Source organism: Pseudomonas sp. HK3 (assembly GCF_052920985.1).
On record NZ_JBREXD010000001.1, the window covers coordinates 2,025,001 to 2,255,686 of the forward strand.

General features: G+C 42.4%; 200 protein-coding genes, 3 tRNA genes, 4 pseudogenes, 2 CRISPR repeat arrays and 1 riboswitch (2 of these 210 running past the window's edge). Of the genes and pseudogenes, 123 read left to right on the forward strand and 84 right to left on the reverse strand.

The window, feature by feature from the left end; all coding sequences use genetic code 11:
• The 4 genes from ACU6U9_RS09475 to ACU6U9_RS09490 form a co-directional block, all read right to left on the reverse strand.
• Positions 1-1,046 carry the 5' portion of an OmpP1/FadL family transporter gene (locus ACU6U9_RS09475; protein WP_446734773.1) on the reverse strand. Its footprint begins 325 nt before the window's first position, so only the first 1,046 of its 1,371 coding nucleotides appear in the window; its start codon is at positions 1,044-1,046; its stop codon lies off the left edge, out of view.
• 298 nt (positions 1,047-1,344) lie between these two features.
• A complete protein-coding gene (gene cysN, locus ACU6U9_RS09480) occupies positions 1,345-2,988 on the reverse strand; it encodes a sulfate adenylyltransferase subunit CysN (protein ID WP_446734774.1) in 1,644 nt (547 codons plus the stop codon).
• Entirely contained in the window at positions 2,988-3,896 is a 909-nt protein-coding gene (cysD, locus tag ACU6U9_RS09485) for a sulfate adenylyltransferase subunit CysD (RefSeq protein WP_446734775.1), read from the reverse strand. The genes cysN and cysD overlap by 1 nt, the downstream gene beginning before the upstream one ends.
• A 156-nt stretch (positions 3,897-4,052) precedes the next feature.
• Entirely contained in the window at positions 4,053-4,418 is a 366-nt protein-coding gene (locus ACU6U9_RS09490) for a YhcB family protein (protein ID WP_446734776.1), read from the reverse strand.
• Between the two features lie 138 nt (positions 4,419-4,556).
• On the opposite strand from ACU6U9_RS09490, the gene ACU6U9_RS09495 reads away from it, so the two are divergent.
• Both ACU6U9_RS09495 and zapE read left to right on the forward strand, forming a co-directional pair.
• Positions 4,557-5,177 carry an alpha/beta hydrolase gene (locus tag ACU6U9_RS09495; protein ID WP_446734777.1) on the forward strand — a complete coding sequence of 207 codons (621 nt, stop codon included), beginning with the start codon at positions 4,557-4,559 and terminating at the stop codon, positions 5,175-5,177.
• Between the two features lie 108 nt (positions 5,178-5,285).
• A pseudogene (gene zapE, locus ACU6U9_RS09500) lies at positions 5,286-6,399 on the forward strand (cell division protein ZapE).
• Between the two features lie 110 nt (positions 6,400-6,509).
• On the opposite strand, the gene ACU6U9_RS09505 reads toward zapE, so the two are convergent.
• The 3 genes from ACU6U9_RS09505 to ACU6U9_RS09515 all read right to left on the reverse strand — a co-directional run bounded on the left by ACU6U9_RS09505 (position 6,510) and on the right by ACU6U9_RS09515 (position 8,963).
• Positions 6,510-7,337, reverse strand: a complete 828-nt coding sequence (locus ACU6U9_RS09505) for a DUF2971 domain-containing protein (RefSeq protein ID WP_446734778.1) — start codon at positions 7,335-7,337, stop codon at positions 6,510-6,512.
• Between the two features lie 491 nt (positions 7,338-7,828).
• Positions 7,829-7,963: a hypothetical protein gene (locus ACU6U9_RS09510; RefSeq protein ID WP_446734779.1), complete on the reverse strand. Its 135-nt coding sequence runs from the start codon at positions 7,961-7,963 to the stop codon at positions 7,829-7,831.
• A gap of 133 nt (positions 7,964-8,096) precedes the next feature.
• Positions 8,097-8,963 (reverse strand): inositol monophosphatase family protein, encoded by an 867-nt coding sequence (locus ACU6U9_RS09515; protein WP_446734780.1) that lies wholly within the window; start codon positions 8,961-8,963, stop codon positions 8,097-8,099.
• Between the two features lie 74 nt (positions 8,964-9,037).
• Between ACU6U9_RS09515 and ACU6U9_RS09520 the strand changes: the two genes are divergently transcribed.
• From ACU6U9_RS09520 to ACU6U9_RS09665, 30 genes and pseudogenes are all read left to right on the forward strand, one after another.
• Positions 9,038-9,799, forward strand: coding sequence for an RNA methyltransferase (locus ACU6U9_RS09520; protein WP_446734781.1), 762 nt, complete (start codon positions 9,038-9,040; stop codon positions 9,797-9,799).
• Positions 9,800-9,890: 91 nt separating this feature from the next.
• Positions 9,891-10,652, forward strand: a complete 762-nt coding sequence (gene cysE, locus ACU6U9_RS09525; protein WP_446734782.1) for a serine O-acetyltransferase — start codon at positions 9,891-9,893, stop codon at positions 10,650-10,652.
• Between the two features lie 124 nt (positions 10,653-10,776).
• Complete coding sequence (locus ACU6U9_RS09530) at positions 10,777-12,021, forward strand: glutathione S-transferase N-terminal domain-containing protein (protein ID WP_446734783.1); 1,245 nt, start codon at positions 10,777-10,779, stop codon at positions 12,019-12,021.
• Between the two features lie 21 nt (positions 12,022-12,042).
• A riboswitch (cobalamin riboswitch) is annotated at positions 12,043-12,260 on the forward strand.
• 270 nt (positions 12,261-12,530) lie between these two features.
• The gene (locus ACU6U9_RS09535) at positions 12,531-13,211 is read left to right on the forward strand and encodes an energy-coupling factor ABC transporter permease (RefSeq protein WP_446734784.1); all 681 of its coding nucleotides are present in this window, start codon (positions 12,531-12,533) and stop codon (positions 13,209-13,211) included.
• A gap of 11 nt (positions 13,212-13,222) precedes the next feature.
• Entirely contained in the window at positions 13,223-14,986 is a 1,764-nt protein-coding gene (locus ACU6U9_RS09540; protein WP_446734785.1) for an ATP-binding protein, read from the forward strand.
• Between the two features lie 21 nt (positions 14,987-15,007).
• Positions 15,008-15,607: a cob(I)yrinic acid a,c-diamide adenosyltransferase gene (gene cobO, locus ACU6U9_RS09545; protein WP_446734786.1), complete on the forward strand. Its 600-nt coding sequence runs from the start codon at positions 15,008-15,010 to the stop codon at positions 15,605-15,607.
• 8 nt (positions 15,608-15,615) lie between these two features.
• A complete protein-coding gene (locus ACU6U9_RS09550; protein ID WP_446734787.1) occupies positions 15,616-16,071 on the forward strand; it encodes a nucleotide-binding protein in 456 nt (151 codons plus the stop codon).
• Positions 15,989-17,005: a cobyrinate a,c-diamide synthase gene (locus ACU6U9_RS09555; RefSeq protein ID WP_446734788.1), complete on the forward strand. Its 1,017-nt coding sequence runs from the start codon at positions 15,989-15,991 to the stop codon at positions 17,003-17,005. Before ACU6U9_RS09550 ends, ACU6U9_RS09555 begins: the two co-directional genes overlap by 83 nt.
• Complete coding sequence (locus ACU6U9_RS09560) at positions 16,995-17,660, forward strand: urease accessory protein UreH domain-containing protein (protein WP_446734789.1); 666 nt, start codon at positions 16,995-16,997, stop codon at positions 17,658-17,660. Before ACU6U9_RS09555 ends, ACU6U9_RS09560 begins: the two co-directional genes overlap by 11 nt.
• Before the next feature lie 15 nt (positions 17,661-17,675).
• A pseudogene (locus ACU6U9_RS09565) lies at positions 17,676-18,831 on the forward strand (cobalt-precorrin-5B (C(1))-methyltransferase).
• The gene (locus tag ACU6U9_RS09570; RefSeq protein WP_446734790.1) at positions 18,824-19,594 is read left to right on the forward strand and encodes a precorrin-6A/cobalt-precorrin-6A reductase; all 771 of its coding nucleotides are present in this window, start codon (positions 18,824-18,826) and stop codon (positions 19,592-19,594) included. Before ACU6U9_RS09565 ends, ACU6U9_RS09570 begins: the two are co-directional and overlap by 8 nt.
• A gap of 66 nt (positions 19,595-19,660) precedes the next feature.
• Positions 19,661-20,701, forward strand: coding sequence for a sirohydrochlorin chelatase (locus ACU6U9_RS09575; protein ID WP_446734791.1), 1,041 nt, complete (start codon positions 19,661-19,663; stop codon positions 20,699-20,701).
• Between the two features lie 2 nt (positions 20,702-20,703).
• On the forward strand, positions 20,704-21,345 hold the full coding sequence (locus ACU6U9_RS09580; RefSeq protein ID WP_446734792.1) for a precorrin-8X methylmutase: 642 nt from the start codon (positions 20,704-20,706) through the stop codon (positions 21,343-21,345).
• A gap of 1 nt (position 21,346) precedes the next feature.
• Positions 21,347-22,612 (forward strand): precorrin-6y C5,15-methyltransferase (decarboxylating) subunit CbiE, encoded by a 1,266-nt coding sequence (gene cbiE, locus ACU6U9_RS09585; RefSeq protein WP_446734793.1) that lies wholly within the window; start codon positions 21,347-21,349, stop codon positions 22,610-22,612.
• The gene (gene cobI / locus ACU6U9_RS09590) at positions 22,605-23,339 is read left to right on the forward strand and encodes a precorrin-2 C(20)-methyltransferase (protein WP_446734794.1); all 735 of its coding nucleotides are present in this window, start codon (positions 22,605-22,607) and stop codon (positions 23,337-23,339) included. The genes cbiE and cobI overlap by 8 nt, the downstream gene beginning before the upstream one ends.
• The gene (locus ACU6U9_RS09595) at positions 23,336-24,115 is read left to right on the forward strand and encodes a cobalamin biosynthesis protein (protein WP_446734795.1); all 780 of its coding nucleotides are present in this window, start codon (positions 23,336-23,338) and stop codon (positions 24,113-24,115) included. Before cobI ends, ACU6U9_RS09595 begins: the two co-directional genes overlap by 4 nt.
• A 46-nt stretch (positions 24,116-24,161) precedes the next feature.
• Positions 24,162-24,986 (forward strand): precorrin-3B C(17)-methyltransferase, encoded by an 825-nt coding sequence (cobJ, locus tag ACU6U9_RS09600; RefSeq protein ID WP_446734796.1) that lies wholly within the window; start codon positions 24,162-24,164, stop codon positions 24,984-24,986.
• Positions 24,983-25,780 carry a precorrin-4 C(11)-methyltransferase gene (gene cobM, locus ACU6U9_RS09605; RefSeq protein ID WP_446734797.1) on the forward strand — a complete coding sequence of 266 codons (798 nt, stop codon included), beginning with the start codon at positions 24,983-24,985 and terminating at the stop codon, positions 25,778-25,780. Before cobJ ends, cobM begins: the two co-directional genes overlap by 4 nt.
• A 35-nt stretch (positions 25,781-25,815) precedes the next feature.
• A complete protein-coding gene (gene cobW, locus ACU6U9_RS09610; protein ID WP_446734798.1) occupies positions 25,816-26,952 on the forward strand; it encodes a cobalamin biosynthesis protein CobW in 1,137 nt (378 codons plus the stop codon).
• Positions 26,953-26,955: 3 nt separating this feature from the next.
• A pseudogene (cobN, locus tag ACU6U9_RS09615) lies at positions 26,956-30,895 on the forward strand (cobaltochelatase subunit CobN).
• A 240-nt stretch (positions 30,896-31,135) separates the two neighbouring features.
• Positions 31,136-31,621, forward strand: a complete 486-nt coding sequence (gene iscR / locus ACU6U9_RS09620) for a Fe-S cluster assembly transcriptional regulator IscR (protein WP_446734799.1) — start codon at positions 31,136-31,138, stop codon at positions 31,619-31,621.
• 41 nt (positions 31,622-31,662) lie between these two features.
• Positions 31,663-32,799 (forward strand): IscS subfamily cysteine desulfurase, encoded by a 1,137-nt coding sequence (locus ACU6U9_RS09625; protein ID WP_446734800.1) that lies wholly within the window; start codon positions 31,663-31,665, stop codon positions 32,797-32,799.
• Between the two features lie 22 nt (positions 32,800-32,821).
• On the forward strand, positions 32,822-34,267 hold the full coding sequence (sufB, locus tag ACU6U9_RS09630) for a Fe-S cluster assembly protein SufB (RefSeq protein ID WP_446734801.1): 1,446 nt from the start codon (positions 32,822-32,824) through the stop codon (positions 34,265-34,267).
• Positions 34,268-34,350: 83 nt separating this feature from the next.
• A complete protein-coding gene (sufC, locus tag ACU6U9_RS09635) occupies positions 34,351-35,100 on the forward strand; it encodes a Fe-S cluster assembly ATPase SufC (RefSeq protein WP_446734802.1) in 750 nt (249 codons plus the stop codon).
• 1 nt (position 35,101) lies between these two features.
• Positions 35,102-36,445, forward strand: a complete 1,344-nt coding sequence (gene sufD, locus ACU6U9_RS09640; protein WP_446734803.1) for a Fe-S cluster assembly protein SufD — start codon at positions 35,102-35,104, stop codon at positions 36,443-36,445.
• Positions 36,446-36,447: 2 nt separating this feature from the next.
• On the forward strand, positions 36,448-37,665 hold the full coding sequence (locus ACU6U9_RS09645) for an aminotransferase class V-fold PLP-dependent enzyme (RefSeq protein ID WP_446734804.1): 1,218 nt from the start codon (positions 36,448-36,450) through the stop codon (positions 37,663-37,665).
• 48 nt (positions 37,666-37,713) lie between these two features.
• A complete protein-coding gene (locus tag ACU6U9_RS09650; protein WP_446734805.1) occupies positions 37,714-38,073 on the forward strand; it encodes a HesB/IscA family protein in 360 nt (119 codons plus the stop codon).
• A 115-nt stretch (positions 38,074-38,188) separates the two neighbouring features.
• A complete protein-coding gene (gene sufT / locus ACU6U9_RS09655) occupies positions 38,189-38,722 on the forward strand; it encodes a putative Fe-S cluster assembly protein SufT (RefSeq protein ID WP_446734806.1) in 534 nt (177 codons plus the stop codon).
• Positions 38,723-39,027: 305 nt separating this feature from the next.
• The gene (locus ACU6U9_RS09660; protein ID WP_446734807.1) at positions 39,028-40,761 is read left to right on the forward strand and encodes an AMP-binding protein; all 1,734 of its coding nucleotides are present in this window, start codon (positions 39,028-39,030) and stop codon (positions 40,759-40,761) included.
• Between the two features lie 106 nt (positions 40,762-40,867).
• Positions 40,868-41,302, forward strand: a complete 435-nt coding sequence (locus tag ACU6U9_RS09665; protein ID WP_446734808.1) for a SufE family protein — start codon at positions 40,868-40,870, stop codon at positions 41,300-41,302.
• Here the strand turns inward: ACU6U9_RS09665 and ACU6U9_RS09670 are convergent.
• A complete protein-coding gene (locus ACU6U9_RS09670; RefSeq protein WP_446734809.1) occupies positions 41,290-43,131 on the reverse strand; it encodes a TonB-dependent receptor plug domain-containing protein in 1,842 nt (613 codons plus the stop codon). The genes ACU6U9_RS09665 and ACU6U9_RS09670 overlap by 13 nt on opposite strands.
• Before the next feature lie 356 nt (positions 43,132-43,487).
• Between ACU6U9_RS09670 and ndk the strand changes: the two genes are divergently transcribed.
• From ndk to ACU6U9_RS09715, 9 genes are all read left to right on the forward strand, one after another.
• Entirely contained in the window at positions 43,488-43,913 is a 426-nt protein-coding gene (gene ndk / locus ACU6U9_RS09675; protein WP_446734810.1) for a nucleoside-diphosphate kinase, read from the forward strand.
• A gap of 143 nt (positions 43,914-44,056) precedes the next feature.
• The gene (gene rlmN, locus ACU6U9_RS09680) at positions 44,057-45,184 is read left to right on the forward strand and encodes a 23S rRNA (adenine(2503)-C(2))-methyltransferase RlmN (protein ID WP_446734811.1); all 1,128 of its coding nucleotides are present in this window, start codon (positions 44,057-44,059) and stop codon (positions 45,182-45,184) included.
• A 14-nt stretch (positions 45,185-45,198) separates the two neighbouring features.
• Positions 45,199-45,975 carry a type IV pilus biogenesis/stability protein PilW gene (gene pilW, locus ACU6U9_RS09685; RefSeq protein ID WP_446734812.1) on the forward strand — a complete coding sequence of 259 codons (777 nt, stop codon included), beginning with the start codon at positions 45,199-45,201 and terminating at the stop codon, positions 45,973-45,975.
• Positions 45,976-45,989: 14 nt separating this feature from the next.
• Complete coding sequence (gene ispG / locus ACU6U9_RS09690; protein WP_446734813.1) at positions 45,990-47,108, forward strand: flavodoxin-dependent (E)-4-hydroxy-3-methylbut-2-enyl-diphosphate synthase; 1,119 nt, start codon at positions 45,990-45,992, stop codon at positions 47,106-47,108.
• Between the two features lie 37 nt (positions 47,109-47,145).
• Positions 47,146-48,426 carry a histidine--tRNA ligase gene (gene hisS, locus ACU6U9_RS09695; protein ID WP_446734814.1) on the forward strand — a complete coding sequence of 427 codons (1,281 nt, stop codon included), beginning with the start codon at positions 47,146-47,148 and terminating at the stop codon, positions 48,424-48,426.
• 105 nt (positions 48,427-48,531) lie between these two features.
• Entirely contained in the window at positions 48,532-49,176 is a 645-nt protein-coding gene (locus tag ACU6U9_RS09700) for a YfgM family protein (protein ID WP_446734815.1), read from the forward strand.
• Entirely contained in the window at positions 49,176-50,387 is a 1,212-nt protein-coding gene (gene bamB / locus ACU6U9_RS09705) for an outer membrane protein assembly factor BamB (protein WP_446734816.1), read from the forward strand. The genes ACU6U9_RS09700 and bamB overlap by 1 nt, the downstream gene beginning before the upstream one ends.
• 142 nt (positions 50,388-50,529) lie before the next feature.
• Positions 50,530-51,990 (forward strand): ribosome biogenesis GTPase Der, encoded by a 1,461-nt coding sequence (gene der, locus ACU6U9_RS09710; protein ID WP_446734817.1) that lies wholly within the window; start codon positions 50,530-50,532, stop codon positions 51,988-51,990.
• 66 nt (positions 51,991-52,056) lie between these two features.
• Entirely contained in the window at positions 52,057-52,455 is a 399-nt protein-coding gene (locus tag ACU6U9_RS09715; RefSeq protein WP_446734818.1) for a group II truncated hemoglobin, read from the forward strand.
• Positions 52,456-52,601: 146 nt separating this feature from the next.
• On the opposite strand, the gene ACU6U9_RS09720 is transcribed toward ACU6U9_RS09715, so the two are convergent.
• Both ACU6U9_RS09720 and ACU6U9_RS09725 read right to left on the reverse strand, forming a co-directional pair.
• Positions 52,602-53,396: an acyl-CoA thioesterase gene (locus ACU6U9_RS09720; protein ID WP_446734819.1), complete on the reverse strand. Its 795-nt coding sequence runs from the start codon at positions 53,394-53,396 to the stop codon at positions 52,602-52,604.
• Between the two features lie 14 nt (positions 53,397-53,410).
• On the reverse strand, positions 53,411-54,262 hold the full coding sequence (locus ACU6U9_RS09725) for an alpha/beta hydrolase family protein (protein WP_446734820.1): 852 nt from the start codon (positions 54,260-54,262) through the stop codon (positions 53,411-53,413).
• Between the two features lie 112 nt (positions 54,263-54,374).
• Between ACU6U9_RS09725 and ACU6U9_RS09730 the strand changes: the two genes are divergently transcribed.
• Positions 54,375-55,388 (forward strand): GlxA family transcriptional regulator, encoded by a 1,014-nt coding sequence (locus tag ACU6U9_RS09730; RefSeq protein WP_446734821.1) that lies wholly within the window; start codon positions 54,375-54,377, stop codon positions 55,386-55,388.
• Positions 55,389-55,611: 223 nt separating this feature from the next.
• Here the strand turns inward: ACU6U9_RS09730 and ACU6U9_RS09735 are convergent, their stop codons facing one another.
• Entirely contained in the window at positions 55,612-56,484 is an 873-nt protein-coding gene (locus ACU6U9_RS09735) for an AraC family transcriptional regulator (RefSeq protein WP_446734822.1), read from the reverse strand.
• Between the two features lie 156 nt (positions 56,485-56,640).
• On the opposite strand from ACU6U9_RS09735, the gene ACU6U9_RS09740 reads away from it, so the two are divergent.
• The 6 genes from ACU6U9_RS09740 (at position 56,641) to pgm (ending at position 62,961) form a co-directional block, all read left to right on the forward strand.
• A complete protein-coding gene (locus ACU6U9_RS09740) occupies positions 56,641-57,780 on the forward strand; it encodes an aminotransferase-like domain-containing protein (protein WP_446734823.1) in 1,140 nt (379 codons plus the stop codon).
• 20 nt (positions 57,781-57,800) lie between these two features.
• Positions 57,801-58,517: a LuxR C-terminal-related transcriptional regulator gene (locus ACU6U9_RS09745; RefSeq protein WP_446734824.1), complete on the forward strand. Its 717-nt coding sequence runs from the start codon at positions 57,801-57,803 to the stop codon at positions 58,515-58,517.
• A 121-nt stretch (positions 58,518-58,638) separates the two neighbouring features.
• On the forward strand, positions 58,639-59,385 hold the full coding sequence (locus ACU6U9_RS09750; RefSeq protein WP_446734825.1) for a Phenylacetic acid catabolic protein: 747 nt from the start codon (positions 58,639-58,641) through the stop codon (positions 59,383-59,385).
• Positions 59,386-59,452: 67 nt separating this feature from the next.
• The gene (locus ACU6U9_RS09755; protein WP_446734826.1) at positions 59,453-60,520 is read left to right on the forward strand and encodes a radical SAM protein; all 1,068 of its coding nucleotides are present in this window, start codon (positions 59,453-59,455) and stop codon (positions 60,518-60,520) included.
• Positions 60,521-60,587: 67 nt separating this feature from the next.
• Positions 60,588-61,100: a hypothetical protein gene (locus ACU6U9_RS09760; protein WP_446734827.1), complete on the forward strand. Its 513-nt coding sequence runs from the start codon at positions 60,588-60,590 to the stop codon at positions 61,098-61,100.
• Positions 61,101-61,314: 214 nt separating this feature from the next.
• Positions 61,315-62,961 (forward strand): phosphoglucomutase (alpha-D-glucose-1,6-bisphosphate-dependent), encoded by a 1,647-nt coding sequence (gene pgm, locus ACU6U9_RS09765; protein ID WP_446734828.1) that lies wholly within the window; start codon positions 61,315-61,317, stop codon positions 62,959-62,961.
• Between the two features lie 200 nt (positions 62,962-63,161).
• On the opposite strand, the gene ACU6U9_RS09770 is transcribed toward pgm, so the two are convergent.
• The 11 genes from ACU6U9_RS09770 to rpsU all read right to left on the reverse strand — a co-directional run bounded on the left by ACU6U9_RS09770 (position 63,162) and on the right by rpsU (position 75,771).
• Positions 63,162-63,704, reverse strand: a complete 543-nt coding sequence (locus tag ACU6U9_RS09770) for a ZrgA family zinc uptake protein (protein WP_446734829.1) — start codon at positions 63,702-63,704, stop codon at positions 63,162-63,164.
• A 23-nt stretch (positions 63,705-63,727) separates the two neighbouring features.
• Positions 63,728-64,423, reverse strand: a complete 696-nt coding sequence (locus ACU6U9_RS09775) for a DUF1826 domain-containing protein (protein WP_446734830.1) — start codon at positions 64,421-64,423, stop codon at positions 63,728-63,730.
• Positions 64,420-65,619: a zinc metallochaperone GTPase ZigA gene (gene zigA, locus ACU6U9_RS09780; RefSeq protein WP_446734831.1), complete on the reverse strand. Its 1,200-nt coding sequence runs from the start codon at positions 65,617-65,619 to the stop codon at positions 64,420-64,422. The genes ACU6U9_RS09775 and zigA overlap by 4 nt, the downstream gene beginning before the upstream one ends.
• An 851-nt stretch (positions 65,620-66,470) precedes the next feature.
• On the reverse strand, positions 66,471-68,468 hold the full coding sequence (locus ACU6U9_RS09785; protein ID WP_446734832.1) for a DUF4132 domain-containing protein: 1,998 nt from the start codon (positions 68,466-68,468) through the stop codon (positions 66,471-66,473).
• Positions 68,413-68,982 (reverse strand): hypothetical protein, encoded by a 570-nt coding sequence (locus ACU6U9_RS09790; protein WP_446734833.1) that lies wholly within the window; start codon positions 68,980-68,982, stop codon positions 68,413-68,415. Before ACU6U9_RS09790 ends, ACU6U9_RS09785 begins: the two co-directional genes overlap by 56 nt.
• Positions 68,983-69,156: 174 nt before the next feature.
• Positions 69,157-70,083: a HEAT repeat domain-containing protein gene (locus tag ACU6U9_RS09795; RefSeq protein WP_446734834.1), complete on the reverse strand. Its 927-nt coding sequence runs from the start codon at positions 70,081-70,083 to the stop codon at positions 69,157-69,159.
• Between the two features lie 617 nt (positions 70,084-70,700).
• Positions 70,701-70,777: transfer RNA gene (locus ACU6U9_RS09800), tRNA-Ile, on the reverse strand.
• A 132-nt stretch (positions 70,778-70,909) separates the two neighbouring features.
• Complete coding sequence (rpoD, locus tag ACU6U9_RS09805; protein WP_446734835.1) at positions 70,910-72,772, reverse strand: RNA polymerase sigma factor RpoD; 1,863 nt, start codon at positions 72,770-72,772, stop codon at positions 70,910-70,912.
• 120 nt (positions 72,773-72,892) lie between these two features.
• A complete protein-coding gene (gene dnaG, locus ACU6U9_RS09810; protein WP_446734836.1) occupies positions 72,893-74,863 on the reverse strand; it encodes a DNA primase in 1,971 nt (656 codons plus the stop codon).
• 213 nt (positions 74,864-75,076) lie between these two features.
• Positions 75,077-75,529: a GatB/YqeY domain-containing protein gene (locus ACU6U9_RS09815; protein WP_446734837.1), complete on the reverse strand. Its 453-nt coding sequence runs from the start codon at positions 75,527-75,529 to the stop codon at positions 75,077-75,079.
• A gap of 26 nt (positions 75,530-75,555) precedes the next feature.
• On the reverse strand, positions 75,556-75,771 hold the full coding sequence (gene rpsU, locus ACU6U9_RS09820) for a 30S ribosomal protein S21 (protein ID WP_446734838.1): 216 nt from the start codon (positions 75,769-75,771) through the stop codon (positions 75,556-75,558).
• A 266-nt stretch (positions 75,772-76,037) separates the two neighbouring features.
• Here rpsU and tsaD point away from each other — a divergent pair, with 266 nt between their 5' ends.
• The 3 genes from tsaD to folK all read left to right on the forward strand — a co-directional run bounded on the left by tsaD (position 76,038) and on the right by folK (position 78,047).
• Positions 76,038-77,063 (forward strand): tRNA (adenosine(37)-N6)-threonylcarbamoyltransferase complex transferase subunit TsaD, encoded by a 1,026-nt coding sequence (tsaD, locus tag ACU6U9_RS09825; protein WP_446734839.1) that lies wholly within the window; start codon positions 76,038-76,040, stop codon positions 77,061-77,063.
• A 133-nt stretch (positions 77,064-77,196) separates the two neighbouring features.
• Complete coding sequence (folB, locus tag ACU6U9_RS09830; RefSeq protein WP_446734840.1) at positions 77,197-77,550, forward strand: dihydroneopterin aldolase; 354 nt, start codon at positions 77,197-77,199, stop codon at positions 77,548-77,550.
• A gap of 14 nt (positions 77,551-77,564) precedes the next feature.
• Complete coding sequence (gene folK, locus ACU6U9_RS09835) at positions 77,565-78,047, forward strand: 2-amino-4-hydroxy-6-hydroxymethyldihydropteridine diphosphokinase (protein ID WP_446734841.1); 483 nt, start codon at positions 77,565-77,567, stop codon at positions 78,045-78,047.
• A gap of 114 nt (positions 78,048-78,161) precedes the next feature.
• On the opposite strand, the gene ACU6U9_RS09840 is transcribed toward folK, so the two are convergent.
• The 3 genes and pseudogenes from ACU6U9_RS09840 to traF all read right to left on the reverse strand — a co-directional run bounded on the left by ACU6U9_RS09840 (position 78,162) and on the right by traF (position 81,891).
• A complete protein-coding gene (locus ACU6U9_RS09840; protein ID WP_446734842.1) occupies positions 78,162-78,896 on the reverse strand; it encodes an SDR family oxidoreductase in 735 nt (244 codons plus the stop codon).
• Positions 78,893-80,126: pseudogene (locus ACU6U9_RS09845) on the reverse strand (multifunctional CCA addition/repair protein). The gene ACU6U9_RS09840 and the pseudogene ACU6U9_RS09845 overlap by 4 nt, the downstream one beginning before the upstream one ends.
• 157 nt (positions 80,127-80,283) lie before the next feature.
• Complete coding sequence (gene traF / locus ACU6U9_RS09850) at positions 80,284-81,891, reverse strand: conjugal transfer protein TraF (protein ID WP_446734843.1); 1,608 nt, start codon at positions 81,889-81,891, stop codon at positions 80,284-80,286.
• A 465-nt stretch (positions 81,892-82,356) separates the two neighbouring features.
• Between traF and ACU6U9_RS09855 the strand changes: the two genes are divergently transcribed.
• From ACU6U9_RS09855 to ACU6U9_RS09870, 4 genes are all read left to right on the forward strand, one after another.
• Positions 82,357-83,280, forward strand: coding sequence for a DMT family transporter (locus ACU6U9_RS09855; protein WP_446734844.1), 924 nt, complete (start codon positions 82,357-82,359; stop codon positions 83,278-83,280).
• Between the two features lie 86 nt (positions 83,281-83,366).
• Positions 83,367-83,996: an LPP20 family lipoprotein gene (locus ACU6U9_RS09860; RefSeq protein WP_446734845.1), complete on the forward strand. Its 630-nt coding sequence runs from the start codon at positions 83,367-83,369 to the stop codon at positions 83,994-83,996.
• Between the two features lie 27 nt (positions 83,997-84,023).
• Entirely contained in the window at positions 84,024-85,226 is a 1,203-nt protein-coding gene (locus ACU6U9_RS09865; protein WP_446734846.1) for a flagellar assembly protein T N-terminal domain-containing protein, read from the forward strand.
• Positions 85,227-85,350: 124 nt separating this feature from the next.
• A complete protein-coding gene (locus tag ACU6U9_RS09870) occupies positions 85,351-86,103 on the forward strand; it encodes an NAD-binding protein (RefSeq protein WP_446734847.1) in 753 nt (250 codons plus the stop codon).
• Between the two features lie 93 nt (positions 86,104-86,196).
• Here the strand turns inward: ACU6U9_RS09870 and ACU6U9_RS09875 are convergent, their stop codons facing one another.
• From ACU6U9_RS09875 to ACU6U9_RS09920, 10 genes are all read right to left on the reverse strand, one after another.
• Positions 86,197-87,738: a SpoVR family protein gene (locus tag ACU6U9_RS09875; protein ID WP_446734848.1), complete on the reverse strand. Its 1,542-nt coding sequence runs from the start codon at positions 87,736-87,738 to the stop codon at positions 86,197-86,199.
• The gene (locus ACU6U9_RS09880; RefSeq protein ID WP_446734849.1) at positions 87,735-89,027 is read right to left on the reverse strand and encodes a YeaH/YhbH family protein; all 1,293 of its coding nucleotides are present in this window, start codon (positions 89,025-89,027) and stop codon (positions 87,735-87,737) included. Before ACU6U9_RS09880 ends, ACU6U9_RS09875 begins: the two co-directional genes overlap by 4 nt.
• 14 nt (positions 89,028-89,041) lie before the next feature.
• The gene (locus ACU6U9_RS09885; protein ID WP_446734850.1) at positions 89,042-90,964 is read right to left on the reverse strand and encodes a PrkA family serine protein kinase; all 1,923 of its coding nucleotides are present in this window, start codon (positions 90,962-90,964) and stop codon (positions 89,042-89,044) included.
• 490 nt (positions 90,965-91,454) lie between these two features.
• On the reverse strand, positions 91,455-91,778 hold the full coding sequence (gene glpE, locus ACU6U9_RS09890; RefSeq protein ID WP_446735080.1) for a thiosulfate sulfurtransferase GlpE: 324 nt from the start codon (positions 91,776-91,778) through the stop codon (positions 91,455-91,457).
• Between the two features lie 15 nt (positions 91,779-91,793).
• Positions 91,794-92,597, reverse strand: coding sequence for a symmetrical bis(5'-nucleosyl)-tetraphosphatase (locus ACU6U9_RS09895; RefSeq protein WP_446734851.1), 804 nt, complete (start codon positions 92,595-92,597; stop codon positions 91,794-91,796).
• Positions 92,598-92,599: 2 nt separating this feature from the next.
• Complete coding sequence (apaG, locus tag ACU6U9_RS09900; RefSeq protein ID WP_446734852.1) at positions 92,600-92,971, reverse strand: Co2+/Mg2+ efflux protein ApaG; 372 nt, start codon at positions 92,969-92,971, stop codon at positions 92,600-92,602.
• Positions 92,964-93,776 carry a 16S rRNA (adenine(1518)-N(6)/adenine(1519)-N(6))-dimethyltransferase RsmA gene (gene rsmA, locus ACU6U9_RS09905; protein WP_446734853.1) on the reverse strand — a complete coding sequence of 271 codons (813 nt, stop codon included), beginning with the start codon at positions 93,774-93,776 and terminating at the stop codon, positions 92,964-92,966. Before rsmA ends, apaG begins: the two co-directional genes overlap by 8 nt.
• 1 nt (position 93,777) lies before the next feature.
• Positions 93,778-94,773: a 4-hydroxythreonine-4-phosphate dehydrogenase PdxA gene (gene pdxA, locus ACU6U9_RS09910; RefSeq protein ID WP_446734854.1), complete on the reverse strand. Its 996-nt coding sequence runs from the start codon at positions 94,771-94,773 to the stop codon at positions 93,778-93,780.
• Positions 94,763-95,992, reverse strand: a complete 1,230-nt coding sequence (locus ACU6U9_RS09915) for a peptidylprolyl isomerase (RefSeq protein WP_446734855.1) — start codon at positions 95,990-95,992, stop codon at positions 94,763-94,765. The genes pdxA and ACU6U9_RS09915 overlap by 11 nt, the downstream gene beginning before the upstream one ends.
• A 62-nt stretch (positions 95,993-96,054) precedes the next feature.
• The gene (locus tag ACU6U9_RS09920) at positions 96,055-98,469 is read right to left on the reverse strand and encodes an LPS-assembly protein LptD (protein WP_446734856.1); all 2,415 of its coding nucleotides are present in this window, start codon (positions 98,467-98,469) and stop codon (positions 96,055-96,057) included.
• 185 nt (positions 98,470-98,654) lie between these two features.
• Here ACU6U9_RS09920 and ACU6U9_RS09925 point away from each other — a divergent pair, with 185 nt between their 5' ends.
• From ACU6U9_RS09925 to djlA, 3 genes are read left to right on the forward strand one after another with little or no spacing between them, the layout of a single operon-like run.
• Complete coding sequence (locus ACU6U9_RS09925) at positions 98,655-99,665, forward strand: aminoglycoside phosphotransferase family protein (protein ID WP_446734857.1); 1,011 nt, start codon at positions 98,655-98,657, stop codon at positions 99,663-99,665.
• A gap of 6 nt (positions 99,666-99,671) precedes the next feature.
• Positions 99,672-100,376 carry an N-acetylmuramate alpha-1-phosphate uridylyltransferase MurU gene (murU, locus tag ACU6U9_RS09930; protein WP_446734858.1) on the forward strand — a complete coding sequence of 235 codons (705 nt, stop codon included), beginning with the start codon at positions 99,672-99,674 and terminating at the stop codon, positions 100,374-100,376.
• A complete protein-coding gene (djlA, locus tag ACU6U9_RS09935; RefSeq protein WP_446734859.1) occupies positions 100,369-101,169 on the forward strand; it encodes a co-chaperone DjlA in 801 nt (266 codons plus the stop codon). The genes murU and djlA overlap by 8 nt, the downstream gene beginning before the upstream one ends.
• A gap of 182 nt (positions 101,170-101,351) precedes the next feature.
• Here the strand turns inward: djlA and ACU6U9_RS09940 are convergent, their stop codons facing one another.
• Positions 101,352-102,062, reverse strand: a complete 711-nt coding sequence (locus ACU6U9_RS09940; RefSeq protein WP_446734860.1) for a lysophospholipid acyltransferase family protein — start codon at positions 102,060-102,062, stop codon at positions 101,352-101,354.
• Positions 102,063-102,328: 266 nt separating this feature from the next.
• Between ACU6U9_RS09940 and rpe the strand changes: the two genes are divergently transcribed.
• The 3 genes from rpe to ACU6U9_RS09955 all read left to right on the forward strand — a co-directional run bounded on the left by rpe (position 102,329) and on the right by ACU6U9_RS09955 (position 104,913).
• Positions 102,329-103,018 (forward strand): ribulose-phosphate 3-epimerase, encoded by a 690-nt coding sequence (gene rpe, locus ACU6U9_RS09945; protein WP_446734861.1) that lies wholly within the window; start codon positions 102,329-102,331, stop codon positions 103,016-103,018.
• A 61-nt stretch (positions 103,019-103,079) separates the two neighbouring features.
• Complete coding sequence (locus ACU6U9_RS09950; protein WP_446734862.1) at positions 103,080-103,751, forward strand: phosphoglycolate phosphatase; 672 nt, start codon at positions 103,080-103,082, stop codon at positions 103,749-103,751.
• A 55-nt stretch (positions 103,752-103,806) separates the two neighbouring features.
• Positions 103,807-104,913 carry a sigma-70 family RNA polymerase sigma factor gene (locus ACU6U9_RS09955; protein WP_446734863.1) on the forward strand — a complete coding sequence of 369 codons (1,107 nt, stop codon included), beginning with the start codon at positions 103,807-103,809 and terminating at the stop codon, positions 104,911-104,913.
• 67 nt (positions 104,914-104,980) lie between these two features.
• Here ACU6U9_RS09955 and ACU6U9_RS09960 read toward each other — a convergent pair whose 3' ends face one another.
• A complete protein-coding gene (locus tag ACU6U9_RS09960) occupies positions 104,981-106,750 on the reverse strand; it encodes an acyl-CoA dehydrogenase C-terminal domain-containing protein (protein ID WP_446734864.1) in 1,770 nt (589 codons plus the stop codon).
• 337 nt (positions 106,751-107,087) lie between these two features.
• On the opposite strand from ACU6U9_RS09960, the gene ACU6U9_RS09965 reads away from it, so the two are divergent.
• Positions 107,088-107,657, forward strand: coding sequence for a hypothetical protein (locus ACU6U9_RS09965; protein ID WP_446734865.1), 570 nt, complete (start codon positions 107,088-107,090; stop codon positions 107,655-107,657).
• The gene (locus ACU6U9_RS09970; protein WP_446734866.1) at positions 107,647-108,492 is read left to right on the forward strand and encodes a metallophosphoesterase family protein; all 846 of its coding nucleotides are present in this window, start codon (positions 107,647-107,649) and stop codon (positions 108,490-108,492) included. The genes ACU6U9_RS09965 and ACU6U9_RS09970 overlap by 11 nt, the downstream gene beginning before the upstream one ends.
• 68 nt (positions 108,493-108,560) lie before the next feature.
• Here ACU6U9_RS09970 and ACU6U9_RS09975 read toward each other — a convergent pair whose 3' ends face one another.
• Positions 108,561-110,960 (reverse strand): FecR family protein, encoded by a 2,400-nt coding sequence (locus tag ACU6U9_RS09975; protein ID WP_446734867.1) that lies wholly within the window; start codon positions 110,958-110,960, stop codon positions 108,561-108,563.
• A gap of 35 nt (positions 110,961-110,995) precedes the next feature.
• Positions 110,996-112,318 (reverse strand): hypothetical protein, encoded by a 1,323-nt coding sequence (locus ACU6U9_RS09980; protein ID WP_446734868.1) that lies wholly within the window; start codon positions 112,316-112,318, stop codon positions 110,996-110,998.
• Positions 112,319-112,504: 186 nt separating this feature from the next.
• On the opposite strand from ACU6U9_RS09980, the gene ACU6U9_RS09985 reads away from it, so the two are divergent.
• Positions 112,505-112,969 (forward strand): cyclic nucleotide-binding domain-containing protein, encoded by a 465-nt coding sequence (locus ACU6U9_RS09985; protein WP_446734869.1) that lies wholly within the window; start codon positions 112,505-112,507, stop codon positions 112,967-112,969.
• Positions 112,970-113,098: 129 nt separating this feature from the next.
• Positions 113,099-113,224, forward strand: a complete 126-nt coding sequence (ccoM, locus tag ACU6U9_RS09990) for a cytochrome c oxidase subunit CcoM (RefSeq protein ID WP_446734870.1) — start codon at positions 113,099-113,101, stop codon at positions 113,222-113,224.
• 160 nt (positions 113,225-113,384) lie between these two features.
• Here ccoM and ACU6U9_RS09995 read toward each other — a convergent pair whose 3' ends face one another.
• On the reverse strand, positions 113,385-114,566 hold the full coding sequence (locus ACU6U9_RS09995) for an NAD(P)/FAD-dependent oxidoreductase (RefSeq protein ID WP_446734871.1): 1,182 nt from the start codon (positions 114,564-114,566) through the stop codon (positions 113,385-113,387).
• A gap of 176 nt (positions 114,567-114,742) precedes the next feature.
• Between ACU6U9_RS09995 and ACU6U9_RS10000 the strand changes: the two genes are divergently transcribed.
• From ACU6U9_RS10000 to ACU6U9_RS10010, 3 genes are all read left to right on the forward strand, one after another.
• On the forward strand, positions 114,743-114,979 hold the full coding sequence (locus tag ACU6U9_RS10000) for a hypothetical protein (RefSeq protein ID WP_446734872.1): 237 nt from the start codon (positions 114,743-114,745) through the stop codon (positions 114,977-114,979).
• Between the two features lie 63 nt (positions 114,980-115,042).
• Positions 115,043-115,468 (forward strand): thioredoxin TrxC, encoded by a 426-nt coding sequence (trxC, locus tag ACU6U9_RS10005; RefSeq protein ID WP_446734873.1) that lies wholly within the window; start codon positions 115,043-115,045, stop codon positions 115,466-115,468.
• Positions 115,469-115,688: 220 nt separating this feature from the next.
• Positions 115,689-116,438 (forward strand): hypothetical protein, encoded by a 750-nt coding sequence (locus ACU6U9_RS10010; protein ID WP_446734874.1) that lies wholly within the window; start codon positions 115,689-115,691, stop codon positions 116,436-116,438.
• 38 nt (positions 116,439-116,476) lie between these two features.
• Here ACU6U9_RS10010 and ACU6U9_RS10015 read toward each other — a convergent pair whose 3' ends face one another.
• Both ACU6U9_RS10015 and ACU6U9_RS10020 read right to left on the reverse strand, forming a co-directional pair.
• Positions 116,477-117,172, reverse strand: coding sequence for an HNH endonuclease family protein (locus ACU6U9_RS10015; RefSeq protein ID WP_446734875.1), 696 nt, complete (start codon positions 117,170-117,172; stop codon positions 116,477-116,479).
• Positions 117,173-117,570: 398 nt separating this feature from the next.
• Positions 117,571-118,428 (reverse strand): WYL domain-containing protein, encoded by an 858-nt coding sequence (locus ACU6U9_RS10020; RefSeq protein ID WP_446734876.1) that lies wholly within the window; start codon positions 118,426-118,428, stop codon positions 117,571-117,573.
• Positions 118,429-118,563: 135 nt separating this feature from the next.
• Here ACU6U9_RS10020 and ACU6U9_RS10025 point away from each other — a divergent pair, with 135 nt between their 5' ends.
• From ACU6U9_RS10025 to cas6f, 7 genes are all read left to right on the forward strand, one after another.
• Entirely contained in the window at positions 118,564-118,740 is a 177-nt protein-coding gene (locus ACU6U9_RS10025) for a hypothetical protein (protein WP_446734877.1), read from the forward strand.
• Positions 118,741-118,867: 127 nt separating this feature from the next.
• Positions 118,868-119,824, forward strand: a complete 957-nt coding sequence (cas1f, locus tag ACU6U9_RS10030) for a type I-F CRISPR-associated endonuclease Cas1f (protein ID WP_446734878.1) — start codon at positions 118,868-118,870, stop codon at positions 119,822-119,824.
• A gap of 45 nt (positions 119,825-119,869) precedes the next feature.
• Positions 119,870-120,982, forward strand: coding sequence for a CRISPR-associated endonuclease Cas3'' (locus tag ACU6U9_RS10035; RefSeq protein WP_446734879.1), 1,113 nt, complete (start codon positions 119,870-119,872; stop codon positions 120,980-120,982).
• Entirely contained in the window at positions 120,954-122,804 is a 1,851-nt protein-coding gene (locus ACU6U9_RS10040) for a DEAD/DEAH box helicase (protein ID WP_446734880.1), read from the forward strand. The genes ACU6U9_RS10035 and ACU6U9_RS10040 overlap by 29 nt, the downstream gene beginning before the upstream one ends.
• Before the next feature lie 3 nt (positions 122,805-122,807).
• On the forward strand, positions 122,808-123,809 hold the full coding sequence (cas7fv, locus tag ACU6U9_RS10045; RefSeq protein WP_446734881.1) for a type I-Fv CRISPR-associated protein Cas7fv: 1,002 nt from the start codon (positions 122,808-122,810) through the stop codon (positions 123,807-123,809).
• Between the two features lies 1 nt (position 123,810).
• The gene (gene cas5fv / locus ACU6U9_RS10050; protein ID WP_446734882.1) at positions 123,811-125,082 is read left to right on the forward strand and encodes a type I-Fv CRISPR-associated protein Cas5fv; all 1,272 of its coding nucleotides are present in this window, start codon (positions 123,811-123,813) and stop codon (positions 125,080-125,082) included.
• 8 nt (positions 125,083-125,090) lie between these two features.
• Positions 125,091-125,642, forward strand: a complete 552-nt coding sequence (gene cas6f / locus ACU6U9_RS10055) for a type I-F CRISPR-associated endoribonuclease Cas6/Csy4 (RefSeq protein ID WP_446734883.1) — start codon at positions 125,091-125,093, stop codon at positions 125,640-125,642.
• A gap of 129 nt (positions 125,643-125,771) precedes the next feature.
• Positions 125,772-127,420: a CRISPR direct-repeat array (repeat unit 28 nt; unit sequence GTTCACTGCCGCACAGGCAGCTTAGAAA).
• 92 nt (positions 127,421-127,512) lie between these two features.
• Positions 127,513-128,983: a CRISPR direct-repeat array (repeat unit 28 nt; unit sequence GTTCACTGCCGCACAGGCAGCTTAGAAA).
• A 504-nt stretch (positions 128,984-129,487) separates the two neighbouring features.
• Here the strand turns inward: cas6f and ACU6U9_RS10060 are convergent.
• A tRNA-Met gene (locus ACU6U9_RS10060) sits at positions 129,488-129,564 on the reverse strand.
• A 362-nt stretch (positions 129,565-129,926) separates the two neighbouring features.
• On the opposite strand from ACU6U9_RS10060, the gene ACU6U9_RS10065 reads away from it, so the two are divergent.
• Positions 129,927-130,580: a Crp/Fnr family transcriptional regulator gene (locus tag ACU6U9_RS10065; RefSeq protein ID WP_446734884.1), complete on the forward strand. Its 654-nt coding sequence runs from the start codon at positions 129,927-129,929 to the stop codon at positions 130,578-130,580.
• On the opposite strand, the gene ACU6U9_RS10070 is transcribed toward ACU6U9_RS10065, so the two are convergent.
• The 4 genes from ACU6U9_RS10070 to ACU6U9_RS10085 all read right to left on the reverse strand — a co-directional run bounded on the left by ACU6U9_RS10070 (position 130,577) and on the right by ACU6U9_RS10085 (position 134,838).
• Positions 130,577-131,698, reverse strand: a complete 1,122-nt coding sequence (locus tag ACU6U9_RS10070; RefSeq protein ID WP_446734885.1) for a GGDEF domain-containing protein — start codon at positions 131,696-131,698, stop codon at positions 130,577-130,579. The two genes, ACU6U9_RS10065 and ACU6U9_RS10070, sit on opposite strands and share 4 nt — an antisense overlap.
• Before the next feature lie 118 nt (positions 131,699-131,816).
• Positions 131,817-132,374 carry a DUF1415 domain-containing protein gene (locus ACU6U9_RS10075; protein WP_446734886.1) on the reverse strand — a complete coding sequence of 186 codons (558 nt, stop codon included), beginning with the start codon at positions 132,372-132,374 and terminating at the stop codon, positions 131,817-131,819.
• A gap of 2 nt (positions 132,375-132,376) precedes the next feature.
• Complete coding sequence (locus ACU6U9_RS10080) at positions 132,377-133,258, reverse strand: LysR family transcriptional regulator (protein ID WP_446734887.1); 882 nt, start codon at positions 133,256-133,258, stop codon at positions 132,377-132,379.
• The gene (locus ACU6U9_RS10085; protein WP_446734888.1) at positions 133,255-134,838 is read right to left on the reverse strand and encodes a cation:proton antiporter domain-containing protein; all 1,584 of its coding nucleotides are present in this window, start codon (positions 134,836-134,838) and stop codon (positions 133,255-133,257) included. Before ACU6U9_RS10085 ends, ACU6U9_RS10080 begins: the two co-directional genes overlap by 4 nt.
• A gap of 144 nt (positions 134,839-134,982) precedes the next feature.
• Between ACU6U9_RS10085 and ACU6U9_RS10090 the strand changes: the two genes are divergently transcribed.
• On the forward strand, positions 134,983-135,753 hold the full coding sequence (locus ACU6U9_RS10090; RefSeq protein WP_446734889.1) for a ferredoxin--NADP reductase: 771 nt from the start codon (positions 134,983-134,985) through the stop codon (positions 135,751-135,753).
• A gap of 180 nt (positions 135,754-135,933) precedes the next feature.
• Positions 135,934-136,248 carry a hypothetical protein gene (locus tag ACU6U9_RS10095; RefSeq protein ID WP_446734890.1) on the forward strand — a complete coding sequence of 105 codons (315 nt, stop codon included), beginning with the start codon at positions 135,934-135,936 and terminating at the stop codon, positions 136,246-136,248.
• Here the strand turns inward: ACU6U9_RS10095 and ACU6U9_RS10100 are convergent.
• A complete protein-coding gene (locus tag ACU6U9_RS10100; protein WP_446734891.1) occupies positions 136,245-139,058 on the reverse strand; it encodes an EAL domain-containing protein in 2,814 nt (937 codons plus the stop codon). The two genes, ACU6U9_RS10095 and ACU6U9_RS10100, sit on opposite strands and share 4 nt — an antisense overlap.
• A gap of 170 nt (positions 139,059-139,228) precedes the next feature.
• Here ACU6U9_RS10100 and ACU6U9_RS10105 point away from each other — a divergent pair, with 170 nt between their 5' ends.
• Positions 139,229-141,256: an EAL domain-containing protein gene (locus ACU6U9_RS10105; RefSeq protein ID WP_446734892.1), complete on the forward strand. Its 2,028-nt coding sequence runs from the start codon at positions 139,229-139,231 to the stop codon at positions 141,254-141,256.
• A 1-nt stretch (position 141,257) separates the two neighbouring features.
• On the opposite strand, the gene ACU6U9_RS10110 is transcribed toward ACU6U9_RS10105, so the two are convergent.
• From ACU6U9_RS10110 to ACU6U9_RS10120, 3 genes are all read right to left on the reverse strand, one after another.
• Entirely contained in the window at positions 141,258-142,229 is a 972-nt protein-coding gene (locus tag ACU6U9_RS10110) for an NADPH:quinone oxidoreductase family protein (RefSeq protein WP_446734893.1), read from the reverse strand.
• A 105-nt stretch (positions 142,230-142,334) separates the two neighbouring features.
• Complete coding sequence (locus ACU6U9_RS10115) at positions 142,335-143,102, reverse strand: EAL domain-containing protein (RefSeq protein WP_446734894.1); 768 nt, start codon at positions 143,100-143,102, stop codon at positions 142,335-142,337.
• Positions 143,103-143,144: 42 nt separating this feature from the next.
• On the reverse strand, positions 143,145-146,228 hold the full coding sequence (locus ACU6U9_RS10120) for an ATP-binding protein (RefSeq protein WP_446734895.1): 3,084 nt from the start codon (positions 146,226-146,228) through the stop codon (positions 143,145-143,147).
• Between the two features lie 181 nt (positions 146,229-146,409).
• Here ACU6U9_RS10120 and ACU6U9_RS10125 point away from each other — a divergent pair, with 181 nt between their 5' ends.
• The gene (locus ACU6U9_RS10125) at positions 146,410-147,003 is read left to right on the forward strand and encodes a DNA-3-methyladenine glycosylase I (RefSeq protein WP_446735081.1); all 594 of its coding nucleotides are present in this window, start codon (positions 146,410-146,412) and stop codon (positions 147,001-147,003) included.
• Between the two features lie 81 nt (positions 147,004-147,084).
• On the opposite strand, the gene ACU6U9_RS10130 is transcribed toward ACU6U9_RS10125, so the two are convergent.
• From ACU6U9_RS10130 to ispE, 12 genes are all read right to left on the reverse strand, one after another.
• Complete coding sequence (locus tag ACU6U9_RS10130) at positions 147,085-147,519, reverse strand: methylated-DNA--[protein]-cysteine S-methyltransferase (RefSeq protein ID WP_446734896.1); 435 nt, start codon at positions 147,517-147,519, stop codon at positions 147,085-147,087.
• Between the two features lie 91 nt (positions 147,520-147,610).
• On the reverse strand, positions 147,611-147,880 hold the full coding sequence (locus tag ACU6U9_RS10135; protein ID WP_446734897.1) for a DNA alkylation repair protein: 270 nt from the start codon (positions 147,878-147,880) through the stop codon (positions 147,611-147,613).
• Between the two features lie 18 nt (positions 147,881-147,898).
• A complete protein-coding gene (locus ACU6U9_RS10140) occupies positions 147,899-149,107 on the reverse strand; it encodes an IS256 family transposase (protein ID WP_446733082.1) in 1,209 nt (402 codons plus the stop codon).
• 65 nt (positions 149,108-149,172) lie between these two features.
• Positions 149,173-149,685 (reverse strand): DNA alkylation repair protein, encoded by a 513-nt coding sequence (locus ACU6U9_RS10145; RefSeq protein WP_446734898.1) that lies wholly within the window; start codon positions 149,683-149,685, stop codon positions 149,173-149,175.
• A gap of 7 nt (positions 149,686-149,692) precedes the next feature.
• Positions 149,693-150,325, reverse strand: coding sequence for a GyrI-like domain-containing protein (locus tag ACU6U9_RS10150; protein WP_446734899.1), 633 nt, complete (start codon positions 150,323-150,325; stop codon positions 149,693-149,695).
• A 45-nt stretch (positions 150,326-150,370) separates the two neighbouring features.
• On the reverse strand, positions 150,371-151,189 hold the full coding sequence (locus ACU6U9_RS10155; RefSeq protein ID WP_446734900.1) for a MerR family transcriptional regulator: 819 nt from the start codon (positions 151,187-151,189) through the stop codon (positions 150,371-150,373).
• Between the two features lie 261 nt (positions 151,190-151,450).
• Entirely contained in the window at positions 151,451-152,545 is a 1,095-nt protein-coding gene (gene ychF / locus ACU6U9_RS10160) for a redox-regulated ATPase YchF (RefSeq protein WP_446734901.1), read from the reverse strand.
• Positions 152,546-152,747: 202 nt separating this feature from the next.
• Entirely contained in the window at positions 152,748-153,335 is a 588-nt protein-coding gene (gene pth / locus ACU6U9_RS10165; protein WP_446734902.1) for an aminoacyl-tRNA hydrolase, read from the reverse strand.
• Positions 153,336-153,357: 22 nt separating this feature from the next.
• Positions 153,358-153,993 carry a 50S ribosomal protein L25/general stress protein Ctc gene (locus ACU6U9_RS10170; RefSeq protein ID WP_446734903.1) on the reverse strand — a complete coding sequence of 212 codons (636 nt, stop codon included), beginning with the start codon at positions 153,991-153,993 and terminating at the stop codon, positions 153,358-153,360.
• A 103-nt stretch (positions 153,994-154,096) separates the two neighbouring features.
• Positions 154,097-155,041, reverse strand: coding sequence for a ribose-phosphate pyrophosphokinase (locus ACU6U9_RS10175; protein ID WP_446734904.1), 945 nt, complete (start codon positions 155,039-155,041; stop codon positions 154,097-154,099).
• A gap of 51 nt (positions 155,042-155,092) precedes the next feature.
• Positions 155,093-155,167, reverse strand: a tRNA-Gln gene (locus ACU6U9_RS10180).
• Positions 155,168-155,175: 8 nt separating this feature from the next.
• The gene (gene ispE, locus ACU6U9_RS10185; RefSeq protein WP_446734905.1) at positions 155,176-156,021 is read right to left on the reverse strand and encodes a 4-(cytidine 5'-diphospho)-2-C-methyl-D-erythritol kinase; all 846 of its coding nucleotides are present in this window, start codon (positions 156,019-156,021) and stop codon (positions 155,176-155,178) included.
• 228 nt (positions 156,022-156,249) lie between these two features.
• Here ispE and ACU6U9_RS10190 point away from each other — a divergent pair, with 228 nt between their 5' ends.
• Positions 156,250-163,914 carry an FG-GAP-like repeat-containing protein gene (locus ACU6U9_RS10190; protein ID WP_446734906.1) on the forward strand — a complete coding sequence of 2,555 codons (7,665 nt, stop codon included), beginning with the start codon at positions 156,250-156,252 and terminating at the stop codon, positions 163,912-163,914.
• Positions 163,915-163,916: 2 nt separating this feature from the next.
• Positions 163,917-164,192, forward strand: coding sequence for a hypothetical protein (locus ACU6U9_RS10195; protein ID WP_446734907.1), 276 nt, complete (start codon positions 163,917-163,919; stop codon positions 164,190-164,192).
• A 386-nt stretch (positions 164,193-164,578) separates the two neighbouring features.
• Here ACU6U9_RS10195 and ACU6U9_RS10200 read toward each other — a convergent pair whose 3' ends face one another.
• Complete coding sequence (locus tag ACU6U9_RS10200) at positions 164,579-164,890, reverse strand: hypothetical protein (protein ID WP_446734908.1); 312 nt, start codon at positions 164,888-164,890, stop codon at positions 164,579-164,581.
• A 7-nt stretch (positions 164,891-164,897) separates the two neighbouring features.
• A complete protein-coding gene (locus ACU6U9_RS10205; RefSeq protein WP_446734909.1) occupies positions 164,898-165,575 on the reverse strand; it encodes a transposase in 678 nt (225 codons plus the stop codon).
• Positions 165,576-166,195: 620 nt separating this feature from the next.
• On the opposite strand from ACU6U9_RS10205, the gene ACU6U9_RS10210 reads away from it, so the two are divergent.
• Positions 166,196-167,002 carry a phospholipase A2 gene (locus tag ACU6U9_RS10210; RefSeq protein WP_446734910.1) on the forward strand — a complete coding sequence of 269 codons (807 nt, stop codon included), beginning with the start codon at positions 166,196-166,198 and terminating at the stop codon, positions 167,000-167,002.
• 397 nt (positions 167,003-167,399) lie between these two features.
• Here ACU6U9_RS10210 and ACU6U9_RS10215 read toward each other — a convergent pair whose 3' ends face one another.
• On the reverse strand, positions 167,400-168,860 hold the full coding sequence (locus ACU6U9_RS10215) for a hypothetical protein (RefSeq protein ID WP_446734911.1): 1,461 nt from the start codon (positions 168,858-168,860) through the stop codon (positions 167,400-167,402).
• A gap of 159 nt (positions 168,861-169,019) precedes the next feature.
• Positions 169,020-169,613, reverse strand: coding sequence for a hypothetical protein (locus ACU6U9_RS10220; protein WP_446734912.1), 594 nt, complete (start codon positions 169,611-169,613; stop codon positions 169,020-169,022).
• 486 nt (positions 169,614-170,099) lie between these two features.
• Here ACU6U9_RS10220 and betI point away from each other — a divergent pair, with 486 nt between their 5' ends.
• The 6 genes from betI to choV all read left to right on the forward strand — a co-directional run bounded on the left by betI (position 170,100) and on the right by choV (position 177,014).
• Positions 170,100-170,708 carry a transcriptional regulator BetI gene (betI, locus tag ACU6U9_RS10225; RefSeq protein ID WP_446734913.1) on the forward strand — a complete coding sequence of 203 codons (609 nt, stop codon included), beginning with the start codon at positions 170,100-170,102 and terminating at the stop codon, positions 170,706-170,708.
• On the forward strand, positions 170,705-172,162 hold the full coding sequence (betB, locus tag ACU6U9_RS10230) for a betaine-aldehyde dehydrogenase (protein ID WP_446734914.1): 1,458 nt from the start codon (positions 170,705-170,707) through the stop codon (positions 172,160-172,162). The genes betI and betB overlap by 4 nt, the downstream gene beginning before the upstream one ends.
• Positions 172,163-172,172: 10 nt before the next feature.
• Entirely contained in the window at positions 172,173-173,852 is a 1,680-nt protein-coding gene (betA, locus tag ACU6U9_RS10235) for a choline dehydrogenase (protein ID WP_446734915.1), read from the forward strand.
• A gap of 102 nt (positions 173,853-173,954) precedes the next feature.
• A complete protein-coding gene (locus ACU6U9_RS10240; protein WP_446735082.1) occupies positions 173,955-174,851 on the forward strand; it encodes a choline ABC transporter substrate-binding protein in 897 nt (298 codons plus the stop codon).
• A gap of 161 nt (positions 174,852-175,012) precedes the next feature.
• Positions 175,013-175,843, forward strand: coding sequence for a choline ABC transporter permease subunit (gene choW, locus ACU6U9_RS10245; protein WP_446734916.1), 831 nt, complete (start codon positions 175,013-175,015; stop codon positions 175,841-175,843).
• 1 nt (position 175,844) lies between these two features.
• On the forward strand, positions 175,845-177,014 hold the full coding sequence (gene choV, locus ACU6U9_RS10250; protein WP_446734917.1) for a choline ABC transporter ATP-binding protein: 1,170 nt from the start codon (positions 175,845-175,847) through the stop codon (positions 177,012-177,014).
• 130 nt (positions 177,015-177,144) lie between these two features.
• Here choV and ACU6U9_RS10255 read toward each other — a convergent pair whose 3' ends face one another.
• The gene (locus ACU6U9_RS10255; RefSeq protein ID WP_446734918.1) at positions 177,145-178,671 is read right to left on the reverse strand and encodes a TonB family protein; all 1,527 of its coding nucleotides are present in this window, start codon (positions 178,669-178,671) and stop codon (positions 177,145-177,147) included.
• A 732-nt stretch (positions 178,672-179,403) separates the two neighbouring features.
• Here ACU6U9_RS10255 and ACU6U9_RS10260 point away from each other — a divergent pair.
• The 3 genes from ACU6U9_RS10260 to ACU6U9_RS10270 all read left to right on the forward strand — a co-directional run bounded on the left by ACU6U9_RS10260 (position 179,404) and on the right by ACU6U9_RS10270 (position 184,126).
• Positions 179,404-181,248, forward strand: a complete 1,845-nt coding sequence (locus ACU6U9_RS10260; protein ID WP_446734919.1) for a carotenoid oxygenase family protein — start codon at positions 179,404-179,406, stop codon at positions 181,246-181,248.
• A gap of 126 nt (positions 181,249-181,374) precedes the next feature.
• Positions 181,375-182,991 carry a D-arabinono-1,4-lactone oxidase gene (locus ACU6U9_RS10265; RefSeq protein ID WP_446734920.1) on the forward strand — a complete coding sequence of 539 codons (1,617 nt, stop codon included), beginning with the start codon at positions 181,375-181,377 and terminating at the stop codon, positions 182,989-182,991.
• A 91-nt stretch (positions 182,992-183,082) separates the two neighbouring features.
• On the forward strand, positions 183,083-184,126 hold the full coding sequence (locus tag ACU6U9_RS10270; RefSeq protein WP_446734921.1) for a hypothetical protein: 1,044 nt from the start codon (positions 183,083-183,085) through the stop codon (positions 184,124-184,126).
• A 100-nt stretch (positions 184,127-184,226) separates the two neighbouring features.
• On the opposite strand, the gene lolB is transcribed toward ACU6U9_RS10270, so the two are convergent.
• Genes lolB through ACU6U9_RS10285 form a run of 3 tightly spaced genes read right to left on the reverse strand, consistent with a single transcriptional unit; the run spans position 184,227 to position 186,456 of the window.
• Complete coding sequence (gene lolB, locus ACU6U9_RS10275) at positions 184,227-184,763, reverse strand: lipoprotein insertase outer membrane protein LolB (protein ID WP_446734922.1); 537 nt, start codon at positions 184,761-184,763, stop codon at positions 184,227-184,229.
• Entirely contained in the window at positions 184,764-184,922 is a 159-nt protein-coding gene (locus tag ACU6U9_RS10280; protein WP_446734923.1) for a hypothetical protein, read from the reverse strand.
• Positions 184,912-186,456: a tetratricopeptide repeat protein gene (locus tag ACU6U9_RS10285; protein ID WP_446734924.1), complete on the reverse strand. Its 1,545-nt coding sequence runs from the start codon at positions 186,454-186,456 to the stop codon at positions 184,912-184,914. The genes ACU6U9_RS10280 and ACU6U9_RS10285 overlap by 11 nt, the downstream gene beginning before the upstream one ends.
• A gap of 159 nt (positions 186,457-186,615) precedes the next feature.
• Here ACU6U9_RS10285 and hemA point away from each other — a divergent pair, with 159 nt between their 5' ends.
• The 3 genes from hemA to prmC all read left to right on the forward strand — a co-directional run bounded on the left by hemA (position 186,616) and on the right by prmC (position 190,005).
• Positions 186,616-187,893 (forward strand): glutamyl-tRNA reductase, encoded by a 1,278-nt coding sequence (hemA, locus tag ACU6U9_RS10290; protein ID WP_446734925.1) that lies wholly within the window; start codon positions 186,616-186,618, stop codon positions 187,891-187,893.
• A 178-nt stretch (positions 187,894-188,071) separates the two neighbouring features.
• On the forward strand, positions 188,072-189,160 hold the full coding sequence (gene prfA / locus ACU6U9_RS10295; RefSeq protein ID WP_446734926.1) for a peptide chain release factor 1: 1,089 nt from the start codon (positions 188,072-188,074) through the stop codon (positions 189,158-189,160).
• 17 nt (positions 189,161-189,177) lie between these two features.
• Positions 189,178-190,005, forward strand: coding sequence for a peptide chain release factor N(5)-glutamine methyltransferase (gene prmC, locus ACU6U9_RS10300; protein WP_446735083.1), 828 nt, complete (start codon positions 189,178-189,180; stop codon positions 190,003-190,005).
• Between the two features lie 3 nt (positions 190,006-190,008).
• Here the strand turns inward: prmC and ACU6U9_RS10305 are convergent, their stop codons facing one another.
• The gene (locus tag ACU6U9_RS10305) at positions 190,009-190,632 is read right to left on the reverse strand and encodes a hypothetical protein (protein WP_446734927.1); all 624 of its coding nucleotides are present in this window, start codon (positions 190,630-190,632) and stop codon (positions 190,009-190,011) included.
• Between the two features lie 507 nt (positions 190,633-191,139).
• Here ACU6U9_RS10305 and ACU6U9_RS10310 point away from each other — a divergent pair.
• Positions 191,140-193,380, forward strand: coding sequence for a DUF6351 family protein (locus tag ACU6U9_RS10310; RefSeq protein ID WP_446734928.1), 2,241 nt, complete (start codon positions 191,140-191,142; stop codon positions 193,378-193,380).
• 22 nt (positions 193,381-193,402) lie between these two features.
• Here the strand turns inward: ACU6U9_RS10310 and ACU6U9_RS10315 are convergent, their stop codons facing one another.
• The 3 genes from ACU6U9_RS10315 to ACU6U9_RS10325 all read right to left on the reverse strand — a co-directional run bounded on the left by ACU6U9_RS10315 (position 193,403) and on the right by ACU6U9_RS10325 (position 194,085).
• Positions 193,403-193,615 (reverse strand): DUF2970 domain-containing protein, encoded by a 213-nt coding sequence (locus ACU6U9_RS10315; protein WP_446734929.1) that lies wholly within the window; start codon positions 193,613-193,615, stop codon positions 193,403-193,405.
• 12 nt (positions 193,616-193,627) lie between these two features.
• The gene (locus tag ACU6U9_RS10320; RefSeq protein WP_446734930.1) at positions 193,628-193,807 is read right to left on the reverse strand and encodes a hypothetical protein; all 180 of its coding nucleotides are present in this window, start codon (positions 193,805-193,807) and stop codon (positions 193,628-193,630) included.
• Positions 193,808-193,941: 134 nt separating this feature from the next.
• Complete coding sequence (locus tag ACU6U9_RS10325; RefSeq protein WP_446734931.1) at positions 193,942-194,085, reverse strand: hypothetical protein; 144 nt, start codon at positions 194,083-194,085, stop codon at positions 193,942-193,944.
• Positions 194,086-194,308: 223 nt separating this feature from the next.
• On the opposite strand from ACU6U9_RS10325, the gene trpE reads away from it, so the two are divergent.
• From trpE to ACU6U9_RS10410, 17 genes are all read left to right on the forward strand, one after another.
• Complete coding sequence (gene trpE, locus ACU6U9_RS10330; RefSeq protein ID WP_446734932.1) at positions 194,309-195,793, forward strand: anthranilate synthase component I; 1,485 nt, start codon at positions 194,309-194,311, stop codon at positions 195,791-195,793.
• 3 nt (positions 195,794-195,796) lie between these two features.
• The gene (locus ACU6U9_RS10335) at positions 195,797-196,615 is read left to right on the forward strand and encodes an ion transporter (protein ID WP_446734933.1); all 819 of its coding nucleotides are present in this window, start codon (positions 195,797-195,799) and stop codon (positions 196,613-196,615) included.
• Positions 196,615-197,199, forward strand: coding sequence for an aminodeoxychorismate/anthranilate synthase component II (locus ACU6U9_RS10340; RefSeq protein ID WP_446734934.1), 585 nt, complete (start codon positions 196,615-196,617; stop codon positions 197,197-197,199). The genes ACU6U9_RS10335 and ACU6U9_RS10340 overlap by 1 nt, the downstream gene beginning before the upstream one ends.
• 190 nt (positions 197,200-197,389) lie before the next feature.
• Positions 197,390-197,671 (forward strand): BufA1 family periplasmic bufferin-type metallophore, encoded by a 282-nt coding sequence (locus ACU6U9_RS10345; RefSeq protein ID WP_446734935.1) that lies wholly within the window; start codon positions 197,390-197,392, stop codon positions 197,669-197,671.
• A 4-nt stretch (positions 197,672-197,675) separates the two neighbouring features.
• A complete protein-coding gene (bufB, locus tag ACU6U9_RS10350; protein ID WP_446734936.1) occupies positions 197,676-198,536 on the forward strand; it encodes an MNIO family bufferin maturase in 861 nt (286 codons plus the stop codon).
• On the forward strand, positions 198,536-199,327 hold the full coding sequence (locus ACU6U9_RS10355; protein ID WP_446734937.1) for an HvfC/BufC family peptide modification chaperone: 792 nt from the start codon (positions 198,536-198,538) through the stop codon (positions 199,325-199,327). The genes bufB and ACU6U9_RS10355 overlap by 1 nt, the downstream gene beginning before the upstream one ends.
• Positions 199,320-199,802: an RNA polymerase sigma factor gene (locus ACU6U9_RS10360; protein WP_446734938.1), complete on the forward strand. Its 483-nt coding sequence runs from the start codon at positions 199,320-199,322 to the stop codon at positions 199,800-199,802. The genes ACU6U9_RS10355 and ACU6U9_RS10360 overlap by 8 nt, the downstream gene beginning before the upstream one ends.
• 2 nt (positions 199,803-199,804) lie before the next feature.
• Entirely contained in the window at positions 199,805-200,437 is a 633-nt protein-coding gene (locus ACU6U9_RS10365; protein WP_446734939.1) for a hypothetical protein, read from the forward strand.
• 87 nt (positions 200,438-200,524) lie between these two features.
• A complete protein-coding gene (locus ACU6U9_RS10370; protein ID WP_446734940.1) occupies positions 200,525-201,598 on the forward strand; it encodes an endonuclease/exonuclease/phosphatase family protein in 1,074 nt (357 codons plus the stop codon).
• Positions 201,599-201,631: 33 nt separating this feature from the next.
• The gene (locus tag ACU6U9_RS10375; RefSeq protein ID WP_446734941.1) at positions 201,632-202,036 is read left to right on the forward strand and encodes a DUF1801 domain-containing protein; all 405 of its coding nucleotides are present in this window, start codon (positions 201,632-201,634) and stop codon (positions 202,034-202,036) included.
• Between the two features lie 42 nt (positions 202,037-202,078).
• The gene (locus ACU6U9_RS10380; protein ID WP_446734942.1) at positions 202,079-202,678 is read left to right on the forward strand and encodes a glutathione S-transferase family protein; all 600 of its coding nucleotides are present in this window, start codon (positions 202,079-202,081) and stop codon (positions 202,676-202,678) included.
• 2 nt (positions 202,679-202,680) lie between these two features.
• A complete protein-coding gene (locus ACU6U9_RS10385) occupies positions 202,681-202,980 on the forward strand; it encodes a TfoX/Sxy family protein (RefSeq protein ID WP_446734943.1) in 300 nt (99 codons plus the stop codon).
• 83 nt (positions 202,981-203,063) lie between these two features.
• Positions 203,064-204,338, forward strand: coding sequence for an ABC transporter substrate-binding protein (locus ACU6U9_RS10390; RefSeq protein WP_446734944.1), 1,275 nt, complete (start codon positions 203,064-203,066; stop codon positions 204,336-204,338).
• Between the two features lie 9 nt (positions 204,339-204,347).
• On the forward strand, positions 204,348-206,987 hold the full coding sequence (locus ACU6U9_RS10395; RefSeq protein WP_446734945.1) for an ATP-binding protein: 2,640 nt from the start codon (positions 204,348-204,350) through the stop codon (positions 206,985-206,987).
• 345 nt (positions 206,988-207,332) lie between these two features.
• Entirely contained in the window at positions 207,333-208,169 is an 837-nt protein-coding gene (locus ACU6U9_RS10400) for a formate/nitrite transporter family protein (RefSeq protein WP_446734946.1), read from the forward strand.
• A gap of 70 nt (positions 208,170-208,239) precedes the next feature.
• Positions 208,240-208,683 (forward strand): cyanase, encoded by a 444-nt coding sequence (gene cynS, locus ACU6U9_RS10405; protein ID WP_446734947.1) that lies wholly within the window; start codon positions 208,240-208,242, stop codon positions 208,681-208,683.
• Between the two features lie 54 nt (positions 208,684-208,737).
• Positions 208,738-210,468: a protein kinase domain-containing protein gene (locus ACU6U9_RS10410; RefSeq protein ID WP_446734948.1), complete on the forward strand. Its 1,731-nt coding sequence runs from the start codon at positions 208,738-208,740 to the stop codon at positions 210,466-210,468.
• Here ACU6U9_RS10410 and ACU6U9_RS10415 read toward each other — a convergent pair.
• Genes ACU6U9_RS10415 through ACU6U9_RS10425 form a run of 3 tightly spaced genes read right to left on the reverse strand, consistent with a single transcriptional unit; the run spans position 210,463 to position 215,059 of the window.
• Positions 210,463-210,798 carry a hypothetical protein gene (locus ACU6U9_RS10415; protein ID WP_446734949.1) on the reverse strand — a complete coding sequence of 112 codons (336 nt, stop codon included), beginning with the start codon at positions 210,796-210,798 and terminating at the stop codon, positions 210,463-210,465. The two genes, ACU6U9_RS10410 and ACU6U9_RS10415, sit on opposite strands and share 6 nt — an antisense overlap.
• 4 nt (positions 210,799-210,802) lie before the next feature.
• On the reverse strand, positions 210,803-213,916 hold the full coding sequence (locus ACU6U9_RS10420) for an efflux RND transporter permease subunit (protein WP_446734950.1): 3,114 nt from the start codon (positions 213,914-213,916) through the stop codon (positions 210,803-210,805).
• 6 nt (positions 213,917-213,922) lie between these two features.
• Positions 213,923-215,059 (reverse strand): efflux RND transporter periplasmic adaptor subunit, encoded by a 1,137-nt coding sequence (locus ACU6U9_RS10425; protein ID WP_446734951.1) that lies wholly within the window; start codon positions 215,057-215,059, stop codon positions 213,923-213,925.
• 185 nt (positions 215,060-215,244) lie between these two features.
• Between ACU6U9_RS10425 and ACU6U9_RS10430 the strand changes: the two genes are divergently transcribed.
• On the forward strand, positions 215,245-215,811 hold the full coding sequence (locus tag ACU6U9_RS10430) for a TetR/AcrR family transcriptional regulator (RefSeq protein WP_446734952.1): 567 nt from the start codon (positions 215,245-215,247) through the stop codon (positions 215,809-215,811).
• Positions 215,812-215,829: 18 nt separating this feature from the next.
• Here ACU6U9_RS10430 and ACU6U9_RS10435 read toward each other — a convergent pair whose 3' ends face one another.
• Positions 215,830-218,184 (reverse strand): winged helix-turn-helix domain-containing protein, encoded by a 2,355-nt coding sequence (locus tag ACU6U9_RS10435; protein ID WP_446734953.1) that lies wholly within the window; start codon positions 218,182-218,184, stop codon positions 215,830-215,832.
• Positions 218,185-218,435: 251 nt separating this feature from the next.
• Between ACU6U9_RS10435 and ACU6U9_RS10440 the strand changes: the two genes are divergently transcribed.
• From ACU6U9_RS10440 to ACU6U9_RS10450, 3 genes are all read left to right on the forward strand, one after another.
• Positions 218,436-219,128 (forward strand): cytochrome c biogenesis protein CcdA, encoded by a 693-nt coding sequence (locus ACU6U9_RS10440; protein WP_446734954.1) that lies wholly within the window; start codon positions 218,436-218,438, stop codon positions 219,126-219,128.
• 39 nt (positions 219,129-219,167) lie between these two features.
• On the forward strand, positions 219,168-219,716 hold the full coding sequence (locus tag ACU6U9_RS10445) for a TlpA family protein disulfide reductase (RefSeq protein WP_446734955.1): 549 nt from the start codon (positions 219,168-219,170) through the stop codon (positions 219,714-219,716).
• 70 nt (positions 219,717-219,786) lie between these two features.
• On the forward strand, positions 219,787-220,794 hold the full coding sequence (locus tag ACU6U9_RS10450; protein ID WP_446734956.1) for a peroxiredoxin family protein: 1,008 nt from the start codon (positions 219,787-219,789) through the stop codon (positions 220,792-220,794).
• Positions 220,795-220,874: 80 nt separating this feature from the next.
• Here ACU6U9_RS10450 and ACU6U9_RS10455 read toward each other — a convergent pair whose 3' ends face one another.
• On the reverse strand, positions 220,875-221,756 hold the full coding sequence (locus tag ACU6U9_RS10455) for a LysR family transcriptional regulator (RefSeq protein ID WP_446734957.1): 882 nt from the start codon (positions 221,754-221,756) through the stop codon (positions 220,875-220,877).
• A 130-nt stretch (positions 221,757-221,886) separates the two neighbouring features.
• Here ACU6U9_RS10455 and ACU6U9_RS10460 point away from each other — a divergent pair, with 130 nt between their 5' ends.
• Positions 221,887-222,558 (forward strand): type 1 glutamine amidotransferase domain-containing protein, encoded by a 672-nt coding sequence (locus tag ACU6U9_RS10460; RefSeq protein WP_446734958.1) that lies wholly within the window; start codon positions 221,887-221,889, stop codon positions 222,556-222,558.
• 226 nt (positions 222,559-222,784) lie between these two features.
• Here the strand turns inward: ACU6U9_RS10460 and ACU6U9_RS10465 are convergent, their stop codons facing one another.
• The 3 genes from ACU6U9_RS10465 to puuE all read right to left on the reverse strand — a co-directional run bounded on the left by ACU6U9_RS10465 (position 222,785) and on the right by puuE (position 226,036).
• Positions 222,785-224,131, reverse strand: a complete 1,347-nt coding sequence (locus ACU6U9_RS10465) for an IS1182 family transposase (RefSeq protein ID WP_446734535.1) — start codon at positions 224,129-224,131, stop codon at positions 222,785-222,787.
• A gap of 104 nt (positions 224,132-224,235) precedes the next feature.
• Entirely contained in the window at positions 224,236-225,057 is an 822-nt protein-coding gene (locus tag ACU6U9_RS10470) for a metal-dependent hydrolase (protein WP_446734959.1), read from the reverse strand.
• Positions 225,058-225,136: 79 nt separating this feature from the next.
• Positions 225,137-226,036 (reverse strand): allantoinase PuuE, encoded by a 900-nt coding sequence (puuE, locus tag ACU6U9_RS10475; RefSeq protein ID WP_446734960.1) that lies wholly within the window; start codon positions 226,034-226,036, stop codon positions 225,137-225,139.
• Positions 226,037-226,356: 320 nt separating this feature from the next.
• On the opposite strand from puuE, the gene trpD reads away from it, so the two are divergent.
• From trpD to ACU6U9_RS10500, 5 genes are all read left to right on the forward strand, one after another.
• Positions 226,357-227,394, forward strand: a complete 1,038-nt coding sequence (gene trpD, locus ACU6U9_RS10480) for an anthranilate phosphoribosyltransferase (RefSeq protein ID WP_446734961.1) — start codon at positions 226,357-226,359, stop codon at positions 227,392-227,394.
• Between the two features lie 27 nt (positions 227,395-227,421).
• A complete protein-coding gene (gene trpC, locus ACU6U9_RS10485) occupies positions 227,422-228,216 on the forward strand; it encodes an indole-3-glycerol phosphate synthase TrpC (protein WP_446734962.1) in 795 nt (264 codons plus the stop codon).
• Between the two features lie 95 nt (positions 228,217-228,311).
• Positions 228,312-229,007, forward strand: a complete 696-nt coding sequence (locus tag ACU6U9_RS10490) for a pseudouridine synthase (RefSeq protein ID WP_446734963.1) — start codon at positions 228,312-228,314, stop codon at positions 229,005-229,007.
• 134 nt (positions 229,008-229,141) lie between these two features.
• The gene (locus ACU6U9_RS10495; RefSeq protein ID WP_446734964.1) at positions 229,142-229,747 is read left to right on the forward strand and encodes a hypothetical protein; all 606 of its coding nucleotides are present in this window, start codon (positions 229,142-229,144) and stop codon (positions 229,745-229,747) included.
• A gap of 113 nt (positions 229,748-229,860) precedes the next feature.
• Positions 229,861-230,229, forward strand: a complete 369-nt coding sequence (locus tag ACU6U9_RS10500; RefSeq protein ID WP_446734965.1) for a DUF1304 domain-containing protein — start codon at positions 229,861-229,863, stop codon at positions 230,227-230,229.
• A 103-nt stretch (positions 230,230-230,332) separates the two neighbouring features.
• Here ACU6U9_RS10500 and ACU6U9_RS10505 read toward each other — a convergent pair whose 3' ends face one another.
• Positions 230,333-230,686 carry the 3' portion of a sirohydrochlorin chelatase gene (locus ACU6U9_RS10505; RefSeq protein WP_446734966.1) on the reverse strand. The gene runs 12 nt beyond the window's last position, so the window shows 354 of its 366 coding nt (coding positions 13-366); the start codon falls outside the window, past its right edge — the gene reads right to left on this strand; its stop codon occupies positions 230,333-230,335.

A 230,686-nucleotide genomic window follows, 5' to 3' on the forward strand; every position in this document is an offset into this window, starting at 1 on the left:
AATGTGTCATTAGAGAACATGCTTACTTCAGGGTCGATGAGGTCGGTTAGTAGTCCGCCGTTTAAGTCGTTAAGCGTTTTAAGCGTGCTGCCAGTACCCGCGACGATGGTGGCGTCATCACCATCAACGGTTAGGGTTTCTAGCTTGCCGTATTCACTCCAGCGAAGTTTAACGAACCCAAGGGTGTCTTGAGCGATGCCTGACTGTAAGCCTAGCTCTATGGACCTAGGCGTGAAGGTTTTGGCTTTACCCGATGTTGTAAAAGATAGCAGGCCGGGTACGCTGGCGCTTACCGTGCCAGTGGCGTCATAATCAATTTGGCTGTGATACAAAATTGAAGCACGTAATGCGATTTCAGGAATCTCATAGGCAAAGCCTGCGATGTAACCAAATTCGGAGCCGCCATCTAATTCAACGGTTAAGTTGTCATCTTTGCCGGTGGCTGTGGTAGAAGGTGTTAAATCTTCGTTGAAGGCACCACTTACTTTTTGTATTTTTGGGCCTGCAAATACTTTAATTATCCCGTTGCTTGTGGGCATTGAGTAGCTGCATGCGACAGTAAATGACTCACTTTCATATTTGGTATCAATCGGCGCGGTTTGGATCAGCATGCTGCTTGGATCACCCGTGGGATTGCCATCTTTGTCGATAGGTTGGCCACTGGCATTGGTGGATAAGTAGGCGAGGCTGTCATCTGTGTAAGAAACCTTGGCTGCAAAAGGCTGCTCAAACTGTGCGGCACATGTGACGTTTTTTGCTACCTGGTAACGAAAGCCAACTTGTGGGCGGATGAAGTCGTCGATGATCTCACCTGAGCCTACAATTTTAGGGCTGCTATCAACACCACTGGTTTCAGATCGTTTCACTTTGTCGATGCGGGCTTTCATTGGTACGGATGTTTGGCCGTAGCTTGTCGTGATGACACTGTTGTCACCATAGATAATATCAAAGCCACGACTTGAGTTATCAAAACCACCGGCCATTGAATGACTTGCTGCTAGAGTCGCTGCAGTTAACGTGCTTATCGTTATGATTGAATGCTTCATTTATAGGCTCCTTTTATTATTGTTTGCCTAGTTGGGTAGAGCTCATTACCTAGGTTGCATTTTAGGGTTTACCCTATTGGTCTTTTGTGGGACCTAATATTAATGGCATGGTGGTTTTATGTGAGCGTTGTCTGGGATCACTATTTTTATTCTGAGGCCAAGAATACCGACACTTAATCTAATGAAAAAGGGGTGAATTAGGACACAGAACGACCAATAGTGACAAGTAATTAAGAGTAGGGTGCCATTCATAAAAAAGCCTGCAGAAGCAGGCTTTTTTATTTAAGCGATAAAGGCGTTAAATGATGCCTTTATCTTGTATTTCGGCGATAGCCCCATCAATGCTTGTTTTATCTGCATCAATTACAAGGTCTGCCGAGCTGCTGGTTTCAAATGTGCATAATGCAATTAGGCCAGCTTGTTTCATAATACGAGCGGTGTCATCAGGGTTGTTTTCACCAAGATCGTCGCGGCTAACCAGAGCAGCTGCTTTACCCAGTGCAAATAGCTTACGATCTAGCGCGCCGGCTAAGACGTGCTTATTGGTACCCGTTAAGATAATCGAAGCTGGCTTCTGATCAAAACGGTCTGCTTTTTCTTGGCTGGTTACGGCCACTAATGCTTGGTCGGTGTTGCTGTCTGCGCTGCCTACGATCATGCCAGCACCAACGGTCACATTGGTTAAGCGATCAATAACAATGAAAGCACCGGTTGCTCGGTTTTTCTTGTAAGGGTCAAATGCAACGGCTTTGTTAAGTGTGACTTCACAAAGGCCAATTTCATTGAGCTTAAGTTCTTTGCTGTCATGCTTCTCTAGGGTGTTTACATCCACACGGTGATGAACTTTAGAGAACGTACCAGTGTTGGGTGTAGAGGCAAATTTTAAATCGTATTGCTTACCGATTTTCATGGCGTCTTCACTCATCCATACGATATCGGCATTAAGCTGTTTGCTGGCTTGCGGCTTATCGGCGGTTTTAACGATCATATCGCCACGGCTGATGTCGATTTCATCTTCAAGCGTGATGGTTACCGCTTGGTCAATGAAGGCTTCTTGCATGTTACCGTCATAATTAACGATGGATTTTACTTTAGAGGTTTTGCCTGATGGCAATGCTGTAATTTCATCACCAGGGCGAACGATACCAGAAGCAACCGTGCCACAGAATCCGCGGAAGTCTAAGTTCGGACGGTTTACATATTGCACAGGGAAACGGAAGTTCTCTAGGTTTCGGTCTGCGTTAATCTCAACGCCCTCTAGGATCTCCATAAGCGTACCACCCTTATACCAAGGGCTGCGAGTCGAGCGGTTAACAACGTTATCACCGTCTAGGGCAGAAAGCGGTACAAAGTGTACGTTGCTAAGGCCAAGCTGTTCACCAAAGGCTAAGTAGTCATCTCTGATTTCATTGAATTTGTCTTCACTGAAATCCATCAGATCCATTTTATTGATGGCAACAACGATATGTTTAATACCCAATAAAGAGGCAATAAAGCTATGACGTTTTGTTTGTGTTTGCACACCGTAGCGGGCATCCACAAGAATGATCGCAAGGTCACAGGTCGAAGCGCCCGTGGCCATGTTTCGAGTGTATTGTTCATGCCCTGGTGTATCGGCAATGATGAACTTACGTTTTTCAGTTGAGAAATAACGGTAAGCTACATCGATTGTAATGCCTTGCTCACGTTCAGCCGCTAGGCCGTCTACCAGCAGTGCTAAATCAATTTTATTGCCGGTGGTGCCGTGCTTAACACTGTCGTTTTCGATGGCGGCCAATTGATCTTCAAAAATCATTTTTGAATCAAACAACAAACGACCAATTAGCGTGCTTTTACCATCATCTACGTTTCCGCAAGTCAGAAAACGCATAAGCTCTTTGTTTTCATGTTGCTTTAAGTAGGCAAGAATATCTTCTGAAATTAAATCTGATTGATGCGACATTAGAAGTAACCCTCTTGCTTTTTCTTTTCCATAGAGCCTGATGAATCGTGGTCAATCGCGCGACCTTGACGTTCACTGGTGGTGGTCAATAACATTTCTTGAATAATATCTGGCAAGCTTGTGGCTTCAGATTCAACGGCACCCGTTAACGGGTAACAGCCAAGTGTGCGGAAGCGAACCATTTTTTCTTCTGGTACTTCACCTTCTTTAAGTGGCATACGATCATCATCGACCATAATAAGTGTGCCATCACGCTCAACAACTGGGCGCTTTTTAGATAGGTAAAGTTCAGGGATTGCAATGTTTTCTAAGTAAATATATTGCCAGATATCCAGCTCGGTCCAGTTTGAAATTGGGAAAACACGAATGCTTTCACCTGGATTCACTTTGCCGTTGTAGATATTCCAAAGTTCTGGGCGCTGGCTTTTAGGGTCCCATCTGTGGTTTTTATCGCGGAAAGAAAACACGCGCTCTTTTGCTCGGGACTTCTCTTCATCACGACGAGCACCACCAAAGGCGGCATCAAATTTGTATTTGTTTAAGGCTTGTTTTAGACCTTGGGTTTTCATGATGTCGGTATGTTTACTAGAGCCATGAGTAAATGGTCCAACACCTTGATCCACGCCTTCCTGGTTGATGTGAACCAGTAATTCCATGCCGGATGTTTTCGCCATGTTGTCACGGAATTCAATCATCTCTTTAAATTTCCATGTGGTGTCCACATGTAAAAGAGGAAACGGAGGCACGCCAGGGGCGAATGCTTTACGGGCAAGGTGCAGCATAACCGCACTGTCTTTACCGACTGAATACATCATTACAGGGTTATCAAACTCTGCAGCCACCTCACGAATGATGTGTATGCTTTCAGCTTCAAGCTGTTTTAAATGGGTTAAATTGTAGTCCGACATATATAGGCTCTCTGTGATCAAGATAAATCTACAGGTATTAAATGTTGGCGCTACTATACCAGCGTAAAGGGGGTATAAGAAGAGATTGGCTTATACCAAAGCATAATAATGATATAGCCATTTAGAGGCTTTGGTATGCGTGTGAGAGCCCCGTTATTAGTCGGATAGGGCGGCTTTTTCGGCGTAATCTTTTGGTGCTTCAACTTTGTTGGCGCTGTCGGCTTGCTCTAAGGCATCTTTAAGGTCAGCCAATGGTTTTTCTGTAAATTGTGATGCGCCTTTAGCGATATGTTCGTAAAGATCTTGATAGCTTTTCGTCAAATTTTGGGTCAAGTCAGAGGTCTGCGCATAATGCTGCTGAAGAGCATCTTGCATGGAAAGCTGCTCCCCTTTTAGTTTATCTAACTCGCGTTCTAGCAAGGCCACGTGTGTACCACGGCTCAATACATAACGCTGAACGAGAATACCAATGCCTAGACCTACGGCAAAGATGAAGATGCTGGAGATTAGTTGAGCGCTCATGTGCAATCCTTTGGGTCTAATTTGATGTTAACGAGGGTTTCAGTCTATCCAGTTATGGTGACGAATCCTAGTGAGTAAACAGCAGAAAAGTTTATTTCATTGCAGTAAGCTAGTGCTTTATTTTAGTCGGGGTAAGTAATGGCAAATCAGATGATACAAGGCCCTGAAGGCTCCATAGAAGCAGTCCTGCATGAGCCCAACGATGCGGATTCATATGTGGTTGTTTGTCATCCTCACCCTTTACATGGCGGCACCATGAATAACAAAGTGGTGACCATGACGGCAAAGGCTTATGAAGAGATGGGCCACAATACAATTCGCTTTAATTACCGGGGTGTTGGGGCGAGCGATGGTGCCTATGGGGATAACCAAGGCGAAGTAGAAGATGCAATGGCTGTTGTGAAATGGCTATTAAAGCAGCGTGAGGTAGGGTCACTATATTTTGCTGGTTTTAGTTTTGGTGCTTATATTGCGGCTCAAGCCGCCGCGAATACGCAAGACTTGGGGTGTGTAAGCGTGCAGCATGTGCTGTTGATTGCGCCGTCTGTATTGAACTCGCCTTTTGAGCATGTGACGCCATTTGGTATCGATACCAGTGTAATTATGGGGGATGCCGATGAAGTTGTCCCGTTTGATGAGGTGCAAGATTGGGCTGATCAACTTTACCCGCCCGTTGAGCTAATAAGCCTAGAAGGTGCCGGACACTTTTTTCATGGGCGTTTAACAGCGCTTAAAACGCATGTGAAGGCGTTATTTTAATGGCTTAAATTCGGCACTAAGTTGCCTTTAGGTGGCGTAATCGGTACATTTGCGCCCCAAATTTAGAATTCTTCTATACTCCAATTACACGGATATAAAGTAACGGCCATGACTCCATTAGAACTGTACCGCAAAGATCTCGAACGAGATGACTTCTCTTATGACCCTGCGCAGGAAATGGCCGTAAAAAACTTGCAGCGTTTGTATGACGATTTAGTGGCCCAGTGGCAAGCGAGTCAAAACCGTTCTGCGTTTAATAAATTAGTGGCTGGCTTCAATAAAAATAAGCCTAAGCGCCCTGTACAAGGCATCTACTTTTGGGGTGGTGTTGGCCGTGGTAAAACGTATCTTGTGGATACATTTTACGATGCGTTGCCTTTTAAACGTAAAATGCGCACGCACTTTCACCGTTTTATGCAGCGAGTGCATCACGATCTCACTAAGCTGGTGGGTGAGAAAAATCCTTTAACTATTATTGCGGATCAAATCGCGGAAGAAGCCGTGGTAATTTGTTTCGATGAGTTTTTTGTGGTGGACATAGGCGATGCCATGATTCTTGGCGGCCTCATGCAAGAGTTATTTGCCCGTGGTGTTACCTTGGTGAGTACGTCGAATATTATTCCTGATGGCTTGTACGAAAACGGCTTGCAGCGTGATCGTTTTATTCCTGCCATAAAATTGCTCAATGAATTTACGGATGTCATTAATGTGGACAGTGGCGTGGATTATCGCTTACGCACATTGGAGCAAGCTGAGTTATATCATTACCCATTGGATGAAACCGCCGAAGCTAGTTTACAGAAGAAGTTTTGATAGCTTGATTCCTGATGTGGCACATATTGAACGCAATGTTAATGTGGAAGTATTAGGGCGTTTGATTCCCGCAAAAGCGATATGTGATGATATTGCTTGGTTTGAATTTGGCGCCTTGTGTGACGGCCCGCGTTCGCAAAATGATTACATCGAATTAGGTAAGCTTTTCCACGCTGTAATAATTTCTAATGTTCCGCAAATGGGTATCGCAAACGATGACCTTGGTCGTCGTTATATTAATTTGATTGATGAGTTTTACGATCGCGGCGTGAAGGTGATTATGTCAGCGGATGCGGCTATACCGGATATTTACAGTGATGGTAAATTAGACTTTCCGTTTCAGCGCACCACGTCGCGAATGCTTGAAATGCAGAGTCATGAGTACCTAGCTCGCGAACACAAAGCCTGATTCGGGCTATTACATTTAATGACACGTTGATGTTAAACGTAGGGTGGGCATTGCCCACAATTTAGCTATTATGTCGGGCAGTGCCCGACCTACATGGCTGTTATGATTAGTTACCATGGCCTATAAGGTGTTTCTGAGAATTCAATATCTGGCATTGTAAATGGGGTGCCGTAGGCATTTTCCATGAATAGGCTGAGAGCTCTACTTGTTAAGTTCTTACTGGATGTTGGGCCTATTTTTACTGATGATATATCGTTTCGTTTAATCTTTAACTCTATAAATGGTATTAAGGATGAAATACCTTCTCTAAACTTGATACTTTCATCAGCTGCATTATCTAAAATTACAACAATTCTCCATTCTTTTTCTTCAGAGAAAGATGGGTGTTTGAAATGAGATGCAAATAGTGCAAGGTGTTCAGAAAGCTCGTTTATAACATTGTTTTTTTCTTTATTACTTTCTTTATTTTTATATTTTTCCCAGTATTCATTTAGAAGTATTTTGAGTGATTTATTTTTCTCTTCTTGATCATAAACGCACTCAACAAGATGACTGTTTGCATGTTGATTTTTAATACTGATAAAAACTTTATCTATATTCATTACTAAGCAATAGCCATTGTTCTGAGGGCAGTATCCTCGCCATTGACTTAGTAAATCAATTTCTTTTGATACGGAAAATGTGTAAATTGATTCCGTTGTATATTGATCAAGAGATTCAAGCTTCTTTTTAATAGCTTCTATGTACTTGCTGTGTACAGAGAACTCAGGGCTGTCATTTGTTATTTTTGAAGTAAGGATGATTTCTTTAATCAAATCCAAAGCATGTAGGAACTCTTGTTCATCATTTAAGAACTTAATATTTGATGCACGAATGAGCTGGGTACTAATGATACCCAAAATACCTGCCTGTGATGTGTAGTGGCCGACCTTAGTCATAATTGTCTATCTGTATAGATTTTGATCGTGAGCATGAACGGTATATCTAGCATTACGACATCCCTTGAATGTTTTTGTTTATATAATGATTCTGTACGCTTTTACGATTTCAATCATCTTTTTTTAGTGCAATCAAAAATCAGCCTGTCTATGTATGAAGCAGTTTCATTGTAAAATATTCATTCAGAATTAATTGGAAATCAAGCAAGTTACGATAACAAAATGCGCCATTTATCCGCGGCATAACCAAAATCCAATTGAATATATGAGTTGATTGCTATTGATAGTTAGGCGCGAAGCTGAGGGCGGACTCCGAAAAGCAAAGTAGGATGGGTTAGCGAAGCGTAACCCATCAAATAAGATTATGCTAAAGGCCCTGATGGGTTACGATTTTCACTGCGTTCAAATCTAACGCCATCCTACTGATAATATTGAATCGAAACAGCAGGCAATAAAAAAGGCTCATATGAGCCTTTTTTGATGGTCGACGATTAACGTCTGCGACGACGTTGAGTTTGGACTCGCTGCTGTTGGTGTTGCACTTCAATTTTAATAGGCTGAAGTTTTTGCTGCGGTTCAACCAGTTGTTGAAGCATCGCCTTGAAGGCGTTAAGCCATGACGTCATTATCAAACTCCTCTATTACTTGCTTCAGTATAGTCAGTAAAAGCCAGACTCTCAAAGAAGTTATTTGATATTCGCCATAAAAAAAGCCATGCAATGCATGGCTTTTTTTATAATTCAGCTATAAGTGCCTGTTTTACATAGAACTTTTGATAACGTTCTTGAGCAATTTAGGGTTAGACGCAATTAAGTCGCCTTCTTCATATAGCGAGCCGCCGCTCAAGTCAGTAATCAAACAACCGGCTTCTTTTGCAATCAAAGCACCTGCTTGAATCACGGTGCTATCCACATCGCTCAACCAGATGGCGTCTAAATGACCTGCCGCTAGGTGGGCAAGGCTTAGGGCGTCATCACCCAAAGCACGAATCATGCGAGTTTGGCTAGCAAGATTGCTAATGCGCACACGAATACGTTGGTTGCGGTCGTTGTCAGCAATGCCTGGGAATTTAACCCCAATAATGGATTGGCTGATCTTAGTTTTGTCATTGGTACGAATACGACGACCACTCATTTCAGCGCCACGGCCACGGGTGGCGGTGAACTCTTGGCCGCTCATTGGGTTAACAATGATAGCGTGCTCGGTTTTGCCATTGACTTGGCAAGCAAGAACTAGGCTGAATAGAGGTAGGCCAGAACGGAAGTTCTCATGACCTTCTAGTGGATTGATAAGCCAAACGGTGCCATTTGGTTTATCACGCTCTTGACGACCCGTTTCGCGGCCTTGGAAGCTATCCTCTGAGAAATGTTTACGCAATTTAAAGATGATTTGCTTTTCAGTACCAATGGCACAATCGGCAATAAATTTGCTAATTTCTTGGTCTGACGATCGCTCAAAATCAAAGCGTTCAAGTGCGTGGACCAGTTCTTCTCCGGCTTCCCTTAAAACACGCAGGGCAAGATTTACCATGGGTTGCATTGGATCTAAAACACTCATTAAGTAGGGAACCGCGCATTCTAGCAAAAACTTTTCGAGACTCGTAGCAAAACTGGGTACACTAGCCATATTTTTTTCATATAAGCGAAAAAATCCCTATATTTGCTGGATTTAGCGCCCGTTTAAACAGTTGGAAGTGGTTAATGCTCGAACATGTTCGTATTGTGCTCATCAACACCAGTCATTCAGGCAACATAGGCTCAGCGGCAAGAGCCATGAAAACCATGGGATTGACCGACTTAGTGCTGGTGGATCCTATAGATTTTGACCCTGCTACGCCTACGGATGTCTCGGTTGCCATGGCCAGCGGTGCACAAGATGTACTGCAGGGTGCCCGTGTGGTGAAAACCTTTGAAGAGGCGATTGAGGATGTGGCCGTTGTGATGGGGGCCAGCGCGCGCTCGCGTCACTTACCTTGGCCTTTAATGCACCCACGTAAAGCCACGGCTAAAGCACTAGAGGTTCTGCCATCAGGGCAAAAAGTGGCGCTGGTGTTCGGTCGTGAGCGCACAGGATTAACTAATGATGAGCTGGCCATGTGCCAGATACATGTGCACATTCCCACCAACGAAGCCTACGCTAGCCTAAATGTGGCCAGCGCGGTGCAGGTGCTGGGTTATGAAATGCGCATGGGTATTTTAGCGCATCAAGGTGAGTTAGATGCACAGTATGAGGGCGACTGGGGGGTTACTTGGGACAATGAATTGGCTAATCAGGGTGAAATCAATGGCTTTATTGCACATTTAGAACAAACCTTGGTTGATATTGAGTTTTTAGACCCCACTAACCCCAAGCAGTTAATGCCAAGATTGCGTCGATTGTTTCAACGCGCCATGCCGGACAAGGTGGAGATTAATATCTTGCGTGGGATTTTAAAGATGATTGGGCGCTCTCACGACAAATAAGTGAATTTGAGGTGAGGTCTTAGGCCTTACTTTAAGTATCGAAAAGAAGTAAAAGTACAGTAAACCGTTCTCGCCAACACTAGGAGTTTTTGTGTTTAAACACATCCGAGAAGATATCGCATGCGTCTTTGATCGAGACCCAGCGGCACGCAACACATTCGAAGTGCTAACGACGTATCCGGGCTTGCATGCTCTGATGCATTACCGTTTAGCGAATTGGTGTTGGAAGCATGGTTTGCAGTACTTAGCACGCATGATTAGCTTTTTTAGTCGCTGGTTCACTGGCATCGAAATTCACCCTGGTGCCACCATCGGTCGTCGTTTCTTTATTGATCATGGCATGGGCGTGGTTATTGGAGAGACCGCTGAAATAGGCGACAACGTGACCTTGTATCACGGTGTCACATTAGGTGGCACATCGTGGAATAAAGGTAAGCGTCACCCAACATTACGTGATGGTGTGGTGGTGGGTGCGGGTGCAAAAGTACTGGGGCCTGTTGAGATTGGCGAAAATGGCCGTGTTGGTTCCAATGCGGTTGTCACCAAAGATGTGCCAGCAGGTGCAACGGCGGTGGGTATTCCTGGACGAGTCATTGTGAAAAAAGCCGATACCGAAGTTGATCGTCGTCGTCAGGCGATGGCCACCAAAATTGGTTTTGATGCTTATGGTATGACAGACGAAATGCCAGACCCGATTGCGCGTTCAATCCATAACTTGCTTGATCATATGCAGGCAGTGGATGAGAAAATTGAACGCATGAGTACGGCACTTGGCGAGCTTGGCCATAAAGAATGCACGGGTCAGTTGCCAAAACTGAAAACTGAGCTGGATGAAATCAGTGACACTAAATAATACATAAAAGAACGATACCGTATTGCACGGTATCGTTTATTTTTTTGAGTGTGCTTTTAAACTAGCCTCAATAATAAAATGTGTAATAGACTGACAAGATAATAACAATTAGAAAGCCTCTGTCATGTCTCACTCGTACGAACAATCCTCCGTTAGACAATCAAATATTCAAACCGCTTGGATTTTATCTGGGTCAGAATTATCGCCATTTCATTTGAAAGTTGCGGCGATGCTCAACGCTAAAAAAATTCCATTTCGGGATTTTCCAAGCCAGGGTCACACGTTAGAAAACCTGAGGGTTCAACTGCGCATTAAATTGCTTAAGGTTGGCATGCTTAAATTGACGTACCCTGAATTTACAGAATATGACGAGTTTCCTTTGGTGCCTTTTTTGTTCGGCTCTAATGGAGAGAATCTTTATGACTCATCAGCGATTGCAACGTGGCTAGATCAGAATACGAATACAACCAGTGTGGTTAAAGTCGGCAGTGAAAAAAAAGTACACTTTTTAATTCAATTGATCGATGAATACTTTGATGAGTTTGGCCTATACATGGTACACCATAGTCGTTGGAAAACATCGGCAATCGATAATACCGCAGGACGGCGGTTGGCCAATGAAATGCCTGCGATGTTTGCACCGTTTTGCTCTGTGATCGATGATTTTTTTAGCCGTCGTCAAATTAGACGTTTACCGTATTTATTCAGCGTTGCACCAACAGGTTTTTCTATAGGTGGTTTAAATAAAAAGAAACAGCCCCCAAGTCATGATCACTTTCCGGCAACTCATGACCTTATTGAACAAAGTTATTTAAATATATTAAATGCGTTAGAACCTATCTTTAAGCGTCGTCCTTATTTGTTTGGTCATCAATTTACCCTAGCCGATGCGAGCCTGTATGGTCAGCTTGGTATGAACTTAACTGACCCCAGCGTAGCAAGATGGATTAAAGCAACAGCCCCACATGTTTTTGCTTGGTTGAATAAAATTCATCAAGGTGACTTTTCAGAAAATAAACCTGAAAGTGCATTAATTATTGATGAAGATTTAAACCCATTATTGCAAGAAATCGTTCGAATATTTTACCCCTTGATGCAACAAAATGAAGCCGCTTATATGCAGCACAAAGACGCGGGCGAAACACAATTTAATGAAGCCGCTTTTTGGCGAAACAAATCCCTTTATCAGGGGGCGCTTGATGGCCAGCCGTTTGCCAGTGTCGCCAAAAGCTTTCAAGTGAAAACATGGCGACAAATCAAACACAGCTGGCAGCAGCTTGATTCAACAGACAAGGCCGATTTAAGCGAGCAATTCTTAGGCATTAACATGCAAGTGAATGCTAGCGAAAGCACAGTTAACGGCGCCTGATTGACACAATGCTCTTATTTGCATACCCTTCGTGCGTCGAGTGCCCGGCCTTTGTGTCGGGTTAAAAGGGAAGAACGGTTTAAGTCCGTCGCTGCCTCCGCAACTGTAAGTGTCTGATCTTAATAGATCAAAATTGCCTTTAGGCTAAGCTGTTATCCACTGGAACTGACATTCCGGGAAGGGTATTCACGCTGAATAATGACACAAGCCAGGAGACCTGCTTGATACCAACTTCAATGATATTCGGAAGGAATATAGAAGTCGTTCGGCAGGTCAGGTACCGAATACACACCAGCTTAAGTCGTCGTTTCACCTAGGTGAAAGGGTTGTGGCTTAAGTCGACTCCGATCTTTTGTTCGTCGCGCATCGCGTTTGGGGATTCCCCAGTGCACGTTGGTGCACCAAGCAAAAGGGCCCATGATAATTATGGGCTGACTTTATTTTTGATTCCGATTTGTTGTGAAACCATCAACAAGTGTCTGGCTATTGTTAGCCTAAAGGAATCAGTCATGCATATTGAGCCACACGTCGTAACGGGCGCCAAACTATTACTCAGCTATGGCACTGCCTTGACTGTTTTTGCTTATGCCGCAAAACAATCATGGGACCAGATTCAACACCAAGGCGCAGCATCATTTGTCATCAAAAGCCTGCTAACCACGTTATTGGTATTGGCATTTTTTGAAGTTCTGCCCCGCCACAGCGTGGGGGTTTCCGAAGTGCATTTCATTTTAGGCTCAACGTTATTTTTATTATTTGGTGTAGCACCGGCTGCACTGGGTTTAGCGGCTGGGTTATTGGTGCAAGGTCTGTTCTTGGCGCCATTTGATTTGCCTCAATACGGCATGAATCTCACCACCTTATTGGCCCCCTTATTTGCTATGGCGTGGGTGGCGAAAACAATTATTCCCGCCAATCTTGCCTATAAAGATCTTACTTACGCGCAAACCTTTAAATTATCAGTGATGTATCAAGGGGGCATTGTCAGCTGGGTTGCATTCTGGGCGGTATATGGTCAAGGCATTGGAGCCGAAAACCTAATGAATGTGGCGTCTTTTTGCGCAGCGTACAGCTTAGTTATATTAATTGAGCCCTTAATTGATCTTGGTTTATTAGCACTGGCAAAAACCTTACACGGTTTGCAACACATGCCTATCTTTGAACGCCGTTTGTATCGCGCGACGGTCTAGGTGTATCTGTTGTGTCTAATTCTAATATAAACATGTCGTTTCCGTTTTGTGCTGTAACGGGCCAACGTGAATTTAAACAAGCACTGATCTTGGCCGCTATTAATCCAGCCATTGGTGGGGTGTTGGTCAGTGGCCCTCGTGGCAGTGCAAAGACGACTTTGGCCCGTGCCTTGGTTGATATCTTACCGTCGCAAGGTGTGTCGCCGGTGTTTGTTAACTTACCTTTAGGGGCAAGTGACGATCGTGTTTTAGGCTCGTTTGATTTACAGCGAGTGCTGCACGATAAACAAGTCATGTTTAAACCTGGGTTATTAGCCTCTGCCCATGGTGGGATTTTATACATAGACGAAGTGAATCTGCTTAACGATGGTTTAGTGGACGTATTACTGGATGTGTCGGCCAGCGGTATTAATCGTGTTGAGCGAGATGGTTTGAGCCATGAGCATGCTGCCCAATTTTTATTATTAGGCACCATGAACCCTGATGAGGGCGAGCTACGACCTCAATTACAAGACAGGTTTGGTTTAGCGGTTGAACTGCATAATGAGATGAGTATTGAGCAACGGGTTGAAGTGGTTGAGCGCCGAGAGGGATTTGATACAGAGCCGCTCGCATTTGTGTCGCAATGGTTAACGGAACAGGAGACGCTTAAACAAAACATTGAAAGCGCACAATTGCGTTTGCCCAGTATTACGTGTTCTGCCAGTGTGCGTACCGAGATTGCCAAGCGTTGCCACGAGGCAGGCGTTGATGGTTTGCGTGCCGACATTGTGATGTATCGCGCGGCGCTTGCCCATTGTGCATGGTCTCAACGAGCAGCAATCAACCTCGACGATATTAACGCGGTAGAAGCCTTAGTGCTCAACCACCGTCGCCAACAAAACACCAACCAGCAAACTAAACCGCCGCAGCCACCACCAAGCGGGCCTGATAATCAGCCGCCTCATTTTCGAGCGCCTGATTATACACAGCCAAATTCACCTGATACTCCTGAGCCTGCTACTGAACACGCAGAATCATCGTCTGGTTCATGGGGCAGTATGTCGCCACAGTTTCAGCAAACAGAGCGTCCGGTGAATAAAAAAAACATAGCGGCACTAACACGACCAAACAATATTTCATTTAAAAAAAACAGTCCATTCAAATATTTATTTAGCAAACTCAAAGGTGAAACCGCGACAGGGCTTAAGCGCAGTGCTGGTACGTCACATAAGGTGAGCTGGTTTCATACCGTGATGGCCAGCCCATTAACTTGGCCACCTAAGCAATTACATTTTCAAAAAAAATCCGAAGGCTTGAATCGTGTGCACGTCATTCTGATTGATACGTCGGCCTCTATTTTACATGCCAATCAATTTGCACAAGCGAAAGGGTTTATTTTAGAAGTCGCTAAGCAAGCGTATTTAAAGCGAGAGCAACTTGCCATTATTGGTTTTGGTAATGATCAAATTTCGCAATTGGTGCCAAAAATACAAGCGCCAAAAAATATCGAAACAATATTAAACACATTAAGTGCAGGTGGCGGTACTCCATTTAGGCAGGCACTAGACAGCATGCAAAGCACGATTAAAAAATGGAAGAAATCACAGCCCAGTTTATGTGTGCACAACTATGTAATAACCGATGGGCGTACAACGGATTCGGTACAAGGTGTTGAGTTATTAGATAGCACATTAGTGGTTGATACCGAAAAAAGCCCTGTAAAGCGTGGCCGTTGTGAACAAATCGCCATGCACTTAAACGCCGATTATTTTAATTTGTCTTTGGCTTTTTAATATTACAACTGAGTATTTTTTATGACGCTGGTGGATGAAAAACATCAACAAAAAATGGCATCACGTAAAGCTATTATGGATGCCAAGATTGCAAAATCCACCGAAGAACGTGGCGTATTAATTTTATTGAAAGGCAATGGCAAGGGTAAAAGCAGTTCAGCCATGGGTACCATGGCACGCTCTGCTGGCCATGGTAAACGTTGTGCAGTGATTCAGTTTATAAAAGGGCGTACCGAAACGGGCGAGTCTAAATTTTTTAAAGATCACCCTTTAATTGATTGGCATGTGATGGGACATGGCTTTACTTGGGAAACTCAAAATAAAGAGCAAGACATTGCCGCTGCAAAACAAGCTTGGGCATTGGCTAAAACATTATTACAAGACGAGCGTTACGACATGCTGGTATTTGATGAAATGAGCTACATGTTTAAATACGGTTACCTAGACGTCGAGCCTGTCGTTGATGCCTTAGCGCAACGCCCAAAAATGCAAAATGTCATCATTACTGGCCGCACTATGGCAACGGCGCTGCAAGATGTTGCAGACACGATTAGCGTGATACAAGACGAACGTCATGCGTTTAGGTTAGGGGTGAAAGCACAAAAAGGGATTGAGTACTAATGAGTAACATGATGACTCAAACGCTGACATGCCCTGCGTTGTTTTTAGCCGCACCGGCTTCTGGTCAAGGTAAAACGACCGTTACGGCGGCGTTGGCTCGTTACTATAAAAATCAAGGCAAGCGTGTTTGTGTGTTTAAAACCGGCCCCGATTATTTAGACCCTCAAATATTAGAACAAGCATCAGGCCGCGCGGTTGAACAATTGGATATTTGGATGGCTGGTGAACAATATTGTCGCCAAATGTTATTTGAAGCGGCATCCAATAGTGATCTTATTTTAATCGAAGGAGTGATGGGCTTATATGATGGCACGCCATCCAGTGCTGATTTAGCGGCTTTATTTGGTATTCCTATCGTATTAGTGATGGATGTAAAAAGGCATGGCACAAACCGCGGCGGCGGTGGTGCATGGTCTTGCCAGTTATCGCTCAGATATAAACGTCATTGGGTTAATCGCCAATAAATGCGGGTCTCAACGACACGCAGAGCTCATTCAAGAAGCCTTGCCCCACGATATTAAATTATTAGCCACGTTAGCACGTGATGAGAACATTGCGTTACCAGAGCGACACTTAGGATTAGTACAAGCCAGTGAAGTACGCGCAGAGTTAGAAGAACGGTTTAACGTCGGTGCCCAAGCATTAGCCGATGGTGGCATTAGTACATTAGAAAGTGCCGGTTTTTTTCATACGTTATTACCCACCTCTTTTTCAATGCCTGTATTTGATGAAGGCGCTGATCAAATACATATTGCCCCTAGGTTAGCTGGTAAACGCATCGCAATTGCTAAAGACCAAGCATTTAGTTTTATTTATACGGCTAATATAAAAATGCTCACCAAGTTGGGTGCGCAATGTGTCTTTTTTTCACCGCTTCATGATCAACACGTTCCCGCTGCGGATGCACTTTGGTTACCTGGCGGTTATCCAGAGTTACACGCCAGTACACTGGCAAGCAATGCACCGTTGTTAAAAAGTATTCAAGATTTTTTTGAGGCCGATAAACCCATACTTGCAGAATGTGGCGGTTTTTTATATTGCCTAGAAACCTTAACGGACCTCAATGAGCATACACACAACATGCTTGCGTTATTAGAAGGCCACGGAGCCATGCGCGGCAAGCGCGGTTGTCAGGGAATGCAAACAGCAGTATTGCCAGAGGGTGATGTGCGAGGGCATGCGCATCATCGTTCGCGTTGCAGTACCGACTTAGCGCCAATTTCATATGGTAAGCGTCAGCGACATTCAGCGCCCGGTGAAAGTATTTATCGTGAACGCAATTTAACCGCCAGTTACTTACATCTGTTTTTTCCATCTAACCCGCAAGCGATCGCCGATGTGTTTTTGGGTTTAGGTACACATGCATTTCAATCGCAGGATCAGTCCTATGCTCTCTAGTTTTTCTACCATATTAATGGCCGGTTTTTCCTTAGGGCTTTTACATGCGTTTGATGCTGATCATGTTATGGCCGTATCAACGCTGAGCAGTCGTAAACCTTCGTTAAAACGAACGCTTTTATTTAGTACGCAATGGGCGCTGGGGCATGGCGGAGTATTAATGTTATGCGGTGTATTGCTATTTGGTTTAGGGCTGCAATTACCAGAAGCCTTTATACAGTTTGCCGAAAGCAGCGTAGGGGTTTTATTAATTGTGATCGGTGTGATGTGTTTGCATCAATGTCGAAAGCAAAAATTAATCTTAGTGACTCACCAGCATGGTGACGTTAAACACACTCATTGGTGTTTAGATGATGTTGAGCACACAAAAAAAAATGAACACACCCCAACATTTGTCGGCATGTTACATGGGCTTGCAGGTAGTGCGCCTGCATTAGCGGTGGTGCCTATGGTCGGGCAGGCGCAGCTGAGCACTGCCATGCTGTACTTAGCATTATTTTCACTGGGCGTATTGCTGTCTATGGCAAGCTTTGGTTTAGGGCTGGGCTCGATTCAGAAAAAATTAAAAGCACTGGATGTGCGCGTGTTTCAGGGCAGTCGCTACTTAATTGCGGTTGCGTCTATTTTACTAGGCGGTTATTGGCTGACGGCTTAATGATGAAAAAACACCATGTGGCCTGAAAGCCATGAGCCTAAAAATGGCGAACAACCTGTCAAATTAAAGACAGGGCTGACAACGGGTTGTTGCGCGACAGCATGTTGCGTGGCGGCAGTTAATGGTTTGTTTAAAAAGGTGTATGGCCCACAAGTCATCAGTGTGACATTGCCTAGGCGAAAACGAAAAACAGATGACGCCACAGCCAAGGTAGTCGAACTTTCGATTTTAGATGTATGTGAAAACAATGGCAGCGTAACGGCCTCGACAATTAAAGATGCAGGTGATGACCCTGATGTCACACACGGTGCAAAAATATGGGTGTCACTTAAAAAAATAAACAATCAGAAAAATGTATTTATGGCTGGTAAAGGCGTGGGCACAGTGACACGCGAAGGTCTTTCTTTGGCGATTGGTGAGCCTGCTATTAATCCAGTACCGCGACAAATGATGACGGAACATTTACAGCACTTATCAGAAGAGCTTGGTTATGACGGCGGTTTTCAAATTACGGTGGGCATAGAAGATGGTGAGGCATTAGCACTTAAAACCATGAACCCTCGTTTGGGTATTGTGGGCGGTTTATCGGTCTTGGGGACATCTGGCATTGTTAGGCCGTTTTCATGTGCTGCGTATATTGCGTCTATTCATCAAGGTGTGGATGTAGCCTTAGCAAATGATTTAAGTCACATCGCCGCCAGTACCGGTAACTTAAGTGAGCAGGCCATTCAGCAAAAATATAATTTAAATGAAATGGCCATGATTGAAATGGGTGATTTTATTGGCGCATTGCTAAAGCATATTAAAAGCCGATTTAAACAGGAACAAAACCGTGCCACAGAAAGTGAGCATTTGCGCTGGGTTTGGTAAGTTAACCAAATTAGCCGATGGTCATATGGATTTACACAGCAAAGCATCGTCTATTAATTTTGAGCGTTTATCTCATTGGGCGAAACAACTCGGTGGTACGGATGAATTACAGGAAAAAATACGTTTAGCTAACACCAGTATCGAAGTGCTTGCGTTATGCCAAGCTCAGAATTTGAATTTGGCTGCGTTGGTTTGCCAAGCCGCGAAGCAAAATGTACATGCTGTTATACCCGATGTAATAGAGGTCGAAATATTTGCCGTTGATCGTAAAGGTCAGTTTATTGGTAGCAGCCATGAATAAACTTAACGTGAATACATCGGGTTTTAAATTGTTGTTGTTGGGTGGCACATCTGACGGGCGAAAAATGGCTGATGCCTTATACGAAGCCGGAGTTCATGTTGTTTACAGCATTGCGGGCTTGGTGCGTATTCCTAATGTGCCGTATGAATTATTAGTAGGTGGGTTCACTCAGTTTGGTGGTTTAACACAATATTTAAAAGATCAATCCATAAATGCCATTTTAGATGTTACGCACCCTTATGCGTTCAATATGAGTACTCATGCGGTGGCCAGCGCCCAAGACATTAATATTCCGTGTTGGCGTTTGAATAGGTTGCCCTGGATAAAAACCTCAGACGATGATTGGTGTGAGTTTGATGACTGGAATACGTTATTTAATGAGTTAAAAAATAAACAGCATGTTTTTTTAACTCAAGGCCAATTAAGTGAAGCGCAAACAAAAAAGCTAGCAAGTTACACACACCAAAAGCAAGTGCTAAGAACCGCTGTAAAACCGAAAATTGATTTACCTGAATCAATCACATGGATAAAAGCCGTCGGGCCATTTGAAGAACAATGCGAAGCCGCTTTGTTAACTCAGCATAATATTGATGCATTGGTTTGCAAAAACAGTGGTGGTACTGCCACGCAAGCAAAGTTAATAGCCGCTAGAAAGATGAAAATACCAATATTTATGCTAAGTCGTCCTGTGTTGCCCAGGGCCGATTTAGAATTTACAGCACTAGATGCATGCAAAGCATACATTTTGAATGACAACCATTAGATAAATAACTTGATTTTTAAACACAAACATAAGCATAAAAATCAATATAAAACATGAGAGAAAATTATGACAAACCAGCCAACAGATAATCTTATTGTAAAAGAAGATAATCCAAACGTGGCAGCCAAACCTGCTATTTTATTTGTGGGTCACGGTTCCCGAGATGTTGATGCGGTAAAAGAATTTTATCAGCTTGCGGATCATTTTCGTCAACGCTTCCCGGACCGTTTAGTTGAAACCGGTTTTCTAGAATTTGTACGTCCGATGATTTCAGAAGGCATTGAAAAATTGATTGCCAAAGGCGTGACTCATATTTATGCCATCCCTGGCATGTTAATGGCTGGCGGCCACGCTAAGAATGATATTCCGAGTGAGTTAAACGCCATGCAAAAACAATACGGCGTCACCATAGAATACGGCTCTGAGCTCGGTGTAAACCCAAAAATGATTCAAGCCGCCAGTGCTCGTATTGAGCAGGCCGAAGTTGAAATGAAGCAGCGTCTGGGTGGTGAATATAACCGTAAAGATACGTTGTTATTAGTGGTTGGCCGTGGCGCCTCCGATGCGGATGCTAATTCCAATATTTGTAAGATCACGCGTTTTCTTGAAGAAGGCATGGGGTTTGGTTGGGCAACCACCGCTTATAGCGGCGTGACAACGCCATTAGTCCCTGACTGTTTAGAGCGCGCACATGGTTTAGGGTTTAAGCAAGTGATCGTCTTTCCTTACTTTATGTTTACAGGACGTTTAATTAAAAAAATCCATAACTGGGTAGATGATTACGCTAAGGCGCACGTTGATGTAACCGTGGTAAAAGCACCGTATTTAAATGATCATGTAAAGGTGATCGATACGTTTGTGCAAAAGCTTGAAGAAATTGAAACGGGCAACCCAAATATGAATTGTCAGTTGTGCCAGTATCGCGTTCAAATTGTAGGCGCTGAGCATAAGGTTGGCGCGGTACAAGAAAGTCATCACCACCACGTACAAGGTATTGGCACAGATGCCGATCATGATCACCATCATCATGGACATTCTCATGATCATAGCCACTCTCATTCGCACTCTCATGGCCATGATTCAAAACTTCAAGTTGAAGAAAACTAAACATGGCATACCAGTTTGAGAAAAACCCTCAAGCCATCGAGCAAGAAAGCTTTCGACAAATTCGTGAATTAACGAATTTGTCTGAGCTCTCGCGTCAGCAGCAACAAGTGGTTATGCGGATTGTTCACACATTGGGCATGCCCGAAATTGCGTCACAGGTTTTTTTTAGTGACAACGCCTGCGATGCAGGTCGTACAGCACTTGAGCATCCACAGCGTATTTTGTGTGACGTTGAAATGGTCAAACAAGGCATTACCAAGCGCATGATCAAGCATGAACCTATTTGCTATTTAAATGATCCTCGCGTGCCAGTATTGGCAAAAGCCGCAGGCGAAACGCGCACCATGGCCGCGTTAGATTTATGGCAAGACCAGCTTAAAGACAGCGTTGTTGTTATTGCCAATGCTCCAACCGCCTTGTTTAAATTATTAGAAATGATTGAAGGCGGTGCCGATAAACCCGCGCTTATTATTGGTATGCCGGTAGGGTTTGTTGGCGCGGCAGAATCTAAGCAAGCATTGTGGGACACCCATAAAAAATTGGGCATTGAATGCATTACCTTATTAGGGCGCATGGGCGGCAGTGGTGTTTCGGCGGCCACCGTAAATGCTTTGTTAAGATGCAATCAAGGCGAGTGGTATTAATATGTTACAGCCTATGATATTTCACATTATTGGTTTAGGTGTATCACAAACTGCACAACTCACACCGCAGGCGCTTAATGCATTGCAGCAAGCCGATAGCGTGTTAGGCAGTGCACGGCAAATAGCGGTAATCGAATCGCATTTAACCCAGCAAGAAACCCATCACTTTCCCAAATTTTCTGAATTACCAGCATGGTTATCATCACAGCAAATTATTGGTCATACAAACATCGTCATACTGGCATCGGGTGATCCGTTGTACTTTGGTATTGGGCGCTGGTTTTCACAGCAATACCCAAATAACCAATTACGGTTTTATCCCGCGGTTTCGAGCATACAAGCGGCTTGCCATGAACTGGGTTTATCGTTACAAGATGTGGATGTGATCAGTTTACATGGGCGACCGTTAAATTCATTACGCCGACATATAAAACAAAACCAAACGTTGTTAATGCTTACGGATCAAAACAGTTCGCCTGCTGCATTAGTTGAAGAATGCAAACAACTAGGATTTATAAGTGGGCATATTCATGTGTGTGAAAAATTGGGGTATGACGAACAAAACATTAGAACGTTTGAAATAAACGACCCACAAATATCAGCACGCTCTTTTGACCCTTTGCATGTGAGCATCATTTCAACACAAAATTGTGAGCGCTATAGTGCTGAGTTTCCGGGTATCCCCGATGCGCAATTCATTACCGATGGCGAGCATGGTAAAGGCATGATCACTAAGCGAGAAGTGCGCTTATCGATTCTTTCAATGATGCAAGCCAGCCGTGGTGATGTGATTTGGGACATAGGCGCAGGGTGTGGTTCTGTGGCTATCGAGTTAGCACTGTGGCAAACCCAGCATTTAGTTTTTGCCATTGAGCACCATAATGATCGTCTTCAATGTTTAAAATCCAATCAAGAAAAGTTTGGCGTATCGCAAAACTTACATATTGTTTCTGGTCGTGCTCCTACTGCATTAGATGATTTAAAACAGCCCAATAAAATTTTTATCGGCGGCAGCGATGGTGAATTGGCCTTATTGCTGAAGCAATGCTGGGCAACACTTCCCATTGGCGGAATCTTAATGGCCAGTGCGGTAACAGAAGATACCAAATATATTTTGATGGCGTTTTTAAGTCATCGTGATGAATGCAGCGACGCTGAATTTGAAAGTAGCCAAATCACGGTAAGCCGAGCAGGCCAACTAGCGGGGCAATTATTATATCGCCCAAATTTACCGGTTACGTTATTTAAATGGGTAAAGCATGACTGATCATAATCAACAGGGTATGTTTTGGGGCGTAGGTGTTGGGCCAGGAGACCCTGAACTCATCACGTTAAAAGCGGCGCGCATCATTAAAACCGCCGACGTGATTTGCTATTTGGTCAATGATAAAGATGAATCACAATCCCTATTTATTGCACAAACACTAGTAGATGAGCGAGATCACGCGGCGATTCATTATCCTATTTATATGCCCATGTCCCGTGATCCTAATGTGGGCAGTGCCGTATATGATGCTGCGGCCGTAAAAATTGCAGAATACATACGTTCAGGTAAACACGTGGTGTTTTTATGTGAAGGCGACCCGTTATTTTTTGGCTCATTCGCATATCTATTAGAACGCCTAGAGTCTGCATGCGTGTGCCAAGTCATACCGGGTATCACCTCGCCACAATCGGCATCGGCTGTGTTGCAAAATCCACTTACCATATTGAAAGAATCGTACGCCGTTATCAGCGGTCGCCACAATGATGACATTATTTGTCAGACGTTGTTGTTGCATGACACCGTGGTCATCATGAAGGCAGGCATGGCAAGGCCCAGATTATTGGCATTATTAAAAGAAACCAAGCGGTTTGAAGATGGCCAATATTTAGAATACATCGGTCGAGAAAACCAAAGAATTATATCGGATTTATCTTTATTGCCAGCAGACTCTACAGGCCCATATTTTTCATTATTTTTAGTGACCCAAAAAAATAGGGGGCGCGCATGATACGTATTGTTGCGCTCACAGAGGCCGGCCTAAAACTTGCCCACACGATTCATGCACTCTTAAATCAAAATAATCACGAGAACACAGCTGACGTTATTTTTAAACCGTCGCCGTTTACCCAAACGGTGCAATCGTATTTTTCACAAGGGGATCGATTAATTTTAATTTGTGCCATGGGTATTGCCGTGCGCACATTGGCCCCTGTTCTAAAAAATAAATATGAAGACCCTGCTGTGTTAGTGCTTGATGAAAAAGGACAATTTGTTGTGCCGTTAATTTCAGGTCATGAAGGCGGCAGTAATGATTGGGCGAATGATATTGCCAACGCATTAAACGGCACAGCGGTTATCACCACGGCTAAACCGTATTTAAAACCGATTTATACACTGGGTATGGGATGTGAGCGTGATTGCCCAAATGAATACTTGGTGGAGATTAGAGATGAGTGCTTGGCAAAAGCCGGTTTAATATTAAGCGATATTCATAGTGTTAATAGCATTGATATAAAAGCCGATGAAACCGGTTTGATTTGGTTAGCCGATATCATGCAACGCCCTTTTGATACTTGGCAAAAGCATGAGCTTGCAAAAGTCGAACATCAATTAAGCACAAAATCCGATTATATATTTAAAACCGTAGGGGTTTACGGCGTTGCCGAAAGTGCAGCGCTGGTTGGGGCCAGCCATGCAACTTGTGATGTGGCCGAGCTTATTTTACCCAAGCATAAAAATGCAAAAGCCACGTGTGCGATTGCAAGAAGTTATCCGCGCCTGTGAGCATTAATGGATAACAAGCCAAATTACACTTTTAGCGAAACATAATATGACACAATTATTTGTAGTAGGAACAGGGCCGGGCGCCAGCGACCTAGTTGCACCAAAAGCCCACGAAGCCATTAAAGCGAGTAGCGATTTAGTGGCGTATGGTTTGTATTTAGATTTACTGGGTGATGTGTGTAAAAACAAGCAACATCACGATTTACCATTAGGTGAAGAAATCGGTCGTGCACGTTTAGCTTTAAACTTGGCGGCCAGTGGCAAAACCACCGCGCTTATATCCAGTGGTGATATTGGTATTTATGCCATGGCCACCTTGGTATTTGAATTATTAGATCAGCAACTTCAAGGCAATGAAGATCATCCTGAATGGTTAGATGTAGACATCGAAGTGATTCCCGGAATATCAGCCATGCAAGCGGGGGCGAGCCGAGTAGGCGCCATGCTTGGTCATGATTTTTGCACCGTATCGCTAAGCAATTTATTAACGCCATGGGAAACCATCGAAAAACGCATACACAGTGCAGGTGAAGGCGACTTTGTGATTTCTTTTTATAATCCGGTATCTAAAAAACGAGATTGGCAACTCAATACCGCCCGCGATATTTTATTGCAATATCGTCCTGCTTCTACCCCTGTATTAATTGGTCGTCAACTCACACGTCAAGACGAAACCATTACTATTACCACGTTAGATAAGTTAGATGCAAAAGATGTGGATATGTTCACCATGGTGTCTGTGGGCAACAGTGAATCACGCAGAATTGTGAATACTCAAACTCAAAAAGAATGGGTATACACCCCACGCGGTTATAAAAAGAAATTGGGTGTAGAAAATACGATAGAAACAAATGAAGGAGCAACTGCATGACCGTTTATTTTGTTGGTGCAGGCCCAGGTGACCCAGAATTAATTACCGTTAAAGCTCAGCGCATTATCGAACAAAGCCCTATTATTTTATATGCAGGCTCTTTGGTGCCGCGAGAAATTTTACAAAGCTCAGAAGCCAGCGCTGAAAAAATTATTGATACCGCATCGCTTGATTTAGAAGAAATCATGCAACACATTTGTATTGCACATGAGCAAGGTAAAAATGTGGCCCGTGTGCATTCTGGTGATCCGTCTGTTTACGGTGCCATAGGCGAACAAATTCGCCGCTTAGAGTCTTTGCATATTCCTTATGAAGTGATTCCCGGTGTGACGGCCACGTCGGCATCGGCTGCATGGTTAGGTAAAGAGCTTACGCTTTCGGGTGTTTCACAAACCATTATCATGACGCGTTACGAGGGTAAAACCCCTTTCCCAGAGCGCGAACGTTTACCTGCATTAGCCGCATCGGGTGCCACGCTTGTAATTCATTTAGGGGTGACGCGCATTCATAAAATCGTTGAAGAGTTAATTCCTTTTTATGGTGAAGACTGTCCAGTTGCTGTGTGCTATCGCACATCATGGCCTGACCAAGATAAAGTTGAAGGACGTTTAAGCGATATTGTTCAAAAAGTACGTGATAAAAAATTCACACGCACCGCACTTATTTTAGTGGGCCACGTGCTTAACACCGAGCAGTTCGATGATTCCTATTTGTATGATCAAAATCAAGCGCACGTGTACCGCCCAAAAGTGAAACCATCAACACCTAGAACCGTTAAACGCGCGATTACTTAAAAATTAAATAACAAATAGAATCAGGATGCTTAAATATGCAACTCAATAAAATTCCCGCCACCATTGTTACTGGATTTTTAGGCAGTGGTAAAACCACGTTACTGTCTAACTTACTGAAACAAGCCAAGGGCAAACGCATCGCCGTTATTGTGAACGAATTTGGTGAGCTAGATATCGATGCCGATTTATTACGTAGCTGCCCATTAGATTGCGAAGACGAAGCGGCTTCGATTGTAGGCGAAGGTGACAGTGGCATTTATGAATTAGCCAATGGTTGTATTTGCTGCACCGTAGAAGAAGAGTTTTTACCTGTGATGCAAAAGTTGGTTGAGCGTCGTGATGATATTGACCACATATTAATTGAAACAAGTGGTTTGGCTTTACCTAAACCATTAGTGCAAGCGTTTAACTGGCCTGAAATTAAACAACATTGCACCGTCGATTCTGTCATCACATTGATTGATGGCCCTGCCGTGGCGGCTGGTCGTTTCGCTAACGATGAAGATCTAGTACAGGCACAACGCCTAGCCGATGAAAGCCTAGACCACGACCCAAGTTTGCAAGAGTTATTAGATGATCAGCTTAGTGCCGCCGATTTAGTCATGGTAGGTAAAAACGATTTACTCAGTGATGATCAACGCGTGCTAGTTGAAAAAATCGTAGGCGCAAAAGTGCCTAACAGCGTTAAAACTTTATATGTGAGTCATCCACAAGACAGTGAAGAATCAAACAGCCCGTCGTTAATTGAATTAATGGGCATTGGCGCAGCCGCAGAAGATCGTATTGAACACGTGCACACCCATCATGATCACCACCACGCACATGGTGAGCACCATGAACATGCACACGATCATTTTGATTCGTGTGTGATCACGCTAGGTGAAGTGGATGGCGATAAGTTACAAACCGCGATTCAAACCCTACTTGCAAACCATACCCTTTATCGCATTAAAGGGTTTGCAGCCTTACCCAATAAACCCATGCGCCAAGTACTGCAAGCGGTTGGTAAGCGCTTAGATGTGTACTTTGATCGTTTATGGCAGCCGGAAGAAAGCCGTCAAACCCAGCTTGTGTTTATAGGTAAAGGATTTGATCAAGCCACGCTTGAGTCCACGTTATTAACCGCGTGTATCGACAAAAATAGTGTTACAGATGCCGAGGTGTCAGCTTAATTCATGCATTTATTTGCAGCCCAGCCAGGTGGCTTTGTTGAAGACGAAGGCATTGTTGATTTAGAGCAAACCCCTGCTGATATCATAATTTTATCAGCGGCGGATAGCAGTTTAAGCGCATTGGCCAGCGCCGTGGAATTAAACGATCACGATTCACTCAGTGTGCGATTAGCAAACTGGATGCATCTTTTAAAACCTGCTGCGTTTGATTTATATGAAGACAAGGTGCTGTCACAATCTTCGATTGTGGTGGTATCACTTTTGGGCGGGCAAAGCTATTGGGATTATGGCGTTGAGCAATTACAAGCTTGGGCGAAAAACAAAACCGGGCGGCATCTTATTTTTGTGCCCGGTGATGACACGCCTGACCCAGAATTATTTGCCTCGAGTAATGTGTCGGTTGAACACGCGTATACCGTATGGCGCTATTTACGCGAAGGCGGTGTCAATAACAGCGTTAATTTATTGCGTTATGTGCAGCAACAGTTTTTAAGCTCAGTTGAGATAAAGAAAATTGAAATAACGTCAGACTTAGCGCCACCAAAACCCTTGCCACGTGCATTGTTGTATTGGCCGAATTGTGAATTTACTGATCAATTATCCATGTGGCAAAAGTATGCTCAGCCGCTTAATGAAAATGTATGTGCTTTATTGTTTTATCGCAGCCATTTACAAAGCGCTAATACACAAATGTTTGATGCGCTTATTAAGCGAATGCAGTTAATGGGGTTACAACCTTTACCCATAGCGGTTACATCACTAAAAGAAAAAGAGGTGATGTCACAAGTAAGCCTGTGGATAAATGAAAGCCAGGCGTCTGTCATTATGAACACCACAGGCTTTGCCTGTAATCGCGTGTCGGCTCCTGAGTTATCAAATCAACCCAGTGACTTTTTATCACCCTTTGAACGTAACATTCCTGTGTTCCAGTTGATGCTAGCGAGCACAACACAAGACGATTGGAAAAATTATTCTCAAGGGTTACGCAGCCGTGATATTGCCATGCAAGTTGTTTTACCCGAAATGGACGGGCGTATTATTACCCGTGCTATTAGTTTTAAAACAGAAGGGTATTACAGCGCGCGGGCACAAATGTCGGTGGTGCGTTACGGTTTGCATGAAGAGCGTGCGGATTTTGTTTCGGCTTTGGCAAAAAAATATTGCCAATTAGGTAAAAAAAATAACACCGATAAAAAGCTTGCCATCATTATGGCCAACTACCCAACAAAAGATGGGCGAATTGGTAATGGCGTCGGGCTGGATACTCCTGCCTCCACCGTTACTATTTTACGAGCCCTTGAGCAGGCGGGTTATCCTATTAGACATATTCCCGATGATGGCACTCAACTCATTCAAGAACTGCTTGGCTCTATTACCAATAACCCAAATACACTGCACCAATTACCGTGCTGGCAGAGTTTAGATTTAAACGTGTATATGCAGTACTTCCAGCAATTACCCATAGAAAACCAACAAGCAGTTTGGGAAAAATGGGGCAGCCCAGAGCAAGACCCTAAGTGCCGACAAGGGCGTATGATGTTAGCGGGCATGCGCTTAGGAGAAACTTTTATTGGTATTCAACCTGCGAGAGGGTTTGATCGCGACTTGGTGGCTAATTATCACGATCCAGACTTAGTGCCGCCACACAGTTATTTGGCCTTTTATTTTTGGCTACGACATGTTTATGAAGTGGATGCGGTCATTCATGTGGGCAAACACGGCAATCTAGAATGGCTACCGGGCAAAGGCACGGGCCTTTCAAATCAATGCTGGCCGGATATTGCTTTAGGCCCCATGCCGCATTTTTATCCGTTTATTGTGAATGATCCAGGCGAAGGCGCACAAGCTAAGCGCAGAGCACAAGCTGTCATCATTGATCATCTCATGCCGCCCATGACCCGTGCAGAAACCTACGGCGAATTGGCAACACTTGAATCATTGGTTGATGAATATTATCAAGCACTGGGTTTAGATATTAGGCGTGAGCAATGGCTAAAAAATAAAATTTTAGAAGAAGTAAAACAACAGCATATCTTAGAGGAGCTTAACCTTTCGTTATCAAAAGAGGCGCCTGAAGATGACGCTATTTTTGAACAACTGGATACCTACCTGTGCGATATCAAAGAAGCACAAATTCGACACGGTTTGCATCGCTTAGGTGAATTGCCCGATAACGATAAATTAAAAGACACGATCGTAGCGTTATTACGTTTGCCCCGAGGCCAAGCGGCTTATGCACAAGGTATTTTGCATAACTTATCCCATGACTTAGGGCTCTACATTGTACAAGATGCCTTTGACCCATTAATTAGCCAAGTGATTCCATGGCTGCACGTTACCCAAAATGATTTAGCCATCTCAAAAGTTTGTGTGTATTTTGGGTTAGAGCAATGCTCGTGGCGAACCACTGCCGATGTTCGCGACACACTTGAAGTTCTGGCTGCGCAATGTATCCAATGGTTTGTATTGAGTGAAAAACCGCTACATGAAATAGCAGAGTGGTTACCAAATACGGCGCAGCAACTTAAGTATGCCAAGCACACATTATTCCCCGCCTTGCATCAAAGTGCGCACTTAGAAATACAATCCATATTATCCGGTTTAAGCGGTGGCTTTGTACCACCCGGGCCCAGTGGCGCACCGACGAGAGGCCGCTTAGACACATTGCCTACGGGGCGTAATTTTTTCTCTGTGGATAACCGCTCTATTCCGTCCCCCGCAGCATGGGCGCTGGGGCAAAAATCGGCACAAGCCGTTATCGAGCGACACCTTCAAGATCATGGGGATTACCCTAAGCAATTAGGGTTATCGGTTTGGGGCACCGCGACTATGCGCACGGGCGGTGATGACATTGCCCAAGCATTTGCGTTGATGGGCGTTAAGCCTATTTGGGCAGCTGGCTCACAACGGGTAGTGGACTTTGAAATTACGCCCACCATGTTAATGCAGCGCCCAAGAGTGGATGTAACGTTGCGGGTATCCGGTTTTTTTCGTGATGCTTTTCCTAATGTTATGCGTTTGTTTGATGCCGCAGTAAAGGCCATTGCAAAATTAGAAGAACCGGGTTTTGGTAACACTATCCGGCAAAACGTTTTAAAGCGTGTTAAAGAACTAGAAGCGCAGGGTGTGACCGCGCAAGCAGCGCAACAGCAAGCCACTTTTCGAGTATTTGGCAGCAAGCCAGGTGCGTATGGTGCAGGCCTACAAGGCTTGATTGACGAACGTTGCTGGGAGAAAAACGATGATCTTGCCAATGCCTATTTAAATTGGGGAGGCTATGCATACGGGCAGCCTGTTCAAAAAGGCGATGCGGCACACTCAAGTGATAACTCTGAAATTGATATAGGCAATGAATTAGGTGACGCAATTGCCGCACATGGGGCTTTTCAGTATCAGTTGTCTACCTTAGAGGTTGTATTACAAAACCAAGATAATCGGGAACACGATTTATTAGACAGCGATGATTATTATCAATTTCAAGGTGGCATGAGTAACGCGGTCACGGTATTCAAAGAAAGTGCCCCGACGAGTTTACCATGGTGATCACGCTAATCCGTCAGCGCCTAAAATTCGCACATTAAAAGAAGAGCTTAATCGGGTTATTCGGTCTAGGGTATTGAACCCAAAATGGATATCGGCCATGCAAGAGCATGGTTATAAAGGCGCGTTTGAAATGGCTGCCAGTGTTGACTATCTATTCGCTTATGACGCCACGACAGGGCTCATTGATGACTACCAATACGAGCGCGTTGCCGATGCGTTAATTTTTGATCAAACGAATCAGGCCTTTTTAGAAGAAAATAACCGCGATGCGCTAGAAGAAATGGCCGAGCGTATGCTAGAAGCGATTCAGCGTCACTTATGGCAAGACCCCGGCGAGTATCAGTCATCTTTGCAAAACTTGTTATTGAATATCGATCAGCAAAAAGAAACGCAGGGATAAATAGCGATATATGTACTTCTTATATCGGTCGCTTTCAGTGATTTAGGGCATTAATCATTCATATACGTGTCTTTTTAGCCAATTTCAGTCTCTTCTGGTAAAATTTCCCGCCGAAATTGGTGCTCATGTCCATTTAATCTAATAACCCTTCACTTTACTCAAGTAAATAGTTGACTGTTTTAGTCGGGTTTAAGATAATCTGCTTTATAGATCGCTGACTGTACATGAGGGGTACGGACAATGAGACTGACAACAAAAGGCCGCTATGCGGTGACAGCCATGCTTGATTTGGCCATACATGGGCACTCTAAGCCGGTAAGTTTGAATGATATCTCTAATCGTCAAGGCATTAGCTTGTCTTACTTAGAGCAATTATTCGCAAAACTGCGCCGTAGTGAACTGGTTTCATCTGTGCGAGGTCCCGGTGGTGGTTATCGACTGGCCCGCAGCGAAGGCGAAATCAGCATTGCTCAAGTGGTCGATGCGGTAAATGAATCCATGGACGCCACGCGTTGCCGTGGTAAAGGTGATTGCCAAGAAGGAGATCAATGTCTCACTCATCATTTGTGGCAAGATCTTAGTCATCAGATACATGAATTTTTAGATGATATTAGTATTCAAGATTTAATTAGTAGAAAAGAAATTCGTGATGTGGCAAAGCGCCAAGATGAGCGTGCGCACAACAAGATTGAAACAGAATCACTGATTACACTAACGTCTGCTTAGGCGTTGTTTACGGTTTAATCAATCAAAGTAGTAGAGACAATATGACCCCTATTTATCTAGATTATGCAGCCACTACGCCAGTGGATCCTCAAGTGGCCGAAGCAATGGCTGCCTGCTTAACTCTGGATGGTAATTTTGCTAACCCAGCCTCTCGCTCCCATCGATTTGGGTGGATGGCCGAAGAAGCCGTTGAAAATGCCCGTGGTCAATTAGCAAAAGCGCTGCAATGTGACAGTCGCGAAATTGTATGGACATCCGGCGCAACCGAAGCAAACAATTTAGCCATTAAAGGTGTTTGTGCGGGTAAGTTAAAAGGCCATATTATTACCAGCAGTATTGAGCACAAAGCGGTATTAGATGTGTGTGCTTATTTACAGCAACAAGGGTTCCGCGTGACGTACTTACAACCTCAAGGGTCAGGCCTTGTGGATGTTGAACAAATAGAGCAAGCAATAGAAGACGACACGTTTTTAGTTTCCATGATGTACGTGAACAACGAATTAGGGTGTATTAATCCTATCGCGCAAATCGCAGAGCTTTGTCACAGCAAAAATATTTTATTCCATGTGGACGCAGCCCAAGCACTTGGAAAAGTCGAAATAAATTTAGAACGCGACGCCATTGATTTACTTTCAATCAGTGCGCATAAATTTTATGGCCCAAAAGGTATGGGTGCATTATTTGTGCGACGCGGCGTTAAATTGAGTGCACAAATTCATGGTGGCGGTCACGAACGTGGCATGCGCAGCGGCACACTAGCGACCCATCAAATTGTTGGTTTAGGCTTGGCAGCTCAATTGGCAGTTGAACAACTTACACAAGAAGAAGCACGCCTAAGTGCTCTTAAACAAACGTTAACTGACGGCTTAATGCCATTAGGTGGTGTTTGCGTTAATGGCGACAATACTGTGGCCAATATTACCAATATCAGCTTTTCTGATGTAGATGGTGAATCCCTTTTATTATCCTTACACGATTTAGCCGTGAGTTCTGGCAGTGCCTGTAACTCGGCCACAATGGCGCCGTCGTATGTATTAAGAGCCATAGGCTTAGATGATGAATTGGCTCACGCTTCCATTCGTTTTTCGATGGGGCGCTTCACCACAGAAGATGACATTAATCAGGCGGTAGCCAGTGTGACCACTGCCGTACAAAGACTGAGAGGCATAGCCGTTTAGGGTTGTGACTAGGAGCAGTTTGATGAGCGAAGACATTAATCAATATATCAAAAATGAATACGCAGCAGGATTCGTTACCGATATAGAAAGTGACACTTTACCACCTGGTTTGAACGAAGACGTTATTCGTTTTATCAGCGCTAAAAAAGGCGAGCCTGAGTGGTTACTTGAATGGCGCTTAAAAGCGTTTGCTATATTCTTGGAAATGGAAGAGCCAACATGGGCTCATGTGCATTATCCAAAAATTAACTTCCAAGATATTTCTTACTATTCATCACCAAAGAGCATGGCTGATAAGCCTCAGTCTTTAGATGAAGTAGACCCAGAATTACTGCGCACCTATGAAAAACTCGGCATTCCATTGCACGAGCAAGCGGTACTGGCGGGTGTGGCTAATGTTGCAATGGACATCGTATTTGACTCTGTTTCGGTAGCCACTACGTTTCGCGAAAAATTATCTGAAGCAGGTGTCATCTTTATGCCCATCAGTGAAGCGGTGCATAAACACCCTGAGCTGGTTAAAAAATATTTAGGCTCAGTCGTGCCGCAGCGTGATAACTATTATTCTGCGCTTAACTGTGCCGTGTTCTCTGATGGTAGCTTTGTTTATATTCCTAAAGGCGTGCGTTGCCCGATGGAGCTTTCTACGTATTTCAGAATTAACGAGCAAAACACGGGTCAGTTTGAGCGAACCTTAATCATTGCCGACGAAGGTTCTCACGTCAGTTACCTTGAAGGTTGTACTGCGCCAATGCGTGACGAAAATCAGTTGCACGCGGCAGTGGTTGAATTGATTGTTCTAGATGACGCTGAAATCAAATACAGCACAGTACAAAACTGGTACCCAGGTGATGAAAACGGCAAAGGTGGTATTTACAATTTTGTAACTAAGCGTGCCGTGGCGCATACCAATGCAAAAGTATCGTGGACGCAAGTCGAAACCGGTTCTGCGGTTACATGGAAATACCCAAGCTGTATTTTAAAAGGGGATAACGCTATTGGTGAATTTTATTCGGTTGCACTAACCAATAATCATCAACAAGCCGATACGGGCACCAAAATGATTCACTTAGGTAAAAATACTAAGTCGACGATTATCTCAAAAGGCATTAGCGCGGGTAAGAGCCAAAATGCTTATCGTGGCTTAGTGCGCATGAATCCAAGTGCAGCTGGCGCGCGTAACTTTACACAATGTGACTCGTTGTTGATTGGTGACAAATGTGGCGCCCATACTTTTCCTTATATCGAAAGTAAGCACCCAAGTGCGGTGATCGAACATGAAGCGACCACATCAACCGTAAGTGACGACCAAATGTTTTTGTGTCAGCAACGCGGCATAGACCCAGAGAAAGCGGTTTCTATGATTGTGAACGGTTTCTGTAAAGAAGTATTTAAAGAATTGCCAATGGAATTTGCGGTCGAAGCCGGCAAGTTATTAGAAGTGTCACTGGAAGGCTCGGTCGGTTAAACGTTTATGTAGGGTGGGCATTGCCCACCAATTGAAATGCGGCGATTGATATTTCCGCCCTACAAACAAGATTGGAATGAATTATGTTAAGCATCAAAAATTTACACGCAAGTATTGAAAACAAAGAAATTCTCAAAGGCTTAAGCATCGAAGTTAAGCCGGGCGAAATCCATGCGATTATGGGACCAAACGGCGCGGGCAAAAGCACCCTTGGCAATGTTTTGTCGGGTCGTGAAGGCTATGAAGTAACCGCCGGCGACGTGAAGTTTGATGGTAAAAATATTTTAGAAATGGGCACAGAAGAGCGCGCCCGTGAAGGTTTGTTCTTAGCGTTTCAGTATCCAGTTGAAATCCCAGGTGTTAGCAATTTAGAGTTTTTAAAAGCATCGGTTGATTCGGTGCGCAGTCATCGTGGTCAAGAGCCAATGGACAGTGTGACATTTTTAAAACTGGCTCGCGAAAAATGTAAAGCGGTCAACTTAGATCAAAACTTCTTAAAACGTGGCGTAAACGAAGGTTTTAGTGGCGGTGAGAAAAAGCGTAACGAAATCATGCAAATGATGTTGCTTGAGCCAAAACTGTGCATTTTAGATGAAACCGACTCTGGTTTGGATATCGATGCGTTACAAGTCGTGGCTGAAGGTGTTAATTCACAGCGTGATCCTAATCGATCTTTTATTGTGGTAACCCATTACCAACGTTTGCTTGATTACATCGTACCTGATTTTGTACATGTATTGGCAGACGGCAAAATTGTAAAATCCGGCGGCAAAGAGCTAGCGCTTGAGCTTGAAGAAAAAGGCTACGGCTGGATTGAAAACGGAGCAGCTTAATATGACACAAGCAGTTTCAGAGTTTAATCAACAAGCTTTGTCTTTTGTGCAAGCAAATGCAGCTGGACAGACATTTAACAATGTTAACGCTGCAGGTGTGAGTGCGTTTGCAGCGATGCCGTTTCCGACGCGTAAAACAGAGTCTTGGAAATACACAAGCTTGCACGCGCTCACCAAACAAGATTTTAACCAATCGGTTGAACCGATTAGTGCGAATGTGTCTCCGGTTGATTTTGCAATCGACGGTTTAGATGCGATTAAACTGGTATTTATTAATGGCCAGTTTCAAGCACAATTATCAGATGATGAATCGTTAGACGGTTTTCAGTTAGTTCGTTTTAGCGAAGCGAATGCTGAGCAACGTGCACATATTGAAAAGCATTTAGCTAATAACGCAGAAACTGAGCGTAACTTGTTCACCGCGCTAAACAATGCGCAGGTTAATGATGGCGTGTTTGTATTGGTGAGTAAAAATATCCAGTTAGCGAAACCGATTCAGATTGTGAATATTACACAGGCGCAATCGCATTCAGCCACTGCATTTAATCGTTGCTTAGTTGTACTTGAACAACATGCGCAAGCGACGGTCATTGAACAATGTTTATCAACCGATGAAACACAAAATGTTGTGTTGAATCAGGTGAGTGAAATGATTGTAGGTGACGGCGCACAGCTGCACCATTATCGTTTGCATAAAGAACATGAAAGCAGCTTACACTTTGGTGGTGTATACGTTGACCTTAATCGTGATAGCCAATTTAACAGTTACCAAGTGTTATTAGGCGGTCAAATTAAACGTTTTGATGTATTGGTTAATCACAACGTTGGCGGCAGTCACTGCGAAATGAAGGGCGTTTATTTGCCTAAAAATGATCAGCATGTGGATATACATAGTTATATCGAACACAAAGCACCTAATTGCACGACGAATGAAGTGTATCGCGGCATCATGGCTGATCGCTCTAAAGCTGTATTTAACGGTCGTATTCATATTCATCCGGATGCGCAAAAAACATTGGCTCAATTAAGCAATAAGAATTTATTGTTAAGTGATAAAGCGCAAATTAATACGAAACCAGAATTAGAAATTTACGCTGACGATGTTAAATGTGCACATGGTGCGACAGTGGCGCAGCTAAACGAAGAAGCGAAGTTTTATTTGTGCAGTCGTGGTATCAGCGCTCAACAAGCAGAGATAATGCTCAGCTTTGGCTTTATCAATGAGTTACTAGAAAGTATTCCACTGGATGCGTTACGTGTATCGCTGCGTCCTTTGCTTGCACAACAGTTTACAACCGATAAATCGTTAACTCAGCACTTACTTGCTGACGATGCTCAGGGGTAATTATGTCATTTGATGTAGCGGCCATTCGTGAACAGTTTCCTATTTTACATCAACAGGTACATGATAAACCGTTGGTGTATTTAGATAACGGCGCCACCACACAAAAGCCACAAGCGGTGATTGATGCGGTTGAGCATTATTATCGAATGGATAATAGTAATGTTCATCGCGGTGCTCATGTTTTGGCGGATCGTGCCACTATTGGATTTGAAGAATCTCGTAAAATTGTGCAACAGTTTTTGAACGCACAGTACAGCGAAGAAATTATCTGGACTAGTGGCACCACAGAAAGCATTAACTTAGTTGCACAAAGTTTTGGCGCGGCGTTTATTAAAGCCGGTGATGAAATTCTTATCAGTGCCATGGAGCATCACGCGAATATTGTACCTTGGCAAATGCTGTGCGAGCGTACAGGGGCCGTTCTGAAAGTGATTCCTGTGAGTGACGCGGGCGAGTTAGATATGACGGCCTTTGCAGATATGCTTAGCACCAAGGTTAAGTTAGTCAGTGTTGTTCATGTTAGTAACGCGCTGGGTACCATAAACCCCGTTGCCGATATTATTGAACAATCCCATGCAGTCGGTGCCAAAGTATTAATAGATGGTGCGCAAGCCGTTGCCCATTTTGAAGTGGATGTACGTGTCTTAGATGCTGATTTTTATGTGTTCTCGGCCCATAAAGTATTTGGCCCAACTGGTATTGGCTGTTTGTACGGCAAAAAAGAATTACTCGATCAAATGCCACCGGTACAAGGTGGTGGTGAAATGATTGAAAAGGTGAGCTTTTCAGGTACGACGTATCAAGGCTTACCGTTTAAATTTGAATCGGGCACACCCAATATTGCGGGTGTGATTGGTTTTGGTGAGGCACTTAAGTTTGTTATGTCGTTAGATCGAAAAGCGATGCTAGCCTACGAAGAAGAGTTGCTCGCCTATGCTCATCAAAAAGCAGCATTGTGTGAGGGCTTGCGTGTAGTGGGTACGGCCAATAAAAAAGCCGGTGTTTTAAGCTTTTTATTGGATGGCGCGCATCCTGCCGATGTGGGTATGCTGCTTGATCAGCAAGGTGTTGCTGTGCGAACAGGACATCATTGCGCGATGCCGATTATGGCGCAATTTAAAATTCCGGGAACGGCCCGTGCGTCGTTCTCAATTTACAATACGAAGGCTGAGGTGGATGCATTATTCACCGCCATCGAAAAAGTAAAAATGTTTTTATAAACATGGGCCTTAGTTTATAAACTAATTCGCATGTTAAAGGAGGTTGTAATGAGTGAAGTAAGTACATTTTCTCCCAATGACATTACTGTCTCCATGACAGAAAAAGCATTGGCCTATGCGCGCAAGCAACTTAATACCAACGCAGATGCAAAAGGCATTGTGCTTGGTGTGAAAAAAAGCGGTTGCTCCGGTTTTAAATATGACTTGCAGTTGCTGACCGATATAAAAGGCAACGAAAAAGTATTTCAACCTGCCGATGATGTCACCTTGTATGTGACAGCAGAAGCGCTGCCATATGTAAATGGTACCGAAATCGATTACACCACAGAGGGCTTAAACAGCGTTATGAAGTTTAATAACCCCAACGCAAAAGATGAATGTGGTTGTGGTGAAAGCTTTAATGTTTAGTCGGTAGCGAATGCGTTTATACATACAATGAAAGAAAACCCGCTTGGTTTTTCTTTCATTGCTTGCGCTACTGTAAATGACTCAATCAATATTTTATAAGTAAGAATTCCAAATTATGGAAAGAAGAATGGTGGTGGCGCAGACAGATGTTCCTGCGCGCTTAGTGCCTGTTGGTACCAAGATTACAATTCCGTCAGGTAGCTTTGTCACATTGACACAAGCATTGGGTGGCAATTATACCGTCGTATATAACGGCAATATGGCTCGCGTTGACGGCACCGATGCAGCGGCATTAGGTTTAGAAGCCGAAACATTAAGCTTTGACCCGGCGGATGGTGATCGCATTCGTGAAGACGATGTGTGGCAAGCGCTGAAAACTATTTATGATCCAGAGATCCCTGTTAACTTAGTGGACCTTGGTTTGGTATATAAAGTAGGCATTGATCAAAATACCAAGAAAGTCTCTATCGACATGACATTGACCGCACCAGCTTGTGGAATGGGGCCTGTACTTGTAAGTGATGTTAAGTATCGTGCTGCATTGGTGCCGAATGTAAAAGCGGTGCATGTTGAGCTTGTGTTTGACCCGCCGTGGTCGCGTGAAATGATGAGCGAAGAAGCTCAGCTAGAAACCGGAATGTTTTTTTAGGTTTCCAATTGAATGACATATTAAATGCGGCAATAGCCGCATTTTTTGTGGGTCATACTATTTGATTTTGGGTTATTCGATTTATTCATTATTCGCTATTAATTTGTGTAATAGTTGTACGCTTTTCCCTACAAAACTCACCTTAGGGGCTTTTCAAATCTTACGGTTTACGTCATAGTGTGCCCCGCAATTTTAAATAAAAATAATAAACAAACAGTCGAAAGCAGGCGTTTAGCCTTACATTTTATGTGCTTTAGCCTTATCGCTTAGATTGTTGTCTATCACCTATGTTTTAGGGGAAAAAAATGGAAGCATCTTTTTGGGATGGTAAGCGCGCACCGGGTGTTAATGACAGCATTACCGCTGATCTTGCACAATATGGCTCTGTTGTTGAAGTGATTGAAAAAGCCTTCAAAGACTACGCTGATCGTCCAGCCTTCACTAGCATCGGTTATACCGTCACGTATAAAGAAATCGATGAATTAAGTGGCGCATTTGCAAGCTACTTGCAAAACCATACAAATTTAAAGCCTGGCGATACCATCGCTGTGCAAATGCCAAATACCTTACAATATCCAATTGTTATGTACGGTGCTTTACGTGCAGGCATGCGCGTGACCAATACCAACCCACTTTATACCGAACGTGAAATGCTGCACCAGTTCAATGACTCAGGTGCAAAAGCATTAGTATGTATGGATGTTTTCGCCAAAAGTGTGCAAAACATTAAAGACCAAACCGGTCTAGAAACCATTATTGTGACAAGTCTTGCGGATATGCTGCCAACGGTTAAGCGTACCCTGATTAACTTTGTCATGAAAAATGTGAAGAAAATGGTACCCGCTTATAGCTTGCCTGACGCGATCCGCTTGCGTAAGGCATTGTCGTTAGGTAAAGGCAAAGCGTTTAAAGCTGCTCACATGGCTAACCCAACCGATACCATTATTTTGCAGTACACAGGTGGTACAACGGGTGTCGCAAAAGGGGCTGAACTAACAAACCGCAACCTTGTGGCAAACATGCTGCAATCCAAAAACATGTTGCATCAAGTAAATGCAAATGGTGAATTGTTAAAAGGCGAAGGCCAAGCCATCGCTGTGGCACCATTACCGCTTTATCACATTTATGCCTTTACTGTGCATTTGATGGCCTTGTTCGAGCAAGGGGATCACAGCGTATTAATTGCTAACCCGCGTGATACTGAAACGTTCATTAAATTCATTATGCCGTTTAAATTGAATGCCTTTGTTGGTTTGAATACGTTGTTCGTTTCATTAATGGCGAGCCCTAACTTTAAAAAGTTAGATTTCAGCGATCTTAAAATCACCCTATCAGGCGGTACCGCTTTGATGGACGATACGGCCAAGCGTTGGAAAGAACTAACGGGCACGGGCGTGTCTGAAGCGTATGGTCTGACGGAGTGTTCACCTGCGGTAACAATGAACCCTGCCGGTGGTTTAGAGCGCATGGGAACAGTTGGCCAAGCGGTACCAAGTACAGCGCTTATGTGTATCGATGACCAAGGCAATGAAGTGGCCATTGGTGAACGTGGTGAGCTTTGTGTGAAAGGCCCACAAGTGATGAAAGGTTACTGGAAACGTCCTGACGCATCAAAAGACGCCTTTACTGCAGATGGCGAATGGTTCCGCACGGGTGATGTTGCGATTATTGATGAAGATGGCTTTGTTAAAATCGTAGACCGCATTAAAGATATGATCTTAGTGTCTGGCTTTAATGTATTCCCTAACGAAATTGAAGCGGTTGTGTCTGAGCATCCTGATGTTGAGAACTGCGCGGTTATCGGCGTGCCGGATGATAAATCAGGTGAAGCGGTGAAATTATTTGTTGTAACCGATAATGCGAACCTTAAAGCAGAAGACGTGAAGGCGTTCCTGAAAGATAAGTTAACGGGCTACAAAATGCCGCGTCATATTGAGTTCCGTGATGAACTGCCAATGACGCCAGTGGGTAAAATTCTACGTCGCGAATTAAAAGACGAAGAAGAGGCCAAACGAGCTAAAACCGCAACGGCGGCGTAAGCTTAATCGGTCTATCAAAAAAGCCGCAAGGGTAACCTTGCGGCTTTTTTGCTTTTAGTACCCTGTGTCCGTAAAATGCGGCTCAATCCAATGTTGAGCCAACATCATGTCTAACGTAGTGCAAAGCCCTTTCGGTAGTAAAATCACCCCAGAAGAGATCATTGATACCCTGAGCTTTTTTGATGCCTGGGAAGAGCGTTACAAGTACATCATTGACCTTGGTAAGCAGTTGCCTGTGATGGATGACAGCTTAAAGACAGACGAACGCTTGATTGCAGGCTGTCAGAGTCAGGTATGGATTGAGCCCTACTCAATTGACGGTAAGCTTTATTTCGATGTGGCCAGTGATGCTTTCATCGTGTCAGGCTTATTAGGTGTTGTCATGGCCGCCTACAATGGCAAAACCCCAGAACAAGTCTTGGCTTTCGATATGGATGGCTTTTTTGGCGAGCTTGACTTGCTTAAACATCTAAGCCCAACCCGTGGCAATGGGTTGCGCAGTATGGTGGCGCGTATTCGTCACGTGGCTCAAGGCGCATAATCGAACGTAAAGTAAATTGCTCGTCTCTCTCTAAAGGGGAACGAGTTCACTTGTTTTCGGCCGAATTCTGGATAATACACCGCCTCATCTAGCAAGTTATCCACATACACAGACAGACTCCATCCCTTTGTTTTTAGCCAAGGCTCCAGTGATTGTTTAAATTGCACGGTGGCGAGCACATAGCTATTAGGTGATGGGTTAACAACGGCCACATTAGGGTTTAGATCCACAGGTTGAGTTGGCTCGCCAAAATAACTGGCATATAGGCCAAATTGTCGAGACGCCCATTGGGCACTGATGCCTTGCTTGATCATGATGTTAGGGGCGATACCGGTATCCTTCTGGCCGGTATCAGATTCGTTCTGCTGATAACTCGCGTTTCCTTCTAAGCGCCATTGAGCGTTAATATTCCAGTTGTATTCAAATTCAACCCCAGCGTAATCCACATGCCCAGCGTTTTTCAGTTTTACTGGAGATTGCGCCTCATCGCGCACAATCAGGTGTTCATGGTGGTTAATGTATAAGGTGCTGGCGAGGCGAAAGTCATGTGCATTGAATATATGTTGAAGTGTCCATGTCTGTATGGTTTCGGGTTCTAGGTTGTCATCGCCTTCTAAAAAGCCCGCCTTTAAAAATAAATCCAACCCAAAGGGTGAGCGGTACGCTTCGTCATAACCTAGCTTGAATGAATGTTGCTTGTTAACCGTATGGATATACATGATTCGGGGTGAAAAGCCTTCATTGTGCTCTTTGGTTGAATTGAACTGCGCCCCAGCAATGATGCGTCCAGCCTGTGAGAGTTTATGATTGATCTGGCCATAATAAGTGGCGCGCCATGTATCAATATCGGTATTTAGAGTGCCAGCCGATACGTTATCCCCAAGTAAATAGTCATAACTGGCGCCTGTAATGAGGCTTGTATTATCGCTAAGCGTGGTTTGTATGTAGGTATCTAATAAATAGCTGGTGGAGTCGGTAACAAAAAAGTCATCAGGAGTGCCCACTGACTGGCTAAAAATAAGGGCCTTATTTTCCATTTGGTTAATGGTGAGGTTTAAGTGCCAGTCTGATGCAGCCGATAAATTAAAGGCGTGGCCGATGTCGAAAAAGCGACGTTCAATATCCCAGTCGTCTGATGGGTACGATTGGAGGTTATTAGCACTGTCTATACGAGTATTGCTGATCAGCGCACTGAAGTTTAGCGAGCCAAAATTGCCATTAAGATGAAAGAATTCACTGTCATACCCCATGTCATGATCACCGTTTTCACCAACTTCACCAGCAATATTGTGATACGGCGCGCTTGGGTGTTCGATGAGTTGGGCGTTAACATGGATGCTGCCATGATCAAATTCTTGGCCAGCAGAGAGTGAGACCTTTTTGTCAGAGTCGCTGCCTGCGCGAATTAAGCCGCTGACGTGAGGTGAGTTTGACGATCGAGTGACGATGTTAAACACGCCAGAAAATGCGTTAGTGCCGTATAAAACAGAACCTGGGCCACGGATAATTTCAATCTGCTCAATGGTCTCGATGGGAAACGTAGCATATAGATCGCCATTCACACCACCTTGCCCGGCGTCCCTGAGTGGCCGACCATCTAGTAGAATAAGGACCTTATCATCAATATGAGTTTGTGAAACGGCTCGTACAGAGCTGCGGTTCCTAGGGTATAAAGAGGAGCCCATGACCTGAGTGTTGGCTAGGCGGTCAATTAGATCGCCCAGATTCAAGCCACCAAAGCGGCGAATGTGCTCGCGAGTGATGATAGAAATGACGCCAGGTGCTTGAGAGACCGCCTCAGAGCGCTTAGATGCCACCGAAATGGACATTAATTGCTCTAGGCTTAGGTCGAATAACCCATTTGCATTCGCGCTAAAGCTAAGACAAGAGGGGAGCATTGCCAGTAGTGGAACCAGGTATATCCCGTTAAATGCTTTGTACATGATAAATAGTCCATTAAACGGCATGCTTTAAGCGTAGTCCAATTGAGACAGTGCGATGGATTATTCACCATTTGGGCAGATGACTCCATGAGTCATGAAAGGGCGTAATGTCCGATAATTTATCAGCCACTGGGTATAAACTCATTAAGAGCTGGTTTAAAAACAACCAGTGGTATTTTGGTGTAAATACCGTATAATCCGCGGGTTTTTTGACACATCAGATCCTCTTTGGAGATATACAAATGGCCGTTGAACGTACTTTATCTATCGTTAAGCCTGACGCAGTTGCTAAAAATGTAATTGGTAAAATCTATAGCCGCTTTGAAGAAGCTGGCCTACAGGTTATTGCTTCTAAAATGGTTAACCTTTCTGACGAACTAGCTGGCGGTTTTTACGCTGAGCACAAAGAACGTCCTTTCTTCAAAGATCTTGTTGGTTTCATGACTTCTGGTCCTGTAATGATCCAAGTTCTAGAAGGCGAAGGCGCTGTTCTTAAAAACCGTGACCTAATGGGTGCAACTAACCCTAAAGAAGCTGACGCTGGTACTATCCGCGCTGACTTCGCAGAAAGCATCGATGCAAACGCTGTTCACGGTTCTGATTCTGTTGAATCTGCTACTCGTGAAATCAGCTACTTCTTCAAAGCTGAAGAAATCTGCGCACGTTAATTTTAACGTAGACGCAAATCGTGTTTAGGTAACCCTAAGCACGCGAAGGGGCGGATAGGGATGCATTTTACCCTCCGCCCTTTTTCCGTATTTAAGATAGCTCGATTTTTCGCAGTAGCTAATCAAGTTTTATAGGTGAACACATGACTAATGAACAAAAAAAGGTGAATCTTTTGGGCTTAAGCCCACAAAAGATGAAAGATTTTTTTGTCGAAATGGGAGAGAAGCCGTTTCGTGCTCAGCAGTTATTGAAGTGGATTCACCAAGTAGGCATTGAAGACTTCGACGACATGTCGAATGTTAGCAAAGTCATGCGTGATAAATTAAAAGACTTGGCGTGTGTAGAGTACCCAGAGGTGATCTATCACGACGTTTCAAAAGACGGCACCCAAAAGTGGGTCATGAAAATGCCGGGCGGTTCCAGTATCGAAACCGTTTATATTCCAGAAGGCGAGCGCGGTACATTGTGTGTGTCGTCACAAATAGGTTGTTCATTGGATTGCAGTTTTTGCTCCACTGGCAAGCAAGGGTTTAACCGTGATTTATCGGTGGCGGAAATCATTGGCCAAGTTTACGTAGCGGCAAAGAGTTTTGACAAGCCGGGTGAAAAACGTGAACGCAAGATCACCAACGTGGTAATGATGGGCATGGGTGAACCACTTATGAACTTTGACCATGTGGTTGATGCCATGGACCTCATGATGGATGACTTTTGTTATGGTCTATCCAAGCGTCGTGTGACACTAAGCACATCAGGTGTGGTGCCACGTCTGTATGATTTGGCTAAGGTGAGTGACGTATCACTTGCTGTATCGCTGCACGCACCAAATGATGAATTGCGTAACGTGCTGGTGCCAATCAACAAAAAATACCCAATCGAAGAATTAATGAAAGCGTGTAATCACTACATGAGTTCGCTGCCTGATCGTCGTAAACTCACCATCGAATACACCATGATGAACAAAGTAAACGACGAAATGGAACACGCAGAGCAATTGGCCGTTTTACTAAAAGATACGCCGTGTAAGATTAACTTAATTCCATTTAACCCGTTCCCAAATTCGGGTTATGAGCGTCCTAGTAATAATCGCGTTTATAAATTCCGCGATTACCTTCACAGCCAAGGTTTCATCGTGACGATTCGCAGTACCCGCGGTGATGACATCGATGCTGCGTGTGGTCAGCTAGTGGGACAAGTTGAAGATAGAACGCGTCGCAGTGAGCGCTACATTAAAATGCACGAAATAAACGATAATTCTCCGTCGGTATAATAAATAGAAACTCTATGATGATAATTAAACAAACAACCTTAATTGCACTCGTTATGATGCTGGCGGGTTGTGTGACCGTAATGGACAGCCGCTTTACTAAAAAGATAGATAGTGAAAAAGCAGTTGAAACCTATGTGGCGCTTGGTGTGGGTTATTTGCGTAATGGCAACATGCCACTTGCACGTAAGAAAATCGAACGTGCATTAGAAATTGCACCCGATAGTGCCTCAGCACACAGTGCCATGGCAACCTACTGGATTGAGCGTAATGAAATCGACTTGGCTCAAAAAGAATTTGAAATCGCACTCGACCTAGACGATGAACACAGCCCAACTAATTATCATTATGGCCGTTTTTTGTTTGCCATTAAAAAAGAACAAAGAGGGTGTGAGTATATTGAAAAATCGGCAAAGGATATTGATTACACTGCTCGAGTACTGGCCTATGAAAACTTAGCATTATGTTATAACCACTTTAATCAAGAAAAACGAGCTGTTGAAGCGTTTGAAAAAGCGTGGTCGTTAGATGTGAGCAGCACTATTTCTAGTTTGAATTTAGCCCATATTTATTTACAGCGTGATCGTGTAGATATTGCCAATCGTTGGTTTTATCGTTTTGAAACCACATTGAAGACTCAGCAACTGCCGCACAATGCAGCCAGTTTATATACCGGTGTGATGTTGGCAAAAGCCAGTCGTGATAAAAATGCAGAAGCCAGTTATGCGTTTAAGTTAAAAAAGCGCTTTCCTAAATCTGATGAATACAAGCGTTACCGCGCCAGCCAAAATTGAGTTAATTGCCCACTATGAATAAGCAAGGTCAGTCCCCAATTAAACGCCGTGTCTCTCGCCAAATTATGGTGGGTAATGTGCCGGTTGGTGGCGATGCCCCCATCGCAGTGCAAAGCATGACGAACACAGAAACCTGTGATGTGGCGGCGACCGTTGCGCAAATTAAAGCGCTAGAAGATGTAGGTGCCGATATTGTGCGTGTTAGCGTTCCGTCAATGGAAGCGGCAGAAGCTTTTGGTGAAATTAAAAAATTAGTCAACGTGCCGCTTGTGACCGATATCCATTTTGATTATAAGATTGCATTGCGTGTTGCCGAGCTAGGCGCGGATTGTTTGCGTATTAACCCGGGTAACATTGGTCGCGAAGACCGTGTGCGTGCGGTTGTGGATGCAGCGCGTCATCATGGCATTCCGATTCGTATTGGTGTAAATGCCGGATCATTAGAAAAAGACTTACAGAAAAAATATGGCGAGCCAACACCAGAAGCACTTGTTGAAAGCGCCATGCGTCACATTGATATATTGGATCGATTAAACTTTCCTGACTTTAAATTAAGCTTAAAAGCCTCTGATGTGTTTATGACCGTGGCAGCGTATCGTCAAATAGCGTCGCAAATTGAACAACCTTTGCATCTGGGTATTACGGAAGCGGGTGGGTTACGCAGTGGTACCGTTAAAAGTTCGGTCGGTTTAGGTATGTTATTAATGGACGGTATTGGCGACACGCTACGCGTATCGTTAGCGGCAGACCCAATACAAGAAATTAAAGTGGGTTTTGATATTTTAAAAAGCTTAAAGCTGCGCAGTAAAGGCATTAACTTTATCGCTTGCCCAAGTTGTTCTCGTCAGAATTTTGATGTGGTGAAAACCATGAACGATTTAGAAACCCGTGTTGAGGATATCTTAACACCGCTTGATGTATCTGTGATTGGCTGCGTAGTAAATGGCCCAGGCGAAGCGAAAGAAACCGATTTAGGTTTAACCGGTGGTAGCCCAAACAATTTAGTGTATGAAGACGGCGTACCAAGCGGTAAGTTAAATAATGAAAACTTGGTGGATAATTTAGAAAAAATGATCCGCCGTAAAGTGGCTGAAAAAGAAGCCGCTGACGCATTAATTATCGCAAAAGTATAACGCGATAGAGCTACGAAAAGAATTTAAGGAAATCATTTTGGCGCAGAAAAATATTCAAGCCATTCGTGGAATGAACGACATACTACCGGGTCAAACTCAGGTATGGCGTTATTTAGAAGATCAAGTGAAAGCGGTTTTAGATGGCCATGGCTATCAAGAAATTCGTATGCCAATGGTTGAAGAAACCCGTTTATTTAAACGCTCTATTGGTGAAGTCACCGATATTGTTGAAAAAGAAATGTACACCTTTGACGACCGTAACGGCGATAGTTTAACACTGCGCCCAGAAGGCACAGCAAGTTGTGTGCGAGCGTGTGATGAACACCAATTAATTGCCAACAACCAGCGTCAGCGCCTTTGGTATATGGGCCCAATGTTCCGTTACGAGCGCCCACAAAAAGGCCGTTATCGTCAGTTTCATCAAATAGGTGTCGAAACCTTTGGTATGGCTGGCCCAGACATCGATGCCGAATTGATTGTGATGACGCACCTGCTTTGGCAGCGTTTAAATATTCGAGACAAGGTGACGTTGCAACTGAATACGCTGGGCAGTAATGAAGCGCGTATTAATTATAAAGCAGCACTGGTTGAGTATTTATCTGCCCGTAAAGACGAGCTAGATGAAGACAGCCAGCGTCGTTTAGAATCGAATCCATTGCGTATATTGGACTCTAAAAACGAGCAAACTCAAACACTGTTAAATGACGCACCTGATTTCTTCGATTATTTAGATGAAGAGTCAGCCGAACATTTTTCTCAGCTTCGGGCACTTTTAGATGCCGTTGGCGTCGAATACGAAATCAACCCTCGCTTGGTGCGCGGTTTAGATTATTACAGCAAAACCGTATTTGAATGGGTAACAACAGAGCTCGGCGCGCAAGGTACAGTTTGTGCTGGTGGTCGTTACGATGGTTTAGTTGAGCAGCTAGGTGGTAAGCCAACACCGGCTGTGGGTTTTGCCATGGGGATTGAGCGTTTGATCTTAATGCTTGAAGCCTTAGATGTGATTCCTGAAGCTGTGCATAACTATCTTGATGTGTACTTGGTTGCTGTAGGTGAGGTTACTTCTGGTGCCATGCAAGTGGCTGCGAAGTTACGTGAGCAATTGCCGAACTTACGCCTACAAATGCACATGGGCGGCGGTAACTTTAAGAAGCAAATGAAAAAAGCCAACGAAAGCGGTGCAAACTTTGCGCTGATTTTAGGTGAAGATGAAGTGGCTAACGGCCAAGCCAGTATTAAGCCTTTGCGTGACCAAACCGAACAGGTGAGCGTTGCCCAATCCGACTTAGCTACTTGGTTTAAGCAAGCGCTATAAAAGCAGATTAAATTACGATACAGTCGTTGCTAACAACGACTGACTTTCATTAGATTAACAGGCATTTGTTCAGCCTTAATTAGAATAAAAAATCGGAGCCAAAACATGACCGACATGCGCACAGAAGAAGAACAAATTGAAGCCATCAAAAAATGGTGGAAAGAAAACGGTAAACAAACCATGGTTGCCCTAGTTGTGGTACTGGGTGGTTGGTTTGGCTATCAAGGCTATGAAGGCCAACAAAAACAAGCAGGTGAAGCCGCTTCGGTTGTTTATCAAGAAGTATTAACACTGCAAAACAGCGAATCAGAAGAAGACAAAGGTCGTCGCGCGATTCTGCTTGATCAACTGCAAAAAGAATATAGCTCGACGGTTTATGCTCAATACGCCGGTTTATATAAAGCTAAAGAAGCGGTAGACGCAGGTGACCTTACTGCTGCGGCGAGCGAATTAGACGCCGTGAAGAACAACACATCGGATGACGCATTGCGTCACCTTGCAACGGTACGTTTAGCACGTGTGCTGGTTGCACAAGATAAAGCAGACGAAGCGTTAAGTTTATTAGCGACAGATTCAACGTCTGCATTTAGCGCAGAATACTTTGAAACAAAAGGCGATGCATTATTAGCCAAAGGCGATGAAGCCGGTGCACGTGATGCATATAGCCAAGCAGTGGTTGAAGCTCAACGTATTGGTGCCAATAATCCAGTTTTAAAAATGAAACTTGATGATTTAGCGGTGGCTAACTAATGCGTTTATTGTTTGTATTATTGTTGGTGAGCTTGGCAGCATGCTCAAGCAATGATAAAAAAGAACAGGAAGACCTTGGGCCAAAAGCACTGCAAGGGATTGATGAAGAAATTCAACTTTCCCAGTTGTGGCGTCATCAGGTTGGTAACGGTATGGGCAAAGCCTATGCACGCTTACAGCCTGTCATTGACGGCGGCTTTATTTATGTTGCCAGCGCCAACGGATTAGTTGAAGCGTTATCACTAGAAAGCGGTAACCTTGTGTGGAAACAAAACGTTGATGCTGAAATTACAGCAGCAGTAGCGGTACATGACGGCAAAGGTTATGTTGCGACGGCTAACGGTGATGTGATTGCGCTGAATACGATTGATGGTAAAGAAATCTGGCGTAAAAATATTAAGTCAGAAGTATTGTCTGTGCCGGTTGTGCAAGGTGATGATATTGCGTTGCAAACCGTTGATGGCAAGTTACATGTTATCGATGCCGAAAACGGTAAATCTCGCTGGAGCTATGACAGCAACTTACCCAATTTATCGTTACGCGGTACTTCGCAACCAATTTTCCATGGCGGCAGTGTGATAGCAGGGTTTGCCAGCGGCAAAGTGGTTGGCCTGAACACTAAAAATGGCATGGTGCTGTGGCAAGAACGTATTGGCATTCCAGCTGGGCGTAGTGAGCTAGAACGTTTAGTCGATGTAGATGGTCGTTTGCTAGTGAAAGACGACACTTTATTTGTTGCCGGTTACCAAGGTCATGTTATGGCCATCGACTTGCGCAACGGCAAAGCCATGTGGAAGCGTGAAGCATCGAGTTATCACGGCCCACTTAATGGCCTAGGCAATATTTATTTGGTTTCAGCAGATGACCATATTGTGGCCATCGATGATCAAAGTACAAACGAAGTATGGTTACAAGCCGATCTAGAAGCGCGCCAATTAAGTGAGCCCGTTTTATTTGCAAACCATATTGCGGTTACCGATTTTGAAGGCTACATACACTTAATTAAGCAACTTGACGGCACGATCGTTGGCCGTGATCAGTTAGTGCGACCACCACTTCCTTGGGTACGCACCGGCAGTTACGGTATTAAGCATCCGTCACGTCAATTTGATTATGATGACGGTATTCGCACACGTTTACTTGCCCAAGGTGACTACCTTGTGGCGATCAGTAACTCCGGTTACTTGAGTGTGTTTAAGCTCGATAAGTAAGTAACACCATAAAATGCCCCCGCAGGCTGGCTTGTGGGGGCATTTTTGCATATGACACAACCATTCGGCAGCATTTGCTTAACGCTTTCGCAGGCAAAAACTGCTATTATACGCACATATACACCATAGAATCGCACGCCTAATGAATCCTGTAATTGCCCTTGTGGGCCGCCCAAATGTGGGTAAGTCCACTTTGTTTAACCGCCTAACGCGCTCGCGTGATGCCCTAGTGGCAGACGTTGCCGGCTTAACTCGTGACCGTAAATACGGTGCGGGTAAGGTGGGCGAACGCGATTACATCGTTGTGGATACCGGCGGTATCAGCGGCATGGAAATCGGCCTTGATGAAAAAATGGCTGAGCAAAGCTTCCAAGCCATCGAAGAAGCCGATGTCGTTTTGTTCTTAGTGGATGCCCGTGCAGGTTTAACCCCTGCCGATATTATGATCTCTAAGCACCTTCGCACCCTCGAAAAGAAAACCTATGTCGTTGTAAACAAAATTGATGGCTTAAATCCAGATATCGCCGTATTGGACTTCCATGAGTTAGGCTTAGGTGAATTACAAGTCATCGCCGCCGCCCATAACCGTGGTGTTAGCTTATTGATGGAAATGGTTCTTGCTGAACTGCCATCTGAGTTTGATGTAATTGAAGGCGAAGAGGAAGATAAAAGCCGAGGCATTAAAATCTCGGTAGTCGGCCGACCAAACGTCGGTAAATCGACCCTAGTTAATCGCATGCTGGGTGAAGATCGCGTGGTGGTTTTTGACGAAGCTGGCACCACCATGGACAGCATCTATATTCCTTACGAGCGTCATGAACAAAAGTACACCCTAATTGATACTGCGGGTGTTCGTCGTCGTAAAAGTATTACCGAAGCGGTAGAAAAGTTCTCCATCATCAAAACCCTTCAGGCTATTCAAGATAGTAATGTGTGTGTGCTCGTAATCGATGCCCGTGACGGAATCGTTGAGCAAGACCTCACTATGCTGAGCTTTGTATTGAATGCGGGCCGCGCTTTAGTTATCGCATTGAATAAATGGGATGGCATGGAAACCGAGCAAAAAGATTTCGTGAAAAAAGAAATCGAACGCCGTTTAACCTTTGCTGACTGGGCTGACATGCATTTCATCAGCGCCTTGCACGGTACGGGTGTGGGTAACTTATACGATTCAGTGAATGACGCATATGAAAGTGCCCATTTAAACATGTCGACCTCGCAACTTACGCGTATTCTTGAAGATGCGGTTATGGATCACCAACCACCGGTTGTAGGCACATCACGTGTTAAATTACGCTATGCGCACCAAGGAGGCATGAATCCACCGATTATTGTTGTGCATGGTAATAAAACCAATTCACTACCAGATAGCTACAAACGTTATTTGGGTAACACGTTTAGGCGTGTACTAAAAATCAGCGGCACACCGATTCGTTTTGAATTTAAATCAGGCGCAAACCCATTTGGTGATACCAAAGAAGAACATATCTTCAATAAATCCAAGCGTGGTGATCGTTTAAGACAAACCGATACGATCCGTCGTGCTAAACACCAAAAGGTGAAAGCACGTAAAGGCAAGGCGAACCGAAAAAGTCAGCCTTAAGATTAAGAGTTAACGCTAACGCCCTACGGGGCGTTTTTTATATGTGCCGAAATAGAGTGCAAAAGCATGACAAAACTTTATGGCCAAGAAGATGCCACCTATCAAGCCGCAGGTGAATATGATGGGATTAAAAAACTAGTTGATGACTTTTACGACATTATGTCTGAACTAAAAGAATCACAACATATTCGTCAAATGCACCCAAGCGACCTAGAAGTATCCCGCGATAAACTCACTCGCTTTTTATGCGCTTGGACAGGCGGACCCCGTTTATATCGTGAAAAATATGGCCCAATATCCATTCCACAAGCCCATGCTCATTTGACTATTGGCAATGCTGAAAGGGATGCTTGGTTATTGTGTATGAAACAAGCCTTGGCAAAACAAGATTACCCTCAAGATTTTCAAGAATATATGATTATGCAATTGGCTGTACCTGCTGAGCGCTGTCGTAACGCGGATTGATTTTATTGGTGCTTAATAAACATAAAAAACCGGATCATGAAAGTGATCAGGTTTTTTATGTTTGAATAATTAAGGTTTATTTTATTTAAGAAAATGCTCGTAGGCGTTTCTAGCGCTCTATAGCGGTCGCTTTTTAGAAAAATAAATTAACCAAATATACTCACGGTTTGCTGGCTCATCACAATGGCTTTGCCGTTTTCATCCCACATGGTTGAATCAATATGACTGTAGCCATCTTGTGCTTGTTTAATGTTGGCTTCGTATTGCCACCATTCATTAGCAGTTGCTTGCAGTGGCGTATCAATAAAGCTCATGTTCCAAGTGAGAGAGCTGCCAGAAGTTGGTTTTGTTAGCAGTGAAAACGTGGCCGGTGGCCAAGCATCTAGTAGTGCTAAAATTTGTGGCACGTTAATAGGCTGAGTGCATGTGTCTTTTAATTTTATCCAGCCACCCATAACGGTTTGAGTGGATCCCATAAACGGCATTTTTCCTTCGGTACAACGGTAGTCAAAATGCTGGGTAAAGTCTGGCGTTACATTGGGAATAAACGGAAAAGCGGTCACCGCCTCAGGCTCTTTAGTGGCGGGTGCTTGTTCGTAGTTAATTTTAATTTCGGACTCACGCGCACCACCAAAGCTGGCTAACATCACGGCGCATGGCGCGTCATTTTGATAGGCGCTTAGTTGAACTTGTGTTGCTGATTTACCTGCCCGCAATACTTTTACAACCACATCCATTTCACCTGGTGCAACGGGTGCCACAAATGACAACATGATGGAGCGGATAACGCGATCGTGGCTGACGGATGCTGGCATTTTTTCATACATCATTGCAGCGACTAAGCCACCAAAGGTTGCTCGGCCTTGCCCCCATTTTTCCGGTACGGTTAGAGTGACGTCTGTCGTTTGGCGAACGTGGTTCATTATGTCGTTAAAATTCATATATGGTTTCTCTTTTAAAAGCCATTGCTTTGGTTGAGCTGACTTGTATTTCTGTTTGATAGTTTTTCATCTAAAAAGGATACGACTTTTTTGGCGTATTGCTCGGGCTGAGTTTGATAAGCGAGAGTGTGTTTGGCGTCTTTTACTTGCCAAAACTGCGTAGCGGTTTTCTTTTGTAATTCATTAAAGAGTAGCCGCCCATCTTTTATTGGGGTATAGACATCGTCATCGCCATAAATTAATAGCATGTCGGGTTCGCCCACTAAATTTTGTGCGGCAAGGCTTGGACGTAAATTACGTTCGCCTTTTGGGTAGAGTATTTTAGAAAGTTGAATGCCCAGTTTGGGAATCGGATAGCGGCTCCAAAAATGCAGTAACGTAGGAAATGCCGATTCGATTACCGCCGCTTTAAATGGGTGATGAATGTGAGACATAGCACATACACTCATAGACCCTCCCATTGACGCACCCAATACCGCAATGGGTAATTCAGGAAATTCAGCTTGTAACAAATGGCCTGCGGCTAAAACATCAAGCGGGTAATCCATTGTGGTTGACGTGCTTTCGCCAAACCCATTTAAGTCGAATACCATGACATGGTAGCCCGCTTGTCGTAATAGCTCAGCATGGCCGTGTTTTAGCCAAAACCCTTTTGCAATGGTGCCCATGGGGTGAACCATCAAGACAGCGCCTTTGACTACACTTGTATAGGCAAGTGCCGTTAATGTTGAAAGGGTTGCATCAGACTCGCTTTTCACACTGCGAGCCTGCCACTGTGACGGATCAATTTCCTCAGGCCAGCGCCAAGGCTTCATAAAGCGGCCAAAAAACGGCTTTTTAAATAATTGATAAACAGCATGTTTCATAACGGTGTCCTTGTTTGATCGCGCGCTTCAATTGCTTTATGCATAGTAAGCATTGACGCTGGCAGGCAATATAGTCAAAAATGACTAATTACATGCGAATTTGGACTAGGCTATGACTGCTCCCATGAAAGTCACTATCTTAATGGCCGATATGTGCTCTGCCACCAGCGTAGCGGCCACATTGGAATTTTTTGAGTGCGCCAATGTGCTGTATCAATATGCTGAAGGCCGCCAGTCAGCTTTACAAGCGCCCAAAGCCAATTTATTTGAAGTGGAAACCGCTTCAATGGATGGTTTATCGGTTTATTGCACGGGCAAACTAGAACTTAAGCCCAATAAAGCTCTGTATGATATTGATCGTACAGGTTTGATTGTGGTGCCAGGCTTTATGTTTAGTATCTTGTCGGTCTTGCCAAAGCTTGAGCCCATGGTGGATTGGCTTAAACAACAGCACGATAACGGCAGTTATATTGCGAGCATTTGTACCGGTGCCTTTGTGGTGGCGAAAACCGGTTTATTAGATGGTCGGTCGGCGACCACACACTGGCTATTTAGTGAGCAATTTAGTCGAAGTTTTCCACAGGTAAAATTGAATATTGAGCGCACCGTTACCGAAGATGGGCAAATCATGTGCTCTGGCGGCTCAACCAGTAGCAGTGATTTATTATTGCACTTGATTCGAAAATTCACTTCGCCACAACTGGCAGCTGAGTGTGCAAAAAAATTACTGATTGATATTATACCTCGTACACAAACCCCGTATTCGTGCACAACGTTCAAGAAAAACCACACAGATGCCGATATTCTAAAAATACAAATCTGGCTAGAAAACAATCTTGCAAAAAGTGTCAACATGGAGGCATTGGTGAAAGAGTTTGCATTGAGCATGCGCAATTTCATTCGCCGTTTTAAAGACGCTACTGCGCAAACCCCTGTGCAGTATTTACAAAACTTGCGCATCGAAAAAGCCAAGCATTTATTAGAAAGCTCTAAGCAATCCTTTGAAACCATCACTCAGCAAGTGGGATATGAAGATGGCAATTCATTTAGGCGTTTATTTAAAGAAAGAGTAGGTTTATCGCCAATGGCGTACCGTAAGCGCTTTGATAGTCGAGGGGACTTTTAAAGCATTAAGTATTGATTTTTTGACAGTAGGCTAACTAGAAATTTCAGCTCATCATTGAAGATAAAACCAGTATCGAGGTTGATCCATTAGATTGGATTGCTAGATAGCGGGTGATATTTTTATGTTAAGTTGATCTAATATTTTTTGTATATTTATTATTCAGCGCTTAATATTTTTTATCAATTATCCAGTCACGGTAATTCACCTGACGTTTGCGCATACATTACACCAACGAAACAGGTAAATTAAAAATCAATTTAAAATTGCCATCCTCTTCTAGAAAATGATTTTTTTCATAACACACCTTTGCAGGCGTTGCTTGCATTTTAAAGCCTGATTCAGGCAACCACTCCTCCATAATTCGGCTTACATAAGGTAAAAGATCGCCATAACGACCTTCGAGACGAAATGCTGCGTGTACGCCACCCGGTATGACCATACTGTTAACAATACCGTATTTTACAATGGGTTTATTAATTCCAATGCAGGCTACGTAACGGCATTTAGGTAAAGGAATCCAGACAGGGTTGCTATGGTGAAGCGCGATTTGTTGGGTATTTTCTCGGCCTTCTGATGCGGCCCAAGCTTGTAGTGTTTGCCAAGCTTGGCGAACACTGCGTCCGTACCCTTGGTGGCGAACATAGGCAACAAGTTTATCCTCTAGTGTCACAATATCAGGCTGGGGTATTTCACGGTTTTGTACTCGCTGATAACCCGCTGCAATTTCTGGGTCGTCTAAATATGGCGGCTTAATACTTTTTTGCCCAGTAGAGCGCCAAGCCCCTGGTGAAACTAAAAAGTATTGTTTGAATGCATGACTAAATGATGACACTGAATGGAAACCACACTTTTCTGCGATTTTTTGCACACTGCTATTGCGATCAAACATCAGACTATTCGCGGCATGTTCGAGCCGTGTGCGACGGATGTATTGATGTACAGACTCACCCACAACCTGACGAAAAATACGATGAAAGTGTTGCTCTGAATAAAAGGCAACGTCTGCCAGCTCTTTTGCTGTTAGCCCTGCTGATATATCTTTATGGATAGCATGTAGTACATCATTTATCCGTGACTGCTGATGGTAGTCCATCATACTTCCCTATCTCCATCTTATATATCGACATGTGAAACCGCATGTTTCGACAATAACCGTGCGTCCTTTCAACAATCCCTGATTTACTCGGCCAGTATATGATTAACCTTGTCTTTTGACATTAATAATAGAATGAATAGTCAGTAAAGGGATGATATGCAGACCGCGCAACACGTACAACAACTTCGTTCGTCTTACATTCGTGAAATTCTCCGTGCGGCAACGGCAGATGGCATGATATCTCTCGCCGGCGGCTTACCTGCTGCGGAGTTATTTCCACATGCATTATTACAAGAAGCCATGGTTAAGGTGGCGAATAATCAGCAGGTTTTTCAATATGGTGAGACACAAGGTTATGCCCCATTACTGGAATACCTTCGAACAGCGTACCACTTGGATGCATCGCACAGCACTCTAATGACAACCGGCTCTCAACAGGGGCTTGATCTCATTGCTAGAACATACATTAACCCAGGGGATCACATTGCCTTAGAGGCACCAAGTTATCTCGGCGCTTTACAGGTGTTTACTTTGGCGCAAGCCTCTATTAACACCATCCCCCAAACCGCTGACGGCCCTGATCTTAATGCGTTAGAGCAGTTATTTGAATCTAAGCCGGTCAAATTATTCTATACCGTACCTGATTTTCATAACCCAACGGGCATTAGTTGGTCATTACAAACCCGAAAAAAAGTTGCACAGCTGTGTCAGACTTTTAATGTTGTGCTGATCGAAGATGCCCCTTACCGAGAGCTTCGATTTTCAGGAGAAGAGCTGCCTCTCGTATCCTCTTTTTGTCCGAACCATTCGATTGTGCTGCGCTCATCTTCAAAGATTTCAGCACCGGGTTTAAGACTTGGCTCTGTTAGTGGGCCTGAAGAATGGATAAGCCACCTGATGCGGATAAAACAAACGTCCGATTTGCACAGCAGCTTACCGATGCAGGCTGTTTTGTTAGAAATACTGAGCCATCGTGAATTTGAGGCACACCTTTCAAATATTCGCAGTCACTATCAACAGCGCTATCAGGCACTGGCGCAAGCCATTCGTCGATACATTCAGTCTGATGTATCGTTTTCAGACGTTCAGGGCGGTATGTTTATTTGGTTAAAGCTGGCTGAAGGTAATCCAATGGAAATAGCTAAGGCAGCTTTGGCAAACGGGGTTGCGGTTGTACCCAGTGATGTATTTTATATTAACGAAAGTGATCAAGCGCCGGCCCTTAGGCTTAACTTTAGTTTTTGTGGACCCAAACAACTCACTACGGCGATACAATCGTTGGCGAGCGTTTTATGACGTTCATAGGGTAAATTAAAATGGAGTTTACACTTAACAAAGATGAATGCGTCACAACAATAAAACTCATTAATAGATGCTTGGCCATTAATTCAATCAGTGACTTGCATAAATATTATGAGGACATAAAAGTAAAGCTTGATATAGATCAATTGATTGTCATTTATTTTGTCAATGATTTTAATCACCCTGAAATTTTATCGTTTGGAACAGACCCTCAATGGCAAAAAATATATTCAAATGAAAACTATCTCGCGGCTGATCCTATTATTCCGATTTCTCTTAATTCGCAAGCCCCTATTATTTGGAGTGATGTGTATAAAAAAGCCACCGAAACCTGTAAGCATTTTATTAACGGCGCAAGTTCTTGTGATTTTAAAGAGGGGCTTAGTTATGGCGTGATAAAACACCCCATTACATCAAGATCGATTGTTGTATCGGTAGGAATACAAGCTAGACAGTTGAAAGATAAGCAAAAAGTCACCATCAAAGAAATATTACCGCATCTTGCGGATGTCTGTGTGCGCCAATCTTTATGGGCCAGACCCATGTTTACACCAAAAGAAAAAGAAATAACGCAGTGGTGTGCAAAAGGTAAAAGCTACGGCGAGATTGCTTTGATTCTTCAAATATCAGAACGCACTGTTAAGTTTCATATGAAAAATATATGTGAAAAACTGGGCGCCTATAATAAGCCACAAGCGGTCGCAAAAAGTCTAAATCTTGGATTAATTTAAACCCAATTAGATAATGAGTTATTAATAAAATTGAATTTCATACCTGTACTTAAGGACAGTTTAAAAGCCAATACGAAACCGATAGCTTGTCTCATTCTAATTGCTGCCTTAAAGGGAGATTATGATGACTGAAGCAATACTTACGAAAGAAAAGGTACTGGTTGAAAACCCAGATCAATTTTTCAAAATGCCCAAAGAATACCAAGAGCTGGTTATTCGTCAGATGATGGTGCACACAGAGGGTGAACTTTCAGGCGCGGATGATTACATTGAGATTTTTTATAACATGGCCCCAAATGCTTACGAAAAACAAGTGTGTTGTGAGCGCGGTGCTGAAGAGGTTCATCATTATATTCGCGGACAGGAAGTACTCAGTGATATAGGTGTCGACAGCACGTATATGCTGGATACCAACCTTCAAGACCGTGACTTATACGGAACAGAGGCCGTAAAAGATATCCGCAGCTGGCCGGAGCGTGCCTTGTTTTCATATCTGGGCGAAGCCGCTGTTTTAGATCAGTTGATTGAAATGGCCGAAAGCAGTTACAAGCCTATTGCCGATATGGCCATTCCGGTGATTAAAGAAGAAAAAGTACACGTTGCCCATGGTTTTCGCATCACGCGCGAATACTGCTCAACCGAAGAAGGTAAGGCGCTGATTCAAGACGCGCTTGCACGTTGGTGGCCTGTCTCTTTAGATGTTTTTGGTCGCTCAAATTCAAAGCGGTCGAAACTGTATGTTGAGTGGGGGCTTAGAAAACACAGCAATGAAGACGCCAGACAACGCTTCATCGCGCATGCGGCTCCACGATTAGAAGAGCTTGGTCTGGTTGTGCCGGATCATAAAAAAGACCGTAAGTACTTATAGCCCAAAAGCCATCGTTTAGATGGCTTTTTTAATAATAAAAATACAAGTTAAATGATGAGGCAGATAAATGGATTTAACATTTGATGACACCGGGCTGGCTGAGCGATTTCATAAAGTCAGAAACTTTGCCAAAACCATACGCTCAAGTGAATATCATGTCACCAATGCATGCAACATCCGTTGTGAGGGATGTTGGTTTTACGCAAATGAATTTGAAAAACGATCTAAAGAGAATAAATCCATGAGTGATTTGGATCAGTTTATTCTCGCGGAAAGAGAAAGGGGTGTAAACGCAGCGCTTTTAATTGGTGGTGAGCCGACACTATTTATGAACCGCATAGAAAAGTACGTTGAGCACTTCCCTTATGTCACCATATCGACAAACGGTCTTGTGCGGGTGCCTCAACAGGGGATGGAAAACATTCAGGTGTTTATTTCGCTTTTTGGAGGCGGCCCTTTAGATGATTCATTACGTGCGATAAAACCAAATGGTAAGCGTTTTACCGGATTATTTGAAACCACATTGAAAAATTATAAAAATGATCCGCGTGTCACATTCGTTTATGCGTTGACAGAAGCAGGCACTGATTACATCGAAGATACAGTGAGAGCCATTGAAGAAAATGGCAATAAATTATCGTTTAACTTCTATAGTGAATACGGTTCGGAGTCACCACTTTTGATGAGTGAATCGGAAAAATTATTAGATAAAGCACTTGAAGTAAAAGAAAAATACCCAAATACGGTATTGAGTACTCCGTATTACATTAAAGCAATGATAACTGGGAAATCCCACTGGGGAGAATTCTCCTATGATTCATGCCCCAGTATCAGTATTGATCACCCTGATCATGAAGAGCGTTTAAAAAATGGTAACCGCACGTTACCGTTATTTAATACATATGCCCCGGATCTAAAAACCCTTAATTTTTGTTGTACGTCTGGTAATTGTTCTGGGTGCAGAGATAGTCAGGCGGTGTTTAGTTGGCTATTAATATCGGCGGATAAATTTATGGATAACCAACAACATATGAGAGAGTGGGTTGAACTCTCTGAGAGTTATTGGAAGCAACATATTTGGTCCCCGTACAACACAGACGTGCAAAAACTGATAAAACTGACAACGCTGGCTTAACACTCCCTTACTTACCTATCAGGCAGTACGTGCTGCCTGATATCCATTTTTAATCGAGGGAAGTCTATTGGCTCATAACCTAGATTCATTTAAACAAACATATAAAACCGCAATTGAACGCTTTAAGACAGACGCATTGGAATTTGAACTAAAAGGTAAAGATCTCACTGACTGGCAGCAATATTTTAATGGCTGGCCATGTGCTGTGCATCAGGGTTTTCATTTGGAATTTGTCGATAACAAAGTTGCCATGGTCTGCATTGTTGATGTGAAACCAGAACATCTAGGGGGCAAAGGGGAGCATGCGATTAACGGCGCTACTATCAGTGGTATATTAGACTGTGCAGTGTCGGTTGCTGGCTTTATGCACTACAAAGAAAAAACATGCGGCACTATTTCTAATAATATCCTAATGAAAAGGCCGCTTTATGGCCGTCATATTATTTGCTTAGGTAAAGTCACTAAGCGTTCAAAGAATTTATGCTTTGGCGAAAGCATCATCGTTAACGACAACGCATTAATCTGTGCCAGTAGTGATAGCATTATTGCAGTCGCCAGCCAGTACAGTGATACGGTTTAAGCTTAATGTTAAACAACGGCGATTCATGAGTGGTTAACCTGAGTTTTTCTGTGAGAGCACGCTGATATTACGCTCTCAATATCAGTTGCTGACGTATTGATTCAACTATGGGCCGTGTATCGGTCCTTATATCGGGCAGTTTTATTTAAGAAATCGTCGTCATAAGGTAAAGTAGGCGCAATAAACCTATTTAACCGATAAGAGCCATGTGACTATGAGCATCCATTCTTTAGCGGGCCAATTGGCTCCTGCCAATCAACTGGTGAATGTCGCCAAGTTAATTACGGCCTATTACAGCGACAAGCCGGACCCAACTATTGCCGCACAAAAGGTGGCGTTTGGTACATCAGGCCATCGTGGTTCATCTTTTAAACGCAGCTTTAACGAAGATCATGTGCTGGCCATTAGCCAAGCCATTTGTTTGTACCGCGCAAAAGAGGGCATCAACGGCCCGTTATTCTTAGGCATTGATACTCATGCGCTATCTGAGCCTGCCTTTGTTAACTCAATGGAAGTATTTGCTGCAAACGGGGTTGAAGTCATGATCTCAAGCGGTGGTGAATACACACCGACACCAGCCGTCTCCCATGCCATCATCGTGTATAACCGTGGGCGTACAACGGGTCTAGCCGATGGCATTGTGATTACGCCATCCCATAATCCACCAGACGGTGGTGGTTATAAATACAATCCAACGAATGGCGGCCCAGCCGATGGTCACATTACGGGCTGGATCGAAAACAAAGCCAATGAATTATTATTAGCGGGTTTAAAAGACATTAAACGCATGCCTTACGAGCACGCTTTAAAAGCCGCCACAACACACGAATATGATTTTTTAAATACTTATGTGAATGACCTAGAAAGCGTCATCAATATGGACGCCATTCGCGGTGCCAATATTCGTATGGGGGTTGATCCACTGGGTGGTGCAGGCGTTAATTATTGGGGGGCTATTGCCGAGCGTTATAAACTGGATTTAACCGTATTAAACCAAGATGTCGATTTAACCTTTCGTTTTATGACATTAGATTGGGACGGCAAAATTCGCATGGACCCATCGTCGTCACACGCTATGCAAAGTTTGATTGGTTTAAAAAATAAATTCGACATCACCTTTGCCTGTGATACCGACCACGACCGCCACGGCATCGTCACTAATAGCGCAGGCTTAATGCTACCGAATCATTATTTAGCTGTCGCCATTGATTATTTATTTCAAAATCGACCAGACTGGTCTGCCAATGCCGCTGTGGGTAAAACCCTAGTGAGCAGCTCGATGATTGATCGAGTCGCCAATAAAATTGGCCGCAAACTATATGAAGTACCCGTAGGCTTTAAATGGTTTGCGGATGGTTTATTTGATGGTTCATTAGGCTTTGGCGGTGAAGAAAGCGCAGGGGCGTCTTTTTTACGCAAAGACGGCCGCGTATGGACAACCGACAAAGACGGCATCGCGCCAGCACTATTATCCGCAGAAATGACCGCCGTAACTGGCAAAGACCCAGGTGAGATTTATAAAAACCTGACTGAACGACTAGGTGAGCCCAGCTCTGATCGCATTGACGCAGCGGCGACCCCTGAGCAGAAAAAACAACTCTCACAACTTTCACCTGAGCAGGTAACATCGGATCAATTAGCCGGTGAAAAAATTACCAGTGTCTTAACCAAAGCACCGGCTAACAATGCCGCCATTGGTGGCTTAAAAGTTACCACAGAAAACGGTTGGTTCGCGGCACGCCCATCGGGTACTGAAGATATTTATAAAATTTACGCAGAAAGCTTTAAAGGCCAAGATCACTTGCAAAGTATCTTTGATGAAGCTCAAGTACTTGTAGATTCAGCATTAAATGCTAAATAATATTTTAGTTTGCTATGTTTAAAAAACCAACACAAGTTGAAGACTTATCTTGTGTTGGGTTTTTTATGCTTAAATACTTTAAGAAAAAAGTAATTCGGAAAATTGAAGCGCCTTCTAATAATTGATATTTCGAGTATTATCGATATTCATTGGTTTATTTTCTTCAGTGCACTTCCGCTCTGTATGCTTAATGATGCTGCTTAATTTATGGAACCAAAATATACAATCGGGTTTTTAATAAAGGTAGTTTCAGAATTTTGTGTTTTATGTTTAACCCATGTTACACGAATTTTTTTAATATTAGGGAGTAATTCAAATAAGCCAATTTTTATCGAATCTAATGACTCTTGATTATCACATTCGTACTGATAATCAGCAGTAATTTTTTCATGATTGTTTGGTTTACTTTCAATGAGATAATCAGTATCAATAAATGTCGTTAGATGTTGACAAAATGTCCCGATAAATAAGAAAAGTGAATCATGTTTCTGTAGTTTAGACGTAACTCGTTCTACAGTAATGATTTCTTCTTTTGTATTTTCTTTGTGCTCAAATCCTATTATATCCATTACTGGGGAGGTAAGTTGAATTTCAATCTTGCGATTTTCAAGAAAAATAGTAAGTTCAGATAAGCCATGGTCATGGGCTTTTAATATGGGTCCACGCTCTTGGGTATAAACACTCAATACGATTACAGAATACAGCACGAATACACAGGTAATACTGATAAAATGCTTACTCATGTTTATTCCATTATCACTATTTTTTATGAATAGAAAAAATCTAGCGTTAGTAATAAACGGCGAGCGTCATTGGATAATTGAGGAGAGCGATGAACCAACCCAGCGCCCTCATTCCCCTCCCAGAGTTCGCCTTTTAATAATGCCACATCCCCTTGCTTTAATTGTTGAATATCAGACATCTTGCTAAACAAACCTGACAGCTCATCGGGCTTGCCTTGATTGCCTGCACCTAGCTTAGTGCGATCAATGCGATTATTAGGTAACCATTGTGATCCGACTCCTTGGTATGTTGTTATTAAGCGACAAGGAATTTTATCCACATGAAAGCGTGGGCACATAGCATGACTTAACGCTGTTAATCTTAAGCCCGCAAATTTCAGGTCAAATAAACTGCAAAACATATCAACTAATTCGGCTATGTCTTCACTTAAAATATCGCAGCTTTCTGTATTTCCGAGTGCCTTATTAATTTTGGCGCGGGCATATTGAGGGCTGACGACAAGCTGTGTTTGCAGGCTGGCATTTTTATCGAGTATGTCATTGACGGCTAATGCTAATTTGTCAGAAAGCGTTCTTTGCCAAATAACAATATTTGAATCCTTACGATAAATATCCGCTAATATATCTGGGTATTCCCCAGCTTGAGCTTGTGGGAAACTCATTGGTTGAATAGTTGATTTGGTTGATGGTGATTCACAAAGAGGCGCGGCTAAATTCATGCTACTTGCTCCCATGTCGGGAAAGGATCACTAAGAGTTGCCCAATATGCTTTACCTTTTAGTACCGCTTCTTCAGACAATAAACAGGCATCAAGCGCATCACTCATGGCGGCTTGATTCATGTTTTGACCGATGAATACTAACTCTTGGCGCATATCGCCAAAAGGTTCTACCCATTGTTCTTGTATGGATGCCAAATACTCGTCATCCGTCGGCCAATTGGATTTTGGAACGGCTTTCCAAAACATGCCAGCAAAACCATAATGAGCGATGCCGCCAGCTTGGCTCCATTGCCCTGCAAACTCTGGGCGAGTAGCCAACCAAAAAAAACCTTTCGAGCGCAGTAATTTTCCAAATGGTTCCATGTTGTGTAAAAATTGATGAAATTTTTCTGGGTGAAAAGGCCTGCGTGCCACATAGGCAAAACTACTAATGCCATATTCTTCGGTTTCAGGTACGTGTTCACCACGCATTTCTTTTAACCAGCCAGGTGCTTGCTGTGCACGCTCAAAATTAAACAGGTTTGTATCTAAAACATCATCAATATTGACGTTTCCTTGAGTGATGGGGATGACCCTAGCGTGAGTATTGAGCGTTTTAATAATGGCAGTTAGTCGGCCCACATCTTCGCTTGAGGCTAAATCTGTTTTACTAATTAAAATAACATCGGCAAATTCAATTTGATCGACAAGTAAGTCGGCGACACTGCGCTCATCTTCTTCACCTAATGATTCTGTGGTCTCTTGTAATGATTTAGCTTCGTCATAATTTTTTAAAAAATTGACAGCATCGACAACCGTCACCATGGTGTCTAGCCTTGCTACATCCGATAATGACACACCGTCTTCATCGGCAAAGGTAAATGTTTCAGCAACGGGAAGTGGCTCAGAAATCCCAGTGGACTCAATCACTAAATAATCAAATCGATTATCGTGTGCAAGCTTGTTCACCTCGATTAGAAGATCCTCACGCAGCGTGCAACAAATACAACCATTGCTCATTTCAACAAGTTTCTCATCGCTGCGATTTAACGATACTTCGTTTTGAACAAGAGCCGCATCAATATTGATTTCACTCATATCATTTACGATAACCGCTACTTTTTTACCCTCACGGTTATTGAGAATATGGCTGAGTACGGTTGTTTTGCCGGCACCCAGAAACCCAGAGAGCACAGTCACAGGTAATTTCGTCATGAGTATTACTCCAGTTCAAATATAGTATGGCCTAATTATTTAGATATGATACAACGTATCATTTTTAGCTGTAAAGACTATTCGCAGTATCATGAGAGAAAATTATGGCTGAACGAGAAAAGAAATGTGCGGACAGGCACAAAGTGAGTAAATAACTAGATAACTCGAGCACTTTTTTCTAAATTTTTAAGATATTGAGGTACTATGGATTTCATTAGTTTAATTTAGCATCGTGCTATGATTTAAAAGATTCTCCTTTAGAAAGCCTTTTAGAAGAGTATTCACACTTTAGCCGCTGTCAGGCCTACTGGCTCAAACAAGTTTATTTGTGGTTCATTGCCTCTTGCCACTGAGGTACGACTTCTTTTTATTAGCATTAAAATCAATGGTTTCCTCTAGCTTGGGAATCAGTAGATTGATCTTTTGTTCCTGATAGTGTGTATGTAGATATTCAACGGGTTCTTACCAGAGCAGGAAGGCAAGGTTGAACAAAAATAAATTATTCAGCTTTTAACTCCTGATTCACGGCTCCACTTCTCCGGCACCAGATGCAGGCTACTCTACTTTTCATTGTATTGGCCACTCTTAATATAGGCTGCGGTAAATGGTCCAAACTTATCGCCGATTGCTTTAAAGTGATGACCATTCTCTATTATGATTTTCCACACCACATCAACTGGCGCCAGATAGGTATCCACCTGGTAGCTGATGCGTTTCAGTTCACCGCGTTTTTCCAGTATTTTGATAAGTCGCGTAGATCTTTATATTTCACGGGCACTACCGGAAATTTTTTCCCGCCATGATAGCTCACAGCAGGCAGATCTGTATGGCGGAGTCTGCGACCAACAGCATCAAAATATTTTCTTCTGCCAATCAGCATCGTACTGGCACTTAGCTGCAACCGCATTGTAATCAAGAGCAATCGCATTCAACAGATTCTCCGGGATATCTTCGATATAAGCCGTTCTCGAATCCCTTGGATAAGGCTTGCGACTGTCGTGATAAACAAAGTCTACCGCGAAGATCGCTACGGGCTCTTCAAACATAGGGAAAAAGCTACCGCTGAATTCAAGTACAGCTGTTATCCCCAGTGAATCAAAGCCTTTGTAATATTCGAAAAATCTCGATTTATCATCATCAAAATATCCTCGCTTGTACCCCAACTTTTCCATGACGTTGTTCAGGGAGAAGCTGTCCGTCACATAACCATAAAATTGATCCAGTCTCTTTTTGTCAGGCTCAATGTCAGGCTCAATGTCAGTCTCTGCTTGGTTTAACTGTTCAAAAAGAGGCTTAGTCTTTTGCTTTTTCAAGTACGCTTTCCAGAGAGAGCATTCGTCCTCTGATATCTGATTAGCGCTCAAGACACGTACTTGTAGATCATCTCGTGCGAATAACCGCTCACCTGATAGGGAAGTTAACTCACCATTTTCATCTACGTGAAAACTAATCCAGCCATCATCCCCTTTGAATTGCCATAAGACGTATTGTAATAATCTGTTCATGACAGGGTGAGCATAAAGGCGCTGCTGCCAATCAAGCATTGACCATCGCTGGTCTGATATCATCGCTTCAAACAAACGATTGCGCTGCTGTTCAATGGTTTGTTTCAGTTCTTTCTTACAGGCAGTAAACCACTTTTTAGTTTCTTTAAGCTCGGTCTTATCATCATCCAGCCGTGGTTGGGGTAAAGCTTTTATAACTTCCTGTTTTTCATTGCTTAGTTGCAGCTTTATGTCCTTCGTTAAGGTCAGCGACAACTGACGCTGCCCATAATCAAACACGGTCGCTTGATCTACCTTTTCCAGCCCGGCACTGGGTATAGTGAGCTCTGCCAATTGTTGCTGACTCCAACCCCGTTTTTGCGCAATATTTTCGACAAGACTGAGTGCAAACTCCTGTATAGATTCAGTCCGGTAACGCTGGGCTGTCGCCATTAAAAACTGAATAATGACATCATCATCAAACCGGCTGATGACTAAAAGCATGACTTCAATTTGAGCACGGCGAAGATAGTGCTTTTTCATATAAGGCTTTAACAACGCAAGTGCAGTATTGCCATCCAACGCTGGGATTAAGCCCAGCATGCCTTTTTCCTTTATCGCTGACCCTGAAAGGGCAGTTTGAGTATCCATTGAGATAAATGTAGAAAACAGAAACAAACCCAGTTTATTCCGGCTCTCTTCATCGAGTAACCCGCTGTATCGCTGCAGCAGATTGTTTCCTTCAGGCTGTTTTAACTTTACGGACAATACAAACCACCAAAATATAAGCTCAGACGGAACCTGGCTTTTATCTTGATAATACAAGTCCGGAATATCCTGCCTCGGAAATTGTTGTAAAGCAGACGATATTGATTTTTTCAAACCATCCTCTGCCTCAGACAGCAGTCTGTGCTTGGTAACAAAATCTGATATGTCTTCACCGATATTTTCAAGAGCATCAAGAAACACTGCTTTGACAGTGAGATCTTTTTCTTTTTTCAGAGATTTATATAAAGGCTCAGCCGCTGGTTGATACTTTAGCTTTCCAAGCCACTTTGCAGCAACAGTCCGACATTCCTTATTGCCTGAACACAAACCATCAAAGAGATACTGAATTTTTAACCCAAGTTTTTCAGCGATATTTTGAGCTAGCTTTTGATAAGCTTTATTGCTACCCAAAGCATATTGATAAAGTTGAATCTCCCAGTTTCTAGTTATAGAAGGAAATAAGCCAAGTAAAAACAATGTTCTTGAAATAACTTCCGACTCATCATAGTAGCCATTTTTTTCTAATACCCCCTTTAATCCGTTATCGATATATTCCGGATTGTCGGAAAAAAAACTGCCATACAGATACCTTTTCATAAGAGAAGGGTAACTTTGATGCCATGGAACCGCTGTATAGAATACGGTTAATAATCCCTGATTCATCTTGATGATGTTGCCGATAGATCAGCACTAACTGCCGAAAGTCGGTTATATCTTTTTCCAGCAAATGATCAAACTTTACTTCCCAGTAGGAACTGCCTCTGCCATACCCAAGACACCATAACTGCCTGATATTCTGAAGAAAATTAATACTATCATCGTCATATACTCCAGATCTTCTGGCAGCATCTGCTATTGAATCATCTTCAAAAACATCTCCACCGTGTTCGATAAATGCCAAATAACGTTCTATATCTTTGTCTTTGATACTAATATATTTTGATAATCTTTTTTCTGCGTGATAACAGTTCCACTGAACTGTTTCATATGCCTGTCTTTCAGAATCACGGTTAGCCAATCCATCTTTTAGCGGATATTCTGACAAAACTTGCGACAAGCGATTCGCTTTTTCAGTTAACCGAGAAATATTGCTCTGTTCGTCTGATATCATCTTATTCAACGATTGACGAATCAGTTTATGCCAACCGGCTGGAGGTCGGGTATCTGGTTTATATTCAGGGATAGGACCGCTATGAACTGGGTTCGATTGCTTTTTTGATTCAAGCTGTACAAGCTTACCTTTAATAAGCTCAGCAACTGATGATACCCCTTCAGATTTTAACCACTATTGTAAAATCTGTTCACCGTCAGGAAGATCAAATGCTAAAGATACCCATCGCTTTCTGGCATCAGATTTTTCAGAGAGGTAATTGCTAGTCAAATACGCCACAAGCTCACTGGCAGGAACTCTTCCTAAAAAGCCCGCAGCAGCCTTACGAACGTCTTTGGATTTATCGGTTAAGAGTTGAGCTGTCACTGGCACGACATAAGAGGGCAGCGTATTTTTAGTCTCTTTTAATTGATAACAAAGCGCTGCTCTAGCTGAAGGTTTCATCAATGGAACCTTCTTCTGGTACGTAGGAGACTTTAACAGATTCAGCCAATCTGTTGTCTGCCTTAAGTACGGTATAAACACTCCAGTGTTACGGTACCCTCCCAGACCCCCCTCAAGAATGAATGCATCAACAACATCCTCAGGAACTCCAAATTGGTGTGCCAAATCAAGCAAGGTAGATCGATCAGGACACTGAATTCGGTAACGGCTATCGCCCTTACAACGTGCAGAATACTTATTAAAGAGGTCCAACATATTGCCAAACCAACCTTTTATCTCGGTTTGCTTGTCATGAAATTCATGATCACCAACACACGCATTAAACACTAGGCTTAGCCGATGTAAGATATTCGGGTCTTGAATCGTTGTTGACGATAGGAATAAAGACATACCCTGGAAGATTCTTTCATTCTTCTCCTCGTACTTCTCATCTGGCTTCAACATGATGAGTTTTCCGGGAGGGTAACCGCCAAAAGCCTCTTCGAGTTTTGAAATTCTCGTTATACAACTCTCCGCTTCCCCTGTAAGAATATATTCAGTGACCTCTGAGGCTAAGCCTTTATCAGCATGCTCCATAGCACCGCAAGCCGCTATCAGGTTCTTAGCATCGTCGGAAAGCGCTGATTTTTTAAGCTTATTTATGAAGGTTTCAAACACTTAAGCTTCATCCTTATACCTGATGATGCAGATTATATCGAGCTTGTTATTATATAGAGCCGCTGCTATTAGCTCATTCGTGAATGGCAAATTCACACACCGACTAGCTCCTGCACTTAGCAGTACAGCTTTTGAATGAACGAGCAACTTTTCGAGTTCGTTAATGGTTTTTCTAAGCGCTTTCAGTTCAAATATCTTGGTATTAAATGTCATACACTCTCCTTAGAGTGATGAAAAATTGGAATGCGATGACCAGAATAGTAAAACTAACTCTTCATGCTGTTCTCATTAAGATGTAACTCAACTTTATTTCGCTAATCCCCGTTCTACGAGAGATTGTTGAAAAGGTTGTTAACGACAATAATAGTATCAACTTTAATCGTTAGTTTTAATAATAATACATAGATCAGAGTGAATGAATGTGTGCGGAAGCCTGCTCAAGTTGTCTTGAAACTCAGTAATAATCTGGCTTGTAGACTAAGTTTGTATTCAAGTGAAGGTAAGGATTGCTCAAGTTATCTTGTGGAAGATAATAAAATGATCGATATGATCGAGTTATCTAGGAATGCACTCAGAGTGAGCTTGGCCGAACAGAAAAAATTTCAGAAAGGTAAAAATGGTGGGCCCAGAGTGACTCGAACACTCGACCAACGGATTATGAGTCCGCTGCTCTAACCAACTGAGCTATGGGCCCGCAACAACCAAAGAAATGGTCATTGTGAATCTTTCTAATTACCTTAATGTTCTAGGCAATAAAAAAGAGCCTCAGATTATAAAGACCTTGGCTCTTTTTTCATAGTGTTAAGTCTATGATTTTTAGATGTTTTTACTCATCTAAGAACGAACGCAAGTGATCACTACGACTTGGGTGGCGTAGTTTACGTAATGCCTTCGCTTCAATCTGACGAATACGCTCTCGGGTGACGTCGAACTGCTTGCCCACTTCCTCTAGGGTGTGGTCAGTGTTCATGTCGATACCAAAGCGCATGCGCAGTACTTTACTTTCACGAGCCGTAAGACCGCTTAGCACACCGCGTGTCGCATCGACCAAGCCTGTTTCGGTGGCGTGGTCGATTGGGCTAGAGCCGTTTATGTCTTCGATGAAATCACCTAGGTGGCTATCTTCATCATCGCCGATTGGCGTTTCCATGGAGATTGGCTCTTTGGCAATTTTAAGGACTTTACGAATCTTATCTTCAGGCATGTCCATGCGTTCTGCCAATTCTTCAGGGGTGGCTTCGCGGCCCATTTCCTGAAGCATTTGACGGCTTACACGGTTCAGCTTGTTGATGGTTTCGATCATGTGTACCGGAATACGAATGGTACGGGCTTGGTCAGCAATCGAACGCGTAATCGCCTGACGAATCCACCATGTGGCGTAAGTTGAGAACTTATAACCACGACGGTATTCAAACTTGTCTACCGCTTTCATCAAGCCAATGTTGCCTTCTTGGATCAAATCTAAGAACTGCAAACCACGGTTGGTGTATTTTTTCGCAATGGAGATTACCAAGCGTAAGTTGGCTTCAACCATTTCTTTTTTCGCACGACGAGCACGGGCTTCACCGATGCTCACGCGACGGTTAATTTCTTTAATGTCGGTAATCTGAATGCCAACGCGTTTTGCTACTTGGCCAATTTTTTTCTGCGCACGCTCAAGGTCATACTTGTTGTTTGCAACAGATTCAGAATAATTTTTACCACTTTCGATTAAACCCGCTACCCAAGCAATATTACCTTCGTTGCCTTGGTAAGATTTAATGAACTCTTGACGATTCATTTTGCATTTACGGGTCAAGATGGTCATTAGCTGACGTTCTTGTCCGCGAATTGCATCAAGGTTGTCACGTGCATTGCCTACTAGCTCATCAAAGTACTTTGGTGATAGTTTGATGGGTGCAAATAGTTCGGCAAGAAGACTGTTTTCTTTGTCGCCTTGCTTGCTGCCACGGCCATGTTTTTCGATGGCTTTTTCTGTTTTTAGAAGCTGTTTGTCGATTTCAGCCATACGACGCTTAACTTCGACTGGGTCTGGGCCAGTAGGGGCGTCTGAGGTGTCATCGTCGTCTTCTGTTTCAGTGTCATCACCTGACTCTTCTTTCTCTTTTTCTTTTTCTTTCTCTTTTTCAGCTTTCGCTTCTGCAGAGATAGGTGTTGCAGGTACAGGATCGTCGTCGCTTGCGTCGATGAAACCATTGAAAACATCACCAAGACGATTAATTTCTTCGTCGGCCATGGATTCTTCAACGGCGGTTAATACTTTACGTACTGAGCCTGGAAAATAAGAAAGGGCGGCCATTACTTCACGAATACCTTCTTCGATTCGTTTGGCTATGACGATTTCCCCTTCACGGGTCAAAAGTTCAACTGTGCCCATTTCACGCATATACATGCGGACTGGGTCAGTGGTGCGGCCTACGTCACTTTCTACAGCTGCAAGTGCCGCGGCGGCTTCTTCCATTGCTGCTTCATCAGTGTTGTTGTCGCCCATGATCATAGTATCGGAATCCGGCGCAACCTCGGCAACGGTAATACCGATGTCGTTGATCATGCGGATGATATCTTCAACCTGTTCTGGTGTGGCTATGTCATCTGGAAGGTGGTCATTTACCTGAGCATAGGTTAGGTAACCTTGTTCCTTGCCTTTGGCTATGAGCTCTTTAAGACGGGACTGTTGTGTGGCGGCCATATATACCCTATGTTGTCCTGTACTGTACGCGAATCGAACCCGTAATTATAATCATCTGGTTACGGGTTATCCAGCACTGATGTGATTAAGTGATTGATAATGGGGTTATTTTTTACCCTTTCAAGGGGTTGTCTCTGTTAATTGGCGATATTCGCCCTGCTCCTGTTGGCTGAGTGACTCAAGTCTTCCTCCTGCTTTGATCAATTTTGTGTGTAAAAGGTTCAGATCGAGTATCGCACTCGCCCATTGGAACATCTGCAGGTCTTCTGATTGTAGATGTTTAAAGCCACCTTTATTTGCGGCTTGGCGAATTAATTTAGCCTTCATTTGCTTGGCTGTTTTTAAACGTAACTGGCTTAAACAATCGGTGGCGACTTGCTCTTGGCTTAAATGGCCGTCACTGCGATTGTGTTGTTCGGTTAAGCTTTTATATTCTTGGTAGTCGCCGTCTGTGGCGAGCAAGCTCAGTGCATCTAATAGTGTTTGCTGTGGTGAGCTTTGCAGTTGCTCGATAAGTCGTTGTAATAGTTGGCTGTAGTGGCCTTCATACGTTTGTAAAAAGGCAAGATCTCCAAAGCTTTGTACAACGTGAGGTGCGTGCAAAATTAATGCAATGGCTTGTTTAATAAGTGGGTGTTCAGGTACTTGAGCCGGTGCTTGAGCATATTCATCATCATGATGGTTTGGCGCGTTTTCGTAATGCTGCTCGGTGTGATCGGTTGCTGAGTTTGGGGTGTAACTCACTTGATTTTCACGTTGTTGCTCGCGCATTAAGGTGATGTTTTCTTCTGCTTGGCCCATGTCTTTTAGTTCTTGGCTTTCTAGGCGGGTTTCTTCTGCTAGGGCTTGCCAAAATAAGCTCTTAAGGGCGGGGCCTGGAATCTGTTGAATCATGGGGGCGGCTAATTTTGCCAAGCGTGCGCGGCCCTCTAGGCTTTCACTGTCATCAATATCTTGTTTGATGGTTTGCAGTAAAAACTCACTGATGCCTTGGGCATATTGTAGGCGCTGTTCAAACCCAGTTTTGCCTTCTTTGCGTACCACTGTATCTGGGTCTTCACCTTCGGGTAAAAACATAAACCGAATTTGTTGGCCGTCTTCTAATACGGGCAGTACGAGCTCTAGCCCGCGCTTAGCCGCTTTGCGACCCGCTGCATCACCGTCGAAGCAGAAGACAATTTCCGGTGCAATTTTAAATAATTTTTGCAGGTGCGTGGTGCTGGTGGCGGTGCCTAATGTGGCAACGGCATAATGAACGCCAAACTCATGTAGCGCGACCACGTCCATGTAACCTTCGACCACAACAAATCGTTTTAATGGCTGACGAATTTGGCGGCATTCATATAGGCCGTACAGTTCATGGCCTTTATTGAATATGGTGGTTTCTGGGCTGTTTAGATATTTGGGTTTGTCATCGCCCAGTGTGCGCGCGCCAAATGCAATGGTGCGTCCGCGTACATCACGAATGGGAAACACAACACGATTGCGAAAGCGGTCATAGCACTTGCCATCGTCTTTGCTGATCAGCATGCCAGTGTCGATTAAGCCTTTAAGCTTGTCGTCATCGGTGGCCAGTGTGCTTTTTAAATTGTCCCAGCCAGGTGGCGCAAAGCCGATACCAAAAAATTTGGCTGCTTTACCCGATAGTCCACGTTTTTTAAGGTAATTAACGGGGGCGTCTTTTTCAGCATGAAAGCGCAATTGCTGTTGATAAAACTCACTGGCACTGCTCATTAGATCGTAGTGCGATGCGCGTTCTTGCTGCTGCTTTTGCTGAAAAGGGCTGCTTTCTTCTTTTGGGACTTCTAGACCTACTGTGCCAGCTAATAATTCGACGGCCTCAGGGAAATCAATATGGTCGTATTCCATGACAAAGCCAATGGCATTGCCTTTCGCGCCACAGCCAAAGCAGTAATAAAATTGTTTATCTGATGCGACGGTGAACGAAGGGGTTTTTTCACTGTGAAAAGGGCAGCAGGCATGGTGGTTTTTGCCCGCTTTTTTTAAGCGAACACGACTATCTACCACATCAACGATATTAACGCGGGAAAGTAGGTCATCGATGAAATTTTGGGGGATACGGCCAGTCACGATTCAAACCTATCTACGTTGCACTTTTCTATTAAGGTTGATACTAAAAGTCCGCCCTAGAATACACCAAGTGAGTGTTTCTTTGGGGGTTTTCATGACTAAAAGTTAATCAAATAACGTCAGATGAGGTGCTTTAGTTGCATAGGAAAAGCAAGAATAAAAGCGCCAAATTAATAAGCGTCTTAAGCGATATAATAGCTTTGAGGTAATTAATTAAGCAAAACTGGCCTTTACAAGTTTGCTAACATCGCCCATATCGGCACGACCTTGAACTTGAGGTTTCACTAGCGCCATGACTTTACCCATGTCTTGCATACCTGATGGATTAACCTCAGCCACTGCTTTTGCAACAATGGCTGAAAGTTCTTCCGCAGATAGGGCTTCTGGGAGGAAGTCCTGAATAACGCTCACTTCGTAGTGTTCAACTTCAGCAAGATCCGTACGACCAGCGTCTTCATATTGCTTAATTGAATCACGGCGTTGTTTTACCATTTTATCCATAATGGTAAGTACACGAGCGTCATCCAGTTCGATGCGTTCGTCAACTTCAACACGTTTGAGCTCGGCTTGGATTAGACGCAGGGCTTGCGTACGCGGCTTATCTTTAGCACGCATAGCAGTTTTTACTGCATCTTTTAATTGTACAACCAATCCTTGCTCACTCATGTTTGTCTCTCTAATTCAGTATTTGCTTAGTAAAGACGAATCATTTTACGCTGTTCGCGTGAAACTTTTTTAGCGTGACGCTTAACAGCTGCTGCTTTTTTACGCTTACGCTCAGCAGTAGGTTTTTCAAACTGCTCACGACGACGTACTTCAGAAAGTACACCTGCTTTCTCGCAAGAACGCTTGAAACGACGTAGTGCTACGTCAAATGGCTCGTTTTCTTTTACTTTAACTTGTGGCATTCAATCTACCTATGTGTATCAGTTGACTTAGCAGGTGGAAAATCACCCACTAGAATTAAATCAGTTCCCTGACGCCGAGTGCTTTGCTTGTCACTCAGGCCCTATCGAGGCGGGGGATTCTACTCGCTTTACCCCATAATTGCAAAGCTCAGTCGAGTATAGATTATGGAGGGGTTTTATGTGGAGCAGGCCCCGTAAACACTGGGGCTCTGGTGTTCTGGACGCAGGCTGCGTAAAATGGCCCGCGCAAAAAATATGAGGTTATTATGCGGGTTTTAGCCATAGAAAGCAGTTGTGACGAAACCGGAATCGCAATTTACGATTCTGAGCAAGGGCTATTGTCCCACGCATTGTACAGTCAGGTTGAAATGCACGCCATTTATGGTGGTGTGGTACCTGAGTTGGCAAGCCGAGACCATATTCGTAAAGCCATCCCACTTATTAAAGAGGTGATGACGGCGGCGAGTACCACGTCTGATGAATTAGATGGTATTGCCTACACATCAGGCCCTGGCTTGGCGGGCGCTTTGTTAGTGGGTGCTTGCTTGGCTCGCAGTTTGGCTTGGAGTTGGGGTTTGCCGACGTTGGCTGTGCATCATATGGAAGGGCATTTACTCGCGCCTTTATTAGAAGATAATGCCCCTGAATTTCCGTTTGTGGCGTTATTGGTCAGCGGCGGACACACACAATTAGTCGATGTTAAAGGCATTGGCCAGTATGAAGTGCTTGGTGAAAGTATTGATGACGCAGCGGGTGAAGCGTTTGATAAAACCGCCAAGATGATGGACTTACCGTACCCAGGCGGCCCGCACATTGCTAAGCTAGCGCAGCAAGGCACAGCAGGGCGCTTTAAGTTTCCACGCCCCATGACAGACAGGCCCGGCTTGGATTTTTCATTTAGTGGCTTAAAAACCTTTGCGCGTAACACCATTGCAAAATGCCAAGATGAAACCGGTTTAACTGAGCAAGATAAAGCCGATATTGCATTAGCATTTGAGCAGGCTGCGGTAGATACCTTGGCGATTAAATGCAAACGCGCATTAGAGCAAACGGGTCGTAAACGCTTGGTTATTGCTGGCGGCGTGAGTGCGAATAAATATTTACGCGAAAAATTACATGCCTTAATGGATAAACTAAATGGCGAAGTGTTTTACCCGCGCCCAGAATTTTGCACCGATAATGGCGCGATGATCGCCTACGCGGGTTGCCAAAGAATGAAAGCTGGGCAAAAAGATAATGAAGAAATTGTGATACACCCAAGATGGCCCATGGACCAGCTTGAGAGTATTTAACGAATAGCGTTATTGATCGTCATAACACTTGTATGAGGGTGCCCCGCGCCCGACTTAATATGATTTTTATTATTTAGCGGTGTGGGACATTGATGCATCTTCCGTCTCTTAATCTGCATCTCACGGAAATATTATGGACACAGTTTTTATAGATGGTTTAGAAATCGAAACCATCATCGGTATTTATGATTGGGAGCGTGAGATCAAGCAGGTCGTACGCATCGATTTACAAATGGCGTGGAATAACAAACCAGCGGCTCAATCAGAAAGTATAGAAAAAGCATTAAACTATAAAGCCGTGTGTGATCGTTTAATTGATTTCATATCTGGCAGTGAGTTTCTATTGGTTGAAACCATGGCTGAAAATATTGCCGATATTTTAATGAGCGAATTTAGTGTGCCTTGGTTGCAGTTAAAGTTAGCCAAGCCAACTGCCATACCGCAAGCCAGTGGTGTTGGTGTAATGATCGAGCGCGGGAATAAGTAAAAGGATTCCATTTCATGGCTCAAGTTTATGTCAGTATTGGCAGTAACATAGACAAGCACAAAAATATTTCTGGTTGTTTGAATGCACTGGCCGAGCACTTTGGTGCCTTGGTATTGTCCCCTATTTACGAAAGTGAAGCGGTGGGCTTTTCAGGTGATAATTTTTTTAACTTAGTCGCAAAGTTTGAAACAAAGCTGAGTGTTGGCGAATTAAACGATCAGCTTAAGGCCATTGAAGATTTATACGGGCGCAAGCGTTCAGGGCCTAAATTCAGTGGGCGTACATTGGATATCGATATTCTCACCTATGATGATTTGATCGGTGAAATAGACGGTGTGCAATTACCTCGCGATGAGATCACTAAAAATGCATTTGTACTATTACCGATGAATGACATTGCGGCTGATGAAACCCATCCAGAGCTACAAGTGACGTATGGGCGCCTGTGGTTTTTCTTTGATAAAGACTCACAAAATCTTTGGCCAGTCGAGCTTTGACGTGTCAATGTGCCGCGTAGGTCGGGCACTGCCCGACGCAAACAGTTGACGGTGGGCAGTGCCCACCCTACAACACCTTCTCACTTCTCACTTCTCACTTCTCACTTCTCACTTCTAGCTATAAACCGTTCGCCCACCATCTACGTTAATAATTTGGCCGTTCATGTAGTCGTTATTGCATAAAAACAAAACGGTATCGGCGATGTTATCCACGCGTCCCATGCGCTTCATGGGGATTTTATTTAATATTTCACGCTTTGATTCATTACTCATGTTGTCATTTTGACCGGGCCATAAAATAGCGCCAGGACTAACCCCATTACAGCGAATGTGATGACCTTCGTCTTTAGCCAGTGATAACGTCAGGCTTTTAAGGGCGGCTTTACTCGCACTATAAATAGGATGTTGTTCGAGTGTGCGTTCAGCGTGAATGTCAATTAGGTTGATTACTTGGCCGTTAACTTGGCTTAAAAACGGCAGCATTTTTTGAATCAGAAAAAATGGGGTTTCTACGTTGCTTGAAAAGATCGTTCTCCAGTTTTCTTCTGTGGCATCTTGCCAAGGCGTAGGAAAAAACTGCGAGGCATTATTTACCAGTGCATCAAGTGGACGGTGAAATTCGCTGTACCACTCTTCTAAAATAATCGGGCTGTTTTCATCGCTTAAATCGGCACTGAATAATTCACATGACCCTTCACGTTGCTCATTTAATTCTTTTTGCAAGGCCAGTGCAGATTGCTTGCTTTGGCCATAATGTAAAAATACATCATAATTATTTTTGTGTAATAAGCGCGCAATAGCAGCGCCAATGCGCTGTGCGCCGCCAGTAATTAATACGGTTTTATTCATTGGTTATTCTCTGTATTTTTCTGATATTGTATGGCATTAATACGAGCCTGCTCAATGGCTAGGCCAAGCTCTGGGCCTGTTACGCCGGTAGCGATAATGTCTTGATTGTTGACGCGATGACAGGCGGCTAGCATTTTTTGAATATAAGTTACTTGTGGATAAGGCGAATGTTCTAATCCGGTTCGTCCTTGTGCATCGGCTTGACAAACTTGTAGCATTTTTTCAAATCGGTCTGGCTTTCGTATGGCGTCGCATTGCTTGAACACTTTTAAAATAGTACTGGCTTTTAGCTCAAATGCACGGTGGATATGGGTATGAAATTCACAAGATTTTAATGTGAGTTCACGATATTGATTGGGCACACGCAGTCGATCACACATGGCTTTTATCGGTTTTAATCCCAGTTTTTCGTGGGCGATATGTTGTGGCCATTTTTCTTGATCGGTTTTTGCTTTGCCTAAATCATGCATCAATGCGGCAAAGCGTACGTCGCCGTCATTACTTAATAGACAGGCTTGTTGTAGTGAAAGTAAGCTGTGAATGCCGGTGTCAATTTCAGGGTGATGTTTTTCAGGCTGAAGGGATGCCAAATAAATCATCTAATTCTGTAAAGGTGTCTTTTAGTCCGTTGCATTGTTTCAGTATTTCAAAATAAATCCATGGACTGTTTTCATGCAGTGCACGCTGGGTTTCAACCCAGACTCTTTCAGGGGGTAAATGTTTCAATTCGCCTGAATCACTAATGAGTTTCATCAGCTCAATGGTTTCATCGGCGACCGTAAAGCCAAGGTGATGGAAGCGCGCGGCAAAGCGAGCTACACGTAACACTCGCAGCGGGTCTTCACTGAAAGCTGCGCTGACATGGCGCAGGGTTTTTGTTTGAATATCGGCTTGGCCGTTAAATGGGTCAATGATGTTGCCATCTTTGTCTTGGGCTATGGCATTAATTGTGAGATCACGACGAATAAGGTCTTCTTCTAATGTGACGTTTTTTCCAAAGTCCACGCTAAAGCCTTGATAACCATGTCCCGATTTACGTTCGGTACGGGCAAGGGCATATTCTTCTTGGCTTTTCGGGTGTAAAAAAACAGGGAAGTCAGCACCTACTTGTTTATAGCCTTGTGCAATGAGTTCGTCTGGCGTGGCTCCGACCACGACCCAGTCTTTATCTTTGTATGCAATGTTCAGCAGTTGGTCGCGAACGGCGCCACCTACTAGATAGATGTTCATAAATGTATGACTATTAATTGATAAATTGAGTGACTGTAGTGTATACGAAAGTAAAAAAGATTAGAGCACAAAAGGGATAAATGAATTTGATTTCGCGCATAAAAAAAGCTCTTTGTGCATCACAAAGAGCCTTTTTGGATTTTTTATCGTTGTTTATTTAGAATTCAACACCAATCTCTAAAGCAACGCCAGCTTCGTTTTCTGGGTCACTTGTATTGGCCATTAAGCCAAGGTCAATATGAAAGGCAAAGGGTGAAAACCCAAAACCTAACGTCATAACATCTTGGCCAGAGCCCGCTAAATTGGCACGGTAACCTGCACGTAATTGCACGGTGCGCCATACGTTAAGTTCGCCACCAATGGCGGCATATTGCGTTGGGTCTTCAAATGCCACTGGGTCGTTTTCGGTAATATCCAAATCAAAAGCGACTTTTGTCCAACTGGTGCGGTGGCTAACACCTGCACGCATCATTGGGCTGATAGTTACAATGGCTCCACCGACACCATTCGTTGACTTATACTCTGCGCTTTCATAATCGTCGCCCATTAAGTTTTTGATCACAAGGCCTGCTTGCCATTGTTTCTCGGCACCAAATTGGTAGGCCGCGCCTAAATCAACATTGAATGAGCTGTAGTCTTCTTTATTTTCATCAAAATCATCGGCATCAAACTCTACGTCATTGCCATTTTCATCTTTGCCGTCAAGTGGGTGTGTATAATCAAATATAGATACTTTTTGCAGTTTTGGTGTAACACCAAATGATATGTCATGGCCCTTGATATTAAACATACGCGAAATTGTCACGCCCACATCGGCAACGGCCACACCGACTATTTGAATTTCTGACTTAAGATCAGCATCATCGGCGACCAGTTCGCCGTTATTAAATATAACGGTTCCGCCTTCGCCAGCACCAGCGCCATAGCTGAAGTTATCGACAGCTTCTTGCGCAGCTTGTAGTGCAATTAACTCAGCCCCTGTTGCACCACCTGTATTGACAGCCGTAAGTGCGGCACTTAAATCGTTTACAGCGCCTAAGTAGGCGGACGTTGCTGCTGAATAGTTACGCAAAACGCCAGTGTCGTCACCGCTCACAATAACGCGACCAGAGAATGTAAATTGTGCGCCAGCATGTACCGCCATCGCGAATGTTTTACTTGGAACGGCACCCGCAATATTTAAGCCGCCGTTGATACGCAGTGCTTTATTATTTAGGTCGTCTAGGTCGCCCGCGATTGCGTTTGAATACACCACCAAGTCAGGATCTATAGTGGCGTTGGTACTAAATAATTGACCATCAAGGTCGTTTATCGCTGCGTTTAAATTGACCTGAGCAGCTTGAAATTGTGCGGGGGTACTTGCATTATCAATATCATCAAGTGCATTTTCTAGTGAAGGGAGGCCGTTATCCGATACATCATCTAACAAATCGCCTAATAGGTCGATATTGGTTTTTTTACTGCCTGGTGTTGCAAATTTACTTTCTTCATCAAAGTCTTCAGCTTCATCAATGAAACCGTTGTCATCAGCAACAGATAAACTGAATTGTGGGATTTTTAAACCAAAGTGATCATCGTCACGTGTGGTTGCTAGTAAGGCTGGGTTAAATTGAACGGTACTGGCCACCTCAGCTGATGAAACACCGGTACCGCCCATACCCATCGCACGTGCATCTGCTGGGGCAAATGGAACAGCACTGGCCTGTTGCAGGGAGGCCAATGTAATAGCAGTGCCTAATAGTATTTTATGGTTCATTTTTATCATCGGGGGTTCCTACAATTAAAGATAGCTATGTTCTTTAAGAGTAGTGGATGTAGGCGAATTCCCCAGTTCAGGGTAAGAGCGTAATAGAATATGTAGTTGCTCGTGTTATAGCTTAGGGTAATACCTAATGAGAGTAAGTTCATAATTCGAATGAATGATTAGAAAACCGTTGAAAACAAAATTAGCCCTTGATTGGTGCGCAGTACGCCTCTATAGTTTCGCCATGCAAAATTTAATGCTTTCAATTTCTAAATACATACCTGCGATGCGTGTCTGCCAATGGCTGCGACGTATAGCTTGTCGTGTGTTTTTGAAAGTCTGAAACTTGCTTTAGCTTTTCAAAAACCGCGATGTCTTCGCGGTTTTTTTGGTTTTACTCTCCGCGAAATACTCTTTACAGGCTGAATATGACATTCAGCGAATACGGTTCTTGATGTTTTACCCCTTTTTACTTTAGGAAAAACGATGAAAGTCGCCAGCGTTTATCTATCCGTGGTGTTAATTTGGTCTACCACGCCGTTATTTATAAAATTAAGTGTCGATTCTCTTGATTACATTCAGGCCTCAGCCATGCGTATGTGGTTAAGTCTAGTATTGTGTTTTGTGATGATGCGACTGCTATCGATTCCGTTTCGCTTAACGCGCGAGGCACTGTACCGCTATTTTGTAGGTGCCGTTGCGGTTAGTGGGGCCATGCTCTGTGTCTATTGGTCGGCACAAACATTACCAAGCGGGTTAGTTGCTGTGGTGTGGGGCTTATCGCCTTTGGTGGTCAGTGTGTATTGCTTGTTGTTAATTCCTCAAACGCGACTAAGCGTGACTCAAGTGTTATGCATGTTGCTAGCGGTGTTTGGGTTGTATTACATTTTTGCGCAAGGCGTGACGATTGGTGCGCATTTAGTTTTAGCACTACTTGTATTGTTACTAGGGGTGAACTTTCACAGTGTCAGCTCAGTTCTATTGCAACGCTTGCAGGTGTTTAAGCCAGAGCAAAGTATGCATCCGCTAGAGCAGACAACGGGGGCGCTGTTATTGTCTGCGCCGGTTTATGCTGTGATGTGGCTGTGCTTAAGTGGCCCGTTACCGAATGAAGTGAGCGATACATCGATCGTGGCTATTTTGTATTTGTCGACATTAGGCTCGGTTGCGGGGTTTATTGGTTATTATTATTTGTTGAATAAAATGAGTGCTTCAAGTGTTGCGCTCATAACAATTATGACCCCCGTGTTGGCTTTATTGTTGGGTGCCTATGTGGCGAATGAAGCATTGCATGCTCGTACATGGATTGGCGCTGGTTTTATTATTGTTGCACTTACGTTTTATCATTCTCGAGCATTAACGAATGTCGCAAAACGCCTGCTTGATAGCAGACGCTTGAAAAAAGCCTGAAACCAGCACTAAAATTTATTTAGGTATGGCCGATAACTCTTTCAAGGCATGGGCAAGGTTGGCCCTCAACTTGAAGGAGTAAACGCATGAATAGGTTGGCATGGTTGCCAGTGATGACATTGTCTTTATCACTGATAGGCGGGTGCAGTATGTTGGGGTTTGGCGACGATGATGATGAGGATGACGTCGCCACTATTTCGCAAGAACCTATGATGACACCTGTGGCAACACAAGTTGACCCAGTGGCGCCTTTAATTTTACGTGTAGTGGGTTATGGTGCGATTAATCCAAAAGCAAAAGGCCAGAGCAAAGTACAGCTGCGCTTAATGTCTATTCGTGCGAGTCGATTAGATGCCTACCGTGCCATGGCTGAGCGAGTATATGGTACCAAACTAAGTGGTAGTTCTACCGTACGAGACTTAGTTGTACAAAATGATAGCTTCCGTACCTATGTTGATACGTTTATTCATGGCGCGCGAGTAGTGTCGTCTGATGTGCTTGAGGATGGGAGTGTTGAAACCATTTTAGAAATGGTCATTGATGCAGGCTTTCGTAACTGTTTAACCACTGAAAACTCTATGCGTTTCAATTCTGATTGCCGTACTCAAGTAATGCATTCGGGCAAAGGTCGTATGCGTACCAGCCGCTATCAAGATGTTAACCGTGTGCAAAGCCAATCAGCGATTCCTGCAACGAATCATTATTTTGTCGACTAATTTTTTGCTCATGCTAGGAGGTGCAATGTGAAAACAATTGGGTCATTGATACTAAGTGCCTGTTTATTGCTGCCTAGTGGGTTAATGGCAAAAGAAATTACGGCTGTGGGTTCTGCCGTTCTGGTTGAGGACATGGAAACCAGTCGTGATCAAGCGATTCGTGATGCGCTGCGTCAAGCGTCGTTGCAAATGGGCGGCTCGATACACTCATCACAAATGCTGGTGGATGGTTTAGTGACGTCTGATCAAATGAGTTTAAAAACCACAGGGCAGTTTCGCCATGTGCGTATTTTGCAAGAAAAAATCAGCCAAGGTATTTTAGAAGTAAAATTACGCGCTGAATTTATTGAAGAAGGGCAATGTACGAGCAATGAAGGTAATGGTTATCGCAAAGCCGTTGCCGTTGCAGGCTTTGCATTGCAAACACCTAAGCAAGCGGTGCTTGGCGGATTAGGTAATATCGAACAACACTTATCGAGTGTGTTGGCTAATACGATTAATGGTCACCATCGTTTGCATGCAATGGACAGTGGCCATGTATTAATGTTTAGCAGTGTTGATCGTGCCCCATCGTCGCAAAATAATTTACAGCGTTTAACAAACTCGGTCGAGCTTGCCAAAGAACTGGGGGCGCAGTTTGTTATTAGCGGTGTGATTCGTGATTTAGATATGATCAACCCTGATGCCGATGTGCCACGGGTATGGGATTATTCATTAAGTTTGATCGGTTTATCTCGTGAGAAACGCATGCGTAATTTTGTACTGGATGTGTATGTGCATGATGGTATCAGCGGCGCTTTAATGTTTCAAAATACCTATGCAACCGCTGGAGAGTGGGCGTATGACGACCGCAAGCAAACAGGTTTTGCGACCCCTGTCTTTTGGAAAAGTGATTATGGTCAACATGTAAAAGATGCTCTGAGTAAAGTGGTAGACGATCTAAATACCAACTTGGGGTGTCAGCCCTACATGGCAAAAATCATTGATACATCCGGTGATTATATTCGTTTAGACACAGGTGGCAGTGTGGGTATGCGCCCTGGCGATGAGCTTACTGTTTTTCGCACCAGTACGTTTTACAATTTAGATCAACAAGGTCTTACCCAGCTTAAAGACACAAAAGTAAAAGCCACAATTACTCAGGTGCAACCGCGTTTTGCTATTGCTAAGTTGAATAAAACCCCCGAGCGTTATGCCATTCAGCGTGAAGATGTGGTGGTAGCTTGGTAAGTTTCTCGAAATGTAAGCATGCCATGTGGCAAGACTGAAAACCGCCTTCTATACTTAAAACAGCATTTAATTCACAAGCTTGCCACAGGGATGCGCGAGAGTGACCCTTTGTTGTGGAGGCGCTATGAACGACCATATTATTATTGTTAATACCCCGAAGTTTGAACCTGATATATATTTTGATCGGTTAGTTGGTCAAATTCGCCAAAATCCTGCTACTAAAAAAACACCCATTGTTTTACTGAATAATCTATACCTTGATGGCTTGCCGATGAGCTTAGAGCACATGGGGGTTAACTTTGTTGCGGGTCATGGTAATCATGAAGCGGATTTCACTTTGACCAATATGGAACAAGCTTCTCACATAATTGTATTGGCGGATGATGAGCACAGTGATGACAGCGACAGTTTAAGTTTTGATATTTGCCATCGTATGAAAGAGCATGGTTTAGCGTATCGAGTTATTGTTGAATGCGTGAATGATGAAAACCGTGATCGGTTTAAACGCATTGGTGTAAAAACGATTATTCGACCCATTCGCTCTTATCCTGAGGTATTAGTGCGTGCGATGGAAAGCCCTGGTGCTGAAATATTAATAGAAGACATGTTTCTTGGCTCTGATGATTTGATTATGCGTTATCCGCTTTGGCTAGAGGGTGATAAGTGGCAAGAGGTGATGATGGCTATGATCATAGAAAACTTAGGCACCCCTTTGGCTTACATCAGTAAAGAAGGGCATGTGTGTGTGCACCCGTCTAATTTAGATACTGTCTATGCGCAAAGTATTTTAATGCTGGTGCGCACTGAAAATGTACCAAGTGATATGCAAGTAAAAGACGCGTTTTCGGTCTTTCACAAAAAACAATTTTCAGCGTAATATATTGTTAGCTGAAAAAATAAAAAAATCGCGAGTATGGAACCATATTCGCGATTTATATTTGTTACTTATTGATAATAAGCCGTGATCTCGTTAAGCGTCTATTTCTAATTGCTCTTCTTCATTGCGATGACTTTCAGAACATGAGTAAGATTTTACTGTTTTACCCTCATCGTTGAGCGAGTGCAGATACACATCAAACCCCCATAATGTGTGTAAGTGTTTAACGACATCTTGGGTTTGTTCATTGAGAGGGATATTGTTTTGACGTTGATGGTGCAAGGTTAACGAGCGATCACCATTAATATCCACTGAGTATACTTGAATATTAGGCTCTCGATACGATAAGTCATACTGCCTTGCAAGATCTTCACGCACCCGCCGATAACCTGTTTCATCGTGAATGGCATCAATGCTCACATGCATTTTTCGATCATCGTCCATAATTGAAAATAATTTTAAATCACGCATTAACTTCGGTGATAAATACTGTAAAACAAAGCTCTCGTCTTTGAAGTTTTGCATCGCAAAATGTAAGGTATCTAACCAGTCGCTACCCGCAATATTTGGAAACCACTCTTTATCCTCGTCTGTAGGTTCCTCACAAATTCGGCGAATATCTCGCATCATATGAAACCCTAATGTATATGGGTTAATCCCACTAAAATGAGGACTATCAAACGGAGGTTGATAAATAACACTGCTATGACTATTTAAGAATTCCATCATGAAGCCCTCAGTCACAAGGCCCTCGTCATACATTGTGTTTAGTAAGGTATAGTGCCAAAACGTTGCCCAACCTTCATTCATAACCTGAGTTTGACGTTGAGGATAAAAGTATTGAGCCAGTTTACGTACGATGCGAATTATTTCTCGTTGCCAAGGTTTGAGCAGTGGTGCATTTTTTTCTAAAAAATATAATAAATTTTCTTGTGGTTCACTTGGAAAGCGTTTTCGCTTTGCCTTGTTGGTTTTTTCGGTAACAGGGAGTGTTCGCCATAGGTCGTTTACTTGTTGCTGTAATATATCTTCGCGTTCTTCTTGGCGTAGCTTTTCTTCTTCTGTGCTAATTGGGCGAGGGCGTTTATAGCGGTCAACACCATAATTCATTAAAGCATGGGCGGCATCCAACACACTTTCAACGGCATCAACACCATGGCGTTCTTCGCATTTTTTAATATAGTTACGAGAAAATACCAAGTAATCAATAATGGCACTGGCATCGGTCCATGTTCTAAATAAATAGTTACCTTTGAAAAAAGAATTATGGCCATAACAAGCGTGTGCAATTACTAATGCTTGCATACACATGGTGTTCTCTTCCATTAAATAAGCGATACAAGGGTCGCTGTTAATAACAATTTCGTAGGCTAAGCCCATTTGGCCCCGTTGATAATGGGTTTGAGTATGTAAAAAATGCTTACCATAAGACCAGTGATTATAGGATATGGGCATGCCGACAGAGGCATAGGCGTCCATCATTTGTTCGGCTGTAATTACTTCAATCTGATTTGGGTATGTATCGAGTCGATATTCTTTAGCAATACGAGCAATTTCGACATCGTATTCTTGTAGTAATTCGAATGTCCACTCTGACCCAGTTGAAATGGGTTCGCGTCGTTCGGCTTTTTTCATACCGCCTCCTTCAGAGACTTACGCGAAAATAAATCCCTAAATACAGGGAAAATATCTTCTGCGCTGGTGATCTGTTCCATGGCAAAGCGGTCACCGAGCTGTGGTGCCAGTGCCTCGTAGGCGCGCCATAATGCCTGGTGAGCATTAGGCGTGATTTCAATGTAAGCAAAGTATTGTGAGAGTGGCATAATGCGTTGGCGTAAAATTTCAGCGCACTGTGGACTATCGTCATCCCAGTTGTCGCCATCACTGGCTTGTGCACCGTAAATATTCCACTCGGCTGGGTTGTAACGTTCTTCAATAATATTACCCATTAATTCCAATGCGCTGGAAACAATGGTGCCGCCAGTTTCTCGGCTATAAAAGAACTCTTGCTCATCCACTTCTTTGGCGCTGGTGTGATGCCGAATGAATACCACTTCGGTTTTTTCATAGTTTCGTTGCAAAAATAAATACAGCAAAATGTAAAAACGCTTTGCCATATCTTTTATTTGTTGCGTCATGGAGCCTGAAACGTCCATCACACAAAACATCACAGCCTTGGTGCTCGGTACGGGTTCCTTAATAATGTTGCGATATTTAATATCGAAGGTATCTATAAATGGAATTTTTTTTATTTTTTCTTGCAGCTTTAGGATTTTATCTTCAAGTTCATTGATTTTTACTGGGTTTATTAGATCTTTATCTTTTTTGTTTTCTTCTTCAAGCTCTGCTTTGGCTTTTTTGAGTTTCCGGCGTGAGCTTGCAGATAACGCGATACGACGTGCATGGGCTGAGCGCATGGACTTAATCACAGCAAGGTTATTCGCAGTGCCACTTGCGGTAAAACCTGCGCGACGATACTCCACGGCATCGTGCTCATTTAATGTTTTTTTAAGTAAATTAGGTAGCGCTAAGTCTTCAAATACGTAGTCTAGAAATTCTTCTTTACTGATGAAAAATGAAAAGTCATCTTCGCCTTCACCTTGGTTACTGGCACTGCCTTCTCCGGCACCACTGCCACCGCCTTCTCCTTTTGGACGAAGTATTTTATCGCCAGCATGGAACTCTCGGTTACCAGGTAGCACCTTTTGACGAGCACCACCATTACCATGGCTAAAAACAGGCTCGCTAGTATCACGAGTAGGAATGCTAATTTTTTCACCGCGCTCCATATCCGTAATAGAGCGTTTGTTAACGGCATCGGTCACCGCTTTTTTAATATGACTTTTGTAACGGCGTAAAAAGCGCTGACGATTCACCATGCTTTTATTTTTGCCGTTAAGTCGTCTATCTATGATGTAGCTCATAGGACACCTCTCTATTACTGTGATTTACGTACACGTAAATACCATTCTGAGAGTAGTCGTACTTGTTTTTCGGTATAACCTCGTTCAACCATGCGAGCAACGAAATTATCGTGTTTTTTCTTCTCGTCGTTAGAGCCTTTTGCATTAAAGCTAATAACTGGGAGTAGGTCTTCTGTATTGGCGAACATTTTTTTCTCGATAACGGCCCGCATTTTTTCATAACTCTGCCAGCTCGGGTTTTTACCTGAGTTATTGGCTTTGGCGCGTAGTACAAAGTTCACCACTTCATTACGGAAGTCTTTAGGGTTACTGATACCAGCAGGTTTCTCAATTTTCTCGAGTTCTTCATTAATAGCAACACGATCTAAAATCTCACCGGTTTCAGGATCTCGATATTCTTGGTCTTGAATCCAAAAGTCGGCATAGGTGACATATCGATCAAATATATTTTGGCCGTATTCACTGTAAGACTCTAAATACGCAGTTTGTATTTCCTTACCAATGAACTCGACATATTTAGGTGCCATGTATTCTTTTATAAAGTTTAAATAGCGGTCAGCCACTTCTTGCGGGAATTGCTCTTGTTCAATTTGTTTTTCTAATACATACATTAAGTGAACAGGGTTGGCGGCCACTTCACTGGCATCAAAGTTGAAAACTCGGCTTAATATTTTAAAGGCGAAACGGGTTGATAGGCCGTTCATACCTTCATTTACACCAGCATTGTCATGATATTCTTGAATCGATTTTGCTTTAGGGTCGGTGTCTTTTAAATTCTCACCATCATAAATACGCATCTTGCTGTATATACTTGAGTTATCTGGTTCTTTTAAACGGGATAACACAGAAAATTGTGCCAGCATATTTAACGTATCAGGTGCGCATGGGCTTTTATATAATGAACTATGGGTTAGTAATTTTTCATAAATATGAATTTCTTCACTAATGCGTAAACAATAAGGCACTTTGACAATGTAAACCCGATCAATGAACGCTTCATTCGTTTTGTTATTTTTAAACGTTTGCCACTCGCTTTCATTGGAGTGCGCCATGAGTACACCGTCAAATGGAATAGCCCCCATGCCTTCTGTACCGTTGTAGTTGCCTTCTTGTGTGGCGGTCAATAATGGGTGAAGCACTTTAATAGGGGCTTTAAACATTTCGACAAATTCCATGATGCCTTGGTTCGATCGGCATAATGCACCGGAAAAGCTGTAAGCATCAGGGTCGTCTTGGCTGTAATCTTCTAGTTTACGAATATCGACCTTACCCACAAGAGCTGAAATATCTTGATTGTTTTCATCACCGGGTTCGGTTTTAGCCACTGCAATTTGATCAATAATATTAGGGTACAGTTTGACCACTTTAAATTTAGAAATATCACCACTGTATTCATGTAATCGTTTTGCTGCCCACGGTGACATGAATCCTTTTATGTAGCGATTTGGAATTCCAAAATCTTCTTCTAAGATAGATGCATCTTCTTCTGGGTTGAATAATCCTAGTGGTGATTCAAATACGGGGGAGCCTTCAATGGCATAAAATGGAATGTGCTGAATCATATGTTTTAGACGTTCGGCTAACGACGATTTACCACCACCCACTGGGCCCAGTAAATATAAAATTTGTTTGCGCTCTTCTAACCCTTGAGCCGCGTGACGGAAATACGACACTATTTGCTCGACGGCTTCTTCCATGCCATAAAACTCGCTAAAAGCAGGGTAGCGCTTAATGACTTTATTGGAAAAAATACGACTCAGACGAGAGTCATTGGCGGTGTCCACCAGTTCAGGTTCACCGATGGCCATGAGCATTCGCTCTGCGGCAGATGCATAAACGCTTGGCTCGTCCTTACATAATTGTAAGTACTCCTGCAGCGTCATGACTTCTTGCTGTGTGGTCTTATAGCGATCCTGATAGTGGTTGAAAATACTCATGGTAACCTCACCTAGTGTCTATGTGCTCATGGGTCTGCTCTCAAATAAGTCTATGGTTCTTTGATTAATTTAGACTTATTTTGGTTCCCTGTATGCTGTTTATTCCAAACTTTGGAAAGGATTAGCAGCAAGGCGTCAATTTTTTATGCCTTGTTAAGTAAACTGCATAGGTCGTGCCTTTTTTATAATTAAATATAAAAATATTTAAACAAGTGTGTGACTTTTATTTTGAAAGGGCGCTAAAAATAAAACGCTTATGGTTTTTAGATTATAAAAAAGAGGCAGGAGTACTTACTTTTAGTAGGGTTAAATGGTGTTTGATTTATAGATGTTAATATAGGGCTTAGTATGCGAGTAACTGGTGTGAGAGCGAAAAGGAGTGATGTATTTTATTTGTAATGATATTTCATTTTTGAAATATTTAGAGTTAATAAAAAGTATTTCTGTGTGCGCGCACGCGAGTGAAACACTCGCGCTTTATTTCTATTGTTTAGGTTTCTACTTGATCGTGATGGCTTATTTTCCACATCTCAAAGCCACCATCTAAGCTGTAAACATCTGTAAAGCCTTGTTCAAATAAAAACTGAGCAGCACCTTGGCTTGAATTGCCGTGGTAGCAACATACCACCACGGTTTCATTTTTTGCGGTGTTCGCAATGAAAGTTTGTACTGTGTTGTTGTCTAATGCGGTTGCATTAGTAATATGACCTGCGGCAAAACTTTGCGGGTCACGAATATCGACAATATGCAGTGGTGAGTCACTTGTCATCAGCTCACTAAGCTGTTGAATATTCATATGTTGAAACATAATGATAATACCTGCCAAAAATTAAAGAGTTTGTCGGTAACGCTTATTACTTTCGATGTGCAGTAATGTCATGGGGCCTCCCCAAACACAACCCGTGTCTAAACCAATCACATTAGGCTGGTTGAATACACCGTCTAATGCAGCCCAGTGGCCAAATAACAACGTGGTTTTCTTTAACTGATGTGGATAATTGAACCAAGGTTTAAGTGGCCCATTGTCATCTTTAGGTGCATGTTTATCGTTTAAATCCAGTTCACCATTGGGGCCCAAAAAACGCATGCGCGTAAAATAATTAGTAATCGTGCGTAAGCGGTCTGTGCCAATTAAGTCGTCATCCCAAGTGTCAGGGGTGTTGCCATACATGTGTTTGAAAAAGGTTTTGTAATGTCGGCTTTGTAATACCACTTCGACTTCTTCGGACAATGCTTTTGCTTTTTTTAAGTTCCACATGGGTGGAATGCCCGCATGGCACATGGCCAGTTTGCGTTCTTTGTCCCACTGTAATAGTGGTTGTTTGCGCAGCCATTTAAAGAGTGTGTCAGCGTCTTTAGAGGCAATAACACGGTCAAGGTCGCCGTCTTTTTTTATCGCTTTTTGGCCGCAGGCCATGGCGAGTAAGTGCAGATCGTGATTGCCTAAAACAAGTTTGCAGCTTTTACGAATGCTGTGTAAAAACTCTAGTGTCCCAAGGCTATCAGGGCCACGGTTAACTAAGTCGCCAACACACCACAGTTGATCAGCAGTAGGATCAAAATTTACTTTATCTAACAACTTCAGTAGTGGCGTTAAGCAGCCTTGAATATCGCCAACAGCAAATGTTCTCATGATTAATGCACGCTGTTAGTGGCGGCCAATGTAAACACAGGAATCATCACGTCAAAAACTTCACCTTGGTGATCAAGCATGGTGTAGTGGCCATTCATGGTGCCAACAGGGGCTTCCATTACGGTACCGGATGTATAGGTATAGCTGTCACCGGGTTTGATGATAGGTTGCTGGCCAATGACGCCTTCACCCCGCACTTCTTGCGTGGCAAGGGTTTCGCCATTAGTAATGATCCAATGGCGCGACATAAGTTGCACGGGTTCCAGTGTTTCGTTGGTAATGCTGACGGTGTAGCTAAAAACATAACGTTTTTTGTCAGGCGACGATTCTTCGACCATGTAGTGAGGCATCACATGTACGAACACTTTAGCCATTGTTAGCCTCGTCATATACAAAGTCTGCAATGCGTGCAAATTCGGCCAAGCCTAAACGTTCAGGACGCAACGTTGGGTCAATGCCGAGCGATTCGAGTTGTTCTGCGCTAATGGTATTTTTCAAATTATTCTTGAGTGTTTTGCGGCGCATTGAAAAACTTTCACGCACGATATTTTCAAGGGTGCGGTGATTTTTAACCGGATGCGGCAAGTTTTTGTACGGCACCATGCGCACAATGGCGCTGTCGACCTTTGGTGCAGGCTTAAATGCACCTGGCCCCACATCAAATAAGTGCTGAACTTCACAATGATACTGAGTCATGATTGATAAACGGCCGTAGTTATTATCACCTGGGCCCGCTGCCATGCGCTGTACCACTTCTTTTTGCAGCATGAAGTGCATGTCTTTTACTTTGCCTGTGTAGGTTAGTAAGTGAAAAATAAGTGGTGTCGAAATGTTATACGGTAAGTTACCCACAATACGAAGTGGGCGATCAGCCTCATACAGGCTCGCAAAATCAAATTTTAATGCATCGGCTTCATGAATAGTAAAGCCTGGGATGTTGAAAAACTTGACGTTTAACACTGGGATTAAATCGCGGTCGAGTTCCACCACATTTAGGTGGCCTTCAGTGGCATCTAATAACTCTTCAGTGATCGCACCCATACCTGGGCCAATTTCCACCATGTTATCACCCACTTTAGGGCGAATGCTTTTGACTATGTTGCGTATAACACTTGGGTCGTGCAAAAAGTTTTGACCAAAACGTTTTCGGGCTTGGTGACCCATGTGTTGGCGAGACATGTTAATTTCCTTTGTGGGCTGCACGGCTGGCGGCCATAAGCTCGGCGTATTCAATAGCGGTGTGCAAACTACCGCTATCGGCTTTACCGGTGCCAGCTAAATCTAAGGCGGTGCCGTGATCCACTGATGTACGAATAATCGGTAAGCCTAACGTAATATTAGCTGCTTGGCCGAAGCCTTTGTATTTTAATACGGGTAAACCTTGGTCGTGATACATCGCCAGTACGGCATCACCGGTGTTGAGCACTTTATCGGTAAATAGGGTATCGGCTGGTAGCGGCACGCTGAGACCAATGCCTTGCTTACGCAGCTTGGTCAAAGTGGGTTCAATTATTTCGATTTCTTCTGTCCCCATATGACCGCCTTCACCCGCATGAGGGTTTAGCCCACATACAAGGATATTAGCATTGGGCAGGGCAAAGTAGCGTTTTAAATCGGTGTCTAGAACGTTAATGACTTGTGTCAGGCGTTCAGGGGTAATGGCGTTGGGTACGTCTTTTAGAGGAAGGTGAGTGGTGACTAATGCCACCATTAGACCCTTGGTGGCGAGCATCATCACGACACGCTCAGTGTGGGTGTATTCTTCTAAAAATTCAGTATGACCAGTAAAGGCCACACCAGCGTCATTGATCACGCCTTTATGCACAGGCGCGGTGACCATGGCGTCATATACGTTATCAAGGCAGCCTTGGGCGGCATGGCTTAATGTATCAAGCACATATTGGCCGTTCGCTGGGTTGAGTACCCCGATTTCTTCTGCTTCAGCAAGATTAATGGGGTTGACCCACACTTCACCTGCTTTTGCTGGGGTGTTGTCGCTGCCATCAAAGTGCTTGATCGTTAGCGGCAGGTTTAAAGCCGCGGCGCGACGCTGCAAAAGTGCAGGGTCGCAAATAGCAATGATCTGATTTTTATGGGCTTGCTGAGCCAGGGCCACGGTTAAGTCCGGGCCAATGCCTGCAGGTTCGCCCACCGTTAGGGCTAGCCTATAGCTCATTCTTGACTTCCACATAGGCATCTGCGCGAATTTGGCGTAACCAAATTGGCAATTCTTCTTCAAAGCGGCGCGAATACAATAACTGACGGGCTTGGTTACGCTGCACTTCTTCACCCATGTCTTTTTGACGATAATCGGTGACTTGCAAAATGTGCCAGCCAAAGCGGGATTTAAACGGTTTGCTGGTGCTGCCTTTTTTAGTGGCTTTCATGGTTTTTTCAAATGCGGGAACCATGTCGCCTTCGTTGATCCAATTAAGGTCGCCGCCACTTACTTTACTGCCTGGGTCATCGCTGAATTCTTTTGCCAGTTTGGCAAAGTCTTCACCTTTTTGAACTCGCTTATAAATGTTGTTAATTAATTGCTTGCTTTCTTTCTCATCACGAATGGTGGTTTCTTGAATTAAGATATGACGCGCTCGGGTTTGGCGCACTAGCTGTTCTTCGCCGCCACGTTTGTCAGTAATTTTAATAATATGGAAACCACTGGCGCTGCGAATAGTATCGCTGATGCCGCCTTTTTTTAAGCTCGGAACGATATCGGCAAATAGTGATGGTAATTCACCTTGTTTACGCCAGCCTAAATCGCCACCCTTTAATGCGTTACGACCTTCTGAGTTTGCCACAGCGGTTTGTTCGAAGTCAGCACCGTTGCGCAGTTGTTTTACAATTTTCTTAGCTTTATTTTGCGCTTTTTTAAGTTGGTCTTTATTTGCTTGGCTAGGCACTTGAATCAGAATATGACCTAAACGGTATTCTTCAGCGGTGGCGGTTTGACCACGGGCGCTGTTTAAAAAGCCGTCGATATCTTGTTCACTAATTTGAATCTTGCTGCCCACACGGTAGCGTTGCACTTCTGAGATAACACGCTCGCGACGAATTTGTTCACGGGCTTCAGCGTAGGGTACGCCATCTTTTTCGAGTGCTTGCTGAAACTTACGTAAGCTCATGCCGTTTTGTTTGGCGATGGTTTCGATGGTTTGATTGAGCTGCTGATCACTGATGCGAATACCCGAGCGCTCGGCCATTTGCATTTGAATGCTCTCTGTAATTAAGCGTTCAAGAACCTGCTGAGCCAACACATTGTCAGGCGGTAAACGCATGCCTTTACTTTGATTTTTGACGACGTTTACTCGAGTATTTAATTCGCTTTGCATGATGACATCGTCATCTACGACGGCGGTAATACGATCAATGCTCTTTAAGTTGAGCGTTTGCAAATGGTGTCGTTAATACTAATGATGCGAAAATCGCGCCCAGCCAACGGCGGTGTGTAGCGTGTTTAATAATCATGAATCTGCCTCTGATCGTAACCTAATATTCGTTCGCTTAAGATGTCATCACTCTTGCTGCCAAGAATGCCTAAGCCTTTAAGGTGCAATTGCAGCATATATTGGTAGTCCTTGGTGCTGTCACTGCGTGTGTGTTCTTCATATGTAAACTGGGCGCGCCAGCAACAATTTTGATATTCGATACCCACTAGGCCTTCAATGTTCAATAAATTTTCATCTTCTTTGGTTTGTTTAATCGCATCGTCATAAGACCAGATATCTTGTTTCTTTTGTGCATAAAACGCCCAGCTGTCATTTACAGGTACAAACAGTGCAATACCCACTTGTTTTTGCTGTTCGGCTTCAACGTGGCTGAAGTTCATATCAAACAACCAATTATTTGGGCTTTGATAGTTTAACTGAGCACTGGCTTTTTCAACGGGCTCTGCGCCTTCTTGTGCATGCGGGTCGTATTGTATGTCGATACGTGTTCGCCAGTGATCGGCAAATAACCACTGAAACTCGCCGGCAAGTGATGAGCTGGATTTGGTATCGTCATCTTCAAGCGTGCTATCTAGTGGTGTTAGCTCAACCTTACGATCATTAAAGTAATACACTTGGCCAATACTGGCACGTAAGACTTCTAGGCCAGTTTCATTTAAGAAGCGGGAGGTCAAACCGAAGGTCACTTGTTGAGTATCGCCCACACGGTCAACCCCAGTAAAGCGATTGGGGTTAAATAAGCTGCTATAACTGAAGGTGGTTTCAGTGGTGTCAAACAAAGGAATCTGGCTTTGATCCTCGTACGGAATATACGCCATCATCAAGCGTGGCTCTAATGTCTGAACAAAGCCTTGATTGAAAAACTCGAAATCCCGTTCAAAAAACAAACCGCTGTCGATACTCGTAATGGTGATGTCACGATTTACTTCATCGTCATAGCCGCTGGTGATGAGCGTGCTATCGACGTTTTGGAAGCTGTATTGGGTGTGCATAGTTTGAACTTTAGGCGTAACAAAACCATACACCTTCTGCCATGGGTAGCTGATGCTTAATTCAGTATGAAAGCGCTCGCCATCAATACGGTTACCACTGGTGATGCCGTCTTTATCGCGGGTAAAGCGAGTGGCTTGGATTTTTGCATCATAATTTAACGCGTTATAGTTAAAGCTATTTAGGCTGGATAACTCAACTTGAGGCAGGCGGCTAAACGGACGACTGTTGTCTGCAACATTTTCATCAATGGTTTGGTATTGCTCAACACGTGTCAGCAATTGCCATTTACCATCGTTGTATTCGACTTCGGCGTTTTGTTTTAAATGGCTTGCACGATTGATAATGCCGGTGCGGTTAAAGTCGTCTTCAAAGTCTTCATCGCTGACTTCATCGTAATGGATTCGATTTTGAATGTTTTGGGAAAACTGCCCAACATGATGCAGCGAGCGAGACCAACGTTCTTGTTGGCGATAATCGTCATTACTTTCTGCTTTATCATTAGCCTCGTCACTACCTAAGTAACTGACGGTGAAGTCGCCACGGCCTGCGCCGTTTAAATAACGAAATTCATTTTCTTGAATAATACCGTGGCCATCGATGAATCGTGGCGTATAGGTGTCGTCATAATTAGGGGCAATATTAAAGTAAAAAGGAGTCGAAAATTGATTCACGCGCACTTCTGTATTGCCAATATCACCGCCTGGTGTACGCACACTTAAGCTGATTTCGGGATTTAAAAACCCCGTTAAGCGGCCAGCGCCAAGCGGGAAGCGATAATAGGGTAGGTACATCACAGGGACTTCTTTAATGCGTAAGCGCCCATGCCAAGCTTCACCATAACCATCTGCTTGGTTTAAATGAATCTCACTGGCGGCAATATCCCAGTCGTTGTGGCCAGGTTCGCAAAAGGTATAGCTGGCATCAAATAAACTTGCATGGCTTTTCTCTACTAACTCGATGCGACCAGCTTCGCCGCGTAAATGCAAAGGGGCGATGACGTAATGTGCTTTCTCTAGGCTGGCACGGCCTGAGTTGATGTTGTAATCCATTTGTGACGCGCTCATGGTCATATCACTACCACGAAAGCGGATGGACCCTGCAAATTGTGCTTTACCTGTGGCTTGGTTATAAATGGCGTTGTCAGCGCTTATTTGCTGGCCGTTTTGTTGCAGTACCACATTGCCGTTCAATACAGCGCCTTTTTTCTCAACAAACTCGCCACTGTCACTTTTGATATCGATGACGTCACTATCAGGGATGTTGAGCGATTCAGGTAAGTAGTTACCACTGCAAAAACTGGGAAGCGTTTCCTGCATTTGGGTGGGTAATTGATCACGAATTGTCCAGCCAAGCTGGTCGTAAGGCGCGACATAATTAGCTTGAGTCGAGGCCGCCACTATGGCAAGAAAAAGAAGCCCTTTGCGTGGCATATTGTTGAAATTCCTAATCAAAGCTAAAACTTATGTTATTAATGGTTGTGGCAAAATTACGGCAGTGGCATCGACCATTGTTAAATTTCCTAGTTGAAATTCCTAATCAAAGCTAAAACTTATGTTATCGTGCGCAGCGAATCTAAAATTGTACGTTTTATCCCAAACAAGGGCCAGTGTTCATAATGGATGACCGCCAACAATCTTTACAAAAATGGGTGTTTGATGCCCTTGCTTCGAACTCAGACGCGCTTCAAGGTTCACTTGAGGTGGTTTCAGGCGATGCTAGCTTCCGTCGTTATTTTCGACAGCATACCGAAAACGCCACTTATATTGCGGTGGATGCCCCCCCAGACAAAGAAAACAGCCTGCCATTTATCACCATAGCAAACGCTTGGGGTGAACAGGGGGTGAATGTTCCTAATGTTATTAAGGTCGATTTAGAGCAAGGCTTCATGTTGCTTAGTGACATGGGTGACCAGTTATTATTTCCGCTACTTAATGATGCCAGTGCCGAGGGTTTATACCACCAAGCGCTGGATGCTTTAATTGGCATCCAACATACCAGCTACGATTTACCTGTTTATGACGCCCCGCTGCTAGACCGCGAAATGGCATTGTTCACGGATTGGTTTTTAGGTGAACACCTAGGATTTGAGCTGACGCCACAAGAACAAAGCATGTTGCAAGAAACCTTCAGTATCTTGCGTGAAAGTGCGCTAGGGCAAATACAGGTACCAGTGCATCGCGATTATCATAGCCGAAACATCATGGTGTTAGAGGATGACACGTTAGGCATTATTGATTTTCAAGATGCAGTGCATGGCCCCATTACCTATGACGTAGTGAGCTTGTTACGTGACTGTTATGTGGCTTGGCCCCTAGAGCACGTTCAGCAATGGGCGCGGGATTATTTTCAAAAAGCCCGTGAAGCAGGCTTAATAGGCTCGATCAGTGATGAGCAACTGATGCTATGGTTTGACTGGATGGGCATTCAGCGGCATTTAAAAGCAGTGGGTATTTTTGCTCGTTTAAATCATCGCGATGGTAAGACGGGTTACATGAATGATATCCCACGTACGCTGAACTATATCGTTGAGGTTGCGGCTCAGTATTCAACCCTTGATGATTTTCATCATTGGTTAACGCGACGACTATTGCCAGAGCTAGAACTGGAAATGACGACAGGTGCTTAACGCTGTATGACGATAAAAACAGCTATGATTCTCGCGGCCGGTTTAGGAACGCGTATGAGACCTTTGACGGATCATACTCCTAAGCCCATGTTACCAGTCGATGGGCGGCCATTAATTGAGCATCATCTGCGTAAATTGGTGACAGCGGGTTTTGAGCACATTGTGATTAATCACGCGTATTTAGGTGAGCAAATTGAAGCACATCTAAACGACGGTTCTGACTTTGGTTGCCGCATTTCTTATAGCCAAGAAGCGTGTGCACTTGAAACCGGCGGCGGTATTTTTAAAGCGCTGCCCTTGTTGATACAAGATGAAGAAGCCGCATTTTGCGTGATTAACGGCGATGTGTGGTTAGATTTAGACTACAGGCACTTTAAGCAGCATACGTTAAGTGGTTTAGCGCATTTATGGTTGGTGCCAAACCCTGAGCACAACCCGACAGGGGATTTTTTACTGAATAATCGCCATGTCTCAGAAAAAGAATTGGCGAGTAACGATTCCCTCACTTTTAGTGGTGTCAGCATATTGCATAAAGATTTATTTAAGGGCTGTGACGCGGGAGCATTTAAGTTGGCGCCATTACTCAAGCAAGCCATGAAAACACATAACGTGAGCGGTGAGTTATATGCGGGTTATTGGTTAGATGTGGGCACGCCGCAACGTTTGCAAAACTTAGAAACCCATTTGCAGTTGGGGGAGTGTTATGAATAAACAAAGTTGGGCAGGTAAAATTATCGGCGCGTTTCTTGGGTTTTTATCCGGAGGCCCAATTGGTTTACTGATCGGTGTGCTGGCGGGTAATGCATTTGATCGCATGTATGCACGCCAAGAAAGCCCAAGTGGACAGCGCGGCGCAAGCCAGAATGTGTTTTTTCGGGTAACATTTTTGATTATGGGTCAGCTTGCAAAAAGTGATGGCCGAGTGAGTGAGCAAGAAATCGAACAAGCTCGCTTTATTATGGATCAAATGGGGCTCAATGAAGAGCAGCGTCTTGAGGCCATTGAGTATTTTAATGAGGGTAAAAGCCCGCATTTAGATTTGCAAAAAGAATTACAGCATTTTATGCGCGCAGTTGGCCATCGTGGCTCATTAATTCAGATGTTTTTAGAAATATTGCTGAGCATGGCTTATGCGGATGGTCAATTAAGCCTGCAAGAGAAGTATATTCTTGATCGTGTTTGTCGAACGCTAGGTGTGAGCGCGCTTCAGTTTGAATTAATTCATAATCGAGTGCGTGCCAGTCAGGAGCAATTTCGCGGACGCTTCAATGATCAATTTCAGCACAGTGGTAATGAGTTAAAAGTGGCCTATGGTGTGCTAGGTGTGTCAGAAAATGCAACTGAAGCCGAATTGAAAAAAGCATATCGCCGTCTTATGAGTCAGCATCACCCAGATAAACTGGTAGCAAAAGGTTTACCAGAAGAAATGATGCGAATCGCTAAAGAAAAAACCCAAGAAATTCAAACCGCATACGATAAAATAAAAAAATCACGTAAGGCGTAAAGTATAGAGAGTATTAGAAAACGCCCAATGAATTGAACGCTCACAGATACCTTGTTTTGTGTGGGTAGACCAAGCAGCTCCATGCATGTTTAATTATTAAAACAGTAGGAGTCTGCTTGCAGGCGAGCAAAATTATATGGATCAACAAGCCGCTTGTTTTAACATGATCTTCACCGTGTTTTTTAGTGTTTAGGTTGGCTTATTTTAATACACTCAGCTTCAATCAACGCCTGACAGCGGCTTGCCAGTTCGGCGGCGTCACTCTCTGTTAATCCCTTCGTATCAATCGGCTCTAAACATTTTACGTTAACCGTACCACTGCACCATTTTCTAAAGTCCATTGTGATATGGCGTAAAGAAAAACAAACAGGCTGAATAGGCACTTGAGCTTCAATGGCCAGTTTAAATGCGCCCTGTTTAAACGGCAAAGGTTTGCCCCAGTTACGAGTACCTTCGGGGAAAATTAAAACGGATAACTTTTCCTCCTTCATTTTGCTCGCGGCTACGGTTAAGGCTTTTTGTGCTTTTTGTTTATTGCTGCGTTTAATCACGATATTACCGGCCAGATAAAATAACCCGCCAATAAAAGGTAAGTAGAGCAGCTCCCATTTACCAAGTGTTACGGTGCCGCGTTTGATGGCGTTAACGGCAAAGAAAATATCGTGGGTGTCTTGATGGTTGGCAATCAAAACACAGGGTTCTGGCGGAGATAGCCGCTCGGGGTGCTCTATCTTGATATCAGCGCCCCAGTACCACAGCATGAAGCGCCCACACGTTTGGGATACCAGCCCCATATTGTTACGGTGCATCGGTCTGAGGATAACGATTGGAATTAACGAAATAGAAATCAAACCAAGGCAAACAAAAGCCAAAGAAACACGTATTAGATACATAGTTGAGCCTAGTCATAAGAACGATGTTCTTAATGTGATGTTATTGTTATCGATTGGGGTGCCATTTATTTTATCAACAGTCTATCGGCCCCCGCGGCACTGGAGCAGGAGGTTAATCAAATTGCCATTTAAAAGCAAAGTCATCGTCATAAGAATGTGAATAAGCACTGACTTAGCTGGCCTTGTTACACACGAATGCAGGCAATTAAGTGGAAATTAGGTACAATGGCCGCCATTGCACACTTGGTGATATTTGAGAGATAAGTATGAGTACAGCATCGAACAAAGCCCCGTTAATCGCCCCGTCGATATTATCTGCTGACTTTGCCCGACTTGGTGAAGAAGTGGACAACGTATTAGCCGCAGGTGCTGATATTGTGCACTTTGATGTGATGGATAATCACTATGTGCCGAACTTAACAATCGGCCCAATGGTGTGTAAAGCGTTGCGCAATCACGGTGTTACCGCGCCTATCGATGTTCATTTGATGGTGAGCCCAGTTGACCGCATGATTGGTGATTTCGCTGAAGCGGGCGCGACGTACATTACCTTTCACCCTGAAGCCTCGGACCATGTTGATCGTTCTTTACAGTTAATCAAAGCAGCAGGCTGTAAGGCTGGTTTGGTTTTTAACCCTGCAACACCATTACATTATTTAGATTATGTGATGGATAAATTAGACATGATTTTGTTGATGTCAGTAAACCCAGGTTTTGGTGGTCAAAGCTTTATCCCTAATACGCTCGAGAAACTAAAAGCGGCCCGTGCAAAAATCGATGCATCCGGTTTTGATATTCGCTTAGAAATTGATGGCGGCGTGAAAGTTGAGAACATTGGTGAGATTGCAGCAGCGGGTGCCGATACCTTTGTTGCTGGTTCCGCTATTTTTAATGCACCAGATTATCAAACAACGATTGAAGCCATGCGTGCAGAAATTGCTAAAGCAACGGCTTAATTTTAAATAGGGATACCGCCCAACGGTTTTTCCAATGTGAAAAATACACAGGGCTTTTTATATGCTTGATATCAATAAATATAATACGATTATCTTTGATTTAGATGGCACGCTGGTCGATAGCGTGCCGGAATTAGCTCTGGCCTTAAACGATGCATTAACCACAAAGGGCTTCAACACGGTAGGTGAATCCAGTGTTAGAGAGTGGGTAGGGAATGGTATTTTAAAACTGCTTGAGCGAGCGCTTAATCAGCTTGATAAAAATAACCATGTCAATATTACGCTCTTACATCGACAGTTTTTATTGTCCTATGATCGTTTATTAGGTCAAAAAACCGAATTATATCCAGGGGTTAAATCGTTACTGGCAGGGTTGCATCAACAAAATAAGACATTGGTGTTACTGACCAATAAACCCATTCAATTTGTGCCTGAGTTATTAATAAAAATGGGCATCGCGCATTTGTTTGCACGTGTACTTGGTGGCGATAGTCTAGCTGAAAAAAAACCACATCCTTTGCCCTTGTTGCACATAATGGAAACACAGAACATTAACTCTAACGAGTGTTTAATGGTTGGTGATAGTCGCTCTGATATTATTTGTGCTCAGCAAGCCGGAATCGATAGCGCTGCGCTATTGCAAGGTTATAACCAAGGTGTTGACTTGGCGACACTTAAACCAACGTTCGTATTTGACGATATTAAAACCCTCGCTGCAAACATGCATCTCTAACATCCGTTTCACCTTTTTGAGCGTATATAAATATAGGCTATAAAGAGGTGATACGATGCAATCAGATGACGTTAACCGCTTAATTCAACACTACCCCGATATACAAATCTTGAGTGCAGAGCAAGAGCGTAACATTGCGTGCGCGATGGACCATTCAATTGAGCAGCTTGCACAAACCTTACTGGTAAAAGAACATTTTCTCGAGCACGTTATGGACGTGCTCTTAGAGCAATATCAAACCGGCCCAGTGTTGGATGAACTATTGACTCAGTATGATATGTGGCTACTGGCGCAGCATGTTCCCAGTATTAAACTTGGGCAGAGCGTCACTTGTAAAACGCTATCTTTGTGTCTTGTTAAGCTTAAGTGTGATCGCTCTAGCGTGTTTGACTTACTGCTAGCTGAGGCCGATACCGTTGATCTTTCATTAGAGCAACATGCACTATCATTAAAAAAGCAATACGAGCATCACCGAAACCGTTTAGTGCAATCAAACATGCGCTTAGTCATGCATATTGCTAAACGTTATACTGACAAGGGAATTGATACAGAAGAGCTCATTCAAGAAGGGGCGATGGGTTTATTAAAAGCCGCGTCCAAATTTAATATCCATAAAGGCTTTCGCTTTACGACTTATGCTTATTGGTGGATACAACAAGCGATTAAAGGGGTGTTAACACAAAAACGTGCGGTCGTTCGACTGCCAACGAATGTGAGTGATCGCATTTTTAAACTTGATCGAGCAAAAGAAGAGTACTTTAAAGCGTACGGAGTGTACCCCAGTGTTGCGCAGCTACAGCAAGTGACCGGTATTGATAAGGATCACATCAGAGGCTCACAAGCTGTGGGTAATTTGTCGCTTTCAATGAATCAACCATTTATTGAAGATGGACTCACCCTGGAGGAAACCATGATAACGCCAGCGTCTTCCGAGTCTACGCCGATGAATGAAGTCGCGAGTAAAAGTGATGAGCAATATCTGCTCACGTTGTTGTCTAAATTACCTGATCGTCAACAAAAAATTGTTCGCTTATATCACGGTTTGGGTATTCATGAGGGACAAAACTTCCGAGAAATTGCCCCGCAACTTGATGTAACACTGGAGCGCACTCGACAACTTTACCATCAATCGATTCAGCAGCTGAAAGCTCTAATTGATTAATATTTTGTAGCAAAAAAAAACCGTTATGGCAAAAGCCATAACGGTTTTTTATTTGACATCGTATTGGTTAGAATTGTTCTTGAGTGAAGTTCATTAATGAATCTTTCCCCGCCTCAATGTCAGCTTGTAATAACGCAGCTTGTGCTTGTGCTACTCTAAAGAAATGATCAGCGGCTTTCAGTTTGCCTTGATAAAAGTCTTCAGTGTATTTGCCTGAATTTAAATCAACTTGTGCAATGTTAGCCATGTTAGACCACATAACGCCCATTGTGGTTAAAGAGAATAGCTTTAGCATTGGTGTTGCCACTGCACCTGCAATCTCAGCGTCTTTTGATGCGTTGCCTGCTAACCACATTAAACTATTCTGCAGTGTTTGCAGTAAGTCTTTACAGTGTGCCTGATGCAACTCATTAGAAAGTTTTGCAACCATTTCGTTCATGACTTTAAAGTAGGTGCGCGGTAAACGACCACCTTTGATCATGAGTTTACGGCCCACTAAATCTAACGATTGAATACCATTGGTGCCCTCATAAATACGAGCAATTCGGCCGTCGCGTGAAAGCTGTTCTACTTCCCAGTCTTGAGTAAAGCCTGAACCGCCCATGCTTTGTAACGCTTGGTCAGTTGAGAAATAACCTTCGTCTGTTAAGTATGCTTTTACGATTGGCGTCATGATTTGTACGATGTCATCGGACTCTTCACGAACCTTTTCGTCTTCGTGGTGCTCGGATAAATCAAGGTGTAACCCCGTCCAATAGGCCATACAGCGCGCGCCTTCCACAAACACTTTTTGCTGAGTTAACATACGACGCACATCTGGGTGAACGATGATTGGGTCTGCTTTGGCCTCTGGGTTTTGTGGGCCAGAAAGTGAACGGGACTGCAATCGTTCTTTGGCAAAACCTAAACTGATTTGATAGGCTTTTTCAGCTAAGCCTAACCCTTGAATGCCGACCATAATACGTGCCGAGTTCATCATAGTGAACATGCATTTAAGGCCTTCATTCTCTTCACCGATCAACCAACCTTTTGCGTCTTCAAAATTCATCACACAGGTAGCGGATGCTTTGATGCCCATCTTATGTTCAAGGCCGCCACAAAAAGCAGGGTTGCGAGTGCCATCCTCTAAAAACTTAGGTACCAAGAATAATGAAATACCTTTACTGGAATCAGGTGCGCCCGGTAGCTTAGCCAGTACTAGGTGAACGATGTTATCCACCATGTCATGTTCACCACCAGTGATCCAAATTTTGGTGCCGGTTATGTTATAACTGCCATCGGCTTGAGGGTCGGCTTTTGTGCGAATCAGACCAAGGTCTGTACCACACTGTGGTTCGGTTAAGCACATGGTGCCAGTCCACTCACCAGAAATTAAGTTGGGTAAGTATTTATCTTTTAATTCATCGCTTGCATGTAACGTCAGTGCATCAATGGCACCGTGGCTTAACCCCGGATACATACCCATGGATAAATTGGTCGAACAAGCCATCTCATCTACTACGATTTTTAGCAAATGTGGTAGGCCTTGGCCGCCGTATTCAGGAGACGCTGATAAACCAGACCAGCCTCCTTGTGCAAAGGTTCTATATGCCTCTTTAAAACCTTTAGGCGTGGTGACGGCTTTTGTTTCAGGGTCGTAATGGCAACCTTCAATATCACCAGATTGGTTAATCGGTTGTAAAACGTTCTCAGCAAGTTTTGCCGCTTCGTCTAATACGGCACGAATCATTTCTTCGTTTGCGTCTTCAAATCCTGGGCATTGGCTTAAATCTTGTGCTTTTAAAACATCAAATAATACAAAGTTCATGTCATTCAATGGTGCTGTGTAATGAGCCATAAGGCCTCCTTCTTTACATTAAATTGAAAAACGCTTTTTCTGAGTGGCCAGACTACTTACGCAATAAAGAGTGAAAGAGTTCACTCCTTTTATGACTGGTGGCAAGACAAAAGCATTAGACAACTTTTTGTTCTAGATATGGGACAGTCTCAAGCTTTGTTCTGTTTCGGCTAGAAGCCAGTTAAATCAAGGGCTTCAGGCTCGTATGTCTATTTGCATGTGAAAAACTAGATCTTATTGTTCCAATTAACTGACTAGTTTATAGGAACGTATTTCGATTTAATGCACCTAACGAACAGATTGGTATCTGTTAACGCCAGTATTAAGAGAGGTTGTTGTGTCGTTTAGGCGAGCAGTTGTATTTATCGTAAGTTTATTCAGTGCAGTAGGCACGTGGGCTGATGATGACGATAGTGGGTATTTAGATGTGCAGTCCGGTTCATTAATGGGTCTTGTGCATGCATCATATGGGGCTGTTTTTGCCGAGCGTCACAATGTGATGGTGGGTGTCGGCTATGTGCCTAAGCTTTCTTACCATAGAGAAATGATGTTGTATTCATTGCGTTATCGTTATGACCATAGCGCATCGTGGGATATTGCGGGCATGGCGTTTAAGCCGTTTAGTGTGGGCACGGGCTTATTAATAGGTGACCATTCTGATTTGTTTTTACAATTACCAGATAAGTACCCAGAAGGGTATTACACGCCAACCGCGTTTCGCATCGTGTTTAATTACCAAGCATCCCTGCAAGTGACCCCTCAATTAAATGCGTATTTTGATATGTCTATTTTAGATGTAGGCTTAATTGGTTATGTGAGAGAACCTGAATTTTTTAACGACAATTATGATTACCTAGGTTTAGAGGGAATAGCAAACTGGGGATTTGGAGCACGTTATGTTTTTTAATATGAAAGCGCTAAAAGCGAAATTTACATTTTTGTTAGTATTTGTTTTTGTACTAACTGGTTGTGATTATGAAGTGAGTCCTTGGTCCACTGATGCTGATTGCTCTAATCGTGTTTCGATTGATGCCAATATCAAACGTTTAAAAGAGTACGAAGCGCAAGTCGGTGAACGTGATACTTATCAAGTAGCCATAATAAGTGACCCGCAACAATATCCTGGTACATTTGACGATATTATTAAACATGTGAACACCTTACCTGAAGTGGATTTTATTTTATTAACGGGTGACCTAGCGGATACCGGTGTTAAAGCTGAGTACGAATGGGTGTGTAAAGTCATGGAAAAAGCCAAACAACCTATTTTTGCGGTTATTGGTAATCATGATGCGTTGGCGTTTGGTAAAGACATTTGGGCAAAAGTATTTGGCCCAGAAGATTATAGCTTTACGTATCAAAATAGTAAGTTTATTGCTTACAATGACAATAAATATGAATTTGAAAATGTACCGGACCGTGATTGGTTAGCACAAGAAACGCAAGGGGATGAAACGCGCGATTACACTATGGTATTCAGTCACATACCACCTTGGGACTTTGAGCTAACTCTGAGCCAAGAATTAAAAGATATGGGCGTTGATTTAGGTGTGCATGGTCATGAGCATAGCTTTGATTACTGGCAATTAACGGGTGTGCAGTTGCCGCATTATGTGGTTTCAAGTACCAAGAAAAAAGGATTTGGTATTTTAAGTATTAACCCTTCAGGTTATACCTTAGAGAACTGTACGAATAAAACATGTGAAGTTGCTCAAGTTCGAAATCGCGACTTTGAGCTATAAAAATCAGTAATAAAAAAAGGGCTGAATTTAATGATTAAATTTAGCCCTTTTTTTATTGTGTTTGAACTTTATTTTTTATCCATAGTGAACACACCTGCCGCATGTTTGTGATCTTCACCTGCTGAATCAATTGCTCCTAAGTTGTAAGCCCCTGCGAATTTATCACCTGGTTTTACAAAAATACCACCAATGTTACCAACGATATTCGCATCTGTGCCGTTAATTTTTCCGTTTAGGCTTTCGGTTGAAAACTCAGGGTGCTTAACGCCGTCCTTCATCATTGAACCTGAAAAATTCACATCCCATGTCGATATTGCCGCGGAATCTAAATCGGTTGCGGTTTGCAGATTTAGATTACCATTGGTAATCGCACCACTGTTGAAATTCACATCAAACTGAGCATTTAAGTCTCTAACAAAGCCATCATCTGCAAAGCCGATACATTGTGATGCATTTGTGCAATCGAGGTTGGTTGCACTAAATGATGCACTGCCTGTGAGTTGATTAATATCAGCCCGCTCGGCCGCAATCCAGAAGGCTAGGATTTCATTTTCAGTGTGACTTTCAGTTGTGCCATCTTCGTTAATTTCATCAAATAAAATGCCTTCGCCGGGTTCCGTAAACCAAATGCCCCAGCTAATATTACTACGACCGCCTGCATTCTCTACTTGAATATCACAAGGTTTGGGATTGCCGGACTCACCGCTACCACAGGTTGCTGGAATGATTTGCCCAAATAAATCCACATCAGAATACTCAAGTAAAGATGACGCTGTTTTATTGCTTTCGGTGGGTTTGCGTATGACGGCAATTCGATTTCCGTCATCGTCACTTTCCATTTCTAGCATGATGGGCTTGTTACCGGTGGCGTCCCAAGAACCATTTGCAATGATCAGTTCTATTTCTGATGAGGAGCGCCACTCCTCATCAGAGCTTGTATCTGCACTGCCAATTTGAGCATATAAACTTTGCTCTAAACTGGTATTACTAGAGTGAATATCAAGCTCAATCTCTGAGACGAAATCACCAGAATTAGCTGCCGATGTGATTGATAGTGTATATTCACCCGTTGCACTTTCGTCGATTAATTGATAGTTGATGTGCGCACTGACAGAGCTTGTGACATCAACACTGCCGTTTTCAGTTTCTTTAAAAACTTTAATATTTGTGTTGTAAGAATCATCGAAGGTGTTCATAAGCTCACTAACAAACTCAATTTGTGTATCGACGGGAATTTCAATACGGTATTCTTCTTTTACATAAGTGGTGACACCGTTAGTGATTACAGGGGTTAAAACATCATAGTTAATACTAATTTTTGTGTTTGACCCCGTATAATTTATATTGCCAATATTACTGGCATTGATCGTTTTCGCAGAAGCCAGCATTGCCTCAGCAAGTGGCACATCCGGCGTGCCTTCTGCACCAAAATTAAAATTAACTGGCACGGCAATTAAACCAATTCGGCCGCTTTCTGCTAAGGCATATTGCTGATCAGATATAATATTTTTATCAAACGGGTTGTTAGTATTGGTTGTATCAATGCCTTTGTAAGGGTCTTTAAAATCAAATGTACCGATGACGCCTTGGTCTATAAGTTCCTCTTCAACTTTATCTGCCGTATTTTGTATTGTCGTCGTGAGTTTGTTGTCAATGGCGTTGCTGATGTCACTATTGACATTTGTTACAGTACTCGCAAAATCAGAAAGTGATTCGCTGTTTGTATTTTCTTTTGGTGCATCATTATTCTCAGCCGTTTCGTTATCTTCGCTACTGCTATCATCGCCTTCTTCTTGTGTCTTGTTGTCGGCTGTTTGTTCGCTTTCGTCTTCACTTTGTTCGGTTGCGGTGTTTGCCGCTAATGAAGCCGGTGGGGCTAACAAGCCTTTAGGTGACGACTTGGGTTTGACTCGCGTAAAATTAAAATCAGCGCCTTCACCTAATTCAATGGTGCCGGATTCGTTTTCCACTTGAATGCCACCACTGTAAACACCCATGACAAATCCACCATCGCTTTCTTGTTGTACTTCGTAATTGGTGCCACGAATACCGATAGACGCTGCGGGTGTATTAACTTTGTAAGCATTCTTATCGCCTTTGCCTATTGTGCCTGTGATCGTGCGAAAGCCGCCTTTTACCAAGCTCATGATGACTTGCTCTTTTTGCTCGTCATTACCTTGTTGGGACAGCAGGTAGCTTTCAATATTCATTTCACTGCTTGCTTTGATGGTCATCAATGCTTTATCTACAAAACGGATTTGAACCGAGCCGGCGGGACCTGTCTTTATAATGTCGCCATTAAATATTTGTGAGCGGCGTTTCAACGTTCTATTTTCACCATCTTGTGTGGCGGCTGTGACACTGCCCTTTGTCAAAATAACATGCCCAGCTAAAGCCGCACCCCAGCTAGGTTGTGTGAGTAATGCAACTAAACCAAATACTAGGCTGATGTGTTTGATGAGTGTCATACTTCCTCCCCCAAAGTTGAGCCGTCAACTTTGGATTAAAAACTATAAGACAGGCCTATCTCAGCCTTGCCTCGTTGATAGGTGTTTGCTTCTAACGTGCTGTCGTTGTATGTGAAGCTGTAATCATTTCTAAAGCTTAAGTGAGAGCTAAAGCTATAACGCCAGCCGATACCAAGGGTGGCATTTTGATCTTTACGTAACTTGCTATAGAGCGCGCTATTGATGGCATCGTATTCGTTACTTAATACGCTAAACATCCAATAGCGACTGGCACGCTGGCTTGTTAGTGATGTACTTTGGTAGGTAAAACCTTGGTAGGTTTTACCATTGTGTTCGTTGCTATTTTCATCGGCACTGTCGCTGCCAAAGATAAGCGTGAGTTTCCAGTTGTCTTTTTTAGGGGCGCTGGCGTATGACAAATTGAATTGTTGCTGAGTGATGTCACCATCGTCATCTTCTGGATAGTTGGACATACCATAGTTGATGCCAAACCCAATGTTTGACCCTTTAGTTAATATCCAATTAGCTTGTCCGATGAGTGATTGGCTATTTAATAATTCGTCACCATCAAGTTGTACATATTGATAACGTCCGGCACCGCGCCATTTAACGGGGCCAGTGAAAAAACTGTAACCTGCTTCCGCCATGGCTGTGGTTAAGTCATAAATCGGGGTTTCAGAATTACTCCGATTTGAGGCGACAAAGCGGACATCAAATGCGCTGGTTTTTGTGAGTGGGCTAATATATGCCATATGAGCTAACGCACTCCAATAAGCGCTGCCGGTTTCACGACTGGCGTCATCCAGTGAAATATCGACAGGGAAAATAAGCTCTTCTTTTGGCAGCTCTTTTTCACTGGTTGCACTGTTTATATTGCTGTCATAACCACCACCAAGATCCACGACAAACATGAATTTAGACTCAACACTGCGTTTTAAATCTGCAATTCGATCAATAAATATCATGACATTCTTTTTAACGGGTTCAGGCGGGTTTTGTTTGAGAACATTATTGAACTCGACTTCAGCACGTACAAGGTTACGTAAATAAAAGTGAGTACGAGCTAACTCAAGACGGTAGCGAGATTGATTGGGAAACCCTAAAACTAAGCGTTCAAATGCAAATAGAGCTTGGTCATAATGACCACTTTCAACGGCGGCCATACCGTATTGGAAATCAAATTTTGGCAAACCTTCTTTTGCTTCTAACATACGGCTGGCCAGTTCATAAGCTTGCGGATATTGCTGGCGTTTTATGAGAACGGTGAGGGCTTCCATTCTAGCCGCTTCTGTTTGCTCTGGTGATAAGTCGGTACTCTGAGGCTCATTAGCATCCTGCGCATACCCATTAAATGCCATGGTTATACCTAAAGCTGCTAGTAAAAGTAGCGTTAATGTCTTCATGATATAAAAATTCGGTGAGTTGAAAGAAACATCCTGTTGCCTTTCAGTCTAGCAGTGAATTGAATTATCGCTCGTGTTCTGTACTGGTGAGCTAAGCTAGGTTAATAACAATTTATTTACTTAGATAGAGGGGAATGGGGAATGAAAAGGATCACCACTTTAGGGCGCGGTAGGATATTGTTGATCCTTAATAAAGTGCCTTTTTTTAACCGCTTTACGCCTCTCGAAAAAGAAAAAGTGATCGATACAGACGCGTCCTTTTATGTGGCGCAAGAAAATGAGTACATCATCGAACAAAATACACTAGATACGGCTTTTTTTATTCTATTAAGTGGCACTGCAAACGTTCTACTGGATGGGAATGAGAAGCCGTTAGCGGAGGTCGGCCCAGGTGATTTTTTTGGTGAGATATCGTTTATCCAAAATACACCGCGCACATCCAATGTGGTTGCGAATGAAGTATGTATATTATTGAAAGTCGATAGACGTTTACTGGGCGCGCTTAATTCGGATATACGAGAAAAATTTAAAGATCAGGTGATTATTAAGCTAGCTGCCATGGTGACAGCTAAGAATAATAACTTAGAGAAGGAGGTCAGCTCGTAAAGTTGATCTATATCAGCTTTTTATTCGCTGTTATTGTTAGGTTTTAGGTGCATTGATACAGGTCAATTTTTAATCTCAACGCGTTGCTATTGTAAAAGCGTAAACATTAATGACTTTTGAGGTGACGCCATGTATATCGATGAATATGTAATATCAGGGCTTATCATTGTTGCGTTGACCATTGCTTTTTTTGGTGGTGTTTATCGTTTTATTAAAAATGATATTGCTAAGCATAAAGGCGATAATCAACTTTAATCAATACTTGATGCTGAAAAGAATTTGAAATACACACAAAGTGTATTTATAACCGAGTTACTCCAGTAACAACCCTCTAAGTGCAGGATGCACGTTTGCACAAGTCGTGCTTTGCCTAGCCCAGCTATTGCTGGGTTTTTTTATTTATAAATTTTAATGTTTAGACCGCTTTTCCGCAACAGTGACCACTTGCCCAAGCCCACTGAAAATTAAAGCCGCCTAAGTGACCTGTGACATCCAGCACTTCGCCAATGAAAAATAGGCCTTTTACGTTTTTAGCTTCAAAGGTTTTCGAACTTACGTCATCGGTATTAACGCCACCTAATGTCACCTCCGCTTTTTTATAGCCTTCTGTACCACTGGGAATAAATTGCCACTGTTGAAACAAATTTGCTATGGCTTCTAGATTGCTGTGTTTGTATTGTTGAAGCGGCTTTGTTAAATCGGTATCAGCACAGAATTTTTCGATGACTCGTTCAGGGAAGTGCAGTTTTAAAATACTTAATAAATGTTTGTTTGGGCTGTTTTTTTGATGATTTGTTAATTCAGCGAATAAGTCTACATCAGGCAAACAACGAACGGTGATGGTGTTTCCTGGTTGCCAATATGAACTTATTTGCAGCACGGCAGGGCCAGATAAACCCTTGTGAGTAAATAATATATTTTCGCGAAAGCTTTGGTTGCCACAGGTTATTTCACTGTCGAGGCTAACACCACTTAATCCTTCAAAGCGGGATTTTTCGGTGGCATCAAATGTAAAAGGTACAAGCCCAGGTGTTGTGTGCGTCACATTTAAACCAAATTGGCGTGCAATACGGTGGCCGAAATCGGTCGCTCCCATGGTCGGGAAACTCATGGCGCCAGTGGCGATGACAAGTGATTCGCATTGGTAGGATTTATGTTTACTTGTCAGCAGGAATGTTCCGTCACTTTGTTTTTTGATGGAATCAATACTGACATCTAACTGGATAATCACACCCAGTTGCTCACAACGATCAAGTAGCATACCTAAAATAGCTTCACTTTTGTTGTCACTGAATAGTTGCCCCAGTTTTTTTTCGTGCCAAGGTAAACCGGCTTTATCTACCTCTGAAATAAAATCCCATTGGGTATAGCGCTTTAATGCGGACTTACAAAAATGAGGGTTTGCACTTAGGTAGTTTGTTGGCTCGGTGTGCATATTAGTAAAATTACAACGGCCACCACCGCTAATCAGAATTTTTTTACCAGCCTTATTAGCGTGGTCAAGTACCACAACCCCTTTGCCATTTTCAGCGGCACTAATGGCACACATCAGTCCAGCGGCACCGGCACCAATGATAATAACTTGATTTGAAGACATGATTTTAACGCAGTAAATAAAAATGCAATGATAGCAGAATTATGCACTTGAGCGTATGAAATAGTAAGTAACACATGCACACATTTATTTACTTAAACCCTGTGATCCTGCTACTAAATATTCAGGTTTATTTAAGAGTCACACGGTAGAATGCACACCAATATTTAGGAGTTTATATGCGTTGTCCTTATTGTAAAAAGTCTGTTGTAGGCGAGAAAAATGTTGAAATATTGACCGGAATTGGCCCAGCGCACCGGCTTTGTTATGAGCAGACGATTCTAAGTCAGCGAATATTTGAAGGCTTAAATTTACCTCGCTTATCGGATGATAAATTATGCGAATTACAAGAAATGTTGCTGACTGAAATCAATAGTCGAAGCCATGTGTCCGATGACGTTGAATTATTTTGTTGAGTAATGATCCTTGAAAATCTCGAAAAATCCCCAATATTAGCAGTCTAAATCTTAGGGGGTTGTATGATATTAGTGTGTTCTGTTTGCTCAGGTTTAAATCGCGTACCTGATTCACGTTTGAATGAAGGCCCTAAATGTGGCAAATGTCAAAGTGCGGTTTTGCCTGAAGCCTCTTTAGAGGTTAATGCTAGCCAGTTTAACCGTTTTATTACCAAGAGTGAGTTACCTGTCGTGGTGGATTTTTGGGCGAGTTGGTGTGGCCCTTGTCAGGCTATGGCACCCGCTTATGCGAGTGTTGCTAAAAAACTTGCCGGTAGAGCTATTTTATTAAAGGTAAACACTGAGACTGAGCAGCAGTTAGCGGCTCAATATGGGATACGAAGCATTCCCTCGCTCAAGGTATTTAAACAGGGCAAAGTTGTGAATGAGTTAGCAGGTGCATTGCCAGAGTCGCAATTACAAGCCTGGGTAGAGCAGGCAATTAAATAGTAACGGTACACTTGTTTTGTTTGCCTTATAAAATTCTTATCGGTGAACCCTTGTTCAGCGCTAAGAATTTGATTCTAAGTTATAAAAACAGCACTTTTTTAGTGTTTTTCTGATAAATCACTCTTTAGTGCCATATACACAAAATGTAATGGTATTAGTCTTTGATCTATAAAAATAACGTATTACCTACTGCTTAATCACAAAATAATAAGAGAAGATTATGACCTTTGTTGTTAGAAGCGCTTTGTTGTTGATTCTATCCGGCCTATTTTCGATTCATTCGCATGCTAATTCTGCTTTGCTCAACCATGCCCAAGCTGCCTTTCAGGCAATGTCGGCTTTGTATATGAAAGCTTTATCTGAAGGTTCCCCTAAGTACCAGTCGGACTTAGACAAGTACAAGGCGCAGGCTGTTGAAAGCTTGAGGGTTTTACAGCAGCAAGATGCCATATTAGGTGGCGAGTGGATGAACAGATGGTTATCCATTGCAGACAACCTAAAAGCAGAGTACAGCCCAGAATACGATTGGGACGTTGAATCGGCCACACGCCGAGATGCGCGCAGTTATCTTTCTGATTTATACGCTCTGATCACCACTGACCCAGTATTACAAGAAAGCAGTAATCAAAGCCTCTTGGCTCAGGTTGAGGTTCAGGCTATAACCGCACGCTTCTTTGATGTATCCAGTACCTATAACGGCACAAACTCATTGGCACCGTATGATGCTGATAAGTTAAAACCTAAGGTGGCAAGCGAGCAATTTAAGGCGCGATTGGATCGACTGGCTCAATCGTTAGGTCAAGCAAGTGCTAAGCGTGTTTTATCTGCAAAAGCAAAATGGGAATTTGTTGAAAACAGTGTGGTGAATTACAGCGATCAAAGTGCTTATTTTTTGGTTTATGCCACTAAAAATAAAATCTCAAAAGTGTTACAAAATGTACAAACGAGCTTGGCGGTAAGCGCCATTTAACACAGTTGGCCTGCCAGCTTTGGCAGGCTGCCCTCTATTTATTTTGCTAAGCAGTTATTGGCCATTTCGTTAATCTTACTCGTCATCTGAAGATCATACTTTTTAACAATCCTTTTAAACCGAAGCGTATATTGGCATTGATTTTTTGGTGGCAACCACTCATCAGGGCCTTTTGCACCTTTAGCGCGGTTTAGTGATGCTTCTACTGCGATTAAATTGATGGGGTCATTCGCAAATTCAACGCGCCTCTTTTTTGGCCATTTATCGGCCCCATGCTCCCAAGCCCATTTAAGGGGCACAACATGATCAATATCTAACTGTTTTGCATTTGTAATCACATTGCCTGTAAACATCGAAATCCAGCGGCCGTGTGCAGCCTGACAGTTGTTTGAGGATAGCGTGGCCTTGGTGCTGGATTGCTCGATTAAAACTTCATGTCGTGTGTTTTGGCAATCTTTGTCAGTGTCTGCCCAGCCGTGGCCAAATGCACTTCTTGAATATTGGTTAGTGGCCACTGAATGGGTTTTAGGCTGTGCAGTGATTTTAGGAAGACGCCCGCCTGCTTTTAAGCATTCACTAAGTGATGAGTAGGGCTCAAAGCGCTTCACTCGATCATAAAATGGGCTGGTTGGTTCATGACAAATTTTACTATTGGAAAGCTTAATAATTTGACCGTGTGATAACACACTCGTAGTAATGAAAAGTAAGCAGGCGAAGCCGTTACGTAATGACAAAAAAGACACTCTATGGCAAAGGTTTGCATGAGTATCCGTTTGATTCAGTGTTGTCCATAACTCTCATACTTAGGTATTAATTATAGACGGAGACAAAAAGCCCCGATAGTGCGGTTGACTGAAAGTGTGACGGATTACTATGAGTCGTATGAATCCATCTAGATAAAGGGTTTTATTTCAGGTTTTGCGGCGAGCGGGCATGAAGGCGAGCAATTTAGTGGTTGAAAAATGTGCGTCTTTTGCGTGAAGGGGTGAACTTAAAAATGGTAGCCACCATGGCGGGCCATAAATCCACCGAGATGATTGAAAAACATTACGCCCATTACCTCCCATGTGATATTGATGCTGCAATGAGCATATTCTAACAACGGCTTAGCCATTGGTAGTGGCATTGAAACCTAAAGCCAAGGCTCAACCGTTTTATAGTTACCAATCACAACCTGCTGTGCCTCAGGTTTGGCTTCCTGTTTATGTGGATCTAATCCATATGCTTTTAACACATATTGCAATAAGGCCGCCTTACAAGGTACAGCCAATTTGTTACGCGTCATACCGTAATCATAGGCAATCACTTGTTGCTGGGGTTTTTCAAGTCTTGGGTCGGGTGTAATGGATAATTCAATATGAGTATTCCAGGCGGCATCGTCTGATTTACCATGTTCACTTTTACCCAGTAAATCAGGTTCACCACGAAAACGACTCAAAACAAAATCGCGGTACTGGCCATTTTTTTCACAATAAGCACGCACATGCCAGCGCATGGGTGTACACACCAATGTATGGGGCACAATAATACGGCCATCGGTTGCGGGGTTATTCACTGATGTGTAGTCAATATCAACACGTTTCTGTTCGCGGGCGGCATGTACAATGGTGCGTAAAATGACAGGGTCTACTTTGCGGCTAGGCAGTTGCAGCATGTGAGTATTAGTAAAGCCTAAATCTAAACTCGCAAAGGTATGGGCTAAATCTTTCGTGCGACTAAGCACATGCAGGTATTCATCAGCGGTGCCCGTTGTCACCCTGGGTTTAAACTGTGGGCTAGGCTCATAACCCTTTAAGTGTTTGTTATAGATAAGGTTATTCGGCGCAATTTCATTCAAGTAAGCGTTGATATCTTTACTGGCCTGTTGACGGCCAATACCAAAACTATTCACCAAGTGATTGGTGGTTAATCGCCCCTCCCAATAAGCCACAATTTCAATTAAGCGATAGCGTAATAATAAATCAAACCGTATGGGCCAATCGTTATTCATAAAACCCCAGTGTTACATCTGCTTGATTAGGCGACATGTGCATGTGACCAGTATGGATATGACGCTTAATACGACATAATCTAATTCAATACATTAATGAACACAAATACTCAAATTAATACAAAAGGAATCACCATGAGCGAATCAGAATTAACCGCCAAACAACTTGAAAATCTAATGATGGAAAACTTACCATCAATAGAAAAACAAAAAGCCATGGTAGAAGAAATCGAAGCGCTAATTGGCAACGGTGTTGACCCAGAAGCCGCATTGCAAAGCGTATTTGGTGAGCTTAATAGTCGTAAATGTTAATAAATAAAAATGTAAGTTTTTGATATTTACAAGTGCTGTACGTTTGTGCAATGTTATGCAACATAAAGGAATGAGATGAAATGAGTAATAAAAAGCATCTCGAAATAAAATAATAAGGATGCAAAATATGGATATTTTACCGTCTAGCGACTTGAAAGCTATTTTGCATTCACATCGAGCAAATTTATATTACCTCGAATACTGTCGGGTCATGCAAAAAGATGGACGAGTTTTATATTTAACCGAAGCCAAAAAAGAAAATCAGTACTACAACATACCTATCGCTAACACCACTTGCTTATTATTAGGCACAGGTACATCCATTACCCAAGCTGCCATGCGCATGTTAGCGCAAGCTGGAGTATTGGTCGGATTTTGCGGCGGTGGCGGCACGCCCTTATTAATGGCCAATGAAGTTGAATGGCTTACACCACAAAGCGAATACCGGCCGACTGAATATTTACAGGGTTGGATGAGGTTTTGGTTTGACGATGAAAAACGATTAAAGGTCGCCAAAGCATTTCAAGTAGCGCGTATTCGATTTATACAGCAAGTGTGGGAAAAAGACCGCGACTTAAAAGCAGAAGGGTTTGTTTTTAGCGATAGTGGTATTCAGCGTGCGCTTGATACCTTTTACACCAGAACCGAAACCGCTATAAAACCATCTGATTTATTGCTAGCCGAAGCACAACTAACTAAAGTACTTTATAAGTACGCCGCGAGTCACACCCACACCGAAAATTTTACCCGACAACATCAATCGACTGATAAAGCGAATGACTTTTTAAATCATGGCAACTACCTAGCTTATGGCTTAGCCGCTTGTACTTTATGGGTGTTGGGTATCCCTCATGGTTTTGCGGTCATGCATGGCAAGACTCGTCGTGGTGCTTTGGTATTTGACGTGGCTGATTTAATTAAAGATGCCATTGTTTTGCCTTGGGCATTTATTTGTGCAAAAGAAAATGCAAGCGAACAGCAATTTCGTCAACAGTGCTTACAGGCCTTTACAGACCATAAAGCATTAGAGTTTATGTTTAATCAGGTAAAACAGCTGGCGCTAGGTGAAGGGCATGAAATGTAAATTTAGAAGCGGTTTTAGCCCGACCCAATATAGGAAGAGCTGAATATGATGGTGACCTTCATATCTCAATGTGAAAAGAACGCATTGAAAAAAACGCGCAGAGTATTAGATGCCTATGCCGATAGAATAGGTGATAACACCTGGCAAACCATTATTACAAATGAGGGCTTACTATCAGTAAAAAAACTGTTGAGAAAAACAGCCAGCAAAAGTACAGCGGTGAGTTGCCATTGGATACGATCAAGGGCAAGAAGTGATTTATTGTGGGTGGTAGGTAATAGGTTGAAATTTAATGAGCAGGGCATAGTGCCAGTGAATAGAACAGAAAAAGAGGTTTTTATGGATGTCATAACCGACAAACCTAAATCTGGCGTACTTTATGCCAATACAAAGTTACAGCCTTTGGTTGAGCACTTGTTTGCCGTGGGCTACTTCGCAGAACAGCTACATAAACAGTTATTCCCTGATAGCACACAATTCTCGATGGTGAATTTTGTAGCGGGTTGTTTGCATGATGTAGGAAAGATAGACCCAAAATTTCAAGAGTGGGTCACTAACCCTAAAAAGAAAAGCTTTGTTGCTGAGGATGGTCAGCATATTGATGATGCAAAATTCAGTTTTGAAAAACACCCGCGCCACAATGAGGTATCATTATTTCTTTACCATCTTTTAGATAATGCGGAGTTAAAATCGCTAAATCCAAGCAATAAAGAATCAATTAAGCATGCTATTTATTGGCATCATGCTAAGCCATATCGTAAAGATAAAAGCAGTTTTACAACCTATAAAGACATTGGTAAAAAACTAATCGCTAACCAAAAAGGTGTGTTGCTGAATGATATTTTAGGCCAAGTACATGCCTTACTAAACCAAGTGATGGGGGTAGACAAAAAATATCGCTCAGCAACGAGCTCAATTTTGAGTAAAGCTGTGAATAATGAAATAGTTTTAGAACAAGAATTGACTATTTCAAGTTCATTGCACACGCCCAGTTATAAAGAATATGAGCTAGAAGAGTCTGTTTCTGCTAATCGTACTAATGTGAAAATAAATGCACTAAATAATATTGCGCGAGCATGTGTGATCACAGCCGATAGAATTATTTCTGCAATGAGCGCATCAGAATTACATGAAGCCATACTTCAGGCAAACGCTTAATCAAAAAGTGAGTGAGCTACTTGAGGTTGAATCTACTCTTAGCTCAAATATTGAAGCTTGCCTGAGTGCGTTTTATCCCAATAGTGAGCGCAGCATTAAGCAAAACGATATTGCAAAACAGCTAACCTACGCTGAAGATGTTGCTGTATTAGCGGGGGCTGCAGGTTGTGGTAAGACCAAAATTGCGTTGGAGTGGGCAAAACTGCAAGGTACAAAACGAATTATTTGGGTCTGCCCACGGGTGCAAGTCTGCCAAGGCTTGTTTTATGAATTAACCTCAGAGCAATACTTACCTAATAGTACGATTGAAATAAACACAGGCGAGTTTAAATTTCACAACCATTGGGATAACCCGATCCCAGAAGGTGAAAACTTCTCTGGTGATGTTGTCATAACCACCATAGATCAAATTTTAGGCTCTGTGATCAGCCATACCAATGCGAATACCCTTATTGATTTTCTAAACAATCATGTGGTCTTCGATGAGTTTCATGAATACGTAAACATGCCCGCGTTCAACTTACTATTTGCCGAGCTAATAGCCGCTAAAAAATTCAAAGAGCAACAAGCGAATACGCTATTGGTGTCAGCAACACCGCATTATGTGTTTGTTGAAGAATTATTAGGTATTCACCCCGATGACATCATAGAAATGCCATCGTTTAATCAAAGCCAGTATCAACTCGATTTTAAGCTATTTGATGATTCAAAAATCGATAACAGCAATCCATTATTTACTTCGCAAAGTGATTGCACCTTTGTTATTAGCAATATGGCACTGACCGCACAAAATGGTTTTATTGCCAATCAACATGATGAAAATGCGATATTACTGCATTCAAAATTTATCAAAAGCGACAAACAGAAATGGTTTGAAGAAGTATTTGAATCATACAAGCGCGGCGGCACACGTAAGTTTGAAGTGTTGCGCAGCGGTCCTATTGTTCAGGCGTCATTAAACATCAGCTGTGATTACATGGTTGCTGAAATTACCAATGCAGAAGATTGCCTTCAACGTTTAGGGCGCTTAGATAGATTTGGTGAAAACGAAAAGGTCAATATTTACACCTTGGCAGTGCCAGAATCCATTGCAGCATCAAAAGGCAATAGCCCCGCGTCACGATTTTTATCTAAGTTGTATGTGCTTAAGTCTGTGCGCGAATGGTATCAGTTTTTATTAAATTCATTAGAGCATAAACAGTTCAATTTACCTGATATTTACAGGCTTTATAAAGACTTTCACCATTTAGAAAATACAAAAAAATATATCGAAAGTGATTTAGTGGCTGCATTAAAAGCAAGTATTACGAAAATCAATGCAAAGGTGATAGACCCGATTGTTGTGCCACCTAAAAAGAACAAAGAGAAAAAGCGCGGCAAAATTAGCAAAGGCTCCTTGCGTGGTGATAACCGATTCGTGCAAATGGCAGTCGTTGACCTCAGCCAATCTGAGTATCAATACCTTGAACAATATGCTTACACAATACCGCTCGATGATGTCAGCGATATTGATAACTTAACCTATTCCACTAATGCAATTTTAGGCTATGGACAAAGCGATAAAGATTTACTTTCACACATGTTCAAAAAACACAAAAACATATTTGGTGTGAAAACATCATATACCGATCAAGGTCTATTAAATGAAGCTCGTGACCCTGAATCACCCATTTATTTAAGCTATACCACTAACGATTTACTGGCCGTGGGCGGAGAAAGTGCCCGCCATCTGCATGCAATATATTATGCCGTCTGTGAAAAACAACCCATAGGCGCAATGTCAATTAAACAAATTAATCAAACCACAGAAGATGAGGAATAAATCATGGAAAAAGTAACAGGAATTAAAAGTGTTGATTTCAAAATTAAAGCAGTTGGTCATGGCGTTGTGAATTGGAATGGCTCTCCTCAGCTTGAGTTCTGGAAGGATGGTGCATCAAAGCCGACTAAGGTAAGTAATCACAACATGCCTAAATTGCGAGGGTATAGCAATATTAAAGATTTCTGGGAGGATGGTTCTCCAAAATCGTACCAGCATCCAAGTAGTGTGGATTTTAGCAAAGTTAAACTCTACATAAGTCAAAATTGTATTCGTCACCACCTATTTCGATGTGAACCTTACAATCTTCAATCACCTGAGTTATTAAAACAACCAATAAAGCTACTTTGCTCACTAGTTGGGTTGTTACGTGGCTATGTTATCCCAAAAAATGAAAATAAACGAACAAGCCCTTTATTGTTAACTGATTTTGTCGATCAGTTGGGTAACGGTAATTATGAGCAAATGGGGCAGTCTGGCAGTAAAGAGAAAAAAGAAAATAAAGATGGCAAAGAATCAAGTAACTCTATTTTTTCAAAGACTACCTTTGGTGATACTGAGTACATTGCTTATGGTTCAATTAGCATAGAACAGCTTCAGTTCATTCCTCTTTGCGCTGACTTTGGTCGTCAGGCGTATATTGTTAATAACCATTCTGAAGGTAGAGAGGTTGCAAAAACATTAACGAAGTATTTTCAAGAAACCTTAGGGCGGGAAAATGCATTGGCCACTTACCATGAAAACTATGTTCGTAGAGGTTCAATTTTTGATGAGGGCGAGCAAGGGATTTTATTAAATGATGATGCAATTGATGTTTTAGTTAACGAAATGGTTGGTCTAATTAGAGATCTAAATATAAAGCAAGCTAAGGGGTATATGTTTGTAGAGGACGTATCTGTGGATTATAACGATGGTGTTGGAAAAGATATGCTGCGCATCAAGCATTCACCAGAAAAGATAAATTCAGAAAAAGAAAAAGAATACGCTGTCTATTATGAGGGTAAATAGTATGCGCATATTAATAGAATACGACTCATGTTGGCATATGAGTTTTCTTGGGGATGATGATAAAAAACCAATTGAAAAAGTAAATGGTAAAACTAACATCCCAAGTGATAAAGGTTATATGCAGAAATTTGTTGCCACTTCCAAAGCTCAGGGGCAGAAAGAATCGCATACCAGCGAGAATACAGTATTAGGTGTTTTATCTAGGCTCATAGGTGATCAACGGAAGCTATACCAAGCAAGGAATTCTAGTAATTTTTATTTTTCAGATATTGAATCATGCATTTCATTTAAAGAAATAAAAACGGAAGCAGCTAATGAATTGGTATATTTAACAAATAAATCGGATGATAGGTGTTCTCAAGGTAACTTTTTAGGCGTTATATCAGATGATAATCCTTGGTTCTCTTCTAAAATATCTCCTCAATTCTGGTCTGTTTTGTATTTGAATAAAAAAGATTTGCTGGAATTTATTTTATCTGAAAAACCAAACTCATTAATAAATGGTGAGTTTGGATATTCTAAGCCCATTAATTTACTTTCAAGATTAGATGAAATAACTGACATAAAAGGTGATATAGGTTCACCTTGGTTTAGTGCTGAACGAGTGATGCTTCAGCGAGAAAATTTAGAAAAAAAATTAGTTGTTGAGAGTGGTAAAGAATCGGATTACAAAAATAAATTTGTAGTAGCACCTCCTAAAACAGATAAGCAGAGATTGGTATATAAAAATAAAATTGAGCAATTTGAGAATAATTTAACAGGAATTTGTAAGCAATTGGAAAGCTTAGGTACTGTTGATGAGTGTTTGATTACTCAAGAGAAGCTTAATAAAGCTATTGCTTTAATAGTGGGTGAATATCCTGATATTGAGTATTGGAAGGATGGTGTGTTATATCCGTATCGGTTATATGCTGTCGCTTTGTATTTGCAAGCACAGAGATTAATAGATGAAGGGTGTGACCTAGGCTTCATGATTAATGCAAAACATGAACTTCAAATACAAGGGTTTTCCAAGCGTGGTTTTAATGGTGTGAGGGACTGGCTCAATGCAATGACTGGAGGCCGCAAAAAAGCTGTAGGCACTCCTTGCAATATTAAAAAGCAATCTGGTTTTTTGGAAATTGAGTTGCAGTTAGATTCTCAGGCAAGAGGGCTTTATTTCAATAACATGAGCCGAGCCCAAGAAATAAAAACGCTCATTGAAAATGCCGGAGTATCAAGTTTTTACCTCGGTAAAAAAGGCCTTGCTTATGTTTCAAGTATTCGAGTTTAGGAGGAAGTATGGATTCTTATATTGAACTACAACTAAAACCTGATGCTGAAATGCGTGAAGCTGAACTCAGTAGTAAGATTTTTACCAAATTTCATAAAGCACTGGTAAAGCTAAATACCAATAGTGTCGGTATTAGCTTCCCGCAAGTACATTTAAAACTGGGTAGAGTATTTCGTATTCATGGCCAAGCAAGTTTGCTCAATGATCTACAAGGGCTCGAGTGGTTAGGGCCTCTGAGTGGCTATTGTCGATTAAGTGATATTTTAACCGTACCTGAAAATACTCAGTATCGCGTTATTTCTGAAAAAAGAAGTAATTTAAGCAAGGCAAAACTAAGGCGCTTAATAGCTAGAGGTAGTATTGATAAAGAAGGCGAAAAACGCTACAAGGTTAAAATGTTAAGTCAAGGTTTTGATAACCCTTATCTAGACTTGTTCAGCAGTTCAACAGAGCAAGTACATCGCAAATTTTTTGAGTTTAGTGATGTCAAAGCTGAACCTATTGATGGCGTCTTTGATTCTTATGGCTTAAGTAAAACAGCTACAGTACCTTGGTTTTAACCTAAAAAATAAGCGCTCTTTAAAAACGTAATAAAATCAATGAGTTATATTTTGGCTTTTAAAAAGGGTTAATTTCTATATTTACCTTTATGGCTTTGATATAGCTCGTTTTTTTGTTTATATTTCATAGTTCACTGCCGCACAGGCAGCTTAGAAAAATATTCACGCTGTTGATAGATACCAGGCTTTGTTCACTGCCGCACAGGCAGCTTAGAAAATTCGATTTAATGCCGCCGCCAATTCACGCACGTTCACTGCCGCACAGGCAGCTTAGAAAGTATATCAGCTCCACACAATCGCTAGCTTTGCGTTCACTGCCGCACAGGCAGCTTAGAAAGAAGGGGTAAGCGTTCTACAAACCCAATTAGAGTTCACTGCCGCACAGGCAGCTTAGAAATCAAAATTCAGCTTGTCGTCTATTGTGATGGTGTTCACTGCCGCACAGGCAGCTTAGAAAATCCCAACTTAAACAAGTTTAAGCAGCATTCAGTTCACTGCCGCACAGGCAGCTTAGAAAAAAGACAAAGCGCTGCAACTTGGCAAGGCATTGTTCACTGCCGCACAGGCAGCTTAGAAAATTCACGATGCTTTGGCCGGTGGTTGTGGTCTGTTCACTGCCGCACAGGCAGCTTAGAAAACCATTTGGTTTTTGTGGTGCCTATGCCCGCCGTTCACTGCCGCACAGGCAGCTTAGAAAGTTAATAATACCGTCACGAACATCATCACTACGTTCACTGCCGCACAGGCAGCTTAGAAATAGCGGCTTTGTTAATTTGTGTCTCTAATGCCGTTCACTGCCGCACAGGCAGCTTAGAAAACGACCAGCGCGACGACGAAGACGAATAAACTGTTCACTGCCGCACAGGCAGCTTAGAAAGTACAAACAACTTACGGATTGACGCACGGTAAGTTCACTGCCGCACAGGCAGCTTAGAAATATAACTCTAAAAACCCCAACGCCGCAAAAAAGTTCACTGCCGCACAGGCAGCTTAGAAATTCTAAGTTTACACCACGTAAGTCTACACCTTGTTCACTGCCGCACAGGCAGCTTAGAAATTTGTATATCCGAACCACTTGGTCGTCAGCGTGTTCACTGCCGCACAGGCAGCTTAGAAAACTAACTTAGGTTGTTTTGATAAAGACGGTGTGTTCACTGCCGCACAGGCAGCTTAGAAAATTTCTATCTGTTCCTGCGTTTTTATTTTAATGTTCACTGCCGCACAGGCAGCTTAGAAAGTGAACTTCGCTTAATTGATGAATCAAACAGCGTTCACTGCCGCACAGGCAGCTTAGAAATTATTATGCCAGCTGCACACAATTGGTGATTAGTTCACTGCCGCACAGGCAGCTTAGAAATTTTGATAAACCACAGTCTTAAGATTAATAGAGTTCACTGCCGCACAGGCAGCTTAGAAATAATCATTCTATTTATGTGGTAGGTAAAGATAGTTCACTGCCGCACAGGCAGCTTAGAAACTTGTCTGGGCTGTCTTCGTCGTACACTTCATGTTCACTGCCGCACAGGCAGCTTAGAAAATGAAAACAAAAAAACGCATCTTAGGGGCGAAGTTCACTGCCGCACAGGCAGCTTAGAAATGCAACATCTTGTATTGCGTCAAGTGCTGTAAGTTCACTGCCGCACAGGCAGCTTAGAAATAGAACCGTGACATTTGAATCGGCGTTACCAAGTTCACTGCCGCACAGGCAGCTTAGAAAGTTCTCAGCGTCTATCTCATCAATACAGGTAAGTTCACTGCCGCACAGGCAGCTTAGAAATGTAATTCGGTCGCCAACAGTAAGGTCGTCTAGTTCACTGCCGCACAGGACAGCTTAGAAATTTGATCATTTTAACATTTAATAAGTCAATAGGTTCACTGCCGCACAGGCAGCTTAGAAAAGCCTTTTAGGTTTTGATCTAAGTCAAATTCGGTTCACTGCCGCACAGGCAGCTTAGAAATTAACAATTGCGTCTAGACTACCAAATGCCCAGTTCACTGCCGCACAGGCAGCTTAGAAATATACCTTAGTTTGATTTCTTTTAGCTCCTCAGTTCACTGCCGCACAGGCAGCTTAGAAACGCATTAAATACAATACTAGATGCAGCAGAATGTTCACTGCCGCACAGGCAGCTTAGAAAGTTCTCAGCGTCTATCTCATCAATACAGGTAAGTTCACTGCCGCACAGGCAGCTTAGAAACGACTCTACGTGGTATAGATGGCGCAGAGCTTGTTCACTGCCGCACAGGCAGCTTAGAAAGTTCAGTGTTATAAGGCATGATATTGCTGAATGTTCACTGCCGCACAGGCAGCTTAGAAAATTAGCCGCGCCCGTTCTCACCGAAAAAAACGGTTCACTGCCGCACAGGCAGCTTAGAAATGTGACACTCAGCATATGAAGCACCCGTTGTGGTTCACTGCCGCACAGGCAGCTTAGAAATCACAAGGCAGGACGCGAAGAATAAATATAGAGTTCACTGCCGCACAGGCAGCTTAGAAAAATCACCCAGTATCCAAAAGGCTTGTGTTTATGTTCACTGCCGCACAGGCAGCTTAGAAAACACATTCAATAAGTTCACTGGCAGACATGAGGTTCACTGCCGCACAGGCAGCTTAGAAAATCAACTACCCGCAAGCTTGCGCTATCAATAGGTTCACTGCCGCACAGGCAGCTTAGAAAATTATAGGTATCTCTCCAGCGTATTCATCTAAGTTCACTGCCGCACAGGCAGCTTAGAAATTAACGCTCATACATGAAAATTTATCACTAACGTTCACTGCCGCACAGGCAGCTTAGAAAAAGGCATTGAGTATTGTGCGTGTGAAACAACCCCGGTTCACTGCCGCACAGGCAGCTTAGAAAACCGTAAGCGCCATTCAACGCCAGTTTGAAAGGTTCACTGCCGCACAGGCAGCTTAGAAAAAGCTGAAGCGCCTTGTCCTTGGCTGTTCCACGTTCACTGCCGCACAGGCAGCTTAGAAATCAATTATTTTTCGGTCTATTACTTGACCGTCGTTCACTGCCGCACAGGCAGCTTAGAAATCACCGATACATCGGCACCCACCTCAGTAATTGTTCACTGCCGCACAGGCAGCTTAGAAAACCACCAGCTAAACCAGATAATCCGGCCGCAAGTTCACTGCCGCACAGGCAGCTTAGAAAGCTCACCCAAATTTCATCAAACCCAGCGGCGGGTTCACTGCCGCACAGGCAGCTTAGAAAAACAAACCCCAGACCGGGACAATTTAGACAAAGTTCACTGCCGCACAGGCAGCTTAGAAATAGGGTGCGGGATTAACTTCATTTCAGCTTCAGTTCACTGCCGCACAGGCAGCTTAGAATCTTGCTGGCAAAACGGTGTACTGGATTTAAGCGTGAAGCTGGGGCTTTGCCTCAGAAAACAAAAAGCCGCTAAATATTGCTATTTAGCGGCTTCTAGAATTTGTTGGCAACACAGCGGCCTTGAAATTAGTGAACCTGTGCTTTTGATTCTCTGAAACGAAAAAAACCGTTAAATCGTGAGATTTAACGGTTTTTTAGAATTTGGTGGCAATACCGCAGATCTTGAAATTAGTGAACCTGGGTATTTTTGCTCTGAAATGAAAAAACCCGCTAAATAGAGATATTTAACGGTTTTTTAGAATTTGGTGGCAACACCGCAGATCTTGAAATTAGTGAACCTGGGTATTTTTGCTCTGAAATGAAAAAACCCGCTAAATAGAGATATTTAACGGTTTTTTAGAATTTGGTGGCAACACCGCAGATCTTGAAATTAGTGAACCTGGGTATTTTTGCTCTGAAATGAAAAAACCCGCTAAATAGAGATATTTAGCGGGTTTTAGAATTTGGTGGCAACACCGGGATTTGAACCTGGGACCCCATCATTATGAGTGATGTGCTCTAACCAACTGAGCTATGTTGCCTTTGAAACGGCGCGCATTATTACCATTTGAGTCATTACTGTCAAGTAACTTTGTTATTTTTTTCAATGACTTACACTTTTTATACTTATAGCGCCTTGTTGCATGCGTATAGGCCCTAAACCCTGTGTTTCACTGAATGCTTATATATAGGTATCGCAATGATCGTCGATACGGAGGTTTTGGTGCTTTTATGTGCAAACGTAATGCTCTAATTGGCTGTATGTGTTTGATTTTATAGTAAAAAATACCAACAGTTCGTAATTTGGATATTTCTTTTGCTGGGGTCTAAATATAGCTGTTAGTATGAGTCTGGATATGTTTTTCCTTTCGTGTCATTGGTATGTGGTTGTAGGGTTTATGGGATGCAAAAACTAAGCAGAGTTGAGTACAACACGGAGTCCTTACAGCGGTTGGTTCGAAGTGTTACGTTTTTTAAAGAGATTGTGCAGGTTGATCAAAAGCAGTTCGATTTATTATTAAGTGTCTGTGAATTTGTTCAAGCGCAAGCAGGTGAAACGGTTTTACAAAAAGGCAATCAAGATCAGGTACTGTACTTTTTACTGAAAGGTCAGATGTCGGTTTTCTGTGATGATGATGGCGAGAGCTTAAACATCATTAACCCTGGCGAAGTCTTTGGTGCGTTATCAATGGTGACAGGGCGTGGCCGAAATGCCACTGTTAAGGCGCAAACAGATGTGGTGTTGTTGGGAATTGATTTTAAATATTTCCGTGAAATAGACGACTTTAGTTTATTTACGGTTGAAACAAAATTAATCGCTTATCGAATGATGTTGCATAATGTTCGTTGGAATCTTGAAGTAAATAAAATGCAAGATCCAGCAAATGAACTTAATAAAAAGCTGTTAAAGCTACCTATCTATAAAGGTGTAAAAGGCGGTCAAGATGAATTGGTTGCGCTACATGAGCAATCACGCTTTTTAGCTGAATTGCTATGTGAGTGGAATGATTCTTATAGTGTACAAAAGAAAAATGTATTGCCAGAAATAGCCTTTTAAGACTTGATCGAGCCTTGCATGTCTAAGTAACTCACTACGCAGTTTCTGCCTGTGTGCTTAGCTTCATATAATGCTTGATCGACCTGATCTAAAAATAATATACAGTTTATTTGGTTATTGGGAATCGTATAGTTAACCCCAATGCTAACGGTGAGCTGCACTGTTATTTCACCATAAATTAATGGTGTTTTTTCTATGTTTAAGCGAATGTTTTCTGCCAGCTCTTTTGCAATATCATGCTGAGTGCTTGGTAAAATAATGGCAAATTCTTCGCCGCCATATCGTGCAACCATATCACTTTTTCGTTTAGCGGTTTCTTGAAAAACAGACGCGGCATGGCAAAGTGCTTTATCCCCAATTATATGCCCATATTCATCATTTACTTTTTTAAAGAAGTCTAAATCCAAGAACAAAATAGACAAGCTTGATTGTGAGCGGGATGCTAAATCCCATTGTAAATCTAATGCGTTATCAAAATATTGTCGGTTGTATATACCGGTTAACGTATCCGTTTGATTAAGTGCCTCTAGTTTGATTTGGTTTTCTTTTAATTTGCGCTCAATATCAAAGGCCCTCGTATATTCCTTGTAATATCGGCGGCACATTAGAATGTAATATATCCACATGACAACAACTAATGGAGCAAGGAAATGATAACTGGGGCTAAAGAAATACGCGATCATAGTCGGGCATAAAATCACCGCGATATAAAACTGAGTAAAAATGGGCTTAGGTGCCAAGCTTGAGGCCGCACCACCCACTAAGCCAACCATGATCAATGTGGTGAGTATGCCCATGTTAAAGTTTTCATCAATGACAATTAAATAGACATGAATGCTTGAGAGGGTAAGGGCGTGTGAGAAGGCCAAGCTAAACAGAGCAATGCGCCATATACTAGGCGAGATAGCATAAAAGTACGGGGTGCTATAAGCATGGGCCACCCTTACCACGCTAATGCCAATAAACAAGGCTGTAAATGTGACGGCCAAATTATAATTAATACTGAAAAAGTCGGCGGCAAACGCTAATAGCGGCCAAGCAGTGGCATATACAAATAAGCCGGGAAAAGAACGGCTTAAAAAATCCATGTCGGTACGCTTAGTAAGGTCGCTGCTCATAATACGTTTAACTGACCAGTATTATATGAGTGTAGTTTAAGTCATTATTTTTATACCATTTAAAGGTGATTTTAAATGGTATGAATGTATCAAATTACCAGTAAATCAAGCGTATTGCCTATTTTATGTGTGGGAATAAGGTTGATACTTCCTCTGGGGTTAAAGCCTCTACACGCTGGATATTATTTTCAGGTATGGACTCAGGGTCTGGATATTTTGAGAGTACATCCGCTAAGGCGTCTTCCCTAATTAAATGCAAAATAGGATAGGGCGCGCGATTGGTCAGGTTTTCTTTGTCGTCAGGATGGGTGCCGTCAAACTGGTAGTGAGGGTGAAAACTCGCAAGCTGAAGCGTGCCTTCAAGGCCTGCACGCTGTAGTAGCCATTGTGCTTGTTGTAAGTACAGCATGTAATCTTCAAAGCTGGTGAGTGCATTGGGTATGATCAGCAACGTTGTCTCTCTGTCGCAAGGCTCCATGCTTTGCAATTCATCTAGCGCGGTTAAAAAGGCGCGGTCTAATTCAGATTCGTTATCGCCGGTAAATATATCTAAGTGCACTTGATTCATGCGTTTGGGTTTGGCCGCAAATGGGCATAAGTTTAAGCCGATAACGACGTCGTCTAGCCATTGATTTATGTTTTTTGTAATCGATTCGATCATGATACTGTCTTGCATTATTAAACCATTTTTTCACAGAACGTAAGCCAGCGCTGTATACCTGCGCTGCGGTGTTTTTTCTTATGTAAAATAAAATACAGTGTGCGCTCAAAGTCACGCTGGGGCACGGCCAGTTCGACTAAGTCTTTACGTCTTAGGGCATCTTCTACTGAAATTCGAGATAGGCATCCAAGGCCTAAGCCGCTGGCAACCGCACGTTTAATCGCCTCGGTGTGTTGCAGTTCAATGGCGATTGGAATCTGCGATAAAATACCATGCATAGCTCGATCAAATGCTTGGCGCGTACCTGATCCGCTTTCTCTTAAAACCCATGAGTAGTGTTGAATATCTTCATCGGTTAATTCTTTTTTATGCGCTAATGGGTGTTGCGGTGAACAAAATACACAAAGATCATCGGTACGCCATGGGATGATGTCTAATTCGGCATGTTGGATTTCACCTTCAATCATGCCCACATCAATGTCGTAGTTAAGCACTTGTTGCATGATGTTTTGTGTATTGGCCACACTGAGATTCACTTCCGCGTCAGGGTGCTCAGATAATAAATCGCTTAAAATGGTGACGGCTAAATAATTACCAATAGTGAGGGTTGCGCCAACATTCACTGGGCCTGCATCTTGGTGCTGTAATAGTGCTTGTTCTAATTCTTTGGCTTGCTCTAACAGCGCTTCGGTGCGTGAGCGAATGAGCCGTCCTTGTTCATTTAATTGTAATCGTTTACCCACACGGTCAAATAATAAAATATCAAATTGTTGCTCTAGCTCTTTTAGTGCCGAGCTAGCGGCGCTTTGGCTCATGGCTAAGCTGTCTGCCGCTTTTGATATGTTTTGAAAGTGAGAGGTGGCTAAAAACACTTCAAGTTGTCGTAGGCTGAATTTCATGATGTTACTGGCTCGTTATTGAGTCCTATCAGTTGCATGCTCTCTTCCGCAAAGCCTGTACCGGCTTCTACATAGTAGTTAAAGACGTTATCCACACCGAATTCGATTAAAGATGTGCGTTCATCTTCGTAGCGAGCAATGGCGGCAATATGCCCTTTGTAATCGCTGATTTGTAATTGCGTGGTGATATCACGAATGTCGGTGACAGAAGGCATGGCTAACATGACTAGCTTAATATGGCTAAGCTCTCGTGTTTCCCAGAAATCGGCATCCTCTGCATCACCAATGATGACATTGCGCCCACGTTCTCGGTTAAGCAATGCTTTGGTGGTATCAGACTCTACACCCCATACTTTATCCCCAAGGCGCTCATGCAGCACGTCATAAGAGCTTCGCCCAACACGGCCCATACCTATAATGAGTACCTCAGCATGTTTTAATTGCTCTTGGTATTCAGGCACGGGTTGAGGGCGCTCAAAGTATTTAACCCAGGTACGCATGTAGGCGTACACGGTATGGGCATACTCATAAAAAATACTGGTAAAGATGAATGAAATACTAACCGCCAGTGCAATGATCACTAACCACTCTTTTCCCAGCCAGCCATTGCCCACACAAAGTGCGGCGACAATGAGCCCGAACTCGCTGTAGTTGGTCAAAATCATGGAGCCTAAAAACATGCTGCGACCCGGTGCGCGTAATGCCGCCAATATATGAAACAACATGACGCCTTTTATGATCAAAATAAAACTAATCGCCGCAAGCGGAGTGATCATGTCGAAGCTAGGTAACGCGGTAAACCCGATAGATAAAAAGAAACCGATCAAGAATAAATCTTTAAACGTATAAAGGGATTTAGCCAGCTCAGGCCCTTTGCTGTGTTGGCTTAATAATAAGCCAAAAATAAGTGCCCCTAGATCCCCTTTCAAATTAACGAGGTTAAATAATTCATAACCGCCTAAGGCAAGTGCAATGCCCACTAACGGTAATAGCTCACCGTGGCCAGCTTTATCAATAATGCGGTCAAGAAACCACTTAGCAGGGAACAATAAAACAAGGCCTAGCGCATAAATGCTGGGGACTTTGCCGGTGGCGGCCACTAAAAAGATCACCGCTACAATATCTTGCATGACTAAAATACCGACCGCTAATTTACCGTGGCGGTTTTTCATTTCAGACTTCTCTTCTAACAGCTTCACGACGCACACGGTGCTCGAAAAACTTAAAGCAAAGGCGATCAGTGCAAGAGCTGGCCACTCAAGGTTCTCTAAATACTGGATGCCCAATAAGGCAAAGCCTTTTAGCAGTATGGACCCAACCACAACCCAAGACAGCATGTGCAAGCTGGCACCAGCCCAAACCGTTGGTTTGAGCAAGGTTTTAAAGTTAATTTTTAAGCCAATCGTAAACAGCATTAAGGTAATGCCGAGGTCCGCAAGACTTTGCAGGTTATCTAGTGGTTGCACGCCTAACCCATGCATGCCAAAACCCGCTAATAGGTAACCGATTAAAGGGGGGAGATTCATTTGTTTCGCGGCAAAGCCACATGCAAATGCAATGAGAATCCAAATAAAATCCATGGGCGTTACCTGATATATAGACCGGTAGAGTATAGACTATTGATATCTATAAAATCGATAATTTATAGATAAATTACCCATTTTGCAAATATAATGGCAAGGCCTATGCTGTGAGCAGACATTTATTAGATAGACAGGTGAAACATGAAAGGCTTCAACAAGGAAACTGTCACCAGCGTACACCATTGGAACGATAGCTTATTTAGCTTCAAAGTGACGCGCGATGCAGGCCTACGCTTCAAAAACGGCCACTTTATCATGATTGGATTACAGCTCGAAGATAAGCCTTTAATGCGTGCCTATAGTATTGCCAGCGCGAATTATGAAGAAGAAATGGAGTTTTTTAGCATCAAGGTGCAAGACGGCCCATTAACCTCGCGTTTACAGAAAATTCAGCCAGGTGATGAAATTTTAATTAGTAAAAAGCCGACAGGCACCTTATTGGTTGATGATTTATTGCCGGGCAAAAACTTATACCTTTTAAGTACGGGGACGGGCCTTGCGCCGTTTTTAAGTATTATTCGTGATCCGTACACGTATGAGAAATTCGACAAGGTGATTTTGACTCACGGAGTGCGCTACAAATCGGAATTGGCTTACCAAGATTACATTATGAATGAGTTGCCAAATGATGAATATTTAGGGGACATAGTACGAGAAAAATTAGTGTACTACCCAACTGTGACCCGCGAAGAGTATGAAAACCAAGGTCGCCTGACCGACTTAATGGCGTCGGGTAAATTGTACTCAGACTTAGGCCTGCCCACACCCAACAAGCAAGATGATCGCTTTATGCTGTGCGGCAGCCCAAGCATGTTAAAAGACTTAACCGCCATATTGGATGAGCAAGGTCTAAGCGAAACACGCCACGGCAACCTAGCCGAATACGTGATCGAAAGGGCGTTCGTTGAATAACTCGCGCGTCATGGTTTTGTAATAAAACGTCAGCCGCTTGAATGATCAAGCGGCTTTTTTGTGCCACTCATTTTGTATTATTCATGTAGCGCCATTAATATTCTTGGACTGTCATATATTATTCATTTTCCTGTCACATAGCTTGGGTTGAATGGAGACTCAAAAATAAAGGAGTTTAATATGAAACAGCTTGTCGTCTTATGTGCCATTCTTTTTGCATTAGCAGCCCAAGCGTCTGCATCTTCTTTGCAAACCATGGAGGGTAAAGTGACTTTTTCTAAAGGTGAGTATCACCTAGTTAATACAACGTCTTCGGTTGAATTATCAGGATTAAACAATCAGCAGTTACGCCATTATGAAGGTTTAGAGATTAAAGCCGCCGGTGAATTAGTAGAAGGCAGCTTAGAGGTTTATAAAGTCTTTATAAAAACGGAATCCGGTTATAAAACCACATATGATTGGGATGTAGTAAATCAAGATTTATACGCTGACTAATGGTTGGTTTTTTCTATTAGTTGCATGAGTGCGCTGGCGGTTATGGGCTTGGAGAACAGATAGCCTTGTCCATAATCACACTTTGCATCTAGTAGTATTTTCTTTTGTTCTTCATTTTCAATGCCTTCTGCAATGACTTTCATACCCAATTTATGGGACATACCTATGATGGTTTCGCACAGTATACGATTGTAATGATCGTCTTCTATGTTCATGACAAAACTGCGATCAATCTTAATATAATCAATATCGAATTTTTTTAAGTAACTTAGGGCGCTGTACCCTGTGCCAAAATCGTCTAGGCTAATTGCCATATTATTGTTTTGAAAATCAACTAATTTCTCTTTTACCATTTCGGTGCTGTCGAGCAATAACCCTTCTGTGATTTCTACCGCGATGGCACTGCCATCTAGATTTATGGTGCTTAAAAATGCACTCCATAATGCATGACCTGTCGCATGGTCATTATAAAACTGTATAGGGCTTTTATTAATGCTTACTTGAAACTGACGGGATATTTTCTTACGTAATACTTTTGCTTGAACCGCAGCTTGCTTAAATACCCAGTCACCAATTTCATTAATTAAGCCGGTCTCTTCTGCAAGAGGAATAAATTCGCTAGGGCATACAAGACCACGTTCGGGGTGTTCCCAGCGAAGCAATGCCTCTGCTTTATGTATTTCCCCTGAGTCTAAACTGATGATTGGCTGATAAAGTACATACAGTTCATTATTATTTAACGCTTTGCGTAGATCAGAAGAGACCTCTCTGTGCCGGTTGGCAGCTAATTCGAGCTCTTCGGTAAAGAAAGCATAACAGCCCCGCCCGTTGTGTTTTGCGCTGTACATGGCTTGATCTGCGTATTTATATAGCGTCTCAATGTCTTGGCTATCTTGCGGATATTGAGTGACACCGATACTGGCACTTATGTAGGCGGCTTCGCCACTTAAGTCATAAGGTGCCGATAAACTTTTTATAATTTGATTGCATATTCTATTAATGATTTTTTCATTTATTTGCCCAGATAAAATAACGGTGAATTCATCACCACCAAAGCGTGAAACAATATCAGAGTGACGTACACAGTGTTTAATGCGGTGAGCGGCCTGAATAAGTAACTCATCGCCAACGTTATGTCCTAATGTATCGTTTACTCGTTTAAAATGATCAAGATCAATAAATAATAGTGCGAAAGGGTTATTGCCTTTAAGTGCAATATCAACGTATTTAGTAAAACTATTACGGTTAAGTAACTGCGTTAATGTATCGTAGTGGGCTTGTTTCCAAATGGTCTCTTGGGTTTGCTTTTTTTCGGTAATATCGGTGAATAAAGCAATGTATTTTTTTGTTATGCCTTTTTCATTTTTTATTGCGTTAATGACAACAGAAACCGCGATATCATCGGCATCTTTTTTGACGCACCATACTTCGCCCGACCATACGCCATTTTTTACTAAGCCTATGATTATATTTTTGCCAAGATTTTTTGAGTTTTTTTCACTTTTAATAACCGAAATGTTCGAGCCAATTAATTCTTCTTTTTGAAAGCCTGTTATTAATCTAAATGCAGGGTTAGTTGCTTGAATACGACCACTGACCGTTGTTGTGATAATGGCTTCACCACTGTGATCAAATACCATTTTTGCCAGTGTGAGTTCGTCATGATTGATCATTTGCTGGGATATATTAGTATGGCTTCCGACCATACGATAAGCGTGACCGTTTTCTGACTTAAGTGCTTGCCCAACACCTTGATACCAATGGTACTCACCATCTTTATTGCACATTCTGTATTTAATAAAATAAGGGGTATTCTTGTCGGATAGGTGATCATTAAATGCATTTTCTACTCTTTGCTTATCACCTGGGTGTAAGTATTGAAAAAATGAGTCAACACTATTGATAAACTCTTCATCGCTATAGCCCAGTTCTTGTTTAAACTCTTTGGCAAAAAATACATGGCCATTTTCAATGTTCCAGTCCCAAATGCCGACGCCACTGCCTTTGACCGCAAGTGCGAATCGTTCTTGACTTTTTTCGAGTGATTCTTGTGCCAGCTTGAGTTCGCTTATGTCATAAAAGCTAATTGAAAATTGGTCCTCTGATGTACCCAGTAACTTTGACGGTGAAATTAATACGGTTTTTATGTTGCCATCTTTGCAGCGAATCAGTGTTTCAAGCGAGGTGACTTTATGTTTTTTGTCTAAGTTATTTAAATATTGTTGCCAATCTTTTTTGATCGCATTTCGGTAGTCAATATCCGGATACGCCTTTTCATACCACTGCTCTGTGGTTTGTATATCGTCGAGCTTATAGCCGAATATATGAGTAAATGCGGGATTAATATAACTAATTTGATCATCGTCATTTCTAACCGCATAGGGGATGCGAGATTGATGAATCAGTGCTTTTTCAAGGACATTGTTTTTTTTAAGTTGAAACTCTTGATTGGTGGGTAGGGTGATATCTTTAGCATGGCCGACGTATCCAATCAGAAGGCCTTTTTCGATAATGGGGTTAGCGTCTATACGAATATATTGTGATAAGCCTCTTTTGAGTTTCAGTTTTACTTCAAAATGGAATGGTACGTTAGTGCTAATGCATGATAGCCACTCTTGTTTTAACGCGTCTACTTCAGCGTCTTCAATGGCATCGAGCCACTTAGAGCCATGGCTTTCACAATGGGTTAACCCGAGTAACTTTGTCCAGTGCTCATTGGCATATGTGATTTCCCCCTTGCTGTTGCTATGGAATATGCCTGCTGGTGCATATTCCACTAACTGCTGAAAAGGAACGGGTGGGCTCTTCATAAGGCTGCACAAGGTCTACGGATATTCTTTAAGTCTAGCTAATAATCGCATTTATGCGGTGTTAATCTATAGGGTATAAAATGCGATGTTTCTTTGTTTAAGTGACTTACTTCATCGAATTCAATCACATTTTCCATTATCCTTAGCCGATAATGGAATGACCAATACTTATGACGCATTTACAAAGAGCACAACTATGGCTGACTTGCACACAGCAGGGCTTTGTCGCCTTATTGCCGATGCTTTTTCTGGGCGCGTTGGCGCTTACCTTTATTCAGCTGCCTATCTATTTTCCAAACCTTGAGGGTTTATTTGTTTTTAAAGTAGGGCAATTCATTTCCTACTCCACAAACGGCCTTGTCTCTTTATTTCTTGTTTGCAGTGTCAGTTATCAGCTCGCCAATGCCTATAAAGATATTTTTGATTTACGCATTGATGCTTTGATGGTGTCGATGATTGCGGGTGTCACTTTGGTGATTATGCTGTATATGTCAGGGGCCATTAAAGTGCATTCTCACTTTGGCTTTAAGCACATATTGCATGCGTTGCTGGTGGCGATTGTGTTTACTGAATTGTTTGTTTGGTGGGTGCGCTTTACCCCTTTTCAATTGTCTTATCTTGAGCATGAAATTCACGGTCAGCTTTCTATTATTATTCGCATGATTATTCCGGCTGCGGTATTGCCTGTGTTTATGGTTATGATTTATGGCTGGCTATTTATGGATGTTTCATTTATTCAGTCGGTTATATTATGGCTAGTTGGCAGCATTGATGCGGTTAATGGCTTGAGTTTATGGCAAGCTATTAAAGTCATTATGATTAATCAAGTGGCTTGGTTTGTTGGTATTCATGGTGCATCGGTTATTGGGATCGCTGCCGACGTTATTTTTATGCACATTAACCCTTCAAATTTTAGTGCAGAAATGATCAATCACTTTGCGTATCTTGGGGGATCAGGTTGTACGTTAGGGCTTGTGATGGCTATGTTTTTCTCGCGCCGAAGAAGCAACCGTCAATTTGCTAAATACGCAATGGTGCCTAGCCTTTTTAATATTAATGAGCTCATTATTTTTGGCCTGCCCATCGTTTTTAACCGCTACTTATTTTTACCGTTTATATTAATGCCGATATTGGCGATTCTAATGACATCTTTGGCGGTGTCTTCAGGTTTTTTAACCTTTAGCAATCATGATGTGCCTTGGAGTATGCCATTTTTATTAGGCGGGTTTTTGTTAGCGGATCACTGGAGTGGCGCCGTTATGCAACTAATTATTTGTGTCACGAGTGCTTTGGTGTATCGGCCATTTATGAAGCAATACGAGGCAGAACAAGCTTTAAAGCAAGCAGATAAAATTGAGTCGCTGATTAAAAAGATGAGCCACCCTGAATTTGATGTGCGTCAGGCTTTACGCCGTCCTGATGAAGTAGGCATTTTTTGCCGCCGCATTGCACTTGATTTAGCGAAGAAAGATAATTTAGAGCTGCATTATCAGCCTAAACTTGAGCGCATGGGTAAAGTATTAGGTGCGGAGGCGTTAATTCGTTGGCATCATCCTGTTTTTGGCCATATACCACCTTCAATTTTTATTCCCATAGCAGAAGAAAATAACCAAATTCATAGCTTGGGCTTATGGATTATAGAGCGCTGCTTTAAAGACATGAATATGATGGATCGAAGCCACGGTTTTGTTGGTATTCCGATCGCCATTAATGTGTCGCCTATTCAACTGTCAAATATTCATTTTCTTCAAGAGATACAAGATCGTATTGCACACTTCAATATTGATCCAACTCGAATCGAATTAGAAATTACAGAAGGGCACCAATTACGTTTGACCGATAAACTGATTCAAGATCTACAAATACTCGCAAAAATGGGCGTAAGAATTGCTGTGGATGATTTTGGTATGGGCCATACCTCACTGCATTATTTGAAGTCGTTTCCTGTTCATACGATTAAGATTGATGGCAGTATTATTAAAGACGTTTCTAGCAGTGCACTGGTACAAGAAATAGTACAAAGCATGGGACAGTTAGCGCGGGGTATGAATGCAACCTTAGTTGCAGAATGGGTCGAAGATGAATCACAGTTAAATGTGCTTCATAGCGTGGGGTGTAATCAATATCAGGGGCAGTTGTTTAGTATGCCACTGCCTCTTCCTGAATTAGTGGCATACTGCGTTAAACATCAAAAATAACTCAGGGTGCGAGCACCACTTTGCCTGCGACTTTACGTTGCAGTACATCATTCAAAGCGTCTTGTACGTCATCAATCGCATACACTTTGTGTATATGTGGTTTAAGCATGCCTTTGCTATACCAAGTGAACAGTTCAACTTGGTTCGCCATATAATCGTGTGGCTGCTTTTGTACAAAACTGCCCCAAAACACGCCCATCACACTAAAGCCTTTGACCAGCGCTAAATTAACACCAAATTCAGGTATACGACCCGATGCAAAGCCAATCACCAGATAACGACCGTTCCACGCCATGCGGCGAATACTGGCATCAAATGCATCACCACCAATCGGGTCAAACACCACATCGAAGCCTTTGTTACCTGCGAGCTTTTTAAGTGTGTCGGCTAATTGTGCATCGTTTAATACAAAATTGTCTGCGCCATGAGCTTGCGCAATGTCGAGCTTCTCTTGTGTAGACGCAACAGCGGTTACTTTCGCGCCCATGGCTTTGGCTATTTCGATGGCGGCAATCCCTGTGCTGCCAGCGGCACCCAAGACTAAAACATGTTCGCCTTCTTGCAGGTTAGCTCGTTGTTTCAATGCGTGGTGTGACGTGCCATATGCACACATAAGCGCGGTTGCATGTTCGGCTGATAGACCAGCAGGTAACGGCTGAACGATAGACTGGTGAATGACCACTTGCTCAGCATAACCGCCGATTGGCATGATGGCCGCGACTGAGTCGCCGACTTTAAAGTTTTCGACGCCTTCGCCGATTGCATCAATGACACCCGCCACTTCAATACCTGGGGTAAACGGTGTGGGCGGCTTCATTTGGTACAAGCCTTGAACCAACAGGCCGTCAGGGTAATTCACACCAATGGCTTGAGCCGTAATACGAACTTGGTTCTTTTTTACCTCTGGGCTGGCGACGTCTACGACTTTTAAATCTTCTATTGGAGCAAATTGCTCGCAGATCACTTTTTTCATTATTATTGGCCCTCTGGTAGTGAGGTAAATTTTAGGAGGTTACAGTGTATAAAAGAAGTGAATAGAACTAATAGAAGTCTATTTATAAAATTAATAATAGGTTGGTCATGGGATCAGTGAAAAATCCAGGCTTGGTAGTGATTCAAACGCCGGTTTTGCTAGGTAAAAACCTTGAATTAATTCTACGCCCATATCTTGCAGTGCATTTAGCTCATCTTGGTGCTCAATACCTTCGGCTAAAGGGCGAATGTTTAAGTCATGGCAAAGGCGGATATTGTTACGCACAATGGCTTGTCGAACGGTGTCTTTATGGATATTACGGATCAGTGCCATATCAAACTTGACAATATCTGTTTGAAAATCAGCAAGTAGATTAAGCCCTGAATAACCCGAACCAAAATCATCGATAGCGGTTTTAAAGCCAATGTCTTGGTAGTGATTGACAATATTTTTTATGTGACTGTTATCCTCAACTTTTTCATTTTCTGTGAATTCAAATAAAATATGTTCAATGGGGAAATTATGCTGTTTAGCGGCTTCAAGTGTGGTGCGTATGCATAGGTCGGGTCTATAAATAGCATTGGGTAAAAAATTAATGCTAAGAACTTGGGTCATGTTTAACTTAGCCGCTAATGCAATTGCTTTCACGCGACAGCGTTGATCAAAGCGATAGCGATTACTATCATTTACTTTCGATATGATTGAATACACTGATTCATTATTAAGGCCTCTTACAAGGGCCTCATAACCAAAAATACTTTTTTTGTTAATATCGACAATCGGCTGAAAAGCCATCGTAAAGTCAAAGTTAAGAGTACTATTTTCAAGGCATTGCTTACATGTGATGTCTTGGAAGTCTTGCGGCTTTTCCATTTTAATGCTCGCAGTTTTGTGTATGAAAAAATAATGTTGATATTAAATTTTTTTATCTTTTAAAATAGATGATGACCATTTTAACAGCGTCGTTTTAATGTAATCAGGGTTAATAGGTTTTGGGATGTAATCATTCATACCCGCGGCTATACATGTATCCTTGGCGCCGGTCATGGCGTGTGCGGTCATGGCAATAATAATTAAGTCTTTATTTTTATCACCAGACTCACCATTTCGGATTTTTCGCGTGGCGGTATAACCATCCATGACGGGCATTTGACAGTCCATTAAAACAAAATCAAAATCATGTTTTGATATCTCATCAAAACATGCTTCGGCACTATTGGCTAGAGTAATGCTAACGTCAAAGTCTTCTAAAACACCTTTAGCAACTTCTAAATTAATATTGTTATCGTCGACAACCAAAATTGAATAACCTTTAAGTAAGTTGGTTGCATTATCGTGTGATGAATTTTTAACAGTTTCTTTGTTGTTATCTGAATTAAATTGACTTTCTAGGCAATGAATAAGACTGACAGGCGTAACGGGTTTCATCAAGCTCTTAAATGCATGGCGTTCAATTAAGCTGTCTTTAGAGTTTTCAATAATATAGATGGCAGATCTAGAATGTGAGGAGGTTAGTTCATAATTTTGTAATACCGAAGTGACATCATTTAAAATAATATCATCAATTAATATTAAATTAAAACTATGGCTTATTGTTAATAACGCTTCTAATGAAGCTTGATCATGCGTTGTTTGTGTTGTACAGCCATAGTTTTTCAGTTGTGTACTTAAAATATCCAGTAACTTAATATTTTTACTTGCTAATAAAATGTTCGCATTAGGGAATTTTTTATTGATAATGTCATCGGGTTTGTCGACGCTTTTTTTAATTTTAACATTAAAGCTAAAAATACTGCCTTCATCAACTGTGCTACTGACGGTTATCGAACCACCCATTAACTGACACAGCTGGCGACTAATCGTTAGGCCTAAGCCCGTGCCGCCATATTGTTTTGTAATGCTGCTATTTTCTTGTGTAAAAGATTCAAATAATGTTGCTAGTTTATCTGAGGCGATGCCTTTTCCTGTATCAATAACACTGCATTTTAAGCTAATAGAGGAATCCGATTGCTCTTGGGTTTCGGCTTTAACGGTAATGCCGCCCTTGTCTGTGAATTTTAGCGCATTACCCACAAGATTCGTAACAATTTGATTGATGCGCATGGCATCACCTAATACGTGTTCGTGATCGACCTTGCTTGCATCTAATATAAAATAAAGATCCTTTTCTTGTGCTCGAATGGCAAGGGACGTAGATACATCTGAAAGAAATTTAATGAGATTAAAACCACTCTCATCGATGTCTAATTTACCGGCTTCAATTTTTGATATGTCTAAAATATCATTGACTAAACTGGTTAAGTTTTGAGCCGAGTATTTTGCCATTTCTAATTGGTGTTTTTGACGTTTGGTTAGCGTGTCTTTTGCAAGTAAATCAAGCATTCCAAGCACGCCGTTCATTGGTGTGCGAATCTCATGGCTAACATTAGCAATGAACTCACTTTTAATGGTGCTGGCTTCTAAGGCTTGATTGCGAGCCTCTTCTAATTCCTTTGTACGTGATTTTACTTTTTCTTCAAGTGATGTATTTAAATTGATAATATCTTGTTCGATTTTTTTTTGTTCGGTTATATCACTGAATAATGCAGCAACACCAATGGTATTATTGTTATCTAAGATGATGGGTGATAAATTAACTGTTAAAGTAAGTTTATTTCCTTTTCGGTTTTCGGCCTCGCATTCAAATGTTATGGCGTCACTATTATTGTAAACCTCGTCAATGGCGGCTTTTGTAAATATGGTTTTACCCTCACGTAAAAACAATTCAAAGACAGATTGACCCAGTGCCATTTGCTCTGTGTATCCGGTAATGTTACTGGCAGCATTGTTCCAACTATTGACATAACCATTTTTATCCATTGCAATAATGCCCTCGTGGGAGCCTGAAACGATGGCTTTAAATTCAGCTTGACCTCGTATCAGGCCAATACGTCTGTATAAATTAACTTGATAAGCTGAAAACAAAAGAAACACGATGAATAATAACCCACCCATTATTTGTGCGAGTGTGCCTAGGCGTTTATAAAGTAAGGCATCCATGGTGGCTTCATTCGTGCCTATTATTAAGGTTAGAAAGCGTCCTTCTTTTAAACCTGAAATCAATATTTTCTTACTTAAGTAGTAAAAATGATCGCTTGTAATTAAGTTGTTTACCTGAATCAAACGAGTTTTTTTTCTATTAATAAAGGGCTCTGAAAATTCATTTTGCCAATTTATTTCGTGATCAAATTCAAATAAAAATGATTTTTCTTTTTCTGGGTGATGAACGAATTCATATTTATTGTTGAGTATGTAAAGTTTTAAATCTTCATTTAAGCTATTGATAAACAGTTCAATTTGATAACGGGCATCAATATTAATAATCACAATGCCAAAAATTTTGTTATCAAGCCCAAATACTGGCATAGCAATGCGTTGTGTAGGTGAATAAGGCAATTGTATTTGGCCATATTCGCGATTCAAATTGATGTTGGAGACATAAATTTTTCGCGGATGATATTTGCTGACCTCTTTAAAATAATCAGTATTCCCTTTTGCTTGTAAACGCTCAGCGGGTATTATTTTTATGTTTGTACCTTGGCGATCAACTCGTACGAGCTCTTTACCATTATCGGTAATGCCGATATAGCGTACCTGGTTGATATCGGGGTAGTTTTCTAAGTAGCCTTCAAAAATGTTGGCGAGTCTGATTTTCCAGCGCTCAAGATTCGTACCGTCTATTGGGTCGATACCATTATTGCTGGTTGCACGGGCTATGCCTTGAATAGGAGGGGTGGTAAAAAGAAACTGTATGCGTTGGTGCTGTTTGGTAATGTTGCGTTGTATAGAATTGAAGCGTGCGCCCATTTCACTGGTGATGCGGTCTTGAAATTCGTGTTTGATTTGCCCAAATGCAATATATTGATAGACAAGCAATATGGTCCCATAAAGCACAATCAACAACATTCCTGTTATCAGCAGTGTTTGGCGTAGAGTAAAGTCCTTATTGCCGATCGTCATCGCTTTTACCAATTTTAGAGCATTAAGTTTTTAAGTGGTCTTATTTGGAATTGTATTCACTTAACTCTAGGTGAATTAATGGGTTTATCCAGCGGGTAGAGCTCTTGTGATGAAGGTGAGAGGACGTTATATTTAAGCTGTATATAAAAACAGTATATTGGGTGGGCATACAGTGAATTCCATAGAAACAGAAACGTGCCCTTGGGCTAAGGGCGAGAGTTATATTCATTATCATGATAACGAGTGGGGTGTGCCTTGTTATGACGATAATAAGCTGTTTGAAAAGCTGTGCTTAGAGGGTCAACAAGCGGGTTTGAGTTGGATAACCGTGTTGAATAAACGTCGCTATTATAGGCAGTGTTTTTATCAGTTTAACCCTAATAAAGTAGCTAAAATGAGCGATGCTGAAATTGAATCACTACTACTAGATGCAGGCTTGATCCGTAATCGTTTAAAGCTGTATGGCATTCGTAAAAATGCATTGGCGTTTTTAGAACTTAAAACCCAGCTACAAAAAGAAGGGCAAACCTTTAGTGAGTTTATATGGGGGTTTGTGGGTGGTGATGTAATTGTTAACCATTACAAACAATTATCGGATGTGCCTGTGCAAACAGAAGCGGCCTTAGCCATGAGTAAAGCATTAAAGAAAGCAGGATTTACATTCATAGGTCCTACGATTTGTTATGCGTTCATGCAGTCTATGGGGCTGGTGAATGACCATTTAATAAACTGCCCATGCCACCCTGGCAACGATGGGCAGAAGCCACGAAGATAGTCTTAAGAGCGTACATTACACATTGATGTATGATAAAAAACACAAGATTCATGTGTTTCACTTTCTTATTGATACAGCCCTTTATTTGAAAAGGTCATCACCTTCTAGTATTAAGAGTCGCTTTTTTACAGGTAACCCGCCGCCATACCCAACAAGTTCACTATTACTGCCAATGATTCGATGGCAGGGGATAATCAAACTCATTGAGTTAGCACCGTTAGCACTGGCAACAGCGCGAACGGCTTTTTCATTATCAATACTTTTTGCCAGTTGTAAGTAGGTAGATGTGGTGCCGTATGGGATTTTTATTAAGGCATTCCATACACTTTTTTGAAAGTCAGTACCGACCATTAATAAGGGGATGTCGAATACTGTTCTGTCACCATTAAGGTACTCATCAATTTGCATGCGTGTTTGTTGCAGTACATCGGTATCTTGTTCTATAAACGGTGTGTTTAGGCCTTGTTTTGATTCTGTTATCAACGGTATTTCGCATTTTTCGGTATCTGAAATCAAGTATGCACAGTTGATCTTCAAAAGAGCCTAAAATTAACTCACCAATTTTGGTTTTGTAGTATTGAATACTGATCATTAGGTGGCTCTATATTCATGGTGAATGTATTTTTGTTTCAGTTAATAGTCGTTTTCTTGTGCTTGTATTCAATTTTTCAAGCGCGTATCGAATGGTGGGTCTTGTCATCAAGCTGCCATTCTCTTCAATGTATCTAATCACATCATCTTCATATTGTAATGAGGCTACTTTTAATAACCAACCAATGCTTTTTTGAACAAAGGGGTCTTTGTCATTAATGAGGGTATTACAATTTTTGAAGATTAACTCTTTGTTCAGATAATATACGGAGAGGATGTAAGCCATTCTGTGTAACCGCCAGTTTTAAATGTAATCTTTCAAACGGTCTTCGAACATGATCATAAATCGGTTCAAGGCCGTTTTCCAGTTTCTTATGGGCATAGTCCACTTTTCCGAAGCTTGTCGTACCGCAAGGTAAACCACTTTTTTAGCCGACTCTTCTGTTGGAAATACTTTTCGTTTTTTCGTCGCTTTTCGAATAACGCTGTTCAGAGATTCAATGGCATTGGTTGTGTAAATGGCTTTTCTGATATCAGCAGGATAGTTAAAAAGCGTATTTAAATTCTCCCAGTGATTACGCCAAGATCGGCTGATTTGTGGATATTGACCATCCCACTTCTCACTAAAATCAGACAGTGATTGCAAGGCACTTTCCTCAGTCGCGGCCTGGTAAATTTTCTTTAAATCAGCGGTGACGGCTTTGTAATCTTTCCAAGGAACGTACTTCACTGAGTTACGCACCATGTGCACGATGCACAGCTGAATTTGCGTTTCTGGATAGACGGCATTGATAGCATCTGGAAAGCCCTTCAGGCCATCCACGCAAGCAATGAGAATGTCTTTCACACCACGATTCTGCAGCTCAGTCAGAACATTTAGCCAGAACTTAGCCCCTTCGTTTTCAGATAGCCACATGCCCAATAACTCCTTGTGGCCTTCCATGTTGACGCCTAAGGCAAGGTAAACTGATTTATTGATCACCTGTTTGTCCTGACGAATTTTAAGCACGATGCAATCAAGATAAACAATGGGATACACCGCATCTAATTCACGAGATTGCCATTCAATCACTTCTTCAATGACCGCATCAGTGACTTTTGAAATTAGGCTTGGAGAGGCATCTGCGTTATACAGTTCTTTAAACGTTTTAACGATTTCTCGTGTGGTCATGCCTTGGGCGTATAAAAATAAAATTTTATCGTCCATCGAGGTAAACCGAGTCTGATTTTTCTTTACTAATTTAGGATTAAAAGAGCCTTCGCGATCCCTAGGGGTATCTAGTTGAAACTGGCCATCTTCGGTGCGTAAAGTTTTACTGGTGGTGCCATTGCGGCTATTGGAGTTAGAGGATTCTTCATTCCGTTCATAACCAAGGTGCTCATCAAGCTCAGTATTTAAAGCCCGCTCAACTGTCACTTTAGTGAGCATCTGACGAAATTCATTAAGGTCTTGTTCTGTTTTAATACCCTTTGCCGCTTCGCGGGCAAAGGCTTCTAGTGCTTCTTTGTTCATTGCTGCCTATCCTTAGCCATTTCTGGCTTTGATGATAAGCAGTTACACAGATTTATCTACAGCCTCTATACGGACGTGCCAATTTTTCTTTTTATAAACTTCACCCAAACCACATTGCTGGCTCGACGACACCATGAGACATGAGAGTATGCCCAATGTTGAGTCTGATCGATTAAATGAGGGCGAGCCATCAGGAATCGAAAAATGGTCTTAATGCATAAGTCATCCACTTGTGACCAGTTGTTTATATTGTGTTCTAGCCAATATTCAAATCGTAAGAGTAAGGTATCATCATAATGTTTGGCGACAAATTTATTGATGAGGCCAAACGCAATTAAAATTTCTTCATTGTATTTAGCATGCTTAATTATGTGTTCACATACAGTAAGAGAATCTTCTGATGAGATGTTTGGGTATTGAATATGAAATTCAGCAATGATCTTTTTTATATCGAATGCGGTTGCACCAATACAATTTATATCATTGGGAAGATAGCGTTGGCTTAACTGTGCTTTCTCGATAGAGCCTGCAAGGTTGAGTTTATTCTTAATGATATCTACATATGATATAAGATGCATGATGGGTTTATTTTATTTTGAATCGTAATATGGTTTTCAGTTTATCAGGTTCAACTTTTCTAGCATCAGAAAGGTAGACTTCACGGTGTACTTTAGATAAACGAATCATTCCTTTACTTGCTGCAAATGCTTCCATTTCATTAAAACTATTGGGTTCGTCATCATATTTGCCAATATGCAGCATTTGAATGCATTTCCCCTCCGAGATTGATTCTAACTTTACCTCATTGAGTAACCTATTAGGTTTTTTTTCGCTTAATGAGCTAATAATTTGATTGAAAAAGTCATGACTAACAAAGGCTGGCTGTCGAATCATTAATGTATAAATAAAATCATCTTTGCATACGTTACCTGAAAAATGAGTCTTTGCTTCTTCATTGATATCCCAGACGCCTTCTAAAGGGTATACCGTATAATCAGTGTATCTTAATGGTGGGTTACCTGATTTTTTAAGCGTCATTTTTATTGCATATGATAATGAGTATAAGGTGCCTATTATATCCGTGAAAATCGGAGACGCTGGGCTGCCCTCACCTGATAAGGTTATATATTGGAACGTGGGTACGTCTATTATTTCAGGATTTTTTCTTGTGGTGTATATAGCTTTTTCTTTTTTTCGCCACTCATGCTTATCTTGCATTGGGTATAGCCTCGTTATGTCCTGTTTACTAAAGCATAAATTCTATTATTCAATAATAATAGGAATTTGAATTTCTGTTGCGTAATTTTTAGGCTTGCCCTTAAGTAATACGCCAGGACCTTTGTGGTATATTTCTCTGATTGGGGGCGATGTTTTTATATTATTATTTTTTATGTGTTCAAATAATTTTGCGTAGCTTAATCCTAAGTCTTCATATGAGCCTATGTGCACTAAGGTAATGTAAGTTCTGCCAGGTATCGTAATATACTCATGGTCTTTTTTATGTTTAATGTTGATAGGAAGGCATGTTTCTATTGTGGCTGTTTCTTGATATTCATTGTGAAAGTATAAATTAAATATCGGGCCGCATGCATAGCGTGCACACTGTTTGTAGAGTTTTTTAACGATAGCGCCTGTGTTTTTATAGGCCCCTTCCCATTTAATGGCCGCGACCTCAATATCTGGGACCTTTTTTATCAGGATATCCGCGGGTTTACTTAATATGCTTTTCACGGACTTTTCTTTGTTTAATGTTATATCAATGATAGCCGATGCTTTTTTTAGGTCTTCAATTTTTTGAGAAATAAGATTTCTTTTAACGGTTAATATCTGCGTTATATCGGATTCGTCATTGTACGATGACAGCACTTCTTTAATTTCGCTCAAATTAAAATTGATTAATTGTAAGGTTGATATGAGGTGTAATTTGTTGATGTCATCAGATGTGTAATATCGATAGCGGGTGTGTTTATTGATATGTGATGGCTCAAGAATGCCTTTTTCATGGTAATGACGTAACGCTTTAACCGTAACGCTGGTAATGCGTGAAAACTCTCCTATCGTGTACATGGCTAAAATACTCACATCTTATATTCCAGTGCAAAATATACAGCCTTACCTAGGGGGAGAGTCAACGTCTTTAGTCTGTAAATGGCAATAGGGCGCAATTGATTGTGTGATTAATCGTGCGGTTTATAGTGTGCTGATGATATGAGGTGCAAGGGTTTAAATGTCGGTACGGGGTTTAACTTAGGATGGTGTTCAGTGAGGTTGGGTTTAGAGTGTGCTGAGAGGTTTTAGACGCCACTTGTCGCGATGACAAGCGGCTTTTAAAGCGATGTTTAATTAAACGTTAAACAAGAAGTGCAAGATGTCGCCGTCTTTAACAACGTATTCTTTACCTTCAACACGCAGTTTGCCTGATTGCTTACAGCCTGCTTCACCTTTGTATTCGATGAAGTCATCATAGGCCATGGTTTCGGCACGAATGAAGCCTTTTTCGAAATCAGTGTGAATCGCCGCCGCGGCTTTTGGTGCCGTGCTGTTTTTCTTAATGGTCCAAGCGCGTACTTCTTTTACACCAGCGGTGAAATACGTTTGTAAGCCAAGTAATTCATAACCACCACGGATAACACGGTTTAAACCGGGTTCGCTTTGTCCCATTTCTTCAAGAAACATGGCAACGTCTTCAGGGTCATCTAGCTCAGAAATTTCTTGTTCAATTTTATTACAAACCGGCACAACAACGGCGTTTTCTTTTGCTGCGATGGCATTGACGATGTCTAAGAATGGGTTGTTTTCAAAACCATCTTCAGCCACGTTAGCAATGTACATGGTTGGCTTTACGGTGATCATATGAAATAAACGTACGCGTTTATTATCATCGTCGTCTAGCTCCATTGAGCGAATTGGCTGGTCATTTTCTAAATGGGCAACCATTTTTTCTAATAGGTTTTTATCGGCTACGGCATCTTTGTCGCCGCTTTTGGCAGTACGTGTTACACGTTGCAATTGTTTCTCAGCTGACTCAAGGTCGGCTAGAATTAATTCAAGGTTAATAACGTCGATGTCATCGGCTGGGTTGATTCGGTTTTCAACGTGGATAACGTTTTCGTCTTCAAAGCAACGCACAACGTGAGCAATCGCATCGGTTTCACGAATGTTCGCTAAGAACTGGTTACCTAGGCCTTCGCCTTTTGACGCGCCCTTAACAAGGCCCGCGATATCCACAAACTCCATAGAGGTCGGGATGACTTTTTGCGGCACTACAATGGCGGCCAGTGCATCAAGGCGTGCATCTGGCATCGGCACCACACCACTGTTAGGCTCAATTGTACAAAACGGAAAGTTCTCTGCACCAATACCTGATTTAGTCAGTGCATTAAAAAGGGTGGATTTACCAACGTTTGGTAAACCGACAATGCCACATTTAAAACCCATTATTTTCTCCTCGCTTTGCGCTAGACGGGAGACGTGAGACGCTTGAAAGTCTTCGTGACACCGCTGCGGATATAAAAATTCTATTAGAAAAGTGCCAGCTTAATCTTGGCAGTTTTCAGGTATTAGTTTATTTGCCCTAAGGCTATTTCTTTCATCTCAGGGTGGCGGGGACTTTAGGGCGTCTCCCGTCTCCCATTTTCCGTCAAGCCTTTATGCTATGCAGGCGGTTCATTGCGCCTGACCAATCACCTGTGACTAAGCTGTCGATTTCAGATGTTGCTACGTCGATGATGGTTTCAATCTTTTTTAATTCGTCTTTATTTGGCTTACCTAACACATGCCCTGTGACTTTGTTTTTATCGCCAGGATGTCCGATACCAATGCGTAAGCGATAAAAATTTTTGTCGTTGGCCATTTTACTGATGATGTCGCGTAAACCGTTTTGACCGCCATGACCACCGCCGAGTTTTAATTTGGCCGTGCCCACAGGTAAATCTAATTCATCGTGTAAGACGAGAATTTCATTTACAGGAATTTTATAAAAGTTAGCAAGGGCTTGAACCGCTTGGCCGCTTACATTCATGAAGGTAGTAGGGAAGAGTAAAAAGACTTCTTTGCCTTTGATTAAGGCTTTACCACAAAGACCGTGGAATTTTTTTTCAGGTTTGAGTTGCACGCCATAGTGGCGTGCAATCTCGTTGAGTAACCAAGCACCTGCGTTGTGACGCGTATTCTCATATTCTGAACCGGGATTGCCCAAGCCCACAATTAGACGAATGTTATCCTTCACGCGAATGCCTTAATTTGGTTGATTACTCAGCAGCTGGTGCGTCTTCTGCAGCAGCGTCATCTTCTTCAGTAGCCAAACCTTTAGGAATGTCTACAGATACAACAGCAGAATCGTGATCAGAACCATGAGTTAGCTCAAGGATCTCAACGCCTTCTGGCAATACAAGGTCAGAAAGGTGAAGCATAGTGCCCACTTCTGCATCTGCTAGGTCAACTTCGATGAACTCAGGTAGTTTACCTGCTTCACAAATAACCAATACGTCAGAGATAGTGTGCTTAACTTTACCGCCTTGTAGCTTAACGCCTTTACACGTTTCTTCGTTGATGAAGTGTAAAGGAATGTGCTGCTTGATGATGGTGGTGTTAGATACGCGTTGGAAATCAACGTGTAAAATAACAGGCTTGTAAGCGTGGCGCTGAACGTCTTTGATAAGAACAGTTTCAGTTTCACCTGCAACATTTAATTTGATGATGTGGCTGAAAAAGCCTTCGTCTTCAAATGATTTGTTCAGATCTTTAAGAACCAAAGTTACTTGAGTCGGTTCTTTGTCGCCACCGTAAACGATGCCAGGAGTTTTGCCCGCTTCGCGACGAAGACGGCGGCTCGCACCCGTACCTTTCAATTCGCGAAGTTCGGCGCTTAATTCATAATTAGCCATGGTTATTACCCTTTATAAATGAAATTAGCCCTAACCCCGCGACCAGGATTAGAGCCCATTGCTTAAAGCGAACTTTAAGCTCTATCAAATACGCGGTTTCGAATTAACGAAACATCGCACTGATGGATTCTTCGTTGTTAACCCGTCGAATCGACTCGGCTAACAAGCCCGCTAGAGTCAGTTGGCGAATTTGCCCACATGCTCTTGCTTCGTCCGTTAGAGGAATAGTGTCAGTAACCACTAACTCATCTAACTGAGAATTCATAATGTTCTTTATCGCGGCGCCGGATAGTACAGGATGTGTACAGTAAGCTACAACCTTTTTCGCACCAAACTGCTTAAGTGCATCGGCTGCTTTACACAGCGTACCGGCTGTATCGACCATGTCATCAACCAGTACACAAGTACGGTCAGTTACATCACCAATGATGTGCATAACTTGTGCTTCATTGGCTTGCGGGCGACGTTTATCAATAATGGCAAGGTCGGCATCATTTAATTGCTTAGCAATTGCACGTGCACGCACTACACCACCTACGTCAGGTGAGACAACCATCAAGTTGTCGTAGTTTTGCTTTTCAATGTCATCTAATAAAATCGGTGAACCGTAGATGTTATCCATTGGGATATTGAAGAAGCCTTGAATTTGGTCAGCGTGTAGATCAACGGTTAATACGCGATCAACACCCGCCGTTTGTAGCATGTCAGCCACAACTTTTGCAGAAATGGGCACACGCGCAGAGCGTACACGACGATCTTGACGGGCATAACCATAATAAGGAATAACAGCCGTAACACGCCCTGCAGAAGAGCGACGCAATGCATCAGCCATTAACAACACTTCCATAAGGTTGTCATTGGTAGGCACACAGGTTGGCTGGATAATGAAAACGTCTTTACCGCGTACGTTCTCTTGGATGTCGATGGTAATTTCACCATCACTGAATTGGCCGCAGGTAGCCTCACCTAAAGGAAGGTCTAGACGCTCAACAATAAGACGCGCCAGTTCCGGATTTGCGTTACCGGTAAAAACCATTAACTTAGACACTCGGATACCCCATGTGCTAATTAGCTTGATCAATGATGGATTTTAAAAAGATGGCAGGGGTGGCAGGATTCGAACCTACGCATGACGGGATCAAAACCCGTTGCCTTACCGCTTGGCTACACCCCTAAATTGACTCAGCTAATTAAAGCTTTTTGCAATGGCGATTGGTTAATGCCTTTCGCCACGAAAGCTTGTATGTCAGCTGGTAGCTTGGCTAAAACCGAATTTGCTTTGTTCTCAGAATCGAGTTCTAAGAAGACGCAAGCGCCAGTGCCAGTCATTCTAGCAGAGCCAAAATTCTTTAGCAAATTCAATGAGTTAGAAACTTCTTTATGGAGTTTGCAAACCACTGATTCACAGTCATTTTGACCCTCGCCCCTGAGAGCGGCGCTAATTCTGCACGCTGGAGTGTCCCTTGTCAAACCTTTGTGTGAAAAAACTTCTGCAGTGTTCACATGGCAAGGGGGTGTAATTACCACAAACCAATTCTCTTCTAGGTCTTCCATCGGTGTTAGCTTTTCGCCAACGCCCTCTGCCCACGCGGCCTGACCGCGCACAAACACAGGGACATCAGCACCCAGCTGTAAGCCTAGCTGAGCTAATTCATTTATGTCCAATTGGGTTTGCCATAAATGATTCAACCCAACCAATGCCGTTGCTGCATTTGAGCTGCCACCGCCAAGGCCACCGCCCATAGGCAATATTTTATGCAAATTAATGTCAGCGCCTTTTTCACAGCCGGTTTTGTTTTGAATAATTTTAGCCGCCTTATAGATAAGGTTGTCTTCTAAAGGCACGCCTTCTATAGCAGGGGTAATGGTAATTTGGCCTGAATCATTGCTAGCAAAGGTCAACTCATCACAGCGATCAATAAATTGAAAGATGGTTTGCAGTTCATGATAGCCATTAGGGCGCTGACCTGTGATGTGTAGAAACAGGTTGAGCTTGGCTGGGCTGGGTAGGGTTAAAGATGTAGGCATGGCTGTTTGATGACTTATATAGTTGGGTGGATCTAGTAATCAAAAATTATTGAGGAAGTGTATTTTAAAGCTAGGTACTTGGCGAGCGGTTAATAGTTAGGTGGGTTGTTGATATATAGCAGAGGGCTTTGCCTTATTTGTTTTTGGTATAAGCCTTTGGATTGTTACAAAGTGTAAGCTGTGTAAGAATGCGCCAAATTTTAAAAACCATTACTTATAGGTGCAAGGATGCTTCAAAAAGCCCTCCTGACTTTCCTGTCAACTCTGTTGTTGTGCGCATCGGTCAGTGCGACTAATTATCGTGAAGATTCGTTTGAGTATTATTCAGATATAACGGTTCCGAATTATTATACGGGCATGAATAATTATTTACAGAATGTGTATGTACGAGAGCGAAAACGAATAGTATTAATTAATGGTGATGTAATTACACCAATTAAATACAGTGATGGTGGGTCATTTTATAGAGATAGTAGTAAAGCCAATCAGTTAGGGGGCTGGGATGGCTCTTCAAATTTAAGTGATAAAATAAACCGGACGAATTCAATAAAGGTCCATATTGGTGACTTCAATGGAGATGGTCATAGTGATCAATTGCTCCAGCCGATTGCAAGCAGTGAGCCTGGAAATATGTGGCTTACTATTATTTATGGTAGCTCAGGCAAGTTACCTCTTAAAATTGAAACGATCGGCAGCGCACCCTTGAGTTACGGAGGGCTAAAGACCAATGTCGTAGAGCTTAATATTATAGATGTTAATGGCGATGGTAAGTCTGACATAGTTGTAGAGTATATTAGTCCAGATTTTTCAAGCTATAAAAAGAAGGCAGTAGTGTACGGTCATTCTTCTAGTATAGGCTCTCTCGAGTGGCTTCATCCGAATTCACCTTCTTATACCGTTGGGCATACTGCTGCAACTAAACCTAATCACGGATCTATTGTTCCTGGCGGAATCTCAGGCTCTTTTCGCGTAAGTGAATCGGGCGCAGCTACATTCTCCTTACCTTTATATTCACCAAAAGGTCCAGCTGGCATGAGTGCTGGCTTAAGTTTGTCTTATTCGAGTCAAGGTGGGAACGGCCCGTTAGGTATGGGTTGGAATATCAATGCTGGTAGTATTATTAATCGCTGTCCAGGGACGCAATATCAAGATACAGATACAACGGTCGCCCGCTACTGTATTGATGGTGCAAAATTAATACTTACGGGTGGTTCTGGAGCGCAACGGTTTTATGCCTCTGAAATTACTGATATATCTAAAATTCAGCGTAACTTAGCATCTACGGATCATACGGAACATTTTATTGTCTGGAAAAAGGATGGCACCAAGCACGAGTATGTGCAAATAGGTGATGCGTCTTGGGCTTTAAGCAAAGTGTGGAATCCAACAGCATCAGCCTATGTGCAATACGATTATTTAGAAGTTGGCACGGGAACTTATAAAACCATGCCTTCTGGGTTCTCTAAAATTTCAGTTAAAACCGCAGCGGGTGTTTTAATTAATGAGACTGAATTTAACTACGAAACTCGACCTGACGCATCCTCTATATATCTAGATGGATACTCTAAGAGCCTTAATAAACGTATTGCCAATGTAAGCGTAAAAGTAGGTTCAGAGACATTACGTAAGTATTACATGTCGTATGAACGTTCACAATTAACTGGGCGTAGCACACTTAGGTATATTCAAGAGTGTGGTTTGAAAGGTGAGTGTTATGAACCCTTGAACTTTAATTGGACACAAAAAAAATTAAAGAATGAGCTAGCTTTAAATAATGACTCGGTTGCATCTAGGTCTTTATGGAAGGATTCTGAAGAAATCCTCAGTGGTGATTTCAATAAAGATGGATTTTCTGATTTATTGGCTAGGCGTGGTAGAAATTTAACGGTTGGTCTTGGCGAAGGAGACGGTACTTTCAAATATAATGATTCAATAATAAATTTTGACTTGCCTATAATACCAACTAACGCTTCTCGAAAACTACTGGCTACAGATATTAATAAGGACGGTTATACAGATATTGTTGCATTGGATGTGGTTGAAAAATCTAAAATATCTGATGATGAATATCTATTTGAGATTAGACTCAGAGTATATGAATCTAATAGATCAAAAATAGTTAATGATTTTAATTTCATATTGAATGATGACATTGTGCTTCCAGTATTAACCACCTCTAATAGCATTGATCGGGAGTTTAATAATCTAGGTTTGCGAGATATGAATGGGGATGGATTACTCGATATATCATTTGCTTCAGGTCATGGTGCTCAAAAGGAGATAATGTATGTGCAGAATTATTCGGCGCCCAAGCTAAGAATTGCGACTTATCTACAAAAGCCTACTGATTCACTATCTTTTGATACAGTTGAGTTGACTATGCCTGGGCAAATTAAGATTAAAAGGCCAACTACTAGTGAGTATGTAAAAGCGGGTTTTTCACATACAACATTAGGTATTATAAATTTGGATACAAATGAGCAAATCACTGCAGGTGAAGCAAAATTTGTAGATTTCAATAATGATGGCTTTACCGATCTTCTATTTAAGGGCGGGAAGCTAAACTATAATATTATAATGCAAGCGCAATCTTCAACTAAGTATATTGAGGGCACACAAGGTTGGTATGTGGCTTATTCAAGTCTTGGTATTAATGGCACGGATTATAATCCTAAGAAGGTAGTGAAATTGTCACTAACCTTAGATGATAAAATTATTTTAGGCGACTTCAACGGTGACGGTTTCACTGACATTCACTCTGAAAATAAATTAATATTAAATAAAGCCAACGGCGAGTTTGTAGAAACATCGTCTGTTTTGCCTACAAATGTTACGCAAGGCGCCCTAGTTAATTTAGATATAGAACACTTTATGCCATTAGAAGCTAATGCTGACGGTGTGAGTGATTTTGCAACCCTTGGCGTTAATAGCGATAAGTTTTTAATTGGTTATAACGAATCAGGTGAATTTACGTTTTACGATCCTAAAACTGCGCCAACAGGGAATACCTTTCATGCACCCATGAACGCTGATATCAACGGTGATGGTGTTCCAGATGTGATAGTTGTATCAAAAGATGGTTATATTAATAGTTATATCAAAGGTACTAATAACCCGGCAGATAAAACACCTGCTGATGTGATTCAAACTATTACAGCCTCCAATGGTTTAAAAACTCAAATAGAATATGGCGTTGGTATTTTAGATGATGCGTTATATCAAGCCGATGCCGATGCACAGCAGCCTCACAATACATGGGCGTTAAACGCACCTGTATTTGATGTAACAGGTGCGGTGCATTTGGTTAAGCGAGTTATCGATGACGCGCCTTCTAATGAAAGTGCTAATGATACCGTTAGTAAACGTTATTCGTATGTGGGCGGTAAGCTGCAAGCAGGTGGTCGAGGCTTTTTAGGGTTTAGAAAACTGATAGAAGTTGACGAAACTTTTAATGTAAAAACGGTTACCGAATACGCTCAACAATTCCCTTATCAAGGTATGCCGCTTTATACTTACAAAGTCACCCAAGCAAATGCGTTCGATGACTCGGGTATAACTGACTTTATTTCAAATGATGTATATAAAGTTCCAAGTAATACCGCTATCCAAACAGGTATCCAGCCTTTATCAAATTTAGATGCTCAAGGTGCCACGACTTTAACGAATAAAGATCAATGCCGCGATACGATTAATGCGGGTACCGATGCAGGTTTGACATGGTTAAGCTGTTCGCGAAACATTCTGAATGTTAAAGAATACGAAACGGCAACATCAGCGTCTAAATTTAACCCAGTATTTCCATTTATCGAAACGGCAATAGAAGAGACTTATCATCTAAAAACTAAATACGATAGCTCTGTAGGGGCTCAATTAATCGATCGTGGTCGATTATTAAAAACCAATATTACCAATAATGAATATGCAGGCAGTATTGATAATTTTTATGGTGAGTTAACTAAGCAAGTTGTTGAAACCAGTACCTTGTCATCAAGTGGTAGCACTAAGATATCGCACTTTGTAACGTCCGAATTTAAATACCAAGATAATAATGTTGCTAAATGGTGGCTTGGGCGCATGACCGAACAAAAAGTAACGACAGAACGTACTCAAGGCGCAGTAAACAGTAGTGTTACCAGTGGAGGAAGTAGCTCAAATGGAGGTTCATATCTTGTATCCGGCACAACTTATGGGTCGCTAGAGAATTATGATATTAGTGCTTTAACAAATGATTTAAGTGATGCGTATAACTCGAGTACTACGCGAAAAACGACCTTTAGCTACAATGATAATGGGTTATTACAAAGCTCAACCATTGAGCCCGATTCAACTAATCTATCTCTAATAACAACATATGGTTATGATTCTTGGGGTAATAAAACCACAGTTATAAAATCAAGTGCTTCTGGTGTTGACGCAGACTTAGCTTTTTGGCGAAAAGCAGAAACCCAATATGATGCAAATGGTGTGTATGCAACCCATGTATATGAGTTTGCAAACGGTGAATCAAACAAGCGTTTAATGAGCGAGGTCATTTCCCGTAACGCGTTAGGCTTAGCAGAACAAGTTGAAGGGCAAAACGGTGTAACAAATTATAAGGAGTATGATGGCTTTGGGCGTATTATTAGCCAGTCTGACGCTTACGGCAGTTATGTATTAACCAGTTATAAATTTTGTCAAACCGATATATATGCACCGTCAGGCTGTAATATGGTCACAACAAAAACCAGTAACGCTTCGCCAAGCCAAAAACAATTTAGCGATAAACTGGGTCAAACATTGCGTGTTTCAAAAATAGGTTTTGATGGTGACTGGATTCATGTTGACAGTAATTATGACAAAGTTGGCCGAGCCATTACCGTTAGCAATCCTCATAAGGGCAATGCAGATTATTGGTCAATATCGGCATATGACATATTTGGTCGCGTGATCAAAACGCAGTACCCAGATGGCTCCACCTCAGCTATGCAGTACGATGGGTTATATACAACCGCAACCGATGCAAATGGTTTAAATAAAGCGTCATTAAAAAATGCGCTTGGGCAGTTAGTATATGTTAAAGAGTTTACGAGCAGCGGCGCTGCCGAATCTATCTATAAAGAAGTTAATTACCAGTATGACCTGCAAGGCAATCAAACCCACATAATTGCAGACAATAATACAGTCGTAACAGACTATAATTTGATTGGCCGGGCAGTGGAAACACGTGACCCTGCAAAAGGTAAGTGGCAGTATCGTAAAAATGCCTTAGGGCAACTGGTAGCACAGCTCAATGCAAAAGGTGATTACACCAGAAACACGTATGACGATTTAGGCCGTCTAACCAATCGAACGACTAGCGTATTAACGGCTGGAACAATCCAGGCTCCTGAATTAGGAGCGCAATTGGAAAGTGCGACCTGGGTATTTGATACAGCAGAAAATGGTATTGGCAAGTTGCATCAAGTGTTAGGCAGTTTTAATTACCTAAACATTCAAACCAACTACAGCGAAAGCTATGAATATAATGCATTATCGCAGCTGAAAGCTAAGACACACACGATTGATGGTCTTAGCTATAAAGAAAGCTGGGAATACGACTCAATTGGTCGCTTAACCAATCATTACGACGCCTCTAACGGTATGCGTGCTTCACCCATTAACGGTACACAAACTCATTATAATGCGAATCAATATGTATCACGCTTAAGTAACATTGCCGGTGATTACGATTACTTCACCCCAACAGTCAGTGATAACTGGGGCAACATTACCGAATTTGAATATGGTAACGGTGTTAAAACCAAAGCCATTTACGATGTAAAACTAGGCCGCTTAACCCATTTAAATGCAGGTAAAAATGCCAATAACGATGAGGTAACGGATTTATTCTACGCCTATGACAAAGTGGGCAACCTAGATTACAAAACCGATTCCCAATTAGGCTACAAAGAAGACATTACCTACGATAAAACTTACCGTGTAACCAGTGTGGCCGCCCAAGGTATTTTTGCCGTCCAAGAAGAGTTGGTGGACGGCTATGATTTATCCATTACCTATGATGGTTTAAACAGCAACATCAAAACAAAATCCAATTACGAAAATGGCGCCACTTATACTTATGGTGACGCTACATCGTGTAATGCAGGTCAGTGTGCGAATAGTGTATTAACCAGTGTGGGTGAGTTGAGCTTTGAATACGATGCCAACGGTAACCGCATTACTGAAAATCGTAATTCTGTTCTGGAGCGCCAATCTAAATTCACCTCGTACGACAAACCTTGGTCCATTGAAAAAAATGGCAACAGTACCAAGTTCGCATACGGCGCTAGCCATCAACGAATTAAACAAGTATCCGTAACGAATGGTAAAAGCGAAACTCTGTTATATATCGGCGGCGTAGAAATGCAACTTAAAGACGGCGCTTGGTACTACAAACGTCGTATTGCCGGTTACGCCATTGAAGAGCAGGTGCTGAATACCGAAACCAGTGCCATTGATTTGAAATTAAGCTACGTGCATAAAGATTATCAAGGCAGTGTGGTGGCTATAACAAATGAAAATGGTGTGATTCAACAGCGCCTAAGCTACGACATTTATGGTGCCCGCCGCGATGTGCTGTACAACCATGCCACGGGTTTCATAAAGCCCGGCTCCAGTATGTATGACCTAATTGGTGCTTACACGTATAACGGCGAGCTAGAAGCGGCCGTGCGTCAAGTGGCATTAGATAGTCGCGGTTACACAGGGCACGAACATTTAGACGGCGTTGATTTAATCCACATGAACGGCCGTGTATTTGATCCGGTATCCGCTGTGTTCTTGTCGGCCGACCCGAATATTCCCGATGCCTCTAACGCGTTTTATATGAACCGTTATAGTTATACGTTGAATAATCCGGTGAGTTATACGGACCCTAGTGGGTATTTCAGTGTTGGTTCGTTCTTCCGTGCAGCGGCAGTTATGGGGGTTAATGCATTAATTCCTGGGGCAGTGGATGAGCACGAGCGTTTTCGTAAATCAGAGACGGGCATGCTGACTTATAGTATTGCAATCACCGTTATGACAAGCGGTGTTGGTACCGGCTGGGTAGCCGCAGGCTGGGCCATGGGGGGGGGCTTCGCTTCCGGTTATATGATGACGGGTACTCTTGAAGGCGCTGCAATGGGAGCTATATTTGCTGGGGCCAGTTTTGGTGTGGGCACCATGGCGGGGCAAATTGGTAATGGTGTTGCACGAGAGGCTGCTAGGGTTGCCATGCACGGTACCTTAGGTGGCATTCGCGCAAGAATGAACGGCGGAAGTTTCTCCAGTGGGTTTAGATCAGCGGGAATGGCAACAATTGTCAGTCATGCTGGTGGTTTTGCTAAAGCCAACATTACAAGTAAAGCGGGGCAGATCGCAGCTGCGGCAGTTGTTGGTGGTACGGTCAGTGAGATGAGTGGTGGTAAGTTTGCTAATGGTGCAGTTAGTGCTGCGTTTGCTGAGGCTTATAATAAGCAGAGTCATAAAGGGCGAGAATGTTCAGGTAGGCCTTGCAGTACTACTGCGTCAGATGAACTTGGTGTGGTAGATGAATTAGTTAAAGAAAATGGATATACAAGCTTTAGCGTTCGAGCTGCGTTTGGGCTAGCTGTAGGAGTAGATTTTATTATCACAGCAGATGGTATCAGTGTTTATGGTGGGATTGGGCTTGGTCTAGGATTAAGTGCTTCTGCTACTGTGGGAGGGAGCCATGGCCCTGACAGTGCTGGCTTTAATATTAAAACTTCAGCGTCCGGCGGGTTTGGCGGAGGGGGGAATGCCACTATGAGGATATCTCCTCAAGGGGTTACGCCTTCAGTTGGTGTTGGAACTGCATTCGGAGCATCGGTGACAACTACGATTGGGTATAAAGCAAAAATTAAGGATTTTTAATTATGTTAGTAGTGGTTTTATTGATAATGTTCATTACTTCAGGGGTGATTTTTCACTTAAAGCTTCATAAGTATAAGGATGAATTAAAGAGCAAGAATGGATATCAGGGTATTGACTGGAATGGAATGTATAGTGATGCAATCGTTCAAATTAAAATATTAAAGAGATTGTATAAGGGAGACTCAGATATTGAAAAAGAACTAAAGATTTTGTTAAGTTTTAGTCTGACCTCATTTATTCTTTTATTTTTTTATATGATGTATTTCCTTCAAAAATAATGGGCTAATAGGCGCACCCAGTGCGCCGACAAGAATCAATACTAACAATCAAAGGGGTTAATTAAATCAAAGGGGTCAGAGTCATTGATTCCTTAACTTAGTAAATAATTCGGATAAAGAACGTTAATAGGACAGTCACGTTAAAGAATTAGAAGCTAAGCTGCCTCAGAAAATTAAATCCAGGCCGTTAGTTAATAGGACAGTCACGTTAAAGAATTAGAAACTAAGCTGCCCCAGAAAATTAAATCCATAGGTCAGCTAATTTAATTCTAAGAAACCAATAGAAATATGCTTTTTAGGCGTGGTTTTCTGTTATTTTTGGGTTATTTATCACAGCAAAACACCTGAATGATTCAGGTGTTTTTTTTATTTAACTTAACTATAAATTAAGCAAGTAGATTGTGGCTAGATTGAACGCTGGATCGTCGCTGTCGATTGAAATGGGCGAGCGAGTTATGCAATGACTCAGGTTTACCAATAAACCCTCTGAAGTTTGTCTCTATGGTTTGGGTGAGTTCAACCCAATTTTCAGTGCTAATGTTTAAACGCTGTAAAATAGGCGGCAATTCTTTTGCAATAGCCCCTCGTTTGTCTTCTCGTATGATTCTTCCTGTCCAATCTAATAATTCTAAATAATCAGTTAACTTAAAAGGCAAGCCGTGTGGCATGTTTTGTTTTGGGTTACCCGCAAATACCAACAATCCTTTAGATTGTTGATTTGGATGATTTGCAGAATGGACTGTTTTTGCTTTGATAATGCGTTTTTTGGCTGAGGTGGAACTCTGAGGTTTCAGGTGATTTTGCCATCTTAGCCCGTATAGGGTTAAGGTCTACATAAGCTAAACAAGCGGCGAGGGCCTTTTCATCCAGCAGGGCTTGTGATTTAAAGCGGCCCTCCCAAAAATGACCTGTGCAGCGATCTTCTTCGTTTGCTTTGCGTGAAATGGTTTCATTCAAACGGCGCATGAACCAGCTTATATCCATTAAGCGTTCACGCCATAGCTGAACAGATTCTTTCAATTTTTCTACTTTTGCTAGACTCATCTTTGAGCCAAGACGATAGCGCTGACTAAGTGCATTGCCTTTGTAGAGTGAATGCCAGCGCTCAATTACCTCATCAAACGACCAAGAGTCTGCTTGCTCTTTGTTGATGTGCAGTACCACGTGATAGTGGTTCGACATAATCGCATAGGCAGCAATGTTGATGGCAAAGACTTGTGCCTGTTTGATTAGTTCAGCTTCAAGCCAGCCACGGCGATGTTCAAAGTCTTGCTGGGTACTTATGTCGGTGCCGCATAGAAATGCTCGGCGCACACAGCGTGATACACAGTGGTAATAGGGTGTGGCCTCTAAGCTAATCTGTTCCTTTCTGGGTTTTGGCATTTTGCAGTCCATGCAAATGTTTTATTTATATTGTATGAGCATTAATCAAAGCGTGATAAGAAGAACGTATGAATTGTTTGTGAGTCATACTTTTCTCTTAACATGACTGTCTGATTAGCCTACTGCTTGATTAGCCTACTGGCCGATTAGCCCCCCTGTTTTAATGCTTTTTAAGTTAACTAATGACAACCACTTATGTATTAGTATTGATTTTATTTGATAAAGTCGTCGCCCCATTATTAAAGACATAATTGATATGATTGAAATATTTATAATATTACTTCTTTTCGCCAATTTCTTTTGCTAAATGCCAGCAAAATGGATGTTCAGGGTTAATTGAAAGACTATACATTAAGGCTACAGGTGAAGTATTAATAGGTATGGAGGGTGATGAAACTAAGGTAAACTGCCCTGCTGTTTCTAATGGTTATTTATCGTTACCTTTTGGCATTGATCGCTATCAGTCTATTTGTTCTGCATTATTATCTGCGCAGGTATCAAATACCCTTGTATTTGCTTGTGTGAATGAAGGTTCAGAAAGATGCTCTATAGCCTATATTACGATAGATAAATAGATATGAGTGTATCTCTATAAAATTAAGTGAAAAAATGGTGCTTCAATGAACAATTTTAGAATTAAAAACATATGTACATTTATCTTTATTTTATCGGTGTCGATAACCGATGTAAAAGCTGAAAATATATGCTCAGAATTTGAGCCAACTACAAATGGTTGTACAGATAAAAAGTTAAATGATAATAATTTTGCTACTGATTTTGAAAGTGCATGTGTTACTCATGACTTTTGTTATCAAACAATAGGGAAATCTCAACATAGTTGTGATACGAATTTTAGGCAAGATCTAATATCCTCATGTGAAAGTAAATATTTAAAGTTTGAAGCTTGGAAGAAAATAGATAGGAAGGCACTATATAAGTTGGGGACTTGTTCTGCGCTATTCGGCACCTTTCCTTGTCAAGTTAAATACTATAAAGACATATATGACTGGGTCGAAGTAGCGAAAGAATTGGCTGAAAGAACAATAAAGTTACCATTATATAATGTTTGCATGGCTAGCATTCCCGTGTATGAAAGTGGGGTACGCCTTTTTGGTGAAAAATATTATGACAAGGGTCAAGAGCGTGCCACACGTCATGCAGAGCAATTATCTGAAAATCAGTTGAATGGCGACTGTCCTATATATCTGCCTTCAGAAAATTCGAATCTATTCTCTGGCAGTAATGAAGACATAACAAAATCACTTTATACCAATATTCTTGGGCGCGACCCTTCGAGTGAAGAATACGCTGAAGCAGAAGAGCTAGAAAATGCTTTTATTGATTGGGAGTATCACGTTGTAAAGAATAATGCGGAAGATCGAATGGTGGCTAGTTTGATCCCAATAATTGCTCTAATGCTCAACTAGCTTAGCTTTACCAAGCTCTGCGTTTTGTAGGTGTTTTCACTGCGGAAGATTATGCTGGCTCTATTAAAAATTGATTTTAAAGAGCCTGTAGTGTAAATAACTTATGTATTAGGGTTGGGTTGTTCTACCGTTATTATTACAGTCAGGCATTGTGATATGAACAATCGGGTAGATAGATATGAGGTGGCGCGCCATTAGACATTCCTTTTTCTAAATATGGCGGTTATCTAATAAACTGTAATCAATTTGATCAATCATTAAACAGTTTGAAATTAAGTACTCTAGTCTCTTGATTGATTTGTGCTCTGACACCTTGATTTGGATTATTTTAGCCTAAAAAATTGGCCGCTAATCAGGAGATTCACGGCCAGTTTTTAGGTGGAAAGAAGGTTGGTTACTAGAGGCCAATAGCACGTCCAATAGAGCTTCCTATTTTCTTTATAGTATCAGCACTTTTACCAGCTACCCCAGTAACCAATACTGTAGCGAGGTCTTCTTCATCATCAATGGTTATGATGTCATTTTCATTATTAAATATTCGTATCGAAACATTAACACCATCTTGGCCAACTGAAACGGTTGTGCCTGCAGATCCATAAAATCCAGTAGTTGAAGCTGTCACAGTCTGGTTTTCCAGTGATGCGCCATAAGATTCAGACCCATTACTTTGATTCATTTTTATGCTGTCTTCATTGATGGATAGCGAAGCAGAATTGATCAGTATATTAGTTGATACAACTGCACCGTTGCCATCAAGGTAAAAATAGCCACTGCTTGATAATGGTCCGACCTCTAAAGCTCCCCAAACTTCTATATGATCTTGGTCAATTGTTATACCGCCATCTAAAACAATAGCTTGGTCGATTTTTATCGTCACCTCAAAAACATTCAGCTGAGCGATATCTTCTTCTCGTTGAAATGATCCCGTTGTTTTTCTGTTTATAATACCTTGCATCCAAGTCTTTATTTCGGGTCCCTTGAGCCAAACACCAGGTATCTCAGAGTGACTAGTCCCTGGTATGGTGGCGTTTGTATAACCCGTTATAGGTTGATCACTAAAGGTAGTAAGGCCAATCCCGTAGCGGTCAATGAATGGATTATCGTCGATTATGCTTCGTGCAATATGCTTGGTTTTGTTAGAGGAGGGTTTGTATTGTGGATAGACATCCCCCCAAGTAGTTGCCGCAGTAGGGTCAATTAAGAATGTGTGTAGATTGACGATCCTTTCACTACTGACGAGCTCCTTGCTTAATTCATGAGCAAATACCCCGCCTCGGCTATGACCGACTAGAGCAACATCCCATTGATTGGTTCGGTTTTTTAGGAAGTTCTTAACGTGTTTGGCTAATGCTTTGACTTGGGATCGGTTTTTTCTCATGGAGTACCAGTCAACGTACATATAGGCAACTTGATGGTCTTCATTAACCAAGTCATGTATTTGGCTGGTCAAATCTGTTCCATTCATTCTTTTTTGCCAATTGGCAACCCCTTTACCATTTGGATTTTTGAGCGGATTGCCGAGTTTTGCTCCCCCGATGGAGATGAATAGAGTTGGCCTGTGCTGAAATGTTGTGATTGGACTGCCGGACGCATCTGTAAACTCAAGACCCGCACTTGGAATGCTAGAGACGGAATTCATTTTTCCGCCTACGAAAGAGAAAAACCCTAAAGACTTATGGACTAGCTCTAATGTGGGAGCGGTTGTTTCAATGGGGATAGTCAATCCATCATACATTATAGGAACAATATCATGGCGATAATCAATTTCCCAGTCACCGTCAATTGTTGATATATCAGCTGCGTTAAGTGTCATACTTAACCAAAAAAAGATAAAAGCAATATAGTTAGTTTTTTTCATTTTCCGTCCATAAAAAATTAAATGTGTGAGCTTTAAGTAATAAGTATATCTTTATTATGCTGCAATATAAGTCGACTACAGCCCTTTAAGTGGCTCGTTTGGCGACTGATAGTCTAAAGTCTGTATTTTAGTTTTTCGTAATGTTTTTTGCTATACATATTAATTAGGTTTTTTATTTTTGATCAACTTGAAAATCTCTTCGAAACCTTCTATCAATAGTTGATTGGCAAGTTTACTGTTTGTTTTTAGTTGCTCAAGTGGAAAGGATTGTGCCTTATACTCTGGGCTATCCTTTGGATAATTTAGCTGGGTTTTTTTACCTTCTATATCTGTATACAGTGCTTTAATTTTTACGCCTGTTGCATCATTGCCACCACGTACAATATTAAACCCGATGCGCTCAATGACTAGCGATGGAAGGGTGTTATTGTTTGTATTTTGCCAGTTAATATGAAAACCGGATGTTGAATTAATTTCGTTCAATAAGTCTTTCACTGTTTTACCGCTGGCTTGCTGTGTCTTGCTGATGTCTTTTGAAATGCCTTCATCAATTGCAACACCAATTGCCATTCCCATCGCCCCCATTGTGGCCATTAATGCCATTCCTGCTCCTGCACCTTTACCCTGAAAATAGAATTTATGAGGTTCGTTCCAACTTGTCGCTATTGTGTCTTGCTGCGGGGCTTGTAAAACAGAGCAGCCTGATAAAAATAAGCTGAATAGTATGAATGTTAACGTTGTTGAGAGTTTCATGGTGAATGTGGGTACTTGCTAATATTGGGTGCACAGTTTATGCGTGCTTGTCTTTTTGGGCAATAATGTTTAAGCGTTACTTTAGCGAAGACTAAAGATTCTACTCGGTATGAAACGTTCATTAATTTCATGAATATGGGCATGCAAAATGAGTCAATAATGTGTTTATTACTGTATTTGTGAATTATTTGACTAGGTTGCTGTTGCTTATTTAGTGCAGCTTGTGGCGTGAATCTAGGTGTTATTGGTCATATCACTACTTTATTTGTGTGGTTTCACCGTTTTTTGATTATATGCCCCTTTTTAGGGCTTAATCTATCGTCCTGTAATTAAATTTTAGTGATTTTTCAGGCCGTTTTGTGTCTTTTTTGTCAATATTGCTTGTTTTTCGGGCTTTTCCGCCATGAAAGTGTTTGCTGGCCTAGGGTTGATATATAGAGCACTAAACATTAGACTTGTTGTTAATTGAACGTTCAATCAATGAATATGATGCCCAGAATAGGAATAGAGCCCGTCCGCAAATTACAGCTAATTGAAGCTACACTGAAGTCTATCGAGACGCACGGTTTTCAAGGCACGACGATTGTCACCATTAGTCGTTTAGCGGGTATGTCGTCTGGCATCATTAGTCATTATTTTGGTGGCAAGCAGGGTTTAATAGAAGCCGCCGTGCGTCACTTGCTTGATCAACTGAAGCAAGGGCTGCTCATTCGCTTAGAAGAGGCGGGCAGTGTCAGCCCGATGGAAAGGCTGATGATGGTGGTGGAAACTAACTTTTCTGGTTTTCAGCAGTCATCTCGTGCCAGTATCACATGGTTATCATTTTGGGGGCAGGCAACCCATGATAGTGCGTTAGCAAGATTGCAGGCGGTAAACAGTAAGCGCCTTGAGAGCAATTTACGTTATTCGTTTCGACAATTAATTGAAAATCCGAAAAAAGCGGCCGAAGCGGCTCGTATGACGGCGGCCATGATTGATGGCATGTGGTTACGCAGCACGCTAAGTCCATCACAACAGCAGAGCTTTTTAGAATCTGAGCGTCTGTGTAAAGAATTTATCCACCTTCAGGTCGAGCGCTTTGGGAGCTATACATGAATACGCTTAAGAATTTTATTGATGGGCAGCTACTCGCTAATACCAGTGGCGAAACGTTTGACGTGATCAACCCTGCCAGCGGTAAGGTGGCTTATAAGGTTGAGGTAGCGGATGAAAGCATTCGCCAAGCCGCGCTAGCCAGTGCTCACAAAGGTTTTGCGCAATGGTCTGTTATGACAGGCATTGAACGCAGCCGAATTTTATTAAAGGCTGTCGCCATTTTACGTGAACGCAATGACGAGCTAGCGGCTCTTGAAGTGCAAGACACCGGTAAACCATGGCAAGAAGCATCGGTTGTTGATGTGGTAACCGGTGCTGACTCGATTGAATTTTTTGCCGGTATCGCGCCTGCTATTGAAGGCAACCAGCAAGACTTAGGTGGTGACTTTTATTACACCCGCCGCGAGCCTTTGGGCATTTGTGCCGGTATTGGTGCTTGGAATTACCCATTACAAATTGCATGTTGGAAAGCGGCTCCCGCTCTGGCGTGTGGTAATGCCATGATTTTTAAGCCGTCAGAAGAAACACCGCAAGGTGCAGTGAAATTAGCCGAAATTTTTGTTGAAGCGGGTGTGCCTGCTGGTGTCTTTAATGTTGTACACGGTGCTGCAGATGTCGGCAGTTGGCTGACGCATCATAATGAAATTGCAAAAGTGTCATTTACTGGCGAAGTGGGCACGGGTAAAAAAGTGATGGCTGGCGCTGCGACCACTTTGAAAGAAGTGACAATGGAATTAGGCGGTAAATCTCCGCTGATTATTTTTGATGATGCCGATTTAGAAGACGCCGTTTCGGCGGCCATGCTGGGTAATTTTTATACTCAAGGGGAAATCTGCACCAACGGTACTCGCGTGTTTGTACAAACGGGTATTAAAGACGCCTTTATTGCGCGCTTATTAGAGCGAACCAAAAACAATATCGTCGTGGGCGAGCCGATGAATCCAGATGTGAATTTTGGCGCGTTGATTTCAGCCAAGCATCAGCAGTTGGTCATGGGTTATATCGAAAAAGGCAAAGCCGAAGGCGCCACGCTGACTTACGGTGGTAACCGTTTACAGCCCGCTGGTTGTGAGGGGGGTTATTTTGTTGAGCCCACTATATTTACCGATTGCACCGATGATATGAGTATTGTGCGTGAAGAAATTTTTGGCCCTGTAATGTCGGTGCTTACGTTTGAAAGTGAAGATGATGTGATTCGTCGTGCTAACGATACGGATCTTGGTTTAGCGGCTGGTGTGTTTACCAAAGATATTCGTCGAGCTCATCGTGTTATCCACAAGATGCAGGCGGGTATTTGCTGGATTAATGCTTATGGTAATTCGCCTGCAGAAATGCCAGTCGGTGGCTATAAATCATCGGGTCTTGGACGTGAAAATGGATCAGAGACTCTGCGTCAATATACCCAGCTTAAATCGGTTTATGTGGGTATGAATCCGATTGATAGCCCGTTCTGAGGAATACTTGATGACTGAATATGATTACATAATTGTGGGTGCCGGTTCGGCGGGTTGCGTATTGGCAAACCGCCTGACAGAAGATGCCGATAAAAGTGTGCTACTGATTGAAACAGGCGGCAGTGACCGCAGTATTTTTATTCAGATGCCCACGGCATTGTCGATTCCCATGAGTACCAAAAAATACGCATGGCAATTTCATTCAGACCCAGAGCCGTATCTTAATAATCGTGAAATGCATTGCCCACGGGGTAAAGTATTAGGTGGCTCTTCGTCAATTAATGGCATGGTGTATGTTCGTGGCCATGCGCGTGACTTTGATGAATGGGCGAGCCAAGGCGCCAAAAATTGGGATTATGCCAATTGCTTACCGTATTTTAAAAAGGCAGAAAGCTGGGCATTCGGTGGAGATGAGTATCGAGGTGGCAACGGCCCACTAGCCACTAATAACGGTAACAATATGCAGAACCCGCTGTATAAAGCGTTCATTGATGCTGGTAAAGAAGCCGGTTATGACTTTACCGCGGATTATAATGGTCAGCAGCAGGAAGGTTTTGGCCCGATGCACATGACGGTTAAAAACGGCGTGCGCTGGTCAACGGCAAACGCGTATTTGCGCCCAGCTATGAAGCGCTCAAACCTTACGGTTATGACCCATGCGCTGGTACATAACGTTTTATTGGACCATAAAAATGAAAAGCGTGCGACGGGTGTTCGTGTTGAACACAAAGGTCGTAAGATTGATATTCATGCAAAGCGCGAAGTGATTCTATCCGCGGGTTCCATTGGCTCGCCACATATTTTACAGTTATCCGGTATTGGTGCGCCTGATGTGCTTAAAGAAGCCGGTATTGATGTTCAGCATGCGCTGCCGGGCGTGGGTGAAAACTTGCAGGATCATTTGGAGTTTTATTTCCAGTTTAAATGTAAGCAGCCAATAACACTTAATAGCAAGTTAGGGTTGTGGGATAAGTTTTTAATCGGCGCACGCTGGATTCTCACACGCAAAGGCTTGGGAGCGACAAATCACTTTGAGTCATGTGGTTTTATTCGTTCAAAAGCGGGCGTTGAATGGCCTGATCTGCAATACCATTTTTTACCGGCCGCTATGCGTTATGATGGCAAGGTCGCGTTTGATGGCGATGGGTTTCAGGTTCATATTGGGCACAATAAGCCACTCAGTCGCGGCCGAGTGCATGTGCGCAGTGCGAATCCCCATGATCATCCATCAATACAGTTTAACTATTTGCAGTCCGAAGTTGACCGTGAAGGTTTCCGTGATTGCGTGAAACTAACACGTGAAATTATTGATCAGCCGGCATTTGATGATTACCGTGATGGTGAAATTCAACCGGGTGACGCGGTGCAAACAGATGAGCAGATTGATGAGTTTGTCCGCAGCGCCGTTGAAAGTGCTTACCACCCGTCTTGTTCATGCCGTATGGGTGAAGATGATATGGCGGTGGTTGATAGCGAAACAAAGGTGCGTGGTATTGCTGGGCTTAGAGTGGTGGATTCGTCCATTTTCCCAACGATTCCTAACGGCAACTTAAATGCACCCACTATTATGGTGGCAGAACGAGCGGCCGATCTTATTCGTGGCCGCACAATGGAAGCACCATCTGATGCGAGCGTTGGCATGGATCCTAAATGGAACCAACATCAACGCCCAGGTGCACCAGCACGATAACCGAACGATTTTGACCGATAATAAGCCACGTTAAATTTACGTTAACAGGCTCTAATAACTAAACGGAGATAAAGTATGAAGGTATTTCGAAATATAGTAGCAATGGCGTTGACCGTCGTGGCATCTGTCAGCATGGCAGGCCAGTGTGACAAGGTACGTTTTTCTGATGTGGGTTGGACCGACATCACAGCAACAACCGCTTTAGGTTCAGTTGTGTTACAAGGCTTAGGATACGAAACCACTACTCAAATGTTATCTGTGCCTGTGACGTATAAATCGCTAGAAAACAGTGACATTGATATTTTCTTAGGTAACTGGATGCCGACGATGGAAGGGGATATTCGTCCGTATTTAAATCGTGGCACGGTTGAAACGCTAAAAACCAACCTAACGGGCGCAAAATATACGCTAGCGGTTCCTCAGTATGTTTATGACGCAGGTGTTAAAACGTTTGCAGACATCGCTAAGTTTGCAGATAAGTTTGATAGCAAAATTTACGGCATTGAACCAGGTAATGACGGCAACCGTTTGATTCAAGACATGATTGATAAAAATGCATTTGAACTAAAAGATTTTGAAGTCGTTGATTCAAGTGAAGCCGGTATGTTGTCACAAGTTAAACGTAAAGTTCGTCGTGACAAGTGGATTGTTTTTCTTGGTTGGGAGCCACACCCAATGAACAGCAACTTTGATATTGCTTACTTAGCTGGCGGCGATGATTTCTTTGGGCCGGATCTTGGTGGTGCAAGTGTTATGACTAACGTACGTAAAGGTTACGCTCAAGCATGCCCTAACGTTGGACGCTTCTTAAATAACTTAGAATTCACACTCACACTTGAAAACGAAGTGATGAAAGCCATTCTTGATGATAGAAAAAAACCAGAAGACGCAGCTAAAAGTTGGTTAAAAGCGAATCCTTCTGTATTAGATGCTTGGTTAAAAGGTGTGACAACCATCGATGGTAAGCCTGGTGCTGCTGCGGTGAAAGCATCTCTTTAATGTCAGTTAAATGATTGGCCGCTCAGATTGTTGAGCGGGCAATTTGAATATTTTACTTCTCTGAAATTCGATGAATTTCTAATTGTTAACAGGCACGTTTAATTATTTAAACAGGCCATAACTAGGAGCTGGGTGCAACAGTGTCCAGCTACCATTAAGCGATGGAAAATTATAAGTTACCTCTCGGTGAATACATCGAGGTTTTTTTTGACTGGCTAGTGGGTGTTGCCTCTGGCTTTTTTGATGCCATGTCTGTGTCTTTAGAATGGCTCATTACATCATCTACAGATGCACTGCTCTGGCTACATCCTGCGTTGTTTATTGTCTTTCTCGGTGGTTTTGCGCTTTGGCTGCATCGTTCATGGAGTTTACTCGCGTTTGTTGTGGTTTCGATGCTGTTAATCTGGAATCTAGGTTACTGGCAAGAGATGATGCAGACATTATCATTGGTAATATATGCCACATTGCTGTGCGTGTTACTTGGTTTGCCATTGGGTATTTACGCAGCCCACCACCCTTGGATGTATACTATTTTGCGTCCAATATTAGATTTAATGCAGACGGTTCCACCGTTTGTTTATTTGATTCCTACACTGACACTCTTTGGTTTAGGCGTTGTACCTGGTTTAATTTCAACCATTATTTTTGCCATCGCGGCACCGGTTCGTCTCACCTACTTAGGTATTTCAGAAGTGCCTAAAGAAATGGTAGAGGCCGGGCAATCGTTTGGCGCGACTCATGGCCAACTATTATGGCGTATTGAGTTACCTGCTGCTGCATCAAGTATTGCAGCGGGTATTACGCAATGCATTATGTTGTCTCTTTCAATGGTGGTGATTGCAGCACTTGTCGGCGCCGACGGATTAGGCAAGCCAGTTGTACGAGCATTGAATACCGTAGATATCGCCTCAGGATTTGAAGCAGGACTTGCAATTGTATTGCTGGCCATTGTGTTAGATCGACTGTTTAAGCAACCAGAGGCCGTGAAGTAATATGATTGAAATTAAAAACCTGGATGTTGTATTCGGTAAAAAACCTGATGTTGCATTACCTTTGCTTGATGAAGGCAAAGACCGTGAACAAATTCGTAACGAAACCGGCCTAGTTGTCGGGGTTAAAAATGCGTCATTAAAAGTAGGTCGCGGTGAAATTTGTGTGCTTATGGGCCTTTCTGGTTCAGGTAAATCAAGTTTGTTGCGATGTGTAAATGGCCTTAACCCTGTTGCCCGCGGTGAAATTTTAATTGAGCGTGATGGGCAGATGATGGACTTTGTCAGTGCCGATGCCGCCACAAAACGTGAAATGTGCCAGCGTGATATTTCGATGGTGTTTCAAAAATTTGCTTTGATGCCGTGGCTAACAGTAGAAGAAAACGTTGCCATGCCACTTGAAATTCAAGGCATGAAAAAAGCTGAAATTAAGCGTCGCATTGATGAGCAACTTGAAATAGTTGGCTTAAGTGAATGGCGAAAATTAAAGCCTGCCGAATTATCAGGTGGTATGCAGCAGCGAGTTGGTTTAGCGCGCGCGTTAGCACTTGAAACGGATATCTTGTTAATGGATGAGCCTTTCTCTGCACTTGATCCACTCATTCGCAGTCAGCTGCAGGATGAACTATTGCAGTTGCAAGAAAAGCTAAAGAAAACCATTATTTTTGTAAGCCATGACTTAGATGAAGCCTTAAAGTTAGGTAATCATATTGCCATTATGAAAGATGGTGAAATCGTCCAGCATGGTAAACCAGAAGATATCGTGCTTAACCCAGCAAATGATTATGTACGAGATTTTGTTGCCCATACTAATCCATTAAATGTATTGTGCGCGGTCTCGATTATGAGAGAGCTGAGCACAGTATGGGAAGAGAGCAATGGGTACTGCTTAAGCCGAAAAAATGGCATTTGGCTCAGTAATGATCAAAAAAGCGTACGCTACAATAACGAAACATTAGCCGTGCATTTTTGGGGCGACGACGATAACGTCGATCAATATCGTTCTATGCCGGTTTGTGTGCCAGCAAATATGCCGATACGCGATGTAATGGAGATTCGTTACTGCACGGGTTACCCTGTCTTGATTCAAGAAGATAATGAAGTCAAAGGCGTTATTGGCGATCGTGAGTTGTACCACACCTTGCTAGGTAAAATGTTGTCAGATGACGACTGAGTGTTTTATTTTTATTTAAGAGCGTTATAAATAAAACACAATACCTACTTCACTTTTTAATATTTAAAAAGTGAAGTAGGTAATTTGATTGCATGTTTTCTCCCCTTTAATCCTCCCTCTTTCTTAATACTTACTTAAAATCGTGCTTAATGATAATCGTCGTGCGGTTTAACCTTAATTGGCTAGGAATCGGCGGGAAGGGCTCAGACTCTGTAATTGCATCTCGAACCTCTTGATTTAACGTTTCATGCCGACTTATTTTTTTATTCGTTAGTTTAGAGATTTCACCATCTTTTGTGATGGTCACTTCAATGTTTACTTTACCTTTTTGGTTTAGATTTTTAGCCCATACAGGGTACTCAATTTTGTCGTTTATCAGCGCCTTTACATCATCCATATACTTACTTAAAACAATTTTATAATTAGCTCGGCTTATCTTCTTGGTACTCTGCAATGACTTTGGTTTTGCCGGTTTTTTAATATAAGCCTGTTTTTCTGAGTTGGGGTCAAAACTGTATGTGACACGCATTGGCCAGTTGTCACCGGGTAACGCGTCAGGTGGTAAAATAAAGGGCGTGACCGCTAATATTGCGCGCTCAAGTTCAGAGACTAATAATTCAGATACATCTGCATTATCACCTTTTATCTTGCTTGCTTCTGCGTGTCTATTGACAGAAAAATTAAGGGTTACATTGCCTTTTTGCCCGAATTTTTTAGCCCATGCTGGATATTCAACGGCGTTGCGAATTTCACGTATTAATTCCCAGCGATATAAATTTAGATAGTATGCGTTTTCTGCGGCAATGATTTTTTTGTCTTTTGACTTTGATTTAGTGGTACTAGCAATTTTTTTCTTTTTAGTAATAACTTTTTTAGTGACTATTTTTTTAGGTGGATTATATGTCTTTGTTTTTTTCTGATTGATCTTTTGTGCGGCTATAAGCGCCGCTTTTACTTTGTATTCGGATTTTTCTTTATTTTCTTGTGCTTTCTCTATTTTTGCTTTTTTAATTAAGTCTTCTTGACGTTGCTCGGCTAATAACACATCTTCACGTTTTTTAATCCAAGAGGCGATTAATTGAGTTCGACCCTTGTTGTAGGTTACGGCATTGTAGCGTTGTAATAACGCCTTGTTCAGCTCGTTATTTTTACCAAGTATGCTGTTTTTGAATTCCCCAGATGGCGGAAGCTTACCGATCCACACATTGACTAAAAAGTTGAAAAGTTGAGCGGTGTTTGTCTCAATAATCTTTACATCATTAATTTTTATTATTGTGCCGACAGTAGAAATATAATCCACTGTGATTTCATCACCTGTGATTAAGTTATCATCTAAAAAACCAGTGAAGTTTAATAATTGTTGTGTAAGTTCAATATCGCCTGCAAAGGTATTGTTAATAGCAATGTCATTTTGCCATTGCAATGACCAGCGTCGAGGGCTCCAGCGTTTCGCCATGACTTTTAAGGCCATGCGTTTGCTGGTGCCACTTATGTTAATACTTTCTGGGTCGTCAGATTTTTGCGTAAGATACAACGCGCCAATGTAAAACTCTTTGCGAAGTTGCTTGTATGAGCCAATGCCATTTAGCTCTAGGCTAAAGCTGACTTGAGCAAGTGAAAGGCTGAGTAGAGCACACAGCAGAGTTTTAATAAGCATAATCGATGTGCCTTAGCGTATCCCATTGTTAAGTATAGACTAGTTATTTAAATGGTCTTTTTAGATCATAAATGCACTATCGAAGGATCTGAGTGCTTGCCTGGAAGTTTGACGCTCTGTATTTTTGGTTTGATTAGAGGGCGTATCTCCAACATAAACTGGCGAATACTGGTACGTTCGTTTCGCTAATATAATAGATCTATCATTGGCCAATACTAGAATTATTAGTGTCTTTTTCAGTATATTATTAATTGTGCATATCAATTTATTTTTTAATTAAATTGAATTTTTTAAGCTTATTGTATTTAAAAAGTCACATTAAATTCATATGGTTAAAATGAAAAAATAAGCATGTTGACATCTTAATTAAGCATAAAATTAATGGCGTATCGTTACCCTTTATTAAGTAGTGATTTAGTATGAGTCTAATAAATAATTAATACTCACTTTATATTCGGCATATACAGACTAATTCTATCTCATTAGAACATAATTTTCTGATTCGTTATTAAAAAAACGCTTTAATTTCATGTAGTTACTTTATATGTATATTTATTTTTTAATGAAATATTTTTTTATTGTTCGATTCATCTTCTTATTTTAACAATATAACCATTGTTGCTGTATTTCGTGTCCGGTATTCACCTTGACCTAGTAATTCCCCACAAATCTAATGAAGACAAGTAGTCCCCAAGATGTAAATGATGTTCAAACAATAATAGGGAAGATGAGATGAAGAGAAGGGATTTTTTAAAGTCAGCCGGTATTGTATCAATAGCGCCAAGTTTTGTTATGAGCAACATGAGTCACGCCAGTGACTCTGAATTTCCTCTTTCAATCATGAATGGTGATTTAACACCAAGCGAAGGCAGCTTAAATGTGGTGTCGGGGGCATTACCTGATGACATACATGGCCATATATTTATGGCTGAAGGAATTGGGTTAGAACGAAACCATTTAACACCTAATGGCCGAGGCGCCTTGACGCGATTGGACTTTTCAAGTGAAGGCGTTAACTTTAAACGTAAAATGATCGACACGCCTTCTGCCATTATGCAAGACAACGTTACCGGATTATTAGATAAGTTCGATTTAAAAGGCGGGACGATATACTCCAGTACCAACTTGGGTTACATGAATTATTGTAATACCGCACCTAACTATATGGGCGATAATCGATTTGCGTTAAGTTACGAAGGGGGTATGCCCTTTGAATTTGATGCGACAACATTAGAGCTTGTTACATCTATTGGTAATCAAGACGAGTGGAAGTCCAGTCTTCCTCCGTTTGTGGATTTTTTCTCGCCTAAAAAATGGCTGTTCCCTCAAGTTCGTACCACAGGTCATCCCTTCTTCGATTTAGAACAAAACCAATGCTTCACGATTAACTATGGTGGCAATATTGGGAACTCGGGTTTAAAAGACGGTTTCATTCGATTGATTCAATGGGATATGACAGGCCCATTTAATACTTGGAATGTGGTCAGCAGAGAAGGCAAAAATGCTTACATTGCGGCAACCTCACATTCAATGGGGGTGACGCGAAACCACATACTTATTTTTGAAACGGCCGCTTACGTTGAAGCCAGTCGAATTTTAGGATTTAGAACAGTCGAGCCGCAAAAACACCGCACCCCTGTTTGGATCATTCGCAAAGCCGATTTAGTAGTCGGGCAAAAAAATGTGGTTGCTGACTACGTAGAGCTCGATTTTGATACTTCCGACATCATGTGCAACTACGATGATTGGGGCGATGAAATCACACTGTTTGGCCAGTACCTTGGTGCCATGGACAAATCAGAACAACAGTTTAATTGGGAGCGGCTTTATTTTGGTGATCGTGTTGATTGCGATATTTCAGGTTATCCGGTTGCCCCAGTTGATGTGGGTGGGTTAGTAAGAGCCAGAATTAAAGTAAATGCCCATTCTGCTAATGAAATTAAATCCGACTTCCGCTCGTTACGAGATGCCAACACCATGTGGGATTTAAATGACCCAGCTTATCGAGGTCATTTTCAATTTCCTGAAACATTTGATCATGTGTATTGGGCGGCGATTGGTTATCGACCAGAGCACTTGGTTAAGCGAGTTGCAAAAGCTTATGAAGACTATCCGAATCGATTGTACAGTAATGATACCTTGCCTAAGACGGCGATGCCTTCTGCATTAATTCATATGGACTGTCGTGATATCTCTATTGCAGAGCAATATCAATTCCCACAAGACTGTGTCATGCGCACGCCGCAGTTTATGAATCGACCGGGCTCAACGGCACAAGATCACGGCTACATTTTTACGGCTGTTGTACGTAAGTATCCATCTGGTGCGCATTCAAATGGCAAAGAGTTTTGGATATTTGATGCGAAGAATATTTCCCAAGGGCCAGTTTGTATTCTTGCAAATACTAACTTGGAATTTGCCACAACCAATCATGCGCTGTGGGTCGAGTCTATTGCTCCTCGTCCTTATGGTGCTTATAAATCAAATATGGCTGACTTTTTTAGAGAGAAAATGCCATCACACAGCGCAAACGTAAGGCAAATCTTAGAAGACAAAGTATTGCCTATTTTTGGTTAAGCCTCATGGCACTTAAGAATCAACTGCCCATCGTCACTCATTGAATTGAGTTGGCGATGGTTTGTTTGGTAGCACTACATTAAAGAATGTACACCCCTAGCTTGTCGAAACATAAGGATATTAAATATGACTCTTAAAAAGCCATTGCTGGCTTTGGCTTCAGCCGCTCTTATATTAGGAGGTGCGTTGGAGCTGAATTCTCTTGAACAAGAGGATGCCACGCTTAAAAATTACCAAGGCACATATGAGTGCCATCCTAGTGTCATTTACGATCCAGAGTCCGTGGCGGAGGTTCAAGATATTGTGCGTAACGCACTTGCGAACAACCAAACGGTCATGACAGGTAATCGTAAATTCAATAGTCAAATTGATGCTGCCTGTACGGCCGATGGTCAGGTACAAGTCACATTAAAAAATATGAATAAACTTTTGAATTTTAATCTCGCTGAAAAAACCGTCACGGTGCAAGCGGGTATGCGATTTAATGACCTTAATGATTTTTTACGTCCGCAAAATGTCGCAGTGAATATGGTGACAGAATTAGGATCATTCACCATTGGGGGAATGCTGGGTAGTGGTACACACGGGTCAACGTTGCAAAAGCCCAGTAACATGATTGCGGATTATGTTACCCAAATGAAAATAGTTGATGGTCTTGGTGATGTTCGTACACTCACTGGTGAGCAGCTTAATGCGGCACGAGTCAATTTAGGCGTATTAGGTGTGGTGGTTGAAGTGACCATTCAACTTGAAGAGGCTTTCAAAGTTAGAGCCGATGTAAAAGGGTATCGTGATGATTCAAACCTTGAGAATGTAATTCTTGATATCGCTCGTAATAATTACTCTGCCAATATTGCGTGGTTCCCAGGCATCGGACGGTTTGCAACCACGACTTATAATGAAGTACCACTTAGCACAAGAGGTGATTCTTATAATGGACAAGCGGACGTTTCTGGCGTGGCTGAATATTTCTTTGGTTTATTATTTAATGGGTTACATGAAACCTCTAATTCAAATCTGCAATGTTTTGTGGCAAAACTTCGTTATGGCGCAAGGGATAATTCGTACTTTAAAGATGTAAACACCAATATTGTCGATTATACCAGCCCAGTTGGTTACTCTGATCGCATGCAATATTTCACCTGTAAAGACCCTGATAAATGCATATGGGATAAACTGCCTATTGCTTTACAAGAACTTGCGATCCCGGTGGATGAACTTCCAAATTGGATCGCGGATGTACGCCAGATTTTGGCCAAACATGAAAAAACGTGTTTCCCATTAAATGGTATTTACTTTCGCTTTGGTAAAGCATCTCCTAGCTATTTAGGTATGAGCGCTGGCCGTGATACCGCTTACTTAGGCATTGAATATACATTGCGTAAAGCGGGTGCTGAAGTACCGAAAAATTATTTTGTTAATCTAGAGATTGAACAAATGTCTTTGCGTAAATACGGTGGCCGCCCACATTGGGGTAAAAACTCGGTGGCAATTTTTGAAGACATGCCGTCTCGCTTCCCTAAATGGAATGACTTTATGGCGTTCAAAGCAGATATGGATCCTCATAATGTATTTACAAACCCATTCTGGGAGCGGGCAACCGGTGAAATTCCATTATCGGATTATATGACCCCTGGTTGTAATGCTCGCGGTGAATGTTATTGCGAAACCGATGACCATTGTTCTGAAGGGACCTCTTGTCAAACAGGCAAGCACTTTGAAGGTGCTAATATTTGTATTTAGCATAATAAAAAGGCCGCATTCGCGGCCTTTTTCTTTGTTTGATTTATTTTTATAAATTCAATATATACACTTAATGTCGTTAGGAGTCATCATGATTAAACACGTTAGCTTGTTATTTGTTTTACTTTTTTCACTCAATGGTTGGGCCACCACCATTGATGATTTTAAAGCCCACGAGCCAACCGATACAGGCACTTGGGCAGAACAATGGTTTTATAATATTGCAGACCCCACTATTGGTTACTTTAAAATTAGTTTTCAAACATATATTGCGCCATCACACGTTAACAATGAAATAAAATCCTATATTCACCTAGCATTCACCCCAATAAATGGCCCGACAATTAAATACGACTTATTTAACGATGATCCGATTGTTTCACACCCGACTGATCCTGATAAATTTTATTATGAATTACCCGGCTTGCTCAAAGCAGATGAAGATAACTTAAGTATTACTCACCCTGATTTTAGTTTTAATTTAGAATGGACAGGGCCTCACGTTAATTATTGGAAGGGCCATAATCCATACCAAACCCCGTTTGGATTTATTACAGATATTCCTGGCGTCGGTGCTAAATGGTTCTTATATAGCGTAGGCACACCAGCGCTATATGATTTTAACAATGGTGATCAAGCGTGGAGCGGCAGTGGTTATGCACAAGTCGATAAAGGCTGGTATGACAAAGAAACAAGTGTTGGCATGATGTATACAATGGGATTATCTGATGATGTTAAGTTTATGTTTTCTGGTGGGGTATTTGGAGGAACATCCATTGAAATGTGGGCGGGGCGTTATATTTCAGATAAATATGATTTAATATTTTTACCTGCTTTCAAAGGACTATCCGTTAAGCGTGAAAGTGATCCATGTAATGGAAAATTACATTTAGAAATGAATAAAATTGGAAGAAAAATCATATTTGATGCTACTGCTGATATATCAACGTTTCATTCACAGAGTTTTCCTTCTGCCATCATTTTTGGTGGTGAGCAGCGTTATATGAAAACGATGCAAGCAAAAGTCGATTTTAATATATACACTTTTGGTAAATTAAAAGAAACTATGCATATCCCACAGGCGCTACTTGAGTTTAGTGGTCCATTTGCTTGTGATGCAGTTGTAAACCCGTAAACCCGTAAACCCGTAAAAATCAATTTAATTAAAAATAGATGCTTTTTCAGCATCTATTTTTAATTGTTTGTGAGGGGTCATAATATCCTGGTAATAGATATTAACCAAAGCTCCAGTGTTTAATGACAATTAAAAACGTCCATGAGCCTTGGCTAATGCGGATGCGCTCAGGTAAGTTGTAGTAATCGTTGTAACGTAAAAAGTCTACTTTCCAGCTGTCTTGTAATATCTGAGTGAGAGTTTCGTCGTCATCTGTTTCTTGTTTGGCAGAAGAGTAAGGTGCCACTTTACCTTTTAGCCAAAACGGTAAATTTTCAATGGGAAAAAACCAACCTAACTCATCGTAAATAAGTTGCTGTGGGTTAATGCCTTTTGTGGTTTTTCCGCCACGAGTGAGACTTATACTAGTAATGTTACCTTCTATGCGCGTGCTGCCAACCGAGAGTGGACCACTGACATAAATATCAAAATCATCATCGTGTTGCTTCCATTCAATAAAACCAGCAACACTTTGTGACGGGGTAGTAATGCCAATTTTCCCACTTACGGCCCAAATATTTTTGTTGGATGTGGTTGGGTTTAAAGTACAGGCAAGTAAAAACTGGCACATGGCCAGTACAATAAAGTGTTTTAACATTTATAAATCAACTTCTAATCGCAGTAGGGTATCTTTTAGGATCTGGCTGTTAGGATCTTTTTCTAACGCGGTACGCCAGATGCTTTTTGCCTGTTGTTTATTATTCATTGCCCATAACACTTCACCTAAATGAGCCGCCACTTCTGCATCAGGAAACATGGCAAAAGCTTGTTCCAGTAATTCGAGTGACTCTTTGAATTTGCCTAAGGCGGTAATATACCCAGCCCAAGCTGTCGAGAATGGCAGGGTCTTTCGGTGCAAGTGCTAATGCTTTTTCGATTAATGCTTGTGCTTCGTCTAGGCGCGTACTGCGATCGGCCAGTGTGTAGCCTAATGCATTTAATGCGGTGGCGTTTTCCGGCTCAAGGCTAATGATATGCTCTAGGTCTTGCTCTAGCTGATCTAAATTCCCCAGCTTTTCTGCGACCATCGCCCGAGAATAACGCAGGTCTGTGCTGTCTTGGTAAGCATTAAGCGCGGCATTGAGAACGTTTAACGATTCAGTGTACTGGCCTGTGCGGTTAAGTATGTCGACTTCCATTAAAAAGTAAGCTTGTTGGTTTTCGTTATCAATGACACGTTGCTGGCGCACATGGTTAAGTGCTTGGGTATCGCTTTTCCGACGCATATAGATGTTAACAATGGCGCCTTGTGCGGCTAAATATTCGCGTCCGCCTTTCATTGCTAGGTAGTGATTCAGTGCGGCTTCGTCATTCCCATTAAATTGCTCAATTCGCGCTAGGTAATAGTGGGCTTCACTTTGCATTTGATGGAGGTTGAGTAATTTTTGCAGTGATAGTTTTGCTGCATCATATCGCTTTAGCTCAAGCTGAGTTAAGGCAAGTGGTAATAATATTTGTGCATCATGGCTGTCGGTTTTGTGCAGTTTTAAAAATGTTTCACTGGCTTGTTCAATGTCTTTGTTTTTAATGAGTAGGCGAGCCTTAAGCAGCATGAATGCTTTGTCGTTCTTAAATTGAGATAGCGCGTTATTAATGGTTTTAATGGCCCCGACAAAGTCTTCTTGCGTGGCTTGTAAGCGTGATTTTAACGACCAAGCAGGGTAAAAATCAGGGTGCTCTTTTAGGAGTTGGCTGCAAATCTTTAATGCCTGTTCAATCTCTTCTTGTTGTTGATAAAGGCTAGCGATATTAAATAGCAACGCTTGATTGGTTTTGTAGCGAGGCACGAGTGATGTTAATGACTCTAACCATAATTCTCGCGAACCTTCGCTCATGTCGAGCCCTTGCAGGCTGATGAAATTCACATTGAGTAGCGGGTCAAGATCAAGGGCTTTTTGTAAGTGCAGCGCTGATTCACTAAAACGGGCTGCTTTCACCAGTTCCGAGCTTAAAGCCTGCTGAGCCAAAGGGTTATTTGGGTCTAATTTGGCCCATAGTGTCGCCGCATCTAAAGCGGCTTGGTCAGCGCCTATGAATTGGGCGATTTGTGTTGCACGTGCGGTGACGCCGGCGTCTTGTGTGCGGTGTGACTCTAGCAAATAATTGCCAAGGGCTACGTCGTACAATTGGCGCTGACCTGCCATTTCAGCCACAAGCAGTGCATAAAAGGTATTTACACTATAATGACTAGATTGTTGAGGGTCTGGCGCCTCATCTGCAACAGCGGCAAAGCAGGGGGCTGCTATAAACAGCAAGCTAAAAAGTGGGGCCAACAATAAACGGTTTGTCATAATATTTCTGGATGTGCCCTTGGTGAAAAGTGTTTTAGCGAACTTGTTTACAAGCAAGCCAGCTATTTTGCGCAATTATGGATATAATACGGCTCTTTTTTAAAAGTTTGAAACAAATGGCCCACATTTTGGTGCTTTCAGTATAAAACTAAGTTATTCATGACGTTATTGACCCTAGGTATCAACCATAAAACCGCTCCTGTGGCGGTGCGCGAGAAAGTGGCCTTTGCTCCGGACCATTTGCCAGCCCAATTAAGGCAGGCAAATGCAAGTCATGGGGTGGATGAAATTGCTATTTTATCCACCTGTAATCGTACCGAACTGTACTTTACCGCAAAAGATAACGATCCCAGTGCCTTACTGTCATGGTTGGAGCATGTTCACGGCGTACCGCTTGAGCAATTACAAAGCTGTCACTACGCCCTGAAAGACGAAGACGCGGTGCAACACATCATGCGTGTGGCCAGTGGATTAGACAGCTTGATCCTAGGTGAGCCACAAATCTTAGGCCAAATGAAGAGCGCCTATGCCGTCGCTAAAGAGGCTGGCACCATCGGGCCCGAGCTAGATCGACTATTTCGCCAAACCTTCAGTGTAGCCAAACAAGTGCGTACGGACACCGCCATCGGTGAAAACCCGGTTTCTGTGGCGTATGCTGCGGTTAATTTAGCGCAGCGCATTTTCTCTGACTTATCCACAAGCCGTGCGTTATTGGTCGGGGCAGGTGAAACCATTGACTTAGTTGCTAGGCACTTGGTGGATGCGGGCGTAAAAGACATCACGGTGGCTAATCGTACTTTAGAGCGAGCCGAGGCTTTAGCAGAACAGTTTGGCGCTAAAGCCATTTTGCTGTCGGCCATTCCTGATGAGCTGTATAAAGCGGATATCGTCATTGCTTCCACGGCAAGCCCATTGCCCATTTTGGGTAAAGGTGCGGTGGAGCGAGCCCTTAAAAAGCGTAAACATGCACCTATGTTTATGGTGGATATTGCCGTACCGCGCGACATCGAAGAAGAAGTGGGCGACTTAAATGATGTTTATCTTTATACGGTTGATGATTTAAAAGATATTATTGAAGAAAATGTTCGCCAGCGTGAGCATGCCGCGCAAGATGCCATCGAAATAATAGAAGCAGGCAGTGCGGCATTCATGCGACAATTGCGCACACTTGACGCCGTGACGACGCTCAAAGCGTTCCGCCAGCACGCAGAAGTGATTCGCAACCAAGAATTAGAAAAGGCCCTTAAGCGCTTACAAAAGGGCGATGATGCACACGCGGTGGTTGCCACGCTCGCCAATATGCTCACCAATAAATTAATACATCAGCCAACGGTACAAATGCGCGAAGCCAGTGCGGTAGGGCGCAAAGAAGTGATGACATGGGTGCAGGAGCTTTACCAGCTTTCTGATTCAGACTTAGATGATGAAAGCCCATGACTTGGCTTTACCTTATTTAATGGCTTTATTAATGTTCAAAAATAAAAATGAAGCCAGCGTTATCAAAACAACGTGATTACCGTTTTTACGTTTGTTTATAAATTCGAGATTTAACGCAAAACCAAAAGAATTCAAAAGTGGTATGACCACTTAAATATTGAAAGTACATAAAACCACTATGAAAGATTCAGTTAAAACAAAATTACAAACCCTTGCCGAACGTTATGAAGAAATTGGCCATTTGCTTTCTGATGCGAGCGTCATCAGCAATCAAGATCGCTTTCGCGCGTTATCAAAAGAATACGCAGAAATTGAGCCTGTTGTAAAAGCGTTTGAAGAATACACAGAGGCCGAAGGCAATCTTGCAGAAGCCCATGTGTTGATCCAAGACCCTGATCCTGAAATGCGTGAAATGGGTCAAGAAGAGCTAAAGTCGGCCAAAGCCGAAGTTGAGCGTCTTGAGGCCGACTTACAAGTATTGTTATTGCCTAAAGACCCTAATGACGGCAAAAACGTGATCGTTGAAATTCGCGCAGGTACGGGCGGTGATGAAGCGGCTATTTTCTCCGGTGATTTGTTCCGTATGTACACCAAGTACGCTGAAAAACGTGGTTGGAAGTTTGAAGTGATGAACTCCAATGACGGCGATCATGGTGGTTATAAAGAAATCATTCTGCGTATTGCCGGTGATGTGGTGTATGGGCAATTAAAATTTGAATCGGGTGTTCACCGTGTACAACGTGTGCCTGCCACCGAAAGCCAAGGGCGGGTTCACACCTCAGCATGTACCGTTGCCGTGATGCCAGAAGTAGAAGACGAAGCCGAAGTGGACATTAATAAAGCGGATCTGCGTATTGATACGTTCCGTGCCAGTGGCGCGGGTGGCCAGCACGTGAACAAAACCGACTCGGCTATTCGACTGACCCATTTACCAACAGGCTTGGTAGTAGAGTGTCAGGATGAGCGCTCGCAACATAAAAACCGAGCACGAGCCATGTCGATTCTTGCGACACGTTTAAACGATGCTGTTGTACAAAAAGCGCAAGCAGAGCAAGCCGCTGAGCGTAAAAGCTTGGTGGGCAGTGGCGATCGTTCTGAACGAATCCGTACTTACAACTATCCACAAGGTCGTGTGAGTGATCATCGTATTAACTTAACGCTTTATAAGCTAGACGAGCTGATGGAAGGGGATTTGGATTCAGTGATCCAGCCGCTTATCCATGAGCACCAAGCCGAAATGCTGGCCAGCATGGGCGTAGAGAATTAATTTCTGTTTCTATGTCGATTAGCATTAAACAGGCCCTCCTTGAGGGCCAACAATTCATTACCCATTCCGATACCGCGGCGTTAGATGCTGAGCTGATTTTATTGCACGCTATCAAAGCCAACCGCAATATCTTGTTTACTGATCCCAATAAAGTTCTCACCACTGAACAAATAAACATTTTTCGTGAATTATTGTTACGTCGTCAAAAAGGCGAGCCGGTTGCTTATATTTTAGGCGAACAAGGCTTTTGGGATTTAATGCTCAATGTGGCACAGCATACATTAATCCCCCGATCAGATACCGAATCATTAATTGATTGGGTACTAGAGCAGGGTTTTCAGCCTAAGCAAATTTTAGATCTTGGCACGGGCACGGGGGCGATTGCTCTCGCATTAGCAAAAGAGTTTCCTAGTGCACAAGTCACGGGTGTTGATTTAATCGCGCAAGCGGTTGAGCTTGCTGAATCGAATAAAGTAAAAAATAAAATAAATAACGTGCAGTTTTTACAAAGCAGTTGGTTTGAGAATATTACCACGCACGGGTTTGATTTAATTGTGAGTAACCCTCCCTACATAGATGAACTAGATGAACACTTAGCGCAAGGTGATGTGCGTTTTGAACCCGCTTCGGCCTTAATTGCGCCGCAGGAAGGGCTGGCGGATCTCTATTTTATCGCAAAAGAAGCTAAATCATATTTAGCGAAAAACGGTTGTTTATTAATGGAGCATGGTTGGCAACAAGCGAACGCCGTAAGTGAGTGTTTACAACAGCAAGGTTACGAGCGCGTTGGCAGTGGTAAAGATTTAGCAGGACAGTGGCGTTTTACGTTTGGTTTTATGGCGTGATGGTTATTTCTTAATAAAAACCACATTGCTACTTTCTGTTATTATGTTGTTGTCATCTTCTAAGGCCCAAGCGGCTTTAAATTCTTTTACAGATTTTAGCGCGTTGTTTGTGGATTGGTTTGAATTCCATATGACAACGTGTTCAATTAGCTTCTTATCTTTAACCTCTCTCACCATGTTGTGAGTTGAAATAGGTTTGTCTGGATATTGTATTTGGCTCCAATCGTTACTCACGACCTCATACTGACGCCAGTTAGTGTGCTTATCCCAACTGAACTTAATATCTTGCGAAAACAATTCAAAAACAGGGATTTGAGTAATGCTCATTTGAATGAAGACAGAGCTTATGCTCTCGGTTGATAAGTTATAGCCTCGGCTTAAATGAATGCATTCGCGAATTGCTTGGTCAATTGAGCTTAAGTAACCTTCACGATCACTATAGCGATTCAAATAATGCAATCGTTGCGATTCGTCTCGCATGCACACATTAGCTTCACTTTCTTGTAGCCACCAAACATTGGCATGAAAAGCAGATACTGGCATTCCCGGCTTAAACTGAAAGTTAGCGGGTATTAAGTGCATGGTTTCAATGCTGGCAATCGGACAGCAACTTAGTATCTTCTTCATATGTTGGGCAAAAGTGCTTAATTGAAGGGGTTATCTATATTAATGCATACTGGGTCACAAGTGTGTTATTTACTGTAAAGATGTGAGCCTAGACACTTAATTAGTGAATAAAAAATAAATACATTAATAATTAGCCATCGAGACTAAATGTCTCTAACTAAAAATGATTGAATATCTTTTGGTTATATTTGAGGGAATTTAATGCTTAAAAGAAATGCTCTTATTCTTTTTTTGAGATTCAGAGCCCTAAATAGCAGAGTAAATTAAAAATAAGTGTGTCTTCACTAACGAGCAAGTCGAGTATACGCGTGACACTTAACAAAAAATAACATAATACCTAGGTTGTAGAGAATAAGCGTCGATATTTCAACCCATTAGTTTGTTCTTTATTTGAGGTTTTTAGAAATAAAATATTACCAAACTAAACTACTTTATTGCACGAATACACACTAAATTTACATGAGGCCAGTTAAGGATTAACAGCGTATAAAGGGGGAGGCTCATAATATGAAAACGGTTATCATTTTATTTGTAATACTACTCATCTGCACAACCAGTCTTGGTGTGTTTTATGATCGCTTAGAGCAGCGCTTTTTGCCTAAAACCAGCGGTTTATTAGTACTCAATGTGCCGAATGGCTTTAGCGTTGAAAAAAATAGCGCGAGTTATAAGGGCGCTCACCCTCGAATGCTGGAGCGTCCACAAGAGGTATTTTCTTTTCCTATTCCCTTAGGTGTCACTGGCCCAGCTGAGCCACTCTTTGCGGGTGCTAACCAATACCCATTCATTTGTGATACTGAACATAGTGACTTAGGTCAACCATTGGTGGATAACGATAGCCAAGAGGGTATTGCCGTATATGCAACGAATGCCAATCAAAAGAAAACGAAGCAAGTCATTGGTTACAGTAAAGATTGTCGTTTACCAACACGCATTCAATATTATGTAAAAGACCAAGATGATCATGGCTTTATTAAAGTAGATGATTTAGTTAGTTTAAAACAAGAAACACAGCAAATTATTCGCATTGAAACGGGCACGATTAATCGCTTTATTTACGTATTAGCGATACCCGTTAATAAGCAGGATTTACCCAGTGACTTCAACAGCAGTAAGTGGAATCAAAAATTATTGTATCGCTTTAAAGGTGGGGTTGGCGTTGGCCGTAAACAGGGTAACGTTAATATTGATAAATTATTGTATGAGCACGAAGGGCAGTTACAACAAGGCTATGCCGTTGCGTTTAGTACAGGGACTGAAACCAGTAATCATTATGATATTTGGTTAAGTGAAGATACCGCCTTAAGAGTCAAGCGCCAGTTTGAAAGCCGTTATGGCAAGCCCCTTTATACGATTGGCATTGGAGGTTCAGGTGGTGCAATACAGCAATATCTATTAGCGCAAAATCGCCCAGGGATTATTGATGCTGCTATTCCTTTGTACTCTTATCCCGATATGGTTACTCAGGTTAATTACGCATTAGATTGTGAATTGTTAGAGTATTACTTTGATGAGACAAGTCATAACCAATACTGGCAACAATGGTCACATCGTTTATTGGTTCAAGGCAGTAATACGCTTGCAGGCTATAAAAACCGTTATGGTAATTTACAGGGCATAGCGGGCATTATGAACGGTGATTTTAATCAGCTGCCACAAGGAGCCAGTGAATGTACAAATGGCTGGCGTGGTGCGTCACATTTAATTAACAATCCTAAATTTTTTACCGCCTATTACGAGATTTCATCGAATGTGTTTGAACAATTTGATTGGAGCCATTGGGGGGATTTACAACACATTTATGGCACGGATGATCAGGGTTTTGGCCGACGTTTTTGGGGGAACGATGGTGTGCAGTATGGGCTTGCTTCTTTGCGTAATGGCAAATTAACCCCAGCTGAATTTATAACGTTAAACCAGCGAATAGGCGGTTGGAAGTTACCGTCTAACATGCAAAATGAGCGCTTTTGGCACATAAGTGGCGATGACTCATTAAGGCAACTGTCTCTTTGGGGGCAGCATAATATGACCCACGAAGGAGAATCGAAGCCATCATCCAGAAGCAAAGGCGACAAGCAGGCGGCGCTGGCCGCGTACAATGCTGGGCTTGTTTTCTTAGGTGTGGCTGATATCCCTATTATTGATTTACGCCATTACCTTGATCATCAATTAGATATGCATCACGCCGTCGCCTCATTCGCAGCTCGTAAACGCATAGAATATGCATCAGGCAGTAGTGAGCATCAATTAATCTGGATGATGGAAAAAGACGATCACTTATCCCGTAAAGATTTAATACGCAGTTTACCCATAGATGATGCTTTGCGCGTGTTAGATCAATGGCTATTTAATATGAAAGCTAACCCGGATGCATCACTTGCGGTTAATCGTCCGACGGGGGCCAGTGATCGTTGCTACGATAAAGACAATAATATCATTGATGACAGTGCCGGTACTTGGGACGGCGAATGGAACCAAAAAGTCACAGGGCCATGTCAGCAACGTTTCCCCCATTATACTCAGTCCCGTTTTATGGCAGGTGAGAGTATTTATGGCGACACCTTGTATTGTGAGAAACAACCGGTATCAAGTGCTCTTGCCTCTGGCACATACGGCGAACAAGATATGTCACCTTACCAGACACAACTAGAGCAAATATTCCCAGGTGGTGTCTGTCAATATCAGCAAGGGGTAAGCCTTAAGGTACGCGAGCTTGTTAAAACGTTACGCCAGTCAAAAAGGGAGTAGTCAGCACACCGCGTAAATAAGCTTAAGCTAGCCTATCCGGCACAACTAAGCTGACAACAATTGCAATGGCCGCGATAAAAATGGCCACAAACACCAGCGCGGCTAAAACGTAAACCACCGGATTGGTCGCGTTTAAATCCCGCTCCATGTTTTTACTTTTTTGTACACCAAATGCGGCGGCCATAATACTGAGTAAGGCCGTTAAAAAGCTTACTTTGTTTTTATTATTGTTCATTGTTCACCTACTTTACGCGTTTAAAGGTAAAAGCGTTTCATGTGTGACTGGGTAGCTGGCTTCATTTATCCAACTAAAGGCATCGTCTTCTTTGGGGAATACTTTTTGCTCGAACGTCCCCAATACTTTTTCACCATACGGTCCATCAGGAACTTTTTCAGCATATTTGGGCGGTATACTTGAGCCGTGCATTTCAGCCCCTTTGCCACAAGTTGTTCAGCCAATTGGGTAAGGTAAGTGGCTCAATTTCAGGTGTGGCCAGCTCCCACTTATCAAGATACACGATATCAGACCAATCGCTATGTGCAATTGGGTGAATTATCGCGTTAAAAGAAACGGCACAGCGCATGGCCATATCTTTTGATACGGGTCAGAACCACCTGGTTATCTAGCCATAAATCGTAATCCCCGTGTGCATACATCAGTGCCCCCTCATCATTGCTTAAATATAGCCCAATTTGTGATTTCATACTTTTAGCCTTGGAAGTTGGCTGCTATAGTAGCGCCTTGTTTATCTATCTAGGAATATCAGGGTGAGAGTACTGCTTGTCCCTAATCGATTGAATATCGGCCTCCATGCCAAGCGATGGCTATAGCAGGGCGCGCGAGCTCCTGTCTGCCTCGAAGTCTCAGCGTCCTGCCTGCCCCCATAACTACTAATTTATTTGTATTTTCGTATTAGGATCAAGATCCATGACGCCAGAATTGTACACTCAGCTGACTGAGCAAGGCTTCAATCGTATTCCGGTTTTTCAAGAAATATTAGCCGACTTAGATACCCCGTTAAGCACCTACCTTAAAGTAGCCCAAGGGCCGTATTCGTATCTGCTTGAATCGGTTCAAGGCGGCGAAAAATGGGGTCGCTACAGCATGATCGGCATACCCTGTAAGCGTGTGCTAAAAGTGTTTGCTAAAAAGGTTCAAATTCTAGAGCACGATAACGTGGTCGAAGAGCATGATGTTGATGATCCTTTAGACTTTATCGCGGATTACCAGTCCCAGTTTAAAATTGCCCCAGTAGAAGGACTGCCTAAATTTGATGGTGGTCTGGTTGGCTATTTTGGCTATGACGTGGTGCGTTATGTTGAAAAACGTCTGGCTGAATCAACCCCAGAAGACGATATCGGCAATCCAGACATTCTGTTAATGCAGTCTGAAGAAGTCATCGTGTTTGATAACTTAAGCGGTAAGTTATTTTTTATCGTATTGGCTAACCCAGCGGATGAGCAAGGTTTAGAAAAAGCCAAACGTCGCATTACGATCATGCGTGGACAAATTCGCCGTGCTTATCAAGGTCAAATCGGTCAGCCATTAATCCAGCCTCGTGACGTAAAAGAAACCGATTTTGTATCTGGTTACGGCGAGCAAGCGTTTATGGATTCGGTCGATAAAATCAAAGAATACGTGTTAGCCGGTGACATCATGCAGTGTGTGATCAGTCAACGTTTAAGCGTTGATTTTCACGGACACCCATTGAATCTATATCGTGCGCTGCGCACATTAAACCCAAGCCCTTACATGTATTTTATGGATTGTGGTGATCACCATGTGGTGGGCTCTAGCCCTGAAATTTTAGCGCGCTTTGAAGATGGCACCATTACGGTTAGGCCAATTGCAGGCACCCGCTATCGGGGTGAAACCCCTGAGCAAGACCTTGCCTTAGAAAAAGAGTTATTAAGTGACCCGAAAGAAATTGCGGAACATCTAATGCTCATTGATTTAGGGCGCAACGATGTGGGTCGCGTAAGCAACATGGGCCAAGTAAAAGTGAGCGACCAAATGGTGGTCGAGCGCTACTCTCATGTTATGCATATAGTGAGTAACGTAGAAGGCCAAGCCAAGCCGGGTATTACGTCGATGGATGTTTTAAAGGCCGCACACCCAGCGGGTACATTAAGTGGTGCGCCTAAAATTCGTGCCATGGAAATCATTGACGAGTTCGAACCCGTCAAACGTGGCGTGTACGGTGGGGCAGTGGGTTACCTTGGTTGGAATGGCAATATGGATACCGCTATTGCCATACGTACTGCGGTGATTAAGAACAAAAAGATTTATGTACAAGCTGGGGCCGGTGTTGTTGCCGACAGTGTGCCGCGTCTTGAGTGGAAAGAAACCATGAATAAAGCACGGGCTGTTTTTAAAGCCGTGGCCATGGCCGAATCGGGATTGGATAACTAAGTAATGAACACCAGTAATTTTCAGCAACGTTTTTTAGCGCTGCGCAGTAATAAAGGCTTTGAGTTATTTGTTGTCGGTGTGATTTTATTTTCCGCTGTGGTAGTGGGCGCTAAAACCTATGACCTACCACCGGCTATGCTTACCGCTATTAGTTGGCTTGACCATTTTATCACGGTTATCTTTTTAGTTGAGTTAACCGTGCGGTTTATCGGCGAAGAGAATAAACGTCACTTTTTTAAAAGTGGCTGGAATATTTTCGATACCATCATTGTGGTTGCAAGTTTAGTCCCTGTGGATGAAAGCGAAATGGCGTTTATCGGGCGGTTGTTGCGTATTTTCCGCGTATTACGGATGGTGTCGATTATTCCTGAATTACGTGTATTGCTTAACTCATTGTTAAAAGCATTACCGCAATTGGGTTATGTGATGTTGCTGATGTTTATTATTTTTTACATCTATGCCGCGATTGGCTCTACATTATTTGCAACTATTAATCCTGAATTATGGGGCGATATTTCTATTTCGTTATTGACGCTCTTTAGGGTTATGACATTCGAAGACTGGACGGATGTGATGTACGAAACCATGACGGTATATCGTTTAAGTTGGTTGTATTATTTATCGTTTATCTTCTTAACCGCATTTGCCTTTTTAAATATGGTGATTGGTATTGTGGTCAGTGTCATTGAAAAAGAAAATGCCATTGAAGAAGCGGCGCATTCAACAGAGCCTTCTATGACTGATTTGCATGCCGAGATTCAATCATTAAAAGTGATGATATCCCAGCTGGCAAATGATGAATCTAACAAAGGAAAATCCTAATGTTATTAATGATCGATAATTACGATTCCTTTACCTATAACGTGGTTCAGTATTTTGGTGAGCTAGGTGCAGACGTTAAAGTGTTTCGTAACGACGAAATCACAATTGAAGAAATCGAAGCACTTAATCCAGATCACCTAGTGATCAGCCCTGGGCCTTGTACCCCAAACGAGGCAGGCGTATCAGTGGCGGCGATTGAGCACTTTGCAGGTAAGCTGCCAATTTTAGGCGTGTGCTTAGGTCATCAAAGTATTGGGCAAGCCTTTGGTGGTAAAATCATTCGTGCAGGTAAGGTTATGCATGGTAAAACCAGTGAGGTTTATCACGCAGACAAAGGCGTGTTCGCTAACTTGAATAACCCGTTCACCGCAACACGTTATCATTCATTAGTGATTGAAAAAGACAGCTTGCCTGATTGCTTAGACGTCACGGCGTGGACACAAAACGAAGACGGCAGCATAGAAGAGATTATGGGTGTACAGCATAAGACGCTGGCTATCCAAGGGGTGCAATTTCACCCTGAGTCTATTTTGACCCAACATGGCCATGACCTTTTTGCTAACTTCTTAAAAATGAAAGTGTAAGCAACGCTTCATACTCGCTGCCATCAGCCACCCTCGGGTGGCTTTTTATTGCCTGTCATTTAGGTTTATAGGATTATTTTTAAAATAAACCGGATTCAATGCAATCAAATAGGGTTCTGTGTCGTTAAGTAAAGTAAGTCAGTGAAACGGTAGCTGATGAGACTTACTCTTAATAACAGGAATCAATCTAATGAGCACTAAAACAATAGCCGCGGCATCTGCGGTTACAGCCATCATGGCAATGGGCGTGAGCATCCAAGCGCAAGCCGTACCGAATCAACCTAGCCAGTGGGAAAAATGTGCTGGCATCGCAAAAGCCGGACAAAACGATTGTGGTGCGCTGGATGGTAGCCATGGTTGTGCCGGTCAAGCCGCCGCCGACAACCTACCAAAAGAGTGGGTGTATGTGCCTGAAGGGACTTGCGAAAAAATCACAGGCGGTAAAGTGGCCGCATTAAAGCCAGCGAAGTAATACCATGAATCAGCCGTCAGTTATCTCAGGTGCGGGTGTCGGGCTAAGAGTGCCTCATATACAAACGATCCTACAAGAAAACCCGGATATACCGTGGTTTGAAGTCTTGGTGGATAACTGGCTGGTGGATGGCGGTTTAAATGTTCACTTAATGGACGCCATTACTGAGCGCTACCCTGTGGTGTTGCACGGGGTTGGTTTATCGTTAGGGTCGATTGATCCCTTGGATCTTACCTACATAAAAAAAGTAAACGATTTTAAAGCGCGTACTGGTGCAAAGTGGTATTCAGAGCATTGCAGTTTTTCCAGTGCCCAAGGTTTATTCGCCGCGGATTTGTTTCCTTTGCCTTATACACAAGACGTGGTTTGCTATTTAAGTGAACGAATTAAAATCGTGCAAGATATATTGGGTGAGCAAATGCTGCTTGAAAACATATCGGCCTATGTTGCTTGCCCTGATAACACGCTCACAGAAGCCGAATTTTTAGCCGCAGTGGTGGCTGAATCCGGTTGTGGGTTGTTACTCGATATTAATAATGTACTGGTATCCTGTTTTAATTTAGGCGAATCAGTTGATGATTATTTTAAACAGATCCCCAGTCACGCAGTGCAACAAATTCACCTAGCCGGTCATGAAGATAAAGGTGATTATTTATTAGATAGCCACGGCCAGCGTGTCGGTGAAACAGTATGGCGTTTATTTGATGCTTTTATTGCGCAAAATGGCCCAGTACCTACATTAATAGAGTGGGATACAAAACTGCCAGCTTGGCAGGTATTAGCAAGTGAACAAAAACAAGCGCAAACACGACTCGATGCACTGTGCTTTACTGATAATATAAAAAAGAGATCGGAGTTTGGATAATGTCACTACAAACGCACCCTTCCATGTCTCTGTCGCACTGGCAAGCAACGTTACTGGCTGATACGTCACCATCATTAATGGCGCCTTCGGCAGGGCTGCTTAGGGTGTATCAGCAAAACCAATACCATGCTTTGATTGCTTGTATGAGTAATGCTTACGCGTGCTGTAAGCAAGTTTTAGGTGAAGATGTCTTTTATTCGCTGGTTAAACTCTACTTATGCGCGCATCCGTTGAATACATTAAATCTTAATCAATATGGGCATTCTTTTTCGGCATGGCTTAAGCGAGAAAAAGGCCGTACCACCTGTAAAGAACTGAATATACAGTCTGATCGATATGAACTGGTAATAGAGTTAAGTCAGGCGCAGTGGCATTGTCATGAGTTATATTATATTGAAGATGATGCCCAGTTTGATTTTGTTGCCTATCAAAAATTATCGCCTGAGCAAGCGGCTCAAGTATATTTATATGCCAGCCCTCAACTCATGCTGATGCAATCCTATTATGACCTTAATAGCCTATTGAATAAAAATTCAGCTGACAATAAAGCAGGCCGTCATACAGCTCAAAAGCAATTCAATTATTTTTGCATTGCTAAAGAGCATCATCATGGAAAAATATTTAAGTTAACGCAATATCAATTTAAATTATTAAGCATGCTTGAATCAGGCGTGAGTATTCATCAAATACTAGACAATGCAGAGCTTGAAAATCAAGTTAGCAATATTTCACAATGGATTGCTCAAGGCTGGATCACAGGGTTTAAAATGAATAGGCCCACTGATGTTTAATAGAAAGGAGCTTGATAAGCTGTATCAATATGCGTATTCACTCACAAGCAATAGCCATGATGCTGAAGATTTACTGCACACAGTTATTGAACGCATGATTAAAAAATTAGCGCACACCGAAATTGAATTTACTCAAGCGTATACACGTAAGGCGATTCGCAATCAATTTATTGATGATTGCCGCCATAAAAATCGTATTGCATTTGACACTTTAGACGATCACCCCATGTTGTTATCCACAACTGATCTCGAAAAAAGTTATGTAGACCAACATCAAGTAGATCAACTCATGCAGTGTATATCTGTTGGTGAAAAAGAACTGTTGTATCTATGGTCGGTGTTAGGGTTTACCACCAGTGAAATTGTCGAAGAAACAGGTCAGCCAAGAGGCACGATACTGTCTCGATTATTTAGAATTAAAGAAAAACTGAAAACCATTCATCGCTCACTTAGTTCTAAAGAAGAGGGCTATTAAATATGAAACAACCCTTTAAAGATGCAAGCCAAGAACATTTTAAACATCAACGACTAACTGATAAGCAGTACGCAAGATTTGAGGCTTTATTACAGTCACAGCCTGAGCATAAAAAAAATCGCACTCAAGACAAAGCAGCGGTATCTATGCGTCTTATGTTTGCATTATCGGCAAGTGTTCTACTGGCTTTATTGATTTGGCGTAATGATGTAACACCTTTGATAAATCACAATCAAATGGCTTATGAGCAACATATTTACAATATTGCCGAAGAAGTGGCGATCAACCACATTAAAATGAAACCACTGGAGTTTACAGGCAATACCGTATCGAGCTTACGAGGACAATTTGATGACTTAGATTTTTCATTGGTGCAGTCGAGTCATTTTTCTGAGCAAGGTATGCAAGGTGGTCGCTATTGCTCTATTCAAGGGGTGACGGCCGCGCAGTTACGCTATGGTTACCCTGATCATACGCGTGCTACCTTATATCAAGTGCCTTATGATCAGAAAAAATTTGGGACAATGCCTAAATTACACTCAGGTGATGTTCCTTTACAACTGACAATTAAGGGGTTAAATGTCAGTATGTGGGTCGAAAGTGATGTGTTAATGGTCTCAGTTTCGTCGATATAAATGGCAGAATAATTGATTTATACGCAGCGCCAGTATAGCCTAAAACGCCTTATGCTAAATCAGCTAGGTTTTTATGTTTGGTGATATATGTTAACGGCGCTTATTTTATTTACAATTGTGATTGTGTTATTCACTTTTTTACCTTTATGGCAGCACCCGCATTGGATCATTAGGGTACTGGACTTTCCTCGTTTTCAAATTGCGATTCTCGCAATGGTTTCTTTTATTTACCAGTGTTTTATTTTAGAGGGTATAGATCCACTCTCAATGACACTGATTAGCCTGACGGGCCTGTGTGTGGTTTGGCAATTATGGTGGGTATTACCTTATACACCCATTTGGCCTAATGAAGTGAAATCTGCATCGCAGGGTAATGATGATCATACATTAACCATTTTAACATCCAATGTGTTAGCGCCGAATAAAAACAGCGATGCGTTGATTAGTCTGGTTAATGAAAATTCCCCAGATATTTTAGTGACGCTCGAATCTAACCATTGGTGGGAAGAGCAGCTACAAGTACTAGAAACTAAAATGCCCCATTGCATGAAATGCCCCTTGGAAAATTTATACGGAATGCATGTTTATTCAAAGCTACCATTAACAGAAAAAAGCATTTTATTTTTAGTTGAAGACGATGTGCCGTCAATGCATGCTAATTTGACGCTTAAATCTGGCGATGTTATTCGAGTGCACTTTATACACCCAGCCCCGCCCAGCCCAACAGAAAATACAGAATCGTCAGAACGTGATGCCGAGCTGGCTGTTTTAGCACGAAGTGTCAGTGATACTAAAGAACCCGTTATTGTAACGGGGGATTTAAATGATGTGGCTTGGTCATCGACAACGCGCTTGTTCCGTAAAGTGAGTGGTTTATTAGACCCGCGTGTTGGGCGAGGCATGTTTAATACCTTTCATGCTAGTTACCCTTTTTTACGTTGGCCGCTGGATCATCTGTTTCACAGTGATCATTTCACCCTTGATTTTATTAAACGTATGCCATCGATTGGCTCAGATCACTTTCCATTATTAACTCGGGTAGTGTATTCACCAAATAGTCATTTAGAGCAAAATGGCTTGGATAAAGATAAAGACGATCAAACACGCGCTCGGCAGCTCTCTAATAAAAAAGATGTAAATAAAAGCGATGTTCCAAGCTAGAATATATAAGTATCCTGATTAACAAGGTGATAAATGGATAAGTCAGTTAAAGCAAAATTTGATACCTATCCTAAAGCAGCAAAACAAACACTATTAGCTGTGCGCTGTTTAATTTTTGATATTGCCGAACAGGATCAATTAGGTTCACTTGAAGAATGTTTAAAATGGGGGGAACCTAGTTACTTAGCAAAGAAAGGCAGTACCATAAGAATGGATTGGAAAGAAAAAAGTCCTGAATATTGTGGGCTTTACTTTACGTGTAACTCTAGTTTGGTTGAAACCTTCCAACAACTGTATCCCGATGACTTTATCTATCAAGGTCATCGCGCCATTCTACTGCCCTTAAACACAGAGCTTAATATTATCCCCTTGAAAGACTGCTTAGCAAAAGCGTTGAAATATCACACTATCAAACACTTACCTCTGCTAGGCGGCTAGAATAGCCCATCGGATAAACCAGTTAGTCATAGGAGTTCGTTTATGTATACCGTTTATGGCGATATGATGTCGGGTAACTGTTATAAAATTAAGTTGTTGCTTTCGTATTTAAATATTCCGCACGAATGGGCGCATGTGGATATCTTGAAACAAGAAACCCATGGCTCAGATTTTAAAAAAATGAATCCGAATACTCGCATTCCTGTTTTAAAAATAGAAAATGACGAATACTTATGTGAATCTAACGCTATACTTAATTATTTAGCGTATGAAACGGCACTATTGCCCAGTGATAACTTGTTAAAAGCAAAGGTTTTACAGTGGCAGTTTTTTGAGCAATATAGCCATGAACCTTATATTGCGACGGCGCGCTATATTAATAAATATCTTGGGCTACCAAAAGAGCGCGAAGCGGAATATCACGCAAAGCAATCAGGTGGGCATAATGCATTACGTGTTATGAATGAACATTTATCCCAAACTGATTATTTTGTTGGTCAATCATACTCTATTGCCGACATAAGCTTATTTGCTTACACCCATGTTGCTCATGAAGGTGGATTTGAATTATCAATGTACCCACATATTTTGTCATGGATCGAAAGAATCAAAGCGATGCCTGAATTTATTGAAATGTGCTAATTATGCGGTTACAGGACATGAAAGGGCTTGGACCTAAGTCCGCGCAACAATTGATTGACGCAGGCATCGACTCGCCAGAGGCCTTAAAAAAAATAGGGCCAGTTGCGGCTTATTTACAATTACAGACGTTTCAACAGAAACGAGTAAGTTTGAATTTTTTGTATGCACTGGTGGGGGCTGTCGAAGATGTCCATTGGCAAACGGTCGCAGCTCAAGACAAGAGCCGACTCATTCAAGAGCTAGAAGGTTTCAAAGAGCTACAAAACCAGCTGGATAAAGAGGGTGTCTCGTTTCGTTGGTAGCGTTTAACAGGCAATCTAACCAACTTGCTTTCGATGTGCACTGTCTATACTGATAAGTATCTTTTATATGTACGAGTCAGCTAATGGCACAGCCTTTTGATATCAATAAACGTAATACTCTGGCAACCATAGCAAAAGCTGGTGCTGCCACTTGCATCGCGGCTAAGGCACCTTATGTATTTGCCAAAAAAACGCATACATTAAGGGTATTGGGCACACACGTTACGCTGCAAGAAGAAATTCGACAGCAAGCCATGCAAGACCTTGGTATTAACCTTGTGTTCGAACCCAGAGGCAGTGCAGCCGTGCTGCAAAAAGCCTCTATCTCTCCCCATTCGTTTGATTTATATGAGCAGTGGTCCAATAGCATTAATGTGCTGTGGCAGTCTGGCTCTATTCAAAGTATTGATACTCAGCGAATTACTAACTGGAATGAGATCAATGACCTATCTAAAACAGGTAAGCTAACGCCCAGCGCTCGGATGGGGGCAGGCGATGCTCCGCATAAAATTCTTTATGTTCAAGACAATGATGAAATCGGCTTAACACCTAGCGAACGTGTTAGTTATTTACCTTATGTGCACAACGTCGATTCATTTGGTTATAACACGAATGTGATTACGCCTGGTATTGCATATGAAACAGAAAGCTGGGGTTGGCTACTTGATAGAAAATATGCAGGAAAAGTCGCCATTGTTAACGCGCCAACGATTGGTATTTTCGATTTAGCGTTAGCGGCTCAAGCGAAAGGCTTAGTAAAAATTCAAGATATTGGTGCTATTACCAAAGTGGAGCTTGACCAACTATTTAATGTGCTAATAAAAATGAAGAAAGAAGGCCACTTTAGTGGGTTTTGGACCTCGGTGCCGGAGTCAGTCAACTTCATGGCCTCTGAGCGAGTGGTCATTGAGAGCATGTTTAGCCCGGCTGTTTCTGCATTAAACGGTCAAGGTGTGCCTGTCAGATACGCGGCACCAAAAGAAGGGTATCGAGGTTGGCATGGTGTTATGTGCTTATCATCTGCCACACAGGGCAAAGCAAAAGATGTCGCTTACGAATACATGAACTGGTGGTTATCAGGCTGGCCAGGTGCCTTTATTGCTCGACAAGGTTATTACATTTCAAACCCACAACGTTCTCGATCTTACTTATCTAAAGCGGAGTGGAATTATTGGTATGAAGGTAAAATTGCATCAGAGTCATTAAAAGGCACCGATGGCGAAATATCCGTGCAAAAAGGGGATATGCGCACAGGCGGGAGTTATCAACAGCGCTTAAGTAATGTAGCGGTTTGGAACACTGTTATGCCCACATATGATTACAGTTTACAAAAGTGGTATGAGTTTATTAGCGCTTAGGGACAGTTGATGCAAATACGTTCGCTGCATACACAAGTCAATATTGTTTTGCTTTTTTTAACGATTACATTATTGATAAAAGTTTTTTCTGCACATTACAGTTTTTCAACTCTTATTAAAAACCAAGTTGTTTTATCTCAATCACACCATAATGTAGGAGTGATATACGAGCTTGAGCGTGATGTCATTGATCTGCAGCGCAACCTTCTTATATACAAAGAAACAGGCAGTGATAGTTCGATACATCGGTTTCATACGGTGATTGAAAATGTGAATGATCGTATTAATGATTTATCAGGTGATGTGGGGAGCGATGATTCTTTTTTAGTTGGAAAAGAAATTTTCTCCCGTATGGTGTCACACATTCAAGATTATGAAGATAATTTCACCTCTGTTATTACCGCTAAAGCCCAGCAGCAAGCCTCTATTGAACTAATAGAGAATAGAATTAAAAATTTAGAGAACAATATAAATAATAACCAGTCATTATCCGTAATGATGCAGAATTATGTTTTTGAACTTAGCCAAAACATGAATAGTTACTTACAAAGTTTAGACCCAGAAGAAATTAGTAAGTTTAATCGTGTTATTCATGAATTTACTAATAAGCTAGATGCGGTTAAAAATGAAAATAAAATTGATACTTTGAACGTAATAAAAAAAGAATTTAGGCGTCTAATTCAATTGAATAGAGGCTATTTGTATTTGGTTAACGTGGTTATGGCCGGATCAGCAAACGAGTTTTTATTTTTAACTAAAAAGATAAGAGAAAACGCCATTATAAAGCAAAATGAAATGGAGAGGTTAGCGGATATATCGTCGCGCAATGCACAGTTTGTAAACGGTGTTGTTAGTAGTCTATTTATGTTGATTATATTATCCATTACTTGGTTTTTGTCGAGAAGAATTCTATTGCCAATTAAAAACATTACAGATGTTTTTAATGTTTTATCTCGAGGTGATGATATTAGTGTCATTCCTAATACAAATGCCAAAAATGAAATTGGCAATCTAGCAAGAGCAGCCGAGGTATTTCATCAAAATAATAGATTAACACAAAAATTACTGGTTGAGTCTCAAGATATGATCGCCAATCAAGAGGTGTTAAACATTCAATTAGAAGAAGAAAAGAAAAAAGCAGAAATGGCCGCCGAATCAAAAAGCATGTTTCTAGCTAATATGAGTCACGAGATACGCACGCCAATGAACGGCATTGTTGGGCTGGTTGACCTGGTATTAAAAACAGATTTGACTAGTAAACAAAGACGATATTTAGACCGCATTGCCTATTCGGGCCAAATTATGATGAACGTCATAAATGATATTTTAGATTTCTCTAAAATTGAAGCGGGCAAGATGGAAATAGAATCAGTCGAGTTTGATGTCAATAGTGTTATTGAAAATGTCATTTCTTCAATGTTAGTTAGGGTAAAAGACAAATCATTAGATTTTAAAGTTTGGGTCACGCCAATTGTACCAAAAATACTAAAGGGCGATCCGCTCAGAATAAGTCAGGTGTTGCTCAACTTGTGCAGTAACTCTATTAAGTTTACCGATCAAGGCGGCAGCATTGCCATTAAGTTTGATTATATCGACAACATGTTTTGTTTTAGTGTTCATGACACCGGTATTGGCATGAGTCCGCAGCAAGTAGAATCCATTTTTGAATCTTTTACACAAGCGGACGGGTCAATTAGTCGTAAGTATGGTGGAACAGGGTTGGGTCTTACCATTGTTGAGCAACTTGTTAAGTTGATGGGCGGTGTTATTAAGGTTGAGTCAGATGTAGGCGTAGGAACCAGTGTGTTCGTACGTATAAGTTGTGAGTCACTCAATACTGCACCTGTACTGGCGCCATTAGAACAAACGTCACCAGTAGTGCATTATGTTGGTCGTAATGGCAAGCCTTCAGCGCTTAAGTATGTATTAGAAGACCTTAATGTGACATTAGAAGACTTGAGTCAATTTCGAGGGGATTCTAATTTTATTTGTGCCTTACCAGAGCATAAGCTCATCATATTTGAAGGAATGCAAGCATTAGATACGTTGACGATTACACGCTGTATAGATGCAAACACAAAGTTATTTTGTATACTAAATTCAAATGAAAGCGCTGAAAAAGAAAAACTCAAAGAATTAGATCAAGTTGAAATATTGCAGCACCCTTTTTCACCAAAGCAGTATCAAATATTCTTTAAACGTATACTGGGATTAAAAGTCAAAGACTCTAAAACTCAGGTTAATGTGGCTAAAACTAAGTGTGTAATATCTGGCCATGTTTTATTAGTTGAAGATAATGCAATAAACCAAATCGTTGCTGGTGATATGTTAGAAAGCTTAGGGGTGACGTTTGATCTAGCTGAAGATGGCATACAAGCCGTCGAGGCTATTAAGAGCAAAGACTATGATTTAGTGTTTATGGATGTACAAATGCCAAAAATGGATGGCTATACCGCCACTAAAACTGTCAGGGCATGTGGTATTGATAACGTCATCATATGTGGGTTATCAGCAAATGCGTTAAAAGAAGACCTTGAGCGTGCGCAAGAATCAGGGATGAATGACTACCTTACTAAACCTTTGAAACAAGATAGCTTAAGACTCATGCTCGAAAAATACCTTTCAAGTACACCACCTGCCGTGATGTGATTATGTTTAATCTAATGGATTGATTTATATTGATTTTTCGTAATCTCAGTTTTTCATTTATACCTTCCCATCTTAATGCCTAAGTTGCATCTATATTGGTGCACCCTTGATGTTTTTAGTTACTCGTCCTTTATGCAATGCGCACTGATTTAATGCCTGCTTGATTTTACTTGAACTTAAATGAATCATTTTTTCTTGTTATTAAATCCAATACCGTATTAACCCCCTCTATTACCTCGCTTTTTTAAAAAATGTAAGACTGGAATGCTTGTTGCAAAACCCTAGTTAGATTCGAGTGACGTTCGCTTGTTATTATAAAACTGAGTTAATCTCTAGGAGAGACCTATGTCCTATTTAATGCCTTCCGAGTTTGTCACCAAAATGGTGGACGCAGGCGAGTCGAAAGTCTTTATGTCGACCCGTGATACTTTAATAAGGGGCTTTATGGCTGGCGCTATATTAGCCTTGGCCGCAGTATTTGCGATTACGATTGCAGTGCAAACAGGTTCATTTTTGCTGGGGGCCATTTTATTTCCCGTTGGTTTTTGTATGCTTTACCTAATGGGTTTTGACCTGTTAACAGGGGTTTTTGTGTTAGCACCATTAGCGCTTTTAGATAAACGACCAGGTGTGACTGTAAAGGGTGTTTTACGTAACTGGGGCTTGGTTTTTGTAGGTAACTTTGCTGGCGCATTAACCGTTGCTTTTATGATGGCCTTTATTTTTACATATGGTTTTAATGTTGATGCAGGTGCCATTGGCGCTAAGATTGCGGGCATCGGTGAAGCGCGTACTCTTGGGTATGCTGAGTATGGTGTTGCAGGTTGGTTCACTATTTTTATTCGTGGCATGTTGTGCAACTGGATGGTGTCGTTAGGTGTTGTTGGCGCGATGATTTCAACAAACGTATCTGGCAAAGTGATCGCCATGTGGATGCCTATTTTCTTATTCTTTTACATGGGCTTTGAACACTCAGTTGTTAACATGTTTTTATTCCCATTCGGGATCATTATGGGAGGTGAATTTTCGGTTAGTGATTACTTAATTTGGAACGAAATCCCAACTGCACTTGGTAACTTAGTTGGTGGTTTAGCATTCACAGGTTTAACCCTTTATACCACGCATGTACGTACGGGTGCTAAGCGTGCGCCTGTGGTGAGAGGTACAGAACAAGCCGCTTAATAGTTAAATAAAGTTGACCGTCTTTTATAGAAAGACGGTTTTCATTTAATGCTTAAATAAGGACAATGTGATGACGCGCGATGAAGTAACCGAATTGATTGTTTTACAAAAACAGCGCAAAGAATTGACATGGCCAGAATTAGCGGATGCAATTGGCCAAAGTAAAGAATGGGCAACGGCTGCATTGTTAGGACAAATGACATTAACTAAGCAACAAGCAGGTACCGTCGGCGAAATGTTAGCGTTACCAGAAGACGCTGTGCTGCAATTACAGGTGGTTCCATATAAAGGCTCATTACCAACAGCGGTGCCGACGGATCCTCTTATCTACCGTTTTTACGAATTAATTAATGTGTATGGCTCAACCTTTAAAGCGCTGATTCATGAAGAATTTGGTGATGGAATTATGAGTGCAATTGACTTTAATATGGACTTGCAACGTGAAGCTGACCCTAAAGGGGATCGAGTATCGATCACCATGAGTGGCAAATTTTTACCGTACAAATCTTATTAATAATAAAAATAAATATGCCAGTGCTCATTGCTGGCATTGTTAAAGTGAGCACCTATGCCTAAGCGTTTATCTATATCGTTTGGCCAGTTTAGTGATAAAGGCGTTAAGCCCATTAATCAGGATTTTCATGGCGTTTCTACGCCGTCAGATTCATTATTAAGCACAAAAGGTATTGCCATTGCGTTAGCGGATGGCATTAGCAGCTCTCAAGTGAGCCAAGAAGCCAGTGCGGCATCTGTGCATGCCTTGATGGAAGATTATTATTGCACCTCTCAGGCGTGGTCCGTAAAAACCAGTGTGCATAAAGTGTTGAATGCCACTAACTCTTGGCTACATGGGCAGACTCGGCGTAGTCAATATCGCAGCGACTTTAATAAAGGATATGTGTGCACACTGAGCGCGATTATATTAAAATCTACGACGGCTCATATTTTTCATGTGGGTGATTGTCGTGTTTATCGACTGCGTGATAATGAGTTAGAGCAATTGACGCAAGATCATCGGGTGCGTATTTCTGAGCATGAAGATTACCTAAGTCGAGCCATGGGCTTTCATCCATATTTAGAGATGGATTACACCTGTGTACCACTTAAAAATAGTGATGTATTTCTATTAATGACAGACGGGGTTTATGAACATATATCGGGTGCATTCATGCAATCGACAGTGCGTGAATATGCTCAAACATTAGATCAAGCGGCACAAATATTTGTACAGCAAGCAATCAAACATGGCAGTACCGATAATTTAACGGCACAAATTATTTGTATCGATGAATTACCGTTACAAAGTGAAATTGAATTATTTGAACAACTAACACAATTGCCTTTTTCACCCCCATTAGATGTCGGTGCAACGATTGACAATTGGCATATTATTCGATCACTTTATGTGAGCAGTCGTAGCCATGTCTATTTAGCCGAAAATTGTTATGACCCATCTGAGCAGGTGGTGGTAAAAATTCCATCCGTTGAACAACAAAAAGACACGGCCTACCTTGATCGTTTTTTAATGGAAGACTGGATTGCTCAGCGCTTAAATAATCCTCATGTCGTAAAGTCACCAGAACAAGAAAAAAAGAGCTTCATTTATAGTGTTATGGAATATGTACCAGGGCGAACCCTGACACAATGGATGCGTGATAATCCTAAACCCGATTTAGAGTCGGTTAGAGTTATTGTCGAGCAAATCGCAAAAGGGCTACAAGCATTTCATCGTTTAGAAATGCTACATCAAGATTGCAGACCAGAAAATATCCTGATCGATGCCTATGGACAAGTAAAATTGATCGATTTTGGTTCGGCAAAAGTAGCGGGTATCTTAGAAATAAATAGCCCTTTGATTCGAAGCCAAAGCTTAGGCACTGCGCAATTTATGGCGCCTGAATATTTTATGGGTGAGGGTGGCCGTAATGCTTCGGATATATTTTCATTGGGCGTCATTACCTACCATATGCTAAAAGGCGAGTTACCGTATGGCGCTGAAGTTGCTCGTTGTAAAAGTCGTTATGCGCAATTGAAACTTAAATATAAAAGTGTTCTGGATGATAAGCGTGATTTACCTGCTTGGCTGGATTCGGTACTCAAAAAAGCCACTCATATTCAGCCTCATTTACGTTATCAAGAGCTGTCAGAGTTCATTTATGATTTACGCCATCCGACAGATAAAATGCTAAACCAAGCAAAAGGGCCACTACTGGAACGTAACCCAATTGCATTTTGGCAAAGTGTATCGGCGGTATTGTTTGTATTGGTTATTGTGTTGTTTTATCGACTCAATTTATAAGCAGCCCTTATTTAGATACGCCTTTCTTGTTTCATCACCCCCATACACAATCAGTAATAAATAGATAATGGCGGATATATATTGAATATGTCCCGTTACCGCCAATATAAAATTAACCAATGCACCCAGCGTAAACATTGCCCACAGTGGTAAATGTACTTTTCGATTGGCTAAAACAGCCACAAGCAAAAACGGTACGCCGGTGAGCAGGCCAAGATAATGACCATTGATGATTTCACGGATAGACATAATGCTAATGCTAATGCCAATAAACCAGCCCCATTCAGGGGGCTCTCTAAATACAGCTTCTTTTAATGCAGATTCATTCATTCTTTTAACCTTGGTTTTCACTTGCGTTGTCTAAAATCGAGTGGTTTTTGTTGGTTTTATAACGTCCGAATTTTAATAAAACCGGAATCAATATTAGTGTAATCGGTGTCGCAAATAGTTCGCCAAATACTAATGAGACAGCCGCTGGCTTTAAGTATTGTGCTTGTTCGGACGTTTCTAATAATAGTGGGATAAGGCCACAGACGGTGGTAACTGTTGTTAGGAATATAGCCTTGAGTCGACTTCTGCCTGCTTCAATTAAGGCATCGGTGACATTCATGCCGCTGTCGTGCAGTTGATTAAACCGCGTCATTAAAACGAGTGAATCATTAATCACCACGCCCGTCATAGCCATCAAACCAAACATCGATAACAAACTAAACGATAAGTCCATTAAGCCATGGCCTAAAATAGCCCCGGCAAAGCCAAAAGGAATCACTGACATAATAATGAAAGGTTGCCAGTAAGATTTAAGTGGCACCGCCAGCAATACATAAATAAGTAATAAGGTGAGTAACATGGCTTTTTTAAAGCCAGTTTGTACTTCATCTATTTCTTCAAATTCACCGGCTGCTTTTATCTCAACGTCTGGGTACAACTTTTGAAGCTTGATAACAGATGATGTTTGTAATTTTTCCCAAGTGACTTTTGGTGACGCCACGGTGCGGTTTTGTCGCCAAAAAACACTGACTACTTCATTGCGGTTTCTGCGATGCAATACTTCGGGTTCACGGGTGTATTCGAATTCACTGATTTCCCCCAAGGTCACATAACTGTCATTGCCCAAATGCACCGGGGTGGATTTTAATTGCGAAATACTTGTGCGTTCATTTTCAGAAAAACGTAACAATACCAGGGTTTCTTCGCCTTCATCTAATAAGCGATGTATCTCAATGGCGCCAAATGCACCGCCCATTAAGGTGGCTAATTGACGTTGATTGATACCCAGTTGTCTGCCCCTTTGATTTAAGGTTGCGGTTAATTGTCGCTTACCCCCTTGGCTATCATCAAATACATTATTGACACCTTCGAGTTTGGCTAGATCGGTTTTTAATAATCCGGCAACGTGGCGTGCTAAATCTCGATTGGGCGCGGATATTGTGATGGCTGTGCCACCGGCGATCGGCTCAGATAATGTGTAGTTAGTGGAGTAGCTGCCTTCAATGTCGCCAGTATGTTGTTTCCACACTTGCAGGAAACGTTCGCTGGGAATGTGAGCCAATGCTTCTTGGCTAAGCTCCGCTGTGATATCAATTTTTTCAGAAGATGGCATCGCCACGATGTACTTTTCAATTGGTGCGTATTCTAGGTCAAACTCTTGCTTTAACTGTTTGCTTGCTTGGCTTAATGCCGACTCTAGTTGATGCGTATTACGTTGCGTGAGTGCAAGCGCGGCGTTTTCATCCATAGTGATATTCAAGCTGGCATAGCGTCCGGGTATTTCAGGAAAAAATACCGTTGGGATCGAGCCTTTCATTAGCAGACCATACGAGAAAATGACAAAACATAAAAATAGAATAAGGGATGCGCCTTTGTGATGAAGCGCAATTTTTAATAAAGGTTGATAGCATTTATGGCTGAAGCTATTTAAAGCGCTATCACATCCGCCTCTTGCTTTTAATAACCATCGTGAAAATACATTATTGTATTGACGACTCGACGAATGGGCTAAATGGCTGGGTAATATGAACTTACTTTCAATTAATGAGAAAAATAGCGCAAAAATAACCACCGCCGAAAATCCCGCGAGTATTTTTGCCAACTCATTTTCAATCCATAACATCGGAGAAAACGCCGCAATGGTGGTGAGCACGCCAAAGACGGTCGCAATGGTCACGGATTCAACGCCTTTCCACGCGGCTTCTTTGGGGTCTTTAATTTCTTGGCGCGCCTGATGAATGCTTTCCCCCACGACCACGGCATCATCCACTAAAATACCTAATACTAAGATCATGCCGAATAATGTGATGTCGTTAATGCTGTAGTCAAAAGCCGGTAAGCCCATCAGAGTGACGGCACCTGCGATAGAGATGGGTATGCCCATGGCCACCCAAAATGCTAATTTCACTTCAAGAAACAGGCCCAGCAAAATCAGTACGATTAATAAGCCTTGCCATGCGTTTGTGCCCATTAAATTCAGCTGGTCTTTAATATAGGGCGTCATGTCAGCCATGATATCGACCTTCATTTCTTCAGGCAGAGTAGGCTGCACTTTAGCAATCACCTCTTTAATGGAATTACTGACGTCAAATAAATTGTCCTTCTTACTAGTGGTCACTAATAAGGCGATGGCCTGCTTATCTTGAAAACGAACAATACTGTCGTTGTCTTCGTATTGTCGGTTGATTTCGGCAATCGCTCCGAGTGTGACCGTACTTTGCGCGGTGGCAATGATGGGTAAGTTTTTTAACTCTTGTAAATTATCGGCGTACTCACTGCCCCGTAATGTAATTCTGCCACTTGCGGTTTTTAATTCACCGCTGCGGTAATCCAGAGACCATTGATGAATACGATGTTCAAGGTCATCGACACTTAATTGATAACGCTTTAATAAATCTAAGTCAGGTTCAATGAGTAATAATTGTCGGCGTTTACCGGTATTACTGACTTGTGAAATATTAGGGTGTTTTTTTAACTCACGCTCTAATCGAGTCGCTACTTGTTGCAGTACCGCTTGATCTTCACCACCGTAAACAATCACATAAGCGGCAAGGTTACCGAATTCGCTACGGACAATTTTAGGGCGCTGGGCTTGCTCAGGAAAACCAATGATGCCATCCACTTTATTTCGCACATCTTCGATTAAGCGTTCTAGTTCGACACCGCTTCGTTTTTCAACGGTTATGCTGGCATAGCTGCGGTACGAATCACTTTTGATTGATTTTATGCCCGCAACGCCACTGATCGCTTCTTCAATACGTTGGGTAATGCCTTGATCTACTTGTTTGGGTGTCGCACCGGGATAGGTTACCGAAATTTCCAGTTGTGTTGGGGCTATTTGTGGGAAGCTTTCGATTCTAATTTGATTAAAGGTCAATACCCCTGAAATCAAGATAAAAGCCATTAGTAAGTTAGCGGCGACTGGGTTATCTAAAAACCAGCGTGATAAAAATTTCATATCAGACTACTCGTGGTTTTTATTTAAAGGATGATGAGTTTGCACCAATGCCGTTGCTATTTGACCTTGCAGCATGGAACTCAATGGAAATAAAACCAGTTGACGAGATTGGTCTGGCTGATTTTTATATCGATAAAGTAGATAGTCGGCTTTCTCTTCTAATAGCTCAATGTCTTCAAGCTGTAATTTACCTTCGGTCAGGCTCCAAACTTTGCCGTCTTCGGTGATGACAGACGCAGGTGCTTTTATGACATTAACTAATGCAGGGCCAGAAAACGTAACTTGCACTTGTTGGTCAGGTAATAATGGCGTGTCAGCTTGATAAGGATTAAGCACCTCAACCACAATACTGCGTTGACGCGTGGTTTGATCCATGATTGGATTTAGGTAACGTATTTTGCCAGACCAAGTATTGTCATCGGGTGTGCGTACAGAAACCGCGCCGCCTTCTTGTAGCGTCAGCCGACGCCATTGCTGTGCTGAGAGCTCAACTTTAATATCGACGGCAATACTGGCGGCTATTTGATATTGCAGCTCACCCGTATTCAGCCATTGGCCAGGAGAAAGATGATCGCTGAGAATGACCGCATCAAATGGCGCAAGGGTTTGGCTGTCTTTTAATTGTTGTTGGGCTAAATCTTGTGCCGCTTTTGCGGCTAAGTATTCGCTATTAGCGGCATGTAAATGGGGTTCGAAGCGGCCAAAAGCCGACTGGGCTTTGCCGGATTTAGACGCTACATATTGTTCATTCTTAATTCGAGCGATTTCTAATTGAGTATTGGCAACCCGGGCTTGGGCAGAAGCAAGATCGGCTTTATAAATATGGTTTTGTTGGCGAACTAAGACACTGCCTTTGGTAATTAATTCTCCCGGTTGCAACTGGGTATTAATAAACTCGACGCGCCCTGAAACAATGGCATTTAAATTGGTCGGCCAGCGTGCCATGGTAATTCCGGAGGCGTGCTCAGTGATATCGCCTGCTTGTGGACTAACATTTATGACAGATACCTCAACGGGTGATGGTTCAAGTTGCTTGGCACCGGGTGCTTGGGTGCTGTCGTCGCTAAGCCATAGTAAAACCATGACAAGCAGCCCTAGTGGAATAAGAATACTTAGATACTGTTTGAGCTTGAGGCCTTTCATTTCGTGGCTCCGATTAGGCTTTGCAAGATATGAGACATCTGTGTATCATATCTTTTGATTGATTATCGTGCAAGTAAGCTGTGGCTCCTTTATTGAAATGGCTAAAAGCGCAGGCGTGCAAAAGGGCCTTATTAAAATCATAGCTTACGGATAAACTAGCGGCTTAAAATAGATTCGGGAAGTGTATGAACCAAAGTACTGATGCGAGAATTCAGCGCTCTTCAACGGCTATTGTTCAAACCGCTATGGCTGTGTTAAGTCAAAACCCGGATGCCGCGTTTAAAGATATAGCGCAGCAGGCTGGTGTAGGCAGGGCAACACTGTATCGACTTTTTGATAGTAAAGAGCATTTAATCGAAGCGATTGTGGATCAGTGCTTAACGACATTTGATGCAAAAACCGAGCATATAGAAACCCAAGCGCGTTCTGTAAGAAACGCCATAGAATTATTATTTGCGGCTATTTTGCCGCTGCATCAAGAATTACAGTTTTTAATGAATGTAAATGAATCAAGTATAAAAAGCCCTGAGTTACAGCAACGTATTCAGGTCCAACAAGATGAAATGGTACAGCTAATTGATAGCGGCAAAAGCGAAGGCTGTGTGGCAAAGCACTTACCGACTTTATGGGTCGTAAACTTAATCGATGGCCTTTTGTATTCTGCGTGGTCTATGCAAAAAGATCATGGTTATACCGATGAGCAGTTAGTAGAGCTATGTGTCGCAACATTATTTAATGGTATTAACACTTAATACCATTAATTTCAGACTTTATGGTAACCAGTCAGACTCGCAATAAACCAAGTGTGCTTTAGGTTCACTGAGAAGTTTAGACAATATCCCTTTCTGTGAATTCTGATAATCAACCAAGCGTTTTTCATCCTGTTTCTGCCACATGTTGGGGTATTGTTTTTTAAACAGGTTAAGCGTTTCTATTGCTTCAGGAAATTGTTTCGTTTCATAGTAAGCGCGGGCTAAAAAACTGGCTTGTAAGCGAGTCGTTATTTTATCACTGCGCATAGCAATGACAGCGGAATAATTTTCACGTTCTAAGTGAATACGCATAATCGAGTAGCTAGCATAACCAAAACTGGTTTCCATATTAATTTCTTTGTAGATCCTTTTTGCTTCATTTAATACGTTTAACGCTTGATCGTAGTTTTCTAAATCAGAGTGTGCCCATCCCAAAAATGTTAACGCAGTAGCACGAAAGCAAGGTGCAGGTTCGCTTAAAATAAAGTTATTTAACAAGTTAATGGCTTGTTGCAGTTTTATGGGATCAGTGGGGTGGCCTTTTAACGCTGTTTGGTCCAGTCCTTGGTCAAGTATGGCAAAAGCAATATAGAAATCGCTGTTAGTCAATAAATATTTAGAACCTAATTCAACTGCAATATTTTTTGCTTCATTGAAGTAAGTGAAAGCTTTCTCACCGTTACGTAATTGCAGTTGATAAAAGCCTGCATAGATTAATGCTTGTGCCAGTTCGAATGGTTGTTGCAGTTGTCTATACAGTGTGAGTGCTTGGTTTAAGGCGAGTTCACGACTGGCTAAATCAATGGTGTAGTTTTGTGCGATGGCCAATTGGCTGGCCGCAATCATGGGTTGATTGTTAAGCTGCTGATAAAAATTCAGTGCTTTTTGCAGTCTTGCTTGATTGATTAATAAATCATTTTTAGGATTCTTTTCTAGGCCTTCGTTACTTGGGTTACCAAGATAAAACAGTTTGTCGGCTTCTATTGTAAGGTCACTATTTGAAGAAAATAATTGATTAGCTTTTTTCGTCCAAACGCTGTGCTTATCCCACTCCATTGCTTCCCATGCAATGTTAGCTTGAAGCCTGTAGTTTTGTGCCATTTGATTTGGTACAAACGCTTGCTCAGCTTTCATCGTTGCTTGATTGACGATGGATTGAAGTTGTTCGTCCCCACGCCGATACGCCATTTCAGCTAACCAATAAGCAATAAACGCATCAAGACTGATGTCGTCTTGTCGCTGCTGTAGCGTTATTTGACTGAATTGGTTTTCGGCTTCGCTCCATTTACCTAAGGCATAAAGGCTGCGAGCTAACCAAGCTCGCGTCCAAGCGCTATTATTTTGAATAGTGAGAGAAGCTTGAAAGTATTTGTGGGCTTTTATAGGGCCTTCTTCTTGAAGTGCGTGCATGCCTTGGGCTAATGCCTGTGCGGCAATGGGGTCATCTTGGGGGGATTTAATATCACGCTTTTGTCCTGGCCTTAATAAATACAACAGCTGCTGGCTAATAGCGTGTGCATTTGCAGGTAGCGATGGGTAACTAATGCTGCCTTGTTGGGTGCGACCGTCGGCGTGAATCAGTTTGAAGTCAAACACTTGTTGGTCATTGTGCAGACGCACACTGGCAAATAATGCGGCATCGAAATTTTGGTCACGTAATAAGCTGCGGATATGGACGGGTAACGTTGGCCAATTAAGTTCTGAATTGAGTAGCAGTGTATTGGCCAATGCTGGTGGCGTGACTTCTAATTGCGAATCGTTGAACGGTTTACTGCGTTGTAAATCAATGGCGAGCATGTCAGATAGCCCATGTTCGAGCCAATCCATGCTGGGATCATTGGTCGCATTAATAAAAGGCAATACCAGCAGCGATTTGGTTGTTGGGTTTGTCGCTTCAATATCGTTGTTCAAGCTGTTGAATATTAGCCCGCTAGCCAGACTGATGAATAGTATTAATGCAAACAAGGGTCGGGCAAAGCGACCGCGGTGCTGTTTTGGCTGCTCTTGCTGTTCCGCCGGTAGGTTATCAGAGGGCTCATCTTGTGGGGCGTCCATTAAAGGAGCTTCATCTAATGGGCATATCCATTGATACCCTCGCTGTGGAAACGTCTTTATATAGCTGGGCGATTTAGCATTATCGTCAAGGGCTAAACGCAGTTCACGGATGCTTTGAGTTAATGAGTTTTCGCGGTAATCACCATGGTGCCATAGCTTTTCTAACAGCTCTTCTTTGCTAACGATTCTGTCTTGATGCTCGATCAAATATTGCAGTAGCCCTGCTACTTTATGACGCAGGGCTTGCTCTGGTTTCTCTTCGTGGCTGAGCATGCCGCTTTGGCTATCGAAAGAATACTGCTCGAACTGAAAGGGCATGTGTAGGGCTATCCGTGATTTATGAACGCAGTGATTTTACGTCTTGTAAGCACGTTAGAGCAAGTTGAATGTTTTGAGTGATATTTTATAAGTTATTGATTTATAAGGAAAAATAAAAATATCATTTTTGTTTTATATGGATTTAATGTCCATTTCATATGGATATCACCGCGTTTTGATAACCCCGTTTAAAAACCTGCGTATAACTCAATCATCAATAACTCAACACGACTACCCAGTAGGTGATGATGATGGAATCTTTTATACAGGCGTCTCTTTTTGAGCAGCAGTTTTCACCTTGGGCGATAGCGGCTGTTTTTGCCGCCGGCCTTCTTACCAGTTTAACACCGTGTGTTTATCCAATGCTGCCGATCACCGTTTCGGTTGTTGGTAGTCAAGCTAAGGGGCGAATGCAGAGCATTTTATATTCTTTGTTGTATGTCTTTGGCTTGGCTTTGGTTTATGCGCTATTGGGTATTATGGCGGCCAGTAGTGGTGTGTTGTTTGGCACGGTTGCCTCACACCCGATTACGTTAATGATTGTGGCTGTGTTCTGTTTGTTTATGGCCGTTTGGATGTTGGGTTGGGTACGTTTACCCATGGGCTTAATGGCACCTAGCTTTTTGAATTCAGAACAGAAGTCTAAATCAGCACCGATTAATGTGTTCTTAGCAGGGGCGCTTTCCGGGTTGGTGATGGCGCCTTGTACATCTCCGGTATTAGGTATGTTGCTGATGTATGTGGCCGGAGAAGGTGACCGACTTTGGGCTGCTCTACTGATGTTTGTTTTTGCTTTCGGAATGAGTGCGTTACTGATTGTGGCTGGCAGCTTCAGTGGCGCATTGGCTTTGCTTCCCCGTTCTGGCCCTTGGCTTAATTCTATTAAATGGATATTCGCAATCTTGATGGCTGGTGCTGCCGTTTATTTGTTGCTTCAAATCTAATGTTTTCAACTTTTATTTTAACCAAAGAGGAATCTCATCATGAGACTATTTAAACAATCACTGCGTTTTACGGTTTCGGCTTTATTACTGAGTACCGCCATACAGGCAAGTGGAGCGCCATTAGCGGTCGGCGATAAAACCCCTGATTTTGAAGTGACTACTTTGACAGGTAAAACGTTCAAGCTATCCGATTATGAAGGGCATAAACCTGTTTATTTGAAGTTTTGGGCGACTTGGTGCAACTACTGCAAAGTGGAGATGCCACACCTGCAGTCAATTTATAACCAATACGGCGATGATATTGAAGTATTAGCGGTGAATGTCGGTATTAATGATTCGGTAGAAAATATCGAGCAGTTTTTTAATCAAGAAGGATTCAATTTACCCGTGGTGATTGATCAAAAAGGAGATCTTGTGAGTGGTTATGGGATTGTTGGTACACCGCATCATGTTTTGATTGATAAAGACGGACAGATTACTTATCGCACTTTCTTAGCAACGGATACCCTGGATAGCAAAATTGAAAGCTGGGTAGAAGATAGCCAAGCAAAAGAGACACGTACAAGTGGGCGCCCTTTGTGGCGCTAAGCAAAGGCTATCGATTAAAGAACTGTCGTTAAAATCTGTACTAAATATTGAGATTGAAAAGAGGTTTACAATGAAAAAAATTAACAAAAGCATAATCGCGGGTTATGCCTCATCACTTTTACTCTTGCTAGGCGCATCGTTTTCTACACAAGCCGTTGAGCAAGAAAAAATTGAACTGGATCATTTACAAACCTTTGATGGCCAGTCGATAATATTAGAGAAAGGTAAACTGACGCATCTCATCTTTCAGGAAATTTGGAGGAGTTATAACGGTCAAGGTGAAGAAGCTCTCGTAGCGGCTTTGCCAAAAGCATTTATTGATCGCAGTCAGAAAGTTTGGGTGCAACCGGGTATTAATGTGACTGACGCTCAGTTAATTGAATTTCAAGGTTATTTTCCTCAGGTAGCCCCTTTGGTTCTTGATAATGGTTTTAGTTTATTACGCTCAATCGGTGATTGGGATTTACCTTTGCATGTCATCCTTAAGGATGGAAAAAAGTTATTCTCAGGAAATGGTGATGAGCTAAAGGCCTTATCAGGCAAGTACTTCTCTTCGTCAGACACGATTAGCAATTGGTTGAATTCTAATGCAAAAGTTAATGAAAAGATCATGGTAAAAGAAGATAAGAATAAGCCGGTTAAATTTACGACGGCAGAAGCGGCTAAGTTGCGTTATCACAAACCAGAAGAAGGTGATAAAGCACCGTTATTTACGGCAGAAACCATGGCTGGTAATACCATTAGCTTAATGGGATTGGCTTATAATAAACCGGTCAGTTTGGTTTTTGTTGATTCACTTTGTCCGATGCCACAATTTCCTGATTGCGAAACGAAGCTCGCCACTTTAAATAACTTAGTTGCAAACGATGCCTCACGAGAATGGATTGGTGTTGTGAGCAGTTATTATGTGAGTGATGAAATTGCCCAGCAGTTTCGTGATAAATTTCAATTAAAAATGCCGTTGATATTTGATATCGATAATCAAATCTATCAGTCTTATGGGGTGCATGCTTCACCTTATCAAATTGATATTAATCGTGATGGCACCATACGTTCTCGGGGGGCTAACATTCACTAGGCACTAGGTGATAATCCATAATAAATCCCGCATTCTTAATAAGGAATGTGGGTTTTGTTGTGTGTTTGAAATACGACTAATTATTCTTGCCAATCTTTAAAGTGTTCGAGTAAAAATTCGATAGCTAATCGAGCTCGTAGAGGTAAAAAGCGACGGTTTTGATACACAATCCAACTGCTGGCGCCTGCGCTCCAATAGTTTTGCAGTACCGGTGTGAGAATACCTAACTCGATTGACTGCAAAAAGCTGCTCTTAGGCATGTAAGCAATGCCTAAATTTTGCTCGCACGCTTTTACCACCGCATGGGCATTATTACTGCGCCAGCGGCCATGCACCTTTAAATTTAAATCTTTGCCGCCTTCGTTAAAACGCCAATGATCATTGTTGGATATTAAGCAGCTGTGTTGCTTTAAATCTTTAGGGTGAATAGGCGTGCCGTTTTGTTGTAAGTACTTGGGGCTGGCTGCGGCCATCATGGGGCGGTCTAATAGTTTACGCGCCACTAAGCCAGAGTCTTGCAGCTGGCCATAACGAATCGAGAAGTCGATGCCGTCCTCGACAAAGTTGACCATGCGGCTATTGAAATCCATGTCGATTGACAATTCAGGGTGTAATTTAGCAAACGTCATTAAAACCGGCGCTACAAACTGCTCTGCAAACGCTCCCGCCGCGCTAACACGTAATGTACCGCTGAGCTGTAATTGCTCATGGCTTACTTGCTCATTGGCTTGTTGTAATCCGTTTACCAAGTCTTTGCATTGCTGATAATACAGTTGCCCACTTTCCGTTAGGCTGACGGATCGTGTGGTTCGAGCCAGCAAAGCACTGCCTAATCTGTCCTCAAGGCGTGAGACTTGGCGGCTCACATGGCTGGTGCTGACCCCTAATTGCTTGGCCGCGGCTGAAAATCCTTGGCTTTCTGCCACGGCGACAAACTCAACAATACCTTCAAAACTGTCCACAAAGCCTCCTATTATTGCTAAATGGCAATAGTAATTTGCCATTTTAGCGGATTATCAGTTCAAATGAATGTAATTATGATGTGTGCATAGATTGAGACCAAACATTAACGATTCAAATATTGGAGCAAACATGAAAAAAGTACTTATCTTCGTAACCAACCATGCAACCCTAGGCGATACGAATGAAGCTAACGGCACATTCGCCCCTGAGCTGACACATGCATTGCATGTGATTTTAGAAGCGGGTTTGGATTACGACCTAGTGTCTATTAAAGGCGGTAAAGCACCTCTTTATGGCACTGACATTGAAGACGATGCTGTCAATGCAGAGATTCTTGCCAATGAAGCATTCCAAAACCGTATTAACAACACGATCCCTGCGTCACAAATTAATGGTGATGATTACGATGCCGTGTTCTACCCTGGTGGCTTTGGTTTACTATCGGATTTAGCGACCAACGAAGAAGTGGCAAAAATCAGCGCTAAGCATTATGAAGATGGCGGTGTGATCGCAGCGGTATGTCACGGCCCAGCAGGCTTGTTGCCAATTACACTCAGTAATGGCGAGAAGTTGATTGCCGATAAAGCGGTAACGGGTTTTACCCGTGAAGAAGAAGTGGATTATGCGACGATTGATAAAATCCCATTCTTACTAGAAGAGTCACTAGCGCGTACCGCTAAGCAGTACAACAAAGTACAACCTTGGGGTGAATTTGTGGTTGAAGACAACCGAGTGATCACCGGCCAAAACCCATCAAGTGCACACGCGGTTGGCGTTGCACTTGTTAAGCACCTAGCGTAATTGCATTGCTTAGCTCAAAATAAAAACGCCCTCTTATGAGGGCGTCAGACTGCTGATAAACCCCAGTGTTTTCACTGGGGTTTATTCATTTCAGGGCAATTTAAGCGCCTCCTTGCTCAATTTATTCTCACCTCATATATCTCAATTTAATATTCCACCCACACTTATCGAGCTTTAGTTTGGCCTGATAAGGCTTTTCTGACAGGCATTTTTAATGCAAAGCGCTTTACGCTGCCATTAATGCGATCTTTTTCATATTTTGCGCAGCGGCCGTCATTAAGCACTGCATTTGCACTTTGTGTTTGCCTCGAAATTGCGCGTAGCGATAGCCGTGTAATTGTTTGGCATCTGCAAAACTTCTTTCCACCGTTTCCTTTCGCCTTGCGTAAAGTAGTTTGCCTTTGTCTGTTAAGCGGTGTTCGTTGATTCTATCCTTGCTGCCTTCCCAAACATGCCGCGTGATCACTTTTGTGTGATTTTGACTGTTGGTACAGCGCGTTAAGTCTGGGCAGTGTTGGCATGCGTTTGCGTCGCTATGATATTGGCGATAGCCTTCTCGAGTGGTGGTGCGATAAAAAACATTCTGTCCTTGTGGGCAGGTGTAGAGATCTTGTGTTTCATCGTAAACGTATTGGTTTTTGTAGAAATACCCTTTTTTATGCGTGGGTCGTCTGTAGCCCATGACACCATAAAGGTTTCTATCTTCGATGCCTTTGCATAACGCTGCGGTAAAATACCCAGCATCCAAACCCACATGCTGAAGATTAAATCCAAAACGTTGCACCTGTCTGTCGAGTCTTGCTAGATACGGGACACTGTCGTGAACATTACCCGCCGTGACGTGTACGTCGGTAATGATGTTGCAGCGTGCATCAACTGTGCGATGGTCTAAATAGAAAAACCCCTTTGGCTTGTTATCACGCACCATGTAGCCACTGTCTTTGTCTGTGGTGCTTTGTTTGATGTCTCTCGATTTATTGGGCGTCTCTGACCGCGACGCCAAGGGCTTTTTTCCGTGATCTAGCCTGTCTTGCTCAACCGCTTTATCCAGCTCATCCATATACGCTTGGCGTTCAGCTTGTGCTTGCACTTTAATGTGCTTGTTTTTATTGGCGTTGGCTTTCAAATGAGTAGAGTCGGTATAAAGGGTGGTTCCGCCCACCAGCTTCTTCTTCATGGCTTGCAGCACGATTTCATCAAAAATCTGCTGATAGACATCGGATTCTTTAAACCGTCGAATACGGTTTTGGCTTAAGGTGGAGGCATCGGGAATCTTGTCGGTTAACCCAAGACCTAAAAACCACCGATAGGCCACGTTAACCTGAACCTCGCGGATTAATTGGCGCTCGCTGCGCACGCCAAATAAATAGCCGATGAATAATAATTTGAACATCAAAGTGGGATCTAACGCCGGTCGGCCGTTATTGGGGCTATAAAAGTCTTTGACTAAATCGTGAATAAAACTGAAATCCACTTTCTGCTCAATCTTGCGCAGAAGATGGTCATTAGGCACAAGCTCGTCAATGGAAACGAACTCAAGTTGCGACTGTGTTTGGGGGCGGTCATTTAGCATGGCCCTATTATAAAAAATCCTCACCTAAAAAGGCGAGGACTTTGTCAGCAGTCTGACGCCCTCTTATGAGGGCGTTTTTGTATCTAGTATTTAGAGTTTTTGGATTATGGGTGACGCTGATTAAATGCATTTTCAGCGGCTTTGTATAATGCGACATCATTTTTATTCCATACATCATGATTGTGTTTACAATATTTAAAGATGCCTTTTAAAAATAATCGACTTGTACGCATAGTGAATGAAATATAGCCAAGCCAGTTTTTCGGCTTCAATAATGTTTTGTCTTTTATTAACAAGTAAAGCTGTACAATAAAAATAGAAAACATGGTAATTGGTAACCACAGTAAAAATAAGCTGAGAATAATGCGCCCGTTATTCTTATGTTGGCTTTTATAAATCGTATAACAAACCGATTGATGCTCTAACTCTTCTAAGCAATGCCATAATAAAAAATCAATGGCTGAGTTGATTTTTTCTGCTTTATCCCCAAGCCAATAACGTTGATGGGTTAATACATCTTTGCTGATTGCGGCGGTAAAATGCTCAAAAGCAACCGGTATGACTAACTCAAATGAGGACGAGCTTATTTTTTGAATGAACTTCATGAAGCCTGCCTGCAAGTGAATAACAAATGTTAATTCAGGGTGAAACTTTAATATGGCAAGATTAGCACGGCGATGCATTGCAGCGTGCTGGCCCTCTTGTTTAATGAGATCAGAAATTAATAATCGAATACTCGGGTCGTGAAGTTTTGTAAGTTGTTTACGCATAATCTCAATGACTATGCGTTCTGAAGTTGGAATAAATAATGATAGTGCATGCATGAATTGCGTTTTGATAGAATCGCTTAGCCAGATAGGCTCGACCTTGTCGAAGGTAAAGTTCACGCGTCGATGAATCAGCGGTATGGTGTGCAATGGGTGCATAATGCTTCAATATTTTTATTATTGTAAAAGTGTATCAAGCTTAATAGAAAAAGGCCCATCATCAGGGCCTTTAATCGACTTAAGCAGGGTGGTTCGCCACCCAATGCTTAGCAATGTCTTCGCGTGTACACACCCATGCATCATCATGCTGTATGACATAATCTAAAAAACGCGCAAGCGATGCTGCACGACCAGGGCGACCCACCAAGCGGCAATGCAAACCAATGCTCATCATTTTTGGTGTATCACAACCTTCTGCGTACAGTACATCAAAGCTGTCTTTTAAGTAGGTGAAAAATTGATCGCCGCTGTTAAAGCCTTGTGGTGAGGCAAAACGCATGTCGTTGGCATCCAATGTGTAGGGCACGACTAAATGAGGCTTTTCAAATTCGTGCAACCAATACGGCAAGTCGTCGGCGTAGGAATCGGCATCGTAAAGCAGCTTGCCGGTTTCAACCACTAAGCGGCGAGTGTTTGGGCTCATGCGGCCCGTGTACCAACCTGCTGGCAGTTTGCCAGTGACTTTTTGGTGAATATCTAATGCTTGCTCGATGTGTTCTTTTTCGAGTTCTTCGGGTACATATTGATAATCAATCCAACGCAAGCCGTGACTGGCGATTTCCCAATCGGCTTTGAGCATGGCGTCAACCACCTCTGGGTTGCGTTGCAATGCCATGGCCACACCAAATACGGTCACTGGCAAATTACGTTCGGTGAACATACGGTGCAAACGCCAAAACCCTGCACGTGAGCCATATTCATAGATGGATTCCATGTTCATGTGGCGCACGCCTTGTAAGGCTTGGGCACCGACAATTTCCGATAAAAACGCTTCACTAGCATCATCACCATGAAGAACGCAGTTTTCACCGCCTTCTTCGTAATTGATAACAAACTGTACTGCAATCTTTGCCTTATTCGGCCATTCGGTTTTAGTGGGGTGAGGGCCGTAGCCGCTCATGTCCCTTGGGTAACTCATAGTGGCACCTTAATTTTAGTCTTAATGATGGGCCCTAAATTAAATAAAGCTGACTACTTGGTCAATATAAATCGGTGCGCAGTCAACGCACCTCCTTGATTAAAGCCCATATGACTCCCCCTGAACAGGGTCAAGCTTGGAGCGCTGGTGCGAGGCTGGTATAGTGAGCCCACTTTTTCACCTGTGTATTGGGAAATGACCATGGGTACTTCGCACCATTTAATATTGTTCACTTTGTTATGCCGTTCGTGGCGATGGCGCTAGGGGCTTGCCCCGTATTTCTGCTCTTTATTTTCCCAAATTAATACTAAGGATTCTCCATGGATATGAAACAAGCTTTAAACACAGTGGTATCACGCCAAAATCTAACCGAAGAGCAAATGATGGCTGTGATGAAAACCATCATGACCGGCGAAGCAAGCGATGCACAAATTGGCGGCTTTTTAGTGGCTCTGCGCATGAAAGGCGAAACCATTGATGAAATTACTGGCGCTGCACGCGTAATGCGTGAACTGGCCACGCCTGTTTTGATTAACGACGAACATCTCGTTGATACCTGTGGCACTGGCGGCGATGGCGCCAATATTTTTAATGTTTCCACTGCCGCCGCATTTGTTGTGGCAGCAGCGGGCGGTAAAGTGGCTAAACACGGTAATCGCAGTGTGTCATCCACCACTGGCAGTGCCGATGTACTTGAAGCGGCAGGTGTTAATTTAAACTTAACGGCTGATCAAGTGACCCGTGCTATTAATGAAATAGGTGTGGGTTTTATGTTTGCCCCAGCCCACCACGGCGCCATGAAACACGCCATCGGCCCGCGTAAAGAACTCGCCATGCGCACCATATTTAACATGCTTGGCCCGATTACGAACCCGGCCAATGTACCTAATCAAGTGCTGGGCGTGTTTAACGGTGACTTATGTAAGCCACTCGCAGAAGTATTAGGCCGACTGGGTTCAAACCATGTATTAGTCGTGCACGCAAAAGACGGCTTAGATGAAATCAGTTTGGCGTCTGCCACACGTGTGGCCGAATTAAAAGACGGCACAGTAATCGAATACGAAATCACACCAGAAGATTTTGGCATGCAAAGCCAAAGCCTAATTGGTTTATCGGTTGAAAGCGCTGAGCAAAGTTTGGCATTGATTAAAGATGCATTAGGCAAACGTGAAACCGAAGCAGGCGTTAAAGCCGCTGATTTAATTGCCTTAAATGCAGGTGCTGCAATTTATGCTGCCAACTTAGCTAGCTCGTTAGCCGAAGGTGTTTCCATGGCAGAAGATGCGGTTTCCACAGGCTTAGCGCTTGAAAAACTAAATGAATTGGCAGCGTTTTCGCGCGTATTGTTAGACGCTTAATTGCCCGTATTTAAAAGTGAAGTAACCATGAATACACCAACCATTTTAAAAAAAATCATTGATCGTAAATGGCAAGAAGTGAAAGAGCGCTCGGCTAACATCACAATTAATGAGTTAGCAAGCCAAGCAAAATACAGCGATAAGCCTCGTGGTTTTAAAGCGGCGCTTGAAGCTAAAATCGCCGCAGGTCATCCGGCTGTTATTTCTGAAATTAAAAAAGCGTCACCCAGCAAAGGTGTGTTACGTGAAAATTTTGTGCCAGCTGATATTGCGCAATCTTATGAACAAGGCGGCGCGGCGTGTTTGTCGGTACTGACGGATGTGGATTTTTTCCAAGGTAGTGATGAGTTCTTAAAACAGGCACGCAAAGCCTGTAGCTTACCCGTACTGCGTAAAGACTTCATGGTTGACCCGTATCAAATCGTAGAAGCACGTTCCATGGAAGCCGATTGTATTTTGCTAATTGTATCAGCGTTGTCTGACGCACAAATGCAAGAGCTTAATCACTGCGCACTAGAGCTAGGCATGGATGTATTGGTTGAAGTACATGACGAAGCCGAGTTTGAGCGCGCCATGGACTTACCACCCAATATCCTAGGCATTAATAATCGTAATTTGCATACGTTTGAATTAAGCCTTGATACCACGTTTGATCTATTACCAAAAGTACCACAGGGTACGTTATTGGTAACCGAAAGCGGTATCTTAGGGCCAGAAGATGTGAAAGCCATGCGCGATAAAAACGTCCACAGCTTCTTAGTGGGCGAAACATTCATGCGTGCCGATGACCCTGGTGCCCATTTAAAGAAACTGTTCTTTTAATGCCATCAACGTAAATAAAGCAGTAAACAATAAAGCGTCTTTTAGTATTGTCTAAGAGGCGTTTTTTTATGTTTAGGATTTATAAATAGTGACTTATGCGCCTAGATAAATTTGTGTGTAAAAGTACGACTTTAACCAAGCTTGATGCTATCGCGTGCATTCATGCCGGGCAGGTGACGGTCAATCACAAAGCGATTTTAAGTGAAGTGACTCAGGTTCATGAAAACAATACGGTTTGTTTAAATGAGCAAGTACTGACACTGCGCCCGTTTCGTTACTTACTTTTGCATAAAACACAAAACACTATTTGCTCTAATGTGGATGAAGGCTATCCCTCTATTTTTAATGACTTAGAGCTCGAAAATATCAATGAGCTACACGTGGCAGGGCGCTTAGACGCAGACACAACTGGATTAGTATTGATTACCGATGATGGACGCTGGTCATTTGATATTATTCGACCGACGCAAAAATGCGAAAAGGTATATCGCGTTGGGTTATCTCGACCAATTAGCGCAGATAAAGAGCAAAGTATGATTGAACGCTTTGCACAAGGCATTCAACTGCAAGGTGAAGATAGTCTAACGTTGCCTGCAACATTAGATATGATGAATGAAACAGAGGTATTACTGACGATAGTCGAAGGTAAATACCATCAAGTAAAGCGTATGTTTGCTGCTGTGGGAAATAAAGTGGTGTCATTACACCGAGAAAGAATCGGTAATGTGAACTTAGATGTTGAGCTTGGGCAATGGCGTTACTTAACCCAAGACGAAATCGAATCGTTTTGAAAAAGAAAAAGGAATTTTATGAAATTTATTAGTATTTTTTATGCTGTTTAAGTGCCGCAGCATGGTCGAACGATGACATCAAGTACTCTATTTCAATTGGTAATGAACGTCATCACTTTACCTCAGAAAGTGAGGTGCCTAATTTAAGTGCCGTTGCGCTGGCTTATGCTGATGAAAATTTAGATCGTGATTTTAGTGCCTACAATAGCATCTTTGAGGTTTATTCGGATGTCACTGCAAAAGCGATTAATTTCCGCGCAGAGAAGGTGCAATATGGTGTGCAGTTTTCTTATTTTACAATGAACCAAAAGCGACAGTCACAAACAATGAATTTAATCATCTCGAATCCTATTGGTGATGTTTCGAGTGGCGAGGTCGTTGCAACGTCTCACATTAAATCCAGTGGTTACCGTGTCGCTTTTCATTATGTGGTTAACCCTAAAAAACTCATAAGCTATGGCCCTATTGTGGGGGTCGCATATTGGTCAAAAGAAGATATTCTTAAAACCCGTATCCGTTATGAAGAAGACGATGGCACTTTGTTAACACAAGTTGGCAGTGAGGTCGTAACTGAAGAAAACCGTGTTGATGTGAAAAAAGAAAGTGGATTTAGCCCATATGGTGGAGGATTCTTGCGTTTTAATGTTAAGCGATTCCAAATAGGGCTGAATTTTCAGTTTTATACACAGTCTGATTTTTCCTATCAAACATCAACGTTAGAATTAGGTTATCAGTTTTAAGGGATTGTGTGATTGAATAACGGTGTTGCATTATTGTACTGCATCGTGCCTTTCTTCATCTTGAACATGAGTCTATGATGGAAATTCAAAAATAAAATAAAAAAGGAAACCCCATGGAATATTTAGCAACGGCACTTGTGCTATTGGTCGCCATTGAGCATGTGTACATTCTGGTACTTGAAATGTTTTTGTGGACGACACCAAAAGGCATGAAAACATTTGGTATGTCAAAAGAAGACGCCGAAAACACCAAGGTACTGGCGGCTAACCAAGGGTTGTATAACGGCTTTCTTGCGGCGGGTTTATTCTGGGGGTTGGCTCATAGCAACGCGGAATTTGCCTTTCAAATTCAGGTATTCTTTTTAGCATGCGTCATGGTTGCGGCTGTTTATGGTGGTGCTACCGCCAAAAGATCGATATTGATTGTGCAAGGTTTACCCGCCACATTGGCCATGGCAGTCGTATTAATTAATGCTGTGTAAGCAATGTTATAAACCAACAAAGTAGGTTGGGCACTGCCCGACATGAGGGTGTTAACGGTGGGCAATGCCCACCCTACGGGAGCTGTTTCTAAACCTAAACGAATCACTTCCCCCGACTTGCCTGCTGCAAAATCCAACTTGGCATCAACTCAGCCGCACCTAAGTGCTCTAACAAGGTAAACCTTACTTGTGGATAAGTGGCTTTGGCTTGGGCTAACAGCTCAGGCAAATCCTCAGTCACGTGCATGCCTGCCGCTAAAAAGTAGGGCAATATAGTCACCTCAGTGGCACCGCCTTCAACCAGCTCAGCCACGGCGTCTGGGATCTTTGGTGTGGTTAACTCTAAAAAGCCATGTGCCACAAGGGCAAATGGGCTGTCTTGCTGTTTGAGTTTGTCAGCTAGGTCGGCCACTTCTTGGTTTGAGCTGATTTTGCGTGAGCCGTGTGCAATCAGTAA

What these genes read in the sequence shown, in the direction of transcription:
- ACU6U9_RS09700 (WP_446734815.1), top strand. Translation starts at nt 48,532, where the DNA reads ATGACCGACATGCGCACAGAAGAAGAACAAATTGAAGCCATCAAAAAA.
- ACU6U9_RS10400 (WP_446734946.1), top strand. Translation starts at nt 207,333, where the DNA reads ATGTCCTATTTAATGCCTTCCGAGTTTGTCACCAAAATGGTGGACGCA.
- ACU6U9_RS10345 (WP_446734935.1), top strand. Translation starts at nt 197,390, where the DNA reads ATGAGCACTAAAACAATAGCCGCGGCATCTGCGGTTACAGCCATCATG.
- djlA (WP_446734859.1), top strand. Translation starts at nt 100,369, where the DNA reads ATGAATAAACAAAGTTGGGCAGGTAAAATTATCGGCGCGTTTCTTGGG.
- trxC (WP_446734873.1), top strand. Translation starts at nt 115,043, where the DNA reads ATGATATTAGTGTGTTCTGTTTGCTCAGGTTTAAATCGCGTACCTGAT.
- apaG (WP_446734852.1), bottom strand. Translation starts at nt 92,971, where the DNA reads ATGGCTAAAGTGTTCGTACATGTGATGCCTCACTACATGGTCGAAGAA.
- ACU6U9_RS10170 (WP_446734903.1), bottom strand. Translation starts at nt 153,993, where the DNA reads ATGGCTAATTATGAATTAAGCGCCGAACTTCGCGAATTGAAAGGTACG.
- ACU6U9_RS09785 (WP_446734832.1), bottom strand. Translation starts at nt 68,468, where the DNA reads ATGAAAAGGTATCTGTATGGCAGTTTTTTTTCCGACAATCCGGAATAT.
- ACU6U9_RS10490 (WP_446734963.1), top strand. Translation starts at nt 228,312, where the DNA reads ATGCGCCTAGATAAATTTGTGTGTAAAAGTACGACTTTAACCAAGCTT.
- ACU6U9_RS09625 (WP_446734800.1), top strand. Translation starts at nt 31,663, where the DNA reads ATGACCCCTATTTATCTAGATTATGCAGCCACTACGCCAGTGGATCCT.
- ACU6U9_RS10110 (WP_446734893.1), bottom strand. Translation starts at nt 142,229, where the DNA reads ATGAAAAAAGTGATCTGCGAGCAATTTGCTCCAATAGAAGATTTAAAA.
- ACU6U9_RS09815 (WP_446734837.1), bottom strand. Translation starts at nt 75,529, where the DNA reads ATGAGTGAGCAAGGATTGGTTGTACAATTAAAAGATGCAGTAAAAACT.
- cas6f (WP_446734883.1), top strand. Translation starts at nt 125,091, where the DNA reads ATGGATTCTTATATTGAACTACAACTAAAACCTGATGCTGAAATGCGT.
- rpoD (WP_446734835.1), bottom strand. Translation starts at nt 72,772, where the DNA reads ATGGCCGCCACACAACAGTCCCGTCTTAAAGAGCTCATAGCCAAAGGC.
- ACU6U9_RS09715 (WP_446734818.1), top strand. Translation starts at nt 52,057, where the DNA reads ATGACAAAACTTTATGGCCAAGAAGATGCCACCTATCAAGCCGCAGGT.
- rlmN (WP_446734811.1), top strand. Translation starts at nt 44,057, where the DNA reads ATGACTAATGAACAAAAAAAGGTGAATCTTTTGGGCTTAAGCCCACAA.
- ACU6U9_RS09775 (WP_446734830.1), bottom strand. Translation starts at nt 64,423, where the DNA reads ATGAATTTAGCCGCGCCTCTTTGTGAATCACCATCAACCAAATCAACT.
- ACU6U9_RS10410 (WP_446734948.1), top strand. Translation starts at nt 208,738, where the DNA reads ATGCCTAAGCGTTTATCTATATCGTTTGGCCAGTTTAGTGATAAAGGC.
- ACU6U9_RS09870 (WP_446734847.1), top strand. Translation starts at nt 85,351, where the DNA reads ATGAACGACCATATTATTATTGTTAATACCCCGAAGTTTGAACCTGAT.
- ACU6U9_RS09535 (WP_446734784.1), top strand. Translation starts at nt 12,531, where the DNA reads ATGCATATTGAGCCACACGTCGTAACGGGCGCCAAACTATTACTCAGC.
- ACU6U9_RS10335 (WP_446734933.1), top strand. Translation starts at nt 195,797, where the DNA reads ATGAACACCAGTAATTTTCAGCAACGTTTTTTAGCGCTGCGCAGTAAT.
- ACU6U9_RS09550 (WP_446734787.1), top strand. Translation starts at nt 15,616, where the DNA reads ATGATGACTCAAACGCTGACATGCCCTGCGTTGTTTTTAGCCGCACCG.
- cobJ (WP_446734796.1), top strand. Translation starts at nt 24,162, where the DNA reads ATGACACAATTATTTGTAGTAGGAACAGGGCCGGGCGCCAGCGACCTA.
- ACU6U9_RS09570 (WP_446734790.1), top strand. Translation starts at nt 18,824, where the DNA reads ATGAATAAACTTAACGTGAATACATCGGGTTTTAAATTGTTGTTGTTG.
- ACU6U9_RS10100 (WP_446734891.1), bottom strand. Translation starts at nt 139,058, where the DNA reads ATGAAGAGCCCACCCGTTCCTTTTCAGCAGTTAGTGGAATATGCACCA.
- ACU6U9_RS09645 (WP_446734804.1), top strand. Translation starts at nt 36,448, where the DNA reads ATGTCATTTGATGTAGCGGCCATTCGTGAACAGTTTCCTATTTTACAT.
- ACU6U9_RS09530 (WP_446734783.1), top strand. Translation starts at nt 10,777, where the DNA reads ATGTCTCACTCGTACGAACAATCCTCCGTTAGACAATCAAATATTCAA.
- sufD (WP_446734803.1), top strand. Translation starts at nt 35,102, where the DNA reads ATGACACAAGCAGTTTCAGAGTTTAATCAACAAGCTTTGTCTTTTGTG.
- iscR (WP_446734799.1), top strand. Translation starts at nt 31,136, where the DNA reads ATGAGACTGACAACAAAAGGCCGCTATGCGGTGACAGCCATGCTTGAT.
- ACU6U9_RS09860 (WP_446734845.1), top strand. Translation starts at nt 83,367, where the DNA reads ATGAATAGGTTGGCATGGTTGCCAGTGATGACATTGTCTTTATCACTG.
- ispG (WP_446734813.1), top strand. Translation starts at nt 45,990, where the DNA reads ATGAATAAGCAAGGTCAGTCCCCAATTAAACGCCGTGTCTCTCGCCAA.
- ACU6U9_RS10370 (WP_446734940.1), top strand. Translation starts at nt 200,525, where the DNA reads ATGTTAACGGCGCTTATTTTATTTACAATTGTGATTGTGTTATTCACT.
- lolB (WP_446734922.1), bottom strand. Translation starts at nt 184,763, where the DNA reads ATGTTAAAACACTTTATTGTACTGGCCATGTGCCAGTTTTTACTTGCC.
- ACU6U9_RS09720 (WP_446734819.1), bottom strand. Translation starts at nt 53,396, where the DNA reads ATGAATTTTAACGACATAATGAACCACGTTCGCCAAACGACAGACGTC.
- ACU6U9_RS10025 (WP_446734877.1), top strand. Translation starts at nt 118,564, where the DNA reads ATGAGCGAATCAGAATTAACCGCCAAACAACTTGAAAATCTAATGATG.
- ACU6U9_RS09725 (WP_446734820.1), bottom strand. Translation starts at nt 54,262, where the DNA reads ATGAAACATGCTGTTTATCAATTATTTAAAAAGCCGTTTTTTGGCCGC.
- ACU6U9_RS09670 (WP_446734809.1), bottom strand. Translation starts at nt 43,131, where the DNA reads ATGTCCATTTCGGTGGCATCTAAGCGCTCTGAGGCGGTCTCTCAAGCA.
- ACU6U9_RS09510 (WP_446734779.1), bottom strand. Translation starts at nt 7,963, where the DNA reads ATGACGTCATGGCTTAACGCCTTCAAGGCGATGCTTCAACAACTGGTT.
- bamB (WP_446734816.1), top strand. Translation starts at nt 49,176, where the DNA reads ATGCGTTTATTGTTTGTATTATTGTTGGTGAGCTTGGCAGCATGCTCA.
- ACU6U9_RS09875 (WP_446734848.1), bottom strand. Translation starts at nt 87,738, where the DNA reads ATGAAAAAAGCCGAACGACGCGAACCCATTTCAACTGGGTCAGAGTGG.
- ACU6U9_RS10240 (WP_446735082.1), top strand. Translation starts at nt 173,955, where the DNA reads ATGGCGTTGACCGTCGTGGCATCTGTCAGCATGGCAGGCCAGTGTGAC.
- cobI (WP_446734794.1), top strand. Translation starts at nt 22,605, where the DNA reads ATGACTGATCATAATCAACAGGGTATGTTTTGGGGCGTAGGTGTTGGG.
- betA (WP_446734915.1), top strand. Translation starts at nt 172,173, where the DNA reads ATGACTGAATATGATTACATAATTGTGGGTGCCGGTTCGGCGGGTTGC.
- folB (WP_446734840.1), top strand. Translation starts at nt 77,197, where the DNA reads ATGGACACAGTTTTTATAGATGGTTTAGAAATCGAAACCATCATCGGT.
- trpC (WP_446734962.1), top strand. Translation starts at nt 227,422, where the DNA reads ATGAATACACCAACCATTTTAAAAAAAATCATTGATCGTAAATGGCAA.
- cysN (WP_446734774.1), bottom strand. Translation starts at nt 2,988, where the DNA reads ATGTCGCATCAATCAGATTTAATTTCAGAAGATATTCTTGCCTACTTA.
- ACU6U9_RS09555 (WP_446734788.1), top strand. Translation starts at nt 15,989, where the DNA reads ATGGCACAAACCGCGGCGGCGGTGGTGCATGGTCTTGCCAGTTATCGC.
- ACU6U9_RS10440 (WP_446734954.1), top strand. Translation starts at nt 218,436, where the DNA reads ATGGAATCTTTTATACAGGCGTCTCTTTTTGAGCAGCAGTTTTCACCT.
- cynS (WP_446734947.1), top strand. Translation starts at nt 208,240, where the DNA reads ATGACGCGCGATGAAGTAACCGAATTGATTGTTTTACAAAAACAGCGC.
- ACU6U9_RS09740 (WP_446734823.1), top strand. Translation starts at nt 56,641, where the DNA reads ATGCAGACCGCGCAACACGTACAACAACTTCGTTCGTCTTACATTCGT.
- betI (WP_446734913.1), top strand. Translation starts at nt 170,100, where the DNA reads ATGATGCCCAGAATAGGAATAGAGCCCGTCCGCAAATTACAGCTAATT.
- ACU6U9_RS10215 (WP_446734911.1), bottom strand. Translation starts at nt 168,860, where the DNA reads ATGAAAAAAACTAACTATATTGCTTTTATCTTTTTTTGGTTAAGTATG.
- ACU6U9_RS10315 (WP_446734929.1), bottom strand. Translation starts at nt 193,615, where the DNA reads ATGAACAATAATAAAAACAAAGTAAGCTTTTTAACGGCCTTACTCAGT.
- traF (WP_446734843.1), bottom strand. Translation starts at nt 81,891, where the DNA reads ATGATAAAAATGAACCATAAAATACTATTAGGCACTGCTATTACATTG.
- ACU6U9_RS09730 (WP_446734821.1), top strand. Translation starts at nt 54,375, where the DNA reads ATGACTGCTCCCATGAAAGTCACTATCTTAATGGCCGATATGTGCTCT.
- rsmA (WP_446734853.1), bottom strand. Translation starts at nt 93,776, where the DNA reads ATGTCTCGCCAACACATGGGTCACCAAGCCCGAAAACGTTTTGGTCAA.
- ACU6U9_RS10395 (WP_446734945.1), top strand. Translation starts at nt 204,348, where the DNA reads ATGCAAATACGTTCGCTGCATACACAAGTCAATATTGTTTTGCTTTTT.
- ACU6U9_RS10085 (WP_446734888.1), bottom strand. Translation starts at nt 134,838, where the DNA reads ATGGATTTTATTTGGATTCTCATTGCATTTGCATGTGGCTTTGCCGCG.
- ACU6U9_RS10115 (WP_446734894.1), bottom strand. Translation starts at nt 143,102, where the DNA reads ATGGAAAAGCCGCAAGACTTCCAAGACATCACATGTAAGCAATGCCTT.
- ACU6U9_RS09885 (WP_446734850.1), bottom strand. Translation starts at nt 90,964, where the DNA reads ATGAGTATTTTCAACCACTATCAGGATCGCTATAAGACCACACAGCAA.
- ACU6U9_RS09975 (WP_446734867.1), bottom strand. Translation starts at nt 110,960, where the DNA reads ATGACACTCATCAAACACATCAGCCTAGTATTTGGTTTAGTTGCATTA.
- ychF (WP_446734901.1), bottom strand. Translation starts at nt 152,545, where the DNA reads ATGGGTTTTAAATGTGGCATTGTCGGTTTACCAAACGTTGGTAAATCC.
- ACU6U9_RS09840 (WP_446734842.1), bottom strand. Translation starts at nt 78,896, where the DNA reads ATGAATAAAACCGTATTAATTACTGGCGGCGCACAGCGCATTGGCGCT.
- ACU6U9_RS10270 (WP_446734921.1), top strand. Translation starts at nt 183,083, where the DNA reads ATGATTAAACACGTTAGCTTGTTATTTGTTTTACTTTTTTCACTCAAT.
- ACU6U9_RS10070 (WP_446734885.1), bottom strand. Translation starts at nt 131,698, where the DNA reads ATGAGCAGCGACCTTACTAAGCGTACCGACATGGATTTTTTAAGCCGT.
- ACU6U9_RS09660 (WP_446734807.1), top strand. Translation starts at nt 39,028, where the DNA reads ATGGAAGCATCTTTTTGGGATGGTAAGCGCGCACCGGGTGTTAATGAC.
- cas7fv (WP_446734881.1), top strand. Translation starts at nt 122,808, where the DNA reads ATGGAAAAAGTAACAGGAATTAAAAGTGTTGATTTCAAAATTAAAGCA.
- ACU6U9_RS09665 (WP_446734808.1), top strand. Translation starts at nt 40,868, where the DNA reads ATGTCTAACGTAGTGCAAAGCCCTTTCGGTAGTAAAATCACCCCAGAA.
- ACU6U9_RS09895 (WP_446734851.1), bottom strand. Translation starts at nt 92,597, where the DNA reads ATGAGAACATTTGCTGTTGGCGATATTCAAGGCTGCTTAACGCCACTA.
- cysD (WP_446734775.1), bottom strand. Translation starts at nt 3,896, where the DNA reads ATGTCGGACTACAATTTAACCCATTTAAAACAGCTTGAAGCTGAAAGC.
- ACU6U9_RS09495 (WP_446734777.1), top strand. Translation starts at nt 4,557, where the DNA reads ATGGCAAATCAGATGATACAAGGCCCTGAAGGCTCCATAGAAGCAGTC.
- sufB (WP_446734801.1), top strand. Translation starts at nt 32,822, where the DNA reads ATGAGCGAAGACATTAATCAATATATCAAAAATGAATACGCAGCAGGA.
- ACU6U9_RS10080 (WP_446734887.1), bottom strand. Translation starts at nt 133,258, where the DNA reads ATGAAATTCAGCCTACGACAACTTGAAGTGTTTTTAGCCACCTCTCAC.
- ACU6U9_RS10260 (WP_446734919.1), top strand. Translation starts at nt 179,404, where the DNA reads ATGAAGAGAAGGGATTTTTTAAAGTCAGCCGGTATTGTATCAATAGCG.
- rpsU (WP_446734838.1), bottom strand. Translation starts at nt 75,771, where the DNA reads ATGCCACAAGTTAAAGTAAAAGAAAACGAGCCATTTGACGTAGCACTA.
- ACU6U9_RS10095 (WP_446734890.1), top strand. Translation starts at nt 135,934, where the DNA reads ATGAAACAGCTTGTCGTCTTATGTGCCATTCTTTTTGCATTAGCAGCC.
- ACU6U9_RS10010 (WP_446734874.1), top strand. Translation starts at nt 115,689, where the DNA reads ATGACCTTTGTTGTTAGAAGCGCTTTGTTGTTGATTCTATCCGGCCTA.
- ACU6U9_RS10470 (WP_446734959.1), bottom strand. Translation starts at nt 225,057, where the DNA reads ATGCACCCATTGCACACCATACCGCTGATTCATCGACGCGTGAACTTT.
- ACU6U9_RS09595 (WP_446734795.1), top strand. Translation starts at nt 23,336, where the DNA reads ATGATACGTATTGTTGCGCTCACAGAGGCCGGCCTAAAACTTGCCCAC.
- ACU6U9_RS09985 (WP_446734869.1), top strand. Translation starts at nt 112,505, where the DNA reads ATGAAAAGGATCACCACTTTAGGGCGCGGTAGGATATTGTTGATCCTT.
- zigA (WP_446734831.1), bottom strand. Translation starts at nt 65,619, where the DNA reads ATGACGAAATTACCTGTGACTGTGCTCTCTGGGTTTCTGGGTGCCGGC.
- ACU6U9_RS10325 (WP_446734931.1), bottom strand. Translation starts at nt 194,085, where the DNA reads ATGAAATCACAAATTGGGCTATATTTAAGCAATGATGAGGGGGCACTG.
- ACU6U9_RS10435 (WP_446734953.1), bottom strand. Translation starts at nt 218,184, where the DNA reads ATGCCCTTTCAGTTCGAGCAGTATTCTTTCGATAGCCAAAGCGGCATG.
- sufT (WP_446734806.1), top strand. Translation starts at nt 38,189, where the DNA reads ATGGAAAGAAGAATGGTGGTGGCGCAGACAGATGTTCCTGCGCGCTTA.
- ACU6U9_RS10460 (WP_446734958.1), top strand. Translation starts at nt 221,887, where the DNA reads ATGAAAAAAGTACTTATCTTCGTAACCAACCATGCAACCCTAGGCGAT.
- ACU6U9_RS10255 (WP_446734918.1), bottom strand. Translation starts at nt 178,671, where the DNA reads ATGCTTATTAAAACTCTGCTGTGTGCTCTACTCAGCCTTTCACTTGCT.
- trpE (WP_446734932.1), top strand. Translation starts at nt 194,309, where the DNA reads ATGACGCCAGAATTGTACACTCAGCTGACTGAGCAAGGCTTCAATCGT.
- ACU6U9_RS10195 (WP_446734907.1), top strand. Translation starts at nt 163,917, where the DNA reads ATGTTAGTAGTGGTTTTATTGATAATGTTCATTACTTCAGGGGTGATT.
- ACU6U9_RS10205 (WP_446734909.1), bottom strand. Translation starts at nt 165,575, where the DNA reads ATGCCAAAACCCAGAAAGGAACAGATTAGCTTAGAGGCCACACCCTAT.
- betB (WP_446734914.1), top strand. Translation starts at nt 170,705, where the DNA reads ATGAATACGCTTAAGAATTTTATTGATGGGCAGCTACTCGCTAATACC.
- pilW (WP_446734812.1), top strand. Translation starts at nt 45,199, where the DNA reads ATGATGATAATTAAACAAACAACCTTAATTGCACTCGTTATGATGCTG.
- pgm (WP_446734828.1), top strand. Translation starts at nt 61,315, where the DNA reads ATGAGCATCCATTCTTTAGCGGGCCAATTGGCTCCTGCCAATCAACTG.
- trpD (WP_446734961.1), top strand. Translation starts at nt 226,357, where the DNA reads ATGGATATGAAACAAGCTTTAAACACAGTGGTATCACGCCAAAATCTA.
- ACU6U9_RS09950 (WP_446734862.1), top strand. Translation starts at nt 103,080, where the DNA reads ATGCTTGATATCAATAAATATAATACGATTATCTTTGATTTAGATGGC.
- ACU6U9_RS10190 (WP_446734906.1), top strand. Translation starts at nt 156,250, where the DNA reads ATGCTTCAAAAAGCCCTCCTGACTTTCCTGTCAACTCTGTTGTTGTGC.
- ACU6U9_RS10065 (WP_446734884.1), top strand. Translation starts at nt 129,927, where the DNA reads ATGCAAAAACTAAGCAGAGTTGAGTACAACACGGAGTCCTTACAGCGG.
- ACU6U9_RS10320 (WP_446734930.1), bottom strand. Translation starts at nt 193,807, where the DNA reads ATGCACGGCTCAAGTATACCGCCCAAATATGCTGAAAAAGTTCCTGAT.
- ACU6U9_RS09970 (WP_446734866.1), top strand. Translation starts at nt 107,647, where the DNA reads ATGTTTTTTAATATGAAAGCGCTAAAAGCGAAATTTACATTTTTGTTA.
- ACU6U9_RS10000 (WP_446734872.1), top strand. Translation starts at nt 114,743, where the DNA reads ATGCGTTGTCCTTATTGTAAAAAGTCTGTTGTAGGCGAGAAAAATGTT.
- cas5fv (WP_446734882.1), top strand. Translation starts at nt 123,811, where the DNA reads ATGCGCATATTAATAGAATACGACTCATGTTGGCATATGAGTTTTCTT.
- folK (WP_446734841.1), top strand. Translation starts at nt 77,565, where the DNA reads ATGGCTCAAGTTTATGTCAGTATTGGCAGTAACATAGACAAGCACAAA.
- cobM (WP_446734797.1), top strand. Translation starts at nt 24,983, where the DNA reads ATGACCGTTTATTTTGTTGGTGCAGGCCCAGGTGACCCAGAATTAATT.
- tsaD (WP_446734839.1), top strand. Translation starts at nt 76,038, where the DNA reads ATGCGGGTTTTAGCCATAGAAAGCAGTTGTGACGAAACCGGAATCGCA.
- ACU6U9_RS09745 (WP_446734824.1), top strand. Translation starts at nt 57,801, where the DNA reads ATGGAGTTTACACTTAACAAAGATGAATGCGTCACAACAATAAAACTC.
- ACU6U9_RS10430 (WP_446734952.1), top strand. Translation starts at nt 215,245, where the DNA reads ATGAACCAAAGTACTGATGCGAGAATTCAGCGCTCTTCAACGGCTATT.
- cas1f (WP_446734878.1), top strand. Translation starts at nt 118,868, where the DNA reads ATGGATATTTTACCGTCTAGCGACTTGAAAGCTATTTTGCATTCACAT.
- bufB (WP_446734936.1), top strand. Translation starts at nt 197,676, where the DNA reads ATGAATCAGCCGTCAGTTATCTCAGGTGCGGGTGTCGGGCTAAGAGTG.
- ACU6U9_RS10220 (WP_446734912.1), bottom strand. Translation starts at nt 169,613, where the DNA reads ATGAAACTCTCAACAACGTTAACATTCATACTATTCAGCTTATTTTTA.
- ACU6U9_RS10445 (WP_446734955.1), top strand. Translation starts at nt 219,168, where the DNA reads ATGAGACTATTTAAACAATCACTGCGTTTTACGGTTTCGGCTTTATTA.
- ACU6U9_RS10415 (WP_446734949.1), bottom strand. Translation starts at nt 210,798, where the DNA reads ATGAATGAATCTGCATTAAAAGAAGCTGTATTTAGAGAGCCCCCTGAA.
- ACU6U9_RS09505 (WP_446734778.1), bottom strand. Translation starts at nt 7,337, where the DNA reads ATGACTAAGGTCGGCCACTACACATCACAGGCAGGTATTTTGGGTATC.
- choW (WP_446734916.1), top strand. Translation starts at nt 175,013, where the DNA reads ATGGAAAATTATAAGTTACCTCTCGGTGAATACATCGAGGTTTTTTTT.
- ACU6U9_RS10090 (WP_446734889.1), top strand. Translation starts at nt 134,983, where the DNA reads ATGAAAGGCTTCAACAAGGAAACTGTCACCAGCGTACACCATTGGAAC.
- ACU6U9_RS10075 (WP_446734886.1), bottom strand. Translation starts at nt 132,374, where the DNA reads ATGCAAGACAGTATCATGATCGAATCGATTACAAAAAACATAAATCAA.
- ACU6U9_RS09995 (WP_446734871.1), bottom strand. Translation starts at nt 114,566, where the DNA reads ATGTCTTCAAATCAAGTTATTATCATTGGTGCCGGTGCCGCTGGACTG.
- ACU6U9_RS10385 (WP_446734943.1), top strand. Translation starts at nt 202,681, where the DNA reads ATGCGGTTACAGGACATGAAAGGGCTTGGACCTAAGTCCGCGCAACAA.
- rpe (WP_446734861.1), top strand. Translation starts at nt 102,329, where the DNA reads ATGAGTACAGCATCGAACAAAGCCCCGTTAATCGCCCCGTCGATATTA.
- cobW (WP_446734798.1), top strand. Translation starts at nt 25,816, where the DNA reads ATGCAACTCAATAAAATTCCCGCCACCATTGTTACTGGATTTTTAGGC.
- ACU6U9_RS10145 (WP_446734898.1), bottom strand. Translation starts at nt 149,685, where the DNA reads ATGCATCTTATATCATATGTAGATATCATTAAGAATAAACTCAACCTT.
- ACU6U9_RS10380 (WP_446734942.1), top strand. Translation starts at nt 202,079, where the DNA reads ATGTATACCGTTTATGGCGATATGATGTCGGGTAACTGTTATAAAATT.
- ACU6U9_RS09755 (WP_446734826.1), top strand. Translation starts at nt 59,453, where the DNA reads ATGGATTTAACATTTGATGACACCGGGCTGGCTGAGCGATTTCATAAA.
- ACU6U9_RS10040 (WP_446734880.1), top strand. Translation starts at nt 120,954, where the DNA reads ATGAAGCCATACTTCAGGCAAACGCTTAATCAAAAAGTGAGTGAGCTA.
- ACU6U9_RS09750 (WP_446734825.1), top strand. Translation starts at nt 58,639, where the DNA reads ATGATGACTGAAGCAATACTTACGAAAGAAAAGGTACTGGTTGAAAAC.
- ispE (WP_446734905.1), bottom strand. Translation starts at nt 156,021, where the DNA reads ATGCCTACATCTTTAACCCTACCCAGCCCAGCCAAGCTCAACCTGTTT.
- ACU6U9_RS10035 (WP_446734879.1), top strand. Translation starts at nt 119,870, where the DNA reads ATGATGGTGACCTTCATATCTCAATGTGAAAAGAACGCATTGAAAAAA.
- puuE (WP_446734960.1), bottom strand. Translation starts at nt 226,036, where the DNA reads ATGAGTTACCCAAGGGACATGAGCGGCTACGGCCCTCACCCCACTAAA.
- prfA (WP_446734926.1), top strand. Translation starts at nt 188,072, where the DNA reads ATGAAAGATTCAGTTAAAACAAAATTACAAACCCTTGCCGAACGTTAT.
- pdxA (WP_446734854.1), bottom strand. Translation starts at nt 94,773, where the DNA reads ATGAGCTATAGGCTAGCCCTAACGGTGGGCGAACCTGCAGGCATTGGC.
- ACU6U9_RS10355 (WP_446734937.1), top strand. Translation starts at nt 198,536, where the DNA reads ATGTCACTACAAACGCACCCTTCCATGTCTCTGTCGCACTGGCAAGCA.
- choV (WP_446734917.1), top strand. Translation starts at nt 175,845, where the DNA reads ATGATTGAAATTAAAAACCTGGATGTTGTATTCGGTAAAAAACCTGAT.
- ACU6U9_RS10450 (WP_446734956.1), top strand. Translation starts at nt 219,787, where the DNA reads ATGAAAAAAATTAACAAAAGCATAATCGCGGGTTATGCCTCATCACTT.
- ACU6U9_RS10420 (WP_446734950.1), bottom strand. Translation starts at nt 213,916, where the DNA reads ATGAAATTTTTATCACGCTGGTTTTTAGATAACCCAGTCGCCGCTAAC.
- ccoM (WP_446734870.1), top strand. Translation starts at nt 113,099, where the DNA reads ATGTATATCGATGAATATGTAATATCAGGGCTTATCATTGTTGCGTTG.
- ACU6U9_RS09575 (WP_446734791.1), top strand. Translation starts at nt 19,661, where the DNA reads ATGACAAACCAGCCAACAGATAATCTTATTGTAAAAGAAGATAATCCA.
- ACU6U9_RS10120 (WP_446734895.1), bottom strand. Translation starts at nt 146,228, where the DNA reads ATGACGATCGGCAATAAGGACTTTACTCTACGCCAAACACTGCTGATA.
- ACU6U9_RS10465 (WP_446734535.1), bottom strand. Translation starts at nt 224,131, where the DNA reads ATGCTAAATGACCGCCCCCAAACACAGTCGCAACTTGAGTTCGTTTCC.
- ACU6U9_RS09580 (WP_446734792.1), top strand. Translation starts at nt 20,704, where the DNA reads ATGGCATACCAGTTTGAGAAAAACCCTCAAGCCATCGAGCAAGAAAGC.
- ACU6U9_RS09490 (WP_446734776.1), bottom strand. Translation starts at nt 4,418, where the DNA reads ATGAGCGCTCAACTAATCTCCAGCATCTTCATCTTTGCCGTAGGTCTA.
- ACU6U9_RS09980 (WP_446734868.1), bottom strand. Translation starts at nt 112,318, where the DNA reads ATGGCATTTAATGGGTATGCGCAGGATGCTAATGAGCCTCAGAGTACC.
- ACU6U9_RS09940 (WP_446734860.1), bottom strand. Translation starts at nt 102,062, where the DNA reads ATGTATCTAATACGTGTTTCTTTGGCTTTTGTTTGCCTTGGTTTGATT.
- ACU6U9_RS10390 (WP_446734944.1), top strand. Translation starts at nt 203,064, where the DNA reads ATGGCACAGCCTTTTGATATCAATAAACGTAATACTCTGGCAACCATA.
- ACU6U9_RS09520 (WP_446734781.1), top strand. Translation starts at nt 9,038, where the DNA reads ATGCTCGAACATGTTCGTATTGTGCTCATCAACACCAGTCATTCAGGC.
- ACU6U9_RS10360 (WP_446734938.1), top strand. Translation starts at nt 199,320, where the DNA reads ATGTTTAATAGAAAGGAGCTTGATAAGCTGTATCAATATGCGTATTCA.
- ACU6U9_RS10135 (WP_446734897.1), bottom strand. Translation starts at nt 147,880, where the DNA reads ATGGCTTACATCCTCTCCGTATATTATCTGAACAAAGAGTTAATCTTC.
- ACU6U9_RS09960 (WP_446734864.1), bottom strand. Translation starts at nt 106,750, where the DNA reads ATGGCTCATTACACAGCACCATTGAATGACATGAACTTTGTATTATTT.
- ACU6U9_RS10425 (WP_446734951.1), bottom strand. Translation starts at nt 215,059, where the DNA reads ATGAAAGGCCTCAAGCTCAAACAGTATCTAAGTATTCTTATTCCACTA.
- ACU6U9_RS10500 (WP_446734965.1), top strand. Translation starts at nt 229,861, where the DNA reads ATGGAATATTTAGCAACGGCACTTGTGCTATTGGTCGCCATTGAGCAT.
- ACU6U9_RS10210 (WP_446734910.1), top strand. Translation starts at nt 166,196, where the DNA reads ATGAACAATTTTAGAATTAAAAACATATGTACATTTATCTTTATTTTA.
- ACU6U9_RS10340 (WP_446734934.1), top strand. Translation starts at nt 196,615, where the DNA reads ATGTTATTAATGATCGATAATTACGATTCCTTTACCTATAACGTGGTT.
- ACU6U9_RS10140 (WP_446733082.1), bottom strand. Translation starts at nt 149,107, where the DNA reads ATGAACAAAGAAGCACTAGAAGCCTTTGCCCGCGAAGCGGCAAAGGGT.
- ACU6U9_RS10285 (WP_446734924.1), bottom strand. Translation starts at nt 186,456, where the DNA reads ATGACAAACCGTTTATTGTTGGCCCCACTTTTTAGCTTGCTGTTTATA.
- ACU6U9_RS10305 (WP_446734927.1), bottom strand. Translation starts at nt 190,632, where the DNA reads ATGAAGAAGATACTAAGTTGCTGTCCGATTGCCAGCATTGAAACCATG.
- murU (WP_446734858.1), top strand. Translation starts at nt 99,672, where the DNA reads ATGACGATAAAAACAGCTATGATTCTCGCGGCCGGTTTAGGAACGCGT.
- ACU6U9_RS10310 (WP_446734928.1), top strand. Translation starts at nt 191,140, where the DNA reads ATGAAAACGGTTATCATTTTATTTGTAATACTACTCATCTGCACAACC.
- cobO (WP_446734786.1), top strand. Translation starts at nt 15,008, where the DNA reads ATGACGCTGGTGGATGAAAAACATCAACAAAAAATGGCATCACGTAAA.
- ACU6U9_RS09925 (WP_446734857.1), top strand. Translation starts at nt 98,655, where the DNA reads ATGGATGACCGCCAACAATCTTTACAAAAATGGGTGTTTGATGCCCTT.
- ACU6U9_RS10265 (WP_446734920.1), top strand. Translation starts at nt 181,375, where the DNA reads ATGACTCTTAAAAAGCCATTGCTGGCTTTGGCTTCAGCCGCTCTTATA.
- ndk (WP_446734810.1), top strand. Translation starts at nt 43,488, where the DNA reads ATGGCCGTTGAACGTACTTTATCTATCGTTAAGCCTGACGCAGTTGCT.
- sufC (WP_446734802.1), top strand. Translation starts at nt 34,351, where the DNA reads ATGTTAAGCATCAAAAATTTACACGCAAGTATTGAAAACAAAGAAATT.
- ACU6U9_RS10375 (WP_446734941.1), top strand. Translation starts at nt 201,632, where the DNA reads ATGGATAAGTCAGTTAAAGCAAAATTTGATACCTATCCTAAAGCAGCA.
- ACU6U9_RS10280 (WP_446734923.1), bottom strand. Translation starts at nt 184,922, where the DNA reads ATGTTTCCTGATGCAGAAGTGGCGGCTCATTTAGGTGAAGTGTTATGG.
- der (WP_446734817.1), top strand. Translation starts at nt 50,530, where the DNA reads ATGAATCCTGTAATTGCCCTTGTGGGCCGCCCAAATGTGGGTAAGTCC.
- ACU6U9_RS10020 (WP_446734876.1), bottom strand. Translation starts at nt 118,428, where the DNA reads ATGAATAACGATTGGCCCATACGGTTTGATTTATTATTACGCTATCGC.
- hemA (WP_446734925.1), top strand. Translation starts at nt 186,616, where the DNA reads ATGACGTTATTGACCCTAGGTATCAACCATAAAACCGCTCCTGTGGCG.
- ACU6U9_RS09735 (WP_446734822.1), bottom strand. Translation starts at nt 56,484, where the DNA reads ATGATGGACTACCATCAGCAGTCACGGATAAATGATGTACTACATGCT.
- ACU6U9_RS09920 (WP_446734856.1), bottom strand. Translation starts at nt 98,469, where the DNA reads ATGCCACGCAAAGGGCTTCTTTTTCTTGCCATAGTGGCGGCCTCGACT.
- ACU6U9_RS10150 (WP_446734899.1), bottom strand. Translation starts at nt 150,325, where the DNA reads ATGCAAGATAAGCATGAGTGGCGAAAAAAAGAAAAAGCTATATACACC.
- ACU6U9_RS09955 (WP_446734863.1), top strand. Translation starts at nt 103,807, where the DNA reads ATGCAATCAGATGACGTTAACCGCTTAATTCAACACTACCCCGATATA.
- ACU6U9_RS09880 (WP_446734849.1), bottom strand. Translation starts at nt 89,027, where the DNA reads ATGAGCTACATCATAGATAGACGACTTAACGGCAAAAATAAAAGCATG.
- ACU6U9_RS09650 (WP_446734805.1), top strand. Translation starts at nt 37,714, where the DNA reads ATGAGTGAAGTAAGTACATTTTCTCCCAATGACATTACTGTCTCCATG.
- ACU6U9_RS09515 (WP_446734780.1), bottom strand. Translation starts at nt 8,963, where the DNA reads ATGGCTAGTGTACCCAGTTTTGCTACGAGTCTCGAAAAGTTTTTGCTA.
- ACU6U9_RS09855 (WP_446734844.1), top strand. Translation starts at nt 82,357, where the DNA reads ATGAAAGTCGCCAGCGTTTATCTATCCGTGGTGTTAATTTGGTCTACC.
- ACU6U9_RS09770 (WP_446734829.1), bottom strand. Translation starts at nt 63,704, where the DNA reads ATGAGTAAGCATTTTATCAGTATTACCTGTGTATTCGTGCTGTATTCT.
- ACU6U9_RS10365 (WP_446734939.1), top strand. Translation starts at nt 199,805, where the DNA reads ATGAAACAACCCTTTAAAGATGCAAGCCAAGAACATTTTAAACATCAA.
- cbiE (WP_446734793.1), top strand. Translation starts at nt 21,347, where the DNA reads ATGTTACAGCCTATGATATTTCACATTATTGGTTTAGGTGTATCACAA.
- ACU6U9_RS09560 (WP_446734789.1), top strand. Translation starts at nt 16,995, where the DNA reads ATGCTCTCTAGTTTTTCTACCATATTAATGGCCGGTTTTTCCTTAGGG.
- ACU6U9_RS10105 (WP_446734892.1), top strand. Translation starts at nt 139,229, where the DNA reads ATGACGCATTTACAAAGAGCACAACTATGGCTGACTTGCACACAGCAG.
- ACU6U9_RS09790 (WP_446734833.1), bottom strand. Translation starts at nt 68,982, where the DNA reads ATGATATCAGACGAACAGAGCAATATTTCTCGGTTAACTGAAAAAGCG.